Below are 221519 nucleotides of genomic sequence, written 5' to 3'. Positions count from 1 at the left end.
GCAGGTTCCACTGCCGGTCGATGGCCAGGGCGGGATAGGGTTCATGGGCCTTGAGCAACTGGTCGATGGCCTGGCGCGCCGGCTCCAGCGCCGGGTCGGCGAGGTCGTGCTGGCTGTACAGCGGGGCGAAGCCCGCGGCGCTGAGCAGGCGGTTGCGCTCGCGCAGGGGAATCTCCAGCTGCTCGGCCAGGTGCAGCAGCATGTCGCGGCTGGGTTGTGCGCGGCCGGTCTCGACGAAGCTCAGGTGGCGGGTGGATATCTCCGCCTCGCAGGCGAGGTCGAGCTGGCTCAGGCGGCGCCGCTGGCGCCATTGGCGCAACAGGGCGCCGGCGGTCTGGGAGTTCGTAGTCATGGCCAGCACGATAGTCCAGCCAGGTCATGTCGGCCATTACCTGATAGGTAATCGACGGCCCGTGCGTTTCGGCGAAGTCTGTAGGCCAGGCACCACCCCGGTGCTCCCTGTGGAGAACTTGCCATGAACGTACTGCAACCCAACCCCATGCTGCGTGATGCGCTGTTGCTCGACGGCCTGCTCAGCGGCGTCACCGGCCTGCTGCTGGTCCTGGCGGCCGGCTGGCTGGGCGCCTTCCTCGAACTGCCGCGCCTGCTGTTGCTGGTCGCCGGCAGCGCCCTGTTGCCATTCGCCGCGCTGCTGGTGTGGTTGTCCAACCGCCAGCAGATCAGCCGCCAGGTCGTCTGGGCGGTCATCGCGGTCAATGCCCTGTGGGTGATCGACAGCCTGCTGGTGCTGCTGATCGGCTGGCTGTCGCCGAACCTGTTCGGCTACGCCTTCGTCGTCGCCCAGGCGCTGGCGGTGGCGCTGCTGGCCGAGCTGCAGTGGTTCGGCCTCCGCCACTCGCAGGCGGCCGCCATCTGACGCTTGCGCTCAGAAGCCGCGCAGGGCCAGTTCGCTGCCGAGCAGCAGCAGGCCGATGAAGAACCAGCGTTTGAAGCGCTCGGCGCTGATGCGCTTGCGCAGCCACTGGCCGGCGGCCATGCCCAGCAGGGCGGGCAGCAGGGCCAGGGCCGAAAGGCCCAGCACCGCCGGCTGCAACAGTTCGCCGCTGTGCCCGAGCGCCGCCGCCAGGGCCAGGGTGGAGACGCTGAACGAAAGCCCGAGGGCCTGGATCAGGTCGTCCTTTTCCAGGCCGATGGCCTGCAGGTAGGGCACCGCAGGGATGACGAAGACGCCGGTGACGGCGGTGATCGCCCCGGTGACGGCGCCGATCAGCGGCGCCAGCCAGGGCTCGTATCGCGCGGCGACGCGCACCTGCACCCTGGCCAGGCCGAGCACGGCATAGAGCACCAGCGCCGTGCCAAGCCAGCGGCTGGCGCCGGGCAGGTCGAGGCTGTGCAGCGCAGCGGCGACCAGCAGCGTGCCGGCGACGATACCCAGCAGCATGGGCCACAGACGGCGCAGCATCGGCAGCGGGCTGCGGCCGTCGCACAGCTGCCAGATGTTGCTCACCATCGAGGGGATGATCAGTAGCGCGGCGGCCTGCAAGGGCGCCATCAGCAGGCCGAGCAGGCCCACGGCGATGGTGGGCAGGCCGAGGCCGACCACGCCCTTGACCATGCCGGCGAGCAAGAAGGTGGCGAGGATCAGTGGCAGGTACTCGGTCATCGTGAGGCTCCCCTGTGGTGCATGGCCTGGCTGTCGGCGGGGGCCTGCTCGCGCTCGTGCAGACCGTAGTCGCGCAGTACCTGGGCCACGCGCAGGCGATAGTCGGCGAAGACGCTTTCGCGCCCCGCCGTCTGCGCCTTGCGGTGCTCCTGGTGCTGGCGCCAGGCTTCGACCGAGGCGGCGTCCCGCCAGAACGACAGCGAGAGGATCTTGCCCGGTTCGCTGAGGCTCTGGAAACGTTCGATGGAGATGAAGCCGGGTTGCCTGGCGAGCAGCGGGCGCAGCCCGGCGGCGAGGTCGAGATAGTCCTGCTGCTGGCCTGGTCGGGCCTGTACTTCGAAGATCACGGCGAGCATCGGGTTTCTCCCTGGCTGGCTCTGGTTGACGTTGCCTGCCAGTATTCACGTGTCATGCACGCCATGTTTCGTCATGAGGTGAATTATGGAATACGCACCGGGTTTCAGTTCGATCGCCGCGCTGCTCGCCGATGCCGGACGCGCCAGCATGGTCTGGGCGCTGATGGACGGCAGCGCACGCCCTGCCGGCGAGCTGGCGCTGCTGGCCGGATTGTCGCCATCCTCGACCAGCGCGCACCTGGCCAAGCTGGTCGAAGGCGGCCTGCTGGTGCAGCAGCGCCATGGGCGCAATCGTTATTACCGCCTGGCCGGCCCGGAAGTGGGGCAGCTGGTGGAGGCGCTGGCCAGTGCGGCGCTCGCCGCACAGCCGCGCCAGTCGCGTCCTGTGCCGGCGTCGCGGGGTACGCCGCAGGCGATGCGTGAGGCGCGCACCTGCTATGACCACCTGGCCGGTGAGCTGGCGGTGGGGGTCTTCGCGCGCATGTGTGCGGCCGGCTGGCTGGCGCAGCAGGACGGCACACTGGCCATCACCGCGACGGGTGAGCAGCGCTTGCAGGCATTGGGCATCGACTGGCCCCAGGTGCAACGGCAGCGCCGTCAGCGGCTTTGCGCCTGCCCCGACTGGAGCGAGCGCAAGCCGCATCTGGGTGGGGCGCTGGGCGCTGCGTTGCTGGCGCTGTGCGAGGCTGAAGGCTGGCTGCGGCGCAGCCAGGGCTCGCGTGCGCTGCAGGTCTCGCCAGGGGGGCGCAGGGCGATCATGGCGATCGCCCTGGAGTAGGCGCTGGAACCGTTCGCGGCGCTCAGGCCTGGGCGCTGACCGGTTTGCCACCCTTGGGCTTGAAGTACAGCGTGGTGCCGCGCGCGAGGTTGTCCAGGCTGGCGTGGTCCTTGGCCACCTCGGCCTCGATCAGCTCGTCCTGGCCTTCCACCTTGAGGGTGATGCGGGTGATGGCGCCGAGCAGGCGGATGTCGCGCACTTCACCGGCCTGGTGATCGGCGGCCGGTTCGCTGCACAGATCCACTTCGTGCGGGCGGAACAGCACATGGTGATCGCTGCCCACGTACAGGCGGTTGGCATCGCCGAGGAAGTGGTAGACGAAATCGCTGGCCGGGTACTCGTAGACCTCCGCAGGCGAGCCGATCTGCTCGATCACGCCCTTGTTCATCACCACGATGCGGTCGGCCACTTCCATCGCCTCTTCCTGGTCATGGGTGACGAACACGCTGGTCAGGTGCACTTCCTCGTGCAGGCGCGCCAGCCAGCGGCGCAGCTCCTTGCGCACCTTGGCATCGAGGGCGCCGAAGGGTTCGTCGAGCAGCAGCACCTTGGGCTCCACCGCCAGTGCGCGGGCCAGGGCGATACGCTGGCGCTGGCCACCGGAGAGCTGCTCCGGATAGCGGTCGCCGAGCCAGTCGAGCTGCACCAGATTGAGCAGTTCATGCACTTTCTCGGCGATCTTCGCCTCGCTCGGGCGCTCGCCCTTGGGCTTCATGCGCAGGCCGAAGGCGACATTGTCGAACACCGTCATGTGGCGGAACAGGGCGTAGTGCTGGAACACGAAGCCGACGTTGCGATCACGCACGTCGTGGTCGGATACGTCCTCGCCGTGAAAGCCGATGCTGCCGCTGTCCGGGGTTTCCAGGCCGGCGATGATGCGCAGCAGGGTGGTTTTGCCGCAACCGGACGGGCCGAGCAGGGCCACCAGCTCGCCGCTCTGGATGTTCAGATTGATGTCGTTCAGCGCCGTGAACTGGCCGAACCGTTTGTTGACGCCTTTGACTTCGATACTCATGGCTGATGTTCCTGGTTGTTCCGTGGGCCATGCCGCTCCTGGCGGCGTGACGGCAGTCAGTCTTCTCGGTTGGCCTGTAGCTGGCGGCTCAGGCGCGCCTCGCTCCACTGGCGAAGCAGCAGCACCACCAGGGCCATCACGAGCAGCAGGATCGCGACGCTGAAGGCGGCGACGATGTTGTACTCGTTGTAGAGAATCTCGATGTGCAGCGGCAGAGTGTTGGTGTAACCGCGGATATGCCCGGAGACCACCGATACCGCACCGAATTCGCCCATCGCACGGGCGGTACACAGGACCACGCCGTAGATAAGCGCCCATTTTACGTTAGGCAGCGTGACATGCCAGAACATCTGCCAGCCACTGGCGCCGAGCAGGCGCGCAGCCTCTTCCTCGGTGCTGCCCTGCTGCTCCATCAGCGGGATCAGCTCGCGGGCGACGAAGGGAAAGGTGACGAACAGGGTGGCCAGGACGATGCCCGGCACGGCGTAGACGATCTGCAGGTCGTGCCTGTCCAGGTACGGCGCGAAGACGCTCTGCGAGCCGAACAGCAGCACGTAGATCAGCCCGGCGACCACCGGCGACACCGAGAACGGCATGTCGATCAGGGTGACCAGCAGGCTCTTGCCGCGAAACTCGAACTTGCTCACCGCCCAGGCGGCCGCGACGCCGAACACCAGGTTCAGCGGCACCGAGATGGCGGTGGCCAGCAGGGTCAGTTGCAGGGCGGCGATGGCGTCCGGCTCGCGGATCGCCTCCCAGAAGAACGCCAGGCCGCGACTCAGGCCCTGGGTCAGCACCATGTACAGCGGCAACAGGAGAATGACGGCGAATACCGTCCAGGCGATGACGATCAGCGCGATGGCGCCGGGCGAGCGACTGGCGGGGCGTGTAGCGGCTTGCCGGCCAAGGGTTGCAAGGCTCATGACGGCTCCTCAGATGGGCGGCTGGATGCGGCGCTGCAGCAGGTTGATCAGCAGCAGGAGGATGAATGACACCAGCAGCATGATCACGCCGATGGCGGTGGCGCCGGGATAGTCGTACTGATCCAGCTTGGCGACGATCAGCAGCGGCAGGATCTCGGTCTGCAGCGGGATGTTGCCGGCGATGAACACCACCGAGCCGTACTCGCCGACGCCACGGGCGAAGGCCAGGGCGAAGCCGGTCAGCCAGGCCGGCAGCAGGCTCGGCAGCAGCACGTGACGGAACACCTGCAGCGGCCTGGCGCCGAGGCAGGCGGCGGCCTCCTCGACCTCCCTGGGGATGTCCGCCAGCACCGGCTGCAGGGTGCGCACCACGAACGGCAGGGTGACGAACACCAGCGCCAGGGTGATGCCCAGCGGGGTGTAGGCGATCTTGAACGGGAGCAGCGAGCCGAGCAGGCCGTTGGGTGCGTACAGCGCGGTCAGGGCGATGCCGGCCACGGCGGTGGGCAGGGCGAAGGGCATGTCGACCATGGCGTCGATGATGCGCCTGCCGGGGAAGCTGTAGCGCACCAGCACCCAGGCGACGATAGTGCCGAGAATGCCGTTGAGCAGGGCGGCGGCCAGGGCGGTGCCGAACGACAGCTGCAGCGAGAACTGCAGCTGGCGGTTGCCGAGCAGGCGCCACCACTGTTCGGCGCTGAGCTGCAGCGAGAAGAGCAGCATCGCCCCCAGCGGGATCAGCACGATCAACGCCAGGTAGCTGATGCTGTAGCCCAGCGTCAGCCCGAAGCCGGGTATGACCGGGGAAGTTCGACGAGACATGGTCAGTCCTTTTGTGCAGGTCCACGGCACGGCGTATCACCGGCTATCCGGTGGCGCGCCGTGGCGCTCGGATCACTGGTTGATCTTCTGGAAGATGTCGTCGAACACGCCGCCATCGTCGAAGTACTTCGGCTGTGCCTGTTTCCAGCCACCGAAGTCTTTGTCGATGGTGACCAGGTGCAGATCCTTGAACTGGTGCTTGAACTCGGCCGCCACCTTTTCGTTGCGCGGCCGGTAGAAGTTCTTCGCCGCGATGCGCTGGCCTTCCTCGCTGTACAGGTGTTGCAGATAGGCTTCGGCGATGGCGCGGGTGCCCTTGCGGTCGACGTTGGCGTCGACCACGGCCACCGGTGGTTCGGCGAGGATCGACAGCGACGGGGTGACGATCTCCAGCTGTTCGCCGCCTTCCTCGGCCAGCGACAGGTAGGCTTCGTTTTCCCAGGCCAGCAGTACGTCGCCCAGGCCACGCTGGACGAAGCTGATGGTGGCGCCACGGGCGCCGGTATCCAGCACCGGGGCGTGACGGTACAGCTCGGTGACGAACGCCAGCGCCTGCTCTTCACTGCCGTATTGCTGGCGGGCGTAGGCCCAGGCGGCGAGGAAGTTCCAGCGCGCGCCGCCGGAGGTCTTCGGGTTCGGCGTGATGACTTCGACGCCGTCCTTGACCAGGTCGTCCCAGTCGCTGATCTGCTTCGGGTTGCCCTTGCGCACCAGGAACACGATGGTCGAGGTGTAGGGCGTGCTGTTGTCCGGCAGGCGTGCCTGCCAGTTCGGCTCGATCAGCGTCTGGTTGTGGTTGATCGCGTCGATATCGCCGGACAGCGCCAGGGTCACCACGTCGGCGCGCAGGCCGTCGATCACCGCGCGGGCCTGCTTGCCCGAGCCTCCGTGGGACTGCTGGATGGTCACGGCCGGATTGCCCTGGGCCTGCCAGAATTTGTTGAAGGCGGCGTTGTACTCGACGTACAGCTCGCGGGTCGGGTCGTAGGACACGTTGAGCAGCGGCGCGGCGGCGGCCGGGCCGGCGATCAGGCTGCTGGCCAGCGTGGCCAGGGCGAAACGGCGAATGGACATGGTGCAGCTCCTCACGGATTGGGTGCGGGTGTTGGCGGTAGCCCTCCGGTGGTCCGGTCGGGCTGCATCATGGGTCAGTTCTTGGTGTGCGGTTGTTGCAGGCGGATCTTTTCCTTGCGCTCGATCTGCACGACCTGGCCGTTGTGCACGGTGATTTCCACCGCGCCGAATTTCAGGCCCTGCAGGGCGGTCTGGATCTCGCGCAGGATGCTGGCGTCATCCTGGCCTTCGAGGTGTCTCAGCGTCGCAGTCATTTCCAGGCTCCTTGTGGATGGGCGCCATGACGGTGGACGGCGACCGCCGTTGGCGTGGAGCGGATAGTAGGGAGGCGCTAATATTCTTAAAAATAATGTTTAAGAACATTTATAGATCAAAAAAGAATATTAGGTGACGATGTTTGCTTTGGTGTTTTTTTGCATAAGCAAATGAATTCTTATTCTTTTTGTGCTTGCAAGCTTCTGCCTAGACTGGGGCCATTCGACTCAGGAGGCGCCGACCATGCGCAGCGAAGCAATCCGTTATCTGATCCTGCCAGGCTGGCAGGGCTCGTCCGCCGAGCACTGGCAGAGCCACTGGCAGCGCAGCCTGCCGAACAGTACGCGGGTCGAGCAGCAGGACTGGGCCAGCCCACAGCGCGCCGACTGGGTCGCCGAACTGAATCGGGCGGTGGCCGCCGATCCACGCCCCGCGATCCTCATCGCCCACAGCCTGGGCTGCGTGACCGTCGCCCACTGGGCGCAGCAGGCGCCGCTGGAGCTGCTGCGCCGGGTGCGCGGTGCGTTGCTGGTGGCGCCGGCGGACGTGGAGCGCCCAGGCTGCCCTGAGCCGCTGCAGAACTTCGCGCCGCTGCCGCGTGACCTGCTGCCGTTTCCCAGTCAGCTGATCGGCTCCGACAACGATCCTGCCGCCAGCGCCGCACGCGCCGTCGAGATGGCGCGTCACTGGGGCAGCGACGCAGTGGTGCTCAGCGGGGTGGGGCATATCAACGTGAAATCCGGGCATCACCACTGGGAGCAGGGCTTCGCTCATCTCTATCGCCTGCAGAACCGCATCGAGCAGCAGCAACGCCGGCGCGCCTGAGTTTTCGGGGCGGGGCCGGGCAGCCGCCCGCTTCCTTTTTCTTCTCGGGTAAGCCGCCCGGTACTGGAGTCCTGGCCATGCCGCCTACATTGAATGCGCCGCCGCTGACCTTCGCCGATGCGCCGCAGAACCCCCTGAGCATCCGGGCCAAGGCGCTGGTGTTCGTCGACCCGCGTTCGCGTCAGCTGCGCGAGCGGGCCGACGCCCTGGCGCCGGGGCATCAGCCGTTGCTGATCCGTGGCGAGACCGGCACCGGCAAGGAGCTGCTGGCCCGCTACATCCACCGGCATAGCGAACGCGGCGGCCTGTTCGTGGCCCTGAGCGCCGCGACGATCAGCCCGCAGTGGGGCGAAGCCGAACTGTTCGGCCACGTCGGCGGTGCCCATGCCGGTGGTGCCGGTAGCCGGGCCGGCTGGTTCGGTTCGGCCCATGGCGGCACCCTCTATCTGGACGAGATCGCCGACCTGCCGCGCGCGTTGCAGCGCAAGCTGCTGGCGGCGCTGGAGACCCGCGAGGTGTACCGCGTCGGTGCCAGCCAGGCGACACCGGTGGACGTGCGCCTGCTGGCCGCGAGCAGCATCGACCTGGCCCGTGCAGTGGCTGCAGGAACCTTCGACGAAGGCCTGTACGCGTATCTGTGCGACGGCCAGCTGCATTTCCCCGCGCTACGCGAGCGGGTCGGCGACATCCTGCCGCTGGCCGAATATTTTCTCGGCATCCATGCCCTGCGCCTGGGCCTGGCGATTCCCGCACTCGGCGAGCAGGCCCAGGCCGTGCTGGAGGCGCATCGCTGGCCGGGCAATACCCGCGAGCTGGAGAACGTCATTCACTTCGCGTTGCTGCTGGCCGGTCATGCGGAGATTCGGCCGGAACATCTGGAGTTGCCGGGTGCCCAGGCATAGGCCTGGCATATATCACCTGAGTGCAGCCGGCGTGGTGCCGGCGTAGTACATAGCGGGGAGGGTGATTTGCGCTGACTTTGCAGCGGTCTGTTGTCGCTAGTGGCAGCCAGTGCAGGAACCACTGCCACCCACAAGCTGAATAGGGCCCATGTCCACCTGGCCTGTGGGTAGAGAACCGCCGCCGAAGCCGGGGAAAAAAGGCCGACTCGCTCCGCCGCCACCTCCTCCGCTGCCACTACCTGGCGCCGGGGCATCTTCAGGGTTTCTGAGTGTGCCCGGACCTTCGCCATCGCCAAAGTTGATCGGAACCCAGAGCTGGGTGGGAGAGCCGCTGTAACGGAATGTAGTCCACTGTGACCCGTTGGTGATGGTGACTGTATCGCCAGGCCGCCATTGGTTGACGACGCTGTTGACCGTGGAACGTATGAAGGTGATCGGCCCGCTCAGTTCATCCAGAGCAGTCATGTCCATAGAACAGTACGAGCAGAACCAGCGGTCATAGGATGCGGCAATTGCCACAGTGAAGAGCGCCAGGAAGACGGTGGTGAGAAGTCCTTTTCGGGTGATCACTGTGTGCATGCTTTGTGGTAGTTGATCAGCGCCTGGTTTTCCGCTTCCAGGATCTGGTGCTGGTACAGCTTCTGCCGTTCCTGCTCCAGTAGTTTTTCAAGCGACGGGGCACCTTCGAAGCGCTGCCGGTAGATCAGCTCGGCGGTGTAGAAGTCGGTGTAGGCAGCTTGATTTTGTAGCTGTGGATTGTCGGGATCGAACCGGTAGTTGGCGCGGATGACATAGGCGCCTGGGTGGCATTGGCTTGCAGCTTTGTCGATATAGTCGCGCTGCATGTCTAGCCAAGGGTCTGGTTCGTCAGGGGAAAGCGGTGGGTTGGGGTTCTCGGCGATGGCCATGGCTACCTGGGCGGCTGCCAATCCGGCATCTGCCGCCGCTTTCATGCGCTCCACCCAGTTCTCTTGGGAGAGCACACCCAGCTCCAGGCATTCGCTTCGGGGAGGGTAGCCCTCCGTTGCAGCGTCGCTGGGCGGATTCTGCTGCCGGAGATAACACATATGCAGCAGGTTGGCCGCCATGTAGTCGCCCTCCGGCGAAGCTTTGGCATCAAGCTCGGCAAGTGTTTCCTTCACTGGGCCCTGTATGAACCTCAGCTCGGATCGCCAATCGGCATAGTCCAGTTTCTTCTGGTTTATGGCAGTTCTGGGGTGTTGCGGGGGATGTGTGCTTTCGGGCTGAGCTTGGGTTGGATGCGAGATGGCAGGAGGCGGTGATAACCGTCCGGCGGTCTCTGTCTGTGCAGACCAGAGCGCTCTGACCGGCGACGGCTCCTGCATGGTAGGGAGGGCCAGGATGGAGAACGCGGCGATGAAGCTCGTGAGTCCAACGAGCAGGAAGATCAATAGGGGTTTCTTGAGCATGGCGTTATTTCAGATATCAGGAGATTGGCTTCTGACAGAAGTGGTGATGCAGGCTCTTTGGATATAGATCGCCATGCTGATGATAATTGTTTGCGTTTGCAAGTTGTTGTCCATCCCCTCTTCTGAGGCTTTGCTCGCGACTGCAGCGACACCGTAAATGTGAGAAGAGCTGGACGTCCTCGTTGGCCGTGCTGCTTAAGGCGCCAACAGCGACACCGACTTGATCTGCGCCCAGATCGCCTGGCCGGCATGGATGCCCAGCTGATCGAAGGAGTAGCGGGTGATCCGCGCCAGCAGGCGTTGTTCGCCCAGGCGCAGGGTCAGCAGCACCTGCGCATCCAGCACCTGCCAGCTGTCCACCGTGACCGGCAGCAGGTTGAGCAGGCTGCTGCCCTCGGCGCGTTGCAGGCTGAGGCTGACGTCGCGCGCCTTGATCTTCACCCGTACGCGTTGCTGGGCCGGCAGCGCCGCGTGCGGCAGGCGCAGGCGGGCCTCGCTGCCGGGCAGGCAGAGTTCGACCAGGCCGTAGCGTGCGTCGTAGGCGCTGGCCTGCCCGTCGATCACCGCCTCGGCGTCGTCGTCGCTGGCGAAGGGCAGGTCGGTGCGCAGCAACAACTCCTTGAGCGGGCCGCTGGCGCGTACCTGGCCGTCCTCGAGCAGCACCAGATGGTCGGCCAGGCGCGCCACTTCATCCGGGGCGTGGCTGACGTAAATCACCGGGATATCCAGTTCTTCGTGCAGGCGTTCGAGGTAGGGCAGCACCTCCTGCTTGCGCTTGAGATCGAGCGACGCCAGGGGTTCGTCCATCAGCAGCAGGCGCGGGCTGGTGACCAGGGCGCGGGCGATGCCGACGCGCTGCCGCTCGCCGCCGGACAGGGCCGACGGCAGGCGTTCGAGCAGATGACCGATGCCGAGCAGCTCCAGCGCCTGGTCCAGGGCGACCTTGCGTTCGCGGGCGGCGATGCGCCGCTGGCCGAACTCCAGGTTGCCGCGCACGCTGAGGTGGGGGAACAGGTTGGCATCCTGGAACACGTAGCCGATGGCGCGCCGGTGGGCCGGCAGGAAGTCCCCGCTGGCACTGTCCTGCCAGCGTTCGCCGGCCACCTGCAGGTAGCCTTCACGGGGGCGGTCGAGCCCGGCGAAGCAGCGCAGGCAGCTGGTCTTGCCCGAACCGGAATGACCGAACAGGGCGCTGACGCCACGGCTGGGCAGGTCGAGGTCGACGTCCAGGCGAAAGCCGGGGTGTTGCAGCAGAAAGCGTGCGCGAATGCGCCCGTCATCGATGATCGGCGTCCCGGCGCCGCGTTTGCCGAACAGTGAGGCCAGCATCACAGCGCCCTCGTCTTGCCGCTGCGCCCGCTGTACAGCGCCAGCAGCACGATGAAGGAGAAGGCCACCATGCCGCCGGCCAGCCAGTGCGCCTGGGCGTAGTTCATGGTTTCCACGTGGTTGTAGATCTGCACCGAGACCACCTGGGTCTTGCCGGGAATGTTGCCGCCGATCATCAGCACCACGCCGAACTCACCGACGGTGTGGGCGAAGGCGAGTATCGCGGCGGTGACGAAACCGGGACGCGCCAGGGGCAGCACCACGCTGAAGAAGGCATCCCAGGGATTGGCGCGCAGCGTCGCGGCCGCCTCCAGCGGTGCGCGGCCGATGGCTTCGAAGGCGTTCTGCAACGGCTGCACGACGAAGGGCAGCGAATAGAACACCGAGCCGATCACCAGGCCGGTGAAGCTGAAGGTGAGGGTGCCCAGGCCGAGGCTCTGCGTCAGTTGCCCGAAGAAACCGTTGGGCCCCATGCTCACCAGCAGGTAGAAGCCGATCACCGTCGGCGGCAGCACCAGCGGCAAGGCCACCAGTGCACCGACCGGGCGTTTCAGCCAGGACTCGGTGCGCGTCAGCCACAGGGCAATGGGCGTGCCGATGATCAGCAGCAGCAGCGTGGTCAGCGAAGCCAGCTTCAGGGTCAGCAGGATGGCGTCGAGGTCGTTGGTTGACAGCGGCATGCTCATTCCGAAAGACGAACCTGGCCGGATGCGCTCCGGCCACGGGCATTACAGGGTGTAGCCGAAGGATTCGATGATCCTGGCCGCCTCCGGGCCTTTCAGGTAGTCGACCAGGGCACTGGCGGCAGGGTTGTTCGCGCCCGGCTTGAGGATCACCGCATCCTGCTTGATCGGCTCGTACATGTCACCCGGCACGATCCACGCCGAACCGCTGCTGACCTTGCCGTCCTTGTACACCTGCGACAGGGCGACGAAGCCCAGCTCGGCGTTGCCGCTGGAGACGAACTGGTGCGCCTGGGTGATGTTCTGGCCTTCGACCAGCTTGCCCCTGAGCGCCTCGCTCAGCCCCAGCTTGTCCAGCACCTGGGTGGCAGCCAGGCCGTAGGGAGCGGCCTTCGGGTTGGCGATGGACAGGTGCTTGAACTGCCCGGCCTTGAGCGCCGCGGCGCTGCCGTCCAGGTAGTCGGCAGCGGCCGACCACAGCACCAGGCCACCGATGGCGTAGGTGAAACGCGAGCCCTCGACCGTCAGGCCCTCGCTCTCCAGCTTGCCCGGGGTGCTGTCGTCGGCGGCGAGGAACACCTCGAACGGTGCGCCGTTGCGAATCTGTGCGTAGAACTGGCCCGTGGCGCCGAAGGCCGCGACCAGCTTGTGCCCGGTGGCTTTCTCGAATCCGGGGGCGATGGCCTGCATCGGCGCGGTGAAGTTGGCGGCCACGGCCACCTTCACCTCATCGGCCAGCGTGCTGCCGGCGAAGACCAGGCCAAGAACGAGCAGGCTGTGCTTGAGGGGCTTGAGCATGAGGATTCCTTGTCGTGTACGGGCGTTGATGGGGCGCCGGGGGCAGGCCGGGTGCGGCCATCCTACAGCGTTATATCTATTTGTATATAGCGCATGCATGCGCCGTTCCCGTGCACGTTCTTCGTGCATGACGGCGGGGCTTGCACCCAATGGGGATGCAGGCAGTTTTTACCTTGCCAGCGACTACAAAAAACATAATTTCGCGAATGCCCCGCTCTGAACAGAATGCCCGCAACGAGCCGCCACGGCGCAACAGTCACGAGCAGAATCAGGGCAGGTACCCATGACCGAGCTGAAGCAGACCCCCTTTTCCACCTCCGCAGGCCGGGCTTGCCTGCCGCAGGAGATCGACACCCTGGTGGTCGGCGCCGGCCAGGCCGGGGTGGCCATGAGCGAGCACCTGGGCCGCCTCGGCGTGCCGCACCTGGTGCTGGAGAAGAACCGCATCGCCGAAGCCTGGCGCACGGTGCGCTGGGATTCGCTGGTGACCAACGGGCCGGTGTGGCATGACCGCTTCCCGGGCATGGAATTTCCCGGTCTCGACCCGGACGCCTTCGCCCACAAGGATCAGGTTGCCGATTACTTCGAGGCCTACGCCAGGATGATCGACGCGCCGATCCGCACCGGCGTCGAGGTGAAGCAGGTGCGGCGCAACGCCGAGCGTCCCGGCTTCACCGTGGAAACCTCGGAGGGCGTGATCCGCGCCAACCGTGTCGTGGCCGCGACCGGCCCGTTCCAGCGTCCGGTCATTCCGGCCATCGCGCCGCAGAGCGAGGCGCTGCTGCAGATTCACTCGGCGCACTACCGCAACCCGCAGCAACTGCCCGAAGGCGGCGTGCTGGTGATCGGCGCCGGCTCTTCCGGGGTGCAGATCGCCGATGAGCTGAACCGCGCCGGGCGTCAGGTCTACCTCTCCGTGGGCGCGCATGATCGTCCGCCGCGCAGCTACCGTGGCCGCGACTTCGTCTGGTGGCTGGGCGTGCTCGGCCTGTGGGACCTGGAAAGCGTGCAGCCGGGCAAGGAGCACGTGACCATCGCCGTCAGCGGCGCCCATGGCGGCCGCACCATCGACTTCCGCGAGCTGGCCGGGCAGGGCATCACCCTGGTCGGGCTGACCCGCGCCTTCGAGCAGGGCGTGGCGCAGTTCGCCGACGACCTGGCGGAGAACCTGGCCCGTGGCGACGAGAACTACCTGTCGCTGCTCGATGCCGCCGACGCCTATATCGCCCGCAACGGACTCGATCTGCCGGAAGAGCCCGAGGCCCGCCGGCGCTTCCCCGAGCCGGCCTGCGTCAGCCAGCCGCTGCGGCAGCTCGATCTGGCCGCGGCCGGTATCGGCACGATCATCTGGGCCACCGGCTTCGCCGTGGACTTCAGCTGGCTGCAGGTCAATGCCTTCGACGGCAGCGGCAAGCCGCAGCACCAGCGTGGCGTCTCCAGCGAACCGGGCGTGTACTTCGTCGGCCTGCCGTGGTTGTCGCGGCGGGGCTCCACCTTCATCTGGGGCGTGTGGCACGACGCCAAGCATGTCGCCGATCACATCGCCACCCAGCGCAAGTACAGCGCCTACCGCGATGCCGCGCAGCGTGCGGCCGACACCGCCGGCAGCCCGGCACCCGCCAGCCTGACAGGAGTTCGCTGATGCCCACGCATACCCGCATCCGCATGTTCAACACCAAGGACACGTACCCCAACCAGTCCCTGGACAATGACCTGTGCCAGGCCGTGCGCGCCGGCAACACCGTGTACGTGCGCGGTCAGGTCGGCACCGACTTCGAGGGCAACCTGGTCGGCCTGGGTGACCCGGCCGCGCAGGCCGAGCAGGCGATGAAGAACGTCAGACAACTGCTTGCAGAGGCCGGCAGCGACCTCTCGCACATCGTCAAGACCACCACCTACATCATCGATCCGCGCTACCGCGAGCCGGTCTACCGCGAAGTCGGCAAGTGGCTCAAGGGCGTGTTCCCGATCTCCACCGGGCTGGTGGTCTCGGCCCTCGGCCAGCCGCAGTGGCTGATGGAGATCGACGTGATCGCGGTGATCCCGGACGACTGGCCCAGCACGCAGGCCTGAGGAGTGCGCACATGACTTTTTCCATCGTCGGGCGCTGCCCGGAGACCGGCCACCTCGGCATTGCCATCAGCTCCTCCAGCATTGCCGTCGGCGCGCGTTGCCCCTGGCTGCGTGCCGGGGTCGGCGCGGTGGCGACGCAGAACATCACCCTGCCGGCGCTCGGTCCGCAGATCCTCGACCTGCTGGAAAGCGGGCTCGATCCCCAGGCGGCGCTGGACAAGGCGCTGGGCAGCAACGGCTATGGCCAGTATCGCCAGGTGACGGTGATCGACAGCCATGGCGCCAGCGCGCACTTCTCCGGTCGCGAAGCCCTCGGCATCCACCATGCGCGGGCGGGCGAGCAGTGCGTGGCGGCCGGCAACCTGCTGGCGAGCACGGCGGTGATCGAGGCCATGGTCGAGGCCTTCGAACAGGCCGATGGCGGCCTGCCGGATCGCCTGCTGGCAGCGATGCATGCGGCCATGGCGGCCGGCGGCGAAGCCGGACCGGTGCACTCGGCGGCACTGTCGGTGGTCGGCGACCTGGTCTGGCCGGTGGTCGACCTGCGCGTGGACTGGGCCGACCAGGACCCCATCGCGGAGCTGGACCGGCTCTGGCGTGCCTACGCGCCGCAACTGCACGACTACATTACCCGCGCCCTCGACCCGACCGCTGCGCCCAGCTACGGCGTGCCGGGCGACGAGTAGGGTGGACGACGCGTTGCTTGTCCGCCGCGCGCCAGGGGGCTGGATACGGCTGCACACCTGCGTCACCGATTCCGGGCAGGGTTTTGGCCGCGACCGGGCGTGCCCTGCGTCGCCGCTGAAGCGCCTCCCACAACCACACACCACGCCCTCAGCCCGCATGCGCGCGAGGAGGGCGGACGACGCGTTGTTCGTTCACTGCGTGGCCCCGTGCGGGTGGCGGGATAGAGCGCCATCCACCCTGCGCATGCGTTGCCTTGTCCATCCACCCACGTACCGGTAACTGCCCCATGCCAGCCAGCCGCGACCTGCTCGCCGACCTGATCGCCTTCGACACCACCAGCCGCGAATCCAACCTCGCGCTGATCGACTACGTGCGTGATTACCTGGCGGGCTACGGAGTCTCCAGCGAGTTGCTGTTCAATGCCGAACGCAGCAAAGCCAACCTCTATGCGCGCATCGGTCCGAGTGGCGCGGGGGGCGTGATGCTGTCCGGCCACAGCGACGTGGTGCCGATCGACGGGCAGCACTGGACGGTGCCGGCCTTTGCCATGAGCGAGCGCGACGGACGCCTGTACGGGCGAGGTACGGCGGACATGAAAGGCTTCATCGCCTGCGTGCTGGCGGCCGTGCCGGGCTTTCTGCGCCAGCCGCTGCGGCTGCCGCTGCATATCGCCATTTCCTATGACGAGGAGGTCGGTTGCCTCGGCGTACGCAGCCTGGTCGAGCGTCTGCGCGGCAGCCACGAGCGTCCGGCCATCTGCCTGATCGGCGAGCCCACCGAGATGCGCCCGGTCCTCGGGCACAAGGGCAAGCTGGCGATGCGCTGCGAGGTGCACGGCGCCGCCTGCCATTCGGCCTACGCGCCGCAAGGGGTGAACGCCATCGAGTACGCGGCCAGGCTGATCGGCCAGCTGGGCGAGATCGGTACGCGCCTGGCGGCGCCCGAGCACCATGATCCGCGCTTCGACCCGCCTTACTCCACGCTGCAGACCGGTGTGATTCAGGGCGGCCGGGCCTTGAACATCGTGCCCGCCGAGTGCCGTTTCGACTTCGAGATGCGCGCCTTGCCGGCCGATGATCCGCAGCAGGTCGCCAGTGAGCTGCGTGCCTACGCCGAGCGTGAACTGCTGCCGCGCATGCGTGCGGTGAGCGCGGACAGCGACATCCGCTTCAGCGAGCTGTCGAGTTATCCCGGCCTGCTGACCGATGCGGCCAGCGACGCCGCGCGCCTGCTGGCGCTGATCGCCGAACGCGAGGACTTCACCACCGTCGCCTTTGGCACCGAGGGCGGCCTGTTCGACGAGGCCGGCGTGGCCACCGTGGTCTGCGGCCCCGGCAGTATGGAGCAGGGGCACAAGCCGGACGAATTCGTCAGCCTCGAGCAGCTGGCCCGTTGCGACGCGATGCTGGCGCGGCTGGCGAGCTGGATGCAGTAGTCGGCCCCGTCACTCGGACAGTCTGCACGGGGTATTCAGGTGCGGATTTCTACTCAGTCGTGCCTTGAAACGGGGCGCTTGGTAACGCTTTTGGTGCAACCGCCAACCGCCAACCGTCCAAGCGCCTTCGGTTCGGATCATTTCCTTTTAAAACAATTGCTTGGGCTTTCTGGCATGGGCTGTGCTTTTGGATGATTGTGTTTTTGGATCCAAAAATTCAGGAATCCTTATCTATGCCCTTCGCCGTCACCTACAACACCCAGCCTGCCCTGTCTGCCGAGGACGAGGCCTACCTGCACCTGCTCGACGCCATTTGCCAGGGGCGTTTCCGCACCGGTGACCGCCTGATCGCCGAGGACATCGCCTGCGAGCTGGAGATGAGCCGCATGCCGATCCGTGGAGCCTTCAAGCGTCTGGCTGCGGAGGGGCTGGTAACGCTGCGCCCCAACCGCGGTGCAGTGGTCAGCGGTCTCAACCTCGATCAGATGCGCGAGGTCTTCGAGATGCGCAGCGCCCTCGAGGGGCTGGCGATTCGCGTGGCGACGCCCAAGGTCAACGAACGGCATCTGGCGCGCCTGGAACGTCTGCTGGATGAAATGGATGACTGCCGTGAGGACAGCTCGGAGTGGGTCGTGCGCCACCGCATCTTCCACGAATACCTGTGCAGCCTCAGCGAGCGTCCGCGCCTGATGCGCCAGATCAGCGCCCTCTACGCCATGATCGAACCCTACATGCGGCTCTGGCTCAAGCATGTGGACAAGCCCCTGAGTGCCCGTGAAGAGCACCAGGTCATCCTCGACGCTGTACGCACGGGCGATGCCAGGCACGCCGAACGGATCGTCTGCGAGCACATCGAGGGTACCGTCCCCGGCCTGCTCGAATTCCTGGAAAAATCGGGCGCCTGAGACCCGAGCTCCACACCATTTCGTACTGCCATGCCTTACAACAGAACACTGGAGTCGAACATGTTGAAACCTACCCTTGCGTCATCCCTGCTGGCCATTTCCCTCCTCAGCGGTCTGGCTCAGGCCGAAGTCACGGTTCCCGAACGCCTGAAGACGGCGGACAAGATCGTCTATTGCGGTGGGATGGATTCCCCGCCCATGGGCTTCTTCGACGAGAAGCAGAAGCCGGTCGGTATTGTCGTCGAGCTGGGTGACGAGATTGCCAGGCATCTGGGCGGCAAACGCGTGGAGTGGCAGGTAACGCCGTTCGCCGGCCTGATCCCGGCGCTGATGGCGCGACACTGCGACATGATCGTCGACCAGCTTTTCGACAAGCCGGAGAGGCGCGAGGTCATCGACATCGTCAACTACATGTACTCCAGCCAGGCGGTGACGGTCCTCAAGGGCAACCCGGCCGATATCCACAGCCTCGACGATCTGTCCGGCAAGCGCGTTGCCGTGCTCAACGGCTCCACCATTCGCACCCTGCTCGAGGCGCATAACGAAGTTCTGAACAAGGCCGGCAAGGCGCCGATGACCCTGGTGGTGTTCAACTCCGACACCGATGCCTTCCAGGCGCTGCGCGTCGGTCAGGCCGACGCCTACGGCACCACCATGGAAACCGCCGGTTACTACCAGAGTGCGGCGCCCGACCTGTTCGAGGTCGGTGTGCCGGCGTTCGACAAGATTCTCACCGGCTTCGGCATTCGCAAGGAGGACACCGAACTGAGCGAGGCGGTCAGCCAGGCCCTGGCGGACATGAAGGCCGACGGCAGTTACATGGCGCTGCTCAGCAAATGGCACATCGAAGGCAACAAGCTCGACTGAGCCGTCCCGACCGCAGCTTTGGAGAAACTCCCATGTTCCCAAGAAAGAACCTGTTCGCGATGCTTGCTCTGGCCTGCGCTGCCCCCACGGCGCTGGCTGACGTGACGGTCCCCGAGCGCCTGAAGAATGTTGACAAGCTGGTCTATTGCAGTGGCCTGGACGGCGCGCCCCTGGCTTTCTTCAACCAGCAACAGCAACCCGACGGCCTGATCGTCGACCTTGGCAACGAGATCGCCCAGCGTCTGGGCAAGCGCGTCGAATGGCGCGTCACGCCCTTCGCCGGCCTGATTCCGGCGATCCTCGCCAGGCAGTGTGACCTGGGCATGTCGCAACTGTTCGACAAGCCCGAGCGGCGTGAAGTGATCGACATGGTCAACTACATGAATTCCAGCCAGACCGTGACGGTGCCGAAGGGAAACCCCAAGGGCATACACCGTCTCGACGACCTCTCCGGCAGAAAGGTCGCGGTACTCAACGGCTCGACCATCAAGAACCTGTTGGAGGCGCAGAACGAGAAGCTGGCCAAGGCCGGCAAGGCACCCATGTTGATTCTTCCATTCAACACCGACACCGATGCCTTCCAGGCCCTGCGTATCCGCCAGGTCGACGCCTATGGCACTACCGTGGAGTTCTCGGCCTATTACCAGCAGATGGCGCCGGGCCTGTTCGAGGACGCCGTACCAGCCTTCGCCAAGATCCTCACCGGCATTGGCGTACGCAAGGATGACCGCGAACTGGGCCTGGCGGTCCAGCAGGTCATCCAGGACATGCGTACCGACGGCAGCTACCAGGCGTTGTTCCGCAAATGGAACGTCGAAGGTGACGCCTTGCAGCCCGGCGAAGGTAACCCTCTGACGATGGAGGGGGGCGCATGAACTTCAATTGGGATATCTTCTGGCAATACCTGCTGCAGCCCAGCGACATCTATCTCTACGGCCTCTGGCTGACCTGCGTGATCGCGGTGATGGCGATGCTGCTGGGATGCATCCTGGGCCTGCTGGCGGCGCTGATGCGCGCCTCCAGCAATCCGCTGCTCAACTACCCGGTGCGTTTCTATATCTGGCTGATGCGGGGCACGCCCCTGCTGGTGCAGGTCGTCTTCCTCTACACCGCGCTGGCGGCCGGCGGCATCTTCCGCTTCGAGGACGTGAATCTCGGGGTCTTCGTCCTGCCGGGCAACATCCAGGCGGCGATCATCGCCCTGGGCCTCAACGAGGGCGCCTATATGGCGGAGATCATCCGCTCCGGCATCAACGCGGTGGATCGCGGCCAGTACGAGGCCGGACGTTCGCTGGGCATGAGCTACCCGCGCCTGATGCGACGTATCGTCCTGCCGCAGGCCTTTCGCGTCATCGTTCCGCCGCTGGGCAATGAGTTCAACGTGATGCTCAAGAACACCACCCTGGTCAGCGTGATCGGCGTGCAGGAGCTGCTGCTCAGCACGCAGATGATCACCTCGGCCACCTTCCGCGTGTTCGAGCTGTACCTGGTGGTGGCCATCTACTTCCTGCTGCTGACCACGCTCTGGGGCTTCTTCCAGCGCTGGCTGGAGCTGCGCTTCGGGCGCACCGACGGCCATGTGCCGGCGAGCAGCCGGCTGTTCGGCATGGGTGCCATGAAATTTCTGAGGGGGCGTTGAGATGAGCGCATTGGACGAGAGTCTGGTGATCCAGGCACAGAGCGTGCACAAGCGTTTCGGTGAGCTGGAAATCCTCAAGGGCGTGTCGCTGAACGTGCGGCGTGGCGAGGTGGTGGTGCTGATCGGCGCCTCCGGCTCGGGCAAGACCACCTTCATCCGTTGCCTCAACTACCTGGAGGACATCCAGGGCGGCAGCATTCTGGTCAATGGCAAGCCCATGGGCTACATCGAGCGCGCCGATGGCAAGCGTGTGCGTGACGCCGAGCGCAACATTGCACGCATGCGCCGCGATATCGGCATGGTGTTCCAGCGCTTCAACCTGTTCCCGCACATGACCGTGCTGGAGAACATCATCGAGGCACCGACACAGGTGCTCGGTGTTGGCCGGCTCGAGGCCGAGGAGCAGGCGCGGCAACTGCTTGCCCGTGTGCGCCTGTCGGACAAGGCCCAGCACTACCCCAGTCAGCTTTCCGGCGGCCAGCAGCAGCGCGTGGCGATCGCCCGCGCCCTGGCGATGAAGCCGCAGGCCATGCTCTTCGACGAGCCCACCAGCGCGCTGGACCCGGAAACCGTGGGCGAGGTGCTGCAGGTGATGAAGGAACTGGCGGAGGAGGGCATGACCATGGTGGTGGTCACCCACGAGATGGGCTTTGCACGCGAGGTGGCCGATCGCGTGGTGGTGCTGCACCAGGGCGAACTCATCGAAGAGGGGCCGCCGGCCCAGGTGTTCGGCAATCCCCACCACCCGCGTACGCGGGAGTTTCTCAGCCGCGTTCTGTGACGGGGCGAGCGGCGCAGATCCGCCGTGCAGCTCCTCAATCAATCTCCGGATCGAGTTTCATCCATGCTCAATTTTTCTGCCCACGAATATCCCTACGCGTCCCAGCGCCAGAGCGTGTTCGCCCGCAAGGGCATGGTCGCCGCCTCGCAACCGCTGGCGGCCGAGGCGGGTATCGTCATGCTGCGCCGTGGCGGCAACGCGATCGATGCCGCCATCGCCACCGCCGCCGCGCTGACGGTGGTCGAGCCCACCGGCTGCGCCATCGGCGGTGATGCCTTCGCCCTGGTCTGGATCAAGGACCGGTTGTATGGCCTGGACGCTAGCGGTCATGCGCCGGCAGCGCTGTCCAGCGAGGCGGTCAAGGCCGCCGGCCACGAGCGCGTGCCGGTGCATGGCTGGCTGCCGGTTACCGTGCCCGGTTGCCCCTCGGCCTGGGCCGAGCTGTCGCGGCGCTTCGGCAAGCTGCCCTTCGCCGACCTGCTGCAGCCGGCCATCGAACTGGCGCGCGACGGTTTCCCCGTGTCACCGGTGGTCGCTCATCAGTGGCGTATCGCCCAGGATGAATACCAGGCCAGCCGTGAGACTTTCCCCGAACTGCAGGCCTGGTTTGACACTTACCTGAGCGATGGCCAGGCGCCGCAGGCCGGGCAACTGTTCCGCAATCCGGCGCAGGCGCAGACCCTGGCCGAGCTGGCCGAGACCCAGTGCGAGAGCTTCTACCGGGGCGCCATCGCCGAGCGCCTGGCCAGCCATGCCGCCGCCACCGGCGGCAAGCTCGCGGCCAGCGACCTGGCTGGCTACCTGCCGCGCTGGGTTGAGCCGATCAAGGTCAACTACCGGGGTTACGATGTCTGGGAGATTCCGCCGGCCGGCCAGGGCCTGATCGCCCTGATGACCCTGAAGATCCTCGAAGGCTTCGATTTCGACCACCGTGACAGCCGGCAGACCTGGCATCGCCAGATCGAGGCGATGAAGCTGGCCTACGCCGACGGCCTGCACTACGTCACCGACCCCGAGCACATGCGCGTGGCAGCCGAGGAACTACTCGCCGAGGGTTACTGCGCCCGGCGCCGTGCACTGATCGGCGAGCGTGCCCGTGAGCCGCTGCATGGCGACCCCCAGGCCAGTGGTACGGTGTACGTCGCCACCGCCGATGGCGAGGGCAACATGGTGTCCTTCATCCAGAGTGCGTACCACGGCTTCGGCTCCGGCGTGGTGCTGCCGGACAGTGGCATCGCCCTGCAGAATCGCGGCTCCGAGTTCAGCCTCGACCCGAACCACTGCAACTACCTGATGCCGGGCAAGAAGACCTTCCACACCATCATTCCGGGCTTCCTCAGCAAGGACGGCGTGGTGGTCGGCCCGTTCGGCGTGATGGGCGGCTACATGCAGCCGCAGGGGCACGTGCAGATGGTGATGAACCTGGTCGACTTCGGCCTCAACCCGCAGGCCGCGCTGGACGCGCCACGCTGGCAATGGCTGGGCGGGCAGACGGTCGGTATCGAGCAGGAAACTCCGCGTGACCTGACCTTCGCCCTGGCCCGCTGTGGGCATCAGGTGGAGGTGGCTTGCGACCGTACCAACTACGGGCGCGGCCAGATCATCGTGCGCGACCCGCAGACCGGCGTACTGTGCGGCGGCACCGAGCCGCGCGCCGACTCGCATATCGCCGTGTACTGAGGCGCGGCGTCCCGGCCTGGTTGGGCCGGGGCGCCCTGTGACGTCCTCAGGCGCGATACAGCTTGAGGCTCTCGACCCGCTCCCGGTAGGCGCCGAGACGCTCCTTGAGCTGATCCTTGTGCTGGGTGGCGACGCAGTGCAGCAGCACGTTCAGCGCGCTGGTCAGGCCGCCGGTGGATTCGAGAATCAACCCGGTCTTGGTTTTCATGGTGACGATGTAGGGCGTTTCGATGTGGCGGGCGATGCCATATTCGTCGGTGAACACCACCAGGTCGGTGCCCTGTCGCAGGCAGTTGTTGGCGAAGGCGATACCCGCGTCGGCATAGGGCGCGATGTCCACCAGGATCACGCAGCAACGCTGGTTGTGGCTGTCCAGCCATTGCCCCAGCACGCCGCTGTAGAGGTCGAGAAACTCCACCCCGGAACGCACCAGGGCCAGGCGATTGGCGAAGTCCTCGGCCAGCCCGCGAATGGTCTGGAAGCCGCAGACGAATACGCGCTCGGCCTCGCTGACACGCGCCACGATATCGCGCCAGTGCTGGCTGCCGAGTTGCTCGGCGAAGGCTCGCAGCGCTTCGATTTCCTCGTTCAGGTGGGTGACCAGATCTTCCGGCTGCTCGACCCGTTCGATCAGCGTCGGGTTGAGCAATGACTGCACGCGGACTTCGTCGCGGAGTTCGTCCTTCAGGCTCTTCAGGCCCTTGTAGCCGAGCCGGCGCAGGAAGCGGCTGACGGTGTTGGGGCTGACGCCGCTCTTGCTCGCGAGGCTGGCGCCGTTCTCGAACGCCAGCGTCTCCAGGTTGGCCTGGATATAGGCCCAGAGGGTGCGCTCGGCCGGCGTCAGCTTGCCTTCCAGGTGTTGCATCTTGCCATCGAGCATGTCCGTTTCCTTTGCCATGCCAAATTCTTCTGACATTTAAATGTCAGAGTGTTGATCTTTGGAAGAAATATATTCTACCCTGCATCCGTAACGCAAAAGAGCTGTCGATTGACCGCCGTTCGGGTGAGGAAGCCAGCAGAAGTCTTTCCGCCTCGTTGTCGACGCTCGCGAATTCCTGCCGCAACAAGCAAATGTCGCGCCCTGACGCGACCAGAACAGTGGAGAACAGGAACATGCTCAAGCTGCGTCATCTCACCCTGTGTGTCGCCCTCGGTGGCACGAGCGCTGCCGCCCTGGCTGCCGAGGAACTGCACCTCTACAACTGGGGCGACTACATCAACCCCGAGGTACTGACTCGGTTTTCCGCCGCAACCGGCATCAAGGTGTCACTCGATACCTATGGCAGCAACGAAGAGATGCTGGCCAAGTTGCAGGCCGGTGCCAAGGGCTATGACATCGTCTTTCCCTCGGTACACATGCACGACACCATGGCCGTGCTCGGTCTGCTGGAAAAGACCGACATCAATCAGGACCCGGCGTTCGCCAATATCGACCCTGCCTTTCTGCGTGCCAAGTCCGATCCCAAGGGTGAGTACTGCATGCCTTACGCCTGGGGCACGGTGGGCATCTTCTACAACAAGAACAAGGTGTCCAAGCCGATCGAGAGCTGGGACGACTTCTTTGCCGAGGCCCAGGCCGGCAAGAAGGTGATCCTGCTCGACGACATGCGCGAGACCCTCGGCGTCGGCCTGATCAAGGACGGCAAGTCGGTCAACACCACCAACGCCGCCGAGCTCAAGCAGGCCGCTGACTGGCTGATCGAGCGCAAGCCACTGGTTTCCGCCTTCACCTATGACAGCGTGCCAATGGTGCAGTCCGGCGACGCCGCTGCCGCGCACTACTTCGTCGGCGCCATGATGTACGTGAAGCAGGACCCGCAGAACCTCGCCTACGTGATCCCCAAGGAAGGCGCGACCATGTACCAGGAAGACGTCTGCGTGCTCAAGAGTGCGCCGAACAAGGCGGCTGCCAAGCGCTTCATGAGCTTCCTGCTGCAACCGGAAATCGCCGCGCTGAACACCGCGCAGCAGATGAATGGCACGCCGAACCGGGAAGCGCTCAAGCTGCTGCCGGCCGAGCTGCGTGACAACCCGCAGGTCAACCCGCCGGCCGAGGTGATGGCCAAGCTGCAGATCTTCGGCGACCTGGGCAAGGGCCTGAAGCAGTACGACCGGGTCTGGACACGCGTGCGTACCGCCAACTGAGCCGGCCCGTGCCGCCAGCTCGCGGCTGAAGCCCCTCCCACGGATTGCAGGTTCCCTGTGGGAGGGGCTTCAGCCGCGATCACTCCGATATCAGTGGAGTCCTCCATGACCGCTTTCACCCAAACTGCGCCGGTGGTCGAGATCCGTGGCGCGGTGAAACACTACCGTGCACCGGAAGGGCATCTGGTGCGTGCCCTCGACGGTCTCGACCTGGCCGTGGGCAGCAACGAGTTCGTCACCCTGCTGGGGCCATCGGGCTGCGGCAAGACCACCCTGCTGCGGACCATCAGCGGTTTCGAGCAGCTGGACGGTGGTGAGCTGCTGATCCAGGGGCAGCCGATGAACAGCGTGCCGCCCCACAGACGCCCGGTGCACACGGTGTTCCAGAGCTACGCACTGTTTCCGCACATGAGCATCGGCGACAACGTCGGCTACGCGCTGGACGTGCGCGGCGTGGGCAAGGCCGAGAAACGCCAGCGTGTCGGCGAGGCGCTGGAGCTGGTAGGCCTCGCCGGCATGGAGCGGCGCGAGCCGGGCCAGCTTTCCGGTGGTCAGCAGCAGCGCGTGGCGCTGGCCCGCGCCATCGTCGACCGGCCGGCGCTGTTGCTGCTCGACGAGCCGCTGTCCGCCCTCGACCGCCAGCTGCGCCAGGCCATGCAGCGCGAGCTGAAGAACCTGCAGCACGAGCTGGGCATCGCCTTCGTCTTCGTCACCCATGACCAGGAGGAAGCGCTGACCATGAGCGACCGCATCGTCGTGCTCAACGGCGGGCATATCCAGCAGATCGGTGCGCCGGCGGAGATCTACCACCGTCCGGCCAACGCCTTCGTCGCCGGTTTCATTGGCGAGAGCAACCTGTTCGACGCGCACGTCAGCGCCATCGATGCTGGTGTCGCCTACCTGCTCGATAGCCAGGGCGATTTGCTGCACGCGCGTCACCCGGCGCTGTGCGTTGGCCAGTACGTCCAGCTCATGCTGCGCCCCGAGCAGTTTTCCCTGCACTGTCCTGGCGAGGGCTTCGCCGCCGTGGAGGGCCGCCTGGAGCAACTGCTGTTCATCGGCAAGGATTTCGAACTGCTGCTGCGCACCGCCCATGGGCGGCAGGTCAAGGCCGTGTTGCGTGATGTCGCGCAGCCGCAACTGCAACGCCTGCGCACGGGTGACAGCGTGCAACTGTGGTACGGCCTGGAGGCCGCGCACCTGATCGCGGGAGGTGCCTGATGCCGTTGCGCGAGCGCTTGCGCCTGCTGGGGCTGCTGAGCCCGGTGACGGCGATCATCGGGGTGTTCTTCCTGACGCCGCTGGCCATCATGGCGCTCTACAGCCTGCTCGAGCCGGGGCTGTACGGCGGCGTGGAGTGGAGCTTCTATCCCGACAACTTCGGTCGCGTGCTGGGCTGGGCTGGGCCGACGGTAGCAACGAGGAGTTCGATCCGGTCTACCTGGAGATCATCCTGCGCTCGTTCAAGCTGGCCGCGTTCACCGTGCTGGCGACCCTGGCGCTGTGCTACCCGGCGGCCTTCTGGGTGGCGCGGCAGCCGGAGCGGATGCGCAACTTCTGTCTGTTCCTGATCACCCTGCCGTTCTTCACCAGCCTGATCGTGCGCCTCTACGCCTGGCTGCTGATCCTGCGTCCCAGCGGCTTCATCAACACCACGCTGCTGGCGCTGGGCATCCACAACCCGCTGGAGCTGATCTACACCGAGACGGCGGTGCTGATCGGCATGACCTACATCTTCATCCCGTTCATGTTCATGCCGGTGTATGCCAGCGTGGAGAAACTCGACAAGCGCCTGCTGGAGGCCTCGGCGGACCTCGGTGCGAGCCGCTGGCAGAGCTTCTGGAAGGTGATCTTCCCGCTGACCCTGCCGGGCATCGCCGCCGGCTCGATCATCGTCTTCATCCCCAGCCTGGGTAACTTCATCGTGCCGTCGCTGCTCGGTGGCGCGCGCGTGCTGATGATCGGCAGCCTGGTCGAGCAACAGTTCCTCGCCGCGCGCAACTGGCCGTTCGGCGCTGCCCTGGCGATGCTGCTGATGGCGGCGGTGCTGGTCTGTCTGCTGCTCTACGTGCTGGCCCAGGGGCGCAACGCCGCGCAGGAGGCCAGCCGATGAACGCACTGATCGCCCGCCTCGGGCGCCGCCTGCTGGGCGGCTACAGCCTGGCGTTCTTCGTCTTCCTGTACCTGCCGATCGGCCTGATCGTCGCCTACTCGTTCAACGGCAACCCGATCAACATGATGATCTGGGACGGCTTCAGCCTGGACTGGTATCGCTCGCTGCTGGGGCTGTCCACCAGCCTCAGCGAGAACGCGTTGTATATCGAGTCCACCGACCAGCTGCTGGCCGCGCTACGCACCAGCCTGGTGGTCGCGCTGAGCACCACGGCGATATCCACGCTGGTCGGTACGCTCACCGCATTGGCGCTGGCGCGCTATCGCTTCCGCCTGCGGACGTTCTACCGGGTGCTGCTGTTCATGCCGATGCTGATGCCCGACATCGTGCTTGGCATCGCCCTGCTGATCTTCTTCGTCGGAGTCGGCATGCCGCTGGGCAAGGGCTCGATCATCATCGGCCACTGCACCTTCCTGATCAGCTACGTGTTCCTCATCGTCAGCGCGCGGCTGGCGGGCATGGACACGCGCCTGGAGGAGGCTTCGTCCGACCTGGGGGCCTCGCCCTGGACCACGTTCCGCCGCGTGACCCTGCCGCAGATCCTGCCCGGGGTGATCGGTGGTGCGTTGCTGGCGTTCATCATCTCGATGGACGATCTGGTGATCACCTACTTCATCGCCGGCGTCGACTCGACCACCTTGCCGGTGTTCATCTACGGCATGATCCGTCGCGGCATCAAGCCGGAGATCAACGCCATCGCCACCCTGTTGCTGCTCGCCTCGCTGCTGATCGCGGCGGTCGGCCTGTACCTGCGCAACCGCAAGCCCGCCACTTCTCAGGATGACTCTCATGGCTAAACCTCGTGCCCGTGAACTCGGCCTGCCACTGCCCGGTATCAGCGGGCCGCACAACGCCATCACCGACGTGCCAGGCGTACTGGTGGGTTACCGTACGCTCAACGGTGTGGCGGCCAACGGCCGGCGTATCCAGACCGGCGTCACCGCCATCCTGCCGCGTGGTCGCGAAACCGAGCCGCAGCCTGTGTGGGCGGGCTTCCATGCGCTCAATGGCAACGGCGAGATGACCGGCACGCACTGGATCGAGCATGGCGGCTATTTCGTCGGCCCGCTGTGCATCACCAACTCGCACAGTGTCGGCATCGTCCACCACGCCGCCACGCGCTGGACCATCGACCACTACGCGGCGGCCTGGCAGCGCGAGCACCTGTGGGCCATGCCGGTGGTGGCCGAGACCTACGACGGGGTGATCAACGACATCAATGGCCAGCACGTCAGCGAGGCCGATGCCCTGGCCGCGCTGGACGCCGCCGCTGGCGGGCCGATCGCCGAGGGCAACGTCGGCGGTGGCAACGGCATGATCTGCTACGGCTACAAGGGCGGCACCGGCAGCGCTTCGCGGCTGGTCGAAATCGACGGCCAGACCTACACCCTCGGTGCCCTGGTACAGGCCAACCACGGCCAGCGCGCCTGGCTCAAGGTCTGTGGCGTGGCAGTCGGCAAGCGCCTGGAAGATGAACTGCCGGCCGGGCTGGAGCGTGAGCGCGGCTCGATCATCGTCATCCTCGCCACCGACGCCCCCTTGCTGCCGCACCAGCTCAAGCGCCTGGCGCAACGCGCCGGTCTCGGCATCGCCCAGGGCGGCACGCCAGGTGGCAACAACTCGGGCGACATCTTCCTCGCCTTCAGCGTGGCCAACCCCCGGGCGCTGCCGCAGGTCTCGGCCATCCGCCAGAGCCTCGACTACCTTAGCGACGAATGTTGCGACGCCCTCTACCTGGCCGCCGTGCAGGCCACCGACGAGGCGGTGCTCAACGCCATGCTGGCTGCAGAGGACGCCCCGATGCAGAAGCCCGAGGGCATCTGCCGGGCCATCGACGGCGAGCGCCTGCGCGCGCTGGTGACGGGCTAGCCCCGTCACGCCGCGCTGCATTTGCGAGGCCGCGCACGGTGCTGCGCCTGCCTTCTGCTAAGGTGGCGCGCGAAGACACCGAGGGAATGGCAGGAGGCCGCTGGTGAAGCGTGGATGGCTACTGGGAATGGCACTGCTGGTGGCGCTGCCACTGGGTTACACCAAGATCATGGGGCGCCTGGCGGGCGGCCCGGAACCCGCGCCGGTGGCGGCCGAACAGGCGGACCTGATCACCGTGGACAAGGCGCAGCGGCGCATGCAGCTGTGGCGTGACGGCCAGGTGCTGGGCGAGTACCGCATCGCCCTCGGTGCGGCTGGCGATGCCGGGCACAAGCAGCGCGAGGGGGATGAGCGTACCCCCGAGGGGCGCTACCTGATCGACTGGCGCAACCCCAGGTCGATGGCCTACCTGAGCCTGCACATCTCCTACCCCAATGCCCGGGACGAGGCCGCGGCTGCGGCGCGCGACGAGGCGCCGGGCGGCAATATCATGATCCATGGCCTGCCCAATGGCTGGGGCTGGCTGGGTCCGCTGCACCACCTCTGGGACTGGACCGATGGCTGCATCGCCGTGAGCAACGACGAGATGCGCGAGATCTGGCTCCGCGTGGCGAACGGCACGCCCATCGAGATTCACTGAGCCGAAGGATGGCGTGAGCGGCGGCCCTTGTGCTTCCATCGCCAGTCCCGTTTCAACCTGCGACAAGGACGACCCATGGTCACCTGCTACCTGCGTTACATCGTCGATGCCTACAAGCTCGAGGAATTCGAGCATTACGCCAAGCTGTGGATTCCCCTGGTGGAGAAGTTCGGCGGTACGCACCACGGCTACTTCCTGCCATCGGAAGGCGCCAACAACGTGGCCCTGGCGCTGTTCAGCTTCCCCAGCCTGGCCGAATACGAGCGCTATCGCCAGGATTCGCTGGCCGACGCCGACTGCCAGGCCGCCTTCCGCTACGCCGAGGACACGCGCTGCATCCTGAGTTACGAGCGCAGCTTCTTCCGTCCTGTGTTCGACTAGGCGACGGCCCCGGATTGCATCCAGGCGATACGAGCAGCGCTGCCTGTAGCCCGGATGCAATCCGGGAACTCGTTCAGAGCGGTGCCGCCTCGCCCAGCTCTTCCTTGCAGTAGTCGACGAACAGCCGGGCCGGCTTGGTCAGCTGGGCGCGCTTGAGCCAGGCGGCCACCAGGCCGGAGCCGGTGACGTCCTCGGCGATGTTCACGCACGCCACGCGCTTGCCGTCGTAGGTGATGTCGCTGTGCGGGCGGGTGACCAGCACGGAGAAACCGAAGCCCTGGCCGACCATGCCGCGCACCATCTCGATCGACGGCGAGCTGAACAGGATGTTGGGCGACAAGCCCAGCTCCTCGAAGATGCTGACGAAGTAGTTACGGCTCGGCAGCACGTCGAGCAGGATCATCGGGTCGAGCGCCAGGTCGCGCAGCGATACCTGGGCCTGGGCGGCGAACCGGTGGCCCTCGGGCAGCAGGGCGTAGGGGCGCTGCGGCGGCATCAGCGGTTCGGTCTCGATGGTGCCGTCGAGGTCATGCTCGTAGAAGATCGCCAGGTCGAAGCGGCCGGCTGTCAGGCCCTGCACCAGTTCATGCTGCTCGCCGTCATGCAGGCGAATCTCCACGCCCGGGTAGCGCTGGCGAAAGCCGGCGATCAGGCGTGGCAGGTACAGCGGCGCGACCGTCTCGAAACAGCCGATGTCGATCTGTCCGGCTACCACGTCGTTGTCGGCCAGGGCGTTCTGCTCGAACTCACGGGCCATGCGCAGCAGTTCCTGCGCCTTGCGGTAGAAGCGCGCCCCGCCCGGGGTGAGCGAAACCCCCTGGGCGTGGTGACGGATGAACAGCTGCACACCGAAGCTTTCTTCCAGGCCCTTGATCGCCGTGGAGATCGACGGCTGCGCGATGTACAGCTTGCGTGACGCCTCGGCGACGCTGCCGCATTCGACGGTGGTGACGAAGTACTTGAGTTGACGCAGGGTGTAGGCAGCCACGCAAACCTCTGATGATGTTCGTTGCGACGTTCACCATACCCGCACTCGGGTGCCGTGCAGGTGAGCATCTTCTTTGCCAGTGGCCATATTTTTGCTGGCCAGCGGCGTCTGCACGCCTGCCTGCAAAAGCCGTACACGCCCGGGGTGATCGCCAGGGTGCCGCCGCGATCGGCTCGCCAGGCAGGCCTGGGCGCGCAGCGTGGCGAATTCCACCGCCGCGAACGGGCCGCCGTGCCGATGAGCATGCGCTGAAAGAGTGCGCCCGCCAATCCCGTCATGGCGCGGCGCCGGCAGGCATGCCGCGGCGTCACGGGGGCGTTGGCGACGCGTGCACAAGGAGCTGGCGAGCTGCACTGCTTTGGTGCTGGCGTGACGAGCTTTTTCGTATGTCCCGGCGACATTTTTAATATTTTTCCTATCTTCGGGCTTGCGCCACCATCAGTTCCGCAACCACCAGACGGTTAAGGGGACTGCGGTGTACGAACTCAGCGACTGGCAGCAACGCGCTCGGCAGCAAGGCTTCATCGAACAGGCCATCATCGGTGGGCGCCGTGTGGCGGCGCTGTCCGGCGCCACCTTCGCGGCCATCAACCCGGCCAGCGGCCAGGTGCTGGCGCAGGTCGCCGCCTGTGCTGAAGCCGAGGTCGATCTGGCCGTGCGCAGTGCCCGCCAGGCGTTCGAAGCGGGTGTCTGGTCGCAACGCACGCCGGCCGAGCGCAAGCAGGTGCTGCTGCGCCTGGCCGAGCTGATCCTGGCCAATCGCGATGAGCTGGCGCTGCTCGACTCGCTGAACATGGGCAAGCCGGTGATGGACGCCTGGAACATCGACGTGCCCGGCGCCGCCGGCGTGTTCCGCTGGTACGCGGAAAGCCTCGACAAGCGCTACGACGAAGTCGCCCCCAGCGCGGCCAACGTGCTGGCCACCATCACGCGCGAGGCGCTGGGCGTGGTCGCCGCCGTGGTGCCGTGGAACTTCCCGCTGGACATGGCTGCCTGGAAGCTCGCCCCGGCGCTGGCGGCCGGCAACTCGGTGGTGCTCAAGCCTGCCGAGCAGTCGCCGTTCTCCGCCTTGCGCCTGGCTGAGCTGGCGCTTGAGGCCGGCCTGCCGGAAGGGGTACTGAACGTGGTGCCGGGGCTCGGCGAGGCTGCCGGCAAGGCCCTTGGCCTGCACATGGACGTCGACTGCCTGGCCTTCACCGGCTCCACCGAGGTGGGCAAATACTTCATGGCTTACTCGGCGCAGTCCAACCTCAAACAGGTGTGGCTGGAGTGCGGCGGCAAGAGCGCCAATCTGCTGTTCGCCGATTGCCAGGACCTCGACCTGGCCGCCGAGAAGGCGGCCTTCGGCATCTTCTTCAACCAGGGCGAAGTGTGCTCGGCCAACTCGCGCCTGCTGGTGCAGCGCTCGATCCACGACCAGTTCGTCGAACGCCTGCAGGCCCAGGCGCGCGACTGGCTGCCCGGCGATCCGCTGGATCCCGCCAGCCGCGCCGGCGCCATCGTCGAGACGCGGCAGACGGCGCGGATCATGGACTTTATCGACGGCGCCCGGGCCGAGGGTGCGCGCCTCGTCTCCGGCGGCCGGCAACTGACGATCGGCGGCTCGGCCAACTTCGTCGAGCCGACCATCTTCACCGGCGTGGCGCCGAACAGCCGCCTGGCCCGCGAGGAAGTCTTCGGTCCGGTGCTGGCGGTGCTGCCGTTCGACAGCGAGGACGAGGCCGTGGCCCTGGCCAACGACAGTGTCTACGGCCTGGCCGCCTCGCTGTGGAGCGACGACCTCAACCGCGCCCACCGCGTTGCCCGCCGCCTCAAGGCCGGCACCGTCTCGGTCAACACCGTCGATGCGCTGGACGTCGCCACGCCCTTTGGCGGTGGCCGGCAGTCCGGTTTCGGCCGCGACCTGTCGCTGCATTCGTTCGACAAGTACACGCAACTTAAAACGACATGGTTCCAGCTCCGCTGAGCTGATGACCGGATAACCCAGGAGCCTTGCGATGACTGCCCCGAAGCACACGACTCAGGAATATCAGGCGCTGGATGCGGCGCACCATATCCATGCCTTTCTCGATCAGAAAGCGCTCAACGAGGAGGGTGCGCTGGTCATCGCCAAGGGCCAGGGCCTCAACCTCTGGGACAGCGACGGCAAGCGCTATCTGGACGGCATGTCCGGGCTGTGGTGCACCGCGCTGGGCTATGGCCGTGCCGACCTGAATGCCGCGGCCAGCCGTCAGCTGGAGGAGCTGCCGTACTACAACCTGTTCTTCCACACCACGCATCCGCGCGTGGTGGAGCTGTCCGAGCTGCTCTTCAGCCTGTTGCCGGCGCACTACAGCCACGCCATCTACACCAACTCCGGCTCCGAGGCCAACGAGGTGCTGATCCGCACCGTGCGCCGCTACTGGCAGGTGGTCGGCAAGCCGAGCAAGACAATCATGATCGGCCGCTGGAACGGCTATCACGGCTCCACCCTGGGCAGCACCGCGCTCGGCGGCATGGGCTTCATGCATGAAATGGGCGGCATGCTGCCGGGCTTCGCCCACATCGGCGAGCCCTACTACTTCGCCGAGGGCGGCGAGCTGAGCGAGGAGGCCTTCGGGCTCAAGGCGGCGCGCGAGCTGGAAGCGAAGCTCCTAGAGCTGGGTGCCGAGAACGTCGCGGCCTTCGTCGCCGAGCCGTTCCAGGGCGCCGGCGGCATGATCTTCCCGCCGCCCAGCTACTGGGCCGAGGTGCAGCGCATCTGCCGCCAGTACGACGTGCTGCTGTGCGCCGACGAGGTGATCGGTGGCTTCGGCCGCACCGGCGAATGGTTCGCCCACCAGCACTTCGGCTTCGAGCCGGACACCCTGACCATCGCCAAGGGCCTGACCTCCGGCTACATCCCCATGGGAGGCCTGGTGCTGGGCAAGCGCATCGCCGATGCCCTGGTGCAGGAAGGCGGCGTGTTCGCCCATGGCCTGACCTATGCCGGCCACCCGGTGGCGGCGGCCGTGGCGATCGCCAACCTCACCGCGCTGCGTGACGAACGCATCGTCGAGAGGGTGAAGGCCGACACCGGCCCTTACCTGCAGAAGCTGCTGCGCGAGACCTTCGCGGATCACCCGCTGATCGGCGACGTCCAGGGCACCGGGCTGGTCGCCGCGTTGCAGTTCGCCGAAGACAGGGCCACGCGCAAGCGTTTCGCCAACGAGAACGACATCGCCTGGCACTGCCGCACCGTCGGCTTCGACGAGGGCCTGATCATCCGTTCCACCCTCGGTCGCATGATCATGGCGCCAGCCCTGGTGGCCACCCACGCCGAGCTGGACGAGCTGGTGGAGAAGACCCGGCGCGCGGTGGATCGCACCGGGCGCGAGCTGAACCTGCTGTAACAGGCGAGATGTACCTGTAGGAGCGGCTTCAGCCGCGAGAAACCTGAATCGCGGCTGCAGCGGAATGCCGCCCAGCCGCTCCTGCGAAAGCGAACAAAGCGACAGGCATCACCCGGAACCGCCCCGCAGAGGGCGGCAAGAACCAGGATCGGCCCGACGAGGCTGGCCCCATGCACATGCAATTCGGCCCCTGGCCAATCCTGCCCCACGTAAACCAATAACGAGCCAACAGGCTGTGGGAGTGCTTCATGAAATCATCCTTGCGCCACCGTTTCGTCCGTACCTTCGCCTGCACCGCACTGGCTGCCGGCATGGCCGCCAGCGCCCAGGCCGGGACCCTGTCCATCGGCCACACCACCTGGGTCGGCTACGGCACCCTGTACCTGGCCCGTGACCTGGGCTACTTCAAGGACGCCGGCCTCGACCTGCAGCTGACCACCATCGAGGAAGCCTCGATGTACATGGCCGCTCAGGCCTCGGGCAAGCTGTCCGGCTCGGCCTCGACCATCGACGAGATCCTCAAGTACCGCTCCAAGGACTTCTGCTTCAAGGCCGTGGCCGCGCTGGACGAATCCCATGGCGGCGACGGCATCGTGGTGCAGGAGGGCATCGCCGACATGCAGGGCCTCAAGGGCAAGGCAGTGGCGGTCAACGAGGGTTCGGTGTCGCAGTTCTGGCTGAGCTACCTGCTGAAGAAGGCCGGCATGAGCATGAGCGACATCGAGGTGCAGAACATGACGGCCGACGACGCTGCCTCGGCCTTCATCGCCGGTCACGTGCCCGCCGCGGTGACCTGGGAGCCGAACCTGACCATGGTCAAGCAGAAGGGCAGCGGCAAGGTGCTGGTCGACAGCGGCGAGACGCCCGGCGTGATCGTCGACGTGGTGGCACTGGACTGCGACGTCATCGAGAAGCAGCCGGAAGACGTCAAGGCGCTGGTCGCCGGCCTGTACAAGGCGGTCGAGTTCACCCGGAGCAACCCGGAGAAGGCCCACGAAATCATGGCCAAGGGCGTTGGCGGCTACCTGTCCGATCCCAAGGACCTGGCCGAAGCGGCCAAGGGCGTGAAGTTCTACGACCAGGCCATGAGCGAGAAGCTGCTCGGTACTCCCGGCAAGGCCGGTGACATCGCCGAGATCATCAAGCTGGCCAACGAAACCTGGAGCAGCCTGCAGGGCAAGCCCTACGCGGTGCGCTACGAGGATCTGGTGGATACCTCGTTCGTCACGCCGTAACCCTTCTGCGCAGAAGGGGCCCTGTGGGAGGGGCTTCAGCCGCGAGCGTCGCCGCTGAAGCGCCCCCACGGTGCCCGCCCCTGCGGCAGAGGGGCCGACTGCGCGCTCAGCTTCTTCAATACCCGCAACACGAGGTGGTTCATGGCCACGCAAAAATCCTGGGTGCAGCGCTGCCTGACCCCGAAAGTCGATCTGCCGGGCCGTCTGGTGCTCGGTGTCAGCGGCCTGTGCTGGCTGCTGGTGCTTGGCCTGTGGGCCGTCCTGTCGTATGGCGGCGTGGTGCCGTCGATGTTTCTGCCGACCCCCGGCGACGTGGTCGCCGCTGGCGTGCGCCTGGCCGCCGACGGCACCCTGAGCAAGCATGTGTTGGCCAGCCTGGAAGTGGTGCTGATCGGCTTCGTCGTGTCCTCCCTGGTGGCGGTGCCGCTGGGCCTGCTGATGGGCAGCTTCCGCATCGTCCAGGCGTTTCTCGAGCCGCTGGTCAACTTCATCCGCTACCTGCCGGTGACCAGCTTCGTGCCGCTGTTCATCCTGTGGATCGGCATCGGTCTGGAACAGCGCGTCTCGGTGATCATCTTCGGCGTGTTCTTCCAGCAGCTGGTGATGATCGCCGACGTCTCCAAGGGCGTCTCGCGGGACCTGCTCAACGCCAGCTACACCCTCGGCGCCAGCCGCCGTGACGTGGTGCTGCACGTGCTGGCGCCGGCTTCCCTGCCCGGCATCCTCGACACGCTGCGCGTGACCATGGGCTGGGCCTGGACCTACCTGGTGGTGGCCGAACTGGTCGCCGCCTCCAGCGGCCTCGGTTACATCAGCCTCAAGGCCATGCGTGGCTTCCAGGTGGATGTGATCTTCCTCGCCATCGCCATCATCGGCCTGCTCGGGCTGATCACCGATCAACTGTTCCGTCTGCTTCGACTGAGGATTGCCGCATGGGCGCAATAGCCAAGAAACCCTACATCATGCCGGCGCTCAGTCAGTACGCCGAGGTCGCCGCACGGCTCAAGGTGGACAACGTCAGCCTGCGCTACCAGTCGCCTGCGGGGGACACCTTCACCGCGCTGGAGCGGGTCTCCTTCGAGGTGCCGGACCAGCAGTTCGCGGTCATCGTCGGCCCCTCCGGCTGCGGCAAGTCGAGCCTGCTGTACCTCACCGCCGGCCTCAACGAACCGACCGAGGGCGATATCTACGTCGGCGGGCGCAAGGTCGATGGCCCCGGTGCCGACCGTGGCATGGTGTTCCAGGGCTACACCCTGTTCCCCTGGCTCACGGTGCGCCAGAACATCGAGTTCGGCCTCAAGCGCCGGGGGCTGCCGGCCACCGAGATGCGCACCATCGTCGAGTTCTACCTGCAGGAAGTCGGCCTGGACAAGTTCGCCGAGCATTTTCCCAAGCAGCTTTCCGGCGGCATGATGCAGCGCGTGGCCATCGCCCGGGCATTGGCCAACGACCCGCAGATCCTGCTGATGGACGAACCCTTCGGCGCCCTCGACAGCCAGACCCGTCTGCAGATGCAGCAACTGCTGCTGCAGGTCTGGGGCAACAGCAAGAAGACCGTGGTGTTCGTCACCCACGACATCGATGAAGCCATCCTGCTCGCCGACCGTATCTACGTGATGGGCGCGCGTCCGGGGCGGATCAAGGAAATCCTCGACGTGCCGATCGAGCGTCCGCGCAACCTCGACGTGGTGATGGAGCCCGAGTTCATCCGCATGAAGCGACACATCCTCGGCCTGCTGCACGACGACATGGAAGAGGTGCACTGAGATGGCGGACAGCTTCGACTACCTGATCGTCGGGGCCGGTTCGGCCGGCTGCGTGCTGGCCAACCGCCTGAGCGCGGACCCGGCCGTGCGCGTCTGTCTGATCGAGGCCGGCGGCAGCGACGCTAGCCCGCGGGTGCAGGTGCCGGCTGGCACCATCACCCTGTACAAGAGCCGCGTGTTCAGCTGGAACTACTTCTCCGCGCCGCAGCGCCACCTCGCCGGGCGTCGTCTGCACACCCCGCGTGGCAAGGCTCTCGGCGGCTCCAGTGCGATGAACAGCATGATCTACATCCGTGGCGACGCCAGCGACTACGACCGCTGGGAAGCCGCCGGCTGCCCCGGCTGGGGCTGGCGCGACGTGCTGCCGTACTTCAAGAAGTCCGAGGGCAACCGCCTCGGCCAGTCCCTGCACTACCACGGCACGCTGGGCGAACTGCTGGTGGACAAGCCGCGTGACCCCAACCCGTTGTCCGAGCGTTACATCAGTGCCGCCAGCCATATCGGCCTGCGCCGCAACGACGATTTCAACGGCGGCAGCCTGGAGGGTGTCGGCCTGTACAACGTCACCCAGAAGGACGCCAGGCGTCTGTCCAGCTACCGCGCCTTCGTCGCCCCGGTGCGCCAGCGCAGCAACCTCACCGTGCTGACCGGCTGCGAGGTGGAGCGCCTGCTGCTCGACGGCGAGCGCGTCAGCGGCCTGGAACTGCGCGAGAAGGGCCAGTGGCGCACCTTGCAGTGCAGCCGCGAGACCATCCTCTGCGCCGGTGCGCTGGGCTCGCCGCACATCCTGCTGAAATCCGGCATCGGCCCCAGGGCCGAGCTGGAGGCGGCGGGCGTGGCCAGCAAGGTCGACCTGCCCGGAGTCGGCAAGAACCTGCAGGACCATATCGACGGCACGCTCACCGTGCGCTCGAAGAGCCCGCTGTCGCTGGGCTTCTCCATCGGCTCGCTGCCCAAGGTGCTGGCCTCGCCGTTCCAGTACCTGGCGCGCAGGATGGGCTGGCTGACCACCAACTACGTCGAGGCCGGCGGCTTCGCCCGCACGCCGCTGGCGGGTGACCTGCCGGATGTGCAGATGCACTTCGTGCCGGGTTATCGCAGCCATCGCGGGCGCCTGTTCGAGTGGGGCCATGGCTACGCCATCCACACCTGCGTGCTGCGCCCGAAAAGCGTCGGCGAGGTGCGCCTGGGCGAGGGCCGCAGCCTGAGCATCGACTTCAACTTCCTCAGTGACGAGGCCGACGCGCGGGTGCTGGTGGAGGGGGTCAAGCTGGCGCGCAGCATCCTCGCCCAGCCGGAGTTCGACGCCATTCGTGGCAAGGAGATGTTGCCCGGCGCGCAGGTGCAGAGTGACGAACAGCTGCTGGCACACCTGCGCGAGAACGCCGCCACGGTGTTCCACCCAGTGGGCACCTGCAAGATGGGCACGGACGAGGCCGCCGTGGTCTCGCCGCAGCTCAGGGTGCGCGGCCTGAGCAACCTGCGCGTGGCCGATGCCTCGATCATGCCGACGCTGATCAGCGGCAACACCAACGCGCCGTGCATCATGATCGGCGAGCGCGCTGCGGAGATGATCCTGCGCGGCTGAACGGGGCGGCGGGCGGGCGTCAGCGCCTGCCCGCGGTCACTGCCGCTTGCGCTCGTTGGCCGGCTGCGGATGGCCGAACAGGAAACCCTGGAAGTGCGAGCAGCCCTGGGCCTTGAGTTGTTCGAGCTGTTCTTCGGTTTCCACGCCCTCGGCGGTGGTCTTGATCTGCAGGCTGCTGCTCATGCCGGTGATGGCGCGCACGATCGACATCGCCTCGGGGCTGTCGACCATGTCGTTGATGAACGACTTGTCGATCTTGATCCGGTCGAAGGCGAACGAGCGTAGGTAACTCAGCGAGGAGTAGCCGGTGCCGAAGTCGTCGAGGGCGATGTTCACCCCCAGGGCCTTGAGGCGCTTGAGCGTCTCGATATTGCCGTCGCTGTTGTCGAGCAGCACCGACTCGGTGATCTCCAGCTCCAGGCGCCGAGGCTCCAGTGCCGAGTCCTGCAGGGCCAGGGCGACGATCCTGACCAGCTCGGGGTTCCTGAACTGCACGGGCGACAGGTTGACCGCCACGGTCTGCTCGGTATTCCAGCTGGCCGCTTCCTGGCAGGCGAGGTTGAGCGCACGTGCGCCCACCTCGTGAATCAGCCCGGTTTCCTCGGCCAGCGGAATGAAGTCCATGGGCATCACCAGGCCATTGAGCGGGTGATGCCAGCGCATCAGCGCTTCGTAGCCGGAGATCTGCCCGTGCTGCTGGTCGATGATCGGCTGGTAGTGCAGCTGCAACTGGCCCAGGTGCAGGGCGGTGCGCAGGTCCATCTCCATGGTGCGGCGGCGGCGCGCGGCGGCATCCAGTTCGGGCTGGAAGTATTCGAAGCGATTGCGCCCGTTGCGCTTGGCCTCGTACAGCGCCAGATCGGCGTAGCGCAGCAGCTGGTCGGCGCTCTGGTGGTCGTTCGGTGCGATGGCCACCCCCACGCTCAGGCCGACGCTGAAACTGTGGTCGTCGATCATGAAGCTCGGCGCGACCACGTCGATCAGGCGCTGGGCGGTGCGATGGGCACTCTCGGGGCAATCCAGGTTGCGCAGGACGATGGCGAACTCGTCGCCGCCGAGGCGGGCCAGGGTGTCCTGATCGCGCAGCGTGCCTTTCAGGCGGGTCGCCAGCGCGCGCAGCAAGCGGTCGCCGAAGGCATGGCCGAGCGCGTCGTTGATGTTCTTGAAGTTGTCCAGGTCCAGGCACAGTACGCCGACCAGCGAGCGCTCGACCGCGCTCTCGGCGAGGGCTTCCTGCAGACGCTCGGCGAACAGCGTGCGGTTGGCCAGCCCGGTCAGTGCATCGTGGTGCGCCATGTGATGAATCTGCGCGTGCGCGGCCAGTTCGTCGGTGACGTCCTCGGCGATCATCAGCACGTAGCTGGCCTGGTTGGCCCCGCCGTTGCTCAGGGCCACGCGGGTACGCAGCGTGCGCAGGCCCAGCGGGGTCTCCAGGGACTGTTCACGCAGGTAGCCGGTTTTGGCGCGGATGCCCTGTTCGGTCTGTTCTTCGATATAGCGGGCGATGCCCGCTGCCAGGCAGGCCTGTGGATGCTGGCCGACCATGGCCTGGGCGCTGCAGCCGAACAGGCGCTCGGCCTGCGGGTTGGCCAGCAGGATTTCCCCGGATTGCGGGTTCCTGACGATCAGGCTGGCGGGAATGTTGCCGATCACCGAGTCGAGAAAGCGCGACAGGTTGCTCATCTCCTCGCTGTAGCTTTCCGCCAGTTCCTTGGCCTTGAGCAGCTCCTGTTCGTGCTGGCGGCGCTCGGTGATGTCGCGGGTGATCTTGGCGAAGCCGATGAGCTGGCCCTCGTCGTCGCGCACCGCATCGATGATCACGTGGGCCCAGAACGCTGAACCGTCCTTGCGCAGGCGGATGCCCTCGGCCTCGAAGCGGCCCTCGCGGTGGGCAGTCTCCAGGCCCCGCTGCGGCAGGCCAGTGCTGCGATCTTCCGGCGTGTAGAACAGCGAGAAGTGCTGCCCGACGATTTCGCCGGCACTGTAGCCCTTGGCCCGTTGCGCGCCGGCGTTCCAGTTCTGCACATGGCCCTGCGGGTCGAGCATGTAGATGGCGTAGTCCTTGACGCCCTGCACCAGCAGGCGGAAACGCCGCTCCTGCTCGCGCTGTTCGTTCTGCAGGCGCTGCTGCTCGGTGCAGTCCCGGGTGATCTTGGCGAAGCCGATGAGCTGGCCCTCATCGTCGCGCACGGCATCGATGATCACATGCGCCCAGAACGACGATCCGTCCTTGCGCAGGCGCCAGCCGGTGGCTTCGAAACGCCCGGTGTCACGGGCCTGCTGCAGGCCGCGTTGCGGCACGCCGGCGTCACGCTCCTGCGCGCTGTAGAACACCGAGAAATGCTGGCCGACGATTTCCGCCGCCCGGTAGCCCTTGGCCCGCTGGGCACCGGCATTCCAGTTGGTCACCACGCCCTCGGGGCTGAGCAGGTAGATGGCGTAATCCACCACGCTCTGCACCAGCAGGCGATACATCATGTCGGAGTTGAGGTCGATCGGTGACATCGAAGCGATACCTGCGCAGGAAATAACGGCGCAGGGACAGGCCTGCGGGGTGCCATGTGGGTCGGGTGCGACCGTAGGGCAGGCCGTTCAGGAACGGGCAGCGGGAAATTCTGCCCGTCTGCCGGGCGTTTTGCCAGCCAGGCACGGCGCGCCTAGTGCAGCAGTGCGGTTAGCAAGGACAGTGCCAGCAGCAGGCTGAGCAGTTGCCAGAACAGCAGCGGGTCACGCTCCAGCAGGGGCCGATGCCTGCGCGCGAGCAGCGCCTGGCCGGGATGGCGCAGGGCGTGGGCGAATTCGTCCGGGTCCCGGTAGCGCTGGTTCGGGTCCGGGTGGCAACCCTTGCGCAGCACGTCGTCCAGCCACGGCGGCAGGTCCGCCTGGCGCCCCACTGGCTGGTAGCGCAGGCGCATCTGCGCCGTCCGGCTCCGGGCCCGCGCCATGGCCGCGCCGTAGGGCAGCCGGCCAGTGAGCATCTGGTAGGTGATCACTGCCAGCGAGAACACCTCCGAGCCGACGCTGGCCGGCTGTCCCAGCCAGTATTCCGGTGCGCTGTACTGGGCCGTGCCGAGCGCCTGCCGAAGCGTTTCCCGCGCGTCGCTTTCCTGCAGCCCGGCCACGTGCGTCGCGCCGAAATCGATGATCTTCACCGTACCCTCGGCGTCGATCATCAGGTTGGCCGGGCGCAGGTCCTGGTGCAGCATTTCCAGGCGGTGAAAGGCGCGCAGGCCGCGTGCGATCTGTTCGACGATGTCACGTACCGCCTGCAGGGGCGGTTGCGGGTGGTCGAGCAGCCACTGCGCGAGCGTCTGGCCGTCGATGAATTCGCTGCTGCTGTACAGGTAGTGGCGCGGGCGCGATGGCACATGGGCCTTGAGCACGTGGGGGCTGTCGATGCGCCTGGCGATCCATTCCTCCAGCAGCAGGCGCTGCAGGTACTGCGTGTCCTGCTGCAGATCCTGGGAGGGGGTCTTGAGCACCAGCGTGGCGCCGCTGGCCGGGTCGCGCGCCAGGTACAGGTGGCTGCGCGCGCTGGCGTGCAGCCGGCGCAGGATGCGGTAGCCGTCGAAGTCGCACGGTGCCTCCAGCACGGGTGGGCAGGGCAGCTCGTCCAGCTGCCGTTGCAACTCGCCGGGCTCACCTTCGGGCAACTGCTCGATGCGCAGCAGCTGCACGGTCAGGTTGTCGTCGCTGCCGCCGGCCAGCGCCCGCTCGACGATCCGTTGCGCGGTGTGTTGCAGGTCGTCGGCGCTGCCGGCGAGGCAGGCGCGCAGGCTGCGGTCGTCGAGGAAGGCATGCACGACGTCGGTGGCCAGCAGGAACAGGTCGCCGACCTCCAGGGGCAGGGCCTGATAGTCGATTTCCAGATGCGCCTGCATGCCCAGCGCGCGGCTGAGGTAGCTCCTGTCGGCGTCGAGCTGCAGGCGATGTTCCTGGGTCAGCGGTTCCAGCACGTCGCCGCGCAGGCGGTAGATGCGCGCGTCGCCGATGTGGAACAGGTGCGCGGTGGTCGACTTCAGCAACAGCGCGCTGAAGGTGCAGACGTAGCCGCGATCCAGGTCATAACGGTGCGGGCTGCGCCGGCTCTGCGCGTGCAGCCAGGCATTGGTGGCGGCGAGCACGCGCAGCGCCGAGGTCTTCACCGACCAGGCGTCGCTGGTGCTGTAGTAGTCGCTGAGAAAGGCCGCCACCGCCGTCTCGCTGGCGATGTGGCTGACCTCGCTGCTGCTGATGCCATCGGCCAGGGCGACGGCGATGCCCTTGCTGTCGAGCTGGGCCGCCTGCGGCACGCACAGGCCATGGAAGTCCTGGTTGCGTGGCTTCTTGCCCCTGTCCGAATGCTGGCCGACGCTGACGCGCAGCCGCCCTGGCTGGCGGCTGCGCGGCGAGGCGTCGGCCAGGCTCATCGGCACGGCTCAGTTGTAGGTGGTGCGCTTGGGCGCGGTTCTGACGTGGGTGGTGTAGAGGGTCAGGCCGGTGAAGGCCAGGCCGCCGACCAGGTTGCCCAGTGCGGTGGGGATCTCGTTCCAGATCATGTAATCCATCACCGAGAAGTCGCCGCCCATGATCATCGCCGAGGGGAACAGGAACATGTTCACCACCGAGTGCTCGAAGCCCATGAAGAAGAACAGCATGATCGGCATCCACATGGCGATGGTCTTGCCGCTCACCGTGGTGGAGATCATCGCCCCGACCACGCCCATCGACACCATCCAGTTGCACAGCATGCCGCGCAGGAAGATGGTCGCCCAGCCGGCCAGGCCGTATTCGGCATAGCCCAGGGTGCGCGCCTCGCCGATGTGCGAGATCTTCTCGCCGATGGCGCCCGGGCCGGTGGAGAAGCCGTAGGTGAAGACGAACGCCATCATGAAGGCCACGGTCAGCGCGCCGGCGAAGTTGCCGACGAACACCAGGCCCCAGTTGCGCAGCACGCCGCTCGGGGTGACGCCGGGGCGGCGGTCGAGCAGGGCCAGCGGGGTGAGCATGAACACGCCGGTGAGCAGGTCGAAGCCCATCAGGTAGAGCATCACGAAGCCGACCGGGAAGAGCATGGCGCCCACCAGCGGCGAGCCGGTCTGCACGCCCACGGTGATGGCGAACACCGCCGCCAGGGCCAGGATGGCGCCCGCCATGAAGGCGCGGATCAGGGTGTCGCGGGTCGACATGAAGATCTTCGACTCACCGGCATCCACCATCTTGGTGACGAATTCTGTCGGGACCAGATAGGACATGTTTGCGCTCTCTCGTTAGCTATTGAAGAAGGGGGCAGGGGCTCAGCCCAGGCTGATTTCCACCCGCTCGCCACACAGGCGCACGGGCCAGACCGGCAGGTGCTGCTCGGGGTACTCCAGGCAGGCACCGTCGCGCAGGCGAAAGTGCTGCTTGTACAGCGGCGAGGCGATCACCAGATCGCCTCCCAGGTGACCGACCAGGCCGCGGCCGATGACATTGGCGCCGGATTTCGGGTCGCGGTTGCCGATGGCGAATACCTGCGGCTCGCTGTCCGGCAGGTAGAACAGCGCCACCTGCTGGCCGCCGGCCAGGGCGACGATGCCGGAGCCGGCCACCAGGTCGGCGGTGCGGCACAGGGGGCGCCAGTCGGCGTGCGGATCGCGTGCGGTGTTGGACGGGCTCATCAGACGGCCTCCTCGGTGACGGGGATCAGTTCCAGTTCATGGGCGCGCGCCGGACGGCGCTGGCCGCGTTCGCGGACGAAGCGGATGTCGGGGTCGCCGCCCTTTTCGTTGACGAAGGTGCGGAAGCGCTTGAGCTTCTCCTCGTCCTTCAGCGCGCCCGCCCATTCGCATTCGTAGCGCTCGACCACCAGCTGCATCTGCGCTTCCAGTTCGGCGGCGAGGCCCAGGCTGTCTTCCAGAATCACTTGCTTGAGGTAGTCCAGGCCGCCTTCCAGCGATTCGCGCCACACCGAGGTGCGCTGCAGCTTGTCGGCGGTGCGGATGTAGAACATCAGCACGCGGTCGATGAGGCGTACCAGGCTGTCGTCGTCCAGGTCGGTGGCGAACAGTTCGGCATGCCGTGGGCGCATGCCGCCGTTGCCGCAGACGTACAGGTTCCAGCCGTTCTCGGTGGCGATCACGCCGATGTCCTTGCTCTGCGCCTCGGCGCACTCGCGGGTGCAGCCGCTGACCGCGAACTTGATCTTGTGCGGCGAGCGCAGGCCCTTGTAGCGATTCTCCAGGTGCAGGGCCATGGCCACGCTGTCCTGCACGCCGTAGCGGCACCAGGTGCTGCCGACGCAGCTTTTCACCGTGCGCAGCGACTTGCCGTAGGCGTGGCCGGTCTCGAAACCGGCAGCGATCAGTTCGCCCCAGATGTCCGGCAGTTCGTGCAGCTGGGCGCCGAACAGGTCGATGCGCTGGCCGCCGGTGATCTTGGTGTAGAGGTCGTATTTCTTCGCCACCGCGCCGATGGCGATCAGCCCCTCGGGGGTGATCTCGCCGCCGGGGATGCGCGGCACCACCGAGTAGGTGCCGTTCTTCTGCATGTTGGCCATGAAGGTGTCGTTGGTGTCCTGCAGCGGAATCAGCGCCGGCTCGGTGATCGGCCGGTTCCAGCAGGAGGCGAGGATCGAGCCCACCGCCGGCTTGCAGATGTCGCAGCCGAGGTGGCCCTTGCCATGCCTGGCCAGCAGGTCCTCGAACGTCTCGATGCCCTCGACGCGGACGAAGTGATAGAGCTCCTGGCGGGTGTGGGCGAAGTGCTCGCAGAGGCTCGTGTCGACGGCCACGCCACGGGCGCTCAGCTCGTGCTCGACCACCTGCTTGAGCAGCGCCGCGCAGCCGCCGCAGCCGGTGGCTGCTCTGGTGCTGGCCTTGACCCCGGCGACATCGCAGCAGCCGGCGTCGATGGCGGCGCACACCGAGCCCTTGCTGACGTTGTGGCAGGAGCAGATGGTGGCGCTGTCCGGCAGGGCGTCGGCGCCGAGCGCCGGGGCGCCGCCACCGGCGGGCATGATCAGGCTGGCCGGGTCGTCCGGCAGCCTGATGCCGTTCTGCGCGTACTGCAGCAGGGTGTCGTAGTAGCTGTTGTCGCCGACCAGCACGGCGCCGAGCACCTGGCGGCCGTCGGCGGAGACCACCAGGCGCCGGTAGCTGGCGCTGGCCTCGTCGATGTAGCGGTAGCTGCGCGCGCCGGCCGTTGCGCCGTGGGCGTCGCCGATGGAGCCGACATCGACGCCGAGCAGCTTGAGCTTGGTCGACATGTCGGCGCCGAGGAACGGCTGCGCCTCGGCGCCACAGAGCCGGGCAGCGACGGCGCGGGCCATCTGGTAGCCGGGCGCGACCAGGCCGAAGATGCCGCCATTCCAGGCCGCGCACTCGCCGATGGCGTAGATGTTCGGGTCGCTGCTCAGGCACTGGTCATCGATCGCCACGCCGCCGCGCGGGCCGAGTTCCAGCGCGCAGGCGCGGGCCAGGGCGTCCTGCGGGCGGATACCGGCGGAGAAGACGATCAGGTCGGTCTCCAGGGCCTCATCGCCGGCGAAGTTCATCCGGTAGCGGTAGTCGCTGCCGGCGCTGATCGATTGCGTGGCCTTGTCCAGGTGCACGCCGACGCCGAGGTCCTCGATGCGCTGCCTGAGCGCGGCGCCGCCGAAGTCGTCGAGTTGCACCGGCATCAGGCGCGGGGCGAATTCCACCACGTGTGCTTCCAGGCCCAGCGATTTCAGCGCGTTGGCTGCCTCCAGGCCGAGCAGACCGCCGCCGACCACCACGCCGCGGCGTTTGCCCTGGGCGGCGGCGCGGATGGCGTCGAGATCGTCGAGGGTGCGGTAGACCAGGCGCGCATCGCCCTCGGCGCCTTCGATGGGCGGCACGAAGGGGTAGGAACCGGTGGCCAGCACCAGCTTGTCGTAGGTGAAGCGCCCCTTGGCGGTGATCACCTCGCGGGTGGCGCGGTCGATCTCCAGCACCGGCGCAGCCAGGTGCAGGTACAGGCCGGCTCGTGCATACAGTTCGGCGGCGCTCATCGCCAGGGATTCGGCATCGCGCCCGCTGAAGTATTCGGAGAGGTGCACGCGGTCGTAGGCGCGCTGCGCCTCCTCGCCGAACACGTCGATCCGGTAGTGTTCCAGCGCGCCGGCCGCGAGCAGTTGCTCGACGCAGTGGTGGCCGACCATGCCGTTGCCGATGATGACCAGGCGTTGCTTGTTGCTGGGGCGTTCTGTGCTGTTCATGGTGGTTCCCGGCGAAAGCTCATCAGGTTTTCGTGCGGCAAAAAAAAGCGCCTGAAACCTTGCGGTTCCAGGCGCCTTTGCCTGTTCTGTCGCGTGCCGCTCTATGGCACGTCGCTACCCAATTGCCTGCGTTGGCTGTTCGATCGCCGTTGACCGAGTGGGTTGCCCGGGTGGCCGGGCTTGTGCGGAGTCATGCAGTGGCTGTGCCAATCCCTGTCGAGATGCGCCAGGCCGCTCTGTTCCGGGCCTCGGGCGCTGCGCTCAGGCGCGTTGCGGGTGGCGCGCGCAGCCCAAAAGAATGCACGGCGCGAATCCCTGCCCCATTGTGAGTCGCGGTCGGCCTGTGTTCAGCGGGCGCGCCAGACGCTGGCCAGCCAGGGTTGTTGCTCACGCGGCAGGCCGTCTGGACGGTAGTAGTGCTCCAGCTCGACGAAGCCGGCAGCGACGAGCCGTGCACGCCAGCGCTCCAGGTCGTGGTAGCTGCCGTAGCGCGGGCCGTTCCAGCCTTCCTGGTTGTCGCCGCGCGGGTTGGAGCTGAACAGCACGCCGCCGGTTTTCAGCGCCGCATGCAGTTGGCCGAGCACGCGCGGCAGCTCCTGGTCCGGCACATGGAACAGGCTGGCGTTGGCGAAGATACCGTCGAATTGCGCCTCGGGCAGGTCCAGGGCGAGGAAGTTCTGCTGCCACACCTCGCAGCCGCTGTCGGTGCGCGCCATCTCGACGAATTCGGCGCAGCCATCCAGGCCGACGGCCTGATGCCCGAGCGCGCTGAAGGTGCGCAGGTCGCGGCCGGGGCCGCAGCCGAGATCGAGGATGCGCCAGGGCCTCGGCGCCTCGATATGGCGCAGCAGGGCGGCGATGTTCTGGCTGACATCGTGGTCGCGGGTGCCCGCGCGGAAATCCTCGGCGCTGTCCTGATAGTGGCTCAGGGTCAGGGCGCTGATCTGGGCGAGTTCGTCGGGGGTGAGCGGCATGGCGAGGCTTCCGTAAAAACGTTCGGACAAGGCTACCAAAGTCGTTTGCCCTCTGCGCTTGCACGCTATTCCCAAGGAGCGGCTTCAGCCGCGATGAAACAGCTCGCCGCTAAAGCGCCTCCTACGGGTTTGTGGTCTGAACCATACCGCCCGCAACCGCTCGGAGCGTGGGAGGGGCTTCAGCCGCGACTGCACAAGATTCGTCGATCCGGCCCAAAATATTTCGGTTGCCATCTGCCTGTGGAGCAACCAGCGCAACAACCTGTTCACCGGTTTGCCCCATGGCAGGGCTTTGCCGTAGATTGGCCGGCTCACCTCGACCGGCACCGGCCGGTCATGCCTCGAGGTTTCCTCCGTGTCCGCTGCCCCAGTTTCCGTTTACCGGCTTCCCGGTTTCCTGCCCTTTCTCATCGCGCGCATCGTGGTGGTCTTCGCCGTGCAGATTCAGGCCATCGTGGTGGCCTGGCAGGTCTATGACCTGACGCGCGATCCCCTGTCGCTGGCCTATGTCGGCCTGGCCCAGTTCATCCCCATGCTGGTGCTGCTGATGCCGGCGGGCGACCTGATCGACCGTTACGACCGCAAGCTGATCCTCATGCTCAGCTGGCTGGTGGAGGCGCTGTGCGCGGGGGCGCTGCTCTGGCTGTCACTGAGCGAGGCGCCGGTCAGCTGGTACTACGCCGTGCTGGTGCTCTACGGCTGTGGCCGTGCCTTCACCGGGCCGGCGCTGTCGAGCCTGTTGCCGCAGATCGTGCCGCGCGAGCGCCTGGCGGCGGCCATCGCGGCCAACAGCATGATCATGCGCGGCGCGACCATCTCCGGTCCGGTGCTCGGCGGTGGCCTGTACGCCATCGGCGGCGGTGGCCTGACCTACTCGGTGTGCCTGCTGTGTTTCCTCGTTGGTACGGCGCTGCTGCCGCTGGTGCCGGTGCGCTATGCGGAGAAGATGCAGGCGCTGGAGTCGACCGCCTGGGCGCGCTTCACTGCGGGTATCCACTTCATCCGCACGCGGCCGATCATTCTCGGCACCATCTCGCTGGACCTGTTCGCCGTGCTGCTCGGCGGCGTGGTGGCGTTGCTGCCGATCTACGCCCAGGAGGTGCTGGAGGTCGGCCCCACGGGCCTGGGCCTGCTGCGCAGCGCCATGGCCATCGGCGAGGTGACCGTGGGCCTGTACCTGAGCATGAGGCCCTTCAACCGTCATGTCGGCCTGGTGATGTTCGGCGCGGTGGCGCTGTTCGGCCTGGCCAACCTGGTGTTCGCCCTGTCCAGCCTGTTCTGGCTGTCCTTCGCCGCGCTGATGGTGGCCGGCGGCGCGGACATGGTGAGCATGTACATTCGTTCCTCGCTGGTGCAGTTCTCCACGCCGGACGCCATGCGTGGCCGGGTCAACGCGGTGAACATGCTGTTCATCGGGTCTTCCAACGAGCTGGGCGAATTCCGCGCCGGTACCAGTGCCGCCTGGTTCGGCGTGGTGCCGGCGGCGTTGCTCGGTTGCGCCTGCACCCTGCTGGTGACCGGCGGCTGGATGCTCGGCTTCAAGAGCCTGCGCAAGGTCGACCGCTTCGAGGATGCGTCGCCGAGCAAGGCGGCCTGACGGCGTTCGGTCGCTGCCGCGATCCTGGTACGGGGCGGCACAGCCAGCACAAGGCCATTAGGTCATCTGTGTTATGGCTGGGCCGCCTGCCCGTCCTTATGCTCCTTGCTTACCGCCCTTGCGTGGCTGCTCGCGCGCAGCGCCGAGGCCCCGTGGGCGGTATGGACGGATCAAAACAAGGACATTCAGCATGAACAAGACAACCCTCATCGCCGCGGCGGCCCTCTCTCTGACCCTGCTGGCAGGCTGCAACGTTCGTACGCCGCTGGACTACGAGACCGGCGTGTACATCGCCCCGGAAACGCTGCAGCAGCTGAAAAGCTCCGGTGCCACTCAGGATGAGGTCGTCAAGCAGGTCGGTCACCCTAACTCCAAGTCCGAGCTGAGCGGCAAGGAAGTGTGGAAGTACGACTACAGCCTGATCACCGCGTTACCGGGTGCGTACAACAAGAACGAGTCGACCGTGTTCGAGTGGAGCAAGGCCGGCAAACTGCTCGACGCCTACAAGACCAACGGCGGGGCCGGCGCCAATGGCAACCCGCTGCTGAAGGCCGCCGGCAACTGAACCGGGGCCGGCACGCTGAGGAAAACGCCCGACCTGTCGTAATGCTGTTCCCAGGAGAGGTAGTCGGACGCGCCTAGTCCCCTCTCCCCCAGCCCCTCTCCCATGAATGGGAGAGGGGAGCCAAACGTGTGCACCTCAGATGAACAGCATTACCGAGCTGTCTGTCGGGCGTTTCCCGGTGTGCGGGCCGGTTGACCATCGTCCCCATTGTCTGTGGTCCCGGCCTGTGTAGAGTAGGGCGGGCCAGCCTGTCCCCGGGCTGGCAGGACGACTGACCTTCAGGGACGAAACGGCGCATGTCCACCGCTCGCAAGCTGCTCATCTACGCAACGCTGGTCTTCGGCACCTTCGCCTGTGCATTGGCGATCCGCCTGGCCTATCTGCACGCGCTCAACGAGCACCGCCTGAGCCTGGTGCCCGACGCGTTGCAGGTCACCTCCATCGTCTATGCCATGGAGGAGTCCTGGGGGTTCGGCCCAGGCGGCAACGAGACCGGGATTCTCGTCTATCGCCTGCCCGCAGCCACCGCGGCGCTCGCCGGTACGGGGCTGGGGTTCTTCGAAAACATGCCGGGCAACAGCGCCACTGCAGGGCGGCGCTGGCGCGGCTCCTACAGCGACTGGAAAGAAACGCCGATCGCTGCGGACGAGCGGCACTGGCCTGTGGACAGTCGCCAGCAGTCGCTGAGCAGCCTCGATTACCTCTGCCGTTACGGTTTCTGCATCGAGGTGGCCGCCGCGCTGATACGCGATGTCGACAGCCTTATCAACAGCCCGGGCAGCTATTACGCCTATGGTCGGATCGGCCTGATCGTCGTCAGCCCCGAGAAGCGCCTGGTGGTCTATCTGTACAACGGCTGACGCCTCCCGATTGCTTCACAGATTCTGTTGGCAGTCCTGTGGATAACCTTTGCAAAAGCCCTTCCTGCCTAGCATTCCCGCGGCCTGTCCGGAGCCGTTCAGTTTTTGCCCAGTGACGTCTTGTTGGCGTCATCGACAGGTCGCATCGTTCGATCAATCAATGACTTGCGTTGAGTTTCCCACAGCGGGGCAGGGGCGGGCCGCAGGCGCCCGGCTCATGCACAGAATCTGGGGAAAGCGCTGTGGATAAGATGCGGGAAAAGCGTTCCAGGCCAGGTGGTACAAGGGCTGCGGGAGGCTGGTCGTTTTTCGTGCGCTGTCGCTTCGCTGTCATGTTTCGCGGCTATAGTGGGCGGTCGGTTTTCGTCGTGCTGGAGCCTGCCCAATGTCCGATTCGCCAGAGCGTCCTGCCCCGGTCAGCCTGCTGCAGGCGTTGCGTTTCTGGCTGAAACTGGGGCTGATCAGCTTCGGCGGGCCGGCCGGGCAGATCTCGATCATGCACCAGGAGCTGGTGGAGAAGCGCCGCTGGTTGTCCGAGCGACGATTTCTGCATGCGCTGAACTACTGCATGCTGTTGCCCGGGCCGGAGGCGCAGCAACTGGCCACCTATATCGGCTGGCTGATGCACCGCAGCTGGGGCGGGGTGATCGCCGGCGTGCTGTTCGTGCTGCCATCGCTGCTGATCCTCATCGGCCTGTCCTGGGTCTATCTGGCCTATGGCGACGTGCCCCTGGTGGCGGGGCTCTTCTATGGCCTCAAGCCGGCGGTGACGGCCATCGTGGCGCAGGCGGCCTGGCGCATCGGCGGGCGGGTGCTGAGAAACGCCTGGCTGTGGGGCATCGCGCTGGCGGCCTTCGTCGCGATCTTCGCGTTGCAGCTGCCCTTTCCCCTGATCGTGCTGGCTGCCGCGCTGATCGGCTACCTCGGCGGGCGCCTGGCGCCGCAGCATTTCACCGGCGCGGCTGCGCATGGCGAGGTTGGCGCCGCCCCGGTGGCGGCGCTGATCGATGACGACACACGCCTGGCGCATACGCGTTTCCGGCCCGCTCGCCTGGGGCTGATCCTGCTGCTGGGCGCGTTGCTGTGGTTGCTGCCGATGGGCCTGCTGACCCTGGCGTTCGGCTGGCAGGGCACGCTGACGCAGATGGGCTGGTTCTTCACCAAGGCGGCGCTGCTGACCTTTGGCGGCGCCTACGCGGTGCTGCCCTATGTGTATCAGGGCGCCATCGAGCAGTATGGCTGGCTGACGCCCAGGCAGATGATCGACGGCCTGGCGCTCGGCGAGACCACGCCAGGGCCGCTGATCATGGTCGTCGCCTTCGTGGCCTTCGTCGGTGCCTACGGCCAGCCGCCGTTCGCGGGTGACTCGGCCTTCGCCAGTGGTGCTCTGGCGGCTGCATTGGTCACCTGGTTCACCTTTCTGCCGTCGTTCCTGTTCATCCTCGCCGGCGGGCCGCTGGTGGAGTCGACCCACGGCCGCTTGCAGTTCACCGCGCCGCTGACCGGCATCACCGCTGCGGTGGTCGGGGTCATCGTCAATCTGGCGCTGTTCTTCGCCTATCACGTGCTCTGGCCAGAGGGCTTCGGCGGGACCTTCGACTGGCTGTCGGCAGCGATCACGCTGGGCGCGGGTGTGGCGCTGCTGGGCTTGCGGCGCGGCGTGATCGAGACGCTGCTGGCCTGTGCGCTGCTGGGGCTGGCGGTGCAGTTGCTGGCCTGAGTGGCGGGCTTGCCAATACCTGACGGGTTGCGCGGCGCTTGAGCTGGCGCGCCGCCACGGGCCCGGTGCCGCTGCATCGATACGCTTTCTTTACGCCCCGCCAGCCGCCCGCCAATCGAATCTTTACGGTCGGCCTTCCGACAATGCTCGCGAGCGGACGTCCCGCATCGTGGAGCTTTGAACATGAACGCAATCGATGGTGTGTCGCTGATCCTGGTGATCGGCCTCTTCGCCTACCTGCTGGTGGCTCTGCTCACCGCCGGGCGCGGCTGAGGAGGTGGCCATGCACGACAACGACTGGCTGCTGCTGGCAGCTTTTTCCCTGCTGGTGCTGGCACCGGCGCCGTTTCTGGGGCGCTACTTCTATCGCGTGATGGAAGGCCAGCGCACCTGGCTGAGCCCTCTGCTGCAACCCCTGGAGCGCGCCTGTTATCGTGTCGCCGGCATCGACCCGCAGCAGGAGCAGGGCTGGCGCGGCTACAGCCTGGCACTGCTGGCCTTCACGCTGGTCTGCCTGCTGGTGCTGACCGGCATCCTGCTGTTGCAGGGCGCCTTGCCGCTCAATCCGCATCAGGTGGCCGGGATGAGCCTGCCGCTGGCCTTCAACACGGCGGTGAGCTTCGTCACCAACACCAACTGGCAGGCCTACAGCGGTGAGGCACAGCTCAGCTATTTCAGTCAGATGCTTGGCCTGGGGGTGCAGAACTTCGTCAGCCCGGCGGTGGGGCTGGCGGTGCTGGTGGTGCTGTGCCGGGGGTTGACGCGGCAGTCCAGCGACCGCCTGGGCAACTTCTGGGTCGACCTGACCCGCGCCGTGCTCTACGGCCTGCTGCCGCTGTGTCTGCTGCTGGCGTTGCTGCTGGTGTGGCAGGGCGTACCGCAGACCTTCAGCGACTACGTGGCGGCGACCACCCTGCAAGGCAGCGAGCAGACCCTGCCGATGGGGCCGGCGGCCAGCCAAATTGCCATCAAGCAGCTGGGCACCAACGGCGGCGGATTCTTCGGGGTCAACTCGGCGCACCCCTTCGAGAACCCCACGGCGCTGAGCAACCTGCTGGAGCTGGCGTCGATCCTGCTGGTCCCGGCAGCGCTGGTGTTCGCCTTCGGTCACTACGTGCGGGACCTGCGTCAGAGCCGGGCGATCCTGGCCAGCATGCTGTTGCTGTTCGCCATGGGGCTGGGCCTCTGTGCCTGGGCGGAGTTGCAGCCGAATCCGCTGCTGGCGGGGCTGCCCGTCGAGCAGGTGGGCTCACTGGAGGGCAAGGAAGCACGCTTCGGCAGCTTCGCTTCGGCGCTCTGGGCCGCCACCACCACGGCGGCCTCCAATGGCTCGGTGAACGCCATGCACGACAGCTTCAGCGCCCTCGGCGGGCTGGTGCCGCTGTTCAACATGGTGCTCGGCGAGATCATCTTCGGCGGCATCGGCGCCGGTCTCTACGGCATGCTGCTGTTTGTGCTGATCGCGGTGTTCCTCGCCGGCCTGATGATCGGTCGCACACCGGCCTACCTGGGCAAGCGGCTGGAGGCGCGCGAGGTGCGCCTGCTGGTCGCCACGCTGATGGTGATGCCGCTCGGCGTGCTGGTCTGCGTTGCCCTGGCGGTGAGCTTCGCCGGACCTGCGGCCTCCATCGGCAACCCCGGCCCGCACGGTTTCACCCAGGCGCTGTATGCCTATGGCTCGGCCACCGGCAACAACGGATCGGCCTTCGCCGGCTTCAGCGCCGACACCCCCTACCACGACCTCATGCTCGGCCTGGCCATGCTGCTCGGGCGCTTCGGCTACATCCTGCCGGTGCTGGCGATCTCTGGCAGCCTGGCGGCCAAGCGCACGGCCCCGCTGGGGCGGAACAGCTTCCCCACCCACGGCCCGCTGTTCGTCGTGTTGCTGACTCTGACCATCCTCCTGGTGGGTGGCCTGACTTTCATGCCGGCGTTGGCCCTGGGCCCGCTGGCCGAATACCTGGCACTGTGAAGGAGCGCCCGTGATGAATGTCCATGTATCGGCGCAAAGCAGCGCCAACCCGTCCAGCGGCAAGGTGCAGACCCACCTCGATGCGCTGTGGCGCCCGGCCCTCAGGCAGGCCTTCGTCAAGCTCGACCCGCGCCAGCTGGTGCGTTCACCGGTGATGCTGGTGGTCGAGCTGACGGCGCTGGTCACCAGCGTGCTGTGTTTCGTGCCTTCCGCTCAGCCCGGGGATGGCCAGGTAAGCACTGCCCTGGGCGTGCAGATCGCCCTGTGGCTGTGGTTCACCGTACTGTTCGCCAACTTCGCCGAAGCGCTGGCCGAGGGCCGTGGCAAGGCGCGTGCCGACAGCCTCAAATCCGCCGGCCAGGGACTGATGGCGCGCAAGCGGGTCGGTGCGCAGTTCCACTCGGTAGCGGCCGCCAGCCTGCGTATGGGCGATGTGGTGCGGGTCGAGGCCGGCGAGCTGATACCGGGCGACGGCGAGGTGATCGAAGGGATTGCGGCGGTCAACGAGGCGGCCATCACCGGTGAGTCCGCGCCGGTGATCCGTGAGTCCGGCGGGGACCGCTCGGCAGTCACCGGCAATACCCGCCTGGTGTCGGACTGGCTGCTGGTGAGGATCACCGCCAATCCTGGCGAGTCCACGCTCGACCGCATGATCGCCCTGGTCGAGGGCGCGCGCCGGCAGAAGACGCCCAATGAAGTCGCGCTGGATATCCTGCTGATCGGCCTGACCCTGATCTTCCTGCTGGTGGTGGCCACCCTGCAGCCCTTCGCCCGCTTCGCCGACGGCAACCTGCCGCTGATCTACCTTGCCGCGCTGCTGGTGACGCTGATCCCCACCACCATCGGCGGCCTGCTCTCGGCTATCGGTATCGCCGGCATGGATCGCCTGGTACGCCTGAACGTCATCGCCAAGTCGGGGCGCGCGGTCGAGGCGGCCGGCGACGTGCATACCCTGTTGCTGGACAAGACCGGCACCATCACCTTTGGCAACCGCCGCTGCAGCGCGCTGCTCCAGGCGCCCGGGGTCGCTGCGGCGGAGCTGGCCAGGGCGGCGCTGCTGGCGTCGCAGGGCGATGACACCCCGGAGGGCAAGTCGATCGTCGAGTACCTGGCGTCGCTGCAGCCGCTGGCGTTGCCCGCTCCTGATGGCATGAGGCTGATCGCCTTCAGCGCCGAGACACGCCTGTCGGGTGTCGACGTGGATGGCCTGGCCTATCGCAAGGGCGCGGTGGACGCCGTGCTGGCCTACCTCGGGCTGGGGCGTGACGGCATGCCGGCGGCACTGGCGAGCGAGGTGGAGAAGATTGCCAAGAGCGGCGGTACACCGCTGCTGGTGGCCGCTGACGGGCGACTGCTCGGCGCCATTCACCTCAAGGACGTGGTCAAGCCGGGTATCCGTGAGCGCTTCGCCGAACTGCGCGCCATGGGTATCCGCACCGTCATGGTGACGGGTGACAACCCGCTGACCGCTGCGGCCATCGCCGCCGAGGCGGGGGTAGACGACGTGATCGCCGAGGCGACGCCGCAGAAGAAGCTGGCGCGCATCCGCGCCGAGCAGGCCGAGGGCAAGCTGGTGGCGATGTGTGGCGATGGTGCCAACGATGCACCGGCTCTGGCCCAGGCCGATGTCGGACTGGCCATGAACGATGGGACTCAGGCCGCCCGCGAGGCCGCCAACCTGGTGGATCTGGACAGCGACCCGACCAAGTTGATCGACGTGGTGCAGGTCGGCAAGGAGCTGCTGGTGACGCGCGGTGCGTTGACCACCTTCTCGCTGGCCAACGATGTGGCGAAGTACTTCGCCATCCTGCCGGCGCTGTTCGCCGGTATCTATCCACAGCTCGGCGCACTCGACCTGATGCAGCTGCACAGCCCGCAAAGCGCGATTCTCTCAGCCATCGTGTTCAACGCCCTGATCATCGTCGGATTGATCCCGCTGGCGCTGCGCGGTGTGCGCATCCGGGCCCTGGATGCCGGCCAGCTGCTGCGGCGCAACCTGCTGATCTACGGCCTCGGCGGCCTGCTCGCCCCGTTCGTCGGCATCAAGCTGCTCGACCTGCTGCTGGTGGCGCTGGGCTGGGTGTAGTCCGCGCTCGATCTGCCCCGGAGCTGATCCGGGGCGACCTTCTGGAGAACCATCATGCTCGAACATATCCGCCCTGCCGTCGCCACCCTGGCGCTGATGACCCTGCTGACCGGCGTCGCCTACCCGCTTGCGGTCACTGCCATGGCGCACCTGACATTCCCCGACCAGGCTGCCGGCAGCCTGGTGCGAGACGAAACGGGGCAGGTGCGTGGCAGCCGCCTGATCGCCCAGGCTTTCGACGGCGATCAGTGGTTCCAGCCACGCCCCTCGGCGGGTGACTACGCCACCGTGGCCAGCGCCGCCAGCAACCTGGCGGCGAGCAATCCGCGCCTGTACGAGCGCGTCGAACGGCTCAGCGCCGGCCACGACGCTCAGGCGCCCGTGCCGATGCAACTGGTGACCACCTCGGCCAGCGGCCTCGACCCGCATCTGTCACCCGCGGCCGCTGCCTGGCAGGTGCCACGCATCGCGCAGGCGCGCAACCTGGCGCCAGAGTGGCTGTCGCAGCTGATCGAGGCGCACACCGAACGCCCGTTGTTTGGCCCTGCGGTGGTCAATGTGCTGGCCCTGAACCTGGCGCTGATCGACAATCCGCCCCTCAACGCCCGCTGATGATCCCGCCATGACTGACAGCCTGCGCGCCGAAGCGCTGCTTGCCGACCTGCCCCGCGAAGGCCGTGGGCGGCTCAAGGTATTTCTCGGTGCTGCGCCCGGCGTGGGCAAGACCTACGCCATGCTGCAGGCCGCCCATGCGCAGCTGCGCATGGGCGTGCCGTTGCGTGCGGGGGTGGTCGAAAGCCATGGTCGCAGCGACACCGAGGCCCTGCTGCTGGGCTTGCCGCAACAGCCGCCACGGCGCCTGCCCTACCGTGGCCTGGAAATCTGCGAGATGGACCTCGACGGTCTGCTGCTCGATCCGCCGAGGCTGGCACTGGTCGACGAGCTGGCGCACAGCAACGCCCCTGGCAGTCGTCACGCCAAGCGCTGGCAGGACGTGCAGGAGCTGCTCACGGCCGGCATCGACGTCTACACCACGGTCAACGTCCAGCACCTGGAGAGCCTCAACGACCGCATCCGCGACATCACCGGCGTGCAGGTGCGTGAAACCGTCCCGGACTGGGTGCTGCAGGAGGCCGACGAGATCCAGTTGATCGACCTGCCGCCGCGCGAGCTGCTGGAGCGTCTGCGCGACGGCAAGGTGTACATGCCCGAGCAGGCGCGGGCAGCCATCGACGCGTTCTTCTCTCCGACCAACCTGACCGCGCTGCGTGAGCTGGCCATGCAGACCGCTGCCGCACGGGTCGATGCCGATCTCGACCGGCGCTATCGCCAGCTTGGCCAGGCCGCGCCCAGCGTGCTTGGGCGCTTGCTGGTGGGGGTGGACGGCGATGGCGAGGCCGAGCGCCTGGTGCGTCACGCCTGCCGGGTGGCCGAGCGGCGTCATCTGCCCTGGTCGGTGGTGCACGTCAACAGCCGCCAGGCCATGGACGACGTGCAGCGTGGGCGGGTGCAGGCGGCCTTGAGCCTGGCCGAGCGCCTGGGGGGCGAGGTGGTGATCCTGCACGGCGAGTCGGTGGCGCGCACGCTGCTCGAGCATGCCCGCGAGCGGCGCGCCAGCCTGATTCTGGTTGGCAGCAGCGCACGGCGCCTGCGACGGCGCTGGTTCGGCCGTGGTGTTGGCGAGCGCCTGCTGGCGGCGGGGGCCGGACTGGAAGTGAGCGTGCTGGATGCCGAGGCGGGGCAGCCGCACGCCGGGCGTGGCCGGCAACCGGCGCCGCGCTGGCGCGACTATCTGCTGGCGCTGCTGGCGACCGCCGGTGCCACGCTGATCGCCCTCGGGCTGGCGCGGATACTGGAGTTGCCGAACATCTCGCTGGTGTTTCTCGCCGCCGTGCTGCTGGTGGCCGTACGCAGCAGCCTGGGGCCGGCGCTGCTGTGTTCGGGGCTGTCGTTTCTGGTCTACAACTTCCTGTTCATCCCGCCGACCCTGACCCTGCACATCCAGCGTCAGGAGGACGTGCTGACGCTGCTGTTCTTCCTGCTCATGGCCGGCCTGACCGGTAACCTGGCCAGCCGTCAGCGGCGCCAGGTGCAGGCGCTGCGCCACATGCAGGGTGAAACCACTGCACTGCTGGAGCTGTCGCGCAAGCTGACCGTCGCCGCTGACCGCCAGGCCGTGCTGGCGGTGGCCGAGCAGCAACTGGGCGGCTGGGCGGAGGTGCAACTGACGCTGCTGTCGCGCACGGCGCAGGGACCGTGGCAGCACGAGGGTGGCCTGCGCATCGAGCTGTCCGACGCCGAGCGCGCTGCCGCGGACTGGGCCTGGCAGCATGAGCAGCCCGCTGGTCTCGGCACCGACACCCTGCCGGGCAGCCGCTGGTGGTGGTGGCCGCTGTGCGGGGAGGAGGGCGCCTTGCTGCTGCTCGGCCTGCGGACAGCCGCCGGCACGCCGCTGACGGACACGCGCCGGCGGCTGGTCGCTGCGCTCGCTCAGCCGCTGGCACAGGCCCTGGCGCGCGCGCAGTTGGCCGAGGAGCTGGAAGCCGCGCGCCTGCATGGGCAGACCGAAGAGTTGCGCAGTGCCCTGCTGGCCTCGGTGTCGCACGACCTGCGTACGCCGCTGACGGCCATGCGCGGTTCCATCGACGCCCTGCTGGCGCTGGGCGACGCGATTCCCGCAGCGGATCGCTGCGAGCTGCTGGAAGGCACCCGTGATGAGGCCGAACGGCTCGACCGCTATATCCAGAACCTGCTCGACATGACCCGCCTGGGCCATGGCGGGCTCAAGCTGGCGCGTGACTGGGTGGCGCCCAGCGATATCGTCGCCAGCGCCCTGCAGCGCCTGCGCACGGTGCTTGCCCCGCTGCAGGTGCAGTGTGTGCTGCCGGCGGAGCCGCCGTTGCTGTACGTGCATGCGGCGCTGATCGAGCAGGCGCTGGTCAACGTGCTGGAGAACGCTGCGCGTTTCTCGCCGCCTGATGGGCGTCTGCGTGTGTCGCTGGAGTTCGATGAACAGGCGTTGCGTTTCGTCGTCGCCGATCAGGGGCCTGGCATTCCCGAGGCGGAGCGGGTGAAGATCTTCGACATGTTCTACACCGCCGCGCGCGGGGACCGTGGTGGCCAGGGCACGGGGCTGGGCCTGGCCATCTGCCAGGGCATGGTCGGTGCCCACGGTGGCCGCGTCAGCGTCGGCGACGGGCTGGATGGCCGTGGTGCCAGCCTCACCCTGCACCTGCCATTGACCGCGCAACCACAAGCCACCGAGGAAGATTGATGAGCCAGGGACCGAGCATTCTGCTGATCGACGATGAGGCGCAGATTCGCAAATTTCTGCGCATCGCCCTCAGTGCTCAGGGCTATCGGGTGCTGGAGGCCGCGAACGGCGAAGACGGTCTGGCCCAGGCGGCCTTGCAGAGCCCGGATGTGGTGGTGCTCGACCTTGGTTTGCCCGATCTCGACGGCCAGCAGGTCCTGCGCCGCCTGCGCGAATGGAGCCAGGTGCCGGTGCTGGTGCTGTCGGTGCGCGCCAGCGAGGGCGAGAAGGTGCTGGCGCTGGACGGCGGCGCCAACGACTACGTGAGCAAGCCCTTCGGTATTCAGGAGTTCCTGGCCCGTGTGCGCGTGCTGCTGCGCCAGGGGCAGGTACGCGAAGCGCTGCCGGCGAACATCGTCTGTGGCGGGCTGAACATCGACCTGGCCTATCGACGGGTCAGCGTGGAGGGCGGCGAAGTCGCCCTGACACCCAAGGAGTATGCGGTGCTCGCCCTGCTTGGCCAGCACCTCGGACGCGTGGTGACGCAGCAGCAGCTGCTGCGTGACATCTGGGGGCCGAGCCACGTTGGCGACAGCCACTACCTGCGCGTGGTGGTCGGTCATCTGCGGCAGAAGCTGGGTGACGATCCGGCCGCGCCCCGCTACCTGATCACCGAGGCGGGCGTGGGCTACCGCCTGAGGGGCGATTGAGCGGCGCTGGACGCCGCCGCCAGTGAGGCCAGCGGCGGCTCGCGCTCAGGCGCTGAGGCTGAGCTGGCTACCCAGGCTGCCGGCGTCGTTCTGGCTGCTCTGGTAGTGCTGCAGCAGCTTGCCGATCATCTCCGAGACCTGTGGTTCGAGCTCGGGCCTGGGTGGGCGCTGGGCGACGGCCTCGAGCAGGCTGTCCAGCGTCGCGTCGTCGCCTTCGCTACCCTGCGCCAGTTCGAATGACGGGCCGCCAGACGGCGGAGGGGGTGGCGCGAGTGCGCTCAGTTCGTCCAGGTCGAGGCCGCCGTCACCGTCGCTGTCCAGCTTGGCGAGCAGGGCACTGGTGTCCACTGCGCTGTCGTTGGCCAGTGCAGCGAGTTCGTCGGCATCGATGAGGCCGTCACCGTTGGCGTCGAGCTGGGCGAACATGTCCTCCGGGTTGGGCCCGCCCGGTGGCGGCGGAGGAGGCGGTGCGAGTGCGGCGATCTCGTCGCTGTCGAGGCTGCCATCGCCATTGCCATCGAGTTGGCTGAACAGCTCGTCGATGTCGATGCTCAGGCTGCTGTCGTTTTCCTGTGCGGCGCTGAGCACGCTGCTCAGTTCTTCCTTGGCGACGCTGCCGTCGCCGTCGCTGTCGAGCAGGCTGAACAGCTTTTCCTGCATGTTGGCCGGGCCTCCGGCGCAGCTTCCGCTGCTGGCGGTGCTGCGCTGGGTGCTGGCGTAAGTCGAGCTGTAGGCGTAGCCCGAGTAACTGCTGACACCACTGATCATGAGCGTTGCTCCCATGGTTGGCTGGCTGAAGAGGCTTCTTCAGCCATGGCAGGTTCAGGGGCGCTTATGTACGGGGTGTGTGGACTTTGTATCAGGCAGGACACGTGAGCGCGCGTGGCAGGCGCAGTATGGCCGTCAGGCCGCCACCGGGGGTTTCTTCCAGGTGGATGTCGCCGCCCTGGCGTTGCGCCGCCTCGCGGGCGATGGTCAGCCCCAGGCCCACGCCGCCGGAGTTGCGATTGCGCGAACCTTCCACGCGGTAGAACGCCTCGAACACGCTTTCCCGCAAGGCCGGCGCGATGCCCGGGCCGTAGTCGATGACGCGTACCTCGACCCACTCGGGGCCGTCGCGCAGTTCGATCTCGGCATGCTCGGCGTAGCGCAGGGCATTCTCCACCAGGTTGTTGATGCACGAGCGCAGTGCCACCGGGCGCGCCTGCAGGGGCGCGCACTGGCCCCGGACGCCGACATCCTCGCCGCGTTCGCAGGCGTCTTCGGCCAGCGCTTCGACCAGCGCCTGGATATCCAGGTTCTGCGCTTGCTCGGCGTTGTGCAGCTGGCGCAGGTAGCCGAGCGTGGCATCGAGCATCTCGGTCATCTCGGCCAGGTCCAGGGCCATGCGCTCGCGCACCTGCGTGTCGGGAATCTGTTCCAGGCGCAGTTTCAGGCGGGCCAGCGGCGTGCGCAGGTCATGCGACACCGCTGCCAGCATGCGCGTGCGCTGCTGCACCTGGCCGCGAATGCGCTGCTGCATCTGGTTGAAGGCCTGGGCGGCCTGGCGTGTCTCGCGAGGCCCGGCCAGTGGCAGCGGCGGGCTGTCGAGGTCGTCGGCCAGCTGTTCGGCTGCCTCGGCCAGGTGGCGGATCGGCCGGCTGAGCAGGCGCGCGCAGTACCAGGCCGCGAGCAGCAGGGTGATCAACTGAAAGCCGAAGACGATCAGCGGACCATCGAGTCGTGACGGGGGAGGGCCGGCCTCGGGCGGCGGCAGGCCGTCCAGCGCCATGTGCGGCGGAGGCGGGGGTGGAGGCGGGGGGGCGCCGTAACGGCCGAACCAGGCGAAGGCCAGTGCATGAGCCAGCACGATGGCGATCAGGAACACGCCGAGCAGGCGTGCGAACAGGCTGTCGGGGCGCGCCATCAGCGGATCTCGGCAACGTCGAGCAGGTAGCCTTCGCCGCGCACGGTCTTGATCAGGTTGGGGTTGCGCGAGTCGTCGCCGAGCTTCTGGCGCAGCCGTGAGACCAGCAGGTCGATGCTGCGGTCGAAGGCCTCGATGGCACGGCCACGGGCGGCGTCGAGCAATTGCTCACGGCTGAGCACCCGCCTCGGGCGCTCGAGGAAGGCCCAGAGCAGGCGGAATTCGGCGTTCGACAGGGGCACCACCAGCCCGCTTGGCGCCTGCAGCTGGCGTAGTACGCTGTGCAGCGTCCAGTCGGCGAAGCGCAGTTGCGACGGTGGCTCGTCCCGTGGTGTGTCACGGCCATCGCGCACCCGGCGCAGGATGCTCTGGATGCGCGCCACCAGTTCGCGCGGTTCGAACGGCTTGGCCATGTAATCGTCGGCACCCAGCTCCAGGCCGATGATGCGGTCGGCCGGTTCGCAGCGGGCGGTGAGCATGAGGATCGGGATATCGGACGTGGCGCGCAGCTCGCGGCACAGGCTCAGGCCATCTTCGCCGGGCAACATCAGGTCGAGAATCACCGCGTCGAAGTGCCCGCCGGCCAGGGCCAGGCGCATGGCCGCGCCATTGCCAACCGCCTCGCTGGCGATGTTGAAGCGCGTCAGGTAGCCGCCAAGCAGCTCGCGCAGCTCTTCGTTGTCGTCGACGAGCAGCACGCGCGTGGTACGGGATGTGGCTTCGGTCTGGGTCGTGTCATGCACCAGGGACGGCTCCATCGGCAACGGAAGATACCGGGGCGCCAACGCCCCGTGAGAGTCTCGGTGATCGGCGTATCCGGAACGTGTCGGTAATGTATCGGCGATGATACAAAGCCGCGCTGCGTTGCGCTGTCACACGGATCGACCGGTGATCGGCGAGGGTCTTTTTAAATTCCATAAAAGAATAAATAAATCATTATTTATTCTTTTTGTTTTGGTTTGTTCCTGGGCAATAGTGAGCGCCACAGCACGCCGCTACCAAGGAGCATCAGCATGAGCATTCGCCTGGGCGATATCGCCCCCGACTTCGAGCAGGATTCCAGCGCAGGCCGTATCCGCTTCCACCAGTGGCTGGGTGACAGCTGGGGCATCCTCTTTTCCCACCCGGCCGACTTCACCCCGGTGTGCACCACCGAGCTGGGCTTCACTGCCAAGCTCGAGGACGAATTCGCCAAGCGCGGCGTCAAGGCCATCGCCCTGTCGGTCGACCCGGTTGACTCGCACCTGAAGTGGATCGACGACATCAACGAGACGCAGCACACCACCGTCAACTTCCCGATCATCGCCGATGCCGACCGCAGGGTCGCCGACCTTTATGACCTGATTCACCCGAACGCCAGCGACACCCTGACGGTGCGCTCGCTGTTCGTGATCGACCCGGACAAGAAGGTGCGCCTGACCATCACCTACCCGGCCAGCACCGGGCGCAACTTTAACGAGATCCTGCGGGTGGTCGATTCGCTGCAGCTGACCGACACCTACAAGGTGGCCACTCCGGCCAACTGGCAGGACGGTGACGAGGTGGTGATCGTGCCGTCACTGAAGGACGAAGCCGAACTCAGGCAGCGCTTCCCGAAAGGTTACCGCGCGCTGAAGCCCTATCTGCGCCTGACCCCGCAACCGAATCGCTGAGGGCCGAGCATGCACGTCGTGTTGCTCTCCGGCAGCCCTGCGGCGCGTTCGCGCACCGAGGTGCTGCTGGATCATGTGCGCCAGCGTCTGCACGCGCAGCGGGTCGAGGTCACGCTGCTGCGGGTACGCGATTTTCCCGCCGAGGAGCTGTTGCATGCGCACTTCGACGGCCCGTCCGCCCGGCATCTGCAGGCGCTGGTGGCCAGTGCCGACGGCCTGGTGGTTGGCACGCCGGTGTACAAGGCGTCGTTCAGCGGCGCGTTGAAGGTGGTGCTGGACCTGCTGCCCGAGCGTGCCCTGGCGAACAAGGTGGTGCTGCCTCTGGCCAGTGGCGGCAGCCCGGCGCATCTACTGGCGGTGGATTACGCGCTCAAGCCGGTGCTGGCGGCGTTGAAGGCTCAGGAGATGCTCAGCGGCGTGTACGCCGTGGACCGACAGATCGCCTACCCGGAAGCGGGCCGGCCGGCGCAGATCGCCGATGAACTGCGCGAGCGCCTCGATGAGGCCCTGGATCAGCTGCAGGCAGCCCTGGCGCGACGGCCACAACCGCTTGACCCGAACCTGTTGAACGACCGGCTGGTGAATGCCCGCTGGAGCATCTGAATCACCCGCAACACCCCGCCTCACTCGCCCGCCAACGGGCAAGCAGGCCCACACTCAATCTGCAAAGGAGGTCGCCATGGGCGCCAACACTTTGCGTCGGAGTCTGGTCGCCCTGTTTGCCGCGACCCTGACCTTCGGCGCCATCCATGTACAGGCCGAGACGCTGCGTATCGGTTACCAGAAGTACGGCACCCTGGTGCTGCTCAAGTCCAGTGGTGCGCTGGAGAAACGCCTGGCCGAGCAGGGCGTCAGCGTGCAATGGACGGAGTTTCCCGCCGGGCCGCAACTGCTCGAAGGGCTGAACGTGGGCTCCATCGACTTCGGCACCACGGGCGAAACCCCACCGGTATTCGCCCAGGCCGCTGGTGCCGACCTGCTCTACGTCGCGTTCGAGCCGCCGGCTCCGCACAGCGAGGCGATTCTCGTGCGGCAGGATTCTCCGATCGTGACGGTGGCCGACCTCAAGGGCAGGAAAGTCGCCCTGAACAAGGGCTCCAACGTGCACTACCTGCTGGTGCGTGCGCTGCAGGAGGCCGGCCTGAGCATCCACGACATCACCCCGGTGTACCTGTCCCCTGCCGATGCCCGGGCAGCCTTCGAGCGCGGCAGCGTCGACGCCTGGGTGATCTGGGATCCCTTCCAGGCCGCCGCCGAACAGCAACTGCAGGCGCGTGCGCTGCGCGATGGCAGTGGCCTGGTGGACAACCACCAGTTCTACCTGGCGACCCGTGGTTTCGCCACAAAGCACCCGCAGGTACTCAGCGTCCTGGTCGAGGAGATTCGCGGCGTGGGTGGCTGGGTCCAGGACCACCCCGAGGAGGCGACCCGGCAGGTCGCGCCGCTGATCGGCCTGCCGTCGGAAATTACCCGCCAGGCTGTCGAGCGCCAGGGCTACGGGGCGCGGTTCATCACGCCGCAGGTGGTCGAGGCGCAGCAGAAGATCGCCGACACCTTCACCGAGCTGAAGCTGATTCCCGGGCCACTGAACATCAGGTCGGTGATCTGGAATCCACCCGCCAAGGTGGTCCAGGCCCGCTAGGCCCGCCGCCCGGACTGCATCCGGGCTACGACGACTTCCCTACAAGGAGACCATTGCATGAGCCTCGATATCTTCTGGTTCCTGCCTACCCATGGTGACGGCAAGTACCTGGGCACCGCCGAAGGTGCCCGTGCCGTCGATCACGGCTACCTCAGCCAGATTGCCCAGGCGGCCGATCGCCTCGGCTATGGCGGCGTGCTGATTCCCACCGGGCGTTCCTGCGAGGACTCCTGGCTGGTGGCGGCATCCCTGATACCGCTCACGCAGCGACTGAAATTTCTCGTTGCGCTGCGCCCCGGGATCATCTCGCCCACCGTGGCGGCACGGCAGGCGGCGACCCTGGATCGCCTGTCGAACGGTCGTGCACTGTTCAACCTGGTGACCGGCGGCGACCCGGACGAGCTGGCTGGAGACGGCCTGCACCTGTCGCACGCCGAGCGCTACCAGGCGGCTGTCGAGTTCACCCGCATCTGGCGCCGTGTGCTGGAGGGTGAAAACGTCGACTACGACGGCGCCCATATCCAGGTCTCGGGCGCCAGGTTGCTCTACCCGCCGCTGCAGCAGCCGCGCCCGCCACTGTACTTCGGCGGCTCTTCCGATGCCGCGCAGGAGCTGGCTGCCGAGCAGGTCGAGCTGTACCTGACCTGGGGCGAGCCGCCGGCGGCCGTGGCCGAGAAGATCGCCCAGGTGCGTGCGAAGGCAGCTGCCCACGGACGCGAGGTGCGTTTCGGCATTCGTCTGCACGTGATCGTGCGCGAGACCAGCGCAGAAGCCTGGGCGGCGGCGGAGCGCCTGATCAGCCATCTGGACCAGGACACCATCGACCGTGCCCAGGCCTCGCTGGCGCGCTTCGACTCGGTGGGCCAGCAGCGCATGGCCGCGCTGCATGGTGGCAGTCGCGACAACCTGGAGGTCTCGCCCAATCTCTGGGCCGGGGTCGGCCTGGTGCGCGGCGGCGCCGGCACTGCCCTGGTCGGCGATGGCCCGACCGTCGCGGCAAGAGTCAAGGAGTACGCCGCGCTGGGCATCGACACCTTCATCTTCTCCGGCTACCCGCATCTGGAGGAGTCGTACCGGGTGGCCGAGCTGCTCTTTCCGCATCTGGACGTGGCCCGGCCAGAGCGTCCGGAAAGCCGCGGTTACGTCAGCCCGTTCGGCGAAATGATCTCCAGCGACATCCTGCCGAAGGCCGCTTCGGCGAGCTGAGGGTGGCGCAGGCACAGGGTTTCCCGGGTTGCATCCGGAGTACATCGACCCTCTCTCCCAACCCCCGCTTTGCGTCCCAGGCCTTCGCAGCGTTCAGGGCGCTTCAGCGGGCGAAGCGGTGCTTCGCTCTTTCCGCTTACGCCCTGCAAGCGGGAGAGGGGAGCCGAGCCGTGCTCCAGCCGAACCAGCGGCGCCGATCAGCCCCCTCTCCCATTCATGGGAGAGGGTTGGGGAGAGGGCGCTTTTTGATCCCGTAGCCCGGATGCAATCCGGGGAATACAGAGGCTACACAAGTTCTCGAGGCACAAAATGAGCAACACGACCCTTCACAAACTGGCCCTGCGCGCCGCGCCCTGGGCCCTGCCGCTGGCGCTGCTGGCGGCCTGGCAGCTGGCGGCCGGCAACGGCCTGCTATCCAGCCGCATCCTGCCGGCCCCTCGGGCCGTGCTGGAGGCCGGCTGGCAACTGCTGGTTAGCGGCGAGATCTGGCGCCATCTGGCCGTGAGCGGCCAGCGCGCGGCCAGCGGCTTCCTCATCGGCGGTGCGATCGGCCTGCTGCTGGGCTTCGTCACCGGCCTGTCGCAATGGGGCGAGCGCTTTCTCGACAGTTCGGTGCAGATGATCCGCAACGTGCCGCACCTGGCGCTGATTCCGCTGGTGATCCTCTGGTTCGGCATCGACGAGGCGGCCAAGATCTTCCTGGTCGCGCTGGGCACGCTGTTTCCCATCTACCTGAATACCTACCACGGGATCCGCAACGTCGACCCGGCGCTGGTGGAAATGGCGCGCAGCTACGGCCTGTCCGGTTTCGCCCTGTTCCGCCAGGTGATCCTGCCTGGCGCGCTGCCGGCGATCCTGGTCGGCGTGCGCTTCGCCCTCGGCTTCATGTGGCTGACGCTGATTGTCGCGGAAACCATCTCGGCCAATAGCGGCATCGGTTACCTGGCGATGAATGCCCGCGAGTTCCTGCAGACCGATGTGGTGGTGCTGGCGATCCTGCTCTATGCGGTGCTCGGCAAGCTGGCCGACGTCGCCGCGCGTGGTCTCGAGCGCGTGTGGCTGCGCTGGCATCCGGCCTATCAGGCCAAGGCAGGTGGTCAATGACGGCGCTGCATGCCATTCGCCAGGGTATTGCCCTCGCCATCGAGCGGATCGAGAAATCCTTCAGCGGGCGTCAGGTACTCAAGGACATCGACCTGCAGATTCCCGCTGGCCAGTTCGTTGCGGTGGTCGGCCGCAGTGGCTGTGGCAAGAGCACGCTGCTGCGCCTGCTGGCGGGGCTGGAGCGGCCCGGCGCTGGCCAGCTGCGGGCCGACGGAGGCGCGCTCGACGCGCTGCGCCAGGATGTTCGCCTGATGTTTCAGGACGCGCGTCTGCTGCCCTGGAAGCGGGTGATCGACAACGTCGGCCTGGGCCTCTCCGGTCCCTGGCGCGAGCAGGCCGAGGCGGCGCTGGCGGCGGTCGGCCTGGCCGATCGCGGCAATGAATGGCCGGCGGCGCTGTCCGGCGGGCAGAAGCAGCGCGTGGCCCTGGCGCGGGCGCTGATCCATCGTCCCCGTCTGCTGCTGCTCGACGAGCCGCTCGGTGCGCTGGATGCACTGACCCGCATCGAGATGCAGCGCCTGATCGAGCGTCTGTGGCAGCAGCACGGCTTCACCGTGCTGCTGGTGACCCATGACGTCGCCGAGGCCGTGGCGATGGCGGATCGGGTGATCCTGATCGAGGACGGCCGGATCGGCCTCGATCTCGACGTGCAACTGGCCCGCCCGCGTCTGCATGGCTCGCCGCAGCTGGCGGCGCTGGAGGCACAGGTGCTCGAGCGTGTGCTGGCGCTACCGGAGTTGCCGGTGCCGGCGCCGCCCCTTTCACCCCTGCCCACGCAACTGCGCTGGGCGCTTTAAGGCCGTAGCCCGGATGCAATCCGGGTTGCATCAGTCGACCATCAGGAGAACCCGTATGACCATCAAAGCCATCAATGTGCGCAACCAGTTCAAGGGCACCATCAAGGAGATCGTCCTGGGTGACGTGCTCTCGGAAATCGATGTGCAGACCGCTGCCGGTCTCGTCACGTCGGTGATCACCACCCGTTCCGTGCGCGAACTGGAGCTGCAGGTCGGCAGCGAAGTGATCGCCTTCGTCAAATCCACCGAGGTGTCCATCGCCAAACTGTGAGGTGCCCCCAGCCGGCCTCGGGTCTGGAGGCCGGCTATTGGCTGAAGCTTTTGGTTATAAACAGAGAATTAAAAGATATTTTTCAGCTATAAGATTTTTCTGCAGAATCGTGCCATCAAATAGCCTGCCCGCAGGTTCCTCTTTCGATAAGGACGCCTTAGATGCTGAAGAAGATCGTTCTGGCCACCGTGGCCAGCGCCACCCTGCTGACCGGCTCGCTGAGCCATGCCGCAGCCGACACGCCATTCCACAACGCTTCCTACGACATCGCCCGCGAGCTGTTCGGCGAGATCAACCCCAGGTTCGTCGAGTACTGGAAGGAACAGTCCGGCAAGGACGTGAAGATCATCCAGTCCTTCGCCGGGACCTCGCGTCAGGCGCAGGACATCATCCAGGGCAAGAAGGTCGACGTGGTGACCTTCAACCAGGTGACCGACGTGGACATCCTGGCCAAGCGTGGTCTGCTGCGCAAGGACTGGGCCGAGCAGTTCCCCAACAACAGCTCGCCCTACTACAGCACCACCGCGTTCCTGGTCCGTGAGGGCAACCCGAAGAACATCAAGGGCTGGGACGACCTGATCCGCGATGACGTCAAGCTGGTTTTCCCCAACCCGAAGACTTCCGGCAACGCCCGCTACAGCTACCTGGCGGCCTGGCTGTTCGCCAACGAGAAGTTCAAGGGTGACGAGGCGAAGATCAAGGCCTTCGTCGGCAAGCTGCTGCACAACGTCGAGAACTTCCCCACCGGCGGTCGTGGTGCCACCGTGGCCTTCGCCCAGAACGGCCAGGGCGACGTGCTGCTGACCTTCGAGTCGGAAGTGATCAACATCGCCAAGGGCGACGAGTTCAAGTCCGCCAACCTGCAGATCGTGGTGCCGGAAGTCAGCGTGCTGGCCGAGTTCCCGGTGGCCATCGTCGACAAGGTGGCTGACGAGCGCGGCACCCGCGAGCAGGCCAAGGCCTTCCTCGACTTCCAGTACAGCAAGGACATCCAGCAACTGCTGACCACCTACAACTACCGTGTGCACAACCCGGAAGTGGTCGAGGCGACCAAGGCCCAGTTCGCCCCGGTACGCCTGATCAACCCCAACGATGTGCTGGGCAGCTGGGATGACATCACCGCCAAGCACTTCGACAACGGTGGTATTCTTGACCAACTCCTGGCTGAGGGCCGTTGATACTCGCCCTCGACAGCCGATTTTCAGGTTCGTTGGCCGCCTTCTTGGCGGCCAACTGCATTTGTAGAGCCGAGCTTCTTCGTGAGTAGATCGACGCTGTTCTTCCTGCAGACTCCGCTGTTGCCGGGCTTCGGCCTGAGCTTTGGCGTCAGCGTGCTGTACCTCTCCCTGGTCATCCTGCTGCCGCTGTCGGCGTTGCTCCTGTATGTCAGCGACATGACCTGGGCGCAGTACTGGTTCGCGATCAGCGACCCGCGCGTGGTGCAGACCTACAAGGTGACCATTTCCGCGGCCTTCTTCTCGACCCTGGCGGTGCTGGTGATCGGGTTGCTGCTGGCCTGGATCATCACCCGCTACGACTTTCCCGGTCGCCGCATCGTCGACGCGCTGATCGACCTGCCGTTCGCCCTGCCCACGTCGGTGGCCGGCCTGACCCTGGCCACGCTGCTGGTGCCCAACGGCTGGATCGGCCAGTGGCTCGGTTTCAAGGTGGCCTATGCCTATGCGGGGATCATCGTGGCGATGGTCTTCACCAGCATTCCCTTCGTCGTGCGCACCGTGCAGCCGGTGCTGCAGGACCTGGGCGCGGAGTACGAAGAGGCCGCGCGAACCCTGGGTGCCAACCGCCTGCAGACCTTCCGCCATGTGGTGCTGCCGACGCTGACGCCGGCGCTGGTCACCGGCGGCTCGCAGGCCTTCATTCGCAGCCTCGGCGAGTTCGGTGCGGTGATCATGATCGCCGGCAACATCCCCTACAAGACGGAGGTCAGTTCGCTGATGATTTTCGTCCGTCTGCAGGAGTTCAACTACCCGGCGGCCGCAGCCATCGCCTCGGTGATCCTGCTGGCGTCGCTGACGCTTCTGTTCATCCTGCAGGTCGTGCAGGGACGTCTGTTCGCATGGCAACGGCAAGGTCGATGAAAAAACCTCAAGATTGGCGCCAGTGGGCGCTGGTGCTGTCCGGCCTGGCCGTGGTGGCGTTGATCCTGCTGGTGCCGCTGGCGCTGATCTTCACCAAGGCGCTGGCGGGTGGCCTGGAGTTGCTGTGGAGCAACCTGGGCGAAGACTACATGCTGCATGCCATCGGCCTGACCCTGTTCGTCGCCGCCATCACCGTGCCACTGAACCTGTGCTTCGGCATCTGCCTGGCCTGGTGCGTGACGCACTACGACTTCCGTGGGCGCAAGCTGCTGACCACGCTGATCGACATTCCCTATGCGGTGTCGCCGGTGGTCGCCGGCCTCTGCTACCTGGTGGTGTACGGCCTGGAGAGTTTCATCGGGCGCTGGTTCTACGATAACGGCATGCAGCTGATGTTCGCCTGGCCGGGCATCGTCATGGTCACGGTGTTCGTCACCGCGCCATACGTGGCGCGCATCCTGATTCCGGTGATGCAGGCGCAGGGCCAGGACGAGGAAACTGCCGCCATGTGCCTGGGCGCCAGCGGCTGGCAGATCTTCCGGCGCATCAGCCTGCCCAAGATCAAGTGGGCGCTGCTGTACGGCGTGGTGGTGACCAACGCCCGTGCGGTGGGCGAGTTCGGTGCGGTATCGGTGGTGTCCGGCACCATCATCAACCAGACCCTGACCCTGCCGTTGCTGGTCGATCAGCTCAACAACGACTACAAGCCGGCCGCCGCCTTCACCGCTGCGGGCCTGCTGGCGTGCATGGCGCTGCTCACCCTGCTGCTGAAGACCTTCATGGAGTGGCGGCAGCGCAAGCTGATGCAGCGCGCCGAGGCCTGATCGCGGGAGGCGTTGTGGGGATGTGCAACGCGGCGTCCACCTGGCCTTCAATCGCGGCTGAAGCCGCTCCCACGATGCTCTTGCGCTGCGTTCAGCGCCGATTTCGTCCGCCATTTGTGGTTGCTCTGATCCCTTTGGTGGATGTGAAGAGCGACATCCACCCTACGATCGAGGTCTTGCGCCAGGCGACGCTGCCTGTAGGCGCGGCTTCAGCCGCGATGCACTTGCGCTGCGCTCAGGCGCCGATTACGTCCGCCGTATGCGGTTGCGCTGATCCCTTTGGTGGATGTGAAGAGCGACATCCACCCTACGGATCGAGGTCTTGCGCCAGGCAACGCTGCCTGTAGGAGCGGCTTCAGCCGCGATGCTCTTGCGCTGCGCTCAGCGCCGATTACGCCCGCCACTTGCGGTTGCGCTGATCCCTTTGGTGGATGTGAAGAGCGACATCCACCCTACGGATCGAGGTCTTGCGCCAGGCGACGCTGCCTGTAGGAGCGGCTTCAGCCGCGATGCTCTTCCGGCGTGGCGACCTGCACCTGGTTGCGCCCGCCATGCTTGGCGGCGTACAGCGCCTTGTCCGCGCGCTCGCGCAGTTGCTCGGCGTCGCTGTTGACGTCGGTCCCGGCAATGCCGGCGCTCAGGGTCACGGAGAACTCGCCGCCGTCGGCGATGAAGCGCAGTTCGGCAAAGCGCTGGCGAATCTCGTCGACGATCAGCCGCGCCTGCTCCGGCGTGCAGTCGGGCAGTACCGCGAGAAACTCCTCGCCACCGTAGCGTCCCAGGCTGTCGATGCGCCGCAGACGCTGGCGCAGCAGATTGGCCAGCGCGCGGATGACGTTGTCGCCGGCGGCGTGGCCGTGGTCGTCGTTGACCCGCTTGAAGTGGTCGATGTCGAGCATCACCACGCTGGTGCGGTCGCCGCTGCGCAGCGAGCGTTCCAGTTCGATGGCCACCTGCTCCTTGATATCGGCGTGCTTGAGCAGGCCGGTCAGGCTGTCGCGGGCCAGGGCGATGGACAGCAGGCGCGCACGCTGGGCACGGGAAAACACCGTGGCGACCAGCGCGTTGTCGGAAATGGGCTTGGTGATGAAGTCGTCACCGGCCTTGATCAGGGCGTTCATCTGCTTGCTGATGTCGGTCTCAGCCGACAGGTAGATGATCGGAATGCGCAGCCAGTCGTCGTTGCAGCGGATGATCTGCGCCAGCTCGGGGCCGCTGCAGTCCGGCATGTTGACGTCGAGCAGCACCACTTCCGGGTTGAAGTCGCGCAGGTGGGCGAAGATCTGCGCAGGTTCGCTGAGGATCTCCACCAGCATGCCCGCATCGCGCAGCACCAGGCTGTAGCGGCTGGCCAGGTCCTGGTCGTCGTCGGCGATCAGCACGCGGTATGGCTCGCCGCTCTGCTGGGAGAAACAGCGTTCCAGGCGGCTTTCCAGCTGGGGTATGTCCACGGGCTTGCTGAACAGCCCCATGGCTCCGGCGCGAACGGCCTGCAGCTGGGTGGCGAAGTCGTCCTGCTGGTCGGTGAGCACCAGCAGCGGCAGCGGTTCTTCCAGGCGCTCGCGCAGCTGGCTGGCGTAGTGCAGCCCGCAGCTGGCCTCGCCGGGCAGCTTGGCGTCGATGATCAGGGCGTCGGGCATCTGCTGCTGCAGGGCCGCGTCGAGGCCGGCGATGGAATTGAAGTGCTCGGCCTGGTAGCCGAAGTTGTTCAGCGTCTGGCGCATGCTCTCGCCAATGGCCGCTTCACCCTCGAGGATGTAGATGGTGCGGCTGCCGTCCTCGTGGCGGGGGGGCTTGCGTCCGCTCTCGCTCGTCTCGCTGCTCGCGCTGGCGTTGATGGGCTGTTCGCCGAGCGCCTGCAGGGCGCTGATGAAGTCGTTGAGCCCCTGTTGCTGGCGCGACTGGCGTTCCATCCAGCGTTCGGCATGTTGTTCCAGCTCACGCGCCTGCTGGCCGAGCTGGGTGAAACCGAAGGTGCCGGCGCTGCCGGCCAGGCGGTGCAACTGGTGGCGCAGTTCCAGCAGCACCCGCTTGCGCTCGACGTCGTCGGCCTCCAGCAGCAGGCCGCCCAGTTGCGCCAGGTGCGGCAGCTCCTGGCGCAGGCGCTCGCTGAACTGCTGGCTGAGCTGCTGCAGGTGCTGCTGCAAGGCCTGGGGTACGGCGCTGCCCTCGTGTTTATCCATGGCGCTGGTTCCAGATGTCCCGGACCTGGGCCGCGAGCTGCATGGGGTCGAAGGGTTTGATGATCACCCCATGGGCGCCCAGGCTGCGGTAGTGGGCAACTTCATCGGGCTGCACCTTGGCGGTCATGAAGGCGACCGGGATCTGCTCGGTGTTGACCAGTTGACCGAGCAGCTCCAGCGTCTTCGGACCGTCCATGCCGGGCATCATCACGTCCAGCAGGATGAAGTCGGGCGCAAAGCCCTGTACCTGGTCGAGGGCGTCCTGGCCGCTGGCGCAGGTCAGCACCTGAAAGCCGCCCACGGCTTCCAGGGCTACCTTGGCCACGGTCTGGATCGAGGGGTCGTCCTCGACGTGCAGGATGCGCTTGAGCTCGGTCATCGGCGGTACCCGGTGGTTGGCTGTTGTCAGCAGTGTGGTACAGCTTGGTCCATCTCGGCCAGCACTGCGAATGGATTCATGTTTCGGCGCGGTCCGCACGGGGCAGTTCGAACCAGAAGGTGGCGCCCTGGCCGGGTATCGAGTCGAAGCCGATACGTCCCTGCATGCGCTCGATCATTTCCTTGCAGATCGCCAGGCCCAGGCCGGTGCCGCCTTTCTGCCGGGTGTCGCCGGAGTCGGCCTGGGAGAACTTGGCGAAAATGCGCGAGTGGAAGGCCGCGGGAATGCCGGGGCCCCGGTCGCTGACGCTGACGCGCAGCCTGTCGCCGACCTCCTCCAGGCGGATGTCCACCTCGCCACCGGGCGGCGAGAACTTGGCGGCGTTGGACAGCAGGTTGGCCATGACCTGCCCCAGGCGCTGCGCATCGACTCTCACGCTGGCGTCGCCTTGCGCGTGCAGGACCAGGCGCACCTGATGCTGGTCGGCGTAGGGCTGGTTGTGCAGCCGCGCCTGCTCCAGCAGCGCTCGCAGTGGCCAGGGCCTGAGGTCGAAGTGCATCTTGCCGGCGACCAGTTTCTCCATGTCCAGCAGGTCGTTGATCAGTTCGCTGAGGCGCTGGCTGTTGGCCTGCGCGATGCTCAGCATCGCTGCCATGGCCTCCGGTACCGGACCGAGCGCGCCGCCGTTGATCAGCCCCAGCGAGCCGGCGATGGCCGTCAATGGCGTGCGCAGTTCGTGGCTCACGGTGGAGACGAACTCGTTCTTCATCTGCTCGATGCGCTTGCGCTCGGCGATATCGCGGATCACCGCGATGAAGCGAACCTGGCCCTGGTGGCTGATCTGCGAGACCGCCAGCTCCAGGGGGAAGCGCTCGCCGCTCTGGCGCAAGCCCTCGAGCTCGCGGGTCTGGTTGATCACCCGCGCTTCGCCGGTGTTCAGGTAGTGCAGGAGATAGCCATCGTGCGCGCTGCGGTGGGGTTCGGGCATCAGGAGGCTGACGTTGTGCCCGGCGACGTCGGCCTGGGTGTGGCCGAACATCTGCTCGGCCGCGTGGTTGAAGGTTTCGATCGTGCCCGAGCCGTCGATGGTGACGATGGCATCGATGACGTTGTCGAGCAGAGTGCTCAGGTAGTGCTCGCGCTCGCGGATGGCCCGTTCGGCGCTGACCCGCGCGCTGAAGTCCTGGATCTGCGAGACGAAGTGCACCGGTTGGCCCTCCGCATCGCGGACCAGGGACACGCTGAGCAGGCCCCAGAGCACGCGGCCCTGCTTGTCCACGTAGCGCTTTTCCATCTGGTAGGCGCTGATCCGCCCGGCGACCAGGTCCTCGAGGTTGTGCAGGTCGGCATCCAGGTCGTCGGGGTGGGAGAGGTCCATGAAATCGCTGTTCAGCAGCTCTTCGCGGCTGTAGCCGAACATGCGGCACAGTTCGTCGTTGACCTCCAGCCAGCGGCCATCCGGGGCGACCAGGGCCATGCCCAGGGGCGCCGTGTTGAAGGCGTTGCGAAAGCGCTGCTGGCTCAGGCGCAACTGGTCTTCGATGACCTTGCGCTCGCTGATGTCCCAGATGAAGCCATCGACCCAGAGCAGCCGGCCGTGCGTGTCGTACTCGCCGCGGCCCTTCTCGCGCACCCAGACACTGTGGCCGTCGGCATGGCGCAGGCGGTAGGTCAGCTCGAAGGTCTCCTTGAGGACGATGGCTTGGTCGGCCTGGTAGGTGATCGGCAGGTCGTCCGGGTGGATGACGCTGGAGAAGCTGCGCACGCGGTTGTCGATGAAGTCGCTGGACGGGTAGCCGGTGAGGCTGAGCACTTCGTCGCTGATGTAGCGCATGCTCCAGCTGCTGTCGTTGGCGCAGCGATAGACCACGCCAGGCAGGTTGGCGACCAGACCACGGAAGCGGCTTTCGCTCTGCTGCAGGGCGCGCGTGGCCTGCTGCAACGCGCTGATGTCGCTGGCCACGCCGAGGAAACCGATGGCCTGGCCGCTGGCATCGAGGATGACGCTGGTGGTGAGGTTGACCCGGTACTGGCTGCCATCCTGGTGCACGTAGGTCCACTGGCGGGTTTCCGGCTCGCCGCCGCGCGCATTGTGGACGAACACCTCGAAGCCTTCGATGCGTTCGCCGCTGCTGCGGCTCAGCTCTTCGGCCCGTGCCTCGAGCTCTTCGGCGAGGTGGAAGCGTTCGGGGGTCATCTGCCCGACGGCCTCGGCGCTGCTGTAGCCCAGCAAGCGCTCGGCGCCGGAGTTGAACAGGGTGATCAGGCCGTCGAGGTCGGTGGCGATGATCGAGACCCCGGTGGCCGAGTCCAGCAGCGTCTGCAGGAAGACGCGGGCCTCGGTGACCGCCTCTTCGCGCTGGCGCGCCTCGCTGACGTCGGTGTGGGTGCCGTACATCAGCAGGGGGCGGCCCTGTGCATCGCGTCTGGAGAGGCGCCCGCGTACCTGTATCCACAGCCAGTGGCCGTCCCGGTGCTGCATGCGGATCTGGCTGTCGTAGTACGCCACCTCGCCGGCGAAATGACGTTGCAGCAGGCGTTCGCTGGGCTCGCGGTCATCCGGGTGGCAGAGGCGCAGCCAGGTTTCCACCCGCGTGGGCTGCAACTCGTCCAGGCGATAGCCGAACATCTGCGCCCAGCGCTCGTTGAACACGGTCTCGCCGGTCTGGACGTTCCATTCCCAGGTGCCCACGTCGGTGCCTTCGATGATGCTGGCCAGGCGCTCCAGCAGGGCCTGGCGCGCCTGTTCCTGCTGGTCGCGTTCCAGGGTGGCGCCGACCCAGCGGGCGAACAGGCGCATGAACTCGCGCTCGCTGTCGTTGAAGGCGCGCTCCTGTACCGTGTGGTCGCAGAAGGCCAGGGTGCCGGCGCGGCGTCCATCGACCCAGATGGCGATGCCGATGTAGCTCTCCAGGGCGAACTTGCCGTAGCAGGCATGTGCGCGGTAGGGGGAGGAGGCCATGTGTTCGATGCTCAGCACTTCGTCCTGGGCATAGGCCAGGCTGCTGTAGGTCTCGTCGAGGGCGAAGGTCTGTTCGTCCTGGAGTTCGTCGCCGGGGGCGACCTGCACCAGCACCCGATAGCGTTCGTCCTCGATGAGACCGATGACCCCGATCTGCATGCCGAAGTAGTCCGCTCCCGTGCGCAGCGCCTCGCGCAGCTGCTCCTTGCTGCTCAGGCTGGAAAGCGCGGAGATTTCGTTGAGCGCATGCAGGGCGCGTTGCTGGCGTTGCAGCAGGCGCTGGGTGCTGTGGCGGGTGGCGCGCAACAGCACCAGCAGCAGGACTTCCGCGCTCAACCAGGCCAGGACCCATTTGCCGATCAGCCAGTGCTTGTCGCGAACGTGCACCGCGTACAGTGGGCTCACGTCCCGCCAGGCCAGCAGGGAGGCATTCAGCGGCCCGCCGGAGCGCGCCGTGAGGTCGACCAGCGGATAGGTACTCAGCAGGAAGTGGTGGCCTTCGTCTTCCTGCAGGCCGTGGCTATCGGCCTGGCTCGGTGTCGGCAGCAGGCCATTGCGTTGCCAGTGCATGGCCTGGGGGCGCGAGGCGCTGATCACCTGCCACTGCTGCGGGTCGCTGGTCAGGCCACGCAAGGCTTCACCGCTGCGGTGGGTCAGCTGGCTCGAGCGCAGGAGCAGGGCGACTCCGCCGCCCAGTTCCTGGTCGAACTCCCTGGGGGTGGCGAGCACGCTCATGGCCACCTCGAGCACGCCGATCTGCTTCGGTCCGTCCTGGGTCTCCACGGTCAGCGGGGTCATGGCATGCACGCTGACGTCGCCCAGGTTGTTGGAGCTGACGCCGGTCACGCTGTCGCCGTCGCGCAGGCTGTCTTCCACCAGGGGCTGGACGAGCCTGATGGTGTCGCCAAAGTGCCGCGGGTCATGCACGCGCAGCAGAATCCTGTCCCCTGGGGGCAGGTGCACGAAGAGGCGGAAACTGTGCTGGCGCTGCAGGTTGCGCCAGCGCGGTGCGAGGCGGGTGTAGAGCTGGTTGCGGATGTCGGTCAGTTGCTGCGGGCTGCCGTCGCCGAGGCTGTATGCCTGGCGGACCAGTTCCACCACCCAGGCATCGGCAGCCATCGCCTCGGCCAGCAGCTGGGCGCGTTCGTGCAGGCCTTTCTGCGAGCTGTGCAGGGCCAGTCGCAGCGCCTCCGCCTGCTTGTTCATCTGCAGTTGCCACAGCGCCTCGCGTTCGACCATCGCCTGGCGGCCGAGCAGGGCGAAGAGGATCGCCAGGCACAGGCTGCCACCGATGACGATCCAGCGGATCGGTCGCGGGTTCGTCCTCACCTGGCCGTGCCCCTGTCGATGCCGGCGAGCCGGAACAGACGGTCCAGTTCCTGCTCGCTGCCACCCTGCAGCTCCGCGCAGGCCAGGCGCATGATCACCGGGTCGCGCTTGCTGTTGCCAGGTGGCAGGGCGTAGCAGGCGCCGATCAGTTCGCGCAGCGGTGTCGGCAGGCGCCAGTGGCTCTTGAGCCGGTTGGCCAGGTCGGCACTGCAGCGCTGCAGGGCGCTGCCCAGGGTTTCGTCATCCAGCGCCTGGCCGGCATGACGCCAGCACTGTGCCTGGTACAGAACCGCCAGCTCCCCCATGCGTTGCAGCAACGCAGCGCTGCTCATGGCCGCTGCGTCGATCCTGGCGCTCTTGCACAGTTCCTCGATGCGCTGGCGCAGATACCGGGCCTGGGTGAACTGCTCGTCGCCCAGGCGTTTGAGGTCATCGTCCTGCAGGGCCGCCACGGGGCGTAGCGCGAGCCCCTGAACCAGGCTGAGCACCGTGCCTGGCCCGAGCCGGCGCAGCGCTTCCGGGAGGCTGATGCAGGGTTGCCCGCTGGCGTTGTAGCTGGCGTTGTTGGCGGCAGCGATCAGCCGGGCATGCACCGCCGGATCGTTCTGCCAGTGCTCCTGCAGTGCCTGCGTTGCCTGGTCGGGCTTGTGCAGCTGCTGGAACAGGGCATCGTGCAGGGGCAGGTCCAGGGCGCTGTTGGGCAGCCCCGCGAGAAACGGCAGGAAGCCACCTGTGGCAGGCACTGCGGCGTCAGCGGGTTCGTCGTGCTGCGGTGACAGCAGCGGGCGCAGGGTCTCGAGTACCTTGGGTACCTGAAAGGGCTTGCTGATGAAGGCGTTTATCCCCAGCCGGCGTGCCAGCAGCACGCTGTCCCGGTCGGAGCGCGCGGTAATCATCACCAGCGGGACGCTGGCGTCACTGCGGTGCGCGACCTCGAGCAGGCTGGTGCCGGGGCCGTCGGGCAGGTTCCAGTCGGCGATGACCAGCTGGGCCGGTTGACGCTTCCAGGCGTCGAGCGCATCGGCCAGCCGCGTGACGCTTTCGATCTGTGTGCTGGGGTGCAGGTTTTGGACGATCTGCTTGAGCAGATCGGCGATCCATGGATCGTCTTCCAGTATCAGCACCCGCATGCTCAATCCCTCGGCGTGAATGGGCTGTCGTGTGGTGAGGGCCCTTCCGGGTGGTCGCCTGTCCGGCGCTGTGCCGGTAGCGGTCTGCCGTAGTGGTAACCCTGACCATAGTCACAGCCTAGCTCGCGGAGGAACTCGACCTGACGAGGTGCTTCGATGCCTTCGGCCAGTACCTTCAGGCCCAGGCTGTGTCCAAGTGCAATGACGGCGCGGGCGATGGCCGCATCGTCGGTATCTTCGGGCAGGCCGCGGACGAAACTCTGATCGATCTTCAGCTTGTCCACCGGCAGGCGTTTCAGGCGTGCAAGCGAACTATAGCCGGTGCCGAAGTCGTCGATGGCCAGGCGTACGCCCAGGGCACGCAAGCGGGTCAGGAAGCGCAGGGCTGCATCAGGGTCTTCCATGATCGCGCTCTCGGTCACCTCCAGTTCCAGCTGACCAGCCGGAAGGCCGGTTTCGGCCAGGACCCGCGCCACCTTCTGGTCGAGTTCGCCACGGCTGAACAGGCGGCTGGAGATGTTCACCGCGACGAAACGCAGCGAGCTGCCCTCGGCATTCCAGCTCACCATCTGGCGGCAGGCCTGCTCCAGCACCCAGGCGTCGATGGCCGCGATCATGCCGTTCTCTTCGGCCATCGGGATGAACTCGGCCGGGGGCACCAGGCCGCGCTGCGGGTGCTGCCAGCGCACCAGTGCCTCCATGCCCACCATGTGACCATCACGCAGGTCATGCAGGGGCTGGTAGTAAACGCGCAGCTCCTGGTTGTCCAGAGCATGGCGCAGGCTGCTGGCCAACTCGACACGCTGGCGCGCGTAGTCGGTCAGTTCCTGCACATAGAACGCATAGCCCTCGCGGCCGCTGCTCTTGGCCTTGAACAACGCCGAGTCGGCATTGCGCATGATCTGCTCGACGCTGTCGGCTTCCCCCGGGAACAGGCCGATACCGATGCTGGCGCCGATATACAGCTCATGCCCGTCGAAACGAAAGGGCGCTTCCAGGCAGCGCAGCAGGCGTTGTGCCAGCTCCGCAGCCTGCGGCGCGGCGGAACAGTTCTCGGAGAGCAGGCCGAACTCGTCGCCCCCCAGGCGGGCCAGGGTGCAGCCGTTGGGAATATCCTGCAGCAGGCGTTCGCCGACCCCCTTCAGCAGGGCATCGCCGACGTTGTGCCCGAGGCTCTCGTTGATGTGCTTGAAATGATCCAGGTCGATCAGCAGCACGGCGCCGCGCAACCCTTCGCTCTTGCTGCGTTCCAGTGCATGGGCGACCCGTTCGGTGAACAGCAGGCGGTTGGGCAGGTTGCTCAGCGGGTCGTGGTGGGCCAGGTAGTCCAGCTCATGCTGCGAGCGCTTCAGTGCACTGATGTCGGAGAACACCGCCACGTAGTGACTGAGGCGCCCCTGTTCGTCATGGATGACGCGGATGCACTGCCACTGCGGATAGATCTCGCCGCTCTTGCGCCGGTTCCACACTTCGCCGCTCCAGGCCCCGCGATTTTCCAGCGCGTTCCACATGCTCTGGTAGAAGCTGGCGTCGTGGTGCCCCGAGTTGAGCAGATTGGGGCGTTGCCCGAGTATCTCCTCGCTGCTGTAGCCGGTGATGCGACTGAAGGCCGGATTGACATGGACGATGCGCTGGTCAGGGTCGGTGACCAGCACACCTTCCTGAGTGGCATCGAACACGGCAGCAGCCTGGCGCAGGCTGTCCTCGTTGGCACGTTGCTGGGTGACATCGCTGGCAATGCCGATAAAGCGCTGTGGCTGGCCATCCTCGTCGCGCAGCAAACGCCCGCGCGAGTGGATCCAGCGGTAGCTGCCGTCGGCATGCCGGAGGCGGTAGATGTTTTCGTACTGCTGATCGGTCCACTCGATACTGAGTGCCTGCATCGCACCTTCACGGTCATCCGGGTGCAGGCGCGCGGCCCAGTCGTCACGGGTATCGCCAAGAGCCTGTGGCGTCAGGCCGAGCAGCGCGGCGTAGCCATCGGAGAAGAATACCCGGCGCTTGGACACGTCCCAGTCCCACAGGCCGTCGTGGGTGGCATTGAGGGCCAGGCGCAGGCGTTCCTCGTTGCTCGCCAGCTCCAGCCGTGCGCGGCGATGCCGCTGGGCGTGGCGGTACAGCACCAGGTAGAGCAGGGCGCTGGTCAGCAGGACGAAGAACAGTCCCTTGAGTGATTGCAGGCGCTCCTGCTGCGCCACGGACAGGCCCAGTGCCGCCAGCAACTGGTCACTCAGGAGAACCCAGGCGCCTGCGAGCAGCAGGTAGACCAGGGTCAGACGCAGGGCGGCAAAGTCGATACGCATGGGGTGCAGGTCAAGCTCCCTTCAAATGGTGGGCAGTATAGATGGGGTGGGGCTGAAACATTCTTATCTAAAAGACCAACTGGTTTTCTGGCCTGGGTCAGGGATAATGCGATCAGGTTCGTTCTTGTAGGACAAACCGTGTTTCCCTATCAAGAGGCAACAGCATCCATGTGGTACAACGGTTTACTCGACCTTTCGGTCTGGCAGTTGGTGGCTGTGACCCTGCTGATGACGCACGTGACCATCGTCAGCGTCACGGTCTATCTGCACCGCTATTCGGCGCATCGTGCACTGGAGCTGCACCCCGCGCTCAAGCATTTCTTCCGTTTCTGGCTGTGGCTGACCACGGGCCAGAACACCCGCGAGTGGACTGCGATTCACCGCAAGCATCACGCCAAGTGCGAGACCGCCGATGACCCGCACAGCCCGGTCATCAAGGGGCTGGGCACCGTGCTGCGCAAGGGCGCCGAGCTTTACCAGGAAGAGGCGAAGAACCAGGAAACCCTGCGTATCTACGGCAAGAACTGCCCGGATGACTGGATCGAACGCAATGTCTACAGCCGCTACCCGATCGGTGGCGTGACCCTGATGGCGATCATCGACCTGGCCCTGTTCGGCGTGCTCGGCATGACCGTGTGGGCGGTGCAGATGATGTGGATTCCGGTCTGGGCCGCTGGCGTGATCAACGGTCTGGGCCACGCGGTCGGCTACCGCAACTTCGAATGCCGCGATGCCGCCACCAATTTGCTGCCCTGGGGCATCCTGATCGGCGGCGAGGAGCTGCACAACAACCACCACACCTACCCGAACAGCGCCAAGCTGTCGGTCAAGGCCTGGGAGTTCGACATGGGCTGGGCCTGGATCCGGCTGTTCAGTCTGTTCGGGCTGGCCAAGGTGCAGCGCGTCGCGCCCATCGCCCACCGGGTCGAGGGCAAGGGGAGTCTGGACATGGACACCGCCATGGCCATCCTCAACAACCGCTTCCAGATCATGGCGCAGTACCGCAAGCTGGTCATCGCGCCGCTGGTCAAGCAGGAGGTGGCCAAGGCCGACGAGTCCGTTCGTCACCTGTTCCGTCGCGCCAAGCGCCTGCTCTCGCGTGAGCCGAGCCTGCTGGAAGAGCAGCACCACGCGCGCATCGCCGACATGCTGGCGCAGAGTCAGGCGCTCAAGGTGATCTACGAGAAGCGCCTGGCCCTGCAGCAGATCTGGGTGAAGACCAGCAGCAACGGCCACGACATGCTGGAGGCGATGAAGCAGTGGGTGCACGAGGCCGAGGCCAGTGGCATCCAGTCGCTGCGTGACTTCGCCGAGCAGCTCAAGACCTACTCGCTGCGCCCGGCCGGCGTGGCTGCCTGAGCGCCGTTCGTTACACACGAAGGCCCGCCGAACGGCGGGCCTTCGTTTTTGTCCAAGAACTCGCACTATGATCATTTCAATGCGACGCGAGGGAAGGGATGGCTGTTGTAATGGATGCTGAAGGCAACGCTGTTTCCGAATTGGAAGAATTGACCTTGGCCTTGCTGCATAGCCGCGCCGAGGTCGAGCGCCTGGGCGAGCGCGAGCAGCTGTTCAGCAGCCTGCTCGGCAGCGTCAATGCCGTGCTCTGGGCGTTCGACTGGAACGAGCAGCGGATGATCTACGTCAGCCCGGCCTATGAACGCATCTTCGGCCGCTCGGCCGCCCTGCTGCTGGCTGATTACGGCGAGTGGCGCAACAGCATCTACCCGGACGATGTCGACTATGCGGCCGAGAGCCTGGCCAAGGTGCTGGAAACCGGGGCTGTGGAGAGTCGCGAGTACCGCATCATCCGTGCCGATGGCCAGCTGCGCTGGCTCAGCGACAAGTGCTTCGTCAGCCCCAGGGGAAGGCAGCAGCAGGGGCCGGTGATCGTCGGCATTGCCGAGGACATCACCGAGAAGAAGCGCCTGGAGGGCGAGCTGCACCGTCTGGCGACCACCGACGTGCTGACCCAGAGCAGCAACCGCCGGCATTTCTTCGAATGTGCCCGCCGTGAGTTCGAACACGCCCGCAAGTTCGGCAGCCCGCTGGCCTTTCTGTTGCTCGATCTCGACGACTTCAAGAAGATCAACGACCACTATGGCCATCAGACCGGCGACGATGTCCTGCGGCGCCTGGCGCACTGTGGCAGCAACGCGTTGCGGCGTGGCGACCTGTTCGGGCGCATCGGCGGTGAGGAGTTCGCCGCGCTGTTCCCGGGCTGTGAGCCGGATGTCGCACTGCAGGTGGCCGAACGCTTGCAACGCGAGGTGCAACGCCTCGGCTTCCAGCACGAAGGGACGAGCTTCCGCATCACGGTCAGCCAGGGGCTGACCAGCCTGCTGGCGGCCGATGCCAGCCTTGACGCGCTCTATGCGCGTGCCGATGCGGCCATGTACCTGGCCAAGCGCCAGGGCAAGAATCAGATCGTGGTCGGTTGATGACTTGGCGGTTTTCCGCCTGATTGGCTGTTGTGGTGAGCGGAAACTTGCCTGTAGAGCCCTGTGACTAAATGGTCACTGACCTGCAGAAAAAATGTAACCTACTGTTCTAGATAGCTTGCTGAGGTGTTTTCACGATCTGGCACGCTATCTGCGTAGGCCCCGCGAGATGCCGGCGGGATGTCGGCGCAAAATAACAACGACGAGAGAAGCCAACCATGCACCATTCTGCCTGCCTCAGTTCGGCCGCTGTCCTGCGTTCGCCGTTGTTCTGTACTACCTGAGTTTTTCACGTACCCGCTCGAGCCAGGTCGTTGTCGCACCCTGGCTCGCGGTTGCGTCTGCCCTATTCGTTCCGACCTGCCTCTTCGTGCCGAAGCCTGCGTCGGACGATGCGTCAACTCAAAACACACTGGAGAGAAACATAATGAGAAAGACCTCCCTGGCACTGGCCGTAGCCGCCAGCACCCTGGGCCTGAGCCAAGTGGCCTTCGCCGATCTGGTCGGCGATACCAAGGTCAGCCTGGAAGCGCGCAACTTCTACTTCAACCGCGATTTCCGTCAGGGCAACAGTGAAACTCCGGCCAAGACCCAGTCCAAGCAGGACGAGTGGGCCCAAGGTTTCATTCTGCGCATGAACTCCGGTTTCACCGAAGGTACCGTAGGCTTCGGTGCCGATGCGATCGGCATGTTCGGCTTCAAGCTGGATTCCGGTGACGGTACCGCTGGTAGCGGTCTGCTGGTTCCGGACCGCTCGGGTGGTTCGCAGGACAACTACTCGGACCTGGCTGTAGCCGCCAAGGTCAAGGTCTCCAACAGCACCCTGCGCGTTGGCCAGATGCAGTTCAAGAACGCCGCCATCGCCTCCAGCGACGGCCGTCTGCTGCCCCAGGTATTCGAAGCCGGTCACCTGGTCTCCCAGGAAATCGACGGCCTGATGCTGGAAGCCGCTCACGTGCGTGAGGTCAACCACCGTAACTCCGGTGACTACGAAGACATCGCCATCACCAGCGGCGGTCGCCGTGGTATCACCACCTCTGGTGGCGCCACCGCCGACTCGTTCGACTTCGTCGGCGGCACCTACAAGCTGACCAAGGAACTGACGGCCGGCTACTACTACTCCAACCTGGACGAGCTGTACAAGCAGCACTCCTTCAGCGCCGTGCACGTCCTGCCGCTGGGCGACAAGCAGAGCCTGAAGACCGACGTGCGCTTCGCCCGCTCGACCGATGACGGCAATCGCAGCAACGTTGACAACAAGGCCTTCGGCGCCATGGTCACCTACTCGCTGGACGGCCATGCCTTCGGTCTGGGCTACCAGAAGATGAGCGGCGACACCGGTTTCGCCTACATCAACGGTACCGACCCGTTCCTGGTCAACTACGTGCAGATCAGCGACTTCGCCAACAAGGACGAGAAGTCCTACCAGGCGCGCTATGACTTCAACTTCGCCTCGATCGGTATCCCGGGCCTGACCTTCATGACCCGCTACCTGACCGGCGACAACGTCGATCGCGGCCGTGGCGTTTCCGAAGGTCGTGAGTGGGAGCGCAACACCGAGCTGATGTACGTCTTCCAGGAAGGCGCGCTGAAGAACCTGGGTGTTCGCTGGCGTAACGCCACCGTTCGCTCCAACTTCGCGAACGACATCGATGAAAACCGCCTGATCGTCAGCTACACCCTGCCGCTGATGTAAGGTCTGAGTCGCTCGGGAAGCCTTGCAGCTGTGTAGTCCCGAGCCGCGCTCAAGAAAATGCCCGTATCTTCCGGATACGGGCATTTTTTATGGGCGCGAGTTACTCGGCGGGAATGGCCGTGCGGGTGTCGCGCGGAGCCGCCGAGGACGCCAGGATGGCACTGGCCAGCGCCATGTCGTCGGCGTCCTGCAGCTCGGGGTTGCCTGCGCGCAACTGCTGCAGCGCGGCCTCCAGGTGCGGGCCGCGAATCTCGCCGGCACTGGCGACGAAGCTGCTGGCATCCTCCTCTGCGGCAGCGACCAGCTTGCGGTCCTTGAACGTCAGGTAAGTCGACGCGGTGGTCGCGCCCGAGGACAGAATGTCACGCAGCAGGCCATCCGCGGCTGCGCTCTGGGCAATCAGGAAGGCGCTCAATGCCATGGCGGCCCGGCTTATTGCTCGCATGATGAAGCTCCTGTGAATTAGGCACACTCATTCAGAGTGGCATCAGGAGCCACAGGTTCCGTGGTGGCGATGGCCGGCCGCCTTGGCTAGCGGACGGCCTCGCGGGCTGCGTCCTGTTCCACTTTCAGGACCACGCCCTCCTGGGCCACGACCTTGACCGGGCTGCCGGCTGGCAGGTCGGGGCCGCTGACCAGCCACAGGCTGTCGCCGGCCTTGATCTTGCCGCGTCCGTCGATGATCGCCTCGTGCAGGGCGAAGCGCCGCCCGAGCAGCTCGCTGCCGCGCCGGTTCAGGCCGGGTTGATCGCTGGGGGGCAGGGGGCTGCGCTGGCGGCGCCACCAGACCACTGCGGTGAGAATGGCCAGCAGGCCGAACAGAAAAAACTGCCAGACCCACGGCAGCGCCGGGAACAGGTAGGTCAGCACACCGACACAGGCGGCCGCGAGGCCGATCCACAGCAGGTAGCCGCCGGCACCGAAGACTTCGAGGATCAGCAGGATGGTAGCCAGGGCTAGCCAGTCCCAGAACGACAGGTTTTGCAGGTACTGGATCATGCCTCAGCTCCGCTTCTCTGCAGAGCCGTCGCTGGCGAAGGTGGCCTTGACGATTTCGCCGATGCCGCCGACGGCACCGATCACCTGGCTGGCCTCCAGTGGCATCAGCACCACCTTGCTGTTGTTGGCGGAGGCGAGCTGGCCCAGGGCCTCGACATACTTCTGGGCCACGAAGTAGTTCACCGCCTGGACGTTGCCGGCGGCGATGGCCTGGGACACCACGCGGGTCGCCTCTGCTTCGGCCTGCGCGGCCCGCTCACGGGCTTCGGCTTCGAGGAACGCGGCCTGGCGCTCGCCTTCGGCGCGAAGAATCTCAGCCTGCTTGTGCCCTTCGGCGGTGAGGATGGCGGCCGAGCGGGCGCCCTCGGCCTCGAGAATCTGCGCGCGCTTGAGGCGCTCGGCCTTCATCTGGCTGGCCATAGCCTCCACCAGGTCGGCGGGCGGGCTGATGTCCTTGATCTCGATGCGGGTGATCTTGATGCCCCAGGGAGCGGTGGCCTCGTCCACGGTCTTGAGCAGGCGCTCGTTGATGGCGTCACGCTGGCTGAGCATGGCATCGAGCTCCAGCGAGCCCAGCACGGTGCGGATGTTGGTCATCACCAGGTTGCGGATAGCGTGCTCCAGGTGGTTGACCTCGTAGGCCGCCTGGGCGGCGTTGATCACCTGGAAGAAGCACACGGCGTCGATCTGCACGATGGCGTTGTCGGAGCTGATCACTTCCTGCGGCGGAATATCCAGCACGCTCTCCATGACGTTCAGCTTGCGACCGATGCGGTCCATCACCGGCACGATGATGTTGAGGCCGGGCTTCAGCGTCGTGGTGTAGCGACCGAAGCGTTCCACCGTCCATTCCGAGCCCTGCGGCACCACCTTGAAGCCCATGTAGACGATGGCCACAGCCAGGCCGACGAACAGCAGCAGGACGCCACCGATTTCCATGATGCGATCTCCCTCGTGCATACATTGTGCAGGCGCAGGCAAGCTGCGCCGCGCCTATTCCGCATCTAAGCATAGCCGCTGCGAGATTGCCGCCGACCCCTTCTCAGTGCCCGGCAGCACCTGGCTGGCGAGCGCTGCCAGGTGAACGGCCGCACAGTGCGACGTGACGACGCGGGGCGTGCAGCGAACGCGCTCGAGGCTTCAGCGTTGCTCGCTCTGCGGCGTCACGCGCAGCACTTCCTCGATCGTGGTCTGCCCGGCGGCGACCTTCTGCGCGCCGGACAGGCGCAGGCTGCGCATGCCGTCCTTGAACGCCGCGCGACGCAGGGCGGTGAGGTCGGTGTCGGCATTGATCAGCGGGCGGATGGCATCGTTGATCAGCATGATTTCGTACACCCCGGCGCGCCCGCGGTAGCCGGTCTCGCGGCATTCCAGGCAGCCCACGGCGCGTTGCGCATGGCTCGGCAGCGGTGAGCTCCAGGGCTTGGTCAGGCCACTCCAGCTGTCTTCGTCGAGTTGCACCGGTGCCTTGCAGTGCGGGCACAGGGTCCGCACCAGGCGCTGGGCCATGACGCCGAGCACGGTGGCCTTGAGCAGGTAGTGCGGCACGCCCAGTTCGAGCAGGCGGGTAATGGCGCTGGGGGCATCGTTGGTGTGCAGGGTGCTGAGCACCAGGTGGCCGGTGAGCGCGGCCTGGATGGCCATCTCGGCGGTTTCCAGGTCGCGGATCTCGCCGATCATGATGATGTCCGGGTCCTGACGCATCAGGGCACGCACGCCGCTGGCGAAGCTCAGGTCGATGTTGTGCTGCACCTGCATCTGGTTGAAGGCCCCCTCGATCATCTCGATCGGGTCCTCGATGGTGCAGACGTTCACCTCTTCGGTGGCCAGCTGCTTGAGCGTGGTGTACAGCGTGGTGGTCTTGCCCGAACCGGTGGGGCCGGTGACCAGGATGATGCCGTTGGGCTGGCAGGTCATGCTCTCCCAGCGGCGCAGGTCGTCCGGCGAGAAGCCCAGCTGGTCGGGGCTCTTCAGCAGTACGTCGGGGTCGAAGATACGCATCACCATCTTCTCGCCGAAGGCGGTCGGCAGGGTCGACAGGCGCAGTTCCACCTCGTTGCCGTCCGGGGTCTTGGTCTTCACCCGGCCGTCCTGCGGCTTGCGCTTCTCGGCGATGTTCATCCGCCCCAGGTTCTTCAGGCGGCTGACCACCGCCATGGTGACCTGGGCAGGGAACTGGTAGACGGTGTGCAGCACGCCGTCGATGCGAAAGCGCACGGTGCCCTGTTCACGGCGCGGCTCGATATGGATATCGCTGGCGCGCTGCTGGAAGGCGTACTGGAACAGCCAGTCGACGATGTTGACGATGTGCGCATCGTTGGCGTCCGGCTCCTGGTCCTGGGCGCCGAGGCTGAGCAGCTGTTCGAAGTTGCCGACGCCGCTGACCTTCTGGTCGGTGGCATTGGCGCCGCTGACCGAGCGGGCCAGGCGATAGAACTCGGTGGTGAAGCGCTGGATGTCGGCGGGGTTGGCCACCACGCGCTTGATCGGGCGCTTGAGCACGTGCACCAGGTTGGCTTCCCAGCTGTGCACCAGCGGCTGGCTGCTGGCGATGGTGACGCTTTCGCTGTCCACCGCCACGGCAAGAATCTTGTGGCGTTGGGCGAACGCGTAGGACATCAGCGGGGTGATCGCCGGCACGTCGATCTTCAGCGGGTCGATGCGCAGATAGGGCTGCCCGGAGAAGTTGGCCAGCCACACGGTCAGGGTTTCCAGGTCGAGCTTCTTGCCCGGCCGTGTCAGGTCGTCGACCTGCTGGGCGGCGAGGAACTCCAGCGGGTGCTGGTTGTTGTTCAGCGAGCTGCGGCGTATCGCCAGGCACTGCTCGGCCACGTCCTGGTCGACCCGGTCATGGGCGACCAGTTCGCGCAGCAGGTCGCCAAGGTCCAGTACGCGATCAGGGGCGGTGGCAGTGAAGGCGGACATGAGGGCTCCTAGGGGTCGACCTGAACAAGGTTAGCCGAACTAGGATGCCCGAAAAGCTGCAGAAGGGCGAAGGGCCAGGCGTGATCGAGCGCCCGCTTCAGGCGACCTCCGTCACCAGGTTGTGATCCAGGTGCTGCCAGGTCACCTGCCAGACGCAGACCAGGCCCCGCAGCTTCTGCGCCAGGACGCCCGCGCGATGGGGCGAGAGGCCTTGCAGGCGCAGGCTGACATGCAGATCGTCCTGCTGGCGCTGGACCTGCAGCGCCTCGGGCAGCAGCTGTAGCTGGGCGAACAGGCCGAGCAGGCGGCACAGCACGTCGGCTTCTGCGTCGGTGCGCAGTTGGTATTCGACGCAGGCATCCGGGCGATCCTGCCAGGGATCGCGGCGATGGTGGACAGCGGGGAACGGCGTGGTATCAGGCATGGTAGCGACTCGGGGCAGGTTTTGCCTAAGTTTCCCCCTTGCGGCGGCAAAAGTTCTGCCTTGTTTTCTGTCATTTTGCCGGTTATGTGGATAGAGTTTCCTCAGTATTGAGTGATTGGGGAATTTTTATGTTCGTCGAGCTGGATGCCTACGATCAGCGCATTCTCGCGCTGCTGCAAGAGGATGCCGGCCTGTCCACGGCCGAGATCGCCGAGCGTATCGGCCTGTCGCAGTCGCCGTGCTGGCGTCGTATTCAGCGCCTCAAGGAAGAGGGGGTGATTCGCAAGCAGGTGACCCTGCTGGATCGCAAGCTGATCGGCCTGCACACCCAGGTGTTCGCCCAGGTCAAGCTGAATGCCCATGGCCGCTCCAACCTCACCGAGTTCGCCGAAGCCATGCGCGAGTTTCCCGAGGTGCTGGAGTGCCACGTGCTGATGGGGGCGGTGGACTTCATGCTGCGTATCGTCACGCGCGACATCGAGGCCTACGAGCGCTTCTTCTTCGAGAAGCTGTCGCTGGTGCCGGGCATCCAGGAGGTGAACTCCATCGTCGCCCTGTCGGAGATCAAGTCGACCACCAGCCTGCCTCTGGTCTAGCGGCTGCCTGGCGTGGCGGGCTCGGCCGTGCGCTTGCCGGGTGGCGTGAGGCCCATGGAAACATAGATGCTGGTCAGCTGCTCGACGCCCATGTCCGCCGGGCGAACCCACTCCTGAGGCACGTAGAGCAGACCGCCGCCCACCGGAATCGGTGCGGTCGGCACGAGGATCGCGCAGTAGGCACGTCCTTCCAGCTCCACCGTTTCCGAGCTGGGGCGCAGGGCGAGTACCGCCACGCCGTCACCCCCGAAGAAGCACCAGACCGGCGCCATGGTGGTGATGTCCGGGTTCTTGCTCTTGTCCAGCAGGCCGACGAAGCGGTCGGCCAGGTTGTAGAAGTTGCCGATCAGCGGGGTACGGCGCAGCGTGTGGTCGAACAGCCACGCCAGGGGGCGGCGCAGGCCCAGTTGTACGGCCAGCCCCAGCGGATAGAGGCTGGCCAGCAGGACCAGGCTGCCGAGTAGCCAGGCCATGTAGCCATTGCTGGAGAAGGGCTGGCCAAGGGCGGCGAACAGCTGGCCGATCATGGTCGACGGGCCGACCAGACGGTTGAGCAGGCTGAAGATCCAGGCCAGCAGGGCCATGGTCAGGACCAGCGGCAGCAGCGCCAGCAGGCCGGTGAGCCAGGTGGTCACCACGGATTTCAGGCTGCGTCGGATCATGCTCGGGATTCCTTGGTCGGGGTGTCGCGACTTTACGCGAGATGGAGGCAGGCCGTGTGGCAATCGCGGCGACTGTGTCGGGCGATGATAGGCCAAAAAAAGCCCGGCACTAGGGCCGGGCGGAGTGGGTACACGAGGTACCGAAGTAGCAGCGTTCTATCGGGTTCAGCTCATGCCCAGCCAGTTCGGCAGGGCCATGGACACGGCCGGGATGTAGGTGATCACCAGCAGGAAGCTGATCAGCATCATCAGCCACGGCAGCGCAGCGCGGATCACTGCGGTCAGCGGCATGCCGGTCACCGCCGAGGTGACGAACAGGTTCAGCCCCACCGGCGGGGTGATCAGGCCGATCTCCATGTTCACCACCATGATGATGCCCAGGTGGATCGGGTCGATGCCCAGCTGCACGGCGATCGGGAACAGGATCGGCGCGAGGATCAGGATGATCGCCGACGGCTCCATGAAGGCACCGGCGATCAGCAGCACGATGTTCACCACCAGCAGGAACTGCCACGGCTGCAGGCCCAGCTCCACCACCCAGGCGGTGATCTGCTGCGGGATCTGCTCGGTGGTCAGCACGTGGGCGAAGAGCATGGCGTTGGCGATGATGAACATCAGCATGATGGTCAGCTTGCCGGACTCCAGCAGCACCTTCGGGCACTCGCGCAGGGTCAGGTCCTTGTACACGAACAGGGCGACGAAGCCGGCGTACACGGCGGCCACGGCAGCGGCCTCGGTCGGGGTGAACATACCGGTGTAGATGCCGCCGAGGATGATCACCATCAGCAGCAGGCCCCAGAACGCCTCGCGCGCCGAGCGCAGCCATTCGCGCAAGCTGGCACGCGGCAGGGCCGGCAGCTTCTTGATCCGCGCCACCACGTAGATCGCGACCATCAGCACCAGGCCGAGCAGCACGCCCGGGATCACCCCGGCCATGAACAGCTTGCCCACCGACTGCTCGGTGGCGGCGGCGTACACCACCATGACGATCGACGGCGGAATCAGGATGCCCAGGGTCCCGGCGTTGCACACGATGCCGGCGCCGAAGGCCTGCGGGTAGCCGGAGCGGACCATGCCGGCGATGGCGATGGAGCCCACTGCCGCCACGGTGGCCGGCGACGAACCGGACAGCGCGGCGAACAGCATGCACGCCAGCACCGCGCCGATGGCCAGGCCGCCCCGGATGTGGCCGACGCAGGCGTTGGCGAAGTCGATCAGGCGGCGGGCCACGCCACCGGTGGTCATGAAGGCACCGGAGAGCAGGAAGAACGGAATCGCCAGCAGGGTGTAGTGCTCGGAGGTCTCGAACAGCTTGATCGCCAGCGAGCGCACCGAGTCGGGGCTGAACAGCATGATGGTGATCGAGCCGGCGAGGCCGAGCGAGGCGGCGATCGGCACGCCGATGAACATCAGCAGGAACAGCAGCAGGAAGAGGAACAGGACGGTCATTATTTGCTCTCCTCGTGCTCATTGACCTTCAGGGCGTCGGCGGCTTCGTCAGCCAGGCCGAGGCCGGTCTGCTGGTTGCGCAGGATGCGCACGAGAATTTCCAGGAAGCGGATGAACACCATGGCGTAGCCGAACGGCACGATCATGCCGATGTGCCATTGCTGGATGCCGTAGTGGCCGAGGTCTTCGGCGCCGATGCCGGCGCTGAACAGGGTGTGCACCCAGTCGAAGCTGCCGACCGCGATCAGGCCGGCGTAGCCCAGGCAGCACAGGCAGGCGATGACGCCGATGACGCGCTGGATGCCGCGTGGCGCGAGCTTGACCAGCGCATCCACGCCGATGTGGCCGGCGGTGCGCACGCCGTAGGCCAGGCCGAAGAAGATCAGCCAGCCGAACAGTGCCTTGGTCAGGGCGTTGCTCCAGGTCATGGCCTGGGCCATATCGAGGATGGCGTCACCGATACCCAGCAGGGTTTCGTTGCCGCCGAAATGGTCACCCAGCCAGTAGAACAGGGTGTAGAAGTTGTTGAGGATCACGTAGACGAAGGTGATCAGGGTCATGGCAGCGAGAAGAAAGGCGATGAAGCCTTCCTCGAAGTGCTCCCAGGCGCGCCGCAAGGCGTTCATGGTCGGGTCTCCCGAATGGAAAGGGCGTAGGGTGGGGCGGTCGTGGCCGACCCACCATGTGCAGCATGTCGGCGTACAAGACGCCGAGGTGGGTCAGTATCTGGCGATACTGCCCACCCTACGGCTCTCCGGCCTTACTGCTGGTTGGCGGCTTGGGCGGCCTTGATCAGGTCGGCACCGATTTCGCCTTCGAACTTCTTCCACACCGGCTGCATGGCGTCGCGCCATTGGCCACGTTGCTCGGGCGTCAGGGTCAGGATCTCGGTGGTGCCGGCGTCCAGGATGCGCTGCTTGTCACCCTGGTTGAGGGCGTCAGCCTGCTTGTTCACCTCGACGGTGACCTCGGCGATGATCTTGTCCAGCTCTTCGCGTACGTCAGCCGGCAGACCGTCCCAGAACTTGGTGTTGGTGATCAGCATGTAGTCCAGCAGGCCATGGTTGGACTCGGTGATGTACTTCTGTACTTCGTGCATCTTCTGGCTGTAGATGTTCGAGTAGGGGTTCTCGGCACCGTTGACCACGCCAGTCTGCAGGCCCTGGTAGACCTCGGCGAAGCTCATCTTGCGCGGGTTGGCGCGCACGGCCTTGAACTGCTCTTCCAGTACGGCGGAAGCCTGTACGCGGAACTTCAGACCACGGGCGTCCTTCGGCTCGCGCAGCGGCTTGTTGGCCGACAGCTGCTTGAGACCGTTGTGCCAGTAGGCCAGGCCGGTGATGCCCTTGTCGGTCATGGAGGTCAGCAGCTTCTGGCCTTCCGGACCTTTCTGGAAGCGATCGACCGCAGCCATGTCGTCGAACAGGAACGGCAGGTCGAATACCTGCAGTTGCTTGGTGTAATGCTCGAACTTGGCCAGGGACGGAGCAATGATCTGCACGTCGCCGAGCAGCAGCGCTTCCATTTCCTTGCCGTCGCCGAACAGCGAGGAGTTCGGGTAGACCTCGACCTTGACCTTGTCGCCCAGGCGCTCTTCAGCCAGTTGCTTGAACAGCATGGCACCCTGGCCCTTCGGGGTGTGCTCGGCAACGACGTGGGAGAACTTGATGACGATCGGGTCGGCGGCGTGAACGACGCCAGCGATGGACAGGGACAGGGCGCAAACCAGCGCCTTGGCAGTCAGTTTGAACATGCGGATGCTTCCTCTTGTTGTGTTTATCGCATTGGCGCCGGGGCGCTGCTGACGAACGGACAAGAGCAAGTCTAGGCGGCTTGGAGAAAAACGCCGGTGGCGTCAGCGAGGCCTGGACTTGTACTTGTGGGTTCGCTTGGGGCAAGTCTAGAGCAACCCTTGTGCCAGGCCTCTGTGGCAGGCGCATGACAAGCGCGCAGAAGCCCATCGCCAGCGGCCTCGATGGCCTCTGGCCAAGCGTGGCCGGGGGCTTTCGAGGCGCTTGCGGCGCTGTCGGGGCGGATGAATCTGGCGGTTTGCCGCCAGTCAGTCGAAATCCTCTGGCGAGCTTCCGCCAGCGCCGGAGAAATTCAGGCCGTGCTTGCGCAGTTTGTCGTGCAGGGTCTTGCGCGGCACACCCAGGGCTTCGGCCAGGCTGCGCAGCGAACCGTGCGGGCGGCTCAGCTCGGCGGCGATCAGGGCGCGCTCGAAGGCTTCCACCTGTTCGCTGAGGCCGCCGTTGACCGGTGGCAGGTTCGGCGCGTTGCTGTCCAGCGCCAGTTCCAGGCCGAGGGCGAAGCGTTCGGCGGCATTCTGCAGTTCGCGCACGTTGCCCGGCCATGGATGCCTCAGCAGCAGCGCGCGCTGCCCGGGCTGCAGCTCGCGCGAGGCCAGGGCGTGGCGTGCGGCGGCGCCATCGGCGAAGTGCTGGAACAGCAGCAGGGCGTCTTCGCCGCGCTCGCGCAGTGGCGGAATGGACAGCGGTGCGACATTCAGGCGGTAGTACAGGTCGGCCCGGAAACGCCCGGCATCGGCGGCCTGGCGCAGGTCTTCCTTGGTCGCGGCGATGACGCGGATATCCAGCGGGATCAGCTGGTTGCCGCCGAGGCGTTCGACCACGCGTTCCTGCAGCAGGCGCAGCAACTTGACCTGCACGTCCAGGCTCATGCTCTCGATCTCGTCGAGGAACAGGGTGCCGCCGTTGGCGAACTCGAACTTGCCTATGCGGCGTTTCTGCGCCCCGGTGAAGGCCCCGGCCTCATGGCCGAACAGCTCGCTTTCGACCACCGATTCGGCCAGCGCCCCCGCGTTGATGGCGACGAAGGGGCCGTTGCGGCGGTTGGACAGGTCGTGCAGGGCGCGCGCCACCACTTCCTTGCCGGCACCCGTCTCGCCGAGGATCAGCACATCGGTGGCGATGCCGGCGAGGGCGCCGATCTGCTCACGCAGGCGGTGCATGGCCGCCGACTGGCCGACCAGGCGGCTGGCCAGCTGCTGGCGGTCGGTCAGCGCCATGCGCAGGCTGCGGTTATCCAGGACCAGGCGGCGCAGCTCGAGTGCCCGGCGCACGCTGTCGAGCAGGTCATCGTTGGCGAATGGCTTCTCCAGGAAGTCATAGGCGCCCGCGCGCATCGCCTGCACGGCCAGCGGTACGTCACCGTGGCCGGTGATCAGCAGCACCGGCAGTTCGGCATCGCGTTCACGCAGCTGCTGCAGCAGCTCCAGGCCGTCGATGCCGGGCATGCGGATGTCGCTGACCACCACACCCGGCCAGCCAGCCGGAATGCGCGCGGCCAGGCCCTGGGCATGGCCCAGGCTGAGGACCTTGAACCCGGCCAGATCCAGCGTCTGGCTGAGTGCCTGACGCAGATGGGCGTCGTCGTCGATCAGCAATACCTGGATGCGGCTGTCGATGGCGCTGTCGCTGGTCATGGCGAGGGGTCCTCTGAAGGTTGCAGGTTGACGCCTGGGCTGGCCAGGCGCAGGCGCAGGGTGATCAGCGCGCCGCCAGCCGGATGATTGGCCAGCAGCAGCTCGCCGTCCAGGGCGCGTACCAGGCTTTCGCAGATCGCCAGGCCGAGCCCCAGGCCCTGGGCGCTGGTCTTGGTGGTGAAGAAGGGTTCGCGGGCACGCGCCAGGGATTCTGCGGAGAACCCCGGACCGTTGTCGCGCAGCAGCAGGTCGAGGTGATCGGCCTGCTGCTCGACGCTGATCCAGATCCGCCGTGGCGGCGCCTTGTCGACCAGGGCATCGAGGGCATTGCCCAGCAGGTTGCCGAGCACCTGGCGCAGCCGGGTCTCGCCGGCCTGGACCCACAGTGTGGCGTCCGGCAGGTCGCGTATCAGCTCGACATCCATGCTTCTGCGCCGCTTGGCCAGCAGCGACAGGGCATCGTCCAGCGCGGGCTGCAGAGCGACTCGCTCGGGCGCATGACGGTCGCGCCGGGCGAAGGCGCGCAGGTGGGCGATGATCGACGCCATGCGCTCGGTCAGTTCGCTGATCAGCCTGAGGTTGGCGCGGGCGTCGTCACTGCGCTGGTGGTCGAGCAGGGTGCTGGCGTTCTCGGCGTAGCTGCGGATGGCGCCCAGCGGCTGATTGAGTTCGTGGCTGATGCTGGCGCTCATGGTGCCGAGCGCGGACAGCTTGCCGGCCTGCACCAGTTCGTCCTGGGCGCGTACCAGCTCCTGCTGGGCCTGCTCGCGCTCCAGCACTTCCTGCTTGAGGCGGCTGTTGAGCAGTTCCAGGTCCTGGGTGCGTTCGGTCACCCGTTGCTCCAGGTCCGCCTTGGTCTGGGTGTCGAAGGCGATGCGTTCGAGGTAGTGGCGACGGCGCTGCATCATCAGGCCGAGCAGCAGCAACAGGGCCAGCAGCGCGGCGGCGCCGACGGCCACCGCAGTACGCACCGGGCGGTCGAGCAGGATGTGCGGGGCGAGGATGCTCACTGTCCAGCCGGTCTCATCGAGGGCACGGCTCTGCGTCAGCCAGGCGCCCGGGTCGAGGTCCAGCACCGGCGGCGCCTGCGTGGGGTAGGGCTGGTTGGCGGCGATCGCCAGTTGCTCGGCGCGGTCCAGCGGGCGGCTGGCGTGAAAGCGCCAGTCCGGGCGCGAAGTGAGGATCACCACGCCATTGATGTCGGTCACCATCAGCTGCTCCGGGGTGTTGCCCCACAGCGTTTCGGTGTGGTCCAGGTCGACCTTGACCACCAGTGCGCCGATGTTGCGCTCGCCATCGCGTACCGGGTAGGCGAAGTAGTAGCCGCGCTTGCCGGAGGTGGTGCCCAGGCCGAAGAAACGCCCCAGGCGCCCGGCCAGTGCCTCGCGAAAATAGGGGCGGAAGGCGAAGTTGCCCGCGACGAAGCTGTCGGACTGGTCCCAGTTGGAGGCCGCCAGAGTGACGCCGCGCGGATTCATCAGGTAGATCACGTCGGCCCCGGTCTGCTTGCGAATGCGCGCCAGCAGGCGGTTGGCGTCGTCCAGTGCGGCCGGGTCCTGCGGTGCATAGAGCGCGGCGCGCAGCCCCGGCAGGTCACCGAGGATCTGCGGCAGCACCTCGTAGCGGCGCAGGGTGCCGAGCAGGTTGGCCACGTACAGGTCCAGCGTCTGGCGGTTCTGCTCGGTGAGCACGCCGCGGTAGTAGCGTTCGGCGAGAAAGTGCACCGGCCACAGCAGGGGCGCCAGCAGCAGGGCCAGCAGCAGCAGGCTGCGCCAGCGGAGACGACGGGGATGGGGAGGCCTGGGCATGGAAGATGACTGTTGAAGGTGGGCGGGCGACGGCCGATGCAGAATTCAGGATATGGTCGATACTGTAACTTAGCGCCATCGGTAAGTGCGCGTGTTCGTGGCCCGGCGAGGTCGGGTCGCGTGCATCTGCTGCCGAGAGGATGCCTGTTGTCTGGTGGTGCCAGGGATCCATGGGCCACCCGTTGCGCTCCGCAGGGACGATACATGCGCGTTGTCCTGCAGGAGAACAGCCATGCTGTCACGACTCACCGTTCGTATGCGTTTGTTGTTCCTCGCGCTGCTGCCATTGGTGGTGCTGGTGTTGGTGATCGGCATGGCGGTGAACAACGCCAGCCGGCTGAACCAGAGCTTCGAGGAACTGTTCAAGGACCGGATGCAGCCGGTCAGCCAGCTCAAGGTCTTCGCCGACGCCTACGCGGTGACCATCGTCGACTCCCTGCACAAATACCGCGCCGAACTCTTCGACGAGGCCAAGCTGCGCGAGGCCCTGGCCTCGGCCCGCCAACGCGGCGACCAGGCCTGGAAGGCCTACCTGGCGACCAACATGACTGCGGACGAAAAGGCCAGGGTCGAACGGGTACGCGTCGACCTGCAGCAGGTGCAGCAGCTGGTGGACCAGTACATGGGCAAGCTCGATGGCGGCCTGCTGCGGGCGATCGAGCCGCGCAGCTTCAACCGCGAGCTGTACGGCACCTTCGATCCGCTCGGCAGCGAGCTTGAGCAGCTGATCGCCCTGCAGCTCAGCGAGGGGGAAAAACTCGGGGTTCGTACCGGCGAGCTGTACCAGTCGATGCGCAACACCTTCATCGGCATCGGTGTGGTCGCGCTGCTGCTGGTGCTGCTGGTGGCCCTGGTGATCGGCCTGTCGATCATCCGCCCGCTGTCGGCCCTGCGCGGTGTGATCAGCGAGGTGCAGGAGAACGCCAACCTGACCCTGCGGGCCAACGCCGAGGGCAGCGACGAGGTGGCCGACACGGCGCGTGCCTTCAATACCCTGCTCGAACATCAACAGGCGTTGATCCGTCACCTGACCGAGACCGCCACCCAGCTGGCTGCGGCTGCCGAGGAGATGAGCGCGATCAGCGCCCAGGCCAGCCAGGCCGCGACCAGCCAGGGCGACCAGACCAACATGGTGGCCACGGCGGTGCACGAGATGAGCGTGGCGGTGCAGGAGGTGGCGCAGAATGCGCAGAACATGGCCGGCGCCGCGGCCGATGCCAACCGCGAGGCGCGTCAGGGGCGCGATCTGGTGCAGGCCAATCTGAATGCCATTCGTGGCCTGTCCTCATCGGTGGACGAGGCCGGCAAGGTGATCGACAGCCTGCACAACCAGAGCGACGAGATCAGCAAGGTGCTGGGCGTGATCCAGAGCATCGCCGAGCAGACCAACCTGCTGGCGCTCAACGCCGCCATCGAAGCGGCGCGCGCGGGGGAGGCCGGGCGCGGCTTCGCCGTGGTGGCCGACGAGGTGCGGGCGCTGGCCAGCAACACCCAGCAGGCCACCGAGTCGATCCGCAGCATGATCGACGGCCTGCAGAGCGGCGCGCGCAGTGCGGTCAGCGCCATGCAGCAGTCGCGCGAGCAGGCGCAGAACAGCGTCAGCCATGCCAGGGAGGCCGACGAGGTGCTCAATCACATCGCGCTCGCCATCGAGGGCATCGCCGACGGCAACGTGCAGATATCGGCCGCCACCGAGGAGCAGACGGCGGTGGCCAGCGAGATCAGCCAGAACATCAACGGGCTCAACGACAGCATCGGCGAGGTGGTCAACGGTGCCGAGCAGAGCTCACTGGCCAGCCGCGATCTCGCGCAACTGGCCAGTGGTCTGCAGCAGCAGATTCAGCGCTTCACCGCCTAGGGCAGGGATGAAAGAAGCGGGGCTGGGTGATCCGGTGCGGAAAGCCTAGGGCGTTTCACCCAGGCACTGTTGCAGTGCCTGGCGCCAGTCGGCCAGGCGCAGGTTCCAGTCGTGCGCCAGGCGCGTGCCGTCCAGGCACGAGTTGAGCGGGCGGCGGGCCGGGGTCGGGTAGTCGCTGCTGGGGATCGGCAGCAGCCTGGCGCAGGGCTTGCCGGCGGCGCGCAGGTGCTCGGCGATGGCCTGAGCGAAGCCGAACCAGCTGGTCTGGCCCTGGTTGGTCAGGTGATAGGTGCCCCAGTGGCGGTTGCCCTGCTGCCAGGCCTGGATCAGCTCGGCGCTGGCTGCCGCGATGCTGCCGGCCCAGGTCGGGGCGCCGATCTGGTCGTCGACCACCTTCAACTCCTCGCGCTCCTGCAGCAGGCGCTGCATGGTCAGCAGGAAGTTGCGCCCGTGGCGCGAGTAGACCCAGCTGGTGCGCAGGATCAGGTGCTCGCAGCCGCTGGCGGCCACGGCCTGCTCGCCGGCCAGCTTGCTCGCGCCGTATACACCGAGCGGATTGCTGGCGTCGTCTTCGTGGTACGCGCCGTCCTTGCTGCCATCGAAGACGTAATCGGTGGAGTAGTGGATCAGCGGGATACCCAGCTCTGCGCAGGCCTTGGCCATGGCGCCGGGGGCTTCGGCGTTGACGGTGAAGGCGCGTTCAGGCTCCTGCTCGGCGAGATCCACGGCCGTGTAGGCGGCGGCATTGATCAGCAGTTGCGGGCGTTCACGCAGGATCGTCTCGCGCAGGCTGGCGGGTTGTTCCAGATCGAATGCCTGGCGTCCCAGGCTCAGCAGCTGGTGGTCGGCGAGTGCGTGCTGCAGGGCTTGGGCAACCTGGCCGGTGTGGCCGCTGATCAGAATCTTCATGCGAAGGTCTCGGCCTCGCTCAGGCTCACGCCCTGCTGGTCCTTGAGCGACAGCTGTGGCGTCAGGCCGTCGAGCGGCCAGTCGATGGCCAGTTGCGCGTCATCCCAGTAGATGCAGCGTTCGTGGGCCGGTGCGTAGTAGTCAGTGGTCTTGTAGAGGAACTCGGCGTAGTCGCTCAGCACCAGGAAGCCATGGGCGAAACCTTCGGGTACCCAGAGCTGGCGCTTGTTCTCGGCGGACAGGTGTACGCCGACCCATTTGCCGAAGTTCGCCGAGCTGCGGCGCACGTCCACGGCCACGTCGTAGACCTCGCCGGCGCTGACCCGCACCAGCTTGCCCTGGGCCTGTTGCAGTTGATAGTGCAGGCCGCGCAGCACCCCGCGCGCCGAGCGCGAGTGATTGTCCTGCACGAAGTCGCGCTGCAGGCCGGTGGCCTCGGCGAAGCGCTTGGCATTGAAACTCTCGAAGAAGAAGCCGCGTTCGTCACCGAACACCTGGGGCTCCAGGATCAGCACTTCCGGCAGTGCGGTCTCGATCACCTTCACTGCGATTCCTCCGCCAGTTTGTACAGGTATTGGCCGTAGCCGGTCTTGCCCAGCGCCTTGGCGCACCTCAGCAGCTGGTCCCGGTCGATCCAGCCCTGCTGGTAGGCGATCTCCTCGAGGCAGGCGACTTTCAGGCCCTGGCGCTTTTCCACCGTCTGCACGTACTGCGAGGCGTCGATCAGGCTGTCGTGGGTGCCGGTGTCGAGCCAGGCGAAGCCACGGCCGAAACGCTCCACGCGCAGATCGCCACGGGCCAGGTACGCGTTGTTGACGTCGGTGATCTCCAGTTCGCCACGTGGCGAGGGTTTGACGGCCTTGGCGATGCGCACCACGTCGTTGTCATAGAAGTACAGGCCGGTCACGGCGAAGCTCGACTTCGGCTTGGCCGGTTTCTCCTCGATCGACAGGGCGTTGCCAGCGGCATCGAACTCCACCACGCCGAAGCGCTCGGGGTCGCTGACCCAGTAGCCGAACACGGTGGCGCCGCTGTCGTGGCTGGCGGCACGCAGCAGCATCTCGGTGAAGTGCTGGCCGTGGAAGATGTTGTCGCCGAGGATCAGGCACACCGAGTCGCTGCCGATGAACGACTCGCCGATCAGGAAGGCCTGGGCCAGGCCATCGGGCGAGGGTTGTTCGGCGTACTGCAAGGTGATGCCGAACTGGCTGCCGTCGCCGAGCATCTTGCTGAAGTTCGGCAGGTCTTCGGGGGTGGAGATGATCAGGATCTCGCGAATGCCGGCGAGCATCAGCACCGACAGCGGGTAGTAGATCATCGGCTTGTCGTAGATCGGCAGCAGCTGCTTGGACACGCCGAGGGTAATGGGGTGCAGACGCGTGCCGGAGCCGCCGGCGAGGATGATGCCTTTCATTGAAACTCCTTAAAGTGCGCCGAGCCGCTGGCCCTGATAGCTGCCATCCTGCACGCGGCGGCACCAGTCGAGGTTGTCCAGGTACCACTGCACCGTCTTGCGCAGGCCGCTGGCGAAGGTTTCCTCTGGTACCCAACCCAGCTCGCGCTCGATCTTGCTGGCGTCGATGGCGTAGCGCAGGTCATGACCGGGGCGATCCTGCACGTAGGTGATCAGCTCCTCGTAGCGGGCAATGCCGGCCGGTTTCTGCGGTGCCAGTTCTTCCAGCAGCGCGCAGATGGCATGCACCACGTCGAGATTCTTCTGCTCGTTGTGTCCGCCAATGTTGTAGGTCTCGCCCACCTGACCCTCGCTGACCACCTTGAGCAGCGCGCGGGCGTGGTCTTCGACATAGAGCCAGTCGCGCACCTGCTGGCCATTCCCGTAGACCGGCAGTGGCTTGCCGGCCAGGGCGTTGAGGATCATCAGCGGGATGAGCTTCTCGGGGAAGTGGTACGGGCCGTAGTTGTTCGAGCAGTTGGTGATCAGCACCGGCAGGCCATAGGTGCGCAGCCAGGCGCGCACCAGGTGGTCGGACGCCGCCTTGCTGGCCGAGTACGGGGAGCTGGGTGCGTAGGGCGTGGTCTCGCTGAACAGGTCGTCGACGCCGTGCAGGTCGCCGTACACCTCGTCGGTGGAGATGTGGTGGAAGCGGAAAGCGGCCTGGCGTTCGGCAGCGAGCCCGAGCCAGTAGCTGCGGACACTTTCCAGCAGGCTGTAGGTGCCGACGATGTTGGTCTGGATGAATGCGGCGGGGCCGTCGATGGAGCGGTCGACATGCGATTCCGCGGCCAGGTGCATCACCGCATCCGGCTGGAATTCGGCCAGCGTCGCGGCGACCTGTTCGCTATCGGCGATGTCCGCCTGCACGAAACGGTAGCGCGGGCTGACGGCGACTGTCTCCAGCGACTCCAGGTTGCCGGCATAGGTCAGCTTGTCGAGGTTGAGCACCTCGTGATCAGTCTGCCGGATCAGGTGGCGAATCAGGGCCGAGCCGATGAAACCGGCACCGCCGGTGATCAGGATGCGCATACATCTACCTCATACTCTTGCAGTGGCTCCTGCCAGCTGCATGTGGAGCCGAAGCCGCTATAGAAGACTGGTCGCTGTAAAACAAAAAAGGCCTGCATGAGAGCAGGCCTTTGATACTAAATGGTGCCGGCACCAGGAGTCGAACCCGGGACCTACTGATTACAAGTCAGTTGCTCTACCAGCTGAGCTATACCGGCTTAGTGGGGGCGCCATTATATCCATTCGTCGGCACGAGTAAAGCCACCTTCAAGCCGCATGTTTACGGGCCTGGCTATCAGCAGCGGTTCTTTTATGCACAAAGAGAAGGCATCGCCGAGCAGTACGCACCGCTGCTGTGCGCTTCGTCACGGTTTTTTCGCAAGTCTTTGTTTTTCTGTAACTTATTTTTGTGGTCGAAAAATAGCCAGATGTCCGCAGGGCAATTCCCTCGGGTGCTGGGTGCTTTTGCCCAGAAAGCATCAACAGAGTTATCCACAGCTTCTGTGTGCAACTCGGGCGCGCTCGGCGACCAGCAGCAGGTTGCGTGGGGTCAGCTGGTAGTCGCAGAAGCTGCCCAGCTTCACGTCATAGCCCTGCTCCTGCAGGTACAGGGCGCGATCGAGCAGCAGCCAGAGCTCCAGCGGGCGACGGAACAGGTTGCGCAGCAGTTCGAGGTTGCGCACCTCGGCCAGGCGTTGCCAGCCGCGGGCCTCCAGTGCCTGCCAGTCCTGCTCGCCGGGAGCGGGTACCTCACGCAGTGCGGCCAGGTCCTGGCAGAAGCTGGCGAACGGCTTGCTGAACCACTTACTGGGCAGCGAGGGGGTCGGCAGGTACTCGTCGACGCCCCTGAGCTGGCGTTGCAGCAGGTCGAAGGCCAGGCGCCAGGCCATCGACTGGTTGCGCTGGCGACGTACGCGCGCTCCCGCCGTCACGGTTTCGCTGAGCGGCAGGCCGAGGTCGTCACGTGACAGGCGCAGCGCCGATGCCTGCGCCACCTGCGACAGGGCCTGGTAGTGCGGGGCGGCAATGCGGTTGTAGCAGCAGGGCGCGACCGCCAGCTGTGTACAGCCTTTCTGCTTGGCCAGTTGCAGCAGGCGTACGTGGAGGTCGCCGCAGGCATGCAGGGCGACGAGCGTCTGCCCGGCATTGAGTCGCTCGGCGACGTCGTCGCCGAGCACATCCTGATGCAGATGCGCCGCCTGCACGCCCAGGCGGCGGCTGAGCAGGTCGCCGGCCTGCACCAGCGCCGGGTCGTACTCCAGGCACGTCAGTCGTTGCTCGTCCTGGGTCAGCCAGCGACCGAGATGGCCCTTGCCCGAGCACCAGTCGAGCCAGTGGCGCGGGCGCAGGCCGAACGACAGGTGGCTGGCGAAGGCCTGGATCTGCGCCATCTTGCGCCCGGGGACATCGACGCCGAACGCGTGCGAGCGCTGTGTGCCGGCCGCGTTCGGCAGTTCGCCCAGGGCGCTCAGCTCGTGCGCCTGGCGTGCCAGCTCGGCGAAGGGCGCGGGTGCTGCGAGTTGGTAGGGGGCGTGGTCGGCGGCCTCTGCCTGCTCCAGCGAGCGGCCGCGCAACCAGTTGGCGAGCTCGGGGAGCTGGCTCTCCCAGGGCAGTTGCAGGTGATGAAACGGCCTGGGGCGCCACAGGCCCTGGTGCTGCAGGAGGAAGCCGTCCAGCGCCTGGAAGCGGATGAGCAGATCGCCGGAGGTGAGGAAAGGCTCTGACATGATGCTCGTGACGGGCGAGGGGCCGTCCGCAAGGGACGGCCCGAATGGCTCAGCGACCCTGGCAGGCGTCGACGCGCAGCCAGCGTTCCAGCAGGCGGAAGGCCCTTACCAGAACAAAGGCGATGGCCAGGTAGAACAGGCCGGCCGCGAAGAAGATCTCGACCGGCAGGTAGGTGCGGGCAATGATGGTGCGCGCCATGCCGGTCAGTTCCAGCAGGGTGACGGTGCTGGCCAGGGCGCTGGCCTTGAGCATCAGGATCACTTCGTTGCTGTAGGCCGGCAAGCCGATGCGCGCGGCGCGCGGCAGGATGATGTAGAACATCGCCTGCGCCCGTGACATGCCCAGTGCGCGGGCGGCCTCGACCTCGCCCTGCGGCACGGCCTGGATGGCGCCGCGCAGGATCTCGGCAATGTAGGCCGCGGTATGCAGGGTCATGGTGATGATTGCGCACCAGTAGGGGTCACGCAGGTAGGGCCACAGCGGGCCATGGCGCACGGCATCGAACTGCGCCAGGCCGTAGTAGACCAGAAACAGCTGCACCAGCAGCGGCGTGCCACGGAAGAAGAAGATGTAGCCGTAGGGCAGGGCGCGTACGTACCAGTGCTTGGACGCGCGGGCGATGCCCATGGGCAATGCGACGATCAGGCCGGCCACGACGGCAATGGCCACCAGTTCGAGTGTCAGCAGCGCGCCTTCGGACAGGCGCGGCAGCCATTTGATGATGACTTCCCAGTTCATGAGGCGCTCCGGACGAAGCCACGGCTAGCGCGCTTCTCGAGGAAATGCAGGCCGATCATGGCGAGAACGGTCAGGCCCAGATAGATGAAGGCGGCGACCATATAGAAGGTGAAGGGCTCCTTGCTCGCGGTCACGGCGATCTGCGAGCGGCGCATGATCTCTTCCAGGCCGATCACCGAGACCAGTGCGGTGTCCTTCATCAGGATCATGAACAGGTTGCCCAGGCCGGGCAGGGCGATGCGCCACATCTGCGGCAGGACCAGCTTCCAGAGAATCCGCCCGCTGGACATGCCCAGTGCCTGGCCCGCTTCGCGGTGGCCTTTGGGAATGGCGAGGATGGCGCCGCGGAACACTTCGGTGGCATAGGCACCAAAACACAGGCCGAGGGCGATGGTGCCCGCAGCGAAGGCGGAAAGCTCGAGGCTCTCGACGCCAAGCAGGTCGGCCAGGCTGCGCATCAGGCCGACGGTGCCGAAATAGATCAGCAGCACCCAGAGCAGCTCGGGCACGCCGCGCACGATGGTGGAATAGCTGCCGCCGAGCCACTGCAGCGGCTTGTACGGCGAAGTCTTGGCCAGCGCACCCAGCAGGCCCAGCACCAGACCGACCGACAGCGCGGACAGCGCCAGTTTGACGGTCATCAGGGTGCCGGCGGCCAGGGCGGGGCCGAATCCGTGGAGTTCGAAAATCATCGGAGGGCTCGGGCAGTTGCGCCGCCGCGTGGGCGGCGCAATGCCTTCAGGTCATCAATAGATGCTGAACGGGAAGTACTTGTCGTTGATCTGCTTGTAGGTGCCGTCTTCGATGATGGCTTGCAGAGCGGTGTTCAGCTTCTCGCGCAGCGGGTCGCCCTTGCGCACGGCGATGCCGATCTTGTCGTTGTCGAATACCGGGTCGCCCTTGAACTCGAAGTCCTTGCCGGCATCGCTCTTGAGCCATTCCCAGTTGACGAAGGTGTCGGCCAGCACGCCATCGAGACGGCCGGAGGCCAGGTCGAGGTAGGCGTTTTCCTGGGTGTCATACAGCTTGATGTCGACGACCTTGCCGAGGTTGTCTTCCAGCCAGGTGCCGGCGATGGTGGCGCGCTGGGCACCAATCACCTTGCCCTTGAGGCTGGCTTCGTCGGTCTTGAAGTCGGCGGACTTGGGTGCGATGAACTGCAGCTTGTTGGTGTAGTACGCATCGGTGAAGTCGACGGCCTGCTTGCGCTCGTCGGTGATCGACATGGAGGCGATCAGGAAGTCGAACTTCTTGGCGTTCAGGGCCGGGATGATGCCGTCCCAGTCGGAGGTAACCACTTCGCACTCGGCTTTCATCTTGGCGCACAGTGCCTGGCCGATTTCCACGTCGAAGCCGGTGACCTTGCCGCTGGCGTCGATCAGGTTGAAGGGCGGGTAGGCGCCTTCGGTGCCGAGTTTCAGTTTGTCAGCGGCGACAGCGCTGGTGCCGAAGGCCAGAGTGGCGGCCGCGGCCAGCAGGATCTTCTTATAGTTCTGCATGCATGTTGCTCCGTGTTAGCGATTGCTGGACATGAATTGTTTACAGCGTGCCGATTGCGGGTTTTCGAACACCTGGGCGGGTGGCCCCTGCTCCTCGACCAGGCCCTGGTGGAGGAACACCACCTCGCTGGACACCTGGCGAGCGAAACTCATTTCGTGGGTAACCAGCAGCATGGTGCGACCCTCGTCGGCAAGCGCGCGAATCACATTAAGCACTTCTTGTACCATCTCCGGGTCGAGGGCCGAAGTCGGTTCATCGAAGAGGATCACCTTCGGTTGCATGGCCAGGGTGCGGGCGATGGCTGCACGCTGCTGCTGGCCGCCGGAAAGCTGGTTGGGATAGACATGACGCTTGTCGGCGATGCCGACCTTGGCCAGCAGCGCCTCGGCCACCTCGGTGGCTTCGGCCTTGCTCTGGCCCAGTACGCGGCGCGGTGCCTCGATGATGTTGTCGAGCACGCTCATGTGCGGCCACAGATTGAAATTCTGGAAGACGAAGCCGATCTCGCTGCGCAGGCGGTTGATCTGCTTGTTGTCGGCGGCGATCAGGTCGCCGTTCTTCGCGGCCTTGAGCTTGAGCTCCTCGCCAGCGACGAAGATCTGACCCTCGTGCGGGTTTTCTAGCAGGTTGATGCAACGCAGGAAGGTGGACTTGCCGGAGCCGGAAGAACCGAGGATGGAGATGACGTCACCGTCCCTGGCCGTCAGGGAAATGCCCTTGAGCACTTCGAGATCGCCGTAGCGTTTGTGCAGGTTGCGGATTTCCAGCGCGGGCGTCGCCTCGGCCATGGGGTGTGATCCTCTTCTTCTTCGAATGCGCTCCGGCGTACGGCGGGCCATCCTGGCTGGCGGCCAAGCTAGCATAGCGTTTCCGTGACCGCCAAGCCGTTTGCCGGGCGATAGCAGGTTGCCGGGTCGCAGGTGTCGCCTGGTTACAGTTGCTTGTCGCGCAGGCGAAACAATGGCACGAGAAATTTGCGGGAGGCAGAAAGCAAAAAGCCCCAGCACGTGGCTGAGGCTCTTTGTCATGTATCAGTGGTGCCCAGGGACGGAATCGAACCGCCGACACGGGGATTTTCAATCCCCTGCTCTACCAACTGAGCTACCTGGGCCAACGGGGCGCTATTAGACGGATTTGCAGGATCAGTGTCAAGCGCGAGTTGGAAAAATATTTAAATATTTCGGGCGCTTAGGTTCGTGAGCGAGAAAAGCGGGGAGGGCCGGCCGGGTCGCGCGTGGGCAACGTGCGAAGGTTGCCGTGGCCAAAGCCCCTCCCTTCAGCATGCTTATTCGCTGGGCGGCACGTAGCCTTCGGCTTGGGCGTATTCCTCGCCGGAGAGGAACTTGTCCATCTCGGCCTGGAGGAACTTGCGATCCTCGGCGTTCATCATGTTCAGGCGACGCTCGTTGATCAGCATGGTCTGGTGCTTCTGCCACTCGTCCCAGGCCTGCCTGGAGACGTTGTTGAAGATGTCTTCGCCTTTGGCGCCGGGGTAGGGCGCGCGATCCAGGCCGGGCAGTTCCTGTTTGTATTTGCGGCACAGCACGGTGCGGGTCATGTCGGTTCTCCAGCGGTAATGGCTTGCGCCGCGCGTTTCAGCAGCTTCTTCACCGGGGCGGCAAGGCCCAGGCGCGGCGGGGTGGCGAGGTTATACCAGAGCCAGTCGTCCTCGGCCACGCGGCTCGGCTGCTCGGTCACCCGCACCAGCCAGGGTTCGATCGCCAGCTGGAAGTGGCTGAAGGTGTGGGTCAGGCCTTCCAGTTCACGGCGTGTGCCGAGGTCGAGCTGGCGCTGCTGGCCGAGCGCGCCGAGCTGCTCGAGATCGTCCAGCTCCGGCAGGCTCCACAGCCCGCCCCACAGCCCCGTCGACGGCCGGCGGTAGAGCAGGATGTCGCCGTCAGCGTTGACCAGCAGTGGCATCAGGGTGCGTTTCTGCGGCAGGGCCTTGCGCGGCTTGGCCACCGGGTAGCGGATTTCCAGGCCGAGCAGGTGCGCCTGGCAGCCGCTGCGCACCGGGCACAGCAGGCAGGTCGGCTTGCTGCGGGTGCACAGGGTGGCGCCGAGGTCCATCATGGCCTGGGTGTAATGGTTGACGCGCTCGTGCGGGGTCAGGCGCTCGGCCACGTCCCACAGTTGCCTGGCCACCTTCGGCTCACCGGGGTAGCCCTCCTGCGCCACGTAGCGTGCCAGTACCCGTTTGACGTTGCCGTCGAGGATCGGCGCGCGCAGGCCCATGCTCAGGCTGGCGATGGCGCCGGCGGTGGAGCGGCCGATGCCGGGCAGTTCGCTGAGGGCGTCGACGCTGCGCGGAAACTCGCCGCCATGCTCGCGCATGATGATCTGCGCGGTCTTCTGCAGGTTGCGCGCACGGGTGTAGTAGCCCAGGCCGGTCCACAGGTGCAGCACTTCGTCTTCCGCCGCCTCGGCCAGGTCCTTCACGGTCGGCAGGGCGGCCATGAAGCGGTCGAAGTAGCCGAGCACGGTGCTGACCTGGGTCTGCTGCAGCATGATTTCCGACACCCAGACACGGTAGGGCGTGATGCCCTGCTGCCAGGGCAGGTCCTTGCGTCCGTGCTGGTCGTACCAGGCCAGCACGGCGCCGTTGAACTGCTCGGGGCTCATCGGTTGAACAGGCCCTTGAGTGCGTCTTTCAGCTCCGGGCTGACCTTGTCGCCGAGTTTCTCCTCGAGCTTCTCGGTCAGCTTGTTGCCGGCCAGGCGCGCAGCGATCTTGCCGAGGCCGTCCTGGTCGAGGCGACAGGCCTTGGCGCCAAGCTCCAGCGGGCCACGGCAGCGCAGCGGCCATTCGATGCCGACATAGCGTTCGTTGACCTGGCAGGCCGGGTCGGGCATCTCGCGCTGGTCGCCTTCGATGGTGATGCCGACCTGGTAGTCGATGCCGAGCACGCGCAGGTCGAGGTCGCCCTTGCCGCTTACCGCCAGGCCCGGGATCTGCGCCTTCATGTCCGGGTTGTGCGCTACGCCGTTACGCACGCTCAGGCTGCCCTTGAGCTCGCGGAAGGGGGTGTCCTTGCCGGTCGGCGGGTTGCTCATGGCCTTGCGGTTGAGGGTGGCTATGCCACGGCAGAGCTGCTGCTCGAGGTTGGCATCGACCAGCACGCCATCGTTGAGCACGAAGCTGGCAGTGCCGTTGAGCGCTTCGACCCAGGCCTTCTGGCTGTTGCCACGGGTGTTGAACTTGGCGTCGAGGTCGAGCAGACCACGGATCGGCGCGGGCTGGCCGTCCTTCTTCAGGAAGGGTTCGACGGGCATACGGCTGAGGCGTTTCTCCACGCTGAGCATGGGGTCGGCCTGGCGCACGTCGATGCGGCCATTGCCGCTGAAGCTGCCGCCCTGCAGCTTGCCGCGAACGTCCTGCAGGGTGATCAGGCCGCCGCGACCGTTGGCTTTCAGGGTCACGTCGGTGAAGGGTTGCTGGTCGAAGGTCAGTTGCCCCAGGCTCAGGGCCAGCTGCAGGTCGAGCTTGCGCAGCTGATCGACCGGCAGGACCTTGTCGTCGCTCCAGGCCTGCTGGGTCGGCGCATTGGGCAGTGGCGTGCTGCCGTCCTTGCCGGCGCTGGAGATGCTGTCCTTGACCTCGGCCTGGCGCGCTGCGGCGGCCTTGTCCTTGGTCTCCGGCGGCAGGTAATCGTCCAGGTTGAGCGTGTCGCCCTTGAGGTCGGCGCGCAGCGCCTGGCGGGCGAAGTCGGCCACGCCCAGGCTGCCGGTGAAGGTGCTGCCGTCGAGCTTGAGGGTGAGGTCTTCGAGCATCATGCCGTTGCTCGAACCATTCAGGCGGCTGACCAGTTCGAACTGGTTGAGGCTGTTGGCGTCACGGGTCTTCGGCAGCTCCACGCCGATGCCATCGAGGAACTCGCGCAGGTTGAGCGGCGCGATGGACAGGCCGCCAGACAGCTTGGCGTCCTTGTCCAGCTCGCGGGCCTTGAGTTCGCCCAGGGCGCGCAGCTGGTTGGCGGAGAGCTTCAGGCTGTTCCATTCGGCGATGTTGGCCGCCAGATCGACCAGCAGCTGGCCTTGTGCGGAGAAGTTCAGGGTCTTGCCCTTGAGCGGTTCGCCCGAGACTTCGCCGGCCAGCTTCAGGTCTTCGAACTGGTAGCGCTTGAGGGCCCGGTCGAAGCGCAGCTGGCCTTCCACTTCGCTGCGCGCACGCAGCACCGGTTGGTTGGTGCCGAAGAAGGCGCTGAGCTTGAGCGGAATGCTCGCGCCTTCACGGATGGCGCCGGTCTTCAGTTCGATGTTCTCCAGGGTGAACTGCTGGCCTTTCTGTGCATCGCTGTAGTCGATGCGCGAATTGCTCAGGCTCAGGCTGTCGATGTCCAGCTTCAGCGGTTGGCCAGCGGGTTTTTCCCCAGGCTGCTCGGCGGGGGTGTCTTCGCTCGGGGCGGGTTCGCCAGGCGCTTGCTGCGCCACGGTGGTCTCGGCGGGGCGGCCGACACCTTCCCAGTTGCCGTGGCCCTTGTCGTCACGTTGCAGGTTGAGGTTGAGGCCGTCGATGCGGATATCGCTCATCTGCACTTCCTTGCGCAGCAGCGGCATCACGCGCACGGAGAGCCCGATCAGGCGCAGGTCGGCGAAGGGTTTGTCCGGCGTATCGGCGCTGGCCAGGGTGGCGTCGGTCAGCTCCAGGCCCAGCCAGGGGAACAGGCTCCAGCCGATGTCACCCTTGAGTTGCAGGTCGAGGTTGGCCTTGTCGTGGGCGATCTGGCGAATCTCGTCCTTGTAGTCGTTGGGGTCGAACAGGTGAGTCAGGGCAAACAGCAGCGCCACTATGATCAGTAGCAAGCCGAGAAAGAAAAGGCCCAGGATCTTGCCTAGCGCTTTCATGAGCGGGGTCCTTGGTTTCGATGGCTGGAATGGCGGGAAACAGACGGTCGCCGATTATAGCCTCATGTGCAGTCGCGAGGCGTTCGCAGTGGGCGGGTCGCGGTGCTCGGCTGGGTGTTGGATCGAAAACCCGGCAAGCGGTTCCCGGTGATCATGTGGGCCAGGTCGTCGTCGCGTGATCGGCCTGGAGTTCGTGGCGGAAACGGCAGGGGCATCGACGCCATCTATCGGTCGATAGATGCGGCCTTTTGCTTTTTTGCTGAAATCACATGAAAAGTGCGTGAAACGCTAAAAAAACTTCAGCAGCGCGGCGATTTGTCGCGCCTGGGTGCTACTCTCTGCAAACTTTGGCTGCGGTGCATTGTCGCGCCTGCCTTGGTTCGCTTGCCAACATAAAAAGAGAAACTCCCTATGACTGACGCCTTTGCATTGGACGGTGTTGCGGCAAAGCCTGCATTTCTGTCCAAGGAACGCATCATCGCGAAAACCGGTTTCAACCGCTGGCTGGTTCCGCCTGCTGCCCTCGCCATCCACCTCTGCATCGGGATGGCCTACGGCTTCTCCGTCTTCTGGCTGCCGTTGTCCAAGGCCGTGGGCATCACCGCTGCCACGGCCTGTGCGCCCGACATGGGCTTCTTCGAGCAGGTGTTCGCCAGCAACTGCGACTGGCAGATCTCCATGCTCGGCTGGGTCTACACCCTGTTCTTCGTCTTTCTCGGTTGCTCGGCTGCCATCTGGGGTGGCTGGCTGGAGCATGCCGGCCCGCGCAAGGCTGGCGTCGTGTCCGCGCTGTGCTGGTGCGGTGGTCTGCTGATTTCCGCGCTGGGCATCTATACCCACCAGATCTGGCTGTTGTGGCTGGGCTCCGGGGTCATCGGCGGTATCGGCCTGGGGCTGGGCTACATCTCTCCGGTGTCGACCCTGATCAAGTGGTTCCCGGACAAGCGCGGCATGGCCACCGGCATGGCGATCATGGGCTTCGGCGGTGGTGCGATGGTCGGTGCGCCGCTGGCGGCGATGCTGATGAACCACTTCGCCACGCCGGACAGCGTCGGTGTCTGGCAGAGCTTCGTGGTGATGGCGGCGATCTACTTCGTCTTCATGATGGGCGGCGCCCTGGCGTACCGCGTACCGCCGACCGGCTGGAAACCGGCTGGCTGGACCGCTCCGGCGGCCAAGGCCAACAACGCCATGATCACCAAGGGTCACGTGCACGTTAATACCGCCTGGAAAACGCCGCAGTTCTGGCTGGTCTGGGCCGTTCTGTGTCTGAACGTCTCGGCGGGCATCGGCATCATCGGCATGGCTTCGCCGCTGCTGCAGGAAGTCTTCGCCGGCAGGCTGATCGGTGTCGACCTGGCCTTCAACGAACTCAGCGCTGCGCAGCTGGCGGAGATCGCCGCCATCGCCGCGGGTTTCACCGGCCTGCTCAGCCTGTTCAACATCGGTGGGCGCTTCTTCTGGGCATCCTGCTCGGACTTCATCGGCCGCAAGGGCACCTATTTCGTGTTCTTCGGCCTGGGGCTGGCGCTCTACGCCTCGGTGCCGATGCTCGGCCACCTGGGCAGTCTGGCGCTGTTCGTCCTGGCATTCTGCGTGATCCTGTCGATGTACGGCGGCGGCTTCGCCACCGTGCCGGCCTACCTGGCCGACCTGTTCGGCACGCAGAACGTCGGCGCCATCCATGGCCGCCTGCTGACTGCCTGGGCCGTGGCCGGCGTGCTGGGTCCGGTGCTGGTCAACTACCTGCGCGAGTATCAGCTGAGCATCGGTGTGGAGAAGGCCGCAGCCTACGACATCACCCTGTATATCCTCTCCGGCCTGCTGGTGCTGGGCTTCATCTGCAACGCCCTGGTGCGTCCGGTGGCGCCGAAGTACTTCATGAACGAAGCCGAGCTGGCTGCCGAGCGCGCCCATGGCGAGAAGTCGGCACCGGCGGCGAGCGAGCTGGAGTGGGCGGCTGATCCGTCGAGCAAGCCGGTGGCGGTGTTCGCCTGGCTGGTGGTCGGCGTGCCGCTGGCCTGGGGTGTGTGGATCACCCTGCAGAAGACGGTCGTGCTGTTCCAGTAACCCGTCCTGGTAACGAAAAGCCCGCGCCGGTCTGCGACCTGCGCGGGCTTTTTCGTTTGCGGGTTGTACCCGCCCGACCATCGCCGGTAGCCGTTGCGCCCCCGGCACGCCTATAATATCGGCCTTTTTCCGTTGGTAATTCGTGGAGCTGGTGATGGCCGAACGTACGGCATTCGTCGAGCGCAACACCCTCGAGACCCAGGTCAAGGTCTCGATCAACCTGGATGGCACCGGCAAGGCGCGCTTCGACATCGGTGTGCCTTTTCTCGAGCACATGCTCGACCAGATCGCCCGTCATGGTCTGATCGACCTCGATATCGAGTGCAAGGGCGATCTGCACATCGACGATCACCACACCGTCGAGGACGTCGGCATCACCCTGGGCCAGGCCTTCACCAAGGCCATCGGCGACAAGAAGGGCATGACCCGCTATGGCCATTCCTATGTGCCGCTGGACGAGGCGCTGTCGCGCGTGGTGATCGACTTCTCCGGTCGTCCCGGCCTGCAGATGCACGTGCCGTTCACCCGCGCGGTGGTCGGCAACTTCGATGTCGACCTGTTCCAGGAGTTCTTCCAGGGCTTCGTCAACCACGCGCTGGTGTCGCTGCACATCGACAACCTGCGTGGGCACAACACCCACCACCAGATCGAGACCGTGTTCAAGGCCTTCGGCCGCGCGCTGCGCATGGCCGTCGAGCTGGACCCGCGCATGGCCGGGCAGATGCCGTCGACCAAGGGTTGCCTGTAAATGCAGACGGTAGCCGTAATCGACTATGGCATGGGCAACCTGCACTCGGTGGCCAAGGCGCTCGAACACGTCGGTGCTGGCCGCGTACTGGTGACCAGCGATGCCAAGGTGATTCGTGAGGCGGATCGCGTGGTGTTCCCCGGTGTGGGGGCGATCCGCGATTGCATGGGCGAGATCAGACGCCTGGGCTTCGATGCGCTGGTGCGTGAAGTCAGCGCCGACCGGCCGTTCCTGGGTATCTGCGTCGGCATGCAGGCGCTGCTCGAACGCAGCGAAGAGAACGACGGTGTGGACTGCATCGGCCTGTTCCCCGGTCAGGTGCGTTTCTTCGGCAAGGACCTGGCCGAAGACGGCGAGCGCCTGAAGGTGCCGCACATGGGCTGGAACGAAGTCAGCCAGGCGGTCAAGCATCCGCTGTGGCACGACATTCCCGACCAGGCGCGCTTCTACTTCGTGCACAGCTACTACATCGAGGCCGGCAAGCCGCAGCAGGTGGTCGGCCGTGGCCACTATGGCAAGGACTTCGCCGCCGCGCTGGCCGAGGGTTCGCGCTTCGCCGTGCAGTTCCACCCGGAGAAGAGCCACACCCACGGCCTGCAGTTGCTGCAGAACTTCATCGCCTGGGACGGTCGCTGGTAATGGCGCGGGCCAAGGTTCCCAGTCTGGCGCTCGAACCTGCCCAGGAGCAGGCGGCGCTGTTGCTGCTGCAGCGTTTTCTCGATGAGCGTTTCGAGCTGCAGCTGGGCACCTTCGAGGTTCAGGAAGTGCTGGACCTGATCACCCGCGAGCTGGCACCGCACTACTACAACAAGGCCATTCTCGATGTGCAGGCGCACCTGAAAGACAGGTTCGAGAGCATCGAGAGCGACCTCTGGGCGCTCGAGAAGAACTGAGCGCCTTACCGAATTCAAACTTGAGCAGGTTCAACCGATGCTGATTATCCCCGCTATCGATCTGAAGGACGGCGCCTGCGTGCGCCTGCGCCAGGGCCGCATGGAAGACTCCACGGTGTTCTCCGATGACCCGGTGAGCATGGCGGCCAAGTGGGTCGAGGGCGGCTGCCGCCGTCTGCACCTGGTCGACCTGAACGGCGCCTTCGAAGGTCAGCCGGTCAACGGCGAAGTGGTCACCGCCATCGCCAAGCGCTACCCCAATCTGCCGATCCAGATCGGCGGCGGCATCCGTACCCTGGAAACCATCGAGCACTACGTGCGCGCCGGCGTCAGCTACGTGATCATCGGCACCAAGGCAGTCAAAGAGCCCGAGTTCGTCAGCGAAGCGTGCAAGGCCTTCCCGGGCAAGGTCATCGTCGGCCTGGATGCCAAGGACGGCTTCGTCGCCACCGACGGCTGGGCCGAGGTCTCCAGCGTGCAGGCTACCGACCTGGCCAGGCGCTTCGAGGCAGACGGCGTGTCCGCCATCGTTTATACCGACATCGCCAAAGACGGCATGATGCAGGGCTGCAACGTCGAAGCCACTGCCGCACTGGCTGCCGCCAGCAAGATCCCGGTGATCGCCTCCGGCGGCATCCACAACCTCGGCGATATCGAGAAGCTGCTGCTGGCGCGTTCGCCAGGCATCATCGGCGCTATCACTGGGCGTGCCATCTATGAAGGCACCCTGGACGTGGCCGAGGCGCAGCGCTTCTGCGACGGCTTCAAGGGCTGAACCGTAGGGCGGGGTGAAACCCGCCGCAACTGACGCAATCTTTATCGGTGGGTTGCACCCACCCTACGGGAGCACCGTATGGCACTGGCTAAACGCATCATCCCCTGCCTCGACGTCGACAACGGCCGCGTGGTCAAGGGCGTCAAGTTCGAGAACATCCGCGATGCCGGCGATCCGGTGGAGATCGCTCGCCGCTACGACGAGCAGGGCGCCGACGAGATCACCTTTCTCGACATCACCGCCAGCGTCGACAACCGCGATACCACGCTGCATACCGTCGAGCGCATGGCCAGCCAGGTCTTCATTCCGCTGACCGTCGGCGGTGGCGTGCGTACCGTGCAGGACATCCGCAACCTGCTCAATGCCGGTGCCGACAAGGTCTCGATCAACACCGCCGCGGTGTTCAACCCCGAGTTCGTCGGTGAGGCGGCTGCGCGCTTCGGTTCGCAGTGCATCGTCGTCGCCATCGACGCCAAGCGTGTATCGGCGCCGGGCGAGCCGGGGCGCTGGGAGATCTTCACGCATGGCGGGCGCAAGCCGACCGGCCTCGATGCCGTGGAGTGGGCGCGCAAGATGGAAGGGCTGGGCGCCGGGGAAATCCTCCTCACCAGCATGGACCAGGATGGCGTGAAGAGCGGTTACGACCTGGGCGTGACCCGTGCCATCAGCGAAGCGGTACGCGTGCCGGTGATCGCCTCCGGCGGTGTCGGCAACCTGCAGCACCTGGCCGATGGCATCCTCGAAGGCAAGGCTGATGCCGTGCTCGCCGCGAGCATCTTCCATTTCGGCGAGTACACCGTGCCGGAAGCCAAGGCCTATCTGGCCAGCCGCGGCATCGTCGTACGCTGATTGCCGCCACTTCGACCTGCCCGCTGCGCAAAGCTGCGGGCGAGTCGACGGCAAAGTGCCAGCGATCCAGCTAGCATTAATCATCATCTCTAAAACCCTGACTCTCTGCCCTTGGTGGAGGGTTGCCCTTTGTCGAACATCTTCGACATGGAGTCTTCATGTTCCTTCTTCGATTCGTGACTATTTTCGTCCTGTCGTGTGGTCTCAGCATTGCACGTGCCGAGCCGCTGGTGCTGCTCACGGAAAACATGCCGCCCTTCAACATGTCGGTCTCCGGCACCAACTACGCCCGTGACGACGGGATCACGGGTATCAGCTCCGACATCCTGCGCGCGGTATGCGAGCGTGCCGAGGTCGAGTGCCAGCAGATCCTGCGCTTCCCTTGGCAGCGCGTGTACCAGCAGACACTGGACGATGCGGGTTACGGGGTTTTTTCCACCGCGCGTACCGCCGAGCGTGAGGGGCTGTTCAAATGGGTTGGGCCCATCTCCAGGTACGACTGGGTGCTGTTCGCCAAGGGCGATAGCCCGATCCAGCTGGCCAGCATCGAAGACGCGCGGCGTTATCGGATCGGGGGCTACAAGGGCGATGCCAAGACCCAGTTCCTGCTGGACAGGGGCCTGGAGGTAACGACCGCGCTGCGTGATGCGGAAAACGTCAGGAAGCTCGACAAAGGTCAGATCGATCTGTGGATTGCTTCCAGCCAGGCCGGGCCGCTTACCGCCCGTCAGGAAGGCGTCGAGAACCTCAAGGTGGTTCAGCACCTGAACTCGGTCGACCTCTACCTTGCGCTGAATCTGCAGACGTCGGACGAGCTGGTGCAGAAGTTGCAGAAGGCATTGGAGTCGCTGCGTGCGGAAGGTGCACTGAAGAGCATCGAAGCGCGCTATTGAGGCAATCGGCCAGTAATCGCTGGGCCGGGGAGGGCATGGCGGTTATCCTGATGCAGTCTGCCATATTCACAGAAAGAGAAACGCCATGCTCAAACGCCTGCTGATCGCACTGGCCGGCACCCTTGTGGTGCTGTCTGGCGCCGCGCGCGCCGAAGTGGACCCCGACTACACCGTGGTTCTGCTGACCGAGAACTTCCCGCCCTACAACATGGCCATCAATGGCAAGAACTTCGCTCAGGAAGACAATATCGACGGTATCGCCGTGGATATCATCAAGGAGATGTTCAAGCGTGCGGGCGTCAAGTACAGCCTGACGCTGCGCTTCCCCTGGGATCGGATCTACAACCTGGCGCTGGAAAAGCCGGGCTACGGTGTGTTCGTCGCCGCCCGCCTGCCCGAGCGCGAGGAGCTGTTCAAGTGGGTGGGGCCGATCGGCCCGGACGATTGGGTCCTGCTGGCCAAGGGCGACAACCCGATCAGCCTGACCAGCCTGGACCAGGCCAAGAAGTACCGCATCGGTGCGTACAAGGGCGATGCCATCTCCGAGTACCTGACCGAGAAGGGCGTCGAGCACAGCACCTCGTTGCGTGACCAGGAAAATGCTCGCAAGCTGATGGCCGGGCAGATCGACCTCTGGGCCACGGGTGATCCCGCCGGGCGCTACCTGGCCAAGCAGGAAGGTATCTCCGGCCTGAGGACTGTCCTGCGTTTCGACAGTGCCGAGCTGTATCTGGCGCTGAACAAGGATATTCCCGACGAGATCGTCAGCAAGCTGCAGGCTGCGCTGGATCAGATGCGCGCCGAAGGCTTCGTCGACGACATTCTCAACAGTTACCTGTAAGCACCGAACATGCGTCCGGCCACGAGCCGGGCGCTCGCCATGGATGGCAGAGCCACTGAGTGCCAATGACCGGGCTCGGTCCCATGCAAGGATGCCGCTAGCCATAACCAAAAATCATGCGAGCGGTACGTCTTATGCTGAAAACTCTGAAGAAAAGCCTGTTTGTCGCCCTGTTTCTCGCTTGCGGTTCCGTGCACGCGGAACTCCCGCAGGATTACAAGGTGGTGCTGCTGACCGAGAATTTCCCGCCCTTCAACATGGCGGTGGACGACAAGAACTTCGCCCGTGACGACGGCATCGACGGCATCAGCGCCGACATCGTGCGCGAGATGTTCAAGCGCGCCGGCATCGAGTACACCCTGACCCTGCGCTTCCCCTGGGACCGCCTCTACCGCCTGACCCTGGACAAGCCCAACTACGGCCTGTTCTCCACCACCTACACGGCCGAGCGTCAGCCGCTGTTCAAGTGGGTCGGCCCGATCGCCAAGACCGGCTGGGTACTGCTCGCCGCGCCGGGTAACGACATCAAGGTGTCGAGCCTCAAGGATGCCGCCAAGTACCGCGTCGGCGCGTACAAGAACGATGCGGTCAGCCAGCACCTGGAGAGCCAGGGCCTGCAGCCGATCAACGCCCTGCGTGATCAGGAGAACGTGAAGAAGCTGGTGCGCGGGCAGATCGACCTGTGGGCCACCACCGATCCGGTAGGCCGCTACCTGGCCAAGCAGGAAGATGTCAGCGGCCTCAACACCGTGCTGCGCTTCAACGATGCCGAGCTGTACCTGGCCCTGAACAAGGACACGCCCGATGAGGTCATCGAACGCTTGCAGAAGGCGCTCGACGAACTGCGCAACGAAGGCTTCATCGACGATATCACCAACAGCTATCTGTAAGCCGGCCGGCTCGGGCGGTCGTTCGCACCGCCTGCTACCTGCGCCTGGCGGTCGCTGTTTCCGGCAGCAATGAAAACGCCGCAGTTTCTCGCGAAACTGCGGCGTTCTTGCATCACGACCCGCTTCAGTCGCCGCGGGTGACGCTCAGCCCCTTGAGCAGGTTGAGTGCCTGGCTCAGCTGGTAGTCCTGGTCCTGCGGGCGGTCCGTGCGTGCGGCCTGTGCGCCCCGGCTCGGGCGGTCCGCGCCACCGTTGCCGTTGCCCAGGTGGCCTTGCAGGTCGGCTTCCTTGACGCCCTCGTTGTCCTGCTCGCGGGTGAGCTTGGCGCGTGCCACCTCGATGTCCGGGATGATGCCCTGAGCCTGGATCGAGCGGCCGTTCGGGGTGAAGTACAGCGCGGTGGTGAGCTTCAGCGCGCGATCGTTGTTCAGCGGCAGCACCGTCTGTACCGAGCCCTTGCCGAAGCTGTCGGTGCCCATCAGTACGGCGCGCTTGTGGTCCTGCAGGGCGCCGGCGACGATTTCCGATGCCGAGGCGCTGCCGCCGTTGATCAGCACCACCAGCGGCACGCCCTCGCTGGCATCGGCCGGATCGGCGTTGAAGCGCAGTTCGGAGTTGGCCAGGCGGCCCTCGGTGTAGACGATCAGCCCGCTCTTGAGGAAGTGGTCGGCCACTTCCACGGCCGCCTGCAGCACGCCGCCGGGGTTGTTGCGCAGGTCCATGACCAGGCCGCGCAGCTTCTTGTTGCCGTTTTCCTTGCGCAGCTTGTTCAGGGCCTTGCCGACTTCCTCGCCGGTGTTGACCTGGAACTGCGAGATGCGCAGGTAGCCGTAGCCGTCCTCGAGCATCTGGCTCTTCACGCTGCGTACCTTGATCACGGCGCGGGTCAGGGTCAGCTCGAACGGTCGGCCGCCGTCGCGTACCAGGGTCAGCTCGATCTTGCTGCCGGCCTTGCCGCGCATCTTCTCTACCGCTTCCATCATCGACAGGCCCTTGGTCGGCTGGCCGTCGATCTTGACGATCAGGTCGCCGGCCTCGATGCCGGCCTTGGACGCCGGGGTGTCGTCGATGGGCGAGACCACCTTGACGAAGCCGTCCTCCATGCCGACCTCGATGCCCAGGCCGCCGAATTCGCCGCTGGTGCTTTCCTGCAACTCGGCGAATGCCTCGGGCTCGAGGTAGGCCGAGTGCGGGTCGAGGTTGCTGAGCATGCCCTTGATGGCGTTCTCCAGCAGCGTCTTGTCGCTGACCGGCTCGACGTAGGCGGCCTTGATGCGGTCCATCACCTCGGCGAAGGTGCGCAGCTCATCCAGGGGCAGGGGCGCCTTGCTGCTCGCCGCCGCTGCCGGCGCGGGGGCAGGCTCGGCAGCCTGCAGGGCTGGAGCGCCGAGCAGCAGCCCAAGGGCCAGGGCCAGGCAGGTGGGGCGAAAGCGATGAGACATTAAGACAACTCCTAAATGGATGAAGCGCTTATCCCTGCGCGCGGCACCACTGTGCCGGATCACTCGGGCGACCGTTCTGGCGAATGGCGAAGTACAGCGCCGATGTTTCCTGGCCACCGCTCTTGCCAACGGTGGCGATGGGGTCGCCGGCCTTGACCACGTCCCCTGCATTCCTGAGCAGGCTCTGATTATGGCCGTACAGGCTCAGATAACCATTGCCGTGATCGAGAATGACCAACAGGCCGGCGCCACGCAACCAGTCGGCGAACACCACGCGGCCACCATGCACGGCACGTACCTGGCTGCCGGCGGGTGCGCCGATCAGCACGCCGTCCCACTTAGTACGAGCGTCGCCGCCGCGTGGGGTTCCGTAGCGTGCTACCAAACGGCCATCGACGGGCCATGGCAGTTTGCCGCGAGCGCTGGAAAAGGGGCCGCCGTAGGTGGCGCCGGACGTGACCACGGGGCCGCTGGCGGAGCTGTTCGGCCGGGTCTGCTGAGCGGCCAGGGCGCGCTTGCGTGCCTCTTCCGCTTCGCGGGCCTGGCGCGCCAGGGTTTCCTCGATGGTCTTGAGCACGCGGCCAAGCTCCGCCTGCTCCTGCTGGCGGGCCTTGAGTCGCTGGTCGCGGTTGGCGAACTCGCTGTTGAGCTTGGCCAGCGCCTGCTGGCGCTGCTTGCGCACGTCGGCGAGCTTGGCGTGGCGCTCATCCAGGCCGGCTTTCTGCGTCTGCAGCTGAGCCTGGTGGCTGGCGATTTCCTGTTCGACGTTGGCCAGCTGGCGCAGGGTCTCGTTGAATGCCGAGAGTTGTTCGAGGCGGGCGTGGCTGAGGTAGTCGTAATAGGTCAGGGTGCGCGAGAACTTTTCCGGGTTCTGCTGGTTGAGCAGCAGCTTGACGTACTCCTGGCGCCCGCTCTGGTAGGCGGCCCGCGCCTGGATGGCGATCAGTCGCTGCTGTTCAGTGCGCGCGCTCTGGAGTTTTTTTTTCTCCTGATCCAGGCGCTGGATTTCCTGCTCGCTGTCCTTGAGCTCGTGCTGCAGGTCCTTGACCTGGCTTTCCAGATCGCCCATCTCCGTCTCGGTCTTCTTCAACTGCTGCTGGACGCCGGATTTCTCCTGCTGCAGTTTTTCCAGCATCTTCTTCAGTTCGGCGACATCCTGGCGCGCGGCTTCCAGCTGGCGCTGGGTATCGGCGCGCTGATCGGCGAAGGCGGGTGCGATCAGGCTGCTGAGCAGGATCAGGGCAAGAATGCGAAGCATGGGCGGGGCGGCACCGGAAGGTGGATTGAGGCTGAGGCCTAGTATGCCCGCGCCGCCGGGCAAAAAAAACGCCCCAGGCCTCATGGCGCGGGGCGTTTCTTGTTTTCTGTCGATCAGCGCCGCTTCACGCAGTCTGCGCCTGGCCGACGAGCGTGACGTGCAGCGGCCTGTGATCTGCGTGCTAGTCGAGTTCGACGATGCTCTTGCCGGTCATCTCCGCCGGCTGCTCGAGGCCCATCAGCTTCAGCAGGGTGGGCGCCACGTCAGCCAGCACGCCGCCTTCGCGGATGCGCGCCGGGCGCTTGCCGACGTAGATGAACGGTACGGGCTCGCAGGTGTGGGCCGTGTGCGCCTGGCCGGTGCACTCGTCTTCCATCTGCTCGACGTTGCCGTGGTCGGCGGTGATCAGCGCTTCGCCGCCGACCTTCTCCAGCGCCTTGGCAATGCGGCCGACGCAGCTGTCCAGGGTCTCCACGGCCTTGACCGCAGCCTCGAACACGCCGGTATGGCCGACCATGTCGCCGTTGGCGTAGTTGACGATGATCACGTCGAAGCGCTGGTTCTCGATGGCGTCGACGATCCTGTCGGTCACTTCCGGCGCGCTCATTTCCGGCTTGAGGTCGTAGGTGGCGACGTCAGGGGAGGGAATGAGGATGCGCTCTTCGCCCTCGAACGGCTCTTCACGGCCGCCGGAGAAGAAGAAGGTGACGTGGGCGTATTTCTCGGTTTCGGCGATGCGCAGTTGGGTCTTGCCGTTCTTCGCCAGGTACTCGCCGAGCACGTTGGTCAGTGCTTCCGGCGCGAATGCCGCAGGTGCCGGGATGCTCGCCGCGTACTGGGTGAGCATGACGAAACCGACCTGTGGCGCGCGCTTGCGCTCGAATTCCTTGAAGCCGGGCTCGACGAAGGCACGGGTCAGCTCGCGCGCACGGTCGGCGCGGAAGTTCATGAACACCACGGCGTCGCCGTCTTCGACCTGTACCGCGTCGCCGATGGTGGTGGCCTTGACGAACTCATCGCTCTCGCCCCGTGCATAGGCGGCCTGCAGGCCTGCCACGGCATTGGCGGCGTTGAACTGGCCGGCACCGTCGACGATCAGGTTGTAGGCCTGCTCCACGCGGTCCCAGCGGTTGTCGCGGTCCATGGCGAAGTAGCGGCCCGTGAGGCTGGCGATACGACCCTTGCCGAGGCGGGCGAACGCGGCGTCGAGCAGCTCGATGGACGGCTGCGCGCTCTTCGGCGGGGTGTCGCGACCGTCGAGGAAGGCGTGCAGGTAGATCTTCTCGGCGCCACGCTTGGCGGCCAGTTCGGCCATGGCGACGATGTGATCCTGATGGCTGTGCACGCCACCATCGGAGAGCAGGCCGAGGATGTGCACGGCCTTGCCGGCGGCCACGGCCTTGTCCACGGCCTGGTTGATCGTGGCGTTGTCGAAGAACTCGCCGTCACGGATGGCCTTGGTCACGCGGGTGAAGTCCTGATACACCACGCGCCCGGCGCCGAGGTTCATGTGGCCGACCTCGGAGTTGCCCATCTGCCCATCCGGCAGACCGACGTCCATGCCGCTGCCCGAGATCAGACCGTGCGGGAAGGTGGCGCGCAGGCGATCGTAGACCGGCGTGTTGGCGGCGTGGATGGCGTTGTACTCGGGGTTGTCGCTGTGACCGAAGCCGTCGAGGATGATCAGAACCAAGGGTTTGGGCGTGGCGCTCATTAAGCTGGCTCGCTCTGGGTCGATGGACGGGAAACAAAGCCGGGCATTCTACGGCCAAGCGCCTGGCGCGTCACTGCCGGACGGGGTTTGGCCGACCTGTGGGGCTGTGTATACTGGCCGGCATTTTACCGTCCTGGGCCCTACAGATGTTCGCCAACCTGATTGAATTCATCATTAACCACTATGTACTGAGTGGATTGTTCGCCGTTCTGCTGGTGCTGCTGATCGTCACCGAGATGCGCAAGGGCGGCCAGAGCCTGTCGAGCCGCGAGCTGACCGCGCTGGTCAACTCCGACAAGGGCGTGGTGCTCGATGTGCGGGCCCAGAAGGAGTTCTCCGCCGGGCATATCGTCGACGCGCTGCACATCCCTTACGACAAGGTGACTGCACGCATCGCCGAGCTGGAAAAACACAAGGCCAGGACCATCGTCGTCGTCGACGCCGCTGGCCAGCACGCCGGCACCATCGCCCGCGAGCTGCAGAAGGCCGGCTACACTGCTGCCAAGCTGTCCGGCGGCATCGCGACCTGGCGTGCCGACAACCTGCCGCTGGTGAAGTGACATGAGCACGGTGGTCATCTACTCCAGCGACTGGTGCCCCTACTGCATGCGGGCCAAGCAACTGCTGGCCAGCAAAGGGGTGGATTTCGACGAGATTCGTGTCGACGGCCAGCCGGCCGTGCGCGCGGAGATGACCCGCAAGGCCGGACGCACTTCGGTGCCGCAAATCTGGATCGGCAGCACCCATGTCGGTGGCTGTGACGATCTCTATGCCCTGGAGCGCGCCGGCAAGCTCGACGCCCTGCTGCAGAGCCCCGCTTGAAACCGCAACGTTAAGGAAGGCAAACGCCATGACCGAGCAAGCCAACAGCGGCGCCGCCGCTGCCGAGTCGCAAAACCCGCAATTCTCTCTGCAGCGTATCTACGTCAAGGATCTGTCCTTCGAAGCGCCGAAGAGCCCGGAAATCTTCCGCCAGGAGTGGACGCCGAGCGTCGGTCTGGACCTGAACACGCGCCAGAAGGCCCTGGAAGGTGACTTCCACGAAGTGGTGCTGACCCTGTCGGTGACCGTCAAGAACGGTGAAGAAGTGGCCTTCATCGCCGAAGTGCAGCAGGCCGGTATCTTCCTGATCAAGGGCCTGGACGCCGCGTCCATGAGCCACACCCTCGGCGCCTTCTGCCCGAACATCCTGTTCCCTTACGCTCGTGAAGCGCTGGACAGCCTGGTGACCCGTGGTTCGTTCCCGGCACTGATGCTCTCTCCGGTCAACTTCGATGCCCTGTACGCCCAGGAACTGCAGCGCATGCAGCAGGAAGGCCAGGCCGAGACCACTGCCCACTGAGGCGAGCTGCTCGAATGAAAAAAGCGCCCTCAGGGGCGCTTTTTCTTTATCCGCTTCATTCGCTGTCGGCGAAGCCGTTCTGGCGCCAGGCCTCGTAGACGGTCACCGCCACGGTGTTGGACAGGTTCAGGCTGCGGCAGCCGGCGCGCATCGGCAGGCGCACGCGTCGCTCCACCGGCAGGGCGTTACGCACCTCTTCCGGCAGGCCCCGGCTTTCCGGGCCGAACAGGAAGGCGTCGCCGGGCTGGTAGGCGACCTCGTGGAACGGCTGCGAGCCCTTGGTGGTGAAGGCGAACACGCGCGGCTGGCCGATGCTGTCCAGGCAGCTCTGCAGATCGGCGTGGCGTTCGAGCGTGGCGTATTCGTGGTAATCCAGCCCGGCGCGGCGCAGGCGCTTGTCGTCCAGCTCGAAACCCAGTGGTTCGATCAGGTGCAACCGACAGCCGCTGTTGGCGCACAGCCTGATAATGTTGCCGGTATTGGGCGGGATTTCCGGTTGAAAGAGGATGACGTGGAACATGCAGCACTCCGAGCACTGGGATGAGCGCCATTCTACGCCGCCTGAGGATCCACGGCCGCGTTTGCGCTGGCGTTTCATGGCCTCGGTGATGCTCATCGCCTTTCTCGTCGGCAGCATGATCGGCCGCGCGTTCGACCCGCCCCGCTTGCGTATCGAGCAGGTCGAGCCCTGGGAGCAGGGGGTGCAGCTCTGGTTCAACCGCGAGCCGCAGGCGCTGGCCGAGCACGCCGACGGTGCGCTGAGGTATCGCTTCGAGGATGCCTACGGACGTGTCCGCGAGGGGCGCCTGAGCTTGCCGCTGGGCTTGGTGAACTGGCGCGTGGAGCGTGACGGGCGGGACCTGCTGCTGGTACTGGTGTCGCCCCGTCCGCTGGACGGGGAGTGGCGCGGTGCGCAGGAGGATGGACGCTGGCGCGTGCAGCTGGCGCTGCGTCCCAGATAAAGAAGGGGATTCCCCGGCCTGCCTGTACCAAGGTCCCCGAAACGGGTAACGCCGTGCCCGTGGATGAGCGGCGGCGTACTGCCATGACGCGGCGTTCGCGTCGAATAAAGAGGGGATTCCCCGGCCTGCCTGTACCAAGGTCCCCGAAACGGGTGACGCCGTGCCCGTGGATCAGCGGCGGCGTACTGCGGTGACGCGGCGTCCGCGTCGAATAAAGAAGGGGATTCCCCGGCCTGCCTGTACCAAGGCCCCCAAAACCTGGATTGCCTTAGCCTATGCAGGGCGTGTGCCAGTTTTCTTACATGGGCGTGAAGCCCTTGTTTCCTGGGGTTTGCGGCGCAGTGGGGAGCGCAGAAGGGCGGTCTTTGCGGGTGCTGTGCACCAGCGTGCAGCGTGATGCACCGGTGGCGCACCACGCTGTGAGTTGGGCAGGCAGGCCCGGCTGCGCGGGGGAGGCTGGTCGTTGCGACGCAGCAGGCGCAGCCCGGGTGGTGCTCAGCGGGGCAGCAGCCTGAGCGTGCCCTGGCTGTTGGCCGTCACGTCCGCTTCGCTCAGGTGCTGCGGCCGGTAGACGCCGAGTACATGGCCGGCGGCCTGGTCGGCGTAGTGCGGGTCGAACGGCACGCCGCTCTGGCCCACGGGGTTGCTGCCGAGTGCCGTGCTGGCATCGGCCAGGTCGACCAGGCGGCGGGTCGAGGGCCCGTAGACCACCTGCCAGGGGGCCGGACCGATCTTGTGCGAGAGGTTGTTCGGCACCTCGTGGCTGCCCGGAGCCGCGTACGGGCCGGCATTCAGCAGCCAGGCCAGTGGCTGCTGCTGGCCCAGCGGGTGCGTGTGGGTCAGGGTATGGGCGCGTCCCCATTGCCAGGCGGCAGGATCATCACCGAACTGCTCGCGCAGGTGTGCCAGGCTGGCGCGCCAGGCGTCGGCGACGATCTGCGCACGGGTTTCCTCGCCGCTGCCACCCTGGCGATGCCACCAGGGCGACGTCGCATCGGCGGTCAGGCGCGGCAGGGCGACGTCGAGCACGCGGCTTTGCAGCAGGCTGTCGAAGAAGGCGTCGCCCAGCTCATCGGCCATGGCTTCGTGAGCCAGCTGATAGAGCAGCTGGTTGAACAGGGTGGCGCTCACCGAGTCCAGCGGATGCTCGCCGTTCCAGTCGGCGAGGGCCTGCACCATGGCCTGCTCCTGCTCGCCCTGGGCGGCGGCGCGCAGCTCGTCGAGGATCGGCGTCAGCACGCGCATGGGGTAATCGGTGCCTGTATCGAGCTGCAGGGCCTGGCTGTTGTGCAGGTCCCACTTCACCGAGGCGTCGCTCAGGCGCTGATTGAGGCGCTGGCCACGGTCGGGCAGGTTGTAGTAACCGGGAATCTCGATGCCGCTGGCCGGCACCGGCTGGTAGTTGGCCGAGACGATGTAGCCGCGTGCCGGGTTCTCTTCCTGCGGGTTGGCGCTGAAGGGGTGGTAGCCGAGTTTGTCCGCCTCGGCGCTGGCACCGTCGAGAATGAAGGTCGGGTTGACCCCGGCCGGGCGCAGCGGCAGCTTGGCGGCCGCCCACCAGCCGATGTCACCGGCGGCATTGGCCCAGACCACGTTGAGGCCGGGCGCTTCGATCTTCTCGGCGGCGGCGCGGGCCTTGTCCAGGGTATTGGCACGGTTCAACTGGTAGAAGGCGTCGAGGATCGGGTTGTCGGTCTCCAGGAAGGCCCACCACATGGCGATCGGCGTGCTGCCGCTGGTCTGGCCCAGGGCATCGTTGATGATCGGTCCGTGCGGCGAGCGGCGCAGGGTGAGCTGCACGGGCGCTGCATTCTTGACCTGGATGGTCTCCGTGCGCTGCTCCAGGTCGACCCAGCGGCCCTGGTACCAGACCTGGTTGGGGTTGTCCGGGTTGACGCGCTCGGCGATCAGGTCGAGGTCGTCGTTCTGGAACATGGTCAGGCTCCAGGCGAAGTCCCGGTTGTGGCCGAGCATGGCACTGGGGATCAGCGCGTGGTGGTAACCGTAGAGGTCGTAGCCGGGCGCCTGCAGATGCGCCTCGTACCACACCGCCGGCAGCGAGAAGCGAATGTGCGGATCGCCGGCCAGCAGGGGTTTGCCGCTGGCGGTGCGGCTGCCGGACACGGCCCAGGCGTTGCTGCCTTCGAACTGCGGCAGGCCACTGTCGGCCAGGGCCGTGTCGCTGAGCTGGGCGAGAGCGGAGAGGTCCTTCCAGTCGCCGGCGCTCAGGGCGTTGCCGACTACACCGTCCGGGTGCCAGCCGAGATCAAAGACCTTGAGGTAATCCGCGCCCAGGCTGTCGCGCACGTGGCTCATCAGGGGCTCGGTACGCAGCGCAGCGGCGAAGCTGTAGGCCATGTAGCCGGCGACGCTCAGGGTGTCGGCGACGGTGAAGGGGCGCGGCTCGATGCCCAGCAGGTCGAATTCCACCGGTAGCGGGCGGCTGGCCTGGTACTGGTTGATGCCGTCGAGGTAGTTCTGCAGGGCCTGCACGGACGGGCTGTCGGCGTCCAGGCGGGTGGCATAGGTATCGGCGTGGCGACCCAGCTCCAGGGTGCGGAACAGGCGGTCGGTAGGCACAAGCTTCTCGCCCAGCACTTCGGCCAGTTCGCCACGGGCCAGACGCCGCAGCAGCTCCATCTGGAACAGGCGGTCCTGGGCGTGCACGTAGCCCAGGGCGCGATACAGGTCGGCCTCGTTCTCGGCACGGATGTGCGGGACACCCAGTTCGTCGTAGTTGACCGTGACCGGGGCGTGCAGCTCGCTGAGCACCAGCTCGCCATCGCGCTGCGGTTGCTTGTCGTGCAGGTACCAGGTCAGGCCGCCCGCTGCGGCGGCAACGAGCAGGGCAAGGGCGGTCAGGGAGCGTTTCATCGAGCGGTCCTTGTTGTTATGGGGGGAGCGTCGGGCTGCATTCTGCGCAGAAGCCGTGGCGACAGCATTGACCAGATGCTGCAGTGGTGAAAGTCTATGGTCAATTCATGCCGAGGAGCCAGCATGGCCACCCACGAGTTCGTCGCCCTGACCCATTCGTCGACGTTGCGCCGCCTGCTCTACGAGGCCCTGACGGCACTCGGGCTCGACCCGACCCACACCTATCGGCAGGCATATGCCGGTGTGGCCCTGGCCGCGCCGCTGCTGGAAGCGCGTGAGGACCACGACAACGCGCCGCGCTTCTGGCAGGCGCTGGAGGGTATCACCGGCGATGCCGACATCGGCCTGCACCTGGGGGAAATGATGCAGCCACGGCCGATGGACGTGGTCGGCTACCTGCTCCTGGCCGCCCGTGATCTGCGCCAGGGGCTGCAGGCCTTCGTGCGTTTCCAGCACATCCTCTCCGGTGGTTTCGCCGCGCGGCTGGAGGAGGACGGCGAGCAGGTGCGCCTGGTGATCGACCTCAACTACCGCGAGGTTGGCTCGTTGCGTCAGCAGATGGAATGCCTGGCGGTGCTGCTGATGAAGATGCTCGCCGCTGCCAGCGGTGAACTGCCGCTGCTCGGCGTCGACTTTCGTCACCGCGCGCCACGCAGGCTGGGCGAGCATCGGCGCCTGCTCGGCGTCGAACCGCGCTTCGCGCAGGCGCACGATGCGCTGATCCTGCCCCGTGCGCTGCTCGCGCGACCGTCGCGCAGCGCCAGCCCACGCTTGTTCGAGGTGCTCAGCGAGGAAGCCGAGAAGCAACTGGCCGGGTTGGTGGAGAACCAGCTGCTGGCACGGGTGCGCTACTGGCTGGAGCTCAATATCGGCGCCACGACCTGCACGCTGCAGGCGTGCGCGCAGGCCCTGGGCAGCAACCGCAGTGCCTTGCAGCGAGCACTGAGCGAGCAGGGCAGCAGCTTTCGGCTGCTGCACGATGAAGTGCGGCGGTTGTGTGCGTTGCGCCTGCTGGATCAGGGCCTGAGCGTGCGAGAGGTCGCACGGGCCTGCGGCTTCGCCGAACTGTCGCCGTTCTACCGGGCCTTCCGCCGCTGGCAGGGTGGCACACCACGCGGTCGAGGCTGATGACGGGCGCTTGAGGCGCTGATGCAAGCTGGCTTGGCGGTCGACGTTCTGGTGGCGGCGTAACCCACCCTGCGGGTCAGTCGTTGCTTGCTTCGGCCCATTCGCAGAAGCACCCGACCGCCAGGGTGTTGCTGGCGTCGACCTTGCGCCCGGCCTCCAGGGCTTCGAGTATGGGCTCGATGAAGCTGTTGCTGGAGTTGCACACCAGCCCTTCGCTGTAGGGGCCGAAGTAGGCCAGCTGGCCCTGGCGGTCCCAGATCGCCACCGCCGGGCTGGCGGGCAGCTCGGCGCTGCCTGGCATCTCGTCGATCGGTTGCAGCGCCGCCAGTTCGGCGGGCAGGCGACCCTGGCTGCCGGGCTTCTGTACCACGTGGAACTGTACGCCTCTGGGGGCGTAGTGCTCGATCAGCTCGGCCAGGTGCTGCTGGTTGCCGACGTTGCAGGGGCAGGCCGGGTCCCAGAAGTGCACCAGGCGAATCTCGCCAGGGCCGGACAGCGCTGCGGGCAGTTGCAGTGTGGCGCCGGAGAACACCGCCGCGCGCTCATCGAAGGTGCGCAGGTAGCGGGTCTCGAACCAGCGATAGGCCAGCAGCAGGCCGACCAGGCAGGCCAGGACGAACAGGGCGACGAGCAGGTTCTTGCGTGACGGGCGAGGCATGGTGCGGATCGCGACGAAAAAAGGGCGTGTAGCTTGCCACGATGCGCCGGGCAGCTGAATATCGCAGCATTCGAGGAGATGTCGACGGGATCGCCCCTGGCAACCTGCAACTTACGGAAAGCCTCATGTCTGAGCCGTTTCAACCCGAACAACTGCGCCCCCTGCTGCGACCCTTGGCCGCAGCGCGCCTGGACCTGCCGGCGCTGCAGGCCTACCGCAGCTTCTATGGCCTGGATCTGGGCGGTCGCTACGCCGGGCTGGACAGCCGGCTCGGCAGCTTCAATGCCGCCGGCTATCAGATTGCCGTGCAACTCTGGGCACCGGCCGAGCCGCGTGCGACCGTGCTGCTGTTGCATGGCTACTACGACCACATGGGGCTCTATCGCCATGTGATCGATTGGGCGCTGGCCATGAATTTCGCCGTGCTGGCCTGCGACCTGCCCGGTCATGGCCTGTCCAGCGGGGCGCGGGCCAGCATCGGCGACTTCGCCGAGTACCAGCAGGTGCTCGCCGGCCTGTTCGGGCAGGCAGCCGAACTGGACCTGCCGCAACCCTGGCACCTGTGTGGGCAGAGCACGGGTGGGGCGATTGCGCTGGATTACCTGTTGGCCGACGGCAAGCGGCCGGAACTGGGCCAGAGCATTCTGCTCGCGCCGCTGGTGCGGCCGCGTGCCTGGGGCTGGTCGAAGCTCAGCTACCGTCTGCTCAGCCCGTTCGTACGCGAGATTCCGCGGCGCTTCAGTGATAACTCCAGCGACGCGACCTTCATCGACTTCGTGCACAACCTCGACCCCTTGCAGCCGCGCAGCCTGCCGACCTCCTGGGTCGGTGCGCTCACCCAGTGGGTGCCGCGCATCGAGGCGGCCGGGCGCAGCCGGCACAGCCCGCTGATCGTGCAGGGCGAGCAGGACATGACGGTGGACTGGCACTACAACCTCGGGATTCTGCAGGACAAGTTCCAGCAGCCGAGCATCCTGCGCCTGCCCGAAGCGCGTCATCACCTGGCCAACGAGAGCGAGGCGTTGCGGAAACGCTACTTCGACTTTCTCCGCGAGCGCCTGGCCTAGATGCCCTGTGGCGCCGGCTCCAGGTCGGCGCTGCTCATGCCCACGGCAAGGCCGGCGCGCAGGGCCTTGAGGGCGGCCTGGTAGTAGGCCTTGCCCGCTGCCGACTGGGCGAACTCGACGAACTGCTCCAGTTCGGGATCGCTCAGGTCGCGATAGACGTGCAGCAGGGTGTTGTCCAGGTCCTGCTCGATCTGCCCCATCAGCCGTTCCCGCTGGCCGTTGAGCAGGCCTTGCGCCTGACCGCCGCCGAGCAGGCCGGGGATCATCTGGCTGAGACTGTCGGCCGCCACGCCGGCGAGCGCCAGGCTGACCTCGGCTCCGGCTTCCTTGGCCGGCAGTGCCTGGGCCAGGTGGCGGATCAGCAGGCGGCGGGTGGCGTCGGCCTCGGTGCGCGGCAGGCCGTTGGCGTACTTGGCCAGTTGATCGCTGCGCGTGGCCAGTTGTTCGGCGGCGACGATTTTGCGCCCCAGTTCGCCCTGGAAGAAGGTCAGCGCCGGTTGCGGGTCGGCCAGCTCCATGCGCAGGGCATGCTGGGCGCGCTGATCGATGGCGGTGGCGGCGAAGCGGCGGTTGCTGTTGTCCACCAGCGCCTGATAGACCGCTGGCGGCAGGGTGCTGCGGTAGCGTTGCTGGGCGGCATCGAGGGCCTGGTTGAAGTGTTCACGCTGTTGCGGCCAGCCGGCGGCCTGGTACAGGCGCAGATGTTCATCGGCCAGGGCCGGCAGAGCCAGGCCGATCAGCAACAGGGCAAACAAAACGCGCATCGAGAAACTCCTTGGCAAACTATCCTGGCCGGCTGCATGGCCCTGCGGCCGGCTATTTTCGGTGGCTGGCGGGGGCTTGTCGAGCTATGTCTGGCGGGCCATCCGGCACTGTACAATCGCCGCCATGAACGACATCGACCTGCAAGACCGCTTTGCCAACCTCATCGACGACCTCGCCAGCCAGGGCTGGTCGTTGCGGGAGCTTTTCGCCCCTGAGGTTCTGACCCGCGAACTGGCCGCAGAGTGCCGTAAGCGTGAGCGCCGTGGTGAGCTGAGTGCTGCCAGCGTCGGTCGTGGTGACGCCCAGCAGGTGCAGGAAGGCATCCGCGGGGATCGTATCCAGTGGCTGGAGCCGGGGCAGAGCGCCGCGTGCGACCAGTATCTGCAACTGATGGACGAGCTGCGCCTGACCCTCAACCGGGAGTTGTTCCTCGGGCTCGAGGACTTCGAGTGCCACTTCGCCTGTTATGAGCCGGGGGCTTTCTACCTGCGCCATCTCGATCGCTTCCGTGACGACGATCGGCGCACGGTGTCGGCGGCGTTCTACCTCAATGACGACTGGCAGGTCGAGCAGGGTGGCGCGCTGCGCCTGTACCTGCATGACGGTCGTGAGCATGACGTCATGCCGCAGGCCGGCACCCTGGCGCTGTTCCTGTCCGGTGACATGCCCCATGAGGTGCTGCCGGCCAGCCGTGAACGCCTGTCGCTGACCGGCTGGTTCAGGCGCCGCAGCACGGACGTGCTCTGAGTCGACGGGCCGCCAGGCGATTCCCCTGGCGGGGCGCAGCGGCTTGCCGGGGCGTTCAGTGCCCCCAGACCTTGATGGTGCCGTTGATGTCGCGCAGGTCGCGCACGGCGACGTTGCCGATGCTGTTGTCGCCGATGTACAGGTCGCTGGCCACGCGGGCGCGGATCACCAGCTTGCCCAGCGGGCCGAGTTGCTGGTTGATCGCGGTCAGGTTGGGCAGCTTCAGCTGTAGCTGGCTCTGGCCGCCGCTGCCCTTGACCACATCCACTTCCAGGGTCGGCACCTCGATGCCCAGGGCCGGAATGCTGGCGCCAAGCTGGGCCGGGCCGAGGACGTAGCCGTCGCAATCGACAGGGGTGAGGCAGCCGTTGTCGATCTTCACGTTGCGCAGCGACAGGTTGCCGCCGTCGTCCTGCCAGCGTACTTCGTCGATGCGCGCCATCAGGTCGAGGCGGATGGTGATGCCGGCCTGGCCGCTGATCTGGCTCAGGCTCTCGTCCTCCAGTGCGCGCAGGTCGGCCTGGGCGAAAGGGGCAAACAATACCGCGTGACACAGCAGCGGCAGGACAAGCGTACGAAGTGCGATGGACATGAACGGGAACCTCCCTGGTTGGCCGCGCAAGTCTGGTGTGGCGCCGCCTGCCGCGCCATGGGCGAACGCCGTTTCCCGCCGAAGGATAGGTCCGTGCGTCGCGTGAACAGCGGCGTACAGGTCCTTTGCCGAACCCCTCGGCCTGGGCTGACAAGGGTGTTACCGCTGGTTACTCTGGCGGCAGCAAAGGAGAGAGTCGATGCAGAAGATCCTGGTCAGTCGCTGCCTGCTCGGGCATCGCGTGCGCTATGACGGAGGTGCCCATGGCCCCTTCGATCAGTTGCAGCGATGGCTGGACGAGGGGCGGGTCGTGGCATTGTGTCCGGAGGTGGCGGGTGGTCTGCCGACCCCGCGCGCACCGGCGGAAATCCGTGGCGGTCGTGGCGGTGCGGTGCTGGACGGTGAGCTGGCGGTGCTGACCGTCGAGGGTGAGGATGTCACCGCCGCGTTCGTCGACGGGGCCGAGCAGGCGCTGGCGCTGGTGCGTGAGCATGGCATCCGCCTGGCCCTGCTCAAGGCGCGGAGCCCGTCGTGCGGCAACCTGGAGAACTATGACGGCAGCTTCAGCGGCGTGCGGGTGGCGGGGGAAGGCGTCACGGCGGCCTTGCTGAAACGCGCCGGGGTGAAGGTATTCAATGAAACGCAGCTGGACGAGGCGAGGGCCGAGCTGGTGCAGCTGGAGGCGTCCCGCTAGCCCGGGCCGGCGTTGCGTGCGCGCAATGAAAAAGGGAGGCCGAGGCCTCCCTTCTTGCTGGCAGTAGCGTGCTTAGAACAGTACGCGGCTGCGGATGGTGCCGTTGACGTGCTGCAGTTTTTCCAGCGCCAGGTCGGAGTACTCGGCGTCGACGTCGATCACCACGTAGCCGACCTTCTCGTTGGTCTGCAGGAACTGGCCGGAGATGTTGATGCCGTTGTCGGCGAACACCTTGTTGATTTCGCTCATCACGCCCGGGACGTTCTCGTGGATGTGCAGCAGACGGTGCTTGCCCGGGTGTGCCGGCAGGGCCACCTCAGGGAAGTTGACCGAGGACACCGAGGTGCCGTTGTCGCTGTACTTGACCAGCTTCTCGGCGACTTCCAGGCCGATGTTGGCCTGCGCCTCGGCGGTGGAACCACCGATGTGCGGGGTCAGGATCACGCGGTCCAGGCCACGCAGCGGGCTGGCGAACTCCTCGTCGTTGGACTTGGGCTCGACCGGGAACACGTCGATGGCGGCGCCGATCAGGTGCTCGTCCTTGATGGCATTGGCCAGATGGTCCAGCTCGACCACGGTGCCGCGTGCCGCGTTGATCAGGATGCCGCCCTTCTTCATGGCGCGGATTTCCTTCTCGCCGATCATCCACTGGGTGGAGGGCAGTTCCGGCACGTGCAGCGAGACGATGTCGCACAGGCCCAGCAGCTCGTACAGATCGCCGATCTGCGTGGCGTTGCCCAGCGGCAGCTTGGTCACGGTGTCGTAGAAGAACACCTGCATGCCCAGTGCCTCGGCGAGGACCGAGAGCTGGGTGCCGATGGAGCCGTAGCCGACGATACCCAGCTTCTTGCCACGGATTTCGAAGGAGTTGGCCGCCGATTTGATCCAGCCACCGCGATGGCAGGAGGCATTCTTCTCGGGGATGCCGCGCAGCAGCAGGATGGCCTCGGCCAGCACCAGTTCGGCGACCGAGCGGGTGTTGGAATAGGGGGCGTTGAACACGGCGATACCGCGCTCGCGGGCCGCGTCCAGGTCGACCTGGTTGGTGCCGATGCAGAAGCAGCCGACGGCGACCAGTTTCTTCGCACAGTCGAAGACCTCGGCGGTCAGCTGGGTGCGTGAACGGATCCCGATGAAGTGGGCGTCGGCGATCTTCTCTTTCAGCTCCTCACCCGACAGGGCCGTCTTGAGGTACTCGATGTTGGTGTAGCCGGCGGCCTTCAACGTGTCCACGGCGTTCTGGTGAACGCCTTCGAGAAGAAGGAACTTGATCTTGCTCTTGTCGAGAGAGGTCTTGCTCATCGGAGTACCTGTTGTCCCACGGGATGTTTTCAGGGAAGGGCTGAGAGGCTCAGCCAACGCCCGCGGATCGCTGCGTCGCTCGATTCACGGGGGGCGTATGCTAGCATGTTCGCCATTTTCAATGCTCGGTTGCGACCTGAATGGTTCTCAGGGCGACCATGAATCCTTTGAGAGTTCACGTGATGACTACCGCGGCCCAGATCGAAGAACTGAAGACGCTGGTCGAGTCCGGCAAGGTGCTGACCGATGCCGACGCGCTGCAGACCTATGGCAAGGACTGGACCAAGCAGTACACCCCAGCCCCTTCGGCCATCGTGTTTCCCAAGACCACCGAGCAGGTCCAGGCCATCGTGCGCTGGGCCAATCAGCACAGGATCGCCCTGGTCCCGTCCGGTGGCCGTACCGGCCTGTCCGCCGCTGCCGTGGCCGCCCATGGCGAAGTGGTGGTGTCCTTCGACTACATGAACCGCATCGTCGAATTCAACGAGTACGACCGCACCGTGGTCTGCCAGCCGGGCGTGGTGACCAAGCAACTGCAGCTGTTTGCCGAGGAGCAGGGCCTGTACTACCCGGTGGACTTCGCCTCCTCGGGTTCCAGCCAGATTGGCGGCAACATCGGCACCAATGCCGGCGGTATCAAGGTGATTCGCTACGGCATGACGCGCAACTGGGTCGCCGGCCTGAAGGTCGTCACCGGCAGCGGCGAGCTGCTCGAACTCAACCGTGACCTGATCAAGAACGCCACCGGTTACGACTTGCGCCAGCTGTTCATCGGCGCCGAGGGCACCCTGGGCTTCGTCGTCGAAGCCACCATGCGCCTGGAGCGCGCGCCGAAGAACCTCACCGCGATGGTCCTCGGCACACCCGACTTCGACTCGATCATGCCGGTGCTGCATGCCTTCCAGGGCAAGCTCGACCTGACCGCGTTCGAGTTCTTCTCCGACAAGTGTCTGGACAAGATCCTCGCCCGTGGCGACGTGCCGGCGCCGTTCGAGAGCCGCACGCCGTTCTATGCCCTGCTGGAGTTCGAGGCGCTCAACGAGGACGTGGCCAACGGGGCCCTGGCCACCTTCGAGCATTGCGTCGAGCAGGGCTGGGTCCTCGACGGCGTGATGAGCCAGAGCCAGCAGCAGCTGGAAAACCTGTGGAAGCTGCGCGAGTACATCTCCGAGACCATCAGCCACTTCACGCCGTACAAGAACGACATTTCCGTCACGGTCGGCCAGGTGCCGTCGTTCCTCAGGGACATCGACGACATCGTCTCGGCCAACTACCCGGACTTCGACGTGCTCTGGTACGGCCATATCGGCGACGGCAACCTGCACCTGAACATCCTCAAGCCCGAGGCGCTGGGCAAGGAAGACTTCTTCGCCAGGTGCGCGGTGGTCAACAAGTGGGTGTTCGAGATCGTCGAGAAGTACAACGGCTCGATCAGCGCCGAGCACGGCGTCGGCATGACCAAGCGCGATTACCTGCAGTACAGCCGTTCCGAGGCGGAAATCGCCTGCATGAAGGCGATCAAGGCGGTGTTCGATCCCAATGGAATCATGAACCCCGGCAAGATCTTCGCCTGACCCGAACGCCCATCCACACGATGGGCGTTTTCGTATGCCGTGCAGGCCGCCCCGAGCTTGGTTAATGTACGACCTCTGGCCACAAGCCAGGCATCCACGAACAACAACACACAGGAGTCGGTGATGAGCTATCAGCACCAGTACGTCGACGGAACCACCGTCCACTTTCCCCTTGGCAAGGTCGTCTGCATCGGCCGCAACTACGCGGAGCACGCCAGGGAGCTGAACAACCCGGTACCCAGCGAACCGCTGCTGTTCATCAAACCGGGCTCCTGCGTGGTTCCTCTCGACGATGGCTTCAGCATCCCCGAGGAACGTGGTTCGGTGCACTATGAGGCGGAGATCGCCGTGCTGATCGGCAAGCCTCTGTCGAAGAAGCCGGATACCGAGGAAGTGCGCGATGCGATCAGCGGTTTCGCCCCGGCACTGGACCTGACCCTGCGTGACGTCCAGGCCAAGCTCAAGGAGAAAGGCTACCCCTGGGAAATCGCCAAGAGTTTCGACGGTGCCTGCGTGCTGGCGCCGTTCGTGCCGGGCGATGCCATCGAGGACCTGGCCGACATCGGCATTCGTCTGGAGATCAACGGCGAGACCCGTCAGGACGGCAACAGCCGTGACATGCTCAACCCCATCCTGTCGATGATCCAGCACATGGCCGGGCACTTCTCCCTGCAGCCGGGCGATGTGATCCTGACCGGTACGCCGGTTGGTGTCGGCGCACTGAACAAGGGTGACGAGCTGGTGCTGGAGCTGGTCGGTCACAGTCGTTTCACCAGCCGCGTGCTATAAGGCTTCGGCACGCACCGTCGAGCAGGGGCCCGCTGCGGCCCGCTCGCCAGTGCGTGAGCAGGTTGCGCCCTGGTCGGTGCAACTTCTGGCGACAGTGGACGTCGTATCGTTCCCATGCAGTCGAGTAGTCGCCGATGTCCTCATCCTTCCCGCGTATTCGCCGCCAGAGCCTTTGCCTGGTGGCCCTGGCGTTCGTGGCGCTGGGCGCTCTGGTACTCACCCAGCACTGGGATGATCGTGCCCGGCTCTGGCTGCAGGAGCGCTCCACGCCCCTGGTCGATCGCCTGGCCAGCGTATGGCTGCCGGGCTACCGCGCGGTGATCCAGGCCAAGGCCCTGAGCGGCCTGGACAAGGATGAGACCTCCGGGCTGACCTACAACCCGGCGACCAGGACCCTGTTCACCGTCACGGGCAAGCATCCCCTACTGGTGGAGCTGTCGCTCCAGGGCGAGATTCTGCGGCGCATCGAGCTGAAAGGCTTCGCCAACCCGGAAGGTGTCGAGGTGATGGACAACGGCCTGATGGGCATCGTCGACGAACGTCGCCGTCAGCTCACCACCTTTACCCTGAAGGACGATGATCTGGCGCTCGATGCCGCCGGTCTTGCCGGCTTCGACCTGGGCTTCGCCGATGCCGGCAACAAGGGCTTCGAAGGGCTGGGTTGGGATTCGCGCAGCCACAGCGTGATCCTGGGCAAGGAGCGTGGGCCGCTGGGCCTGTTCAGCCTGCCGTTCCCGGGCGAGGACGGCAGCGTCGGGGCGCTGCAGCCTCTGACGGCGCAACATCTCGGGTTGCGCGACATCTCCTCGCTGAGTGTCGACGGGCGGACCGGCCACCTGCTGGTACTCTCCGACGAGTCGCGCATGCTGCTGGAAGTGGATCGTGCCGGCAGGCCGGTCAGCTTTCTCAGCCTCAATGGCGGCCTCAACGGGCTGGAGGACGGGATCGAGCAGGCCGAGGGCGTGGCCATGGACGAGGACGGCAACATCTATATCGTCGCCGAACCCAACCTGTTCTACGTGTTCAGCAAGCCCGCCGCGAAGGTTGGCCGAGCGGGGTGACGGATTAAGCTTGGCTTAAGCGCCGATTCAGTCTGGCTTCAGCTAGCGGCACTAATCTGACCCCGTCACTTACGAACAACGAGGTTCACGCCATGAAACGTACCGCTCTCGCCCTGATGGTCCTGCCGCTGCTCAGCACTGCCGCTTTCGCCACCGGTTACACGGGCCCCGGCGCCACGCCGCAGATCACTACCGTATCCGCCGCGCTGCAGGCTGCCGACGATACCCAGGTGGTGCTGGAAGGCCAGATCGTCAAGCGCCTGCAGGACGAGCTCTATGAATTCAAGGACGCCACCGGCACCATTCAGGTCGAGATCGACGACGAAGACTGGCCGGCCCAGAAGGTCTCGGAAACCGCCAAGGTGCGCCTGACCGGTGAAGTCGACAAGGACTTCAACAGCCGTGAGATCGATGTCGACCGGGTCGAACTGATCAACTGATCAACTGATCGTGACGTTCTGCATGCCCGCCGCAGCAATGCTGTGGCGGGCTTTTCCGTGGTCGTAAGAGAAAACCGCCATGCGCCGCCTGCTTTCCATCAACCCCTGGCTCTACCTGCTGCTGTTCGTCCTGCTGGGCGGTGCCGTGCTGGCCCAGCAGTACCGGCTGTTCGAGCGCGCCTGGTTCTCGGTGCAGGAATGGCGGCATGGCGCGCAGTGGCGCGAGCAGTCGCTGTGGCTCGGCGACTACCGGGTGGTGATCGAGGCCAGGCCCATCGCCGATATCCGCGACGTCTCGGCACTGACCTACGATCCGGACCGGCGCAGCCTGTTCAGCGTCACCAACAAGCCGGCCAGGGTGATCGAGCTGAACCTGCAGGGCGAGCTCCTGCGCACGATCGATCTGCAGGGGTTCGGCGATCCCGAGGCCATCGAGTACGTGGGGCCTGGCACCTACGTGATCGCCGACGAGCGCGAGCAGCGTCTGGTCAAGGTGCAGATCGACGATGACACCGCTGTGCTCGACGCCGCCGACTTCCAGCAGCTGTCACTGGGCATCGGGCGCAACGGCAACAAGGGTTTCGAGGGGCTGGCCTACGACGCGCAGGGCCAGCGTTTGCTGGTGGCCAAGGAGCGTGACCCGGTGCGGATCTTCGAGGTGCTGGGTTTCCCGCACATCGACGAGAGCAAGCCGCTGGCGTTGCAGGTCAACACCGACCCGAAACGCGACGCGCGCCTGTTCGTCCGTGACCTGTCGAGCCTGGATTTCGATTCGGCCACCGGCCACCTGCTGGCCCTGTCCGACGAATCGCGGCTGGTGATCGAGCTGAATGCCGCAGGTGAGCCGGTCAGCACCCTGTCGTTGCTGCGTGGCCAGCATGGCCTGCAGCACGGCGTGCCGCAGGCCGAGGGCATCGCGTCGGACCAAGCGGGCAATCTCTACCTGATCAGCGAGCCCAATCTCTTCTACCTGTTCAGGAAGCCGGCAGACTAGGCGCTCTGGTCGTCCGTCTCGGCGCCGGGTGCGTTGTTCTGCACGGACTCGATGCCGCCTTTGCAGGCCGAGGCGCTGCTGTACATCTGGCTTTGCCCGACGACCTGGCCGTTGGTGGCCTTGAGCACGAAATAGTGTTTGTCGTTACTCGAGATCTTGGTCTCGAACGCCCCTTCGCGCTGGGCATTTTTCTTGACCGAGTCGATGCCGTTGAGTGCCGAGTCCTTGGCCTTGTACATCTCGCTGCTGAGAATGACCTGGCCATTGCCGGCCAGCAGATTGAAATAGAACTGGCCGTCTTTGGCCTTCTTCAGTTCGAACTTTCCAGACATGCGTATCTTCCTCTGGGAAACGGTGACATACCGTGGGTGTTGCACTGTGCAGAGCAAGCCTAGCCCAGTTCCCGCGATATGCGCGGATCGCTCGCGGTCGACGGGCTCAGTGCGAGTGGCTCTTGCCCACGTGGGTGTGGCCGTCATCCGGCAGCGGCTGTACGCCGCCGCTGGCGTTGAGCTGGCGCAGGATGCCGCAGTCCTCGGCCTCCTGCGGGCCGTTGCAGCGGTCGCGCAGCTCGCTCAACTGGTCGCGCAACGCGAGCAGGCTGTTGATGCGCGCTTCCACGTGCTCGATGTGCTCGTCCACCAGGCTGTTGATGCCGGCGCAGCTCTCGTGGGGCAGGTCGCGCAGGGACAGCAGGCGCTGGATCTCGTCCAGCGTCATGTCCAGCGTGCGGCAGTTGCGGATGAACACCAGGCGCTCGAGGTGCTCGCTGCCGTACAGGCGATAGTTGCCTTCGCTCCGCGCGGGTGCCGGCAACAGGCCCTCGCGCTCGTAGTAGCGGACCGTCTCGACCTGGCAGCCAGCCTTCTTCGCCAATTCGCCAATCTTCATGCGCAAGCCTCCTTTGGGGGTTGACCCTATAGTGACTACAGGGTGTGTACTCGGCAACACTCACTTGAAGGAGAGTTGCCATGAGTCGTTGTTGCGACCATTCGCCCGAACCGTCACCCGTTCGTCACGAGCACGACCACGATCACGATCATGCCGGGCATGAGCACGGCACCGCGCAGTCGTCGTTCGCCGACGAGCCGCTGACCGGGGCGGTCAATACGCGCATCCGCATCGAGCAGATGGATTGCCCCACGGAAGAACGCCTGATCCGCGATGCGCTGGGGCGTCTGCCCGGTGTGGCGGGGCTGCAGTTCAACCTGCTGCAGCGGGTGCTGACCGTCAGCCATGACGACGGTGCGCTGGCCCAGGTGTTGCCGGCCATTCGCGGCCTGGGCTTCACCCCGCAGCTGGAAGAGGACGATGCCGCGCAGGCAGCGGCCGCCGAGCCCGTGAAGAAGTCCGCCTGGCCGCTGCTGCTGGCTGCTGTCGCGGCGACCGCCTCGGAGGGCGTGCACTTCGCGACGCTGGGGCCTGACTGGCTGGTGGCGCTGCTGGCCATCACCGCCATCGGCCTGTGTGGCCTGACCACCTACAAGAAGGGCTGGATCGCCCTGAAAAACCGCAACCTCAACATCAATGCGCTGATGAGCATCGCCGTGACCGGTGCGGTGCTCATCGGCCAATGGCCCGAGGCGGCAATGGTGATGGTGCTGTTCACCCTGGCCGAGCTGATCGAGGCGCGCTCGCTGGACCGGGCGCGCAACGCCATTCGCGGGCTGATGGACCTGGCCCCGCCGCGCGCCACGGTCAGGCAGGCCGACGGTAGCTGGCAGGAGGTGGATGTGCAGGGCATCGCCGTGGATGCGCTGGTGCGCGTGCGCCCCGGCGAGCGCATCAGTCTTGACGGCGAGGTGGTCGGCGGCAGCTCGACGGTCAACCAGGCGCCGATCACCGGAGAAAGCCTGCCGGTGGAGAAGCGCGTGGGCGATCCGCTGTTCGCTGGCACCATCAACGAAGCCGGTTCGCTGGAGTTCCGCGTAACGGCAGCGGCGCGCGATACCACGCTGGCGCGCATCATCCATGCGGTGGAGGAGGCGCAGGGCTCGCGTGCACCGACCCAGCGCTTCGTCGACCAGTTCTCGCGCATCTACACCCCGGCGGTCTTCGCCTTCGCCCTGGCGGTCGCGGTGCTGCCGCCGCTGGTCATCGGCGGCGCCTGGCTCGACTGGATCTACCGCGCCCTGGTGTTGCTGGTGGTGGCCTGCCCCTGTGCGCTGGTGATCTCCACCCCGGTGACCATCGTCAGCGGTCTGGCCGCCGCCGCGCGCAAGGGCATCCTGGTCAAGGGCGGCGTGTACCTGGAGAACGGCCGTCATCTGGCCATGCTGGCGCTGGACAAGACCGGCACCCTGACCCACGGCAAGCCGGTGCAGACCGACAGCCTCCACTTGCTGGAGGCGGAGCAGCCGCTGCACGCCGTGTGGGCGGCGAGCCTGGCTGCACGTTCCGATCACCCGGTGTCGCGGGCGCTGGCCCTGCACGCCGAGGAGCAGGGCCGGGTGCTGCGCGAGGTCGAGGCGTTCGCGGCACTGCCGGGGCGGGGCACCCAGGGGGTGGTCGACGGTACCCTGCTGTACCTGGGCAATCACCGTCTGGTCGAAGACCTCGGGCTCTGCTCGGCGCAGCTGGAAGAGCGCCTGGAAACCCTGGAACGGCAGGGCAAGAGCGTGGTGGTGCTGTGCGACGAGCAGCGCGCGCTGATGCTCTTCGCCGTGGCCGATACGGTGCGCCAGAGCAGCCGCGAGGCGGTCGGTGAGCTGCACGAACTGGGCGTGCGTACCTGCATGCTCACCGGCGACAACGCCCACACTGCCGCCGCCATCGCCGAGCAGGTCGGTGTCGATGAGGCGCGTGGCGACCTGCTGCCGGCGGACAAGCTGGCCTGGGTCGAGGCACGGCAGGCGCAGGGCAAGTTGGTCGGCATGGTCGGCGACGGCATCAACGACGCACCGGCGCTGGCCAGGGCGGAGATTGGCTTCGCCATGGGCGCCGCCGGAACCGATACCGCCATCGAGACGGCAGATGTCGCCCTGATGGACGACGATCTGCGCAAGATTCCCGCATTCGTCCGCCTGTCGCGGCAGACTCATGCGATTCTGCTGCAGAACATCGTGCTGGCGCTGGGTATCAAGGCGATCTTCCTGGGCATGACCCTGGCGGGCGAGGCGACCATGTGGATGGCGGTGTTCGCCGACATGGGGGTGAGCCTGATGGTGGTGTTCAACGGCCTGCGCCTGCTGCGCAAATGAGGACATCGAGGATGAACGAGAACTGGCAACTGGCCGTCGACGAGGCCTTCGCCCAGGCCCAGGGTGCCCTGGCCGGCGCGCAGGCTGCCGAGGCACTGCCCTGGCTGGAGCGTGCGCATATCCTCACCCAGCGTCGTCCCTGGCTGCATGCCCGTGCGCACTGGCTGATGCTGCGCGCCGGTTGGCAGCTGGGTGATGTGCGCGAGGTGCTGGGGCAGCTGCCGCGCATCCTGGCGGCGTTGCTGTTCTCGCGCCTCTGGGTACCGCTCGGCAACAGCAGGCGGGCGCGGGTCAGTGCCTTCAAGCCGATGCCGCTCAGCGCGGAGCTGCGCCGCCTGCTCGATCAGCCGACGCCGTAGCCCGGATGCAATCCGGGGGCGTCCGATGCGTCTGCCCCGGATGTCATGCGGACCACGATCGAAGCACCTGCTGGCGCCTCAGGGCTTGAGCGTCTTCACGCCTTCGGCGGTGCCGAGCAGCAGCAGATCGGCCGGGCGGGCGGCGAACAGGCCATTGGTGACCACGCCGACGATGGCGTTGATATCGGCTTCCAGCTTCACCGGATCGGTGATCGACATGTTGTGCACGTCGAGGATGATGTTGCCGTTGTCGGTCAGCACGCCTTCGCGGTACACCGGGTCGCCGCCGAGCTTGACCAGTTCGCGGGCCACGTGGCTGCGCGCCATGGGGATGACTTCCACCGGCAGCGGGAAGGCGCCCAGCACCGGCACCAGCTTGCTGGCGTCGGCGATGCAGATGAAGGTCTTGGCCACGGCCGCGACGATCTTCTCGCGGGTCAGGGCGGCGCCACCGCCCTTGATCAGGTTGAGGTGCTCGTCGCTCTCGTCGGCACCGTCGACGTAGAACTCCAGGTCACTGACGGCGTTGAGGTCGTAGACCGGGATGCCGTGACCCTTCAGGCGGGCAGCGGTGGCTTCTGAGCTGGCCACGGCGCCGTCGAAGTCCATCTTGTGCTTGGCCAGTGCGTCGATGAAGAAGTTGGCGGTGGAGCCGGTGCCGACGCCGACGATGCTCTTGCTGTCGAGGCGGGGAAGAATGTGGTCGACGGCGGCCTGGGCCACGGCCTGTTTCAGCTGATCCTGGTTCATCGCGGGTCTGTGCCTGGGAGTGAGGGAGACTTGAGGCGCGAATTATAGCCGCAAGTGCTGCGCTGACGGGGGCAAAACCCGCGTGTTTCGTATGGTCGCCCGGCGCGGCGCTGGGGTAGACTCGGCAGTCCCTTCCCAAGCCCGAACGCCTGCGAAATCGCCATGCTCGAACAGTACGTGAAGAAGACCCTCACCTCGCGCGTCTATGACGTCGCGGTGGAAACCCCGCTGCAACCCGCCCGTCAGCTCAGCGAGCGACTGGGTAGCCAGATTCTGCTCAAGCGCGAGGATCTGCAGCCGGTGTACTCGTTCAAGATTCGTGGCGCCTACAACAAGCTGGCGCAGCTGTCGCCGGAGGAGCTGGCACGCGGCGTGGTCACCGCCTCGGCAGGTAACCACGCGCAGGGCCTGGCCCTGGCCGCCAAGCACATGGGCGTCAAGGCCACCATCGTCATGCCGCGCACCACGCCGGAGCTGAAGGTGCAGGGCGTGCGCTCGCGGGGCGGCAAGGTGGTGCTGCACGGCGACGCCTTCCCCGAGGCGCTGGCCCATTCGCTGAAGCTGGTGGAGGAGAAGGGCTACACCTACATCCATCCCTACGACGACCCGCTGGTGATCGCCGGGCAGGGCACCGTGGCCATGGAGGTGCTGCGTCAGCACCAGGGGCATATCGATGCCATCTTCGTACCGGTCGGCGGCGGCGGTCTGATCGCCGGTATCGCGGCCTACGTGAAGTACCTGCGCCCGGAGATCAAGGTGATCGGCGTCGAGCCGGACGACTCCAACTGCCTGCAGGCGGCGCTGGCTGCCGGCGAGCGCGTGGTGCTGCCGACGGTCGGGCTGTTCGCCGATGGTGTGGCGGTGGCGCAGATCGGCCAGCACACCTTCGATATCTGCAAGGATCACGTCGATGAGGTGATCACCGTCAGCACCGACGAGATCTGTGCGGCGATCAAGGACATCTACGACGATACCCGCTCGATCACCGAGCCTGCCGGTGCGCTGGCCGTGGCCGGGATCAAGAAGTACGTCGAGCGCGAGGGCGCCAAGGGGGCGGTGCTGGTGGGCATCGACTCCGGCGCCAACGTCAACTTCGACCGCCTGCGCCACGTCGCCGAGCGCGCCGAGCTGGGCGAGAAGCGCGAGGCGATCATCGCCGTGACCATCCCCGAGCAGCCGGGCAGTTTCAAGGCCTTCTGCGAGGCGGTGGGCAAGCGCCAGATCACCGAGTTCAACTACCGCTATCACACCGACCGCGAGGCGCACATCTTCGTCGGCGTGCAGACCCATCCGGAGAACGATCCGCGCCAGGCGCTGGTCGAGGGCTTGCGTGCGCAGGGCTTCCCGGTGCTGGACCTGACCGACAACGAACTGGCCAAGCTGCACATCCGCCACATGGTCGGCGGTCATTCGGCCGGGGTGAGCAACGAGATGGTGCTGCGCTTCGAGTTCCCCGAGCGGCCGGGCGCGCTGTTCAACTTCCTGCAGAAGCTGGGTGGGCGCTGGAACATCTCGATGTTCCACTATCGCAACCATGGTGCCGCCGACGGTCGCGTGGTGGCTGGCCTGCAGGTGCCTGACGATGAGCGGCACCTGGTTCCGGCAGCCCTGGACGCCATCGGCTATCCCTACTGGGACGAGAGCGAAAACCCCGCTTATCGCCTGTTTCTCGGCTGATACTTTCGAACCCGTAGGGCGGGGGTAACCCGCCGGAGCGCGTTGGCGGGTTGCACCCGCCCTACCTAAAAAGGAAGCCTCGATGGAGCACTATCTGCTGGTTCGTATTCTTCACAGCGCCCCTGGCGTGTTGCTGCTGCTCGGCCTGATCGCGCACGCGTTCATGCTGTTCAAGGCGCAGCGCGGCGGTGATGCCGCCGTGCTGGCGCGCAAGCTGCGCGTGACCCTGCTGTTCAGCCTGCCTGCCTTTGCCGTGCTGGCGCTGAGCCTGCCGCTCAGTGGCTACTGGCTGGTGGACACCGCCGGCTGGCCGCTGGGGCAGACCTGGCTGCTGCTGGGCAGCATCCTCTATGGCGTGATGATGCTGCTCGGCTTGCTGCTGGCCGGGCGTCTGGCCGTCTGGCGCGCGCTGGGCGATGCGCCGGCGCCCACTTCGCTGAAGCGCCTGTGCCTGATCTATGCCGGGCTGATTCTCGTGCTGCTGATCGCCATCATGGCGCTGATGGGCGCCAAGCCCGTCTGAGCAGAGTGGCCCGGATTGCACCGGGCTACACGGCTGCGGCTGGCGATGGCCTGCGTAGGAGCGGCTGCAGCCGCGAAGCCAGCTTCAGCCCGTACTCAGCGCAGCGAGATCGCCGGCCAGCCACGCTCGCTGGCGGTGGCGCGCAGCATGTCGTCCGGGTCAACGGCCACCGGGTTGGCCACGGCCTCCAGCAGCGGCAGGTCGTTGCGCGAATCGCTGTAGAAATAGGCGCCGTCCAGGCTGTGGCCCGTCTCGCTCAGCCAGGCGTTCAAGCGGGTCACCTTGCCGCCCTGGTAGCAGGGGGTGCCGGTGATCTGGCCGGTGTAGCGCCCGTCCTGCATGCCGCATTCGGTGGCGATCAGGGTGTCCACGCCCAGGCGCTCGGCGATGGGCGCGGTGACGAAACGGTTGGTGGCGGTGATGATCACCAGCTTGTCACCGGCGGCGCGGTGTTCGGCCAGCAATGCCTCGCCCTTGGCCAGGATGATCGGCTCGATCACTTCGGCCATGAACTCGCGGTGCCACTGCGCCAGTTGTGCCATGTCGCTGCGACCGAGAATCGCCTGGCTGAAGTTCTGGTAGGCCACCACGTCCAGCTTGCCGGCACAGTAGTCGGCGTAGAACGCGTCGTTGCGTGCCAGGTACTCGGCTGCATCGACCAGGCCGCGCTGGCAGACGAATTCGCCCCAGCTATGGTCGCTGTCACCGGCCAGCAGGGTGTTGTCGAGATCGAAAAGGGCCAAACGCACGATTCTGTACCTGTTCTGCAAAGGGATTAGGGGCGTCTGCAGCCTGCGGCGCTCGTCCCGGTCGGGGCGGAACCTGGCGAAAAATGTGCATGTACCGCTGGTACACAGCCTCTTTTCGACGGGCTTCGCCATGCCTGACGGCGCTCGCAGCCTCGTGAACACCCGCGTGGGGCGCGCCAGAATAGCCGCTTTGGCCGGGCTTTCCCACTGCCGCCAAACCCGCGTTGCTGCTGGACTCGGCTTTGTGGAACAATGCCGGAACTTGCGTGTACGAGGTTGCTTGCCGTGATCGACTCTGATGGTTTTCGCCCGAATGTCGGCATCATCCTGACCAATGATGTCGGCCAGGTGCTCTGGGCCAGGCGCATCAATCAGGATGCCTGGCAGTTTCCGCAAGGCGGCATCAATGATCGCGAATCGCCCGAAGAGGCGTTGTACCGCGAACTCAATGAAGAAGTCGGGCTCGAAGAGCAGGATGTGAAGATCCTCGCCTGCACCCGAGGCTGGTTGCGTTATCGTCTACCGCAGCGCCTGGTGCGCACGCACAGCCAGCCCCTGTGCATCGGGCAGAAGCAGAAGTGGTTCCTGCTGCGCCTGACCGGTGCCGAGGAGCGCGTACGTATGGACCTGACCGGCAAGCCCGAATTCGATGGCTGGCGCTGGGTCAGCTACTGGTACCCGCTGGGCCAGGTGGTCACATTCAAGCGCGAGGTCTATCGCCGCGCGCTCAAGGAACTCGCCCCGCGCCTGATAGTGCGCGACTGATACGGACCCCAATCGAGCATGCTCAATACGCTGCGCAAGATCGTCCAGGAAGTGAACGCCGCCAAGGATCTCAAGGCGGCGTTGTCGATCATCGTGCAGCGGGTCAAGGAAGCGATGGGCAGCCAGGTCTGCTCGGTCTATCTGCTCGACCCGGAAAGCAATCGCTTCGTCCTGATGTCCACCGAGGGCCTCAACAAGCGCTCCATCGGCAAGGTCAGCATGGCGCCCAACGAAGGCCTGGTCGGCCTCGTCGGTACCCGTGAGGAGCCGCTGAACCTCGAAGACGCCGCCAGCCACCCGCGTTATCGCTACTTCGCCGAAACCGGCGAGGAACGCTTCGCCTCCTTCCTCGGTGCGCCGATCATCCACCATCGCCGGGTCATGGGTGTTCTGGTGGTGCAGCAGAAGGAGCGTCGCCAGTTCGACGAAGGCGAGGAAGCCTTCCTGGTGACCATGAGCGCCCAGCTCGCCGGCGTGATCGCCCACGCCGAGGCCACCGGCTCGATTCGCGGCCTGGGGCGCCAGGGCAAGGGCGTGCAGGAGGCCAAGTTCGTCGGCGTGCCGGGTGCGCCGGGGGCAGCGGTGGGGACCGCTGTCGTGGTGCTGCCCCCGGCCGATCTGAATGTAGTACCGGACCGCAACGTCGATGATATCGACGCCGAACTGGCCTTGTTCGACAAGGCGCTGGGCTGGGTGCGCGAGGACATGCAGGAGCTGTCCGAGAAGCTCGCGACCCAGTTGCGCAAGGAAGAACGCGCGCTGTTCGATGTCTACCTGATGATGCTCGATGACGCCGCACTGGGTAACGAGGTGCGCAAGGTCATCAAGAGTGGCCAGTGGGCGCAGGGCGCCCTGCGCCAGGTGGTGCTCGACCACGTCAAGCGCTTCGAGCTGATGGACGACGCCTACCTGCGTGAGCGCGCCTCCGACGTGCGCGACCTGGGCCGGCGCCTGCTCGCCTACCTGCAGGAAGAGCGCAAGACCTCGCTGGTCTACCCCGACAACACCATTCTGGTCAGCGAGGAGCTGTCGCCGGCGATGCTCGGCGAAGTGCCGGAAGGCAAGCTGGCCGGCCTGATCTCGGTGACCGGCTCGGGCAACTCCCATGTCGCCATCTTCGCTCGCGCCATGGGCATTCCCACGGTCATGGGCGTGGTCGACCTGCCGTATTCGAAGATCGACGGCATCAAGCTGATCGTCGATGGCTACCACGGTGAAGTCTTCACCAACCCCAGCGAGCTGCTGAGCAAGCAGTACGCCGATGTGGTCGAGGAGGAGCGCCAGCTCACCGAAGGGCTCGATGCCCTGCGCGCGCTGCCCTGCGAAACCCTCGACGGCCAGCGCATGCCGCTGTGGGTCAACACCGGCCTGCTCGCCGACGTCGCCCGCGCCCAGCAGCGCGGGGCCGAGGGTGTGGGCCTGTATCGCACCGAAGTGCCGTTCATGATCAACGAGCGCTTCCCCAGCGAGAAGGAGCAGCTGGCCACTTACCGCGAGCAACTGCAGGCCTTCCACCCGCTGCCGGTGACCATGCGCACCCTGGATATCGGCGGGGACAAGGCGCTGTCCTATTTCCCGATCAAGGAAGAGAACCCCTTCCTTGGCTGGCGTGGCATCCGCGTGACCCTCGATCACCCGGAAATCTTCCTGGTGCAGACGCGTGCCATGCTCAAGGCCAGCGAGGGCCTGAACAACCTGCGCATCCTGCTGCCGATGATCTCCGGCACGCAGGAGCTGGAAGAGGCCCTGCACCTGATCCACCGTGCCTGGGGCGAGGTCCGTGACGAGGGCACCGACGTGCCGTTGCCGCCCATCGGCCTGATGATCGAGATTCCCGCCGCCGTCTACCAGACGCGCGAGCTGGCGCGCCAGGTGGACTTCCTCTCGGTCGGCTCCAACGACCTGACCCAGTACCTGCTGGCGGTTGACCGCAACAACCCGCGGGTGGCCGATCTCTACGACTTCCTCCACCCGGCGGTGCTGCAGGCCCTGCAGAAGGTGGTCAACGATGCGCATACCGAGGGCAAGCCGGTGAGCATCTGCGGCGAGATGGCCGGTGACCCGGCGGCGGCGGTGCTGCTGCTGGCCATGGGCTTCGACTCGTTGTCGATGAACGCCACCAACCTGCCCAAGGTGAAATGGCTGCTGCGCCAGATCACCCAGAGCAAGGCCAGGGAACTGCTGGGCCAGGTGATGAGCATGGACAACCCGCACCTGATCTACAGCACCCTGCATCTGGCGCTGCGCAACCTCGGCCTGGGTCGGGTGATCAACCCGGCGTCCAACATCCAGGCGTGAACGGCGCGCCCGCGGCGCGTCATCCCTGGGCCTGATGCAATCCGGGGCCACTGCGCACGGAAGCTCCCCGGATCGCCTCCGGGCTACCTGCTTACCCTGACGTCGCCCAACACGGCGCCGTGCGGCCCGAAACTGCGTTCGACGATGTTCCAGTGCCCATCCTGGCTAAGGTTCAGCACGGTGCTGGCGCGCGTGCCGTAGGCGGCGCTGGCGATGAACACGCTCGACAGCAGGCGCTCCGTGGCCAGGCCGATGCCGGTATCCGGTAGCAGGTGCTCCGCTGGCTGGCTGTGGTCAGCCAGCAGCGCCAGCAGCTCCTCGTCAGCGCCATCGAGGCGCGCCTGCAGGGTGCTTCTGGCCAGCAGCAGTTTGGGCCAGGGGGTGTCCAGCCCGGCGTTGGACAGGCCGTAGACGCCGGCTTGCAGGCGATGCGCCTGCCTTTCCTGGGAGTTGAAGTACCAGAGCTGAGTCGCATCTCCGAGCAGCAGGTTGAAGCCGGCATAGTCGGCTGCCCGCGCCATCAGGGTTTCCAGGTAGGCTTGTGGTGCAGCCTGGCCGCGCAGGTAGTCGGCGGTCAGTTCGCCGCGCGAGCGCGGGCCGATCTTCTGGCCTGGGTCGCGGATATTGGTCAGGGCGGCGAAGCGGCCCTCGGCGGTGACGCCCAGCCAGGTCCCGCCGGCCTGCAGATCGCGCCCGGCGAATACGCCCGGGGCCTCCTGCCATTCACTCAGCGCGGCGCTGGGGCGCGCGTAGAATTCGTCGCGATTGGCTGCCAGGCGCAAGGGCATGGCGCCCTGCGGCTGCCAGGCGAAGACGATCAGGCACATGAGAGTTCCTCTGATGGCAGAGCCTGGCAGGCTAGCGAGCCGTGGGGAAAGCGGCAACCGTTCCGTCGATCCGTATGCCGCTGAGTGGGCATTTCCGCTACCATGCCGCTTTGTTTTCGGGGGTCTCGATGGAACTGCTGCTCTACCTGGTGCTCGGTGCGGCCGCCGGTGTGCTGGCCGGCCTGTTCGGCGTGGGCGGCGGCCTGATCATCGTGCCGGTACTGGTGTTCAGCTTCAGTTCGCAGGGCATGGCGCCGGAGATCCTCACCCACCTGGCGGTCGGCACGTCCCTGGCGACCATCGTCTTCACCTCGATCAACTCGCTGCTGGCGCATCACCGCATGGGTGCCGTGCGCTGGCCGCTGTTTCGCTGGCTGACCGGCGGCATTCTGCTGGGGGCGGCGCTGGGGGCCATGACCGCCGCGCTGATCCAGGGGCCGCTGCTGCAGAAGATCATCGGTACCTTCGCCATCATCATCGCCGTGCAGATGGTGCTGGACCTGAAACCCAAGGCCAGCGGCGGTGTCCCAGGCAAGCCCACGCTGACGGTGGCGGGCGGGGTGATCGGCTGGGCTTCGGCGATCTTCGGTATCGGCGGTGGTTCGCTGACCGTGCCGTTCCTGGTCTGGCGCAGCGTGCCGATGCAGCAGGCCGTGGCGACTTCGGCGGCCTGCGGCCTGCCGATCGCCATCGCCGGGGCGCTGAGCTTCGTCTACACCGGCTGGAACGAAGCGGATCTGCCGCAGTGGAGCCTGGGCTTCGTCTATCTCCCGGCGTTGCTGGGGATCGCCGTGACCAGCATGTTTTTTGCCCGTATCGGCGCGCGCCTGGCTCATCGCCTGTCGCCGCGTCTGCTCAAGCGACTGTTTGCCCTGCTGCTGTTCAGCGTGGGCCTGAGTTTTCTCATCTAAGGAGTCCTGGATGCTGCCTTATCCGCAGATCGACCCGGTGGCCATCGCCCTCGGTCCCCTGAAAATCCACTGGTACGGCCTGATGTACCTGATCGGCATCGGTGGCGCCTGGTGGCTGGCCTCGCGTCGTCTGGCACGCTTCGACACGAGCTGGAACAAGGACAAGCTGTCCGACCTGGTGTTCTGGGTGGCCATGGGGGTGATCCTCGGCGGGCGCCTCGGCTACGTGCTGTTCTACGACCTGTCGGCCTACCTCGCCGAGCCGGCGAAGATCCTGCGGGTCTGGGAGGGTGGCATGTCCTTCCATGGCGGCCTGATCGGGGTGATGCTGGCGACCTGGTGGTTCGGCAAGCGCAACGGCAAGAGTTTCTTCGAGCTGATGGACTTCATCGCGCCGCTGGTGCCGATCGGCCTCGGTGCCGGGCGCATCGGCAACTTCATCAACGCCGAGCTGTGGGGCAAGGCCAGTGACGTGCCCTGGGCGATGATCTTCCCCACCGATCCGCAACAGTTGGCGCGCCACCCGTCGCAGCTGTACCAGTTCGCCCTGGAAGGCGTGGCGCTGTTCGTCATCCTCTGGTTCTACTCGCGCAAGCCGCGACCTACCATGGCCGTATCCGGGATGTTCGCCGCCTGCTACGGGGTGTTCCGCTTCATCGTCGAGTTCGTCCGCGTGCCGGATGCCCAGCTCGGCTACCTGGCCTGGGGCTGGCTGACCATGGGCCAGATCCTCTGCCTGCCGATGATCCTCGGCGGCATCGGCCTGATCGCCTACGCCTACAAGCGCCAGCCCGTACAAGGAGCCGCCTGATGAAACAGTACCTCGACCTGATGCGCCACGTGCGTGAGCACGGCACCTTCAAGGAAGACCGTACCGGCACGGGCACCTACAGCGTGTTCGGCTACCAGATGCGTTTCGACCTGGCCGACGGCTTCCCCGTCGTCACCACCAAGAAGTGCCACCTGCGCTCGATCATCCACGAGCTGCTGTGGTTCCTCCAGGGCGACACCAACATCAAGTACCTCAAGGACAACGGCGTCAGCATCTGGGACGAGTGGGCCGACGAGAACGGCAACCTCGGCCCGGTCTACGGCTACCAGTGGCGCAGCTGGCCGGCGCCCAACGGCGAGTCCATCGACCAGATCAGCAAGCTGGTCGAGATGATCCGCAGCAACCCGGACTCGCGCCGCCTGATCGTCTCGGCCTGGAACCCGGCGCTGGTCGAGCAGATGGCGCTGCCGCCCTGCCACGCGCTGTTCCAGTTCTACGTCGCCGACGGCAAGCTGTCCTGCCAGCTCTACCAGCGCTCGGCGGACATCTTCCTCGGCGTGCCCTTCAACATCGCCAGCTACGCCCTGCTGACGCTGATGGTGGCGCAGGTCTGCGGCCTGCAGCCGGGCGAGTTCATCTGGACCGGCGGTGACTGCCACCTGTACGCCAACCACATCGAACAGACCGACCTGCAGCTGACCCGTCAGCCGCTGCCGCTGCCGAGCATGAAGCTGAACCCCGAGGTCAGGGACCTGCTGGCGTTCAGGTTCGAGGACTTCGAGCTGGTCGGTTATGAGGCCCATCCGCACATCAAGGCGCCGGTCGCGGTCTGAGGCAGGCCCGCAGGCGGGGGCAATTTGCTACCCTTTTCCCTCAACGAGTGAAAAGGGAGTCCCCCGTGAGCCGCATCGCACTGGCCCTGCTGTTGATCTGCAGTTGTTTGACGAGTCACGCCGAGACCACGCCGCTGCGGGTCGGCATCACCGAAGTGCCGCCGTTCGTGATCAAGCACGACGACGGCAGCTGGAGTGGCATCAGCATCGATCTGTGGAATGCCATCGCCGAAAAGAACGGCTATGCCTTCCAGTACGAGGCGATGCCCTTCGATCGCCTGCTCGACAGCCTCGAGCAGAGCAAGGTCGATGTCGTGGTCGGGGCGATGACCATGACCCCCGAGCGCGAGGCGCGCTTCGACTTCACCCATCCGTTCTACTTCACCGGCCTCGCCATCGCGGTGCCGGCCACCGCCTCGGCGGGCTGGTGGACGACCTTCAAACGCCTGTTCTCCTGGCGGTTCATCAGCGTGGTGCTGGGCCTGGCCGCCGTGCTGATGCTGGTGGGGGCGTTGATCTGGTTCTTCGAGCGCCGGCGCAACCGCGAGCAGTTCCCCGAGGAGCCGGTGCGCGGCCTGGGCGATGGCTTCTGGTGGGCTGCCGTGACCATGACCACCGTCGGCTACGGCGACAAGTCACCGGTGACGCTGGGCGGCCGGCTGGTCGCGGTGGTGTGGATGTTCGCCGCGCTGATCATGGTCTCGACCTTCACCGCGGCGATGACCACGGCCCTGACCGTGAGCAATCTGCAGGGCGCCATCCAGGGCCCTGGCGACCTGCAAGGCGCGCATGTCGCCAGCGTGCAGCGCACGGCCAGCTCGCACTGGCTGCAGGAGCAGCGCATTCGCCAGAGCGACTACCCGAGCCTGGGCAAGGCGCTGCAGGCCGTGCAGCAGGGCGAGGCCGACGCCATCGTCTACGACAAACCCATCCTGCAATACCGCAATCGCGAACTGGTCGGTGCGCGCTTGCAAGTGCTGCCCGGCACCTTCGAGAACCAGAGCTACGGCTTCCTGGTGCACAGTGGCAGCCCGCTGCGCGAGCCGATCAGCCGCGCGGTGCTGGGCATCATGGATGATCCGCAATGGCCGCGAACGGTGAGCGACTACCTGGGCGAGGAACTCTGAGGCGGCACCTCAGGCGTCGCCTGGGGTTCGCTCTGCAGCGGGAAGCGTCGCGCGATCTCGTCGATGATTTCGCGCGGTCCGCTGATCCTCCATTCCAGCCAGTTGTCCCACTCCAGCCTCAGCTCATCCAGGCCCCGGCGCAGGCGGTAGCTGTCGTAGTCGATGCCCTTGTCGAAGGCCAGCGGGCTGTATTGCGCGACCTGCCGCCAGCCCTCTGCCTTCAGGCTGTCGAGAATGCGGTCGCCGAGTTCGCTGTCGATCATCTCCACCGAGACGTGATCGGCCGTGTCCACCGGCGTGCGCTCGAGCCGTCTGCGCTGCAGCCAGCGACGCAGCGTGGTGAGGACGTTCAGGCTCTTCATGCCTCGGCCAGTTGCGCGGCCAGTCGCTGCACCTGCTCCTGGCGCTCGGCGTCCTCCAGGCGTGCGCCGGGGTTGAGCGACGACCACTGCGGGTGGGCGCGTGCGACGTTGAGCGGGGTGGGCAGCTTGCCCTGGCGCCAGAGGTTTTCCTGCGGGGCGCCGAGGGTGATGGCGTCCATGGCGGCGTGGCCGCGCCGGTCCAGCGCGGCCAGCAGCTGTTGCTGGCGCAGGGCGAGCAGGCGCAGCACGGCGTCGTCGACGGTCAGTTCGCGCTGGCCCTGCAACTTGCCTTTCAGGCGTTGCCCGTAGTTGCGCAGGGTCTGCGCACTGCCACCGATCAGCGCACCCAGTGCCGCCGCTGCGCCGAGGGTCAGGCCACCGACCAGCAGGTCGACCCCGACCCCGGTAGCGGCGCCTGCGGCCATGCCGCCGCCGACCTTGATGCCGAGCTGCCTGAGGGTTTCCGGGTTGAACAGGTCGTCACCCCAGCGGCCGTCGAGCAGGGGCAGGTCCGCGGCCTTGGCATCGTCGCGGCGGAAGGCGTACAGGCGCAGCAGCGCCTCCACACAGCGCTGCTCACGCTGGCGGATGGCGTCACGCAGGTCGGCGATGGCGCCTTGCTCCAGCAGCGGCTGGGCGGCAACGCTGCGCCGGCAGGCGGCGCAGTCGATCAGCAACTCGGCGACCACGCGCTTGCCGGCCTGGCGGCGGGCCTGGCGCTGTACCTGGTGATCCTCGATCAGGCGCTGCAGTTGCACCCGCGAACGCTCCAGCAGCAGGGCCAGGCTTTCGTACAGGCGGCGCTCGCCGTCTTCGGGGGGCGCCACGCTGTCGAAGGCCACCAGCGCATGCAGGCCGAGACGCGCCAGGGCCTCGCGCCACTCGCCTTCGCGGTGCTGGCTGCTGGCGACGAAATTGAGCACGGGCAGCAGCGGGCGCCCGCACATGGTCAGCACGGCCAGTTCGTCGCGGTACTTGGCCAGCACCGGTTCGCGCACATCGATCACGTACAGCCCGGCATCGCAGGCCATGAGCTGGCGCAGCACCTTGGCTTCCTGCTCGTAGCGCTGGCGCGCCTCGCTGCCCTCCAGGAAGCGGCTCAGGCGCGCCGGGCCGTCGAGGCGTTCGCCAGGGCGATCGAGACGTTCCAGGTAGTCGAGCAGGGCGATGGCATCTTCCAGGCCTGGGGTGTCGTACAGCTCCAGCAGGGCCTGGCCGTCCACCGACAGGCGCGCGCCTTCGACGTGGCGCGTGGTGCTGGCGCGTGGCGAGACTTCGCCGAAGTCGACGTCACGGGTCAGGGTGCGCAGCAGCGAAGTCTTGCCGACGTTGGTGTGGCCGACCAGGGCGAGTATCAGCGGTGGGCTCATGGCGCGGCCTCGGTCGGGGATGTGGGCTGTAGGGTGGATGACGCTTCACCCATCCACCACGGCGACTGGTGGATGAAAAGGGCGTCATCCAGCCTGCGTCGAGCCTGTTCAATCATGGCCGCTCTCCAGCCAGTTCAGTCGGGTAGTCCGGATGCAATCCGGGAAGCGGCTGTGGCTCATTCCCGGATACGGGCTGTAGGGTGGATGACGCTTCACCCATCCACCACGGCGACTGGTGGATGAAAAAGGCGTCATCCAGCCTACGTCGAGCCTGTTCAATCATGGCCGCTCTCCAGCCCGGTCAGTCGGGTAGCCCGGATGCAATCCGGGAAGCGGCTGTGGCTCATTCCCGGATACGGGCTGTAGGGTGGATGACGCTTCACCCATCCACCACGGTGACTGGTGGATGAAAAAGGCGTCATCCAGCCTGCGTCGAGCCTGTTCAATCATGCCCGCTCTCCAGCCAGTTCAGTGGAGCGCTGTCGCCATGCTGCAGGCCCAGTCTGTCGAGGGCCTGGTGCCAGTCGGCCAGGCGCGCGCTGTCCAGGCTCGCGCCGGGTGCGGGCGAGAGCAGCCAGATGCGCGTGGCGGCCGCGCAGCGCGCCAGTTCGCCGAGCAGCGCCAGGCTGCCGCGATCCGGTGAGCGCTGCGGGTCGCAGGCGATGACCAGGCGCTCGGGCGGGAAGCGGGTCAGCTGTTCGAGCAACTGGCGGCGCTGCTCGCGGCTGTCGATCACCCCGGCATCGGCGACGCCACTGGGCAGTTGCAGGGGCGGCCAGCTGCGCCGCTCATCCAACTCCAGGCCCAGCAGCAGCGCGCCACTGCCGGCTTGCGGGTTGGCGCCGGCTTGCGGCTGGTGCAGGGTGGCCGGCGCCAGGTCACAGACGCCGAGGCGCTCGCTGTCCGGCTGCAGGCGTTGACGCAGCAGGTCGTAGCCGGGCAGGTCGAGTGCCAGGCGCAGCGCTGCCTTGCCGCCGAGCCAGCGCCACAGGCACAGCAACGTCAGCAGCAGGCGTGGCAACAGGCCGTAGACCAGCAGCACGCCGACCAGCCAGCCGGCCCAGCTCTGCCGGGCGACCTCGCTGGCGATGGCGGCGTCGCCGCTGGCGCGAATCAGTGCGACGTCGGGCAGGCTGAAGCCGAGCAGGGCCGGCAGCGCGCCGATGGCCTGGGTCATGGCGATGAAGCTGTCGCCGCCGAGGATGGTGGTTTCCCAGACGAAGCCGTAGCGCCGTGTGGCGAGCAGCAGCAGTGCGCTGCCCAGGGCGGCGAGCATGGCCAGCGTCCACAGGCCGTTGCTCAGCAGGCCCAGGCCCCAGCGGGTCAGGCGCTGGCGCTGCAGCATCAGCAACAGGGCAGGCGCCAGGTGGGCAGCGCTGGCATCGCGGGCCAGCTTGTCGCTGAGCCAGAGCCACAGGCGGCCGAGGGCGCCGGGGTGGTCGCGGGTCAGCAGCAGGCCGAGCAGCCAGCCGAGCAGCATCAGCAGGTTGAGGCCGAGCAGGCTGCCCAGGGCCCAGAACACGTTGACCGGCTGGCGTCCGTCGCCCAGCGCCGCGAAGGCCAGGCCGGCTCCGCTGAACAGGGCCAGCAGGGCCAGCAGCAGGCCCGCCAGGCGTGCGCCCTGCAGCCAGTGCAGAAGGGCTTGCCACTGACCATCGCGACGGGCGAGGAGCAGGGCCCGCTGCTGGATACGCGTGGCCAGATCGCCGTGCTCGGCGTGGGCCAGGCGATTGGCCTCGGCATCTTCGAGCGGGCCGGCGTGTTCCTCGCGCAGGCGGATCGTCTCGCTGAGCCAGAGGCGTTGAAAGGCGGTGGGGGAGGAGGCGTCAGTCACGCGGCGTCTCGTCGTGCGGATCAGGGCTTGAGGATAACCCCTGATCCGCCCCCGTGCGAATCAGCGCTGTTCGCGCAGGCGTACGGCGATATCCGGTTGGTCGATGAACAGGCCATCGATGCCGGTGGCGAGGAAGGTGCGCAGTTCGGCGTCGATGTCGCCGCGTGCGGTCGGGTCGCTGCCATTACGCAGCTCCGCAGGCAGGAAGGTGTTCTCGGCGCGGAAGGTATAGGGGTGGACCTTGAGCCTGGCGGCATGGGCGTCGCTCACCAGGCTGGTCGGCGTGGTCAGGTTGCCGGCTGCATCACGCGGGATGATCATGCCTTTCTCCGGACCGATGCCGCTGGCGTAGCGGGCGATGGCTTTCAGGCCCTTGGGCGTGATCATCTGCGCATAGCTGAGGTCGGTGCCGAGTGCCTGCTGGTCGTAGGGCTGGCCGTCCGTCCACAGCAGCTGGATCAGGCGGATCGAGGTCATGCGGCTGAGGGTCTTGAGGTTCTCCACCTCGAAGGACTGGATGTACACCGGCGCCTTGGCGCTGGCGTAGCCGTTGCGCTTGAGCACGGCCAGCAGCGGTTTCTCCATGGCCAGGCCGAGTTGCTGGAAGTGCGTGGGGTGCTTGGTTTCCGGGTACAGGCCGATCACCCGTTGCTGGCTGAGCTGCAGGCTCTTCACCAGGTCGATGATTTCCTGCAGGGTCGGGATTTCGAACTGGCCGTCGAAGCGTGTATTGCCTGGACGGACCTGCGGGATGCGCTCGATGGCGCGCAGCGTCTTCAGCTCGGCCAGGGTGAAGTCCTCGCTGAACCAGCCTTCCAGGCTGACGCCGTCGACCGTCTGGGTGCGCTTGCGTGCCGCGAACTCGGGGCGCTGGGCGACATCGGTGGTCAGGCCCAGCTCATTGTCATGGCGCGCCACCAGTTGCCCGTCGCGGGTCATCACCAGGTCCGGCTCGACATAATCGGCACCTTGCAGCACGGCCAGGGCGTAGGCGGCCAGGGTGTGTTCGGGCACGTAACCACTGGCGCCACGGTGCGCGATCACCAGCGGCTTGCGCGCAGCATGCGCGTGCTGTGGCTGTGTGCCGGGTTGGCGCTGGGCCCAGTCGATGGCGTTCTGCACGGTGTCGGCCTGCACCGGCAGTGCAGTGCTCAGCAGTCCTGCGCACAGCAGTCCTGTGCGCAACAGGTTCGATATCATCGCGGCATCTCCTTGCTCGGGTGGGAGCGCAAAGCCTGGCGCATGGACGATGACGATTCGGCGACAAACCGATGGCCGGTTGCTCGGGCTGTGAGCTGCTCGTCACTTGGTCGCTCTGCTATGCTCGCCGTCATGAACAAGACACTCCCCCTTTCGCTGATCGCCGCCCTCGCGCACAACCGTGTCATCGGCCGCGACAACCAACTGCCCTGGCACCTGCCGGCGGACCTCAAGCACTTCAAGGCACTGACCCTGGGCAAGCCGATCATCATGGGTCGCAAGACCTGGGACTCGCTCGGTCGGCCCTTGCCGGGGCGCCTCAACATCGTCGTCAGTCGCCAGCCGGGCCTGCGTCTGGAAGGGGCCGAGGTGTTCGCCTCCCTGGAAGAGGCGATCACCCGTGCCGACGCCTGGGCCCGTGAAGAGGATGCCGAAGAGCTGATGCTGATCGGCGGCGCGCAGCTCTACGAGCTGGGCCTGGCGCAGGCCGATCGCCTGTACCTGACGCGGGTCGGCCTCGATCCCGAGGGCGATGCCTTCTTCCCCGAGGTTGACCAGACGCACTGGCACATGAGCTCCAGTGTGGAGCACCCGGCCAGCGCCGAGACACCCTTCTACGCCTTCGAGGTGTGGGAACGTCGCGACACACAATAACGACACTGCCGGCCGTCCCTGCCGCCCGCTTCCCGCGTGCAGCGCGACGGCCACCGCCTTGCCTCTGCCATCACCTCTTTCGTGCACCCTGATGCAGGTTTTTCGATGACTGAGCAATCGCCCGTCGACGAGCGCTCGAGCGCTGTCGCCGCACTCTTCGTTCGCCACCCGCTGTGGGAGGATGCCCTGGCGCTGCTGTTCGGCACCGCCCTGGTGGCCCTGGGAATCACCTTCTACGCCCACGCCGGTTTGCTGACCGGCGGGACGGTGGGCATCGCCTTCCTGGCCAACTATCAGGCCGGCTGGCCCTTCGGCCTGGTGTTCTGTCTGGTGAACCTGCCGTTCTACCTGCTGGGCATCTGGCGCATGGGCTGGGGCTTCACCCTGCGTACCGGCTGTGCAGTGCTGCTGGTTTCGCTGCTGGCGGAGCTGACCCCGCACTGGGTCGCCTTCGCCGCGCTCGATGCCATCTACGCCGCCCTGTTCGGTGGCGCCGCCATGGGCCTTGGTCTGCTCATGCTGTTCCGCCACCGCGCCAGCCTGGGCGGGGTGAACATCCTCGCGCTGTACCTGCAGGAGCGTTTCGGCCTGCGGGCAGGGGCGGTGCAGATGGGCATCGACGCCAGCATCGTGCTGGCGTCGATCTTCGTGGTCTCGCCGGACAAGGTGCTGCTGTCGGTGCTGGGCGCGGTGATGCTCAACCTGGTGCTGGCGATCAATCACCGTGCCGACCGCTACGTTGGCGTGAGCTGAGTGGCTCGACGAACGAGGGGCTGCCTCGCAGGAGGCAGCCCCTCGTCGGGTGTCGCGGGCGCGACGGTCACTGCACGTCGGTGAACTGGATGATTTCCACCCAGTAGCCGTCCGGGTCCTTGATGAAGGCGATGTCGCGCATGCGGCCGTCGGTCAGGCGTTTCTGGAAGTCCACGCCGAGCTCTTCGAAGCGCTGGCAGGCGTCCTTGATGTCCGGTACCGACACGCACAGGTGGCCGAAACCGCGCGGGTCGCTGTTGCCGCTGTGGTAGGCGAACTCCGGGTCCTGCTCGGTGCCGTGGTTGTAGGTCAGCTCCAGCACGCCGGGGATGGACTTGCGCCATTGGTGGCGCGCGGCCGGGTCGGCCGGGATCTGCGACTTGTCGGCAATCAGCGCGAGGAAGTACAGGCTGAATTCGGCTTCGGGGAAGTCCTTCTTCTCCAGCAGGGTGAAGCCCAGCACACGGGTGTAGAAGTCCAGCGATTTCTGCAGGTCCTTCACGCGGATCATGGTGTGGTTGTAGACGAAGTCGGCGGTGGCGGCGTCGGGCTTGGCGGTCACGCCGGGGATGGCGTTGAGCTCGTCGAGGGTCATGAAAATCTCCATCGAGACATTGAAAAACGGTACCTGCCTAGATGGTCTCGGCGGCGGCGTTTTTCAAGGGGCCTTTGGGTGGTCGGTGGGACGGTGGACGGGGGAAGCGTCGTCCACCCTACGCCGGCATGCGGGGGTATCAGACCTGCAGGGTGATCAGCTCGACCCTTGCCTGGCCGCCTTCGATATGCAGGATGCCCACCCCAATGGGCAGCTTGAAGCGCCGTGGCCCGGCGCTGCCCGGATTGAGGTAGAGCACGCCGTCGCGCTCTTCGTGCAGCGGTTTGTGCGAGTGGCCGGCGATGACCACGTCGATGCCCTGGGCGACCGGGTCGATATCCAGTTGCTTGAGGTCGTGCAGCATGTGCAGCCGGACACCACCGAAGTCCAGCGTCAGCTGATCGGCGATGGTGTCGGCCCAGGCGTCCTGATCGTTGTTGCCACGCACCACCGACAGCGGCGCGATGCGCTCCAGTTCGGCCAGGATGTGCGGCCCGCCGATATCGCCGGCGTGCAGCAGATGGTCGACACCCTGCAGCGCGGCCAGCACCTCGGGGCGCAACAGGTTGTGGGTGTCGGCGATCAGGCCGATGCGCATGACGGGCTCCTGAGCAGGGTGCAGGCACCAGCTTGCTGGCGAACGAGCGCAGATGCAAAACCTTCGGCAAGAAAAAGCCCGGCAGCAAGGTCGTAGTGCTGTTCCTTTAAGAGTTGGTCGGGCGCGATAGTCCCCTCGCCCCTTTGGGGAGAGGATTAGGGCGGGCCGCGTTCGGAGAGGGGGAAACTGGCAGTTTTGCGGCATTTTCAGCCCTCTCCCCCAGCCCCTCTCCCATAAATGGGAGAGGGGAGCCAAACCTGTGCAACCTCAAATGAACAACGCTGCGCCAGCAAGGCCGGGCTTTTCATGTCGCAACGCGGGGTCAGCCGTCGAGCAGCGCCTTGTTGCGCACCGCGCCCTTGTCGGCGCTGGTGGCGAGCAGGGCGTAGGCCTTGAGGGCGGTGGTCACCTTGCGCGCACGGGGTGCGGCCGGCTTCCAGCCTTTCTGGTCCTGTTCGCTGCGGCGCGATGCCAGCTCTTCGTCGGATACCAGCAGGTTGATGCTGCGGTTGGGGATGTCGATGAGGATCTTGTCGCCGTCCTGCACCAGGCCGATGGCGCCGCCCGAAGCCGCTTCCGGCGAGGCGTGGCCGATGGACAGGCCGCTGGTGCCGCCGGAGAAACGGCCGTCGGTGAGCAGGGCACAGGCCTTGCCCAGGCCCTTGGACTTCAGGTAGCTGGTCGGGTACAGCATTTCCTGCATGCCCGGGCCGCCTTTCGGGCCTTCGTAGCGGATGATGACGATGTCGCCGGCCTTCACCTCGTCGGCGAGGATGCCTTTCACCGCGCTGTCCTGGCTCTCGAACACCTTGGCGGTGCCTTCGAAGACATGGATCGACTCATCGACGCCGGCGGTCTTCACCACGCAGCCGTCGAGGGCGATGTTGCCGTACAGCACGGCCAGGCCGCCTTCCTGCGAGTAGGCGTGCTCGACACTGCGAATGCAGCCTTCGGCACGGTCGTCGTCGAGGCTGTCCCAGCGGGTCGACTGGCTGAACGCGGTCTGGGTGGGGATGCCTGCCGGGCCCGCCTTGAAGAAGTGGTGCACCGCCTCGTCCTGGGTCTGGGTGATGTCCCACTGGGCGATGGCCTCGGCCATGTTCGGGCTGTGCACGGTGTGCACGTCGGTGTGCAGCAGGCCGCCACGGGCCAGCTCGCCGAGGATGGAGAAGATGCCACCGGCACGGTGCACGTCTTCCATATGGTACTTCTGGATGTTCGGCGCCACCTTGCACAGCTGCGGGACCTTGCGCGACAGACGGTCGATGTCGCGCAGGTCGAAGGCCACTTCGCCTTCCTGGGCGGCGGCCAGCAGGTGCAGGATGGTGTTGGTCGAACCGCCCATGGCGATGTCGAGCATCATGGCGTTCTCGAACGCCTTGAAGTTGGCGATGTTGCGCGGCAGCACCGACTCGTCGCCTTCGCCGTAGTAGCGCTGGCACAGCTCGACGGCCAGGCGCCCGGCGCGCAGGAACAGCTGCTCGCGGTCGCTGTGGGTGGCCAGGGTGGAGCCGTTGCCCGGCAGGGACAGGCCCAGGGCTTCGGTCAGGCAGTTCATCGAGTTGGCGGTGAACATGCCGGAGCAGCTGCCGCAGGTCGGGCAGGCGCTGCGCTCGTACTCGGCGACCTTCTCGTCGGACGCGCTGGAGTCGGCGGCGATGACCATGGCGTCGACCAGGTCCAGGCCGTGGCTGGCCAGCTTGGTCTTGCCGGCTTCCATCGGGCCGCCGGAGACGAACACCACCGGGATGTTCAGGCGCAGGGCGGCCATCAGCATGCCGGGGGTGATCTTGTCGCAGTTGCTGATGCAGACGATGGCGTCGGCGCAGTGGGCGTTGACCATGTACTCCACGGAGTCGGCGATGATCTCGCGGCTCGGCAGCGAATAGAGCATGCCGTCGTGGCCCATGGCGATGCCGTCGTCCACGGCGATGGTGTTGAATTCCTTGGCCACGCCGCCGGCTTTCTCGATCTCGCGGGCGACCAACTGGCCGAGGTCCTTCAGGTGCACGTGGCCGGGCACGAACTGGGTAAAGGAGTTGGCGATGGCGATGATCGGTTTCTTGAAGTCTTCGTCCTTCATCCCGGTGGCGCGCCACAGGGCGCGGGCGCCGGCCATGTTGCGGCCGTGGGTGGAGGTCTTCGAGCGGTAATCAGGCATGGTCGGGTCCTGCGGCTAATTCGGAGGTGTGTGCGGTGAGCGTCGTCGGGCAGCTGATCGCCGCATGTAGGGGGGCTGCATGACGAGACGGGATCACCTCTCGCGCGGCCGGGGCTCACGGGCCCGCCGGTGATGCCGGCGAGCAATCGCTCGATTCTACGCCCGCCGAGGCAGACGGGCAAAGGCCGCTCAGCCGCGTTCGTTGCGCAGGATGCAGGCGGGAATCTGCTCCAGGGCCACTTCGCGGTCGACCGCCCCCAGTTTCCTGGCTTCCTTGGGCATGCCGTAGACCACGCAGGTGGCTTCGTCCTGGCCGTAGGTGATGGCGCCGGCCTCGTGCATCTCGCGCAGGCCGCGGGCGCCGTCGTCGCCCATGCCGGTCATGATGATGCCGGTGGCGTTGGCGCCGGCGGCGCGGGCGGTGGAGCGGAACAGCACGTCCACCGAAGGCTTGTGGCGGCTGACGGGCGGGCCGTCGACCACTTCGACCACGTACTGGGCGCCGCTGCGCTTGAGCAGCATGTGGCGCCCGCCGGGGGCGATCAGGGCGCGGCCGGGCATGACCCGGTCGCCGTTGCGGGCTTCGCGGACCTCGATCTGGCACAGGCCGTTGAGGCGGTCGGCGAAGGCGGCGGTGAAACGCTCGGGCATGTGCTGGACGATGACGATGCCGGGGCAGACCCGTGGCAGTGCCGTGAGCACGTGTTCCAGTGCCTGGGTGCCGCCGGTCGAGGTGCCGATGGCAATGATGCGCTCGGTGGTGCGGGTCATGGCGCCGCTGCTGGCAGCAGGCAGGATGGCATCGGCGTTGAGCTTGGGCTGCACCGCCGGCGCTGCCGGGCCGAGGCGCTTGAGACGGGCCTGGGCCGCCGCACGGATGGCGCCGACCAGCTCTTCGGTGGCTTCGATGAGGAACTGGCGCAGCCCGGCCTGCGGCTTGGTGACGATGGCCACCGCGCCGGCGGCCAGGGCCTCCATGGTGGTGGCGGCACCCTTCTCCGTCAGGGTGGAGCAGATCACCACCGGGGTCGGGCGCTCGGCCATCAGTTTCTTCAGGAAGGAGATGCCGTCCATGCGCGGCATCTCCACGTCCAGCACGATCACGTCGGGCCAGTTGCGCTGCATCTTGTCCATGGCGAACAGGGGGTCGGCGGCGGCACCGATGACTTCGATGCCCGTGTGTTCGGCAAGGCCGGCGCTCAGTACCTGGCGGACGACTGCGGAGTCGTCGACGATCAACACCTTGGTGTTCTTCATGGCGTGGGGGCCTCGTAGCGCCGGGTGGCGATCTGTTGGGACGTGGGGCAACGCAGTGCGATGTGCCCGCTCCAGACATCGAAAATCAGGTTGCGGTAGCCATCGCCACCGGCGTGCCGTGAGTGGCATTTCAGGCCGTGGGCGGCGAGCAGCTCCAGGCCGGCGCGCACGTTGCTCTGGCCGATGTGGCGCTGGCAAAGCTCGCCGAACATGTTGCCGCCGCCGAACAGGCTGATCCGGTAGTCCTGCGGCTGGCTGCCGCTGGCGCGGATCTTCTCCAGCAGCAGGTGCAGGGCCTCGTCGGCGTAGCGCCCATCGAGCCGGCTGCCGGGGTGGCGGCGGCTGGGCAGCATGTAGTGGCACATCCCGCCGATGCGTTCGCCGCGGTGCCACAGCACCAGCGACACACAGGAACCGAGCAGCGTGCGGATGCGCGTGCGACGGTCGCCGAAGTACAGGTCACCTGGCTGCAGGAGCACTTCGATGACGCCGTCCGGGTTATGCATGGGGCTTGCGATAGATCGAGGGGCGCAGCGACTGCAACTCGTCGCTGATGCCGTGCAGGCTTTCGGAGTGGCTGACGAAGAAGTAGCCACCGGGACGCAGCCGTGCGCAGAGACGTTGCACCACCTGGCGCTTGGTCGGCGGGTCGAAGTAGATCATCACGTTGCGCAGGAAGATCACATCGAACACACCGACGTCCGGCAGGGCGTTGTTGAGGTTGATCTGGCGGAAGCCGATGCGCCGCTTCAATGCCGGCTCCAGGGTGAACATGCCGCTGTGGCTGCCGGTGCCGCGCAGGCAGTGGCGATGCAGCAGCTCGCGGGGGATGCCGCTGGCGTCCTCTTCCGGATAGATGCCGGTGCGTGCCTTGTCGAGGATGCGCGTGCTGATGTCCGACGCGAGTATCTCCCAGGGCCGCGACGGCAGGCAGTCGGCCAGCAGCAGGGCCAGGGTGTAGGGCTCCTCGCCGCTGGAGCAGGCGGCGCTCCAGACGCGCAGCGGCTGGCTGCTGCGCAGGTCGTCCTGCAGGCGCTCGCGGAGGAACTCGAAGTGCTTCGGCTCGCGGAAGAAGTAGGTTTCGTTGGTGGTCAGCAGGTCGACTGCGGTTTGCAGCTCGGCCTTGTCCTTCATCAGCAGCTGGAAGTAGTCACCATAGCTGCTCAGTTCGAAATGGCGCAGGCGCTTGCTCAGGCGTCCGGCCACCAGCTGGCGCTTGGCGTCGCTCATGGCGATGCCGGCGATCTCGTGGATCATGTCGCGGAACTGCTGGAATTCGCGGTTGTTCAGGCTCAGGGCTGTCATGGCGCCGCTCCAGGGTCAGGCCGGTTCGGGTTGTGCGGCGGCAGTGGCGAGCTGGCGCAGGTCGGCGAGCGAGAGAATCCGGCCGATGTCCAGCAGCACCACCAGGCGCTCGTCGAGCTTGCCCATGCCGAGCAGGAAGTCGGTGGGGATATGGCTGCCGAAGCTGGGCGCGGGCTCGATATCCTGCTCGGGAATCTCCAGCACCGCGTTGACCGCCTCGACGACGATGCCGATGACCTGCTGCATCTGCTCGCGGACCACCTCGAGGATGACGATGCAGCTGCGTCGTCCGATCTGGGTCTGCTGCTGACCGAAGCGCTGGCGCAGGTCCATGATCGGCACCACGCCGCCACGCAGGTTGATCACGCCGAGGATGCTCGCCGGCATCAGCGGCACCGGGGTCAGGCGGCCGTACTCGATGATCTCGCGGACGTTGCGCGTGCCGACGGCGAAGAGTTCCTCGCCGAGGCTGAAGGTCAGGTACTGCTGGGTGGTGTCTGGCGCCGTGGCCGGGTTGAAACTGGGCATGGGTCGCTCCTCGGGCACCCGCAGGTGCCCGGCTGGGGGGCTAGGACTGGAAGCGAATGAAGCCGCTGGGGATCATCTGCTCGAGCAGCTCGCTACCGGCTTCGCTGGCGCTGCGGCTGCGCGCCGGCTGGCGTGGGGCGAGGAGCGGGGCGCGGGCGGACGAGACCTTGAAGAAGTCCATCAGTTGCTGCAGCTGTTCGGCCTGGCCACTCATTTCCTCGGCGGTGGCGGCCAGTTCCTCGGCGGCGGAGGCCGACTGTTGGGTGATGTCGCTGAGCTGGGTCATCGCGCAGTTGATCTGGCCGACGCCGGCGCTCTGTTCCTCGGAGGCGGCGGCGATTTCCTGCACCAGGTCGGAGGTCTTGCCGATCGACGGCAGCATCTGGTCGAGCAGGCTGCCGGCGCGTTCGGCCAGCGACACGCTGCTCTTGGCCACTTCGCTGATCTCCTGCGCGGCCACCTGGCTGCGCTCGGCCAGCTTGCGCACTTCGGCGGCGACCACCGCGAAGCCCTTGCCGTGCTCGCCGGCGCGGGCGGCCTCGATGGCGGCGTTGAGGGCCAGCAGATTGGTCTGGTAGGCGATGTCATCGACGATGCCGATCTTCTCGGCGATGGTCTTCATCGCCGCCACGGTGTCGCGCACGGCCTGACCACCTTCGTCGGCCTCGCGCGCGGCCTTGCCGGCCATGCCATCGGTGACCCTGGCGTTCTCGGTGTTCTGCGCGATGGAGGCGGACATCTGCTCCATCGAGGCGCTGGTTTCCTCCACCGATGCGGCCTGTTCGGAAGCGCCCTGGCTCATGCTCTGGGCCGTGGCGGAAATCTGTTCGGAGGCACTGGTGAGGGCGTCGGCATTGCTGCGCACTTCGCCGATGATCTGCGCCAGTTTCTCGCTCATGCCCTTGATCGCGGCCAGCATGCTGCTGGTGTCGCCGTCCCGGGTGCTGACCTCGGTGTTGAGATCGCCAGCGGCGATGCGGCTGACCACTTCCACCGCGTAGGCCGGTTCACCGCCGAGCTGACGCAGCAGGTTGCGGGTGATGAAACCGCCGAACAGACCGATGACCAGCAGGGTGGCCAGCGAGACGGCGATGGCGATCCAGGTGGCGTGCTGCAGGCTGGCCTGGGCCTGTTGGCTGCCGTCGTTGGCCATGGCGATGTTGTAGTCGCGGTGCTTGCCGATGGCGCTGCGCAGCGGGTCGATGACCGCGTGCTGCAATTCGAGCATGGATTCGCGCGCAGCCTCGTCCTTGTGCTGGCGCGACAGGGCCAGCGCCTTGTCGATGCCCTGGAGGAGGTTGTCGATGCCCTGATGCTCGGTGTCGAAGAGCTGCTGGTCCTGCTCGTTGGAGATGGTCGCGGCGTAGTCGTCGAGGGCGGCCTGGATGTCGCCACGATTGCCGGCGATGGACTGCTCCACCTTGGCCATGTCCTGCTCGCTGGAGCTCAGTACATGTTCGTAGACCAGTTGCACCTGCATGTTCACCGCCGTGCCGAGCTTGGCCAGGGCGGTAATGGCGGGCACCGAGTTGACGTTGCCGAAGTTGGCGGCGTTGAATACCTGGTTCATCTGCTGGTAGGACACACCCGACAGCAGCAGGATGCCGAGTAGGGCCGAGAGAACCAGGAGGGTCATTTTCTTGCTGATGGTCATGGCAGGGCTCCTGCGCGTTAGCGCACGTCTGCAGCGGGGGAAAGGGATTCGTTGCGCAGGCCGGCCATGGCCGCGATCTGCTCGACCGAGAGCACCTGTTCCATGCGCAGCAGGGTGATGAAACGTTCGTCCAGGCGCGCCATGTCCTCGATGAACTCGCTGCGCACGCGGCTGCCGAAGGCCGGGGCCTGACGCAGGGCGTCGGCCTCGATCTCCACCACGGCGCTGACGGCATCGACCAGCGCGCCCATCAGGTGGGTCTCGTCCTCGTCGAGGATCTCCACGATGACGATGCAGGTGCGTGCGCCGAGCGGGCTCAGGCCATGGCCGAAGCGATCGGCGAGGTCGATGATCGGCACGATGGCGCCGCGCAGGTTGATCACGCCGCGCACCAGGCTGGGCATCATCGGCACCTGGGTGACCTGGTCGTACTCGAGAATCTCGCGCACGTAGCGGCTGGCCACCGCGTACATGTCCTGCTGTACGCGGAAGGTCAGGTACTGGCGCTGCTGTTGTGCGCAGCCGTCAGGCGTGTCCAGAGGCAGATCGACGAGGGCACCCATGGCTCAGCTCCCGTAGCGGACGAAGCCGCTCTCTTCGTCGTCCGCCACCACCGCTGCGCGCGCCGGCGCGGCTATCAGCGGGCGACCGAGTGTGGTCACCCCGGCGCTGGCGCGGCTGGCCAGGTGGAAGAACTGCATCAGTTGCTGCAGCTGGACGGACTGGCCGTTCATCTCCTCCGCCGTGGCGGCCAGCTCTTCCGAGGCGGCGGCGTTCTGCTGGGTGATATCGCTGAGCTGGGTCATCGCCGAGGTGATCTGGTTGACCCCGGTGCTCTGCTCCTCGGAGGCGGCGGTGATTTCCTGGACCAGGTCGGAGGTCTTGGCGATCGATGGCAGCATCTGGTCGAGCAGGTCACCGGCCTGTTCGGCCAGCGACACGCTGCTCTTGGCCACTTCGCTGATTTCCTGCGCGGCCACCTGGCTGCGCTCGGCCAGCTTGCGGACCTCGGCGGCGACCACCGCGAAGCCCTTGCCGTGTTCGCCGGCACGGGCGGCCTCGATGGCGGCGTTGAGGGCCAGCAGGTTGGTCTGGTAGGCGATGTCGTCGACGATGCCGATCTTCTCGGCGATGGTCTTCATCGCCGCCACGGTGTCACGTACCGCCTGGCCACCCTCGCTGGCTTCGCAGGAGGCCTTGCCGGCCATGCCGTCGGTGACCTTGGCGTTCTCGGTGTTCTGCGCGATGGAGGCGGACATCTGCTCCATCGCCGCGCTGGTTTCCTCGACCGAGGCAGCCTGGCTGGAGGCGGCGTGGCTGAGAGTCTGGGCGGTGGCGGAGATTTCCTCGGCGGCGCCGCTGAGGGTCGAGGTGGACAGGTGCACCTGGCCGATGATGTCGCTGAGTTTCTCCACGGTGCTGTTGAGCGAATGTTGCAGGTCGTGCAGATGGCCCTGGAACTGGCCGTGCATGGTGCGGGTCAGGTCGCCTTCGGCGAGGCCGGCGATGACCTGCATGGCTTCGTTCAGCGGCACGATGATCGCTTCCAGCGTGCTGTTGATGCCGTCGACGATGCGGCGGAAGTCGCCCTGATGACGGCTGGCGTCGGCGCGGGTGTCGAGCTGGCCGTGCTGAGCCGCCTGGCTGAGCATCTGGGTGTCTTCGATCAGTGCCTGGACATTGGCGCGCAGGGTCTCGATGGTGTCGTTGATGAAGGCTTTCTTGCCGGGGAACTGTTCCAGCGGCGCGCTCAGGTCGCCTTCGCCGAAGGCCTTGATGCAGGCCATGGCCTTCTTCTTCACACTGATGTGGCCGGCGACCATGGCGTTGATGCCCTGGGCGATCTCGGCGTAGCTGCCGGCGAAGCGCGCGGCGTCGATGACCACATCGATGTCGCCCTTGTCGTGCTCGTCGGACATGTGCCGCATCTCGCTCATCAGGCCGGTGAGGTTGCCGCGCAGGGTCTCGATGGTGTCGTTGATGAAGGCCTTCTTGCCGGGGAATTGCTCCAGCGATGCGCTCAGATCGCCCTCGGCGAAGGCCTGGACGCAGGCCATGGCCTTCTTCTTCACGCTGATGTGGCCGGCGACCATGGCGTTGATGCCCTGGGCGATCTCGGCGTAGCTGCCGGCGAAGCGCGAGGCATCGATGACCACGTCGATGTCGCCCTTGTCGTGCTCGTCGGACATGTGCCGCATCTCGCTCATCAGGCCGGTGAGGTTGCGCCGCAGGGTCTCGATGGTGTCGTTGATGAAGGCTTTCTTGCCGGGGAACTGCTCCAGCGGTGCGCGCAGGTCGCCCTCGGCGATGGCACGGACGCAGGCCATGGCCTTCTTCTTCACGTCGATATGGCTGGCGACCAGCGCGTTGATCGCCACGGCGATCTCGCGGTATACCCCCGGTTGCTGGCTGTCGAGGACGGCGTCGATGTCGCCGCGGGCATGCTCGTCGGTCACGCGGCTCAGCTCCGCGAGCAGCGCGGCGAGCTGTTCGCCGGTCTGCTGCTGGCTGTGCAAGAGCGAGCCACGCGCTGCCTGGAGCTGGTTCGTGCGGGGCAGTTCCCCCTGCGCCAGCTGCTCGGCGAGGTCATGCAGTGCACGCGGTTCGCCGCCGAGCTGCAGCTGCAGCGCACGGTTGAGCTGCCAGCCCTGGAGCGCCAGGGCGGCGCCTGCGAGCAGGGCAATGCCCAGGGCCAGGTAGGCGTTCAGCGCTGGCAGGGCCAGCAGGGTCAGGGCGATCAGAGCTGTTGCGACCAGGGCCGCGATACGGGTTGCCAGGTTCATAGCACAGTACTCCTGAGGTTGCCGGAGGGGGAAAGGGTGCGGCTGCTGCCGCCTTGGCTGACTTGCGAGAGCAGGCCGGGGATATCGAGGATCAGCGCCACGGCGCCGCTGCCGAGGATGGTGAAACCGCTCAGCGCCGGGACCTGGCAGAACACCTTGCCCAGCGGCTTGATCACGGTCTGGAACTCGCCCAGCAACTGGTCCACCACCAGGCCGGCGCGAATCCCGGCGTAGCTGATCACCACCACGTTCTCGCGCCGGGGCGGCTGGCTCTGGTCCTCGAACAGCTGGCGCAGGCGGATGAAGGGCAGGACGTCGCCACGCAGGTCGAGGTGCTCCTGGCCGGCGAGCTGTTCGCTGGGCAGTTCGATGCATTCTTCGACCATGTCCAGCGGGATGACGTAGCTGGCCTGGCCGACCCCGATGAGGAAGCCGTCGATGATCGCCAGGGTCAGCGGCAGGCGGATGCGCACGCAGGTGCCCTGGCCCAGCGCGCTGTCGAGCTCGACGCTGCCTCGCAGGGCGGTGATGTTGCGCTTGACCACGTCCATGCCGACGCCGCGCCCGGAGAGGTTGCTGATCTGCTCGGCGGTGGAGAAGCCCGGCTCGAAGATCAGGTTGAAGATCTCCTTGTCGCTGAGCTGCTGGCCTTCGCCGATCAGGCCGCGCTGGCTGGCCTTGGCGAGAATCTTCTGCGGGTCGAGACCGCCGCCGTCGTCGGACACCTCGATGACGATGCCACCGGCCTCGTGGTAGGCATTCAGGCGCACCACGCCTTGCAGCGGCTTGCCGGCGGCCTGGCGCACCTCGGCCGGTTCGATACCGTGGTCCATGGCGTTGCGCACCAGGTGGGTGAGCGGGTCGCCGATCTTCTCGACCACGGTCTTGTCCAGCTCGGTGTCGCCGCCGCTGACCTGCAGGACGATGTCCTTGCCCAGTTCCCTGGAAACGTCGCGGACCACGCGCTGGAAGCGATTGAAGGTGGCGCCGATCTGCACCATGCGCAGGGTCAGCGCGCTGTCGCGCACTTCCTCGACCAGCCGCGACAGCGTTTCGGCGGATTCGCACATGCCGGCCAGGCCGCTGCGCTGGGCCAGCATGCGGGTGTTGGCGCCGGCGATGATCAGCTCGCCGACCAGGTTGATCAGTTGGTCCAGCTTGGCAGCGTCGACCCGGATCAGGTTGGTGTCACCGTTTGCGCGTGGGGCTTCCTTGCTGGCCACGGCGCGGCTTTCGCCGGCGCCGGACGCGGGAATGGCCGCTTGGTGCGTTGCCGGCGCCACAGCGCTGGAGCCATTGGCCTGCTCCAGCAGTGCAGCGTCAAAGCTTGTGCAACGCACCAGGCGTTCAACTTGCAGGGCGCCTTCGGCGGCGCGTAGTTCCAGCAGCTCTTGCAGCGCCGTCAGCGGCGCGCCGGGCGGCAGGATACGGATGCTGCCGTCTTCGCGGACGAAATCGAAGGCACCCTCGATGGCTTGCGCCTCGGCGGCGCTGGAGAAGGCCAGTTCCAGGCCCAGGTAGCAGCTTTCCGGGTCCATCTCGTCCAGCACCGGCAGATGCTCGAGCACCGGCTCGACATGCACGATGCTGCCCAGGGTCTCCAGGTAGCGAACGAAGGCCAGCGGATCCATGCCGTTGCGCAGGGTGTCCTGGCCGAAGCGCAGCGACAGGTGCCAGAGGCCGTTGCCGCTGGCCTCCACGGTGTCCTGGGACTGCGCGGCGGCGGGGGCCGTCTCGGCCTGGTTGTCGAGGTAGCGGCGCAGGGCCTGGACCAGTTCGGCCTCGCGGGCGTGGTGTTCGGCCGCCAGCTCGGCCAGATCGCGGCCCTCGGCGAGGTGACCGATCAGCCCGGCCAGGTGGTCGCCGACCTGCAGCATGAGGGCGATGAGTTCGCCGTCGAAGCGCACCTCGCTGGCGCGGACGCGGTCGAGGACGCTCTCGGCGACGTGGGTGAAGGCGACGATGGAGTCGAAGCCGAACAGCCCCGAGGACCCCTTGATGGTATGCGCGGCGCGGAAGATGGCATTGATCAGTTCGGCGTCGTCCGGCGTCTGCTCGATCTGCAGCAGGGCATCTTCCATCTGCTGCAGCAGCTCCTGGCTCTCGGCGATGAAGGTGCCGATCACGCTGTCGAGGTTCATCAGTGGTTCTCCTCTGCGAGCAGCGTCGTGCCCAGGCCGCTGAGGCGGAGCAGTTCCGAGATGGCCGGGCTGACGCCACGGAAGTGCAGGTCGATGTCCATGCGGCGTGCCTGCTCGCGGGTGGCCAGCAGCAGCTGCAGGCCGGCGCAGTCGAATTCCTCGACGCCGCTGAGGTCGATCTCCAGGGCGATGGCGCCCTGCAGGGCCGAGCTGAGACGGGGCTTGGTGTCGGCGGCGGTGTAGATGCTCAGGGCGCCGTCGAGTACCAGTTGGCGGGTGTCAGTGGCTGGGGACGTGGCGTGCATGGCGCACCTCCTGACTCAGGGCAGGATCAGTTTGGAAACGGCGGTCAGCATCTGCGCCGGCTGGAAGGGCTTGACCACCCAGGCCTTGGCGCCGGCCGCCTGGCCTTCGCTCTTCTTGGCATCGCCGGCTTCGGTGGTGAGCATGATCACCGGGGTGAACTTGTAGCTGGCCAGCGTCTTGACGTTCTTCAGGAAGGTGATGCCGTCCATGTTCGGCATGTTCACGTCGCTGATGATCAGGTGCACCTTGCGCCCGTCGAGCTTGGTCAGCGCATCCTTGCCATCGACCCCTTCAATGATGTCGTAGCCGGCGTTCTTCAGGGTCATGCCGACCACCTGGCGGATCGAGGCGGAGTCGTCGACGATGAGAATGGTCTTGGCCATGGGGAAGTCCTCAGAAGAAGGTGATGTCGGAAGCGCTGGCGGCGGACGTGCCGTGACGGCCGCTGTGGATGGCGTGCTGTTCGGGCGTGGTGTAGGTGTGCGAGAGGTCGTCCAGCCAGCCGCTGGCATCGACCTGGCCGCTTGCATCGACCAGGCGCAGGCCGAGCTTCTCGATGTCGTCGCGCATGTGGCCGAGCATCTGGCTGACGCGGTCCTGGAACTGCAGCGCGACCAGCACCTCGGAGATTTCCTCGCCGACCGCCTGGTTCTGGCTGTGCAGGGTGTTGCCATGCTCGACCAGGCGCGTGGCGCCGTGGCGGAAATCCTCGATGACCTGGCGGATCAGCTGGCTGGCGCTTTCCAGGGTGCTGGCGTCGCGGCTGGCGTGTTCGTTGGAAACGTGCAGGGTGTGTTCGATGGCGGTGCTGACGTTCTCGATGGTCTCGCCGATGCGCTTGCCGGTTTCCTCCGAGAGGGTCGAGAGCTTGCGCACCTCGTCGGCGACCACGGCGAAGCCACGTCCGGCCTCGCCGGCGCGGGCGGCCTCGATGGCGGCGTTGAGGGCCAGCAGGTTGGTCTGCTTGGCGACGTCGCCGACTTCCTGGGCCATGGTGCGCAGCTGGGTAGTGTAGCCGCTGAGGCGGACCACTTCGGCGAGCAGGGTTTCCTTGCTGTCCAGGGCCTGGCGCAACTGGCTGACGATGTCTTCCAGTTCGTGTTCGCTACCGGCCAGCAGCTTCAGCAGCGCTTCGTCGTCGCTCGGCGCATCTACGCCGACCACGGCGCTGATGCGCTGCGCCAGGTGGGTGAAGCGTTCGCTCAGGGCTTCGATGGCGGTCTGGGTGTGGAGGCGGGCAGCTTCGATCTGCTGCGACCAGATGGGCGCGATGTTGCGGCACAGCTCCGCCAGGCCATGCACGTGGCGTTCGGCTTCCTGGGCCTGGCCGACGGCGATGGCGCTCTCCTGGACCTCAGAGAGGGTCCGCGCCTGCGCGCTGGCCTGGCGGCGCAGGCTGACATGCACCACGACACCCGGTAGCAGGGCGGCGACCAGCCAGTAGTGGCTGGGTACTTGCGTCGCCAGCCAGACCAGAGACAGGCTGCAGAGACTGACGAGGACGGTGGGAATCCAGCTGGCTTGGGTGGTGGTCTGAGCGTTCACGTTCACACTCCATCGAGCAACGGGAGCGGGTATTGGCTACCCGGTCATGGCTGTCAGGATGGTCTGTGAAGGGCTATCCGGGCATCGTCTGATTCCGGTGATGGCATAAGGCTATTCCGGTTTTCTGTAGGAATTTTCCTACCTCGACAGCTGCTCCGTCAGGGCGAAGCGGATGATGTCGGCATTGCAGCTGAAGCCCATCTTCTCCATCAGGCGGGTCTTGTGGGTGCTGACGGTCTTGTTGCTGATCGACAGGTGTTCGGCGATCTGATTGACGCCCAGGCCATCGGCGAGCAGGCGCAGGATCTGGAATTCCCGGTCCGACAGGCTGTGCAGGCCACTGTTGCGCTCCTCGGCGTTGGCGAAGGCCAGCTGTTCGGCGATGCGCGGGTCGAGATAGCGCCCGCCGTTGGCCACCTTGTTGATGGCCGCGAGCAGGGTTTCGGCGTCGTGGTCCTTGGTCAGGTAGCCGCTGGCGCCGGCACGCAGGGCGCGCTGGGCGATCTGCGCTTCGTTGTGCATGCTCAGCACCAGGATAGGCAGCCTGGTGTAGTGCCCGTGGATCCGCGCGATGAGGTCTTCGCCGCTGATGCCGGGCATGCTCATGTCCAGCAGGACCAGGTCGACCTCGGTGCTGCGCAGGCGCTCGAGCACCTGGCCGCCGCTCTCCGCTTCCGCGACCACCTGCAGGCGGCTGTCGAATTCGATCAGCTGCTTGAGCCCGTTGCGCATGATGGTGTGGTCGTCCGCGATCATGATGCGGGTCATGAGTCCTCCTTGGCCGGCGTGATGGGCAGGCTGGCCTGTACCGTGGTGCCTTGTCCGGGATGGCTGAAGATCACCACTTCGCCGCCGAGGCTGGTGCCGCGTTCGCGCATGCCGGCGAGGCCCAGGGAGCGCGTGTTGACGGCCGACGGGTCGAAGCCGCGCCCGTTGTCGGTGATATCCAGCTGGTAGACGTCGTCGAGCCGTTCCAGGCTCACCACCGCCCGGCTCGCGCCGGAATGGCGGGCGACGTTGTTCAGCGCTTCCTGCACGATGCGGAAGGCGGTGGTCGCCTGATCGTCGCTGAGGGCCGGTTCGTCGCTGTGCGTGGTCAGTTCGCACTCGATCCGGGTGTGCTGGCGAAATTCGCTGGTCAACCACTCCAGGGCCGGGTACAGGCCCATGTTGAGCACCGCCGGACGCAGGCTGGTGGCGATGGAGCGCACCACCTGAATGGTTCGGTCACAGAGCTGCATCAGCCCGTCGACGGCATTGTCGAGACCGGGCGCCTTGGCGCCGAACTGCAGGTGCAGCATGGAAATGCCCATGCGCAAGGCCGTCAGGTGCTGGCCGAGTTCGTCATGGATTTCCTGGGCGATCAGCTTGCGTTCTTCCTCCCGGGCCGACTCTCGTCGGGTGGTCAGGTCGCGCAGTTGCTGGTTGCTCTGCGCCAGGCGTCGTTCGGCCTTGCGGATGTTGGTGATGTCCCTGGCCAGCGAGAGCACGCTGGTGATGGCGCCTGAGGCGTTGCGCTCGGGCACCAGTTGCACCAGGTAGTGGTGTTGCAGGTCGGCGGGGCCGTCGATGCCGTGAATCAGCTCCTCCTCGAGCGAGTCGCCGCTGAGGGCGACCTCGCGCACCAGGTCGGCCATGATGTCGACCTGGGAATTGTCACCGAAGGCATCGCGCGCGGGACGCCCGCGTGCCTCCACCAGCGGCAGCCGGCACAGGGCTTCGAGGGCCGGGTTGGCGTAGATCAGGCGGAAGTCCGGGGTCAGGCGGCCGACGGCGTCGTGGGTGTTCTCGATCAGCGCGCGGAACTGGCGTTCGTTGTGCAGCAGGGTGTCGGCCAGGCGCTGCTGTTCGGTGAGGTCATGCAGGAGTGCCAGGCAGTAGCCCCGGCGATCGTAGTAGAAACGGTTGAACCTCACCGAGACGTGGGCGCGGGTGCCATCCACGGGGTGGTTCAGTTCCAGCTGCACCGGGCCCTGGCCCTGCATCAGCTCGCGCAGGTCTTCATTCGAGTGCAGGGCCAGGGGCACCAGCGCCTGGCCGATGTTCTGTCCCATCAGGTACTGGCGGCCCTGGCCGAGCAGGCGGCTGGCGGCATCGTTGAGGTAGCAGATGTTCAGGCCGTCATCGAGCAGCAGCGCACCGTCGGTGGTGTAGTCGAGGGCGAAACTGAGCAGGTAGGCCTGCTCGGCCCGCTCCTGCGTGGAGCGCGTCGGGGTAAAGCGGACCAGGAAGTGATCGATGCCGCTGTCCGCTTGCGACACCCAGCAGACGCTGGTGTGCAGCCACTTGTAGGCGCCTTCCTGGCTGTGCAGGCGCAGCTCGCCGCAGGCGATGTCGAGCTGCTGGCGACGGGCACGCTCCAGTGCGTAGTCGAAGGTGTCGCGGTCCTGTGGATGCAGCCACTGCGTCAGCGGCTTGTTGCCGTGCTCGCCGACCAGTGCCTGCAACGCCGGGTTGCTGTACTGCAGGCAGCCACGGACATCGAGCAGACCCAGGCCGAGGGGGGCGGACTGCCAGGCCGCGCTGAGCAGGGACTCTTCCGAGTGCTTGTCCTTCAAGGCGTTCCTCCAATGAGCGACCTGTCCAGTATGGGTCAGTTTCTCGATGAAGGTGTGCCAGGCAGGGCCAGGCTGCGCGGCCGGGGCATTCAGCCCGGGATGTGCGCAGCCTGGCGTGGCTCGCCGGGGCTCAATGCGGTATCTCGATGCCGCGCATGCGCTCCGCACGCCGGCGCAGCAGTTCGATGGTGACCAGCAGAGCGATGGAGACCAGGATCAGCAGGGTGGCGATGGCCAGGATGCTCGGATTGATCTGCTCGCGCAGGCCGGAGAACATCTGCCGGGGGATGGTGCGCTGCTGCGGGCCGGCCATGAACAGGATCACCACCACTTCGTCGAAGGAGGTGATGAAGGCGAACAGCGCACCACTGATCACGCCGGGGCGGATCAGCGGCATGATCACGTCGAAGAACACGCGCACGGGCCGGGCGCCCAGGTTCAGCGCCGCCCGCGCCAGGCTGTAGTCGAAGCCGGTGAGCGTGGCCGTCACGGTGATGATGACGAAGGGCGTGCCCAGCGCCGCGTGCGCCAGGATCACGCCCAGGTAGCCGCCTGCCAGCCCCAGGTCGGAATAGAAGAAGAACATGCCGGCTGCGGTGATGATCAGCGGCACGATCATCGGCGACAGCAGCAGGGCGGTGACGAAGCGCCTGAAGGGCATCTCGTCACGCGCCAGGCCCACCGCCGCACAGGTGCCCAACACCGTGGCGAGGAGGGTCGAGAAGATGCCGATGATGAAGCTGTTCTTGATCGCCAGCAGCCATTTCGGATCGCTGAATATCTCCCGGTACCAGCGCAGCGAATAGGCCTCCGGGTCGAGGGTGAGCATGCCTTCGGTGAAGCTGAAGAACGGCTCGGCGTTGAACGACAGCGGCACGATCACCAGGATCGGCAGGATCAGGAACAGCAGCACCAGCCAGGAGCCGGCCTTGAGCAGCCAGGTGCCGAGGTGGTGCCAGAAGCCGTAGTAGGCGGGGGTCTTCATCGCGTCCTCATCCCAACTTGATATTGCTGGCGCCGACGAAACGGTCGTACACCCAGTACAGCAGCAGGATCAGCCCGAGCAGCAGCGAGCCGAGCGCGGCCGCCAGCTCCCAGTTGTTCGAGCGCTGCATGTGGAAGGCGATGATGTTGCTGATCATCTGCCCGTCGGTGCCGCCGACCAGGGCCGGGGTGATGTAGTAGCCCACCGAAATGATGAACACCAGCAGCGCGCCTGCGCTGAGGCCGGGCAGGGTCATCGGGAAGTAGATGCGCACGAACGCGGGGATCGGCTTGTCGCCGAGGCTCAGGGCCGCGCGCAGGTAGCTGGGGTCGATGCCGCGCATGACGCTGTACAGCGGCAGGATCATGAACGGCAGCAGGATATGGGTCATCGCCACCACCGTGGCGAACGAGGTGTAGAGCATCTCGATGGGCTGGTCAACCAGACCGAGCCCCACGAGGAAGGAGTTGATCACGCCGTTGGTCTGCAGCAGGGCTATCCACGAGGTGGTGCGCACCAGCAGCGAGGTCCAGAACGGCAGCAGCACCAGCACCAGCAGCAGGTTGGCGCGGTTCGACGGCAGCCCCGCCAGGTAGTAGGCCAGCGGGTAGCCGAGCAGGGCGCAGAGCAGGGTGATCACCAGCGCCATGTTCAGGGTCTTGGAGTACAGCTGCAGGTAGATCTGCGTGTCCTGACGCACCTGGATGCCCGTCTCCGGGTCCAGCTCCAGGTCGAGGGCCGTCAGGTAGTAGTCGTAGGTGTAGACCTTGCCGGCGCGCGCGATGGCGTACCACAGCTCGGGTTTGGCCCAGTTGCGATGGGCCTGCATCAGGGTCTTCACGCCCTGGCTCGGCAGCGCGTCGGCGTCGAGGCGCCCGACCCGGCGGGCACTGGATTTGACCACGCTGGACATGCCGGCGTAGGCGCGGTTGAACTCTTCGGCGAGCTTGCCCGACAGGCGCTGCTGGTTGAGCGCGTGCAGTTCGCCGACGAAGACCTGCAGGGTCTGCTCGTCCGGCAACTGCTGGTGATCGTCCCAGCGCTGCAGTTCGGTCAGGGTCTGCGGAATCAGTTCGGCCACGGTCGGGTGGTACACGCTGCGCCACAGCATGGTGCCGATCGGGGCGACGAAGGTGACGATGATGAACAGCAGCAGCGGCGCCACGAAGAGGAACGCGGTGAGGCGTTTCCGGCGACGGGCGCTGGCGGCTTGGCCGGCTTCGCTGGTGGTCAGGGATGACAAGGCATTACTCCGATTTCAGCATCTCTCCCATTGCGGCGAGGCGCCGTGGCGAGGGCCCCGGCCGCGAGCGACGCGGCTGGAACCCTCCCACGGCAGGCCCGGGGAGAGCAGGGTCTGGCGCTTACTTCAGCAGCCACTCGTTGAACTTCTCGCCCAGCGACTCGCCGTAGTCGGCCCAGAACTCGGAGCCGGCCTGGATGCCCTGGTCCAGGTGCGCGGTCGGCAGGTGCGGCGCGGCGCTCTGGTCAGCCAGCGGCATGGACGACTTGCGGGTCGGGCCATAGGCCACGTCCGGCATGCCGGCCAGCGGTTTGGAGCCGGTGGCGAACTTGATGAACTCCATGGCCAGGTCCTTCTTCTTCGAACCCTTGACGATGGCCCAGGCGTCGAGGTCGTAGACGTGGCCGTCCCAGACGATCTCGAAGGGTTTCTTCTCCTGCACGATGGCGTCGTAGAAGCGGCCGTTGGCCGACTGCACCAGCACCGCGCCGCCGTCGTTGAGCAGTTGCGGCGCCTGCGACCAGGAGTCGAACCAGACGATGTCCTTCTTGATGCTGTCGAGCTTGGCGAAGGCGCGTTGCTGGCCTTCCGGCGTCGCCAGCACTTCGTAGACGTCCTTCGGTGCCACGCCATCCGCCATCAGCGCCCACTCCATGTTCACCTGCGGGCGTTTGCGCATGGCGCGCTTGCCGGGAATCTTGCCGGTGTCGAAGAAGTCGCCGATGCTCGCGGCCTTGGTGCCACCGATGGTGTTGTCGTTGTAGGCGAACACCACCGACCAGACGATGTTGCCCACCGCGCACTCGCTGGCGAGGGCTTCCGGGATGAAGTCCTGGTCGGCCGGGGTGCCGTCGATGCCGGCCGGCAGCACGCTGTGGTCGACGGTCTCCAGCAGGCCTTCGGAGCAGGCGCGCTCGAGGTCGATCACCTCGAAGTCGACCACATCCCACTGGATGTTGCCGGACTCGACCTGAGCCTTGATCTCGGCGACACCGCCGGAGTAGTCCTCGAACAGTACCTTGACCCCGGACTCGGCCTGGTAGGGATCGATGACGTGCTTCTTCTGCGCCGCCCCGTAGGCACCGCCCCAGGACACCACGGTGAGGCTGTCCTGGGCGGTGGCGTTGCCGGCGGTGAGCCCCAGTGCCGCCACCAGGGCGAAGGTGGAAACGCTGGTAGTCAGTGATCTAGCCATTGCTGTGCTCCATTTGCTTCTACTAGTTGTGGGTGGGGACTGCAGATCGATCCAGCGCCTGGCTGTCTTCCGGCAGCCAGGTCAGGGCGACCTCTTCCTGAGTGCTCAGTTGCGGGGCTGAACTGTCGTTCAGGTTCTTCACCACCAGCTCGCTGCCACTGGCGGTCTCGAAGTGGTAGCGGATGTATTCGCCGACGTAGTGGCGGGTGATGAAGCGCGCCTTGACCTGGTTGCCCCCGCCGCCGAGGCGGTCGATGAAGCTGAGCTTCTCCGGGCGTACGGACACCGTGGTGGCCTGGCCGACCTCGCTGCAGTTGGCCTTGAGCGTGCTGACCAGGCCGCCGTCGTCGAGGCGCACCTGCACGCGATCGTCAGCGACCGACTCGATCACTCCGGACAGCTTGTTGCTCTCGCCGATGAAGTCGGCGACGAACAGGTTGGCCGGGCGCTCGTACAGCACGTGGGGGGCTGCGCACTGCTGCACCACGCCGTTGTTGAACACGGCGATGCGGTCGCTCATGGTCAGTGCTTCGGTCTGGTCGTGGGTCACGTAGATCACGGTGAAACCGAGCTGCTCATGCAGGCGCTTGATCTCGTACTGCATCTGCTCGCGCAGCTTCTTGTCCAGCGCGCCGAGCGGCTCGTCCATCAGCACGATGTCCGGTGCGAAGATCAGCGCGCGGGCCAGCGCCACGCGCTGGCGCTGGCCGCCGGAGAGCTGGCCAGGATAGCGGCCGCCGAAGGCCTGCAGCTCGACCAGGGCCAGGTACTGCTCGACCTTGGCGCGAATCTCGTCCTTGGGCAGCTTGCGGATCTTCAGCGGGTAGGCGAGGTTCTCGCGGATGGTCATGTGCGGGAACAGCGCGTACTGCTGGAAGACCATGCCGATGTTGCGGTCGTAGGGCGCGATGCTGGTGACGTTGCGGCCGTTGATCAGGATCTCGCCGCTGGTCACGTCTTCGAAACCGGCGAGCATCATCAGGCAGGTGGTCTTGCCCGATCCGGAAGGGCCGAGCAGGGTGATGAACTCGCCCTTGGCCACGTTGAGGTTGAAGTCCTTGACCACCAGGGTCTTGTGATCATAGGTCTTCTTGACGTTGGTGAATCGCAGGAACGCTTCGTTCCCAGCTTGCGCAGTCATAGTCCTCCCCATTGCCCGCAATATGGAGCCAGCTCGTGACCGAGGCTCCAACACCTGAGTCGATTCGTCCCTGTCGTGTGGGGCGATCGTTATGTCGATAACCAAAAGCAATAAGCAAGCCAGCCGATGAACGGTCATCTGCTAGCGCTCTGCCATGCAGGTTGAAGACTAGCTCAGGCAGCGCAACACGCGAGGAAGGTGTGGGGAGAGGTAACAGCGTGGCGAGGCGGGGGCACCTGCCGAAACGCACTCGGCAGGTGCAGGTTGCTCAACTGTTGGGCAGCAGGCGAACGGTCAGGCTCTTGATGTAGCGGGTCTCGGCGATGGCCAGGTGCACCGGGTGGTCGGGCCCCTGGGCGCCGCGCTCGAGCAGCTGGATATTGCGATCCAGGTGGCGTGCGCTGGTCAGCAGGATGTTCTGCAGGTGGTCTTCGTCGAGGTGCATCGAGCAGCTGGCGCTGACCAGGATGCCGTCCTTGTTGAGCATGCGCATGGCCGTTTCGTTGAGGCGGCGATAGGCGGCCTCGCCGTTCTTGATGTCCTTCTTGCGCTTGATGAAGGCGGGCGGGTCGGCGATCACCACGTCGAAGCGTTCTTCGGCGGCCTTCAGTTCACGCAGGGCGGCGAAGGCATCGCCCTCGACGCAGGTGACGTTCTCGCCCACGCCGTTGAGTGCGGCGTTGCGCTCGACACCGTCGAGGGCGAACCCCGAGGCGTCGACGCAGAACACTTCGCTGGCGCCGAAGGCGGCGGCCTGCACGCCCCAGCCGCCGATGTAGCTGAACAGGTCGAGCACGCGCTTGCCCTTCACGTAGGGCGCCAGGCGCGCGCGGTTCATGCGGTGGTCGTAGAACCAGCCGGTTTTCTGCCCGTCGATCACCGGGGCTTCGAATTTCACCCCGTTCTCTTCCAGCGCGACCCACTCCGGCACCTCGCCGTAGACGGTCTCGACGTAGCGCTGCAGGCCTTCGGCGTCACGCGCGCTGGAGTCGTTCTTGAACAGGATGCCGCTGGGCTTGAGCACCTGGATCAGCGCGGCGACGACGTCGTCCTTATGCGCTTCCATGGTCGCCGAGGCCAGTTGCACCACGAGGATGTCGAAGAAACGGTCGACCACCAGGCCCGGCAGCAGGTCGGAGTCGCCGTACACCAGGCGGTAGCAGGGCTTGTCGAACAGGCGCTCGCGCAGGCTCAGGGCGACGTTGAGGCGATGCACCAGCAGCGACTTGTCCAGCACGTGCTTGACGTCGCGCGACAGCAGGCGGGCGCAGATCAGGTTGTTCGGGCTCATCGCGACGATGCCCAGCGGCTTGCCGCCGGCCGCTTCGAGGATGGCCTGGTCGCCGGCGGCGAAGCCGTGCAGCGGGGTGGCGGCGACGTCGATCTCGTTGCTGTAGACCCACAGGTGGCCGGCGCGCAGGCGTCGGTCGGCGTTGGCTTTCAGGCGCAGGCTGGGCAGGGAGGGCATGAGTTCGGGCTCCGCAGATAAAAGAGCGGAATTATAGCGGGTTGCGCCTGCGCCCGCTGTTTACAAAAGTCTGCTGCTGGCCGGGTCGGGCTTTGGCTAAACTGTGGCGTACTTCTCACTTCGTACGTGCGTGCCATGGCCTTCGAACTCTCCGCCGAACAGATCCAGCAAGCCCTGCAGGGCATCAGTGTGCCGCCGCAGCCGCAGATCATGGTGGATCTGCAGATGGAGCAGATCATGCCCAACCCCGATCTGCGCACCATCGCCAAGCTGATCAGCCAGGACCCGGGGCTGTCCGGTGCGCTGCTGAAGATCGTCAACTCGGCGCATTTTGGCCTGTCCAACCGCATCGCCTCGATCCAGCAGGCGGTCAACCTGCTCGGTTGCAACACGGTGATCAATCTGATCAACGCGCAATCGATCAAGGGCGAGCTGACCGATGAGGCGATTCTGGTGCTCAACCGCTTCTGGGACAGCGCCCAGGACGTGGCCATGACCTGCCTGACGCTGGCCAAGCGCCTCGGCTACCAGTCGCCCGACGAGGCCTACAGCCTGGGTCTGTTCCACGATTGCGGTATCCCGCTGATGCTCAAGCGCTTCCCCAACTACATGGAAGTGCTGGAGGAGGCCTACGCCAGTGCCAGCGACGAACGCCGGGTGGTGGATACCGAGAACCGCATGCTCACCACCAACCATGCCGTGGTGGGTTACTTCACCGCACGCTCCTGGCGGTTGCCGGAGCACCTCTGCGAAGTCATCGCCAACCACCACAACGCGCTGTCGATCTTCAGCGACGAATCCTCGCGCGATGCGCAGCTCAAGACGCTGCTGGGCATCCTCAAGATGGCCGAGCACATCTGCGAGTCGCACCGTGTGCTCGGCGGGCAGGCCGTCGACCTGGAGTGGCAGTACATCTCGCAGCCAATCCTGGAATACGTGGGCCTGTCCGAGTACGACTTCGAGAACCTGCGCGAGAGCATTCGCGATCTGGCGGTGATGTAGCCAGGCGCCCCATGGCGGGCGGGCAGCGCCGCTCGCCGTGGCGCTCTACCGTTCTGCCTGTCGCTCCTGCTAAGGTGGCGCACCGCCGTTGTCCTGTCCTGCTGCCATGCCCGAACTGCCAGAAGTCGAAACCACCCGTCGCGGCATTGCGCCGTACCTCGAAGGCCAGCGCGTCACGCGCGTCATCGTGCGCGAGCGCCGTCTGCGCTGGCCCATCCCCGAAGACCTGGACGTGCGCCTGTCCGGCCAGCGCATCGAGTGCGTCGAGCGGCGCGCCAAGTACCTGCTGATCAAGGCCGAAGTCGGCAGCCTGATCAGCCACCTGGGTATGTCCGGCAGCTTGCGCCTGGTCGAGTGCGGCCTGGCCGCGGCCAAGCACGAGCACGTGGATATCGAACTGGAGTCGGGCCTGGCCCTGCGTTACACCGACCCGCGTCGTTTCGGCGCGCTGCTGTGGAGCGACGACCCGTTGCGCCACGAGCTGCTCAGCAAGCTCGGCCCCGAACCGCTGGGCGGTCTGTTCGACGGTGAGCGCCTGTTCCAGCTTTCTCGCGGGCGCAGCATGGCGGTCAAGCCCTTTATCATGGACAACGCCGTGGTGGTCGGGGTGGGCAACATCTACGCCACCGAGGCCCTGTTCGCCGCCGGTATCGACCCACGGCGCGAGGCCGGGGCGATCTCGCGGGCGCGCTACCTGCGCCTGGCCGAGGAGATCAAACGCATTCTCGCCCACGCCATCGAGCGGGGCGGCACCACCCTGCGTGACTTCGTCGGCGGCGACGGCCAGCCTGGCTACTTCCAGCAGGAACTGTTTGCCTACGGGCGCGCTGGCGAGTTCTGCAAGGTCTGTGGCAGCACCCTGCGCGAGGTGAAACTGGGCCAGCGCGCCAGCGTGTACTGCCCCAAGTGTCAGCGCTGAGACGCTGACGGCGGCTGGCCGGATAGCCTGCGGCGGGTAGCCTGATACCCAGAACAAGAACAAGAGGTCGATCGATGTCCGCTAACTACCTGCCGCCCAACCCGGCTGCCGAATGGCTGGGACGCAGCGTGCTGAAACTCCTGGGCTGGCGTATCGAGGGGGCGCTGCCGAAACTCGACAAGTTCGTCGCCATCGGTGCCCACCACACGTCCAACTGGGACTTCGTGATCTTCATCGCACTGAAATTCGTGCTGCGCCTCAACGCCCGCTGGTTCGGCAAGCACAGCATCTTTCGCTGGCCGTTCGGTGGCCTGATGCGCGCCTGGGGCGGTATCGCCATCCGCCGCGAGCGTCAGCTGAACACCGTCGAGCAGGCCGTACAGGCCTTTCGCGAGCATGACGAGTTCATCCTGGTGCTCTCGCCCGAGGGCACGCGCAAGAAGGTCGAACGCTGGAAGATGGGCTTCTACCACATCGCCCAGGGGGCTGGCGTACCCATCGTCCTGGCGGCGCTGGATTACCAGCATCGCCGCGTGGTGATCGGCCCGACCTTTCAGCCCAGCGGCGACGAAAAGGCCGATCTGGCAGCCATGCTGGCGTTCTTCCGGCCTTATGTACCGAAAAAGCCGGAGTACGCGTTTCATGGCGATTGACGTCCGTCACGCTGACAATTGCCAATGCGCTGTTATAGTTACTGGCACTTTCCCGAAAAACCTGAAGGATCGATCCATGAAAGCGTTCCGCACAACCGCTGCTGTCCTGGCGCTGACCTCTGGCCTGCTGGCGCTGCCGGCACAGGCGGAAGTGGTTCAGCAGAACGCCAGCGGCGACCCGATCTACTCCGTGGAAGCCCCGAAGGGCTACGCCATGGTCGGTGACCTGGTCATCGCCCGCCCGCTGCTGATCGGCGCGACCGCCATCGGCGCTGCGGCCTTCATCGTCAGCCTGCCGTTCACCGCACTGGGCGGCAACGTCGGTGAAGCCGCACAATCCCTGGTGGTCGAGCCGGGCAAAGAGGCGTTCGTACGCTGCCTCGGCTGCACCAGCAGTGGCTACAAGCAGGACTGATCCGCTGTAGGCTCCTGTATACGGCCCCTCGCCTCGGTTTCGAGGCGAGGGGCCGTTTGCGTTTGTACACCGCTAAAAGGATGGAACGGTGCCGATGAAGTACCTGCGCTGGGTGATGCTGTGTCTGCTGGTCGTGGGGTTGATCGCCTCGTTCTGGTTCAGCCAGGGTTGGTTGCAGTTGTGCGCCGGCCTGGCGGTGTTCCTGTTCGGCATGCAGTGCCTGGAGGAGGGCCTGCGCCAACTGGCCGGCAGCAAGCTGGAGCAGATCCTCGCGCGCAGTACCTCGACGTCCTTCAAGAGCCTGCTGTTCGGCATCGGTGGCACGCTGCTGCTGCAGTCCAGCACCCTGGTGTCGCTGCTCACCATCGCCTTCATCAGCACCGGGCTGATCCAGCTGGCCGGCGGCATCGCCATCCTGTTCGGCGCCAACCTGGGCGCCACCAGCGGCATCTGGCTGCTGGCGCTGGCCGGGCAGAACCTCAGCCTCAGTCCCCTGGCGCTGCCGCTGCTGGTCTTCGGCGTGCTGGCCGGTTTCTTCGGCACCCGGAGCAAGGCGGCAGGGCGCATCGTGCTGGGCATTGCCTTCATCTTCCTCGGTATCGACCAGATCAAGGACGGCTTCGCCAGTTTCGGTGACCTGGACATGACCGGCATGCAGGCGGGCGGGCTGGCAGGCGCACTGCTGTTCACGGCCATCGGCATGGCCATCACCGTGGTGCTGCAGTCCAGCCATGCGACCCTGATGCTGACGCTGGCGGCCCTGGCCAGTGGTCAGCTGGAGCTGGGACAGAGCCTGGCCATCGCCATTGGCTCGAACGTCGGCAGCAGCGTGACCACGGCGTTCGTCGGCTCCCTGGGCGGCAACCGCAGCGGCCAGCGCCTGGCCCTGGCCCATGTGCTGTTCAACATCACCACCGGGACACTGGCCTTCTGCCTGCTCGGGCCGTTGACCTGGCTGGTGCACGCCCTGGCCGAACCGCTGGGGCTGGGCGACAACAGCCTGATCCAGCTGGCGATGTTCCACACCCTCTTCAACGCCATGGGCGTCGCCCTGTTCTGGCCATTGCAGGAGCGCCTGGCGCGCGTCCTGATTCGCTGGTTGCCGGAGCGCGCCGAACCTCAGGTACTGATCACCGAGCTGCTGCCCGAGCAGGTCGTCGAGCCCCAGCGCACCCAGGCCCGCTACCTCAGCGAGCGCGCACTGGACTCGGTCGAGGCCGCTTCCGGGGCCGTGGTGCAGGAGCTGGGGCACCTCGGGCGCCTGAGCCTGGAGGTGATCTGCCACGCCCTCTACCTGCCCGTGGACCAGCTGGCGCGCTCGCGGGCCGACGAGCAGCTGCTGCAGGCCAAGCCCTCGCACGCCGGCTTCGATGCCGAACACCTCTACCAGTTTCATATCAAGGGCGTTTACGGCGACCTGCTGAGCTTCATGGGGCGCATGGAACTGCCGATGGACGAGGCGCACCAGCAGTTCTGGGTGAGCTGTCAGCTGGCCGCGTTGCAACTGGTGGATGCGGTCAAGGATGCCAAGCACCTGCAGAAGAACCTGGGGCACTACCTCGATGCGCCGCCATCGGCGGTGCGCGATGCCTACGTGGAACTGCGGCGCCACCTGCTGACGACCCTGCATGAGGTGCGCGAACTGGCGCGCAGCGATCTGCCCGAGGATGTCTGGCAGTCACGCCTGCGCTGGCTCGACGAGCAGGCGGCGGGTTTCGATGCGGGCTTCCGCCAGCGGCTGTTCGCCGATGTGCGTAGCGGACGTCTGGACGGCCTGCAGACCAGCTCGCTGATGAACGACCTGGGCTACGCCAGCCGCATCTTCCAGAGCCTGCGCAACGTGCTCATGCTTGGCAGCGAGCAGGCGCTGTTCCGCGAACTGCGCCAGTTCGGCGACGAGCAGGAAAGCCTGATCAAGCTCTCGTAGCGGCCCGCCCCTCGTACAGCGCACGGGCTCCGTGCGAGGGGCTTCAGTCGCGCTGGCGCCTGTGCTTACTCGCTCGCCGGCACCAGCGCCTCACCGATCCCGCGCGGGTCGCTGGCCGCCTGGACGTCGCCACTCACCTTGTTCCAGAACAGCACCTGCTGGTTGCCGTACTGCCGATCCAGGCGCTTGAGCTGGTAGCCGCGTTTCTGCAGCTCGGCGATCTGCTCGGCGCTGAAGGTGTCCGGCTCGTGCTCGATCACATCGGGCAGGAACTGGTGGTGGTAGTGGGCCACGGCCGGCCAGCGCTCGATGGGCTGATCGTCCAGGTACTCCAGCATCGACAGCAGCACCATGCTGGGGATGCGGCTGCCGCCGGGGGTGCCGAAGGCGGTGAATTCGTCGTTGCTTTCGAGGAAGCTCGGGCTCATCGAGGACAGTGGGCGCTTGCCGCCGGCGATCGCGTTGACTTCGCTGCCGGCCAGGCCATAGGCATTCGAGCCCTGCACGTCGGCGGCGAAATCGTCCATTTCATCGTTGAGCAACACACCCGTGCCGGGCACGGTGAAGGCGGCGCCGAACGGCAGGTTGACCGACAGGGTGGCGGCAACCGAGTTGCCCTGGGCGTCGAGTACGGCGAAGTGCGTGGTGTGGTCGCCTTCATGCCAGGTGCCGGCCGGTGGCAAGGCGGAGCTCGGTGTGGCCTGCTCAGGGTCGATGCTGCCGGCCAGCACGGCGAGGTGGCCGGGCGAGAGCATCTCCTGCAGCGGATTCTTGACGAAATCCGGGTCGCCCAGCAGAGCGCGATCACGGTACGCCCGGCGCAGGGCCTCGACCACATAGTGCACGCGCTGCACCGGTTCGGCCTCCTGCCAGGGCAGTTGCTGGAGTATCGCCAGGCTCTGGGCCAGCGCCACGCCGCCTGCCGAGGGGGGCGGCGCGCTGATCAGCTCGTGGCCGTCCTCGAGGCGAAAGCGCAGCGGCTCGCGGCGCGCCACGCGGTACTCGCGCAGGTCGTCGAGCGTCCAGATACCGCCGGCCTGGCGTACGCCTGCGGCGAGGCGCTCGGCAATCGGGCCCTGGTAGAAACCGGCGCGGCCGTGATCGGCCAGGGCCTGCAGGGTGACGGCCAGGTCCGCCTGGCGCAGCAACTGGCCTTCGGCGGGCACGTCGCCCTGGTCGAGGAACAGCTTCGCGCTTTCCGCATCGTCACGCAGCGCGGCCAGGCGCCAGGTGGCCCGTTCGCGGTAGACACGGTCCACGGCAAAGCCTTCCCTGGCCAGGCGAATGGCCGGTGCCAGGCTGGTTTTCAGCGGCAGGCGCCCGTGATGCTCGGCCAGCTCCACCAGGGCGGCCGGCAAGCCGGGAATGGCGGCGGCCAGTGCGCCATTGAGCGACAGCTCGCGCTGCACCTTGCCGTCGCGCACGTAGAGGTCCGCCTTGGCCTCCAGCGGCGCCCGTTCGCGTGCATCGATGAAGTCGTAGCGGGGCGTGTCGCCTGCAGTGCGCAGGAGGAAGAAACCGCCGCCGCCCAGGCCGGAGCCGTAGGGCTCGACCACGGCCAGCGCAGCGCTGGCGGCGACGGCAGCATCGAAGGCGTTGCCGCCAGCGTCGAGTATCTGCTTGGCGGCCGCAGTGGCGGCCGGGTGAGCGGTGGCAATGGCGGGCTGGTGCGGTGCTGCCTGGGCCAGCAGGCTGGCGCCGAGCAGCAGGGTCGATAGCAGGAGGTTGCGCAACATGCGATCTACCGGGGCGGCTGAAGGAGGCTGCAAGCTTAGCAGCCCTGGCCTGGCGATGGGCGATGCGCAGCCGCCACGGACGGCCTGTCGCCTCCCGGGCGGGGAGGAGGGATCAGGCCTTGCCGGTGATGATGCGGTACTTCTGCATCAGTTCATCCTTGCTCTCGACGTTGTTCTCGTCGAGCGGGATGCAGTCGACCGGGCACACCTGCTGGCACTGGGGCTCGTCGTAGTGACCGACGCACTCGGTGCACAGGTTGGGATCGATCACGTAGATCTCCTCACCCTGGGAAATGGCGCCGTTGGGGCACTCGGGTTCGCAGACGTCGCAGTTGATGCAGTCGTCGGTGATGATCAGGGACATGAAAACAACTCCTGTCGAGGCGACGCCGCGACACTGGCAGACAACGATGAGGCGAATTGTGCCGGATCGCTGCGTCTTGTGCCATTAGCTCGGCCGGTTGGGCGCTTTGCGCCCCTCTCCCGAATACAGGAGAGGGGGCGGGGAGAGGGTAGGGAACGTGGCGCCGCTTTGCCCCTCTCTCATGAATGGGAGAGGGGCATCCGACAGGCGTGAACGGCCGGCGCTTATTGCTTGCGGAAGCGCTCGTTCAGGGCGTCGGCGACGGCCGGATGGACGAACTTGCTGATGTCACCACCGAGCGCGGCGATCTCGCGGACCAGGGTCGAGGAGATGAAGGAGTACTTTTCCGACGGGGTCAGGAACAGGCTCTCGACATCCGGCGCCAGTTGCCGGTTCATGTTGGCCAGCTGGAACTCATACTCGAAGTCCGACACGGCGCGCAGGCCGCGCAGGAACACGTTGGCGCCCTGTTCCTTGACGAAGTGCGCAAGCAGGCTGGAGAAGCCCACGACTTCCACGTTGGGCAGGTGGCTGGTGACCTCGCGGGCCAGCTCCACGCGTTGTTCCAGCGGGAACAGCGGGTTCTTCTTGGGGCTGGCGGCGACGGCGATGATGACGTGATCGAACAGGCGCGCAGCGCGTTCGACCAGATCACCGTGGCCCTTGGTGATGGGGTCGAAGGTGCCGGGGTATAACACTCGATTCATCGGGACGTCCTGGCGGGTCGAAAAGGAGTCGGATGGTAGCGCAGCGCATCCCGGCGGCCAAGCCGCAGGGATGCGCCGTCTGTTCCTGACTCAGGGACGGTGCGTCTAGCTCGGGCTTTTCAGGCGCTCGGCCAGGAGCGTCGCCAGTTTCGCCGTGAGCCCGTAGATCGACAGCTGCGGGTTGGCACCGATGCTGGTGGGGAACAGCGAGCCGTCATGGATCGACAGGTTGGCCAGCTGGTGGTGCCGGCCGAGGCTGTCCACCACCGCCGTCTGCGGGTCTTCACCCATGGCGCAGCCGCCCATCACGTGGGCGCTGCCCAGGCGCGTGCGGTACAGCGCCAGGTCGAGGTTGTCGATCATCTCCCGGGCCTCGCGCCAGGTGCTGACGAAGCGCGCATCGGCATGGGTCGGCATCACCGCCTTGGCGCCGGCGGCGAACTGGATCTCGGCCATGGTCAGGAAGGCCCGGCGCACACCGTCCCAGGTGTAGTCGGTCATCTGGTAGTCGAGCACCGGGCTGCCGTCGCCGCGCAGCTCCACGCGCCCTTCGGCGCTGTCCGGGTGGAAGCCGTCACGCAGCAGGGCGAGCATCACGTTGGTGTAGGGCAACTGCTCCATGCGCAGGGCATTCTCGCGGCCGAATTCGCCGAGCAGGGTGCTGGTCAGCGCCGGTTGCAGCGGCGGCACTTCCAGTTTGTAGGACAGGCGCCCGGTGGTGCCGTCGTCCCACTGGAAGTGATCGGAATAGAGCGACTGGGGTGCGCCGTAGAAGGGGTTGATCACTTGCTCGAACTGCGCGGCGGAGAAGTTCACCAGGTGCAGGTAGGTCCGGCGGCCGATGCGCTGGTGCGGGTCCGGCGCTGCGGAACGCAGCAGGATGCCGGGGGTGTTGATGCCGCCGCCGGCCAGCACGTAGTGCCGCGCCTTGACGCGGATGCGCTTGCCGTTGGGTGCCACGCAGCGCGCATCCATGCCCAGGCAGTCGAGGCCGACCACCTGATCGCCTTCGATCACCAGCTTGTCGGCGCGGGCCAGGTAGAGCAGCTCGCCGCCTGCCTCGAGAGTGGCGGGGATGGTGGTGACCAGCATCGACTGCTTGGCGTTGGTCGGGCAGCCCATGCCGCAGTAGCCGAGGTTCCAGCAGCCGCGCACGTTGCGCGGGATCACCGCCCAGTGATAGCCGAGCTTGTCGCAACCGGTGCGGATCACCTCGTTGTTGGCATTCGGCGGTACCACCCAGGGCGCGACCCCCAGGCGCTGCTCCATCTTCTCGAACCAGGGCGCCATCGACTCGACGTCATGGCCTTGCACGCCATGGGCCTCGGCCCAGTGCGCCAGGGTCTGCGCGGGCGTGCGGAAACTGCTGGTCCAGTTGATCAGCGTGGTGCCCCCGACGGCGCGGCCTTGCAGGATGGTGACGGCGCCATCCTTGCTCATGCGACCGATGCCTTCCTGATAGAGCGTCGGGTAGGCCTCGGCTTCCTGCATCTTGAAGTCATCGCTGGTCTTCAGCGGGCCTTCTTCGATCAGCAGCACCTTGTAGCCGGCGGCGCTGAGGATCTCCGCCGTGGTCCCGCCGCCGGCACCGCTGCCGACGATGGCGACATCAGCCTCCAGCGTCAGGTCGTTTTCCAGACGCGAGCCATCATGGGTTTTCCAGCCTTTGGCCAGGCCTTGCTTGAACAAATCGGGTACGGGCATCGTTTTTCCTCGGGTCACCGAAACCTGCTGTGCGATCCGCGTGCGGCGTCAGCTCCTCGCCCGTGACTCGGCGTACTTCAGTACGGCCTCGCCACGTGCTGCGAGCCTTCCTTGCACTCGAATCGCTCGCTGCGGTTTCAGAGGCATCATTCTGATAATGGCGGTTGGCTGAATTCAGACGGTGGGCGGGCCGGGATAGCCGCAGTGCACCCAGGACTCCGGCCGGCCATACCAGGCCATCATCACCAGTTGCAGCAGCGAGGCATGGCCCATGCGCAACAGGCTCAGGCTGCTGTTCTGCCAGCGATCGAGGAAGTGCCGCACATCGTCGGCACTGGCGTTCTCCCAACTGCCCCAGATCCCGGTCAGCGGGCCGCGGGTGATGGTCAGTGCCAGCACGTCGAACAGCTGCACGGTGAGCTTCCGCATTTCCGGGGAGAAGTGCGCCAGGCCGTTGTCGATGCTGCGCAAGGTGCCCTCGACGGCCTGCGGCATGCGTTCGCTGGCGACGGCGCCGTCGAGCATGACCGGGATCAGCGCTCTGAAAAACGGCAGGTCGCTGCTGCGCAGGATCAGGTAGCCGCTGGCCGGCGTGCCGGCCGAGCAACCACTGAGCGTGGCGGTGAGTCCGGCCGTGCCGAGCAGCGCCGTGCCCATCAGGCCGACCTTGAGCAGGCTGCGCCGCGACAGCTGCGGCGCGTCTGGAGTGGTGTCGTTCATTGTTGTTATCACCAGGCGTAGAGCGGGCCAGGCCCGCGTTGATCAGCGCACGAACAGTTTGTAGACCAGCTTCTGGATCGACTTGCCATAGGGCGGGTAGATCAGTCGCGCCGCGTTGAAGCGTTGCTTGATGAACACCCCCTTGGCCTTGCTGAACGTCAGGAACCCTTCGTGGCCGTGGTAGTGGCCCATGCCCGACGGGCCGATGCCACCGAACGGCATGTCGTCCTGGGCCACGTGCAGCAGGGTGTCGTTCAGGCACACGCCACCGGAATGGGTTTCGTGCAGCACGCGCTGCTGCTCGTGCTTGTCGTAGCCGAAGTAGTACAGCGCCAACGGGCGCGGCCGCGCGTTGACGTAGGCGAAGGCATCTTCCAGGCGGTCGTATGGCACCACCGGCAGCAGCGGGCCGAAGATCTCGTCCTGCATCAGCTTCATCTCGTCGTTGACGTCCAGTACCAGACTCTGCGGCAGGCGCCGGCCCTGGGCTTCGGGGTAGAGCGGGACGATGCGTGCGCCCTTGGCCTCGGCGTCCTGCAGGTAGCCGTTGAGGCGTGCCAGCTGGCGCTCGTTGATGATCGCCGTGTAGTCCGGGTTGTCCTGCAGTTGCGGGTAGAAGCGCTGCACCACCTCGCGGTAGGCGCTGACGAAGCCTTCGACGCGGTCACGCGGTACCAGCACATAGTCCGGGGCCACGCAGGTCTGTCCGGCGTTGAGGGTCTTGCCGAAGGCGATGCGTTCGGCGGCGTCCGCCAGCGGCACCTCGGCCGATACGATGGCCGGCGACTTGCCGCCCAGCTCCAGAGTCACCGGGGTGAGGTTTTCCGCGGCAGCACGCATCACGTGCTTGCCGATGCTGGTGGCGCCGGTGAACAGCAGGTGGTCGAACGGCAACCTGGAGAAGGCCACGCCCACCTCGGCCTCGCCCAGGGCGACGCTGACCAGGTCCTCGGGGAAGATGCGCGCCAGCAGGTCCTTGATCAGTTGCGACGTGGCCGGGGTGGACTCGCTCATCTTGATCATCACCCGGTTGCCGGCGGCCAGGGCGGCGGTCAACGGGCCGATGGCCAGGAACAGCGGGTAGTTCCACGGCACGATAATGCCGGCCACGCCCAGTGGCTGGTAGATGACCTTGGCCGAGGCCGGCATGAACTGCATGCCGACGCTGCGGCGCGACGGTTTCATCCACTTGCGGATGCGCCGGGTCGCGTAGTCGATGCCATGCAGGCTCGGCATCAGTTCGGCGAGCAGGGTCTCATCAGCGGAGCGGTTGCTGAAGTCTTCGGAGATCGCCGCGACCAGGGCGTCCTGCTGCTGGACCAGCAGCTCGCGCAGGGCCTTGAGCCACTGGATGCGCTGCTCGGCTGACGGCATGGGGTTGGCGCCGAAGGCAGAGCGTTGCAGGGCGAAGGTGTTTTCCAGCTGGTTGATCTGCTGTTGGCTGTGCTGCAGGTAGGCGATGTCGGCGACCATGGGGATTCTCCTCGACGTTCCAGCTGGGCGTGGTTGCACGCTCCGATTCGACTGAACTGGATTTTTAGAGCAATTACTCTAATGTGTCAAATAGGATGCCGTGCGACGCTGTCCGCTGCACCCTAACCAAAGGTCAGCGAAAGCCTGCCGGTTGCACCGGGGGTAACACTTCGCCGGTTTCTGCCTGTACCTTTGCCTCTTTTCGACGTCGAGACCGAGCTGCGAGATGGCGCCACCCAAGACCCGCGATCGCATCGTTGCCGAGAGCCTGGCCCTGTTCAACAGCCAGGGCGAGCGCAATGTCACCACCAACCACATCGCCGCGCACCTGGGGATTTCGCCGGGCAATCTGTATTACCACTTCCGCAACAAGCAGGTGATCATCGCCGAGCTGTTCGCCCAGTACGAAACCCAGGTCGACAGCTTTCTGCGCCTGCCCGAGCAGCGCGCGCTCACGGTGGACGACAAGACCTTCTATCTGGAGGCGCTGCTGGCGGCGATGTGGCACTACCGCTTCCTGCATCGCGACCTGGAGCACCTGCTGGAGTCCGACGCCGAGCTGGCCGAGCGTTACCGCGCCTTCGCCCGGCGTTGCCTGGTTGGCGCGCAGTCCATCTACCAGGGGTTCGTCGACGCCGGCATTCTGCTGATGACCCCGGCGCAGATCGAGGCGCTGACGCTCAACAGCTGGATCATCATGACCTCCTGGGTACGCTTTCTCTGCACCGCCGGCGCCAACCCGGACAACCTCAGTCAGGACATGCTGCGCCGTGGCATCTATCAGGTGCTGGCGCTGGAAGGCGGCTACATAGCGCCCTCCGCACGCGAGGCGGTCGAGGCGCTGTACGGTCGTCTGCATGTGCCGCTGGAGCAGGTGCTGGGCTGATTGCCTCTCGTCTCCGGTCTCGGCAGGAGGGGCTACGCCAGCGCATGCCGCGTAGGAACGGCGTCGGTCGCGGTTATTCGAGGCTCGCCAGCCACTGTGGGATACGCCGCTCCAGGTAATACACCGGCTTGCGCGGGCAGCCTTCGACGAAGCCGACATGGCCGCCCCTGGCGTGCAGTTCGAACTCGGTGCCGGGCGCCAGCTCGCTGGCTTCGGGCAGGCTGTGGCGGAAGATGAAGGGGTCGTCCGCGGCCTGGATCAGCAGGGCAGGGGTGCGGATCGCGCCGAGGTAGAAACGGCTCGACGCGCGGCGGTAGTAGTCGTGGGCGTCGGCGAAGCCATGCAGCGGCGCGGTGATGCGGCCGTCGAAGTCCCAGAAGGTGCGCATGCCGTCCAGCGGTCCCAGCCGTTCCAGTACCGACAGGCGCTCGCCCTGGCCCTGCTCGGCGAACAGGCGCTGCTTGTTATTCACGTAGGCAACCATCTCGCGCATGAAGTGCGCCTGGTATACCCGCGAGAAGCCCAGGCCGATGCGGTCTGCGCACTGGTCCAGGCGAAACGGCACGGAGACCGCCACGGCGCCGCGCAACTGGCTCTGCGCGCCGCTTTCCCCCAGGTACTTGAGCAGCACGTTGCCACCCAGCGAGTAGCCGACCGCATACAGCGCTGCCATCGGCCGTTGCGCACGCAGGTGGGCCACGGTAGCGGCCAGGTCCTCGCTGGCCCCGGAGTGGTAGCCGCGTGGCAGCAGGTTGGGTTCGCCGGAGCAGCCGCGCCAGTTCAGCGCCACGCTGGCCCAGCCGCGTGCAGCCAGGGTCTGCTGCAGGCCCAGCACGTACAGCGAGTCGGAGCTGCCGGTCAGGCCGTGCAGCACCAGTACCAGCGGCGCGTGGGCGTCGTGCGGGCCATGCCAGTCGAGGTCGAGGAAGTCGCCGTCATCCAGCCACAGACGCTCACGCCGGCGCTGCAATTGCGGCGGCTTGCGGCAGAAGGGGTTCCACAGCGTCTGCAGGTGCGGGCCGGGGAGCCACCAGGCGGGCTGGAAGGGCGTCATGGAACTGTCCTGTCGGGGGATGGTGTTTTACCCATATACCGCCGTGTTGGTGGATGTAAAAGGCGACATCCACCCTACATGGCGTTCAGCGTGGCCTGGTCGGGTGGATGGCGCTTGCCTCGCCAGCACTCACCCCAGGCAGGTCACTGTGCGCTGCGTTGCCACAGCGCATAGTGCACCTGGCCGGTGTGTTTCTCGCGGTGCAGGCGCCAGTTGCCGGGCAGGCCCAGGGTCGAGGGCGGCGTTTCGCTTTCGGTATAGACCCAGGCGTCAGCGGCCAGCCAGCCCTGCGTTTCCAGCAGCGTGCAGGCAGCCTGCAGCAGGTCCTTGTGGAACGGCGGGTCGAGCAGGACGATGTCGAAGCATCGCGGGGCCGGGCGCGCCAGCAGCTGCAGGGCATCGCCCAGCTGGATCTCGCCGGCGCTGCACTGCAGGGTCGTCAGGTGTCCGCGCAGGGCGTTCACCGACGCCGGGTTGAGATCGCAGGCCAGGCCGCTGGCGGCGCCACGCGACAGCGCTTCGAGCAGCAGGGCGCCGCTGCCGGCGAAGGGGTCGAGCACGTGGGCGCCCTCGACATGGGGTGCCAGCCAGTTGAACAGGGTCTCGCGCACCCGGTCCGGGGTCGGGCGCAGGCCCGGCCCGTCAGGAAAGGCGAAGCGCCGCGAGCGCCACTCGCCGCCGATGATGCGCAACTGGCCCTGGCCGCCATGGGCCTTGCCGGGCGCCTTCTGCGGGGTACGGCCGCGCATCAGTGCGGCACCGTGCTGGGCAGCTCGCTGGGGCGCTCGGTGGGCGGCGGCAGTTCCTTCTGCGCTACGGTCGGGCCGGCAGTGACCACCACCAGTGCCGCGGGGTCGAGGTGCCTGGCCATCGCGGCCTTCACCTGCTCGGTGGTCAGGCCCTGCACGTCACGCATGAAGTCGTCCAGGTAGCTCAGCGGCAGGTCATAGAAGCCCATCGAGGCCAGTTGCCCGACGATGTCGGCGTTGCTCGCGGTGGACAGCGGAAAGCTGCCGGCCAGCTCGCGCTTGGCGTTGTCCAGTTCCTGCTGGGTCGGGCCCTCGCGCAGGTAGTCGGCGAGCAGCTGTTTGACCAGCGCCAGGGTGCCCTCGCTGAGTTCGGCGCGGGTCTGCAGGTTGATCATGAAAGGCCCGCGCGCCTGCATGGCGCTGAAGCCGGAATAGACGCCGTAGGTCAGGCCGCGTTTCTCGCGCACTTCGCTCATCAGGCGGGTGCCGAAGCCGCCGCCGCCGAAGATCTGGTTGCCCAGGTACAGGGCGGCGTAGTCCGGATCGCGGCGGTCGATGCCGAGCTGGGCCAGCATCAGGTGCGTCTGGTTGGACGGGTACTCGATGTGGCTGCTGCCGGGCTTGGGCGTTTGCGGCTGGGCGATCGCGGCCAGCGCCGGACCCTGCGGCAGGGCGGCGGAGACCTGCCTGGCGATGGCCTCGGCCTCACTGCGCGACAGGTCGCCGACCAGAGCGATCACCGCGTTGCCAGGGGTGTATGCGCGGGCGTGGAAGGCCTGCAGCTGCTGGCGGGTGATCGCCGGGATCGACTGCGGCGTGCCATCGCTCGGGTGTGCATAGGGGTGCTTGCCGTACAGGTGCTCGAACAGTTCCAGGCTGGCCAGCTTGCCGGGGTTCTGCTTCTGGTACTCGAAGCCGGCGAGCAGCTGGTTCTTGATGCGCGCCAGCGAGTCGGCCGGGAAGGTCGGCTTGCCCAGCACCTGGCTGAACAGCGCCAGGGCCGGCTCGCGCTGCTCGCGGGCGCTGAGGCTGCGCAGGCTGGCCACGGCCATGTCGCGGTAGGAGCCGTTGCCGAAGTCGGCACCGAGGCCCTCGAAGCCGGAGGCGATGGCGCCGACGTCTTTGCCTGGCACACCCTCGTTGAGCATGGCATTGGTCAGGGCCGCCAGGCCCGGTACGTCGCCATCCTGGCTGCTGCCAGCGGCGAAGGTCAGGCGCAGGTCGAACATCGGCAGCTCATGGGCTTCGACGAACAGCACCTTGGCGCCTTGCGCGGTGTTCCAGGTTTGGATGTCCAGCGTGCGCCGGGTCGGTGCCTGGTTGTCGAGGGCCGCCAGTGATTGCAGCTTGGCGCCTTCGCCGGTGGCCGCCGGCTTGCCGACGACGCTGCAGGCGCCCAGTGCCAGGGCGGTGGACAGGGCCAGGCCGAGCAGGCCCAGACGGCGGTGCTCAGTCTTCATGACGGGACTCCTGGTTACGGGACGCTTCGGGCAGGACGTGGGCGACGCTCAGGCGGTCGCGGACGAAGAAGGTGCGGGCAGCCTGCTGGATGTCGGCCGGGGTCACGGCTTCCAGCTCGGCCAGTTCCTGGTCGATCAGCTTCCAGGACAGGCCGACGGTCTCCAGCTGGCCGATGCTGGTGGCCTGGCTGGTGATCGAATCGCGCTCATAGACCAGGCCGGCAATGACCTGGGCGCGCACCCGGGCCAGCTCGGCGGCGGATGGCGGCGTCTTCTTCAGGGCTTCCAGTTCGCGCCACAGGCCCGCTTCGGCCTGCTCCAGGGTCTTGCCTTTCTGCACGTTGGGCGTGGCCGTGAGGACGAACAGGCTGTCGCCACGGGTGAAGGCGTTGTACCAGGCACTGGCGCCGGAGACGAGTTCCTCGCCACGTTCCAGGCGCGTGGACAGGCGCGCGCTGTAACCGCCGTCGAGCAGGGCTGCCGCCAGGCGCAGGGCGTAGACCTGGCGCGGCGTCGCGGTGGTGGCCAGGCTGGGCACGTTGAAGCCCATCATCAGGTTCGGCAGCTGGGTCTTGAGGTAGAGCGTGGTGCGTCGTTCACCGGCGGCCTGTAGCTCCAGCGGCAGCTTGGCCTTGGGCACCTCGCGGCGCGGGATGGCGGCGAAGTAGCGCTGGGCCAGGCTCTTCACCTGATCGACGCTGACGTCGCCGACCACCACCAGGGTGGCGTTGTTCGGCGCGTACCACTGGCGGTACCAGGCGCGCAGTTCGTCGATGTGCATGCGCTCCAGGTCGGCCATCCAGCCGATGGTGGGGATGCTGTAGCCGCTGGCCGGGTAGGCCATGGCCTTGAACAGCTCGAAGGCCTTGGACGAGGGACGGTCGTCGGTGCGCAGGCGGCGTTCCTCCTTGATCACCTCGATTTCCTTGTCGAACTCGTTGGCCGGCAGCTGCAGGCTGGCCAGACGGTCGGCCTCCAGCTCCAGCGCCACGCCCAGACGGTCGCTGGCCAGGACCTGGTAGTAGGCGGTGTAGTCGTCGCTGGTGAAGGCGTTCTCTTCCGCCCCCAGGTCGCGCAGCACCTGCGAGGCCTCGCCCGGGCCGAGCTTGGCGCTGCCCTTGAACATCATGTGCTCCAGGGCATGGGACAGGCCGGTGGAGCCGGGTGTCTCGTAGCTGGAACCGACCTTGTACCAGAGCTGGGAGACCACCACGGGGGCGCGGTGGTCTTCGCGCACGATGACCTTTAGGCCATTGTCGAGACTGAATTCGTGGGTGGGTTGAGCGGGTGAGGCGAAGGCCACCATTGGCGCGCAAAGGGCGCCGAACAGCAGGCCGAGGGAACGGCGGGCAATGGCATTCATCGAGAGTCTGACCTGTCGGATAGCCTGGGCGGTCGTACCGCCAGCGGGCGAAGAGGTGCTAGGATACCCCATCCTTTTCCGGGGCGGCGCAGCAAGGCTTTGCAGCCTGTGAGCGAACGCTCCCTTGAGATGCAAGCGACCCATGTTTGGTTCCAATGACGACAAGAAGTCGCCGGCCGATGCCGGCGCGCAGAACCCGCCTGTGACCGAAGAAAAGAAATCCCTGTTCAGCTGGTGGCGCAAGAAGCCCACCGCGTCGACGCCTGAGTCGGCGCCCGAGCCCGTGCCGGGCGTGGCTGACGAGGCGGCGAATGCGCCTGCTGCCGAGGTGCAGGAGACGCCTGCGCCGCGCCTCGACACACTCCCCGAGCCGCAGCCGCAGCCGCAGCCGCAGCCGCAGCCGCAGCCGCAGCCCGAGGCCCCGGCGCCTGTCGTCGACGCCACGCCGGTGGTGCCGAGCCCTGCTGCGGCACCTGCCCCGGTTGTCGAGGCGGCGCCGAACCCGGCTGTTGTCCCGGTCGCCGAGCCCACGCCGAGCCCGGCCGTCGCTGCAGTGCCCGAGCCGGTCGCTGTCGCCGAACCGGCTGCCCCGGTACCTCAGGCTCCCGCCACGCCGGTTGCTGCCACCCAGGACAAGCCGGGCTTCTTCGCCCGCCTCAAGCAGGGCCTTTCCAAGACCAGCGCCAGTCTGGGCGAGGGCATGGCCAGCCTGTTCCTTGGCAAGAAGGCCATTGATGATGACCTGCTAGACGACCTGGAAACCCGCCTGCTCACCGCCGACGTCGGTGTCGAGGCGACCACCGCGATCATCGGCAACCTGACCAAGCGCGTGGCGCGCAAGGAGCTGGCCGACAGCGGCGCGCTGTACAAGGCGCTGCAGGAAGAGCTGGTGACCCTGCTCAAGCCGGTCGAGCAGCCGCTGCAGATCGACAGTGCCAAGCAGCCCTACGTGATCCTCGTGGTCGGCGTGAACGGTGTCGGCAAGACCACCACCATCGGCAAGCTGGCCAAGAAGCTGCAGCTCGACGGCAAGAAGGTCATGCTCGCCGCTGGCGATACCTTCCGCGCCGCTGCCGTGGAGCAGCTGCAGGTCTGGGGTGAGCGCAACAACATCGCGGTGATCGCCCAGCACACCGGCGCCGACTCGGCTTCGGTGATCTTCGACGCGGTCCAGGCGGCCAAGTCGCGTGGCGTCGACGTGCTGATCGCCGACACCGCCGGGCGCCTGCACACCAAGGACAACCTGATGGAAGAGCTGAAGAAGGTCCGTCGGGTGATTGGCAAGCTGGACGACACGGCGCCGCACGAAGTGCTGCTGGTGCTCGACGCCGGCACCGGACAGAACGCCATCAGCCAGGCCAAGCAGTTCAATCAGACGGTGAACCTCACCGGTCTGGCGTTGACCAAGCTCGACGGCACCGCCAAGGGCGGGGTCATCTTCGCCCTGGCCAAGCAGTTCGGCCTGCCGATCCGCTACATCGGCGTGGGTGAAGGCATCGACGACCTGCGCCCGTTCCAGGCCCAGGACTTCGTCCAGGCACTCTTCGAGGAGCGTGAACGCGGATGATCCGATTCGAGCAGGTCGCCAAGCGTTATCCCAATGGCCATGTCGGGCTGCACGAACTGACCTTCCGCGTTCGCCCCGGCGAGTTTCTCTTCGTCACCGGCCACTCCGGCGCCGGCAAGAGCACGCTGCTGCGCCTGCTGCTGGCAATGGAGCGGCCCACCAGCGGCAAGCTGCTACTGGCCGGGCAGGACCTGTCGACCATCACCAATGCGCAGATTCCCTTCCTGCGCCGACAGATCGGTGTGGTGTTCCAGAACCACCAGCTGCTGTTCGACCGCACGGTGTACGACAACGTCGCCCTGCCGCTGCAGATTCTCGGCCTGTCCAAGCCCGACATCGCCAGGCGCGTCGGTTCGGCGCTGGAGCGGGTCAGCCTCAGCGACAAGGCCGCCCAGGCTCCGGGTGACCTGTCCACCGGTCAGCAGCAGCGCGTCGGCATCGCCCGCGCCATCGTCCATCGCCCGGCACTGCTGCTGGCGGACGAACCCACCGGCAACCTCGACCCGCGCCTGGCCGCCGAGATCATGGGCGTGTTCGAAGACATCAATCAGCTGGGCACCACGGTGCTGATCGCCAGCCACGACCTGGCGTTGATCGCGCGCATGCGCCAGCGCATGCTCACCCTGCAACGTGGCCGCCTGATCGGCGATGGGGAGGCAGCCTGATGAGCGCGTCGAAGATGCCCACGCCGCAACCGGCCGAACGCGTCGGCGCGGCGCCGCGCAACAAGGTGGCGGCCCGTCCGGCGGACGAGCCGGATTTCCGTACCCTGTTCCACGCCTGGCTGGAAAGCCACCGCGCCAGCATCGTCGACAGCCTGCGCCGTCTGGCGCGCCAGCCCATCGGCAGTTTCTTCACCTGCCTGGTGATGGCCGTGGCGCTGAGCATGCCCATGGGCCTGTCGCTGCTGCTGGACAACGTCGAGAAACTCGGCGGCTCCTGGCAGCGTGCGGCGCAGATTTCCCTGTTCCTCGAGCTGTCCGCCAGTGAGCGTGAAGGCGAGGCGCTGCGCGAGCAGATCAAGGCGATGGACGATGTCGCCGACGTCGAGTGGATCAGCCGTGAGCAGGCGCTGGAAGAGTTCCAGCAGCTTTCCGGCCTCGGTCAGGCGCTCAAGGAACTGCCGGAGAACCCGTTGCCGGGTGTGGTGCTGGTCACGCCCAAGGAGGTCGACAAGGCCAAGCTGGAAGCCCTGCGCCAGCGCCTGGCCGAACTGCCCAAGGTGGAACAGGCGCAGCTGGACCTGGTCTGGGTCGAACGCCTGACCGCGATTCTCAAGCTGGGCGACCGCTTCGTCTTCGGCCTCAGCGTGCTGCTGATCCTGGCGCTGCTGCTGGTGATCGGCAACACCATCCGCCTGCACATCGAGAACCGCCGCGCCGAGATCGAAGTGATCAAGCTGGTCGGCGGCACCGACGGTTACGTGCGTCGCCCCTTCCTCTACATGGGCGCGCTGTACGGTTTCGGTGCCGGTGTCTTCGCCTGGCTGCTGCTGGCCTTCGGGCTGGATTGGCTGAACGATGCTGTAGTACGTTTGGCCGGCCTTTACGGTAGCGATTTCGCGCTGGGTGGCGTACCTTCGGGCGACGGCTTTTCGCTGCTGCTGGGCGCCGTGCTGTTGGGCTATATTGGCGCCTGGCTGGCGGTAGCGCGGCATCTGAACGAGCTGGCGCCGCGTTGATGGGCTTGTCCGGCAAGCTGAACGCCAGCTGACAAGTCATTGTTTTGGTTGATATTGACTATCTGTCAGGGAACTTATCCACAGGCCCTGCATCAGATAGCGCAGTGCTACACTGCACGAGTTTCGTGAATCGGAGGATTCGAATGTCCACTTCCTTGCAACCTGTTCATGCTCTGGTTCCAGGCGCCAACCTGGAAGCGTACGTGCATGCGGTCAACAGCATTCCGCTGCTGACGCCCGAGCAGGAGCGTGAACTGGCCGAAAATCTCTACTACCAGCAGGATCTCGAGGCCGCCCGCCAGATGGTGCTGGCCCACCTGCGTTTCGTGGTGCATATCGCGCGCAGTTACTCCGGCTACGGTCTGGCCCAGGCCGACCTGATCCAGGAGGGCAACGTCGGCCTGATGAAGGCGGTCAAGCGCTTCAACCCGGAAATGGGCGTGCGCCTGGTGTCCTTCGCCGTGCACTGGATCCGTGCGGAAATCCACGAGTTCATCCTGAAGAACTGGCGCATCGTCAAAGTGGCCACCACCAAGGCCCAGCGCAAGCTGTTCTTCAACCTGCGCAGCCAGAAGAAGCGTCTGGCCTGGCTGAACAACGATGAAGTGACGGCCGTGGCCGAGAGCCTGGGCGTCGAGCCGCACGAAGTGCGCGAGATGGAAAGCCGCCTGACCGGTCAGGACATGGCCTTCGATCCGGCCGCCGATGCCGACGACGACAGCGCCTACCAGTCGCCCGCGCACTATCTGGAAGACCATCGCTACGACCCGGCCCGCCAGCTCGAGGACGCCGACTGGAGCGACAGCTCCAGCAGCAACCTGCACGAAGCGCTGGAAAGCCTGGACGAGCGCAGCCGCGACATTCTCTACCAGCGCTGGCTGGCCGAGGAGAAGGCGACGCTGCATGACCTGGCCGCCAAGTACAATGTGTCGGCCGAGCGTATTCGCCAGCTGGAGAAGAACGCCATGAACAAGCTCAAGGGCTGTATCGCCGCCTGAGCCTGTCGAGCCAACGAGAAGCCGCACCTGGGTGCGGCTTTTTTCTGCCTGGAGCCATCGTGTGAACAAGCCACCCCTGAGAGCACAGCACGGGCTCCTGTTCATCGTCGTGGCCGTGCTGTTCTTCGCCTGGGGCGCCTGGCTGATGCGCGGCACCGAGGTCCAGCCGGTTGCCAACCTGCAGACCTGGCGCGACGCGTTCCTGCAGCCTCTGGCGGACGATCATCTGCAACTGGCGGATCTGCTGCGTCTGGCCCCCGGCGAGCTGTGGCTGGAACCGCGCCTGGATGGTGCGCGTCTGAGCTACCGTGCCCGGCTTCAGGGAGAGGAGGGTGAATGGTCGCTGCAGGCCGTGCTGGCGTTGAGCGACAGCCAGCGTGACAGCCTGATGGCGGCGCAAGGGTTGCGCCCGGGCGACGCCGAGCAGGTATTGCCCGCTGTGCTCGTCGAGCAGATGGCGCGTTTCTCCATCGCCAGTCTGAACCTTGGCGCCCCGGCGTCACTGGCCAGCGAACGTCTGGCTGCCAGCCTGGGGCAGCCGCGTCTCAGCCTGGAGCTGGCAGAGGGACAAGCCTGGGTCTACCCGCAGTGGGGGCTGACGGTGCACCTGAGTGGTGACGACATCGCGCTGCTGCATGCGCTGCCGCGCAAGGCCTTTCGCAGCCGCTAGGGCGCTTTACAGCCAGCCTGGCCACCAGTCCGGATAGCTGGGCTTGAGCTGGTTGAGGTAGTGGCCGCCCCCCAGCTGGTTCATCTGCTGGCGGATCCAGGCGGAGCGACGCAGGATGTAGCCATCCGGGCGGCCCGCGCTCCAGCGCAGCGGGTTGGGCAGCACGGCGGCCAGTTGGCTGGCCTGCTGGCGATTCAGGTAGGGCGCGCCGACGCCGAAGTGCTGCTGCGCGGCGGCCTCGGCGCCGAAGACGCCGTCACCCCATTCCACGCTATTGAGGTACACCTCGAGAATGCGCTCTTTCGACCAGAGCAGCTCGATCAGTGCGGTGAACCAGGCTTCCAGGCCCTTGCGCAGCCAGCTGCGGCCGGACCAGAGGAACAGATTCTTCGCCACCTGCTGACTCAGCGTGCTGGCGCCGCGCAACGAGCCGCCATTCTGGTTGTGCTGCAGGGCGGCCTGGATGGCGCCGAGATCGAAGCCCCAGTGGTTGGCGAACTTCTGGTCTTCCGCGGCGATCACCGCCATTTTCAGGCTGTCCGGCAGCTCGTTCCAGGGTCGCCACTGGCGCTTGAGTTCGAGGGGCTGCTCGCTGCCCCAGGACTCGATCTTGCGTTCGATCATCAGGGCCGTGCCGGGTGGCGGCACCCAGCGCAGGGCGAGCACCAGCAGCACGCTGGCCAGGATCAGCCAGAGCAGGAGTTTCAGCAGGCGGCGGGTCAGTGCTCGGAGCATGAGGCTTCGCAGTTATGAAATCAGCCGCTATTAAAACAAAAAATCGCCTGGAGCGATTTTTGACGTCGCCCCGCGACGGCCCGAAGGGTCGCCGCCAGGGATGGCAGGCCACAAAAAATCGCCGGGAGCGATTTTTGACGTCGCCTCGCGACGGCCCGAAGGGTTGCCGCCAGGGATGGCAGGCACCAAAAAGCGCTGGAGGAACCCCAGCGCGCGCACAGGTTGGCCGCGGGTGTGACAATAACAACCACTGCGCCCGCTGGCGCAGTGGTTAAACTGCGTCCACGTCGACCTCATCAGGAGTTTCCATGGCCCGCCTCTGGTTGCTGTTATCCGCTTTCGCCGGCTTTACCGGTGTCGCCCTGGGTGCCTTTGCGGCTCATGGCCTGAAACACAAGCTGACGCCCGACTACCTGGCGGTGTTCCAGACGGGGACGCATTACCAGCTGGTGCATGCGCTGGCGCTGTTCGGTGTCGGCCTGCTGGCCCTGCATGTGCCGGGACGCCTGGTCAATCTGGCCGGCACGGCGTTCGCCGTGGGCATCGTGCTGTTCTCGGGCAGCCTCTACGGGCTCACCCTCAGTGGCATCGGCAAGCTCGGCATGATCACCCCATTCGGTGGTGTGGCCTTCCTCGTCGGCTGGCTGTGTCTGGGCCTGAGCGCCTGGAAAATGACCTGACCCTGGCGTCAGATGGCAGGGTCTGTTGCCGTTTCGGTGAGTGCGAAGCGGCAACAGACCCTATGACGAATGGCGCCTTTTAGCCTTGGTAGCGGCTGGCTATCGGGCTAGAATGCCGGCCCTCTTTCTAGTTATGACCGAGCCGTCATGCGCATTCAATTGAATGGTGAACCCTTCGAACTGCCGGAAAACCAGAGCGTCGCCGACCTGTTGGTTCGCCTCGATCTGACCGGCCGTCGCGTGGCGGTCGAGCTCAACCTGGACATCGTTCCACGCAGCCAGCACGACAGCACGCCGCTCGCCGAAGGCGACCAGGTGGAAGTGGTGCACGCCATCGGCGGCGGTTGATCCCTCTGAGGAGTTTCCCATGAGCCAAGTTCGCAGCGACAAGCCCTTCGTACTGGCCGGTCGTACCTTCCAGTCGCGTCTGCTGGTCGGCACCGGCAAGTACAAGGATATGGACGAAACCCGTGATGCCATCGCCGCTTCCGGCGCCGAGATCGTCACCGTGGCGGTGCGCCGTACCAACATCGGCCAGAATCCGGGTGAGCCGAACCTGCTCGACGTGATCAGCCCCGACAAGTACACCATCCTGCCCAATACCGCCGGCTGCTTTGATGCGGTCGAGGCCGTGCGCACCTGCCGCCTGGCGCGCGAGCTGCTCGATGGTCACAACCTGGTGAAGCTGGAAGTCCTGGCTGACCAGAAGACCCTGTTCCCCAATGTCATCGAAACCATCAAGGCCGCCGAAGTGCTGGTCAAGGACGGCTTCGACGTGATGGTGTACACCAGCGACGACCCGATCATCGCCCGCCAGCTGGCCGAGATCGGCTGCATCGCGGTGATGCCGCTGGCCGGTCTGATCGGCTCTGGCCTGGGCATCTGCAACCCGTACAACCTGCGCATCATCCTCGAGGAGGCCAAGGTGCCGGTGCTGGTCGATGCCGGTGTGGGCACGGCCTCCGATGCCGCCATTGCCATGGAGCTGGGCTGCGAGGGCGTGCTGCTCAACAGCGCCATCGCCCACGCGCAGGACCCGATCCTCATGGCGCGCGCCATGCAGCATGCGGTCGAAGCCGGTCGTCTGGCCTACCTGGCCGGGCGCATGCCGAAGAAACTCTATGCCAGCGCCTCATCCCCGCTGGATGGCCTGATCAAGTAAGGACGATTGGTTGCGCGTCGGCCCCGCCGCGTCAAAACAGGCTCGGAACGCCGCTTGCGGCTGATGCACTTTCCAGTGCGGCCGCGAAGCGAGTATCGCTCATGTGCTTCGGCACCGTCGTCCGCGACGCCGAGCGTTCCTTGCCTGTTCCGCCGAAGGCCGTGCAGGCCTCGCATGGCTCCGGCCCGCGAAATCGTAAAGCATTCTAGAAGAGCACAGCATGACTGACACCCAACAGCCCGAACTGACCGAAGACGGTCGCCAGCGCCGTACCATCAAGAGTTTCGTGATGCGTGCCGGGCGCATGACCGAAGGCCAGCAGCGGGGCCTGGACAAGGGCTGGCCGCTGTTCGGCCTGGAGCTGGAAGACGGCCTGCGCGATTTCGACCAGGTCTTCGGCCGCAGCGCGCCGCGCACCTTCGAGATCGGTTTCGGCATGGGCCACTCCACCCTGGAAATGGCTGCGGCTGCGCCGGAGCATGACTTCATCGGCGTCGAAGTGCACAAGCCGGGCGTGGGCGCACTGCTCAACGGGGTGATGACGCAGAACCTGGGCAACCTGCGCGTCTACAGCTGCGATGCCCTGGAAGTGCTGCGCGACTGCGTGGCCGATGCCAGCCTGGATCGCGTGCTGCTGTTCTTCCCCGACCCGTGGCACAAGGCCCGTCACCACAAGCGCCGCATCGTCCAGCCGGCCTTCGCTGAACTGGTCCGCAGCAAGTTGAAGGTCGGCGGGGTGCTGCACATGGCCACGGACTGGGAGAACTATGCTGAGCACATGCTCGAGGTGATGAACGCCGCGCCTGGTTATCGCAACCTGGCCGCCGACGGCACCTACGTGCCGCGCCCCGAGGAGCGCCCGGTGACCAAGTTCGAGCGCCGCGGCGAGCGTCTCGGGCATGGCGTGTGGGACCTCAAGTTCCAGCGTCAGGAGTAAGACCACGCTGCATGCGATTGACCGGCAGGATGCACGATTAGATCGGGACAACCCGACGGCCAGGATGGCGCCTCACCTCAGAACACAACAACGATAAGCACGCTCACAGAGGGCGTGCAGGTATTGGCGACGCCGCTGTCATGGCGTCGCGAGGAGAGCATTGTGTTGAGATCGGTTTCCCTTCTTCTGCTGACTGCCCTGGCATTTCAGGCGCAGGCCAAGATCGATGCCAGCCAGGCAGCCCGCCTGGGGCAGGACCTGACCCCGCTGGGTGGCGAGCGCGCAGGCAATGCCAGCGGCACCATCCCTGCCTGGACCGGTGGCCTGGCCACGCCGCCTGCGGGCTACCGGCCGGGCATGCATCACCCTGATCCCTATGCCGACGACAAACTGCTGTACCGCGTCGACAGCCAGAACCTGGCGCAATACGAGCAACTGCTGCCGGTTGGCCTGAAGACGCTGCTGCAGCAGAACCCCAGCTTCTACCTGCGGGTGTTCCCGACCCGCCGCAGCGCGGCGGCGCCCCAGCGGATCTACGACGCGACGCGTTTCAATGCGCTCAACGCCGAACTGATCTCCGGTGGCAACGGTGTGCAGGGCGCTGCGGCCGGCGTGCCTTTCCCGTTGCCGCAGAACGGTCAGGAAGCCATCTGGAATCACATCATGCGCTACCGTGGCGACCAGATCAGCATGGCCACCAACCAGGCCGCCGTGCTCGCCAATGGCAGCTACAACCTGCTCAAGCTCGAGCGTGACATCTACTTCCTCTACGGGCGCGATGGCGTTGCCCCGCAGGACCTGGACAACACCCTGTTCTACTACAAGTACAAGGTGGTGGCGCCGGCCAAGCTGGCCGGCTCGGCCCTGGTGGTGCAGGAGACACTCGACCAGGTCCTGGCCATTCGCAAGGCCTGGCGTTTCAACCGTGGCGAACGCCGCGTACGGCGCCTGCCGATGCTCGCCTACGACACCCTGCAACCGGACACCAACGGCATGGCCACCGCCGACCAGGTGGACTCTTACAACGGTGCGCCGGATCGCTACGAATGGCAGTTGCTGGGCAAGCGCGAGATGCTGATGCCCTACAACAGCTATGCCGTGCACCAGCGCGGTATTCCCTACGCCGACATCCTGCAGGCCAAACACGTCAACCCGGAGCTGTTGCGCTACGAGCTGCACCGCGTCTGGGTGGTGGAAGCCGAGCTGCGCAAGGGCTTCAGCCATCCCTACGGCAAGCGTCGTTTCTACCTGGACGAGGACAGCTGGCAGATTCTCGCCGTCGACCTGTATGACCGCAGCGGCGCGTTGATCGGCCTGCAGGAGGCGCACCCGATCAGCTACTACGACGTGCCGATGTTCGGCTCGACCCTGGAGACCATCTACGACCTCAAGGGTGGGCGCTACTTCGCCGACGGCCTCGACAACAACGAGCCGATGTACGACTTCAACGCCAAGTTGAGCCCGCGCGACTTCACCCCGCAGGCCCTGCGCCGCGAAGGCAACTGAAGCCGCCTCAGGGGCGCGACCAGGCCATCGTCAGCTGCGCCTGGCCGGTGTGCGGGTCGTGCCCCTGAGCGATCACCTCGAAGCCGGCGCGACGGTAGAAGGCGGTTGCCCGCCCGTTGGCCTGGTAGACATCCAGCTCGAGCCGCGTGCGCTCGGCCATGACGGCCTCCAGCAACTGCAGGCCAAGGCCGCAGCCCTGCTGCTCCGGGCTGACGAACAGCGCCGCGAGGCGCCCTTCATGCACGGATGCGAAGGCCAGGGGCGTGCCGCCCTGTTCCAGCACCAGCGTTTCGGCCAGGGGCAGATAGTGCTCGCGCATCGCGCCGAGCTGATCGCGCCAGAATGCCTCGGGCACGAAGTCGTGGGCCTGTAGCGAGGCGCTCAGCCAGATGTCGAGCAGCGCGTCGCAGTCAGTGTTCAGGTAGGGGCGGATCATGATGACGTCCTTGTCGGGTCGAGTTCTGTGTATGGCGCCGCCGCCGGTGGTCGCTCACCGGTACTGGCGTGAGCCGGGCTAGTTGCGATCGGCGAGGATGCCGATGACCACGAAGATCAGAATCAGCACCGGTGCCAGGGTGAAGTTGTTGAAGTACGTCAGGCCCTTGGTCAGCCAGGGCGTGAGGAAGATGATCGCCAGGCCGTAGCCGACCGCGCAGAAGATCACGAACAGCAGGGTACGCAGGACGAAATTGAGATTGCCGATGGTGCGCTGGACCCAGGCATTGATCAGCGGGCCGAACAGCACCAGCAGGGTGGCCATGATGGCCAGGGAGATGTCGCTGAGGTGGCTGCGACTCCAGCGTGACAGGGTGACGATCAGGTCCAGTAGCAGATCCATGCAGGCTCCTTGGTAACGGTCGGTGCAGCACTGCCGGTGGCTGCACGAGCGAAGCGCACAAGCCTACCGGATTGCGGCCCTGCAGTGGGCGATCTAGGCCAGGAACAGCTGCAGCAGGTCGTTGAGAAACAGCTGGCCCCTGGCCGTGGCGACCAGACGCCTGTCGTCGGCCTGCAGCAGGCCCAGGCGTTCGCCCTCGCGCCGTGCGCCGTCGAGCTGTGCGAGTGGTAGGCCGGTGCGCTGGCTGAACAGCTCGACAGGCGCGCCCTCGGTCAGGCGCAGCACGTTCATCAGGAATTCGAACGGCAGCTCCTCGGCATCCAGCACGCGTTCGCCGGCCTGGTAGGCCTTGCTCGGGTCGAGGTAGTCCTTGGGCAGGCGCGTCTTCCAGGTTCGCAGGATGCGCCCGTCCGGTGTACTCCGTTTGGCGTGGGCGCCGGCGCCGATGCCGAGAAAGTCACCGAAGGTCCAGTAGTTGAGGTTATGCCGTGCCTGCCGCCCGGGACGGGCATAGGCGGAGACCTCGTACTGGGCGTAGCCCTCGGCGGCCAGCAGGGCCTGGCCGGCTTCCTGAATGTCCCACAGCAGGTCGTCCTCGGGCAGCTGCGGCGGCTGGCTCCAGAACACCGTGTTCGGCTCCATGGTCAGCTGGTACCAGGACAGGTGCGTCGGGGCCTGGGCGATGGCCGTGCGCAGGTCGAACAGGGCGTCCTCGATGCTCTGCTCGGGCAGGCCGTGCATCAGGTCGAGGTTGAAGTTGTCGAAGCCGGCGGCGCGCGCCATGTCGGCGGCGCGAATCGCCTCGTCGCCATTGTGGATACGGCCCAGTGCCTTGAGCTTGGCCTCCTGGAAACTCTGCACGCCGATCGACAGGCGATTGATGCCCAGGCTGCGGTAGCCCTTGAACTTGGCCTGCTCGAAGGTGCCCGGATTGGCTTCCAGGGTGATCTCGATGTCGTCGGCGAAGGCGATGCGTCGCTCGACGCCCTCCAGCAAGCGCCCCAGCGCCCGGTCGGAGAACAGGCTGGGCGTGCCACCGCCGAAGAAGATCGAGGTCAGCGGTCGGCCATGGGCATGCTGCAGATCGCTGTCGAGATCGGCGAGCAGCGCGTTGACGTACTCCTCTTCCGGCAGGGTCGGCCCGGCCGCGTGGGAGTTGAAGTCGCAATAGGGGCATTTGCGCACGCACCACGGGATGTGGATGTAGAGCGCGAGGGGCGGGAGCAGGAAGTGAGAGACGTTGGGCACAGTAGGGCAACGGGAGGCAGTAACGGGCGGCTATCGTGGCATGACTTCACCGAAGTACCAACGCTGGGCGATGAAGCGCCCATTAGGTTGGTCTTCGTCGAGGTAGTCGATTTCGGTGCCCAGCTCGCCACAGCCATCTGCCAGTTGCAGTGACCAGGCTTTGGATAGGCTCAGTGGTGTCAGATGGCGGCTGTTGCCATACTCGCTCACCGAGGCACGGGTGTGAGCCTGGAAGTAATCCTCATCCAGATACAAGCACACTTCGCTGGTGAAAAAATCAGGTAGGCAGATTACGGCCGTCACCCGCCAGTTTTCTGCCTCTGGTGGTTTGGAACGCATCAGATGCTGGCAGGCATTGATCAATGCCTGCGCGCAGCGAGCTTGAATCTGGGGATTGGTGTGCCGTCCCTCGACGAGGCTGAATAGCACGGGAATTTTCCAGTTCCAGTAGCGCTCGCCGGCAGGAATGCTCTGCGGAAAGTTGTCCTCAAAGCGTGCTGCCCAATGATCTAGCGCCTTTAGTCGACGAGCAACACCGCGTGGTTTCTTGCTGAGAATCAGGCGTCTGACCAAGGCGATTACAGCCCCAGGCGCTGCTTGAACAGTGCCATGGCGCGGGCGCGGTGGCTCAGGCGGTTCTTCTGTTCGGCTGGCAGTTCGGCGCTGGAGCAGCCGCTTTCCGGCACCCAGAACAGCGGGTCGTAGCCGAAGCCGTGTTCGCCGCGCGCTTCGTGCAGGATGCTGCCGTGCCACAGGCCTTCGCAGAGGATCGGCAGCGGGTCATCGGCATGGCGCACCAGGGCCAGGGCGCAGACGAACTGCGCGCCGCGCTGGGCATCCGGCACGTCTTTCAGGGCGTCGAGCAGCTTGGCGTTGTTCGCCGCATCGCCCTTGCCATCGGCGTAGCGCGCGGAGTAGATGCCGGGCGCGCCCCCCAGGTAGTCCACGGCCAGGCCGGAGTCGTCGGCCAGCGCCGGCAGGCCGGAGATGCGTGCGGCGTTGCGCGCCTTGAGGATGGCGTTCTCGACGAACGACAGACCGGTCTCCTCCGGCTCGACCTGGCTGAATTCGCCGATCGAGCGCACGCGCACGGCGTCGCCGAGCATGGCCTGCAGCTCCTTGAGCTTGCCGGCGTTGTGGCTGGCCAGTACCAGTTCCTTGAAGCCATTCACGGGGTCAGTCATCCGGGAACATTTCCTGGTTGAAGGTGATGCGGTGTGCGTCGTCGCCCTGACGCACGTTCAGGGTGAAGCTCAGCACTTCGCGCGTCTTGAACGGGAACTGCGCCAGGTAGTAGATGGCATCGCCCTCGCTGACCTGACGGAAGCTCAGCGCGGTGCTCTTGCCCAGCAGGTCCTTCACCTCGCCGGCGACCACGGCGGTGCTGGCCTTGCCGGCCTTGAGCACGGCGACGTTGATCACGCCCTGGGTCTTGCTGCGGGTCAGGCCAGCGGCTGCGGCGATGTCCGGTTGGATGAAGCTGGAGTTGAAGACGCTGTAGTGGACGTCGAGATCGCCGAAGCTCTGCTTGCGTTCTGCGGCAGCCGGCAAGGCCAGGCACAGGGCGATCAGGAAGGGGATGATGCGGCGCATGGTGTTCTCCTCGTTCAGACCGCGACGCGGCGGGCGGCAGGCTCCGCACCGCTGATGCGATAGATGCCGATCTCGCCCAGCAGGTTGGGCCAGGCGCGGCTTGCAAGGCCATGGCGGTGTTCGCGGTCCACCGCCAGGCGTTCTTCCACACGTGCTCCTTGAGCATGGCACAGGCGCTCGAAGTCTTCGAAGGTGCAGAAGTGAATGTTCGGTGTGTTGTACCAGGTGTAGGGCAGGAAGTCCGAAACCGGCATGCGACCTTTTGTCGTCAGGTACCAGCGGCAGCGCCAGTGGCCGAAGTTGGGGAAGGTGATGATGCAGGTCTTGCCGACGCGCAACATCTCGGCCAGCACCTTGTCCGGGTAGTGCAGCGCCTGCAGCGACTGGGTCATCACCACCACGTCGAAGCTGTTGCTGGCGAAGTTGCCGAGCCCCAGGTCGAGGTTCTGCTCGATGACGTTGACGCCGCGCTCGATGCACAGGGCGATCTTGTCCGGGTCGATCTCCAGGCCGTAGCCGGAAACCTGCTTGTTGTCGCGCAGCCAGGCGAGCAGCTCGCCGTCGCCGCAGCCTAGGTCGAGCACGCGGCTGCCCGGGGCGATCCACTCCTGGATGATGTCCAGATCCGCTCGCATGCTCATACCTCGATTCGCTTCATGTAACTGCCGAACGCCTGCAGGTAGCGCGGGATCGGCATGAGGAAGGCGTCATGGCCTTGCGGGGCGTCGATCTCCAGGTAGCAGACGTTTTTCTTCGCCGCCGTCAGGGCGTCGACGATTTCCCGCGAGCGGGCGGGGGAGAAGCGCCAGTCGGTGGTGAAGGACATCAGGCAGAAATCCGCCTTGGCCACGGCCAGGGTCTGCGCCAGGTCGCCATCCTGTGCGGCGGCCGGGTCGAAGTAGTCCAGCGCCTTGGTCATCAGCAGGTAGGTGTTGGCGTCGAAGCGGCCGGAGAACTCCTCGCCCTGGTAGCGCAGGTAGCTCTCGACCTGGAACTCGACGCTGTGGAAGTCGTAGTTGAGCTTCTCGCTCTTCAGGCCACGACCGAATTTCTCGCCCATGGCGTCATCGGACAGGTAGGTGATGTGGCCGACCATGCGTGCCAGCATCAGGCCGCGCTTGGGAATCACGCCCTGCTCCTGGAAATGGCCGCCATGGAACTCCGGGTCGGTGAGGATGGCCTGGCGCGCCACTTCGTTGAAGGCGATGTTCTGCGCCGACAGCTTGGGTGCCGAGGCGATGGCCAGGCAGTGACGCACGCGCTCCGGGTAGCTGATGGTCCACTGCATGGCCTGCATGCCACCGAGGCTGCCACCGATCACGGCGGCCCAGCGCTCGATACCGAGCTGGTCGGCCAGGCGTGCCTGGCTGTGCACCCAGTCTTCCACGGTCATCACCGGGAAGTCGGCGCCGTAGGGCTTGCCGGTGGCCGGGTTGGCGCTGCCGGGGCCGGTGGAACCGTTGCAGCCGCCGAGGTTGTTGAGGCTGACGACGAAGAACTTGCGGGTGTCGATGGGCTTGCCGGGGCCGATGCAGCTGTCCCACCAGCCGGGTTTGCGGTCGTCCGGGCTGTGGTAGCCGGCGGCGTGGTGGTGGCCGGACAGGGCATGGCAGATCAGTACGGCATTGCTGCGTGCGGCGTTGAGTTCGCCATAGGTTTCGACGACCAGTTCGTACTCGGTCAGGCTGCGGCCGCAGGCCAGGGCCAATGGTTCGCTGAACTTGAACACCTGGGGACTGACCAGGCCGACGGAATCTTCGGGAAAGGCAGTGGGCATGGAGTCGCTGCTAAGGAATCGGAGGAGGGCGCCAGTCTAAAGAGCGAGGCTGACAGCGGCAAGCGAGCGGGCACTCCAGCTGCGCGCCACGCCGCGCTCAGGGGGGCGCGGGGTGAACGGCCAGCGCGTGTCGTCGTGGCTTGCCGGGTCAGCGGCGTACTGCGGTTGGCAGGTTCACCACCTTGCCCTGGCGCTGCACGGGCGCCGGACGCCGCAGGATGCGCAGCATGTCGGCAGCCTGGGCCAGTTGCTGTTCCAGCTCGTCCTTGTAGCGCGCCAGTTGCTGGCTGCGCTTGCGCGTCTGCTGGGTTTCCTGGGCCAGTGCCTTGAGCCGCAGCATGTGGCTTTCCAGCATCTGCTTGTGTTCCAGCGTGTGCTGCATCAGCGGCATCAGGGCGTCGGCCGCCCAATGTTCGGCATCCCGGCGCAGGCGCTGGTGCAGGCCGATCACTTCCTGCGCCAGGGTGGCGAAGAAGCGGCGGGTGAGGCTGCGCTGCTCGGTCAGCAGCGTCTTGAGGTGCAGGCGGAACTGGTCGCCCTTGGCCTGCAGCTTGTTCAGCTCGCGCAGGTAGCGCTGGATCTTGAACTGCGGCGCATCGACACCGTTCAGCGGGTTGTCTTCGTTGTGCCGGCGGTAGATGGCGGCGACCATCTTGTTGGCCATCTCGGCCTCGTGCTGCAGGTTGTGCAGGTCGTGCTCCACGCTGCGGAAGAAGTGCAGGATGGCCTGGTTGATGCCCAGGGTGGTCCAACTGCCGGTAAGGTTGCGGCGCACCGCGCCGAGGTGCTCGTCCAGGCGTTCGCTGCGCGCGGCGTGGCGCAGCAGCTGGCCCTGGCGGTTGAGCAGGCGCTGGTTGGTCTTCAGACCGAGCAGGCGCTTGTGATGCAGGGTGTGGTCTTCCTTGGTCTTGGCGGTCAGCTCGAACAGCAGCTGACCATTGTCCTGCTGGTGGTTGCCGAGCAGGGCGAGCTGTTCGCTGACCTTCTCCAGGCGCAGGTTGAGCACGTGCTGGCTGTTGTTCAGCAGGGCCAGGACCTGGCGTACCACATGGTCCTCGATCAGGCGCTCCTTCTGCGCCACGATGCGCTCGCAGAGCAGGGTCTCCAGCTGCGTCATCTGGCTGCGGGCCAGCAGCTCCTCGTCCTTGCGCACCTTGGCCAGCAGCGCCTGCTTGGCCGAGAGCGGCAGCACGTCCTGCTGGGCGATGCCCAGTTGCTTGGCGGTTGCGCTCTGGATCTGGCTGATGGCGTTCTGCACGAAGGCCTCGCCGGCCAGGTCGTCCCACAGCACGTCGATCTTGTTCAGGACGGCGAACAGGCAGGTCTGGGTGTCTTCGTCGAGCTGGCGGATATGCTGCTGCCAGATGCTCATGTCGCTGGCTGTGACGCCGCTGTCGGCGGCCAGCAGGAAGATGATCGCCTGGGCGTTGGGCAGCATCGACAGGGTCAGTTCCGGCTCGCTGCCCAGGGCGTTCAGGCCGGGGGTGTCGAGAATGCGCAGGCCCTGGCGCAGCAGCGGGTGGTCGAAGTTGACCATGGCGTGACGCCAGGCCGGCACCAGCACCTGGCCGCGCTTGCCGGTGCCCTCGAGCATGTCCGGGTGGAAGCCGAGCTGGATCGCCTGTTCCACTGGCATGGACTTGGTCTTGGCCACCTGGCTGAAGGCCAGGGCCATGTTGGCTGGGTCGCTGGTGTCCAGCGGGATGTTCACCCAGTGCCGGGGAATGCGTTTGAACTGCGCGACGCTGGCGGAGGCCGTGCGCGTTTCGATCGGCAGCAGGCGGATGTAGGGGCGTTCCGAACGGGGGTCGAAGAACAGCTCGGTGGGACACATGGTGGTGCGCCCGGCGTGCGAGGGCAGCATGCGCTGGCCGTACTCGGAGAAGAACAGGCTGTTGATCAGCTCGGTCTTGCCGCGGGAGAACTCACCGACGAAGGCCAGGGTGATGTGATCGGTGCGCAG

At 66.2% G+C, this 221519-nt stretch carries 213 protein-coding genes, 2 tRNA genes and 1 pseudogene (2 of these 216 only partly in view); 104 read left to right on the top strand and 112 right to left on the bottom strand.

From position 1 onward, the window contains the following. Positions 1-352 carry the beginning of a helix-turn-helix domain-containing protein gene (locus FIV02_RS23280; RefSeq protein WP_152489925.1) on the bottom strand. 443 nt of this gene lie to the left of the window's left edge, so only the first 352 of its 795 coding nucleotides appear in the window; the start codon lies at positions 350-352; its stop codon lies off the left edge, out of view. A gap of 123 nt (positions 353-475) precedes the next feature. Here FIV02_RS23280 and FIV02_RS23275 point away from each other — a divergent pair, with 123 nt between their 5' ends. Further along, on the top strand, positions 476-877 hold the full coding sequence (locus FIV02_RS23275) for a hypothetical protein (RefSeq protein ID WP_152489924.1): 402 nt from the start codon (positions 476-478) through the stop codon (positions 875-877). 9 nt (positions 878-886) lie between these two features. Here FIV02_RS23275 and FIV02_RS23270 read toward each other — a convergent pair whose 3' ends face one another. Together FIV02_RS23270 and FIV02_RS23265 are read right to left on the bottom strand one after the other, a co-directional pair. After that, positions 887-1624, bottom strand: a complete 738-nt coding sequence (locus tag FIV02_RS23270) for a sulfite exporter TauE/SafE family protein (protein WP_152489923.1) — start codon at positions 1622-1624, stop codon at positions 887-889. After that, complete coding sequence (locus tag FIV02_RS23265; RefSeq protein WP_152489922.1) at positions 1621-1980, bottom strand: antibiotic biosynthesis monooxygenase; 360 nt, start codon at positions 1978-1980, stop codon at positions 1621-1623. The genes FIV02_RS23270 and FIV02_RS23265 overlap by 4 nt, the downstream gene beginning before the upstream one ends. 85 nt (positions 1981-2065) lie before the next feature. Between FIV02_RS23265 and FIV02_RS23260 the strand changes: the two genes are divergently transcribed. After that, positions 2066-2758 carry a helix-turn-helix transcriptional regulator gene (locus tag FIV02_RS23260; protein ID WP_134677656.1) on the top strand — a complete coding sequence of 231 codons (693 nt, stop codon included), beginning with the start codon at positions 2066-2068 and terminating at the stop codon, positions 2756-2758. A gap of 22 nt (positions 2759-2780) precedes the next feature. Here the strand turns inward: FIV02_RS23260 and FIV02_RS23255 are convergent, their stop codons facing one another. The 5 genes from FIV02_RS23255 to oscA form a co-directional block, all read right to left on the bottom strand. Next, positions 2781-3773, bottom strand: coding sequence for a sulfate/molybdate ABC transporter ATP-binding protein (locus tag FIV02_RS23255; protein ID WP_047587121.1), 993 nt, complete (start codon positions 3771-3773; stop codon positions 2781-2783). A 56-nt stretch (positions 3774-3829) separates the two neighbouring features. Further along, positions 3830-4696, bottom strand: a complete 867-nt coding sequence (gene cysW, locus FIV02_RS23250) for a sulfate ABC transporter permease subunit CysW (protein ID WP_152489921.1) — start codon at positions 4694-4696, stop codon at positions 3830-3832. A gap of 9 nt (positions 4697-4705) precedes the next feature. Next, complete coding sequence (gene cysT / locus FIV02_RS23245; protein WP_150607018.1) at positions 4706-5518, bottom strand: sulfate ABC transporter permease subunit CysT; 813 nt, start codon at positions 5516-5518, stop codon at positions 4706-4708. A 72-nt stretch (positions 5519-5590) separates the two neighbouring features. After that, positions 5591-6592: a sulfate ABC transporter substrate-binding protein gene (locus FIV02_RS23240; protein ID WP_152489920.1), complete on the bottom strand. Its 1002-nt coding sequence runs from the start codon at positions 6590-6592 to the stop codon at positions 5591-5593. A gap of 74 nt (positions 6593-6666) precedes the next feature. After that, positions 6667-6846, bottom strand: a complete 180-nt coding sequence (oscA, locus tag FIV02_RS23235; protein ID WP_152489919.1) for a sulfur starvation response protein OscA — start codon at positions 6844-6846, stop codon at positions 6667-6669. Between the two features lie 244 nt (positions 6847-7090). Between oscA and FIV02_RS23230 the strand changes: the two genes are divergently transcribed. After that, positions 7091-7672, top strand: a complete 582-nt coding sequence (locus FIV02_RS23230; RefSeq protein ID WP_037051273.1) for an alpha/beta hydrolase — start codon at positions 7091-7093, stop codon at positions 7670-7672. Between the two features lie 77 nt (positions 7673-7749). Then, positions 7750-8574, top strand: a complete 825-nt coding sequence (locus FIV02_RS23225) for a sigma 54-interacting transcriptional regulator (RefSeq protein ID WP_134677659.1) — start codon at positions 7750-7752, stop codon at positions 8572-8574. Between the two features lie 566 nt (positions 8575-9140). Here the strand turns inward: FIV02_RS23225 and FIV02_RS23220 are convergent. From FIV02_RS23220 to modA, 4 genes are all read right to left on the bottom strand, one after another. Then, entirely contained in the window at positions 9141-10004 is an 864-nt protein-coding gene (locus FIV02_RS23220; RefSeq protein ID WP_152489918.1) for a hypothetical protein, read from the bottom strand. 195 nt (positions 10005-10199) lie between these two features. Continuing rightward, entirely contained in the window at positions 10200-11333 is a 1134-nt protein-coding gene (gene modC / locus FIV02_RS23215; RefSeq protein WP_150607013.1) for a molybdenum ABC transporter ATP-binding protein, read from the bottom strand. Beyond that, positions 11333-12013: a molybdate ABC transporter permease subunit gene (modB, locus tag FIV02_RS23210; RefSeq protein ID WP_037051416.1), complete on the bottom strand. Its 681-nt coding sequence runs from the start codon at positions 12011-12013 to the stop codon at positions 11333-11335. Before modB ends, modC begins: the two co-directional genes overlap by 1 nt. A gap of 48 nt (positions 12014-12061) precedes the next feature. Next, entirely contained in the window at positions 12062-12814 is a 753-nt protein-coding gene (gene modA, locus FIV02_RS23205; RefSeq protein WP_152489917.1) for a molybdate ABC transporter substrate-binding protein, read from the bottom strand. A gap of 283 nt (positions 12815-13097) precedes the next feature. Between modA and FIV02_RS23200 the strand changes: the two genes are divergently transcribed. The 10 genes from FIV02_RS23200 (at position 13098) to FIV02_RS23155 (ending at position 22881) form a co-directional block, all read left to right on the top strand. Continuing rightward, a complete protein-coding gene (locus tag FIV02_RS23200) occupies positions 13098-14456 on the top strand; it encodes an NAD(P)/FAD-dependent oxidoreductase (RefSeq protein ID WP_152489916.1) in 1359 nt (452 codons plus the stop codon). Continuing rightward, positions 14456-14887 carry a RidA family protein gene (locus FIV02_RS23195; protein WP_037051284.1) on the top strand — a complete coding sequence of 144 codons (432 nt, stop codon included), beginning with the start codon at positions 14456-14458 and terminating at the stop codon, positions 14885-14887. Before FIV02_RS23200 ends, FIV02_RS23195 begins: the two co-directional genes overlap by 1 nt. 11 nt (positions 14888-14898) lie before the next feature. Continuing rightward, positions 14899-15573: a DUF1028 domain-containing protein gene (locus tag FIV02_RS23190; RefSeq protein WP_037051285.1), complete on the top strand. Its 675-nt coding sequence runs from the start codon at positions 14899-14901 to the stop codon at positions 15571-15573. A gap of 287 nt (positions 15574-15860) precedes the next feature. Beyond that, the gene (argE, locus tag FIV02_RS23185) at positions 15861-17009 is read left to right on the top strand and encodes an acetylornithine deacetylase (RefSeq protein ID WP_152489915.1); all 1149 of its coding nucleotides are present in this window, start codon (positions 15861-15863) and stop codon (positions 17007-17009) included. A gap of 233 nt (positions 17010-17242) precedes the next feature. Beyond that, the gene (locus tag FIV02_RS23180; protein ID WP_152489914.1) at positions 17243-17914 is read left to right on the top strand and encodes a GntR family transcriptional regulator; all 672 of its coding nucleotides are present in this window, start codon (positions 17243-17245) and stop codon (positions 17912-17914) included. A 60-nt stretch (positions 17915-17974) separates the two neighbouring features. Next, on the top strand, positions 17975-18781 hold the full coding sequence (locus FIV02_RS23175; protein WP_152489913.1) for an ABC transporter substrate-binding protein: 807 nt from the start codon (positions 17975-17977) through the stop codon (positions 18779-18781). 32 nt (positions 18782-18813) lie between these two features. Beyond that, positions 18814-19656 (top strand): ABC transporter substrate-binding protein, encoded by an 843-nt coding sequence (locus tag FIV02_RS23170; protein ID WP_152489912.1) that lies wholly within the window; start codon positions 18814-18816, stop codon positions 19654-19656. After that, complete coding sequence (locus FIV02_RS23165) at positions 19653-20420, top strand: amino acid ABC transporter permease (protein WP_152489911.1); 768 nt, start codon at positions 19653-19655, stop codon at positions 20418-20420. The genes FIV02_RS23170 and FIV02_RS23165 overlap by 4 nt, the downstream gene beginning before the upstream one ends. 1 nt (position 20421) lies before the next feature. Then, positions 20422-21201 (top strand): amino acid ABC transporter ATP-binding protein, encoded by a 780-nt coding sequence (locus FIV02_RS23160; protein ID WP_152489910.1) that lies wholly within the window; start codon positions 20422-20424, stop codon positions 21199-21201. Between the two features lie 63 nt (positions 21202-21264). Further along, positions 21265-22881 (top strand): gamma-glutamyltransferase family protein, encoded by a 1617-nt coding sequence (locus tag FIV02_RS23155; protein ID WP_152489909.1) that lies wholly within the window; start codon positions 21265-21267, stop codon positions 22879-22881. Positions 22882-22927: 46 nt separating this feature from the next. On the opposite strand, the gene FIV02_RS23150 is transcribed toward FIV02_RS23155, so the two are convergent. Next, a complete protein-coding gene (locus FIV02_RS23150; RefSeq protein ID WP_256663028.1) occupies positions 22928-23779 on the bottom strand; it encodes a MurR/RpiR family transcriptional regulator in 852 nt (283 codons plus the stop codon). 215 nt (positions 23780-23994) lie between these two features. On the opposite strand from FIV02_RS23150, the gene FIV02_RS23145 reads away from it, so the two are divergent. The 7 genes from FIV02_RS23145 to FIV02_RS23115 all read left to right on the top strand — a co-directional run bounded on the left by FIV02_RS23145 (position 23995) and on the right by FIV02_RS23115 (position 30089). Beyond that, complete coding sequence (locus FIV02_RS23145) at positions 23995-25026, top strand: spermidine/putrescine ABC transporter substrate-binding protein (protein WP_152489908.1); 1032 nt, start codon at positions 23995-23997, stop codon at positions 25024-25026. A 105-nt stretch (positions 25027-25131) separates the two neighbouring features. Further along, positions 25132-26247, top strand: a complete 1116-nt coding sequence (locus FIV02_RS23140; RefSeq protein ID WP_152489907.1) for an ABC transporter ATP-binding protein — start codon at positions 25132-25134, stop codon at positions 26245-26247. A 136-nt stretch (positions 26248-26383) separates the two neighbouring features. Further along, a complete protein-coding gene (locus FIV02_RS23135; protein ID WP_256663027.1) occupies positions 26384-27139 on the top strand; it encodes an ABC transporter permease in 756 nt (251 codons plus the stop codon). After that, a complete protein-coding gene (locus tag FIV02_RS23130) occupies positions 27136-27996 on the top strand; it encodes an ABC transporter permease (protein ID WP_152489906.1) in 861 nt (286 codons plus the stop codon). The genes FIV02_RS23135 and FIV02_RS23130 overlap by 4 nt, the downstream gene beginning before the upstream one ends. After that, positions 27989-29068, top strand: coding sequence for a P1 family peptidase (locus FIV02_RS23125; RefSeq protein ID WP_152489905.1), 1080 nt, complete (start codon positions 27989-27991; stop codon positions 29066-29068). Before FIV02_RS23130 ends, FIV02_RS23125 begins: the two co-directional genes overlap by 8 nt. A 103-nt stretch (positions 29069-29171) precedes the next feature. Next, the gene (locus FIV02_RS23120; protein WP_244230036.1) at positions 29172-29708 is read left to right on the top strand and encodes a murein L,D-transpeptidase family protein; all 537 of its coding nucleotides are present in this window, start codon (positions 29172-29174) and stop codon (positions 29706-29708) included. A 75-nt stretch (positions 29709-29783) separates the two neighbouring features. Continuing rightward, positions 29784-30089, top strand: a complete 306-nt coding sequence (locus tag FIV02_RS23115; RefSeq protein WP_037051302.1) for an NIPSNAP family protein — start codon at positions 29784-29786, stop codon at positions 30087-30089. A 73-nt stretch (positions 30090-30162) separates the two neighbouring features. Here the strand turns inward: FIV02_RS23115 and FIV02_RS23110 are convergent, their stop codons facing one another. Then, positions 30163-31077 (bottom strand): LysR family transcriptional regulator, encoded by a 915-nt coding sequence (locus tag FIV02_RS23110; protein WP_152489904.1) that lies wholly within the window; start codon positions 31075-31077, stop codon positions 30163-30165. A 54-nt stretch (positions 31078-31131) separates the two neighbouring features. Here FIV02_RS23110 and FIV02_RS23105 point away from each other — a divergent pair, with 54 nt between their 5' ends. From FIV02_RS23105 to FIV02_RS23075, 7 genes are all read left to right on the top strand, one after another. Further along, positions 31132-31329 carry a hypothetical protein gene (locus tag FIV02_RS23105; RefSeq protein WP_152489903.1) on the top strand — a complete coding sequence of 66 codons (198 nt, stop codon included), beginning with the start codon at positions 31132-31134 and terminating at the stop codon, positions 31327-31329. A 223-nt stretch (positions 31330-31552) separates the two neighbouring features. After that, complete coding sequence (locus FIV02_RS23100) at positions 31553-33043, top strand: aldehyde dehydrogenase (RefSeq protein WP_152489902.1); 1491 nt, start codon at positions 31553-31555, stop codon at positions 33041-33043. Between the two features lie 31 nt (positions 33044-33074). Further along, complete coding sequence (locus FIV02_RS23095) at positions 33075-34448, top strand: aspartate aminotransferase family protein (RefSeq protein ID WP_152489901.1); 1374 nt, start codon at positions 33075-33077, stop codon at positions 34446-34448. Between the two features lie 248 nt (positions 34449-34696). Next, the gene (locus tag FIV02_RS23090) at positions 34697-35683 is read left to right on the top strand and encodes an ABC transporter substrate-binding protein (RefSeq protein ID WP_152489900.1); all 987 of its coding nucleotides are present in this window, start codon (positions 34697-34699) and stop codon (positions 35681-35683) included. Positions 35684-35824: 141 nt separating this feature from the next. Beyond that, positions 35825-36628, top strand: coding sequence for an ABC transporter permease (locus tag FIV02_RS23085; RefSeq protein ID WP_037051317.1), 804 nt, complete (start codon positions 35825-35827; stop codon positions 36626-36628). Beyond that, on the top strand, positions 36616-37449 hold the full coding sequence (locus tag FIV02_RS23080) for an ABC transporter ATP-binding protein (protein WP_037051320.1): 834 nt from the start codon (positions 36616-36618) through the stop codon (positions 37447-37449). The genes FIV02_RS23085 and FIV02_RS23080 overlap by 13 nt, the downstream gene beginning before the upstream one ends. 1 nt (position 37450) lies before the next feature. Then, positions 37451-39037 (top strand): GMC family oxidoreductase, encoded by a 1587-nt coding sequence (locus FIV02_RS23075; RefSeq protein WP_134677672.1) that lies wholly within the window; start codon positions 37451-37453, stop codon positions 39035-39037. Positions 39038-39073: 36 nt separating this feature from the next. Here FIV02_RS23075 and FIV02_RS23070 read toward each other — a convergent pair whose 3' ends face one another. The 6 genes from FIV02_RS23070 to FIV02_RS23045 all read right to left on the bottom strand — a co-directional run bounded on the left by FIV02_RS23070 (position 39074) and on the right by FIV02_RS23045 (position 48208). Then, complete coding sequence (locus FIV02_RS23070) at positions 39074-41542, bottom strand: EAL domain-containing protein (protein ID WP_256663026.1); 2469 nt, start codon at positions 41540-41542, stop codon at positions 39074-39076. Between the two features lie 152 nt (positions 41543-41694). Continuing rightward, on the bottom strand, positions 41695-43446 hold the full coding sequence (locus tag FIV02_RS23065; protein WP_152489899.1) for a bifunctional protein-serine/threonine kinase/phosphatase: 1752 nt from the start codon (positions 43444-43446) through the stop codon (positions 41695-41697). A 9-nt stretch (positions 43447-43455) separates the two neighbouring features. Continuing rightward, a complete protein-coding gene (locus tag FIV02_RS23060; RefSeq protein ID WP_037051328.1) occupies positions 43456-44271 on the bottom strand; it encodes a formate/nitrite transporter family protein in 816 nt (271 codons plus the stop codon). A gap of 42 nt (positions 44272-44313) precedes the next feature. Continuing rightward, positions 44314-44676, bottom strand: a complete 363-nt coding sequence (nirD, locus tag FIV02_RS23055) for a nitrite reductase small subunit NirD (RefSeq protein ID WP_037051332.1) — start codon at positions 44674-44676, stop codon at positions 44314-44316. Continuing rightward, positions 44676-47234, bottom strand: a complete 2559-nt coding sequence (gene nirB / locus FIV02_RS23050) for a nitrite reductase large subunit NirB (RefSeq protein WP_152489898.1) — start codon at positions 47232-47234, stop codon at positions 44676-44678. Before nirB ends, nirD begins: the two co-directional genes overlap by 1 nt. Positions 47235-47581: 347 nt before the next feature. Beyond that, the gene (locus FIV02_RS23045) at positions 47582-48208 is read right to left on the bottom strand and encodes a bifunctional 2-polyprenyl-6-hydroxyphenol methylase/3-demethylubiquinol 3-O-methyltransferase UbiG (protein ID WP_152489897.1); all 627 of its coding nucleotides are present in this window, start codon (positions 48206-48208) and stop codon (positions 47582-47584) included. Between the two features lie 355 nt (positions 48209-48563). Between FIV02_RS23045 and FIV02_RS23040 the strand changes: the two genes are divergently transcribed. From FIV02_RS23040 to FIV02_RS22995, 10 genes are all read left to right on the top strand, one after another. Beyond that, positions 48564-49805, top strand: a complete 1242-nt coding sequence (locus FIV02_RS23040; RefSeq protein WP_152489896.1) for an MFS transporter — start codon at positions 48564-48566, stop codon at positions 49803-49805. Between the two features lie 190 nt (positions 49806-49995). Next, complete coding sequence (locus FIV02_RS23035; RefSeq protein ID WP_152489895.1) at positions 49996-50370, top strand: hypothetical protein; 375 nt, start codon at positions 49996-49998, stop codon at positions 50368-50370. A 296-nt stretch (positions 50371-50666) separates the two neighbouring features. Beyond that, entirely contained in the window at positions 50667-51230 is a 564-nt protein-coding gene (locus FIV02_RS23030) for a hypothetical protein (protein WP_152489894.1), read from the top strand. 385 nt (positions 51231-51615) lie between these two features. Next, positions 51616-52950: a chromate efflux transporter gene (chrA, locus tag FIV02_RS23025; RefSeq protein ID WP_047585506.1), complete on the top strand. Its 1335-nt coding sequence runs from the start codon at positions 51616-51618 to the stop codon at positions 52948-52950. A 183-nt stretch (positions 52951-53133) separates the two neighbouring features. After that, complete coding sequence (locus tag FIV02_RS23020) at positions 53134-53223, top strand: potassium ABC transporter ATPase (protein WP_037051350.1); 90 nt, start codon at positions 53134-53136, stop codon at positions 53221-53223. Positions 53224-53233: 10 nt separating this feature from the next. Continuing rightward, positions 53234-54922: a potassium-transporting ATPase subunit KdpA gene (kdpA, locus tag FIV02_RS23015; protein WP_152489893.1), complete on the top strand. Its 1689-nt coding sequence runs from the start codon at positions 53234-53236 to the stop codon at positions 54920-54922. Positions 54923-54935: 13 nt separating this feature from the next. Beyond that, on the top strand, positions 54936-57008 hold the full coding sequence (gene kdpB / locus FIV02_RS23010) for a potassium-transporting ATPase subunit KdpB (protein ID WP_152489892.1): 2073 nt from the start codon (positions 54936-54938) through the stop codon (positions 57006-57008). A gap of 54 nt (positions 57009-57062) precedes the next feature. Then, positions 57063-57620, top strand: a complete 558-nt coding sequence (gene kdpC / locus FIV02_RS23005) for a potassium-transporting ATPase subunit KdpC (protein WP_152489891.1) — start codon at positions 57063-57065, stop codon at positions 57618-57620. Between the two features lie 10 nt (positions 57621-57630). Next, positions 57631-60282, top strand: coding sequence for a sensor histidine kinase KdpD (locus tag FIV02_RS23000; RefSeq protein ID WP_152489890.1), 2652 nt, complete (start codon positions 57631-57633; stop codon positions 60280-60282). Beyond that, on the top strand, positions 60282-60971 hold the full coding sequence (locus FIV02_RS22995) for a response regulator (RefSeq protein ID WP_150606974.1): 690 nt from the start codon (positions 60282-60284) through the stop codon (positions 60969-60971). Before FIV02_RS23000 ends, FIV02_RS22995 begins: the two co-directional genes overlap by 1 nt. Positions 60972-61016: 45 nt before the next feature. Here FIV02_RS22995 and xopAW read toward each other — a convergent pair whose 3' ends face one another. From xopAW to FIV02_RS22980, 3 genes are all read right to left on the bottom strand, one after another. After that, a complete protein-coding gene (xopAW, locus tag FIV02_RS22990) occupies positions 61017-61739 on the bottom strand; it encodes a XopAW family type III secretion system calcium-binding effector (protein ID WP_172979189.1) in 723 nt (240 codons plus the stop codon). Positions 61740-61830: 91 nt separating this feature from the next. Continuing rightward, a complete protein-coding gene (locus tag FIV02_RS22985) occupies positions 61831-62880 on the bottom strand; it encodes an ATP-binding protein (RefSeq protein ID WP_152489888.1) in 1050 nt (349 codons plus the stop codon). Continuing rightward, on the bottom strand, positions 62877-63635 hold the full coding sequence (locus FIV02_RS22980; RefSeq protein ID WP_152489887.1) for a response regulator: 759 nt from the start codon (positions 63633-63635) through the stop codon (positions 62877-62879). The genes FIV02_RS22985 and FIV02_RS22980 overlap by 4 nt, the downstream gene beginning before the upstream one ends. Before the next feature lie 255 nt (positions 63636-63890). Here FIV02_RS22980 and FIV02_RS22975 point away from each other — a divergent pair, with 255 nt between their 5' ends. From FIV02_RS22975 to cysW (FIV02_RS22930), 10 genes are all read left to right on the top strand, one after another. Continuing rightward, entirely contained in the window at positions 63891-64529 is a 639-nt protein-coding gene (locus tag FIV02_RS22975; protein WP_152489886.1) for a peroxiredoxin, read from the top strand. A gap of 9 nt (positions 64530-64538) precedes the next feature. Further along, positions 64539-65132 carry an NADPH-dependent FMN reductase gene (gene ssuE, locus FIV02_RS22970; protein WP_037051368.1) on the top strand — a complete coding sequence of 198 codons (594 nt, stop codon included), beginning with the start codon at positions 64539-64541 and terminating at the stop codon, positions 65130-65132. 76 nt (positions 65133-65208) lie between these two features. After that, positions 65209-66171 carry a sulfonate ABC transporter substrate-binding protein gene (locus tag FIV02_RS22965; RefSeq protein WP_152489885.1) on the top strand — a complete coding sequence of 321 codons (963 nt, stop codon included), beginning with the start codon at positions 65209-65211 and terminating at the stop codon, positions 66169-66171. A 57-nt stretch (positions 66172-66228) separates the two neighbouring features. After that, positions 66229-67377, top strand: a complete 1149-nt coding sequence (ssuD, locus tag FIV02_RS22960) for an FMNH2-dependent alkanesulfonate monooxygenase (protein WP_152489884.1) — start codon at positions 66229-66231, stop codon at positions 67375-67377. Positions 67378-67686: 309 nt separating this feature from the next. Then, positions 67687-68481: an aliphatic sulfonate ABC transporter permease SsuC gene (ssuC, locus tag FIV02_RS22955; protein WP_152489883.1), complete on the top strand. Its 795-nt coding sequence runs from the start codon at positions 67687-67689 to the stop codon at positions 68479-68481. Further along, positions 68478-69278, top strand: a complete 801-nt coding sequence (ssuB, locus tag FIV02_RS22950) for an aliphatic sulfonates ABC transporter ATP-binding protein (protein WP_152489882.1) — start codon at positions 68478-68480, stop codon at positions 69276-69278. The genes ssuC and ssuB overlap by 4 nt, the downstream gene beginning before the upstream one ends. A 55-nt stretch (positions 69279-69333) precedes the next feature. Next, entirely contained in the window at positions 69334-69549 is a 216-nt protein-coding gene (locus FIV02_RS22945) for a molybdopterin-binding protein (protein WP_037051381.1), read from the top strand. Between the two features lie 161 nt (positions 69550-69710). Next, positions 69711-70727 (top strand): thiosulfate ABC transporter substrate-binding protein CysP, encoded by a 1017-nt coding sequence (gene cysP / locus FIV02_RS22940; RefSeq protein WP_150606968.1) that lies wholly within the window; start codon positions 69711-69713, stop codon positions 70725-70727. Positions 70728-70808: 81 nt separating this feature from the next. Continuing rightward, the gene (gene cysT / locus FIV02_RS22935; protein WP_037051386.1) at positions 70809-71648 is read left to right on the top strand and encodes a sulfate ABC transporter permease subunit CysT; all 840 of its coding nucleotides are present in this window, start codon (positions 70809-70811) and stop codon (positions 71646-71648) included. Further along, a complete protein-coding gene (cysW, locus tag FIV02_RS22930) occupies positions 71645-72472 on the top strand; it encodes a sulfate ABC transporter permease subunit CysW (protein WP_037051388.1) in 828 nt (275 codons plus the stop codon). The genes cysT (FIV02_RS22935) and cysW (FIV02_RS22930) overlap by 4 nt, the downstream gene beginning before the upstream one ends. A gap of 500 nt (positions 72473-72972) precedes the next feature. On the opposite strand, the gene FIV02_RS22925 is transcribed toward cysW (FIV02_RS22930), so the two are convergent. The 5 genes from FIV02_RS22925 to dibA all read right to left on the bottom strand — a co-directional run bounded on the left by FIV02_RS22925 (position 72973) and on the right by dibA (position 82758). Next, positions 72973-74655: a diguanylate cyclase domain-containing protein gene (locus FIV02_RS22925; RefSeq protein ID WP_152489881.1), complete on the bottom strand. Its 1683-nt coding sequence runs from the start codon at positions 74653-74655 to the stop codon at positions 72973-72975. After that, entirely contained in the window at positions 74648-75034 is a 387-nt protein-coding gene (locus FIV02_RS22920) for a response regulator (protein ID WP_152489880.1), read from the bottom strand. The genes FIV02_RS22925 and FIV02_RS22920 overlap by 8 nt, the downstream gene beginning before the upstream one ends. A 76-nt stretch (positions 75035-75110) precedes the next feature. Beyond that, positions 75111-79325, bottom strand: coding sequence for a PAS domain S-box protein (locus tag FIV02_RS22915; protein ID WP_178114235.1), 4215 nt, complete (start codon positions 79323-79325; stop codon positions 75111-75113). Then, positions 79322-80455: a response regulator gene (locus FIV02_RS22910; RefSeq protein WP_152489879.1), complete on the bottom strand. Its 1134-nt coding sequence runs from the start codon at positions 80453-80455 to the stop codon at positions 79322-79324. Before FIV02_RS22910 ends, FIV02_RS22915 begins: the two co-directional genes overlap by 4 nt. 2 nt (positions 80456-80457) lie before the next feature. Continuing rightward, entirely contained in the window at positions 80458-82758 is a 2301-nt protein-coding gene (gene dibA / locus FIV02_RS22905; protein ID WP_152489878.1) for a phosphodiesterase DibA, read from the bottom strand. Between the two features lie 168 nt (positions 82759-82926). On the opposite strand from dibA, the gene desA reads away from it, so the two are divergent. From desA to FIV02_RS22890, 3 genes are all read left to right on the top strand, one after another. Then, positions 82927-84117 (top strand): delta-9 fatty acid desaturase DesA, encoded by a 1191-nt coding sequence (gene desA, locus FIV02_RS22900; protein ID WP_047589594.1) that lies wholly within the window; start codon positions 82927-82929, stop codon positions 84115-84117. Between the two features lie 110 nt (positions 84118-84227). Then, entirely contained in the window at positions 84228-85199 is a 972-nt protein-coding gene (locus FIV02_RS22895) for a sensor domain-containing diguanylate cyclase (RefSeq protein ID WP_152489877.1), read from the top strand. 427 nt (positions 85200-85626) lie between these two features. Next, positions 85627-86895: an OprD family porin gene (locus FIV02_RS22890; protein WP_037051395.1), complete on the top strand. Its 1269-nt coding sequence runs from the start codon at positions 85627-85629 to the stop codon at positions 86893-86895. Between the two features lie 100 nt (positions 86896-86995). Here FIV02_RS22890 and FIV02_RS22885 read toward each other — a convergent pair whose 3' ends face one another. From FIV02_RS22885 to FIV02_RS22865, 5 genes are all read right to left on the bottom strand, one after another. After that, on the bottom strand, positions 86996-87340 hold the full coding sequence (locus tag FIV02_RS22885; RefSeq protein WP_037051397.1) for a DUF2388 domain-containing protein: 345 nt from the start codon (positions 87338-87340) through the stop codon (positions 86996-86998). A gap of 86 nt (positions 87341-87426) precedes the next feature. Next, entirely contained in the window at positions 87427-87894 is a 468-nt protein-coding gene (locus tag FIV02_RS22880; protein WP_047589587.1) for an NfeD family protein, read from the bottom strand. 3 nt (positions 87895-87897) lie between these two features. Next, a complete protein-coding gene (locus tag FIV02_RS22875) occupies positions 87898-88833 on the bottom strand; it encodes an SPFH domain-containing protein (RefSeq protein ID WP_037057477.1) in 936 nt (311 codons plus the stop codon). Between the two features lie 201 nt (positions 88834-89034). Next, complete coding sequence (locus FIV02_RS22870) at positions 89035-90819, bottom strand: GspE/PulE family protein (protein ID WP_152489876.1); 1785 nt, start codon at positions 90817-90819, stop codon at positions 89035-89037. A gap of 97 nt (positions 90820-90916) precedes the next feature. Further along, entirely contained in the window at positions 90917-91243 is a 327-nt protein-coding gene (locus FIV02_RS22865) for a hypothetical protein (RefSeq protein WP_152489875.1), read from the bottom strand. A 128-nt stretch (positions 91244-91371) separates the two neighbouring features. Between FIV02_RS22865 and FIV02_RS22860 the strand changes: the two genes are divergently transcribed. Further along, positions 91372-91839 carry an Lrp/AsnC family transcriptional regulator gene (locus FIV02_RS22860; protein ID WP_152489874.1) on the top strand — a complete coding sequence of 156 codons (468 nt, stop codon included), beginning with the start codon at positions 91372-91374 and terminating at the stop codon, positions 91837-91839. Here FIV02_RS22860 and FIV02_RS22855 read toward each other — a convergent pair. The 6 genes from FIV02_RS22855 to FIV02_RS22830 form a co-directional block, all read right to left on the bottom strand. Next, a complete protein-coding gene (locus FIV02_RS22855) occupies positions 91836-92501 on the bottom strand; it encodes a DUF502 domain-containing protein (RefSeq protein ID WP_152489873.1) in 666 nt (221 codons plus the stop codon). The two genes, FIV02_RS22860 and FIV02_RS22855, sit on opposite strands and share 4 nt — an antisense overlap. Positions 92502-92666: 165 nt before the next feature. Continuing rightward, positions 92667-93950, bottom strand: coding sequence for a C4-dicarboxylate TRAP transporter large permease protein DctM (dctM, locus tag FIV02_RS22850; protein ID WP_152489872.1), 1284 nt, complete (start codon positions 93948-93950; stop codon positions 92667-92669). Continuing rightward, entirely contained in the window at positions 93950-94576 is a 627-nt protein-coding gene (locus FIV02_RS22845; RefSeq protein WP_037057630.1) for a TRAP transporter small permease, read from the bottom strand. Before FIV02_RS22845 ends, dctM begins: the two co-directional genes overlap by 1 nt. Positions 94577-94710: 134 nt before the next feature. Beyond that, positions 94711-95703 (bottom strand): C4-dicarboxylate TRAP substrate-binding protein DctP, encoded by a 993-nt coding sequence (gene dctP / locus FIV02_RS22840; RefSeq protein ID WP_152489871.1) that lies wholly within the window; start codon positions 95701-95703, stop codon positions 94711-94713. 306 nt (positions 95704-96009) lie between these two features. After that, entirely contained in the window at positions 96010-97395 is a 1386-nt protein-coding gene (locus FIV02_RS22835; protein ID WP_037055349.1) for a sigma-54 dependent transcriptional regulator, read from the bottom strand. Next, positions 97392-99203: an ATP-binding protein gene (locus FIV02_RS22830; protein ID WP_047586019.1), complete on the bottom strand. Its 1812-nt coding sequence runs from the start codon at positions 99201-99203 to the stop codon at positions 97392-97394. The genes FIV02_RS22835 and FIV02_RS22830 overlap by 4 nt, the downstream gene beginning before the upstream one ends. Positions 99204-99435: 232 nt before the next feature. On the opposite strand from FIV02_RS22830, the pseudogene FIV02_RS25390 reads away from it, so the two are divergent. Both FIV02_RS25390 and FIV02_RS25385 read left to right on the top strand, forming a co-directional pair. Next, a pseudogene (locus tag FIV02_RS25390) lies at positions 99436-100149 on the top strand (Tar ligand binding domain-containing protein); the annotation flags it as partial. Between the two features lie 123 nt (positions 100150-100272). Beyond that, positions 100273-101061, top strand: a complete 789-nt coding sequence (locus tag FIV02_RS25385) for a methyl-accepting chemotaxis protein (protein WP_371923290.1) — start codon at positions 100273-100275, stop codon at positions 101059-101061. Between the two features lie 45 nt (positions 101062-101106). Here FIV02_RS25385 and rfbD read toward each other — a convergent pair whose 3' ends face one another. From rfbD to FIV02_RS22755, 14 genes are all read right to left on the bottom strand, one after another. After that, complete coding sequence (rfbD, locus tag FIV02_RS22820) at positions 101107-101970, bottom strand: dTDP-4-dehydrorhamnose reductase (RefSeq protein WP_152489869.1); 864 nt, start codon at positions 101968-101970, stop codon at positions 101107-101109. Next, on the bottom strand, positions 101967-102515 hold the full coding sequence (gene rfbC, locus FIV02_RS22815; protein ID WP_152489868.1) for a dTDP-4-dehydrorhamnose 3,5-epimerase: 549 nt from the start codon (positions 102513-102515) through the stop codon (positions 101967-101969). The genes rfbD and rfbC overlap by 4 nt, the downstream gene beginning before the upstream one ends. After that, the gene (gene rfbA / locus FIV02_RS22810) at positions 102512-103384 is read right to left on the bottom strand and encodes a glucose-1-phosphate thymidylyltransferase RfbA (protein WP_152489867.1); all 873 of its coding nucleotides are present in this window, start codon (positions 103382-103384) and stop codon (positions 102512-102514) included. The genes rfbC and rfbA overlap by 4 nt, the downstream gene beginning before the upstream one ends. A gap of 9 nt (positions 103385-103393) precedes the next feature. Further along, positions 103394-104455, bottom strand: a complete 1062-nt coding sequence (gene rfbB / locus FIV02_RS22805; protein ID WP_152489866.1) for a dTDP-glucose 4,6-dehydratase — start codon at positions 104453-104455, stop codon at positions 103394-103396. Between the two features lie 121 nt (positions 104456-104576). Then, positions 104577-104652: transfer RNA gene (locus FIV02_RS22800), tRNA-Thr, on the bottom strand. A gap of 270 nt (positions 104653-104922) precedes the next feature. After that, positions 104923-106161 (bottom strand): methyltransferase, encoded by a 1239-nt coding sequence (locus tag FIV02_RS22795; protein ID WP_152489865.1) that lies wholly within the window; start codon positions 106159-106161, stop codon positions 104923-104925. Positions 106162-106210: 49 nt separating this feature from the next. Further along, positions 106211-106900 (bottom strand): ABC transporter permease, encoded by a 690-nt coding sequence (locus FIV02_RS22790; protein WP_047586493.1) that lies wholly within the window; start codon positions 106898-106900, stop codon positions 106211-106213. Then, on the bottom strand, positions 106897-107592 hold the full coding sequence (locus tag FIV02_RS22785; protein ID WP_134676365.1) for an ABC transporter permease: 696 nt from the start codon (positions 107590-107592) through the stop codon (positions 106897-106899). Before FIV02_RS22785 ends, FIV02_RS22790 begins: the two co-directional genes overlap by 4 nt. Positions 107593-107646: 54 nt before the next feature. Beyond that, on the bottom strand, positions 107647-108399 hold the full coding sequence (locus tag FIV02_RS22780; protein ID WP_047586557.1) for an ABC transporter substrate-binding protein: 753 nt from the start codon (positions 108397-108399) through the stop codon (positions 107647-107649). 15 nt (positions 108400-108414) lie between these two features. Next, a complete protein-coding gene (locus tag FIV02_RS22775) occupies positions 108415-109188 on the bottom strand; it encodes an ABC transporter ATP-binding protein (RefSeq protein ID WP_037055322.1) in 774 nt (257 codons plus the stop codon). Positions 109189-109435: 247 nt separating this feature from the next. Further along, a tRNA-Phe gene (locus tag FIV02_RS22770) sits at positions 109436-109511 on the bottom strand. Between the two features lie 174 nt (positions 109512-109685). After that, positions 109686-109958 (bottom strand): oxidative damage protection protein, encoded by a 273-nt coding sequence (locus tag FIV02_RS22765; RefSeq protein WP_037055319.1) that lies wholly within the window; start codon positions 109956-109958, stop codon positions 109686-109688. Next, positions 109955-111022 carry an A/G-specific adenine glycosylase gene (gene mutY, locus FIV02_RS22760; RefSeq protein ID WP_134676366.1) on the bottom strand — a complete coding sequence of 356 codons (1068 nt, stop codon included), beginning with the start codon at positions 111020-111022 and terminating at the stop codon, positions 109955-109957. Before mutY ends, FIV02_RS22765 begins: the two co-directional genes overlap by 4 nt. Next, positions 111019-113244: an AsmA family protein gene (locus FIV02_RS22755; RefSeq protein ID WP_152489864.1), complete on the bottom strand. Its 2226-nt coding sequence runs from the start codon at positions 113242-113244 to the stop codon at positions 111019-111021. Before FIV02_RS22755 ends, mutY begins: the two co-directional genes overlap by 4 nt. Before the next feature lie 411 nt (positions 113245-113655). Between FIV02_RS22755 and FIV02_RS22750 the strand changes: the two genes are divergently transcribed. The 9 genes from FIV02_RS22750 (at position 113656) to FIV02_RS22710 (ending at position 121203) form a co-directional block, all read left to right on the top strand. Continuing rightward, on the top strand, positions 113656-115314 hold the full coding sequence (locus tag FIV02_RS22750) for an OFA family MFS transporter (protein WP_037055312.1): 1659 nt from the start codon (positions 113656-113658) through the stop codon (positions 115312-115314). Positions 115315-115468: 154 nt separating this feature from the next. Further along, positions 115469-116062 (top strand): imidazoleglycerol-phosphate dehydratase HisB, encoded by a 594-nt coding sequence (gene hisB / locus FIV02_RS22745; protein WP_017675949.1) that lies wholly within the window; start codon positions 115469-115471, stop codon positions 116060-116062. Further along, positions 116063-116701 (top strand): imidazole glycerol phosphate synthase subunit HisH, encoded by a 639-nt coding sequence (gene hisH / locus FIV02_RS22740; protein ID WP_037055309.1) that lies wholly within the window; start codon positions 116063-116065, stop codon positions 116699-116701. Next, positions 116701-116955, top strand: coding sequence for a DUF2164 domain-containing protein (locus FIV02_RS22735; protein WP_037055307.1), 255 nt, complete (start codon positions 116701-116703; stop codon positions 116953-116955). Before hisH ends, FIV02_RS22735 begins: the two co-directional genes overlap by 1 nt. A 37-nt stretch (positions 116956-116992) precedes the next feature. Beyond that, complete coding sequence (gene hisA / locus FIV02_RS22730; RefSeq protein WP_037055305.1) at positions 116993-117730, top strand: 1-(5-phosphoribosyl)-5-[(5-phosphoribosylamino)methylideneamino]imidazole-4-carboxamide isomerase; 738 nt, start codon at positions 116993-116995, stop codon at positions 117728-117730. A gap of 78 nt (positions 117731-117808) precedes the next feature. Then, positions 117809-118579 (top strand): imidazole glycerol phosphate synthase subunit HisF, encoded by a 771-nt coding sequence (gene hisF, locus FIV02_RS22725; RefSeq protein ID WP_037055302.1) that lies wholly within the window; start codon positions 117809-117811, stop codon positions 118577-118579. Positions 118580-118737: 158 nt separating this feature from the next. Continuing rightward, positions 118738-119472, top strand: a complete 735-nt coding sequence (locus tag FIV02_RS22720) for an ABC transporter substrate-binding protein (protein ID WP_152489863.1) — start codon at positions 118738-118740, stop codon at positions 119470-119472. An 85-nt stretch (positions 119473-119557) separates the two neighbouring features. After that, positions 119558-120313 carry an ABC transporter substrate-binding protein gene (locus FIV02_RS22715; RefSeq protein ID WP_152489862.1) on the top strand — a complete coding sequence of 252 codons (756 nt, stop codon included), beginning with the start codon at positions 119558-119560 and terminating at the stop codon, positions 120311-120313. A 134-nt stretch (positions 120314-120447) separates the two neighbouring features. Further along, the gene (locus tag FIV02_RS22710) at positions 120448-121203 is read left to right on the top strand and encodes an ABC transporter substrate-binding protein (RefSeq protein ID WP_037055293.1); all 756 of its coding nucleotides are present in this window, start codon (positions 120448-120450) and stop codon (positions 121201-121203) included. A gap of 124 nt (positions 121204-121327) precedes the next feature. Here the strand turns inward: FIV02_RS22710 and FIV02_RS22705 are convergent, their stop codons facing one another. The 3 genes from FIV02_RS22705 to gpmI all read right to left on the bottom strand — a co-directional run bounded on the left by FIV02_RS22705 (position 121328) and on the right by gpmI (position 125616). Continuing rightward, a complete protein-coding gene (locus FIV02_RS22705) occupies positions 121328-122644 on the bottom strand; it encodes a S41 family peptidase (RefSeq protein ID WP_134676370.1) in 1317 nt (438 codons plus the stop codon). A 28-nt stretch (positions 122645-122672) separates the two neighbouring features. Beyond that, positions 122673-123902, bottom strand: a complete 1230-nt coding sequence (locus FIV02_RS22700; RefSeq protein ID WP_152489861.1) for a murein hydrolase activator EnvC — start codon at positions 123900-123902, stop codon at positions 122673-122675. A gap of 181 nt (positions 123903-124083) precedes the next feature. Beyond that, the gene (gene gpmI, locus FIV02_RS22695; protein WP_152489860.1) at positions 124084-125616 is read right to left on the bottom strand and encodes a 2,3-bisphosphoglycerate-independent phosphoglycerate mutase; all 1533 of its coding nucleotides are present in this window, start codon (positions 125614-125616) and stop codon (positions 124084-124086) included. 146 nt (positions 125617-125762) lie between these two features. Between gpmI and FIV02_RS22690 the strand changes: the two genes are divergently transcribed. From FIV02_RS22690 to secB, 3 genes are read left to right on the top strand one after another with little or no spacing between them, the layout of a single operon-like run. Beyond that, on the top strand, positions 125763-126176 hold the full coding sequence (locus tag FIV02_RS22690; protein WP_037055285.1) for a rhodanese-like domain-containing protein: 414 nt from the start codon (positions 125763-125765) through the stop codon (positions 126174-126176). A 1-nt stretch (position 126177) separates the two neighbouring features. Continuing rightward, positions 126178-126438, top strand: a complete 261-nt coding sequence (gene grxC / locus FIV02_RS22685; protein ID WP_037055283.1) for a glutaredoxin 3 — start codon at positions 126178-126180, stop codon at positions 126436-126438. A gap of 28 nt (positions 126439-126466) precedes the next feature. Next, positions 126467-126958, top strand: coding sequence for a protein-export chaperone SecB (gene secB, locus FIV02_RS22680; RefSeq protein WP_037055281.1), 492 nt, complete (start codon positions 126467-126469; stop codon positions 126956-126958). Between the two features lie 55 nt (positions 126959-127013). On the opposite strand, the gene trmL is transcribed toward secB, so the two are convergent. Further along, entirely contained in the window at positions 127014-127478 is a 465-nt protein-coding gene (trmL, locus tag FIV02_RS22675) for a tRNA (uridine(34)/cytosine(34)/5-carboxymethylaminomethyluridine(34)-2'-O)-methyltransferase TrmL (RefSeq protein ID WP_047586526.1), read from the bottom strand. Between trmL and FIV02_RS22670 the strand changes: the two genes are divergently transcribed. Then, positions 127477-127920 carry a hypothetical protein gene (locus FIV02_RS22670; protein ID WP_047586524.1) on the top strand — a complete coding sequence of 148 codons (444 nt, stop codon included), beginning with the start codon at positions 127477-127479 and terminating at the stop codon, positions 127918-127920. The two genes, trmL and FIV02_RS22670, sit on opposite strands and share 2 nt — an antisense overlap. A gap of 495 nt (positions 127921-128415) precedes the next feature. Here the strand turns inward: FIV02_RS22670 and FIV02_RS22665 are convergent, their stop codons facing one another. Next, positions 128416-130794 carry a penicillin acylase family protein gene (locus FIV02_RS22665; protein ID WP_152489859.1) on the bottom strand — a complete coding sequence of 793 codons (2379 nt, stop codon included), beginning with the start codon at positions 130792-130794 and terminating at the stop codon, positions 128416-128418. A 123-nt stretch (positions 130795-130917) separates the two neighbouring features. Between FIV02_RS22665 and FIV02_RS22660 the strand changes: the two genes are divergently transcribed. After that, complete coding sequence (locus FIV02_RS22660) at positions 130918-131922, top strand: AraC family transcriptional regulator (RefSeq protein WP_152489858.1); 1005 nt, start codon at positions 130918-130920, stop codon at positions 131920-131922. A 76-nt stretch (positions 131923-131998) separates the two neighbouring features. Here the strand turns inward: FIV02_RS22660 and FIV02_RS22655 are convergent, their stop codons facing one another. After that, positions 131999-132580, bottom strand: a complete 582-nt coding sequence (locus tag FIV02_RS22655) for a DUF6436 domain-containing protein (RefSeq protein ID WP_152489857.1) — start codon at positions 132578-132580, stop codon at positions 131999-132001. Positions 132581-132705: 125 nt separating this feature from the next. Here FIV02_RS22655 and FIV02_RS22650 point away from each other — a divergent pair, with 125 nt between their 5' ends. Then, entirely contained in the window at positions 132706-133647 is a 942-nt protein-coding gene (locus FIV02_RS22650; RefSeq protein WP_152489856.1) for an alpha/beta hydrolase, read from the top strand. Here FIV02_RS22650 and FIV02_RS22645 read toward each other — a convergent pair. After that, positions 133644-134411, bottom strand: coding sequence for a hypothetical protein (locus FIV02_RS22645; protein WP_047584777.1), 768 nt, complete (start codon positions 134409-134411; stop codon positions 133644-133646). The genes FIV02_RS22650 and FIV02_RS22645 overlap by 4 nt on opposite strands. Positions 134412-134535: 124 nt before the next feature. Here FIV02_RS22645 and FIV02_RS22640 point away from each other — a divergent pair, with 124 nt between their 5' ends. Next, the gene (locus tag FIV02_RS22640; protein ID WP_047584779.1) at positions 134536-135159 is read left to right on the top strand and encodes a 2OG-Fe(II) oxygenase; all 624 of its coding nucleotides are present in this window, start codon (positions 134536-134538) and stop codon (positions 135157-135159) included. 55 nt (positions 135160-135214) lie between these two features. Here the strand turns inward: FIV02_RS22640 and FIV02_RS22635 are convergent, their stop codons facing one another. Next, a complete protein-coding gene (locus FIV02_RS22635) occupies positions 135215-135751 on the bottom strand; it encodes a DUF6160 family protein (RefSeq protein ID WP_152489855.1) in 537 nt (178 codons plus the stop codon). Between the two features lie 199 nt (positions 135752-135950). Here FIV02_RS22635 and FIV02_RS22630 point away from each other — a divergent pair, with 199 nt between their 5' ends. Further along, positions 135951-136445, top strand: a complete 495-nt coding sequence (locus tag FIV02_RS22630) for a DUF523 domain-containing protein (protein WP_152489854.1) — start codon at positions 135951-135953, stop codon at positions 136443-136445. A 72-nt stretch (positions 136446-136517) separates the two neighbouring features. Here FIV02_RS22630 and serA read toward each other — a convergent pair whose 3' ends face one another. Continuing rightward, positions 136518-137747 carry a phosphoglycerate dehydrogenase gene (gene serA, locus FIV02_RS22625; RefSeq protein ID WP_037055255.1) on the bottom strand — a complete coding sequence of 410 codons (1230 nt, stop codon included), beginning with the start codon at positions 137745-137747 and terminating at the stop codon, positions 136518-136520. 182 nt (positions 137748-137929) lie between these two features. Here serA and FIV02_RS22620 point away from each other — a divergent pair, with 182 nt between their 5' ends. The 5 genes from FIV02_RS22620 to FIV02_RS22600 all read left to right on the top strand — a co-directional run bounded on the left by FIV02_RS22620 (position 137930) and on the right by FIV02_RS22600 (position 142605). Continuing rightward, positions 137930-139321, top strand: a complete 1392-nt coding sequence (locus FIV02_RS22620; protein WP_037055252.1) for an FAD-binding oxidoreductase — start codon at positions 137930-137932, stop codon at positions 139319-139321. Positions 139322-139444: 123 nt separating this feature from the next. After that, positions 139445-140110 carry a fumarylacetoacetate hydrolase family protein gene (locus FIV02_RS22615; RefSeq protein WP_152489853.1) on the top strand — a complete coding sequence of 222 codons (666 nt, stop codon included), beginning with the start codon at positions 139445-139447 and terminating at the stop codon, positions 140108-140110. 134 nt (positions 140111-140244) lie between these two features. Further along, the gene (locus FIV02_RS22610) at positions 140245-141171 is read left to right on the top strand and encodes an SdiA-regulated domain-containing protein (protein WP_152489852.1); all 927 of its coding nucleotides are present in this window, start codon (positions 140245-140247) and stop codon (positions 141169-141171) included. Between the two features lie 92 nt (positions 141172-141263). After that, positions 141264-141611 (top strand): NirD/YgiW/YdeI family stress tolerance protein, encoded by a 348-nt coding sequence (locus tag FIV02_RS22605; RefSeq protein WP_152489851.1) that lies wholly within the window; start codon positions 141264-141266, stop codon positions 141609-141611. A 79-nt stretch (positions 141612-141690) separates the two neighbouring features. Further along, the gene (locus FIV02_RS22600; protein ID WP_152489850.1) at positions 141691-142605 is read left to right on the top strand and encodes an SdiA-regulated domain-containing protein; all 915 of its coding nucleotides are present in this window, start codon (positions 141691-141693) and stop codon (positions 142603-142605) included. Here FIV02_RS22600 and FIV02_RS22595 read toward each other — a convergent pair. Both FIV02_RS22595 and cadR read right to left on the bottom strand, forming a co-directional pair. Next, on the bottom strand, positions 142602-142937 hold the full coding sequence (locus FIV02_RS22595; RefSeq protein WP_037055242.1) for a YegP family protein: 336 nt from the start codon (positions 142935-142937) through the stop codon (positions 142602-142604). The two genes, FIV02_RS22600 and FIV02_RS22595, sit on opposite strands and share 4 nt — an antisense overlap. Before the next feature lie 106 nt (positions 142938-143043). Further along, on the bottom strand, positions 143044-143496 hold the full coding sequence (cadR, locus tag FIV02_RS22590) for a Cd(II)/Pb(II)-responsive transcriptional regulator (protein WP_037055241.1): 453 nt from the start codon (positions 143494-143496) through the stop codon (positions 143044-143046). A gap of 80 nt (positions 143497-143576) precedes the next feature. Between cadR and FIV02_RS22585 the strand changes: the two genes are divergently transcribed. Together FIV02_RS22585 and FIV02_RS22580 are read left to right on the top strand one after the other, a co-directional pair. Then, positions 143577-145805, top strand: coding sequence for a heavy metal translocating P-type ATPase (locus FIV02_RS22585; RefSeq protein ID WP_152489849.1), 2229 nt, complete (start codon positions 143577-143579; stop codon positions 145803-145805). An 11-nt stretch (positions 145806-145816) separates the two neighbouring features. After that, positions 145817-146164 (top strand): DUF3703 domain-containing protein, encoded by a 348-nt coding sequence (locus FIV02_RS22580; RefSeq protein ID WP_152489848.1) that lies wholly within the window; start codon positions 145817-145819, stop codon positions 146162-146164. A 78-nt stretch (positions 146165-146242) separates the two neighbouring features. On the opposite strand, the gene rpiA is transcribed toward FIV02_RS22580, so the two are convergent. Continuing rightward, the gene (rpiA, locus tag FIV02_RS22575) at positions 146243-146914 is read right to left on the bottom strand and encodes a ribose-5-phosphate isomerase RpiA (RefSeq protein ID WP_037055230.1); all 672 of its coding nucleotides are present in this window, start codon (positions 146912-146914) and stop codon (positions 146243-146245) included. A 162-nt stretch (positions 146915-147076) separates the two neighbouring features. On the opposite strand from rpiA, the gene ilvA reads away from it, so the two are divergent. Both ilvA and FIV02_RS22565 read left to right on the top strand, forming a co-directional pair. Next, positions 147077-148591: a threonine ammonia-lyase, biosynthetic gene (gene ilvA / locus FIV02_RS22570; RefSeq protein WP_047584800.1), complete on the top strand. Its 1515-nt coding sequence runs from the start codon at positions 147077-147079 to the stop codon at positions 148589-148591. A gap of 82 nt (positions 148592-148673) precedes the next feature. Then, positions 148674-149114: a DUF2269 domain-containing protein gene (locus FIV02_RS22565; protein WP_152489847.1), complete on the top strand. Its 441-nt coding sequence runs from the start codon at positions 148674-148676 to the stop codon at positions 149112-149114. Positions 149115-149209: 95 nt separating this feature from the next. Here FIV02_RS22565 and FIV02_RS22560 read toward each other — a convergent pair whose 3' ends face one another. Next, positions 149210-149863 carry an HAD family phosphatase gene (locus FIV02_RS22560; protein WP_152489846.1) on the bottom strand — a complete coding sequence of 218 codons (654 nt, stop codon included), beginning with the start codon at positions 149861-149863 and terminating at the stop codon, positions 149210-149212. A 285-nt stretch (positions 149864-150148) separates the two neighbouring features. Between FIV02_RS22560 and FIV02_RS22555 the strand changes: the two genes are divergently transcribed. Continuing rightward, the gene (locus FIV02_RS22555) at positions 150149-150628 is read left to right on the top strand and encodes an RNA pyrophosphohydrolase (protein ID WP_021445072.1); all 480 of its coding nucleotides are present in this window, start codon (positions 150149-150151) and stop codon (positions 150626-150628) included. 18 nt (positions 150629-150646) lie between these two features. Beyond that, the gene (gene ptsP, locus FIV02_RS22550) at positions 150647-152926 is read left to right on the top strand and encodes a phosphoenolpyruvate--protein phosphotransferase (protein WP_037055218.1); all 2280 of its coding nucleotides are present in this window, start codon (positions 150647-150649) and stop codon (positions 152924-152926) included. Positions 152927-153009: 83 nt separating this feature from the next. Here the strand turns inward: ptsP and FIV02_RS22545 are convergent, their stop codons facing one another. Then, positions 153010-153753 (bottom strand): NRDE family protein, encoded by a 744-nt coding sequence (locus tag FIV02_RS22545; protein WP_152489845.1) that lies wholly within the window; start codon positions 153751-153753, stop codon positions 153010-153012. A 128-nt stretch (positions 153754-153881) separates the two neighbouring features. Here FIV02_RS22545 and FIV02_RS22540 point away from each other — a divergent pair, with 128 nt between their 5' ends. From FIV02_RS22540 to FIV02_RS22525, 4 genes are all read left to right on the top strand, one after another. Beyond that, positions 153882-154664 carry a sulfite exporter TauE/SafE family protein gene (locus FIV02_RS22540; RefSeq protein ID WP_152489844.1) on the top strand — a complete coding sequence of 261 codons (783 nt, stop codon included), beginning with the start codon at positions 153882-153884 and terminating at the stop codon, positions 154662-154664. 10 nt (positions 154665-154674) lie between these two features. Continuing rightward, entirely contained in the window at positions 154675-155475 is an 801-nt protein-coding gene (gene lgt / locus FIV02_RS22535) for a prolipoprotein diacylglyceryl transferase (RefSeq protein WP_152489843.1), read from the top strand. Further along, a complete protein-coding gene (locus FIV02_RS22530) occupies positions 155475-156269 on the top strand; it encodes a thymidylate synthase (RefSeq protein WP_152489842.1) in 795 nt (264 codons plus the stop codon). Before lgt ends, FIV02_RS22530 begins: the two co-directional genes overlap by 1 nt. A 65-nt stretch (positions 156270-156334) precedes the next feature. Further along, the gene (locus tag FIV02_RS22525; protein ID WP_306085264.1) at positions 156335-157396 is read left to right on the top strand and encodes a transporter substrate-binding domain-containing protein; all 1062 of its coding nucleotides are present in this window, start codon (positions 156335-156337) and stop codon (positions 157394-157396) included. Here the strand turns inward: FIV02_RS22525 and FIV02_RS22520 are convergent. From FIV02_RS22520 to FIV02_RS22505, 4 genes are all read right to left on the bottom strand, one after another. Beyond that, positions 157375-157758 (bottom strand): hypothetical protein, encoded by a 384-nt coding sequence (locus FIV02_RS22520; RefSeq protein WP_152489840.1) that lies wholly within the window; start codon positions 157756-157758, stop codon positions 157375-157377. The genes FIV02_RS22525 and FIV02_RS22520 overlap by 22 nt on opposite strands. Next, positions 157755-159128: a GTPase/DUF3482 domain-containing protein gene (locus tag FIV02_RS22515; RefSeq protein ID WP_152489839.1), complete on the bottom strand. Its 1374-nt coding sequence runs from the start codon at positions 159126-159128 to the stop codon at positions 157755-157757. The genes FIV02_RS22520 and FIV02_RS22515 overlap by 4 nt, the downstream gene beginning before the upstream one ends. Positions 159129-159570: 442 nt before the next feature. After that, positions 159571-160962, bottom strand: coding sequence for a DUF2868 domain-containing protein (locus FIV02_RS22510; RefSeq protein ID WP_152489838.1), 1392 nt, complete (start codon positions 160960-160962; stop codon positions 159571-159573). A gap of 60 nt (positions 160963-161022) precedes the next feature. Further along, positions 161023-162162, bottom strand: a complete 1140-nt coding sequence (locus FIV02_RS22505; RefSeq protein ID WP_152489837.1) for a glycerophosphodiester phosphodiesterase — start codon at positions 162160-162162, stop codon at positions 161023-161025. A gap of 120 nt (positions 162163-162282) precedes the next feature. On the opposite strand from FIV02_RS22505, the gene FIV02_RS22500 reads away from it, so the two are divergent. After that, a complete protein-coding gene (locus FIV02_RS22500; protein WP_152489836.1) occupies positions 162283-162816 on the top strand; it encodes a dihydrofolate reductase in 534 nt (177 codons plus the stop codon). A 105-nt stretch (positions 162817-162921) separates the two neighbouring features. Beyond that, entirely contained in the window at positions 162922-163569 is a 648-nt protein-coding gene (locus tag FIV02_RS22495) for a YitT family protein (protein ID WP_152489835.1), read from the top strand. Between the two features lie 67 nt (positions 163570-163636). Here the strand turns inward: FIV02_RS22495 and gloA are convergent, their stop codons facing one another. The 21 genes from gloA to FIV02_RS22390 form a co-directional block, all read right to left on the bottom strand. Continuing rightward, the gene (gloA, locus tag FIV02_RS22490; RefSeq protein ID WP_152489834.1) at positions 163637-164164 is read right to left on the bottom strand and encodes a lactoylglutathione lyase; all 528 of its coding nucleotides are present in this window, start codon (positions 164162-164164) and stop codon (positions 163637-163639) included. Between the two features lie 139 nt (positions 164165-164303). Then, positions 164304-164762 (bottom strand): metallophosphoesterase family protein, encoded by a 459-nt coding sequence (locus FIV02_RS22485; protein WP_152489833.1) that lies wholly within the window; start codon positions 164760-164762, stop codon positions 164304-164306. Positions 164763-165084: 322 nt separating this feature from the next. Then, on the bottom strand, positions 165085-166923 hold the full coding sequence (gene ilvD, locus FIV02_RS22480; protein WP_152489832.1) for a dihydroxy-acid dehydratase: 1839 nt from the start codon (positions 166921-166923) through the stop codon (positions 165085-165087). A 189-nt stretch (positions 166924-167112) separates the two neighbouring features. Further along, entirely contained in the window at positions 167113-168180 is a 1068-nt protein-coding gene (locus FIV02_RS22475) for a chemotaxis response regulator protein-glutamate methylesterase (protein ID WP_152489831.1), read from the bottom strand. Further along, entirely contained in the window at positions 168177-168686 is a 510-nt protein-coding gene (locus FIV02_RS22470) for a chemotaxis protein CheD (protein WP_152489830.1), read from the bottom strand. The genes FIV02_RS22475 and FIV02_RS22470 overlap by 4 nt, the downstream gene beginning before the upstream one ends. Then, positions 168679-169485, bottom strand: coding sequence for a protein-glutamate O-methyltransferase CheR (locus FIV02_RS22465; RefSeq protein WP_047588035.1), 807 nt, complete (start codon positions 169483-169485; stop codon positions 168679-168681). Before FIV02_RS22465 ends, FIV02_RS22470 begins: the two co-directional genes overlap by 8 nt. Positions 169486-169500: 15 nt before the next feature. Then, on the bottom strand, positions 169501-170013 hold the full coding sequence (locus FIV02_RS22460) for a chemotaxis protein CheW (protein WP_037055181.1): 513 nt from the start codon (positions 170011-170013) through the stop codon (positions 169501-169503). A 40-nt stretch (positions 170014-170053) separates the two neighbouring features. Next, positions 170054-171667, bottom strand: a complete 1614-nt coding sequence (locus tag FIV02_RS22455) for a methyl-accepting chemotaxis protein (protein ID WP_152489829.1) — start codon at positions 171665-171667, stop codon at positions 170054-170056. Between the two features lie 17 nt (positions 171668-171684). Then, positions 171685-172230 (bottom strand): chemotaxis protein CheW, encoded by a 546-nt coding sequence (locus tag FIV02_RS22450; RefSeq protein ID WP_150606901.1) that lies wholly within the window; start codon positions 172228-172230, stop codon positions 171685-171687. A gap of 3 nt (positions 172231-172233) precedes the next feature. After that, complete coding sequence (locus FIV02_RS22445; RefSeq protein ID WP_152489828.1) at positions 172234-174450, bottom strand: methyl-accepting chemotaxis protein; 2217 nt, start codon at positions 174448-174450, stop codon at positions 172234-172236. Beyond that, positions 174447-176591 carry a chemotaxis protein CheA gene (locus FIV02_RS22440; RefSeq protein WP_152489827.1) on the bottom strand — a complete coding sequence of 715 codons (2145 nt, stop codon included), beginning with the start codon at positions 176589-176591 and terminating at the stop codon, positions 174447-174449. Before FIV02_RS22440 ends, FIV02_RS22445 begins: the two co-directional genes overlap by 4 nt. Then, a complete protein-coding gene (locus FIV02_RS22435; RefSeq protein WP_037056486.1) occupies positions 176591-176896 on the bottom strand; it encodes a lipid asymmetry maintenance protein MlaB in 306 nt (101 codons plus the stop codon). Before FIV02_RS22435 ends, FIV02_RS22440 begins: the two co-directional genes overlap by 1 nt. Before the next feature lie 15 nt (positions 176897-176911). Further along, positions 176912-177280 (bottom strand): response regulator, encoded by a 369-nt coding sequence (locus FIV02_RS22430; RefSeq protein ID WP_037056485.1) that lies wholly within the window; start codon positions 177278-177280, stop codon positions 176912-176914. 10 nt (positions 177281-177290) lie between these two features. Continuing rightward, positions 177291-178061, bottom strand: coding sequence for a methyl-accepting chemotaxis protein (locus FIV02_RS22425; protein WP_231499350.1), 771 nt, complete (start codon positions 178059-178061; stop codon positions 177291-177293). 519 nt (positions 178062-178580) lie between these two features. Continuing rightward, entirely contained in the window at positions 178581-179210 is a 630-nt protein-coding gene (locus tag FIV02_RS22420; RefSeq protein ID WP_152489825.1) for a response regulator transcription factor, read from the bottom strand. Continuing rightward, complete coding sequence (locus FIV02_RS22415; protein WP_152489824.1) at positions 179207-181000, bottom strand: PAS domain-containing protein; 1794 nt, start codon at positions 180998-181000, stop codon at positions 179207-179209. The genes FIV02_RS22420 and FIV02_RS22415 overlap by 4 nt, the downstream gene beginning before the upstream one ends. Before the next feature lie 130 nt (positions 181001-181130). Continuing rightward, complete coding sequence (locus FIV02_RS22410) at positions 181131-181985, bottom strand: ABC transporter permease (protein WP_037056483.1); 855 nt, start codon at positions 181983-181985, stop codon at positions 181131-181133. Positions 181986-181992: 7 nt separating this feature from the next. Beyond that, a complete protein-coding gene (locus FIV02_RS22405) occupies positions 181993-183228 on the bottom strand; it encodes an ABC transporter permease (protein WP_152489823.1) in 1236 nt (411 codons plus the stop codon). A 121-nt stretch (positions 183229-183349) separates the two neighbouring features. Continuing rightward, positions 183350-184423, bottom strand: a complete 1074-nt coding sequence (locus FIV02_RS22400) for an ABC transporter substrate-binding protein (RefSeq protein ID WP_037056481.1) — start codon at positions 184421-184423, stop codon at positions 183350-183352. A gap of 22 nt (positions 184424-184445) precedes the next feature. Next, the gene (locus FIV02_RS22395) at positions 184446-185564 is read right to left on the bottom strand and encodes an ABC transporter ATP-binding protein (protein ID WP_152489822.1); all 1119 of its coding nucleotides are present in this window, start codon (positions 185562-185564) and stop codon (positions 184446-184448) included. 268 nt (positions 185565-185832) lie between these two features. Then, a complete protein-coding gene (locus FIV02_RS22390) occupies positions 185833-187032 on the bottom strand; it encodes a class I SAM-dependent rRNA methyltransferase (protein ID WP_037056478.1) in 1200 nt (399 codons plus the stop codon). Between the two features lie 189 nt (positions 187033-187221). Between FIV02_RS22390 and FIV02_RS22385 the strand changes: the two genes are divergently transcribed. The 5 genes from FIV02_RS22385 (at position 187222) to FIV02_RS22365 (ending at position 191948) form a co-directional block, all read left to right on the top strand. Further along, the gene (locus tag FIV02_RS22385; protein WP_167494334.1) at positions 187222-188034 is read left to right on the top strand and encodes an HDOD domain-containing protein; all 813 of its coding nucleotides are present in this window, start codon (positions 187222-187224) and stop codon (positions 188032-188034) included. Between the two features lie 106 nt (positions 188035-188140). Beyond that, positions 188141-188953, top strand: coding sequence for a bifunctional DNA-formamidopyrimidine glycosylase/DNA-(apurinic or apyrimidinic site) lyase (gene mutM, locus FIV02_RS22380; protein ID WP_037056476.1), 813 nt, complete (start codon positions 188141-188143; stop codon positions 188951-188953). Positions 188954-189027: 74 nt separating this feature from the next. Then, positions 189028-189606, top strand: a complete 579-nt coding sequence (locus tag FIV02_RS22375) for a lysophospholipid acyltransferase family protein (protein ID WP_037056475.1) — start codon at positions 189028-189030, stop codon at positions 189604-189606. Between the two features lie 76 nt (positions 189607-189682). After that, the gene (locus tag FIV02_RS22370) at positions 189683-190021 is read left to right on the top strand and encodes a hypothetical protein (RefSeq protein WP_037056474.1); all 339 of its coding nucleotides are present in this window, start codon (positions 189683-189685) and stop codon (positions 190019-190021) included. Positions 190022-190115: 94 nt separating this feature from the next. Further along, on the top strand, positions 190116-191948 hold the full coding sequence (locus tag FIV02_RS22365) for a Na/Pi cotransporter family protein (protein WP_152489821.1): 1833 nt from the start codon (positions 190116-190118) through the stop codon (positions 191946-191948). Positions 191949-192013: 65 nt separating this feature from the next. Here FIV02_RS22365 and ggt read toward each other — a convergent pair whose 3' ends face one another. The 6 genes from ggt to FIV02_RS22335 form a co-directional block, all read right to left on the bottom strand. Further along, entirely contained in the window at positions 192014-193684 is a 1671-nt protein-coding gene (ggt, locus tag FIV02_RS22360; protein WP_152489820.1) for a gamma-glutamyltransferase, read from the bottom strand. 112 nt (positions 193685-193796) lie between these two features. After that, positions 193797-194048 carry a YfhL family 4Fe-4S dicluster ferredoxin gene (locus FIV02_RS22355; RefSeq protein ID WP_004373873.1) on the bottom strand — a complete coding sequence of 84 codons (252 nt, stop codon included), beginning with the start codon at positions 194046-194048 and terminating at the stop codon, positions 193797-193799. Between the two features lie 224 nt (positions 194049-194272). Then, positions 194273-194755, bottom strand: a complete 483-nt coding sequence (gene coaD / locus FIV02_RS22350) for a pantetheine-phosphate adenylyltransferase (RefSeq protein ID WP_134676409.1) — start codon at positions 194753-194755, stop codon at positions 194273-194275. Positions 194756-194860: 105 nt separating this feature from the next. Continuing rightward, positions 194861-196459 (bottom strand): GMC family oxidoreductase, encoded by a 1599-nt coding sequence (locus FIV02_RS22345; RefSeq protein ID WP_152489819.1) that lies wholly within the window; start codon positions 196457-196459, stop codon positions 194861-194863. 174 nt (positions 196460-196633) lie between these two features. Beyond that, positions 196634-197179, bottom strand: a complete 546-nt coding sequence (locus FIV02_RS22340) for a twin-arginine translocation pathway signal protein (RefSeq protein WP_152489818.1) — start codon at positions 197177-197179, stop codon at positions 196634-196636. A 42-nt stretch (positions 197180-197221) separates the two neighbouring features. After that, positions 197222-198652 (bottom strand): coniferyl aldehyde dehydrogenase, encoded by a 1431-nt coding sequence (locus tag FIV02_RS22335; RefSeq protein ID WP_152489817.1) that lies wholly within the window; start codon positions 198650-198652, stop codon positions 197222-197224. Between the two features lie 226 nt (positions 198653-198878). On the opposite strand from FIV02_RS22335, the gene FIV02_RS22330 reads away from it, so the two are divergent. After that, positions 198879-199538, top strand: a complete 660-nt coding sequence (locus FIV02_RS22330; RefSeq protein WP_152489816.1) for a TetR/AcrR family transcriptional regulator — start codon at positions 198879-198881, stop codon at positions 199536-199538. A 73-nt stretch (positions 199539-199611) separates the two neighbouring features. Here the strand turns inward: FIV02_RS22330 and FIV02_RS22325 are convergent, their stop codons facing one another. The 4 genes from FIV02_RS22325 to FIV02_RS22310 all read right to left on the bottom strand — a co-directional run bounded on the left by FIV02_RS22325 (position 199612) and on the right by FIV02_RS22310 (position 204164). Then, complete coding sequence (locus tag FIV02_RS22325) at positions 199612-200592, bottom strand: hydrolase (RefSeq protein ID WP_152489815.1); 981 nt, start codon at positions 200590-200592, stop codon at positions 199612-199614. 143 nt (positions 200593-200735) lie between these two features. Then, on the bottom strand, positions 200736-201341 hold the full coding sequence (gene rsmD, locus FIV02_RS22320) for a 16S rRNA (guanine(966)-N(2))-methyltransferase RsmD (protein ID WP_152489814.1): 606 nt from the start codon (positions 201339-201341) through the stop codon (positions 200736-200738). Then, on the bottom strand, positions 201341-202801 hold the full coding sequence (locus FIV02_RS22315; protein ID WP_152489813.1) for a pitrilysin family protein: 1461 nt from the start codon (positions 202799-202801) through the stop codon (positions 201341-201343). The genes rsmD and FIV02_RS22315 overlap by 1 nt, the downstream gene beginning before the upstream one ends. Further along, entirely contained in the window at positions 202791-204164 is a 1374-nt protein-coding gene (locus FIV02_RS22310; RefSeq protein ID WP_037056455.1) for a pitrilysin family protein, read from the bottom strand. The genes FIV02_RS22315 and FIV02_RS22310 overlap by 11 nt, the downstream gene beginning before the upstream one ends. A 142-nt stretch (positions 204165-204306) precedes the next feature. Between FIV02_RS22310 and ftsY the strand changes: the two genes are divergently transcribed. The 5 genes from ftsY to FIV02_RS22285 all read left to right on the top strand — a co-directional run bounded on the left by ftsY (position 204307) and on the right by FIV02_RS22285 (position 209080). Then, on the top strand, positions 204307-205731 hold the full coding sequence (gene ftsY / locus FIV02_RS22305; RefSeq protein ID WP_152489812.1) for a signal recognition particle-docking protein FtsY: 1425 nt from the start codon (positions 204307-204309) through the stop codon (positions 205729-205731). Beyond that, positions 205728-206396 carry a cell division ATP-binding protein FtsE gene (gene ftsE / locus FIV02_RS22300; protein ID WP_037056449.1) on the top strand — a complete coding sequence of 223 codons (669 nt, stop codon included), beginning with the start codon at positions 205728-205730 and terminating at the stop codon, positions 206394-206396. Before ftsY ends, ftsE begins: the two co-directional genes overlap by 4 nt. After that, complete coding sequence (gene ftsX / locus FIV02_RS22295) at positions 206396-207412, top strand: permease-like cell division protein FtsX (protein WP_134676418.1); 1017 nt, start codon at positions 206396-206398, stop codon at positions 207410-207412. The genes ftsE and ftsX overlap by 1 nt, the downstream gene beginning before the upstream one ends. 143 nt (positions 207413-207555) lie before the next feature. Next, the gene (gene rpoH, locus FIV02_RS22290; RefSeq protein WP_037056445.1) at positions 207556-208410 is read left to right on the top strand and encodes an RNA polymerase sigma factor RpoH; all 855 of its coding nucleotides are present in this window, start codon (positions 207556-207558) and stop codon (positions 208408-208410) included. A 61-nt stretch (positions 208411-208471) separates the two neighbouring features. Then, a complete protein-coding gene (locus tag FIV02_RS22285) occupies positions 208472-209080 on the top strand; it encodes a hypothetical protein (protein ID WP_152489811.1) in 609 nt (202 codons plus the stop codon). Positions 209081-209086: 6 nt separating this feature from the next. Here the strand turns inward: FIV02_RS22285 and mtgA are convergent, their stop codons facing one another. Beyond that, complete coding sequence (gene mtgA / locus FIV02_RS22280; RefSeq protein ID WP_152489810.1) at positions 209087-209815, bottom strand: monofunctional biosynthetic peptidoglycan transglycosylase; 729 nt, start codon at positions 209813-209815, stop codon at positions 209087-209089. A 308-nt stretch (positions 209816-210123) separates the two neighbouring features. Here mtgA and FIV02_RS22275 point away from each other — a divergent pair, with 308 nt between their 5' ends. From FIV02_RS22275 to FIV02_RS22255, 5 genes are all read left to right on the top strand, one after another. After that, complete coding sequence (locus FIV02_RS22275) at positions 210124-210495, top strand: DUF423 domain-containing protein (protein WP_037056587.1); 372 nt, start codon at positions 210124-210126, stop codon at positions 210493-210495. A 147-nt stretch (positions 210496-210642) separates the two neighbouring features. Continuing rightward, on the top strand, positions 210643-210843 hold the full coding sequence (gene thiS, locus FIV02_RS22270; RefSeq protein WP_037056584.1) for a sulfur carrier protein ThiS: 201 nt from the start codon (positions 210643-210645) through the stop codon (positions 210841-210843). 19 nt (positions 210844-210862) lie between these two features. After that, on the top strand, positions 210863-211657 hold the full coding sequence (locus FIV02_RS22265) for a thiazole synthase (protein WP_037056582.1): 795 nt from the start codon (positions 210863-210865) through the stop codon (positions 211655-211657). A gap of 220 nt (positions 211658-211877) precedes the next feature. Further along, positions 211878-212594 carry a tRNA (guanosine(46)-N7)-methyltransferase TrmB gene (gene trmB, locus FIV02_RS22260; RefSeq protein WP_152489809.1) on the top strand — a complete coding sequence of 239 codons (717 nt, stop codon included), beginning with the start codon at positions 211878-211880 and terminating at the stop codon, positions 212592-212594. 162 nt (positions 212595-212756) lie between these two features. After that, positions 212757-214100, top strand: coding sequence for a DUF1329 domain-containing protein (locus FIV02_RS22255; RefSeq protein ID WP_037056578.1), 1344 nt, complete (start codon positions 212757-212759; stop codon positions 214098-214100). A gap of 7 nt (positions 214101-214107) precedes the next feature. Here the strand turns inward: FIV02_RS22255 and FIV02_RS22250 are convergent, their stop codons facing one another. The 9 genes from FIV02_RS22250 to FIV02_RS22210 form a co-directional block, all read right to left on the bottom strand. After that, entirely contained in the window at positions 214108-214536 is a 429-nt protein-coding gene (locus FIV02_RS22250; protein WP_150606874.1) for a GNAT family N-acetyltransferase, read from the bottom strand. Between the two features lie 78 nt (positions 214537-214614). Then, the gene (locus tag FIV02_RS22245; protein WP_037056572.1) at positions 214615-214938 is read right to left on the bottom strand and encodes a DUF3392 domain-containing protein; all 324 of its coding nucleotides are present in this window, start codon (positions 214936-214938) and stop codon (positions 214615-214617) included. 93 nt (positions 214939-215031) lie between these two features. Then, positions 215032-216186, bottom strand: coding sequence for a radical SAM family heme chaperone HemW (hemW, locus tag FIV02_RS22240; protein ID WP_152489808.1), 1155 nt, complete (start codon positions 216184-216186; stop codon positions 215032-215034). Positions 216187-216216: 30 nt separating this feature from the next. After that, positions 216217-216759 (bottom strand): DUF3916 domain-containing protein, encoded by a 543-nt coding sequence (locus tag FIV02_RS22235; protein WP_256663021.1) that lies wholly within the window; start codon positions 216757-216759, stop codon positions 216217-216219. A 5-nt stretch (positions 216760-216764) separates the two neighbouring features. Then, complete coding sequence (gene rdgB, locus FIV02_RS22230; protein WP_047585834.1) at positions 216765-217370, bottom strand: RdgB/HAM1 family non-canonical purine NTP pyrophosphatase; 606 nt, start codon at positions 217368-217370, stop codon at positions 216765-216767. Next, entirely contained in the window at positions 217363-217779 is a 417-nt protein-coding gene (locus FIV02_RS22225; RefSeq protein WP_037056556.1) for a DUF4426 domain-containing protein, read from the bottom strand. Before FIV02_RS22225 ends, rdgB begins: the two co-directional genes overlap by 8 nt. 14 nt (positions 217780-217793) lie before the next feature. Further along, positions 217794-218414 (bottom strand): methionine biosynthesis protein MetW, encoded by a 621-nt coding sequence (gene metW, locus FIV02_RS22220; RefSeq protein WP_037056553.1) that lies wholly within the window; start codon positions 218412-218414, stop codon positions 217794-217796. A gap of 2 nt (positions 218415-218416) precedes the next feature. Continuing rightward, the gene (locus FIV02_RS22215; protein ID WP_037056551.1) at positions 218417-219556 is read right to left on the bottom strand and encodes a homoserine O-acetyltransferase; all 1140 of its coding nucleotides are present in this window, start codon (positions 219554-219556) and stop codon (positions 218417-218419) included. A 148-nt stretch (positions 219557-219704) separates the two neighbouring features. After that, a protein-coding gene (locus FIV02_RS22210) for a dynamin-like GTPase family protein (RefSeq protein ID WP_152489807.1) crosses the window boundary here: on the bottom strand, positions 219705-221519 show its 3' portion. The gene runs 153 nt beyond the window's last position; the window shows 1815 of its 1968 coding nt (coding positions 154-1968); the start codon falls outside the window, past its right edge; its stop codon occupies positions 219705-219707.

This window comes from Pseudomonas sp. THAF187a (genome assembly GCF_009363395.1).
GTDB classification, from domain to species: Bacteria; Pseudomonadota; Gammaproteobacteria; order Pseudomonadales; family Pseudomonadaceae; genus Aquipseudomonas; species Aquipseudomonas khazarica.
Note: the sequence above shows the minus strand (reverse complement) of the source record. Positions and strands in the feature narration are given on the sequence as shown.

What these genes read in the sequence shown, in the direction of transcription:
- FIV02_RS23275 (WP_152489924.1), top strand. Translation starts at nt 476, where the DNA reads ATGAACGTACTGCAACCCAACCCCATGCTGCGTGATGCGCTGTTGCTC.
- FIV02_RS23270 (WP_152489923.1), bottom strand. Translation starts at nt 1,624, where the DNA reads ATGACCGAGTACCTGCCACTGATCCTCGCCACCTTCTTGCTCGCCGGC.
- FIV02_RS23265 (WP_152489922.1), bottom strand. Translation starts at nt 1,980, where the DNA reads ATGCTCGCCGTGATCTTCGAAGTACAGGCCCGACCAGGCCAGCAGCAG.
- FIV02_RS23260 (WP_134677656.1), top strand. Translation starts at nt 2,066, where the DNA reads ATGGAATACGCACCGGGTTTCAGTTCGATCGCCGCGCTGCTCGCCGAT.
- FIV02_RS23255 (WP_047587121.1), bottom strand. Translation starts at nt 3,773, where the DNA reads ATGAGTATCGAAGTCAAAGGCGTCAACAAACGGTTCGGCCAGTTCACG.
- cysW (WP_152489921.1), bottom strand. Translation starts at nt 4,696, where the DNA reads ATGAGCCTTGCAACCCTTGGCCGGCAAGCCGCTACACGCCCCGCCAGT.
- cysT (WP_150607018.1), bottom strand. Translation starts at nt 5,518, where the DNA reads ATGTCTCGTCGAACTTCCCCGGTCATACCCGGCTTCGGGCTGACGCTG.
- FIV02_RS23240 (WP_152489920.1), bottom strand. Translation starts at nt 6,592, where the DNA reads ATGTCCATTCGCCGTTTCGCCCTGGCCACGCTGGCCAGCAGCCTGATC.
- oscA (WP_152489919.1), bottom strand. Translation starts at nt 6,846, where the DNA reads ATGACTGCGACGCTGAGACACCTCGAAGGCCAGGATGACGCCAGCATC.
- FIV02_RS23230 (WP_037051273.1), top strand. Translation starts at nt 7,091, where the DNA reads ATGCGCAGCGAAGCAATCCGTTATCTGATCCTGCCAGGCTGGCAGGGC.
- FIV02_RS23225 (WP_134677659.1), top strand. Translation starts at nt 7,750, where the DNA reads ATGCCGCCTACATTGAATGCGCCGCCGCTGACCTTCGCCGATGCGCCG.
- FIV02_RS23220 (WP_152489918.1), bottom strand. Translation starts at nt 10,004, where the DNA reads ATGCTCAAGAAACCCCTATTGATCTTCCTGCTCGTTGGACTCACGAGC.
- modC (WP_150607013.1), bottom strand. Translation starts at nt 11,333, where the DNA reads ATGCTGGCCTCACTGTTCGGCAAACGCGGCGCCGGGACGCCGATCATC.
- modB (WP_037051416.1), bottom strand. Translation starts at nt 12,013, where the DNA reads ATGCCGCTGTCAACCAACGACCTCGACGCCATCCTGCTGACCCTGAAG.
- modA (WP_152489917.1), bottom strand. Translation starts at nt 12,814, where the DNA reads ATGCTCAAGCCCCTCAAGCACAGCCTGCTCGTTCTTGGCCTGGTCTTC.
- FIV02_RS23200 (WP_152489916.1), top strand. Translation starts at nt 13,098, where the DNA reads ATGACCGAGCTGAAGCAGACCCCCTTTTCCACCTCCGCAGGCCGGGCT.
- FIV02_RS23195 (WP_037051284.1), top strand. Translation starts at nt 14,456, where the DNA reads ATGCCCACGCATACCCGCATCCGCATGTTCAACACCAAGGACACGTAC.
- FIV02_RS23190 (WP_037051285.1), top strand. Translation starts at nt 14,899, where the DNA reads ATGACTTTTTCCATCGTCGGGCGCTGCCCGGAGACCGGCCACCTCGGC.
- argE (WP_152489915.1), top strand. Translation starts at nt 15,861, where the DNA reads ATGCCAGCCAGCCGCGACCTGCTCGCCGACCTGATCGCCTTCGACACC.
- FIV02_RS23180 (WP_152489914.1), top strand. Translation starts at nt 17,243, where the DNA reads ATGCCCTTCGCCGTCACCTACAACACCCAGCCTGCCCTGTCTGCCGAG.
- FIV02_RS23175 (WP_152489913.1), top strand. Translation starts at nt 17,975, where the DNA reads ATGTTGAAACCTACCCTTGCGTCATCCCTGCTGGCCATTTCCCTCCTC.
- FIV02_RS23170 (WP_152489912.1), top strand. Translation starts at nt 18,814, where the DNA reads ATGTTCCCAAGAAAGAACCTGTTCGCGATGCTTGCTCTGGCCTGCGCT.
- FIV02_RS23165 (WP_152489911.1), top strand. Translation starts at nt 19,653, where the DNA reads ATGAACTTCAATTGGGATATCTTCTGGCAATACCTGCTGCAGCCCAGC.
- FIV02_RS23160 (WP_152489910.1), top strand. Translation starts at nt 20,422, where the DNA reads ATGAGCGCATTGGACGAGAGTCTGGTGATCCAGGCACAGAGCGTGCAC.
- FIV02_RS23155 (WP_152489909.1), top strand. Translation starts at nt 21,265, where the DNA reads ATGCTCAATTTTTCTGCCCACGAATATCCCTACGCGTCCCAGCGCCAG.
- FIV02_RS23150 (WP_256663028.1), bottom strand. Translation starts at nt 23,779, where the DNA reads ATGGCAAAGGAAACGGACATGCTCGATGGCAAGATGCAACACCTGGAA.
- FIV02_RS23145 (WP_152489908.1), top strand. Translation starts at nt 23,995, where the DNA reads ATGCTCAAGCTGCGTCATCTCACCCTGTGTGTCGCCCTCGGTGGCACG.
- FIV02_RS23140 (WP_152489907.1), top strand. Translation starts at nt 25,132, where the DNA reads ATGACCGCTTTCACCCAAACTGCGCCGGTGGTCGAGATCCGTGGCGCG.
- FIV02_RS23130 (WP_152489906.1), top strand. Translation starts at nt 27,136, where the DNA reads ATGAACGCACTGATCGCCCGCCTCGGGCGCCGCCTGCTGGGCGGCTAC.
- FIV02_RS23125 (WP_152489905.1), top strand. Translation starts at nt 27,989, where the DNA reads ATGGCTAAACCTCGTGCCCGTGAACTCGGCCTGCCACTGCCCGGTATC.
- FIV02_RS23115 (WP_037051302.1), top strand. Translation starts at nt 29,784, where the DNA reads ATGGTCACCTGCTACCTGCGTTACATCGTCGATGCCTACAAGCTCGAG.
- FIV02_RS23095 (WP_152489901.1), top strand. Translation starts at nt 33,075, where the DNA reads ATGACTGCCCCGAAGCACACGACTCAGGAATATCAGGCGCTGGATGCG.
- FIV02_RS23090 (WP_152489900.1), top strand. Translation starts at nt 34,697, where the DNA reads ATGAAATCATCCTTGCGCCACCGTTTCGTCCGTACCTTCGCCTGCACC.
- FIV02_RS23085 (WP_037051317.1), top strand. Translation starts at nt 35,825, where the DNA reads ATGGCCACGCAAAAATCCTGGGTGCAGCGCTGCCTGACCCCGAAAGTC.
- FIV02_RS23080 (WP_037051320.1), top strand. Translation starts at nt 36,616, where the DNA reads ATGGGCGCAATAGCCAAGAAACCCTACATCATGCCGGCGCTCAGTCAG.
- FIV02_RS23075 (WP_134677672.1), top strand. Translation starts at nt 37,451, where the DNA reads ATGGCGGACAGCTTCGACTACCTGATCGTCGGGGCCGGTTCGGCCGGC.
- FIV02_RS23070 (WP_256663026.1), bottom strand. Translation starts at nt 41,542, where the DNA reads ATGTCACCGATCGACCTCAACTCCGACATGATGTATCGCCTGCTGGTG.
- FIV02_RS23065 (WP_152489899.1), bottom strand. Translation starts at nt 43,446, where the DNA reads ATGAGCCTGGCCGACGCCTCGCCGCGCAGCCGCCAGCCAGGGCGGCTG.
- FIV02_RS23060 (WP_037051328.1), bottom strand. Translation starts at nt 44,271, where the DNA reads ATGTCCTATCTGGTCCCGACAGAATTCGTCACCAAGATGGTGGATGCC.
- nirD (WP_037051332.1), bottom strand. Translation starts at nt 44,676, where the DNA reads ATGAGCCCGTCCAACACCGCACGCGATCCGCACGCCGACTGGCGCCCC.
- nirB (WP_152489898.1), bottom strand. Translation starts at nt 47,234, where the DNA reads ATGAACAGCACAGAACGCCCCAGCAACAAGCAACGCCTGGTCATCATC.
- FIV02_RS23045 (WP_152489897.1), bottom strand. Translation starts at nt 48,208, where the DNA reads ATGCCGCTCACCCCCGACGAACTCGCCCAGATCAGCGCCCTGACCCTG.
- FIV02_RS23035 (WP_152489895.1), top strand. Translation starts at nt 49,996, where the DNA reads ATGAACAAGACAACCCTCATCGCCGCGGCGGCCCTCTCTCTGACCCTG.
- FIV02_RS23030 (WP_152489894.1), top strand. Translation starts at nt 50,667, where the DNA reads ATGTCCACCGCTCGCAAGCTGCTCATCTACGCAACGCTGGTCTTCGGC.
- chrA (WP_047585506.1), top strand. Translation starts at nt 51,616, where the DNA reads ATGTCCGATTCGCCAGAGCGTCCTGCCCCGGTCAGCCTGCTGCAGGCG.
- FIV02_RS23020 (WP_037051350.1), top strand. Translation starts at nt 53,134, where the DNA reads ATGAACGCAATCGATGGTGTGTCGCTGATCCTGGTGATCGGCCTCTTC.
- kdpA (WP_152489893.1), top strand. Translation starts at nt 53,234, where the DNA reads ATGCACGACAACGACTGGCTGCTGCTGGCAGCTTTTTCCCTGCTGGTG.
- kdpB (WP_152489892.1), top strand. Translation starts at nt 54,936, where the DNA reads ATGAATGTCCATGTATCGGCGCAAAGCAGCGCCAACCCGTCCAGCGGC.
- kdpC (WP_152489891.1), top strand. Translation starts at nt 57,063, where the DNA reads ATGCTCGAACATATCCGCCCTGCCGTCGCCACCCTGGCGCTGATGACC.
- FIV02_RS23000 (WP_152489890.1), top strand. Translation starts at nt 57,631, where the DNA reads ATGACTGACAGCCTGCGCGCCGAAGCGCTGCTTGCCGACCTGCCCCGC.
- FIV02_RS22995 (WP_150606974.1), top strand. Translation starts at nt 60,282, where the DNA reads ATGAGCCAGGGACCGAGCATTCTGCTGATCGACGATGAGGCGCAGATT.
- xopAW (WP_172979189.1), bottom strand. Translation starts at nt 61,739, where the DNA reads ATGATCAGTGGTGTCAGCAGTTACTCGGGCTACGCCTACAGCTCGACT.
- FIV02_RS22980 (WP_152489887.1), bottom strand. Translation starts at nt 63,635, where the DNA reads ATGGAGCCGTCCCTGGTGCATGACACGACCCAGACCGAAGCCACATCC.
- FIV02_RS22975 (WP_152489886.1), top strand. Translation starts at nt 63,891, where the DNA reads ATGAGCATTCGCCTGGGCGATATCGCCCCCGACTTCGAGCAGGATTCC.
- ssuE (WP_037051368.1), top strand. Translation starts at nt 64,539, where the DNA reads ATGCACGTCGTGTTGCTCTCCGGCAGCCCTGCGGCGCGTTCGCGCACC.
- FIV02_RS22965 (WP_152489885.1), top strand. Translation starts at nt 65,209, where the DNA reads ATGGGCGCCAACACTTTGCGTCGGAGTCTGGTCGCCCTGTTTGCCGCG.
- ssuD (WP_152489884.1), top strand. Translation starts at nt 66,229, where the DNA reads ATGAGCCTCGATATCTTCTGGTTCCTGCCTACCCATGGTGACGGCAAG.
- ssuC (WP_152489883.1), top strand. Translation starts at nt 67,687, where the DNA reads ATGAGCAACACGACCCTTCACAAACTGGCCCTGCGCGCCGCGCCCTGG.
- ssuB (WP_152489882.1), top strand. Translation starts at nt 68,478, where the DNA reads ATGACGGCGCTGCATGCCATTCGCCAGGGTATTGCCCTCGCCATCGAG.
- FIV02_RS22945 (WP_037051381.1), top strand. Translation starts at nt 69,334, where the DNA reads ATGACCATCAAAGCCATCAATGTGCGCAACCAGTTCAAGGGCACCATC.
- cysP (WP_150606968.1), top strand. Translation starts at nt 69,711, where the DNA reads ATGCTGAAGAAGATCGTTCTGGCCACCGTGGCCAGCGCCACCCTGCTG.
- cysW (WP_037051388.1), top strand. Translation starts at nt 71,645, where the DNA reads ATGAAAAAACCTCAAGATTGGCGCCAGTGGGCGCTGGTGCTGTCCGGC.
- FIV02_RS22925 (WP_152489881.1), bottom strand. Translation starts at nt 74,655, where the DNA reads ATGGATAAACACGAGGGCAGCGCCGTACCCCAGGCCTTGCAGCAGCAC.
- FIV02_RS22920 (WP_152489880.1), bottom strand. Translation starts at nt 75,034, where the DNA reads ATGACCGAGCTCAAGCGCATCCTGCACGTCGAGGACGACCCCTCGATC.
- FIV02_RS22910 (WP_152489879.1), bottom strand. Translation starts at nt 80,455, where the DNA reads ATGCGGGTGCTGATACTGGAAGACGATCCATGGATCGCCGATCTGCTC.
- dibA (WP_152489878.1), bottom strand. Translation starts at nt 82,758, where the DNA reads ATGCGTATCGACTTTGCCGCCCTGCGTCTGACCCTGGTCTACCTGCTG.
- desA (WP_047589594.1), top strand. Translation starts at nt 82,927, where the DNA reads ATGTGGTACAACGGTTTACTCGACCTTTCGGTCTGGCAGTTGGTGGCT.
- FIV02_RS22895 (WP_152489877.1), top strand. Translation starts at nt 84,228, where the DNA reads ATGGATGCTGAAGGCAACGCTGTTTCCGAATTGGAAGAATTGACCTTG.
- FIV02_RS22890 (WP_037051395.1), top strand. Translation starts at nt 85,627, where the DNA reads ATGAGAAAGACCTCCCTGGCACTGGCCGTAGCCGCCAGCACCCTGGGC.
- FIV02_RS22885 (WP_037051397.1), bottom strand. Translation starts at nt 87,340, where the DNA reads ATGCGAGCAATAAGCCGGGCCGCCATGGCATTGAGCGCCTTCCTGATT.
- FIV02_RS22880 (WP_047589587.1), bottom strand. Translation starts at nt 87,894, where the DNA reads ATGATCCAGTACCTGCAAAACCTGTCGTTCTGGGACTGGCTAGCCCTG.
- FIV02_RS22875 (WP_037057477.1), bottom strand. Translation starts at nt 88,833, where the DNA reads ATGGAAATCGGTGGCGTCCTGCTGCTGTTCGTCGGCCTGGCTGTGGCC.
- FIV02_RS22870 (WP_152489876.1), bottom strand. Translation starts at nt 90,819, where the DNA reads ATGTCCGCCTTCACTGCCACCGCCCCTGATCGCGTACTGGACCTTGGC.
- FIV02_RS22865 (WP_152489875.1), bottom strand. Translation starts at nt 91,243, where the DNA reads ATGCCTGATACCACGCCGTTCCCCGCTGTCCACCATCGCCGCGATCCC.
- FIV02_RS22860 (WP_152489874.1), top strand. Translation starts at nt 91,372, where the DNA reads ATGTTCGTCGAGCTGGATGCCTACGATCAGCGCATTCTCGCGCTGCTG.
- FIV02_RS22855 (WP_152489873.1), bottom strand. Translation starts at nt 92,501, where the DNA reads ATGATCCGACGCAGCCTGAAATCCGTGGTGACCACCTGGCTCACCGGC.
- dctM (WP_152489872.1), bottom strand. Translation starts at nt 93,950, where the DNA reads ATGACCGTCCTGTTCCTCTTCCTGCTGCTGTTCCTGCTGATGTTCATC.
- FIV02_RS22845 (WP_037057630.1), bottom strand. Translation starts at nt 94,576, where the DNA reads ATGAACGCCTTGCGGCGCGCCTGGGAGCACTTCGAGGAAGGCTTCATC.
- dctP (WP_152489871.1), bottom strand. Translation starts at nt 95,703, where the DNA reads ATGTTCAAACTGACTGCCAAGGCGCTGGTTTGCGCCCTGTCCCTGTCC.
- FIV02_RS22835 (WP_037055349.1), bottom strand. Translation starts at nt 97,395, where the DNA reads ATGACCAGCGACAGCGCCATCGACAGCCGCATCCAGGTATTGCTGATC.
- FIV02_RS22830 (WP_047586019.1), bottom strand. Translation starts at nt 99,203, where the DNA reads ATGCCCAGGCCTCCCCATCCCCGTCGTCTCCGCTGGCGCAGCCTGCTG.
- FIV02_RS25385 (WP_371923290.1), top strand. Translation starts at nt 100,273, where the DNA reads ATGAGCGCGATCAGCGCCCAGGCCAGCCAGGCCGCGACCAGCCAGGGC.
- rfbD (WP_152489869.1), bottom strand. Translation starts at nt 101,970, where the DNA reads ATGAAGATTCTGATCAGCGGCCACACCGGCCAGGTTGCCCAAGCCCTG.
- rfbA (WP_152489867.1), bottom strand. Translation starts at nt 103,384, where the DNA reads ATGAAAGGCATCATCCTCGCCGGCGGCTCCGGCACGCGTCTGCACCCC.
- rfbB (WP_152489866.1), bottom strand. Translation starts at nt 104,455, where the DNA reads ATGCGCATCCTGATCACCGGCGGTGCCGGTTTCATCGGCTCGGCCCTG.
- FIV02_RS22795 (WP_152489865.1), bottom strand. Translation starts at nt 106,161, where the DNA reads ATGTCAGAGCCTTTCCTCACCTCCGGCGATCTGCTCATCCGCTTCCAG.
- FIV02_RS22790 (WP_047586493.1), bottom strand. Translation starts at nt 106,900, where the DNA reads ATGAACTGGGAAGTCATCATCAAATGGCTGCCGCGCCTGTCCGAAGGC.
- FIV02_RS22785 (WP_134676365.1), bottom strand. Translation starts at nt 107,592, where the DNA reads ATGATTTTCGAACTCCACGGATTCGGCCCCGCCCTGGCCGCCGGCACC.
- FIV02_RS22780 (WP_047586557.1), bottom strand. Translation starts at nt 108,399, where the DNA reads ATGCAGAACTATAAGAAGATCCTGCTGGCCGCGGCCGCCACTCTGGCC.
- FIV02_RS22775 (WP_037055322.1), bottom strand. Translation starts at nt 109,188, where the DNA reads ATGGCCGAGGCGACGCCCGCGCTGGAAATCCGCAACCTGCACAAACGC.
- FIV02_RS22765 (WP_037055319.1), bottom strand. Translation starts at nt 109,958, where the DNA reads ATGACCCGCACCGTGCTGTGCCGCAAATACAAACAGGAACTGCCCGGC.
- mutY (WP_134676366.1), bottom strand. Translation starts at nt 111,022, where the DNA reads ATGAGCCCCGAGCAGTTCAACGGCGCCGTGCTGGCCTGGTACGACCAG.
- FIV02_RS22755 (WP_152489864.1), bottom strand. Translation starts at nt 113,244, where the DNA reads ATGAAAGCGCTAGGCAAGATCCTGGGCCTTTTCTTTCTCGGCTTGCTA.
- FIV02_RS22750 (WP_037055312.1), top strand. Translation starts at nt 113,656, where the DNA reads ATGACTGACGCCTTTGCATTGGACGGTGTTGCGGCAAAGCCTGCATTT.
- hisB (WP_017675949.1), top strand. Translation starts at nt 115,469, where the DNA reads ATGGCCGAACGTACGGCATTCGTCGAGCGCAACACCCTCGAGACCCAG.
- hisH (WP_037055309.1), top strand. Translation starts at nt 116,063, where the DNA reads ATGCAGACGGTAGCCGTAATCGACTATGGCATGGGCAACCTGCACTCG.
- FIV02_RS22735 (WP_037055307.1), top strand. Translation starts at nt 116,701, where the DNA reads ATGGCGCGGGCCAAGGTTCCCAGTCTGGCGCTCGAACCTGCCCAGGAG.
- hisA (WP_037055305.1), top strand. Translation starts at nt 116,993, where the DNA reads ATGCTGATTATCCCCGCTATCGATCTGAAGGACGGCGCCTGCGTGCGC.
- hisF (WP_037055302.1), top strand. Translation starts at nt 117,809, where the DNA reads ATGGCACTGGCTAAACGCATCATCCCCTGCCTCGACGTCGACAACGGC.
- FIV02_RS22720 (WP_152489863.1), top strand. Translation starts at nt 118,738, where the DNA reads ATGTTCCTTCTTCGATTCGTGACTATTTTCGTCCTGTCGTGTGGTCTC.
- FIV02_RS22715 (WP_152489862.1), top strand. Translation starts at nt 119,558, where the DNA reads ATGCTCAAACGCCTGCTGATCGCACTGGCCGGCACCCTTGTGGTGCTG.
- FIV02_RS22710 (WP_037055293.1), top strand. Translation starts at nt 120,448, where the DNA reads ATGCTGAAAACTCTGAAGAAAAGCCTGTTTGTCGCCCTGTTTCTCGCT.
- FIV02_RS22705 (WP_134676370.1), bottom strand. Translation starts at nt 122,644, where the DNA reads ATGTCTCATCGCTTTCGCCCCACCTGCCTGGCCCTGGCCCTTGGGCTG.
- FIV02_RS22700 (WP_152489861.1), bottom strand. Translation starts at nt 123,902, where the DNA reads ATGCTTCGCATTCTTGCCCTGATCCTGCTCAGCAGCCTGATCGCACCC.
- gpmI (WP_152489860.1), bottom strand. Translation starts at nt 125,616, where the DNA reads ATGAGCGCCACGCCCAAACCCTTGGTTCTGATCATCCTCGACGGCTTC.
- FIV02_RS22690 (WP_037055285.1), top strand. Translation starts at nt 125,763, where the DNA reads ATGTTCGCCAACCTGATTGAATTCATCATTAACCACTATGTACTGAGT.
- grxC (WP_037055283.1), top strand. Translation starts at nt 126,178, where the DNA reads ATGAGCACGGTGGTCATCTACTCCAGCGACTGGTGCCCCTACTGCATG.
- secB (WP_037055281.1), top strand. Translation starts at nt 126,467, where the DNA reads ATGACCGAGCAAGCCAACAGCGGCGCCGCCGCTGCCGAGTCGCAAAAC.
- FIV02_RS22670 (WP_047586524.1), top strand. Translation starts at nt 127,477, where the DNA reads ATGCAGCACTCCGAGCACTGGGATGAGCGCCATTCTACGCCGCCTGAG.
- trmL (WP_047586526.1), bottom strand. Translation starts at nt 127,478, where the DNA reads ATGTTCCACGTCATCCTCTTTCAACCGGAAATCCCGCCCAATACCGGC.
- FIV02_RS22665 (WP_152489859.1), bottom strand. Translation starts at nt 130,794, where the DNA reads ATGAAACGCTCCCTGACCGCCCTTGCCCTGCTCGTTGCCGCCGCAGCG.
- FIV02_RS22660 (WP_152489858.1), top strand. Translation starts at nt 130,918, where the DNA reads ATGGCCACCCACGAGTTCGTCGCCCTGACCCATTCGTCGACGTTGCGC.
- FIV02_RS22655 (WP_152489857.1), bottom strand. Translation starts at nt 132,580, where the DNA reads ATGCCTCGCCCGTCACGCAAGAACCTGCTCGTCGCCCTGTTCGTCCTG.
- FIV02_RS22650 (WP_152489856.1), top strand. Translation starts at nt 132,706, where the DNA reads ATGTCTGAGCCGTTTCAACCCGAACAACTGCGCCCCCTGCTGCGACCC.
- FIV02_RS22645 (WP_047584777.1), bottom strand. Translation starts at nt 134,411, where the DNA reads ATGCGCGTTTTGTTTGCCCTGTTGCTGATCGGCCTGGCTCTGCCGGCC.
- FIV02_RS22640 (WP_047584779.1), top strand. Translation starts at nt 134,536, where the DNA reads ATGAACGACATCGACCTGCAAGACCGCTTTGCCAACCTCATCGACGAC.
- FIV02_RS22635 (WP_152489855.1), bottom strand. Translation starts at nt 135,751, where the DNA reads ATGTCCATCGCACTTCGTACGCTTGTCCTGCCGCTGCTGTGTCACGCG.
- FIV02_RS22630 (WP_152489854.1), top strand. Translation starts at nt 135,951, where the DNA reads ATGCAGAAGATCCTGGTCAGTCGCTGCCTGCTCGGGCATCGCGTGCGC.
- serA (WP_037055255.1), bottom strand. Translation starts at nt 137,747, where the DNA reads ATGAGCAAGACCTCTCTCGACAAGAGCAAGATCAAGTTCCTTCTTCTC.
- FIV02_RS22620 (WP_037055252.1), top strand. Translation starts at nt 137,930, where the DNA reads ATGACTACCGCGGCCCAGATCGAAGAACTGAAGACGCTGGTCGAGTCC.
- FIV02_RS22615 (WP_152489853.1), top strand. Translation starts at nt 139,445, where the DNA reads ATGAGCTATCAGCACCAGTACGTCGACGGAACCACCGTCCACTTTCCC.
- FIV02_RS22610 (WP_152489852.1), top strand. Translation starts at nt 140,245, where the DNA reads ATGTCCTCATCCTTCCCGCGTATTCGCCGCCAGAGCCTTTGCCTGGTG.
- FIV02_RS22605 (WP_152489851.1), top strand. Translation starts at nt 141,264, where the DNA reads ATGAAACGTACCGCTCTCGCCCTGATGGTCCTGCCGCTGCTCAGCACT.
- FIV02_RS22600 (WP_152489850.1), top strand. Translation starts at nt 141,691, where the DNA reads ATGCGCCGCCTGCTTTCCATCAACCCCTGGCTCTACCTGCTGCTGTTC.
- FIV02_RS22595 (WP_037055242.1), bottom strand. Translation starts at nt 142,937, where the DNA reads ATGTCTGGAAAGTTCGAACTGAAGAAGGCCAAAGACGGCCAGTTCTAT.
- cadR (WP_037055241.1), bottom strand. Translation starts at nt 143,496, where the DNA reads ATGAAGATTGGCGAATTGGCGAAGAAGGCTGGCTGCCAGGTCGAGACG.
- FIV02_RS22585 (WP_152489849.1), top strand. Translation starts at nt 143,577, where the DNA reads ATGAGTCGTTGTTGCGACCATTCGCCCGAACCGTCACCCGTTCGTCAC.
- FIV02_RS22580 (WP_152489848.1), top strand. Translation starts at nt 145,817, where the DNA reads ATGAACGAGAACTGGCAACTGGCCGTCGACGAGGCCTTCGCCCAGGCC.
- rpiA (WP_037055230.1), bottom strand. Translation starts at nt 146,914, where the DNA reads ATGAACCAGGATCAGCTGAAACAGGCCGTGGCCCAGGCCGCCGTCGAC.
- ilvA (WP_047584800.1), top strand. Translation starts at nt 147,077, where the DNA reads ATGCTCGAACAGTACGTGAAGAAGACCCTCACCTCGCGCGTCTATGAC.
- FIV02_RS22565 (WP_152489847.1), top strand. Translation starts at nt 148,674, where the DNA reads ATGGAGCACTATCTGCTGGTTCGTATTCTTCACAGCGCCCCTGGCGTG.
- ptsP (WP_037055218.1), top strand. Translation starts at nt 150,647, where the DNA reads ATGCTCAATACGCTGCGCAAGATCGTCCAGGAAGTGAACGCCGCCAAG.
- FIV02_RS22545 (WP_152489845.1), bottom strand. Translation starts at nt 153,753, where the DNA reads ATGTGCCTGATCGTCTTCGCCTGGCAGCCGCAGGGCGCCATGCCCTTG.
- FIV02_RS22540 (WP_152489844.1), top strand. Translation starts at nt 153,882, where the DNA reads ATGGAACTGCTGCTCTACCTGGTGCTCGGTGCGGCCGCCGGTGTGCTG.
- lgt (WP_152489843.1), top strand. Translation starts at nt 154,675, where the DNA reads ATGCTGCCTTATCCGCAGATCGACCCGGTGGCCATCGCCCTCGGTCCC.
- FIV02_RS22530 (WP_152489842.1), top strand. Translation starts at nt 155,475, where the DNA reads ATGAAACAGTACCTCGACCTGATGCGCCACGTGCGTGAGCACGGCACC.
- FIV02_RS22520 (WP_152489840.1), bottom strand. Translation starts at nt 157,758, where the DNA reads ATGAAGAGCCTGAACGTCCTCACCACGCTGCGTCGCTGGCTGCAGCGC.
- FIV02_RS22515 (WP_152489839.1), bottom strand. Translation starts at nt 159,128, where the DNA reads ATGAGCCCACCGCTGATACTCGCCCTGGTCGGCCACACCAACGTCGGC.
- FIV02_RS22505 (WP_152489837.1), bottom strand. Translation starts at nt 162,162, where the DNA reads ATGATATCGAACCTGTTGCGCACAGGACTGCTGTGCGCAGGACTGCTG.
- FIV02_RS22500 (WP_152489836.1), top strand. Translation starts at nt 162,283, where the DNA reads ATGCTCGCCGTCATGAACAAGACACTCCCCCTTTCGCTGATCGCCGCC.
- FIV02_RS22495 (WP_152489835.1), top strand. Translation starts at nt 162,922, where the DNA reads ATGACTGAGCAATCGCCCGTCGACGAGCGCTCGAGCGCTGTCGCCGCA.
- gloA (WP_152489834.1), bottom strand. Translation starts at nt 164,164, where the DNA reads ATGACCCTCGACGAGCTCAACGCCATCCCCGGCGTGACCGCCAAGCCC.
- FIV02_RS22485 (WP_152489833.1), bottom strand. Translation starts at nt 164,762, where the DNA reads ATGCGCATCGGCCTGATCGCCGACACCCACAACCTGTTGCGCCCCGAG.
- ilvD (WP_152489832.1), bottom strand. Translation starts at nt 166,923, where the DNA reads ATGCCTGATTACCGCTCGAAGACCTCCACCCACGGCCGCAACATGGCC.
- FIV02_RS22475 (WP_152489831.1), bottom strand. Translation starts at nt 168,180, where the DNA reads ATGAAGAACACCAAGGTGTTGATCGTCGACGACTCCGCAGTCGTCCGC.
- FIV02_RS22470 (WP_152489830.1), bottom strand. Translation starts at nt 168,686, where the DNA reads ATGCATAACCCGGACGGCGTCATCGAAGTGCTCCTGCAGCCAGGTGAC.
- FIV02_RS22465 (WP_047588035.1), bottom strand. Translation starts at nt 169,485, where the DNA reads ATGACAGCCCTGAGCCTGAACAACCGCGAATTCCAGCAGTTCCGCGAC.
- FIV02_RS22460 (WP_037055181.1), bottom strand. Translation starts at nt 170,013, where the DNA reads ATGCCCAGTTTCAACCCGGCCACGGCGCCAGACACCACCCAGCAGTAC.
- FIV02_RS22455 (WP_152489829.1), bottom strand. Translation starts at nt 171,667, where the DNA reads ATGACCATCAGCAAGAAAATGACCCTCCTGGTTCTCTCGGCCCTACTC.
- FIV02_RS22450 (WP_150606901.1), bottom strand. Translation starts at nt 172,230, where the DNA reads ATGGGTGCCCTCGTCGATCTGCCTCTGGACACGCCTGACGGCTGCGCA.
- FIV02_RS22445 (WP_152489828.1), bottom strand. Translation starts at nt 174,450, where the DNA reads ATGAACCTGGCAACCCGTATCGCGGCCCTGGTCGCAACAGCTCTGATC.
- FIV02_RS22440 (WP_152489827.1), bottom strand. Translation starts at nt 176,591, where the DNA reads ATGAACCTCGACAGCGTGATCGGCACCTTCATCGCCGAGAGCCAGGAG.
- FIV02_RS22435 (WP_037056486.1), bottom strand. Translation starts at nt 176,896, where the DNA reads ATGCACGCCACGTCCCCAGCCACTGACACCCGCCAACTGGTACTCGAC.
- FIV02_RS22430 (WP_037056485.1), bottom strand. Translation starts at nt 177,280, where the DNA reads ATGGCCAAGACCATTCTCATCGTCGACGACTCCGCCTCGATCCGCCAG.
- FIV02_RS22420 (WP_152489825.1), bottom strand. Translation starts at nt 179,210, where the DNA reads ATGACCCGCATCATGATCGCGGACGACCACACCATCATGCGCAACGGG.
- FIV02_RS22410 (WP_037056483.1), bottom strand. Translation starts at nt 181,985, where the DNA reads ATGAAGACCCCCGCCTACTACGGCTTCTGGCACCACCTCGGCACCTGG.
- FIV02_RS22400 (WP_037056481.1), bottom strand. Translation starts at nt 184,423, where the DNA reads ATGGCTAGATCACTGACTACCAGCGTTTCCACCTTCGCCCTGGTGGCG.
- FIV02_RS22395 (WP_152489822.1), bottom strand. Translation starts at nt 185,564, where the DNA reads ATGACTGCGCAAGCTGGGAACGAAGCGTTCCTGCGATTCACCAACGTC.
- FIV02_RS22390 (WP_037056478.1), bottom strand. Translation starts at nt 187,032, where the DNA reads ATGCCCTCCCTGCCCAGCCTGCGCCTGAAAGCCAACGCCGACCGACGC.
- mutM (WP_037056476.1), top strand. Translation starts at nt 188,141, where the DNA reads ATGCCCGAACTGCCAGAAGTCGAAACCACCCGTCGCGGCATTGCGCCG.
- FIV02_RS22375 (WP_037056475.1), top strand. Translation starts at nt 189,028, where the DNA reads ATGTCCGCTAACTACCTGCCGCCCAACCCGGCTGCCGAATGGCTGGGA.
- FIV02_RS22370 (WP_037056474.1), top strand. Translation starts at nt 189,683, where the DNA reads ATGAAAGCGTTCCGCACAACCGCTGCTGTCCTGGCGCTGACCTCTGGC.
- FIV02_RS22365 (WP_152489821.1), top strand. Translation starts at nt 190,116, where the DNA reads ATGAAGTACCTGCGCTGGGTGATGCTGTGTCTGCTGGTCGTGGGGTTG.
- ggt (WP_152489820.1), bottom strand. Translation starts at nt 193,684, where the DNA reads ATGTTGCGCAACCTCCTGCTATCGACCCTGCTGCTCGGCGCCAGCCTG.
- FIV02_RS22355 (WP_004373873.1), bottom strand. Translation starts at nt 194,048, where the DNA reads ATGTCCCTGATCATCACCGACGACTGCATCAACTGCGACGTCTGCGAA.
- coaD (WP_134676409.1), bottom strand. Translation starts at nt 194,755, where the DNA reads ATGAATCGAGTGTTATACCCCGGCACCTTCGACCCCATCACCAAGGGC.
- FIV02_RS22345 (WP_152489819.1), bottom strand. Translation starts at nt 196,459, where the DNA reads ATGCCCGTACCCGATTTGTTCAAGCAAGGCCTGGCCAAAGGCTGGAAA.
- FIV02_RS22340 (WP_152489818.1), bottom strand. Translation starts at nt 197,179, where the DNA reads ATGAACGACACCACTCCAGACGCGCCGCAGCTGTCGCGGCGCAGCCTG.
- FIV02_RS22335 (WP_152489817.1), bottom strand. Translation starts at nt 198,652, where the DNA reads ATGGTCGCCGACATCGCCTACCTGCAGCACAGCCAACAGCAGATCAAC.
- FIV02_RS22330 (WP_152489816.1), top strand. Translation starts at nt 198,879, where the DNA reads ATGGCGCCACCCAAGACCCGCGATCGCATCGTTGCCGAGAGCCTGGCC.
- FIV02_RS22325 (WP_152489815.1), bottom strand. Translation starts at nt 200,592, where the DNA reads ATGACGCCCTTCCAGCCCGCCTGGTGGCTCCCCGGCCCGCACCTGCAG.
- rsmD (WP_152489814.1), bottom strand. Translation starts at nt 201,341, where the DNA reads ATGCGCGGCCGTACCCCGCAGAAGGCGCCCGGCAAGGCCCATGGCGGC.
- FIV02_RS22315 (WP_152489813.1), bottom strand. Translation starts at nt 202,801, where the DNA reads ATGAAGACTGAGCACCGCCGTCTGGGCCTGCTCGGCCTGGCCCTGTCC.
- FIV02_RS22310 (WP_037056455.1), bottom strand. Translation starts at nt 204,164, where the DNA reads ATGAATGCCATTGCCCGCCGTTCCCTCGGCCTGCTGTTCGGCGCCCTT.
- ftsY (WP_152489812.1), top strand. Translation starts at nt 204,307, where the DNA reads ATGTTTGGTTCCAATGACGACAAGAAGTCGCCGGCCGATGCCGGCGCG.
- ftsE (WP_037056449.1), top strand. Translation starts at nt 205,728, where the DNA reads ATGATCCGATTCGAGCAGGTCGCCAAGCGTTATCCCAATGGCCATGTC.
- ftsX (WP_134676418.1), top strand. Translation starts at nt 206,396, where the DNA reads ATGAGCGCGTCGAAGATGCCCACGCCGCAACCGGCCGAACGCGTCGGC.
- rpoH (WP_037056445.1), top strand. Translation starts at nt 207,556, where the DNA reads ATGTCCACTTCCTTGCAACCTGTTCATGCTCTGGTTCCAGGCGCCAAC.
- mtgA (WP_152489810.1), bottom strand. Translation starts at nt 209,815, where the DNA reads ATGCTCCGAGCACTGACCCGCCGCCTGCTGAAACTCCTGCTCTGGCTG.
- FIV02_RS22275 (WP_037056587.1), top strand. Translation starts at nt 210,124, where the DNA reads ATGGCCCGCCTCTGGTTGCTGTTATCCGCTTTCGCCGGCTTTACCGGT.
- thiS (WP_037056584.1), top strand. Translation starts at nt 210,643, where the DNA reads ATGCGCATTCAATTGAATGGTGAACCCTTCGAACTGCCGGAAAACCAG.
- FIV02_RS22265 (WP_037056582.1), top strand. Translation starts at nt 210,863, where the DNA reads ATGAGCCAAGTTCGCAGCGACAAGCCCTTCGTACTGGCCGGTCGTACC.
- trmB (WP_152489809.1), top strand. Translation starts at nt 211,878, where the DNA reads ATGACTGACACCCAACAGCCCGAACTGACCGAAGACGGTCGCCAGCGC.
- FIV02_RS22250 (WP_150606874.1), bottom strand. Translation starts at nt 214,536, where the DNA reads ATGATCCGCCCCTACCTGAACACTGACTGCGACGCGCTGCTCGACATC.
- FIV02_RS22245 (WP_037056572.1), bottom strand. Translation starts at nt 214,938, where the DNA reads ATGGATCTGCTACTGGACCTGATCGTCACCCTGTCACGCTGGAGTCGC.
- rdgB (WP_047585834.1), bottom strand. Translation starts at nt 217,370, where the DNA reads ATGACTGACCCCGTGAATGGCTTCAAGGAACTGGTACTGGCCAGCCAC.
- FIV02_RS22225 (WP_037056556.1), bottom strand. Translation starts at nt 217,779, where the DNA reads ATGCGCCGCATCATCCCCTTCCTGATCGCCCTGTGCCTGGCCTTGCCG.
- metW (WP_037056553.1), bottom strand. Translation starts at nt 218,414, where the DNA reads ATGCGAGCGGATCTGGACATCATCCAGGAGTGGATCGCCCCGGGCAGC.
- FIV02_RS22215 (WP_037056551.1), bottom strand. Translation starts at nt 219,556, where the DNA reads ATGCCCACTGCCTTTCCCGAAGATTCCGTCGGCCTGGTCAGTCCCCAG.